Origin of the sequence: Bacillus cereus group sp. N8, from assembly GCF_016483685.1 — a bacterium.
Lineage (GTDB): Bacteria > Bacillota > Bacilli > Bacillales > Bacillaceae_G > Bacillus_A > Bacillus_A proteolyticus.
In genome coordinates, this window is record NZ_JAEHBK010000012.1 from 1 (window position 1) to 166,607 (window position 166,607).

A 166,607-nucleotide genomic window follows, 5' to 3' on the forward strand; every position below is an offset into this window, starting at 1 on the left:
GTCTCGTGGGCTCGGAGATGTGTATAAGAGACAGGTATTATGTAAGATTTTAATTAGGGGAGAGAAATTTTATGTTGAAAAAAATCATTCCAGTTGCTTTAGCATTAAGTACAGTTACTTTTACTAGTGTATTTGCTGCGCCTTCAGCCCAAGCAATTACAGAACCAAACCGCTACATAGATGTGCAAATGCTCGGTATTAACGATTTTCATGGGCAACTAGACACTGTGAAAAAAATTAACAATAAAGATGCAGGGGGAATTGAGTACTTAGGAGCTTATTTACGTGATCGTGAAAAACAAAATCCGAATACATTAAAGGTACATGCTGGCGATGTTGTTGGAGCAAGTACTCCTGTTTCAGCATTATTACAAGACGAACCTACAATTGAATTTCTAAATGATTTGAAATTCGATGTTGGAACTATAGGAAATCATGAATTTGATGAAGGTGTTGAGGAAATGAACCGCCTTATTTATGGTGGATACCATGAGAAAACAGGGGATTTTAAAGGAGCAAAATTCCCATATGTTGCCGCAAATTTCTATAATAAATCCACTGGTCGTTTATTTTTACCACCATTCACTATAAAAAAGGTACAAGGAGTTCCTGTTGGATTTATCGGAGTCGTAACAACGGATGTTCCTAACCTTGTTATGCCTACTATGCTAAAGAATGTAGAAATTACAGATGAAGTTGAAGCTATTAACAAATCCGTAAAGCAATTAAAAAAACTAGGCGTTAAATCTATCGTTGTTCTTGCGCATAACGGGGGTACAACAGATGGGAACGGTGTAACAAATGGTGATATCGTCCGATTAGCAAATGAGACTGATCCGGAAGTCGATGTTATTTTTGGTGGGCATAGCCACACTTATGTAAATGGAACTGTTAATAATAAACTTGTCGTACAAGCAAATTCTTATGGTATGGCTTTTGCTGATGTTGATGTAAAGATTGATCGTAAGACACAAGATATTGTTGAGAAAAAAGCAGAAATTGTTACAACTTACCATGAAGGCATGGAGCCTGATAAAAAAATAAAGAAGAAGATGGAGAAATATCAAGCAAAAATCGCACCTCTTGTTAATGAAGTTGTAGGTAAGTCTATTGCTCCACTAGATCGCAAACTCAATACAGCTGGTGAATCTACTCTTGGGAATTTAGTTGCTGATGCCCAGCGTACAACAATGCAATCCCAAATTGCACTTATGAATCCTGGTGGTATTCGTAATGACTTAGATGCTGGTGATATTACATGGGGAGAGATATATGGTATTCAACCATTCGGAAATCAATTAATAAAGGTAAATTTAACGGGTCAAGACATTCGTGATATTTTAAATCAACAATGGCAAAAAGACATAACAAGAATGCTTCAAATTTCAGGGATCCAATACACTTGGGATGCGAACAAACCTAATGGAGAAAAAGTAACAAGTATTCGCTTAACAAATGGAGAAGAAATTATTCCTTCTAAAACTTACAGCGTCGTTGCGAACGCATTTCTAGCTTCAGGTGGAGATGGATTTGTATCCTTTAAAAACGGGAAAGATGCTGAAACAGGAACAACTGATTTTGAAGCATTAGTAGATTATATAAAAAAATCAAAAGAACCAATTCAGTCTGTTATTGATGGAAGAATTCAAAAAATAAATTAGTTTTTTATTAATCTCAAAAACAAATAGATTACCTGTGCGCTATACTTTTTAGTGTGCAGGTAATCTATTTTTTATGGGTTTGAAATAAAGTCTTACTGTGTCCAATTAATAGTGACGGTGAATTTTTCCCCTATGGAACATTAAAATCAGATGATCCAAACAGTTAAAACTACATCTTTGGACAAGTTAAAAAGGTAAATTTATATAAATTATGTTTTGATAATAAGGGTTTAATTGGTTTGTTTTAGTAGTTATATACTTATGAGTTATTTGAAATTCTAGCGGTTTTGTATACATAGTTTCTCCTGCCTTAATTGATAGCGCATAGATATGACGGTTATTTTAACCAAAATTTTCATAAAAACACCTTTAAAAAGAACAACAGTTCGTATATAATAAGAACAAATGTTCTTTTGTTAGGGGGGATTACCTTGTATGATTATTCTCTTTTACCGAATCGTACTATTCTTTGTGTAGATCTTCGTAGCTTTTATGCAAGTGTTTCCTGCATTAAAAAAGGACTGGATCCACGTTATACAAAATTGGCCGTCGTAGGGGTTGTGAATCAGAGCGGATCAATCGTATTAGCGGCAACACCGCCATTAAAAGCATTAGGGATAAAGAAGATGGCACGGTTGTATGAAATACCGAAGCGACCAGATATTATTATTGTGAATCCAATTATGCATACGTATATGAAGTGTTCAACTTACATAACTGGTTTAGCTTTACAATATGTTGCACCGGAAGATTTTCATCAATATAGTATCGATGAATTTTTTATGGATATGACCGCAAGTATTCATTTGTTTGCGAATAATCCGCGCGAGTTCGCATTAAAATTCAAGCAAGAAATATATGAGCGTACGCGGATTGAAAGTACGGTTGGCATTGGTCCGAACTTATTATTGAGTAAAGTAGCGATGGATGTGGAAGCGAAAAAAAATAAAGACGGAATAGCGCAGTGGACATATGACGATATACCCGAGAAGTTATGGAGCATTAGACCGCTCGGTAAATTTTGGGGTATATCGTATAAAACGGAAATGAAATTGAACCGGAAAGGTATACATACAATTGGAGAATTAGCGCAGTATCCTTTGAAATATTTAAAACAATCGTTTGGTGTAATAGGAGAAGAATTACATTTACATAGTAACGGGATTGATTTTAGCAGAATAGCAGAAAAATATGTTCCCGCAACAAAATCTATAGCGAAAAGCCAAATATTATTACGCGATTATTCTGTAGACGAGTTCGTCATTATTTTATTAGAGCATATAGAAGAGGTTTGTTACAGGTTGAGAAGAGAAAAGAAATATGCACAAACGATCCATTTTTCAGTTGGATATAGCAAGGAATATGGCGGAGGAATACGAAAGGCACATACGTTAAACCGGGCAACAAATTTAACGATGGATATTTACAATGTTTGTACATATTTTTTATACGAAGGTTATACAGGAGAGCCGATTCGTTCGTTAAGCGTCTCATTAACAAACTTTATTAATGAAGGAGAGGAGCAAATTTCACTTTTCGATAACATTATACAAAGAGAAAAAGAAATGAGATTAACGAAAGTTATGGACGAAATTCGAACACGATTTGGTAAAAACAGTATTTTACGTGGAATTTCCTACACAAGCGTCGCAACAGCAAGATATAGAAACACATTATTAGGAGGACACAAATCGTGAAAAATGCTAATATGCCAAAAGGAAGAGGGATGGTAAAGTGGCAACCGTTTGCCAGTATGCCAGAGCAGTTTGCAGTGATTAAAGAAATGATGTACGAGCAAACGAAAGTCTCGCGTCCAATCTTAACGCAAGATGCAAAAGAAATAATTGAAAATAAGCTATTAACTTCATATTTAGGTGAAGAAGAGGTTGTACTTACATATTATAAAAATGGCTATCTATATAAAAATTACATAACAGTAGCTGATATAAATCCATTAAATAAGACGATTACTTGTACCGATGCTTTTCATAATCAAAGAATGTTTAAGTTTGGAGATGTAATTGAAGTGGATTAGAGGGGGAGAAATAAAAATAATTATCTCTTCCTAACTTAATTATATCATGTAAATCAAGTTCGAAATAGACTGTTTATTCTTATTTACTACTGCTACAATCAAGAACACACGCATAGTAAGGAGAGATGGTAAATGAGTTCTTTCGTTCTCGATTTTCAGGAAATAGAAAAAACGCAGCTTTCACTTGTTGGTGGAAAAGGATTGAATTTAGGAGAGTTATCTAACGTTCAAGGGATACAAGTGCCAGAAGGTTTTTGTGTTACAACGGTAGGGTATGAAAAGGCCATCGAACAAAATGAAGCGTTTCAAACTTTGTTGAATCAACTAGCGGTACTAAAAACTGAGGACCGAGATCAAATTGGTGAAATTAGTAAGAAGATTAGAGAAACCATTATGTCAGTGGAAATTCCAGTTGATGTAGTGGAATCAGTAGCTCATTATCTCTCACGTTTTGGGAATGAACATGCGTATGCCGTGCGTTCTAGCGCTACTGCTGAAGATTTACCATATGCCTCGTTTGCTGGTCAACAAGATACGTATTTAAATATCATTGGAAAAGAAGAAATTTTGCAGCATGTAAGAAAGTGCTGGGCTTCTTTATTTACAGAGCGAGCGGTTATTTACCGAATGCAAAACGGTTTTGAGCATAATCAAGTTTCTATATGTGTTGTCGTTCAAAAAATGGTTTTCCCGCAGGCTTCGGGAATTTTATTTACTGCTGATCCGATTACTTCTAACCGAAAGGTGTTATCGATCGATGCCAGTTTTGGGCTTGGTGAGGCATTAGTATCAGGACTGGTCTCAGCCGATAATTATAAAGTAAAAGAAGGCGAAATTACCGGAAAGATGATAGCGACTAAAAAATTAGCTATCTATGCTTTAAAAGAGGGCGGAACAGAGACGAAACAGATTGAGACGGTTCAGCAAAAGCTTCAAACATTGCCTGAACAACAAATATTACAGCTAGCACGTATCGGAAGAAAGATTGAAGCTTATTTTGATTGTCCGCAAGATATTGAATGGTGTTTAGTTGGTGATACATTTTATATTGTTCAAAGCAGGCCGATAACGACTATATATCCAATTCCAGAAGCAAATGATCAGGAAAATCATGTGTATGTATCGGTCGGTCACCAACAAATGATGACTGATCCTTTGAAGCCATTAGGAATGTCTTTATTCCAGTTAACATCCTTTGGACCGAGGTTTAAAGCTGGAGGAAGGTTGTTTGTAGATGTTGCGCAAAGATTGGCTTCGCCCGCTAGTAGAGAACTTTTATTAAATACAATAGGGAACTCGGAGCCGCTTATTAAAGATGCATTAATGACTGTAATAGAGCGAGATGATTTTATCAAATTGTTGCCGGATGATGAAAAAGAAAAGAATCCAGGTAAAAGTATGCCACTTACAAGTGCGCAACCACAAATCGAAAACGATCCAGCAATCGTTACGGATTTAGTAAAGAATAGTCAAGCTTCGATAGAAGAGTTAAAACAAAACATGCAAACGAAATCAGGATCAGATGTACTTGATTTTATTTTAGAAGATATCCAGCAATTAAAGAAAATATTATTTCACCCGCAAAGCATGGCTGTAATTATGGCAGGTATGAATGCCTCATCATGGATCAATGAAAAGATGGAGCAATGGCTAAGTGAAAAAAATGTAGCCGACACACTTTCACAATCTGTACAAAACAATATTACGTCAGAAATGGGGCTAGCATTATTGGATGTTGCAGATGTGATTCGGCCGTACCCAGAAGTCATTGAGTATTTACAGCATATAGAGGATGATAGCTTTTTAGATGAATTAGTTAAGTTTAAAGGCGGGGAAAAAGCTCGAGATGTAATCTGTGCATTTCTGAATAAATATGGAATGAGATGCAGCGGAGAAATCGACATTACGAAAACACGCTGGAGTGAAAAACCAACTACAATTATCCCAATGATTTTAAATAATATAAGAGACTTTGAAATTGGTGCTAGTAAGCGGAAATTTGAAGAAGGGCTGCAGGAGGCTTTGAAAAAAGAAGAAGAGCTATTAGAGCGTTTACAGCACTTGCCGGATGGCAAACAAAAAGTAGAAGAGACGAAACGAATGATTCGTAACATCCGTAATTTTATCGGTTATCGTGAATATCCAAAATACGGCATGATTAATCGCTATTTCATATATAAGCAGGCAATATTGAAAGAAGCCGAGCAACTCGTGCAAAATAGTGTTATTAATGAAAGAGAAGATATATACTATCTAACTTTTGAAGAACTTCACGAAGTCGTCCGCACGAATAAACTGGATTACGAGGTTATTAATAAACGGAAAAATGAGTACAAATTATATGAAAAACTAACGCCTCCCCGTGTTATCACGTCTGATGGAGAAATCATTACTGGGAAGTACAAACGAGAAAATCTCCCGGTTGAAGCAATCGTAGGTCTGCCTGTTTCTTCAGGAGTGATTGAGGGGAGAGCACGTGTTATTTTAAATATGGAAGATGCGAATTTAGAAGATGGAGATATATTAGTTACTGCCTTTACTGACCCTGGATGGACACCATTGTTTGTCTCTATAAAAGGGTTAGTTACCGAAGTTGGCGGACTGATGACACATGGAGCAGTTATTGCACGTGAATATGGATTGCCAGCAGTCGTCGGGGTAGAGAATGCTACAAAACTAATAAAAGAGGGGCAACGAATTCGGGTACATGGAACAGAAGGGTATATTGAGATACTGTAATTGTACTTTAGATAAATAAAAAGATCATCCACTATATATAGTGGATGATCTTTTTATTTTTTTAGCCAGCTACTATCACCTGAAACATCGATAAATCAGAATGTACACCAATCTAAAATAAAGAATATTTTCAAAAATATTACAAATTAAGACAATATCTTGTAAGATATCAGAATTTTCATTATTATATGAATGTTAGGTAAAATAAAATATTGGGGAGGAATAGGGATGAAGAAAAAACCTTTTAAGGTGCTGTCTACGCTTGCGGCGACAGCTGTGCTTAGTTGCACATTTGGATTTGGTAGTCAATCTGTTTATGCGGCAACGCCGTCTCATACAGGAACTGTAAGTCCAATTGATGAAAATTTAATTCAAGAGGATCGTTTAGCAGATGCGCTCAAGAAACGCGGTGTAATTAGTGAATCTGCGTCGAAAGAAGACACATTAAAAGCTGTTGAAAACTACGTAGAGAAGAAAAAAGGCGAAAATGCTGGAAAAGAACCAGCAGCGGGGGACAGTGTTACGAGAGAAGCTTCTGACTTTTTGAAAAAAGTTAAAGATGCAAAAGCAGATGAGAAAGAAAAAGCTGATCAACCGGCTATTGGCCCAGTAGCTGGACAAGAGCCGGTTAAAGGGGGATTAAACGGCAAAGTACCAACTACTTCAGCAAAGCAAAAACAATATAATGGTGATGTTCGTAAAGATAAAGTTCTTGTATTGTTAGTAGAGTTTGCTGACTTTAAGCATAACAATATTGATCAAGTACCAGGTTATATGTATTCAAATGATTTTAATCCAGAACATTATCAAAAAATGTTATTTGGTGATGAGCCGTTCACACTCTTTGATGGTTCAAAAGTCCCAACATTTAAACAATATTATGAAGAGCAATCGGGTGGTAGTTATACAGTCGATGGGACAGTAACAAAGTGGTTGACAGTTCCTGGTAATGCAGCGGATTATGGTGCAGATGCAGGGGATGGTGGTCATGATAATAAAGGACCAAAAGGACCTCGTGATTTTGTAAAAGAGGCATTAAATGCAGCAGTAGAAAGTGGTATTGATTTATCTGAATTTGACCAATACGATCAATATGACAATAATGGTGATGGCAATAAAAACGAATCAGATGGTCTTATTGATCACTTAATGGTCATTCACGCTGGAGTTGGGCAAGATGGAGGCGGTGGTAGACTAGGTGATGACGCAATTTGGTCACATCGTTGGAACCTTGGAACACCATATCCGATTGAAGGAACAAAAGCAAATGTTGATAACTGGGGCGGTAAAATGGCAGCATACGACTACACAATTGAGCCGGAAGACGGAGCAGTTGGTGTATTCGCACATGAATTTGGTCATGATTTAGGTCTTCCAGATGAGTATGATACGAAGTATTCAGGAGCAGGTGAGCCAATTAACTCTTGGTCTGTTATGAGCGGCGGCAGCTGGGCTGGTAAAATTGCGGGTACAACGCCACCGAGTTTCTCTCCGCAAAACAAAGAGTTCTTTCAAAAGAACATGGGTGGAAACTGGGCAAATATTGTAGAGGTTGATTATAATAAATTAAATCGCGGTATCGGTTTGGCGACGTACTTAGATCAAAGTGTAACGAAATCAAATCGTCCTGGCCTGATTCGCGTTAACTTACCAGATAAAGATGTAAAAGGTATTCAGTCTGCATTCGGTAAGAAATATTACTATAGTACAAAAGGTGATAATCTTCATACAACAATAGAAACACCAGTGTTTGATTTAACAAATGCAACACTGGCGAAATTTGATTACAAGTCATTGTATGAAATTGAAACAGATTATGACTTCCTTGAAGTACATGCAGTGACAGAAGATGGTAAGAAAACGTTAGTGGATCGAATTGGCGAAAAGAATGTGAAAAATGGTCTAGACACAACGGATGGTAAATGGGTAGATAAGTCATATGACTTAAGCCAATTTAAAGGTCAAAAAATAAAACTAGTATTTGAATACATTACAGATGGTGGTTTAGCACCGAACGGTTTTACTCTTGATAACGCTACATTAACTGTAGATGGAAATGTTGTGTTCTCTGATGATGCAGAGGGCGAAGCGAAATTAAAATTAAATGGTTTCGTTGTATCAAACGGTTTTGATAAGAAGAAACATAACTACTATTTAGAGTGGAGAAACTACGCTGGTGCTGATCAAGCGTTAAAATATAGCAGCGGTGTACCGTATAATACAGGTCTTGTTGTATGGTATGCAGACTCTAGCTTTACAGATAATTGGGTTGGTCTGCATCCAGGAGAAGGTTTCTTAGGGGTTGTTGACTCTCACCCAGAGGCAATTGTTGGAACGCTAAATGGCAAACCAACTGTTAAAAATAGTACACGATACCAAATCGCAGATGCTGCGTTCTCCTTTAACCAAGCGCCAGCGTGGAAAGTTGTATCTCCAACACGCGGAACATATGATTACAAAGGGTTACCAGGTGTAACGAAGTTTGATGATTCTAAATCGTATATGAACGATTTAATTCCAGATGCAGGACGTAAATTACCGAAGCTTGGACTGAAATTTGAAGTAGTTGGACAAGCAGATGATAATTCTGCAGGTGCAGTTCGTTTATATCGTTAATAATGGAGAAGCTGTTGAAGAGGATTCCTTTCAACAGCTTTTTTCATAGGAACATACATTTTAAGTTATTAATAAAGTGAAACTTTAATCAGTGGGGGGTTATTCATCCCCGCTGATTATCAGCCCGTACCAATCGGGCGTTTACGGGCAGTTGATCTCTCATCTAACTTCCTAGCTCCAGCCGAATTTTAAGGTGGGAGTCTTACTGTCGGCAAATAGCGGGATAAAAGTAATAGTAACTATTCAGCTATACATTTCATTTAGAAGTTTGTTGATGTTCAGATTGATTAAAGCATACTCCTATGCAGGCAAGCTTATTTCTTCCAGCCAGCTGCATAAAAAGGTCCATGAACTGCGATTGTTGATAAAATGTGAGCAATTTCCTCCGGCGTTTCTTTTTGCCCACTATTTAACCATTGCTGAATGACACCTATATGAGCAGATGCCATATAAGAAGCTAAGTATTGGCTTGGGACAAGTAAATTCTCTTTCTTAACAAGAGCATCATTTGTATCTTCAAACAGTGTTTTCCACATAAAGTCTTTCAGCTTTGTTTGGAATGATAAATCTCCTTTTGGGCTAAGTACAGCTTTTATAAAATCACTATTTTCATTTAGAAATTCAAGTATAGAAGCGATAAGTACAAATGGAGTCGTTGGGGAAGGATTTGATCCAAGATCCGCAATAACTTCCGGAAATTTCTTCTTTGCAATGCTAGACATCTCGTACATAATTTCTTCTTGGCATCTCGTCATTAAATCAAATTTATCTAGATAATGTGTATAAAACGTACCACGGTTTATGTTCGCTTTCGTTGTAATATCTTTTACTGTAATGGCGTCAAAGCCTTTTTCTTCAATTAATTCCACAAATGCATTTCGTATTGCCGTTTTCGTACGAATCACGCGTAAATCTAAATTACTATCTCGCAAAGTGTGTCCCTCCTAAATTTTCTTCAACATATTTATCAAATGTGTCTTATAACCGACACATTCGCGGTTTTTGATTATTGTATAAGATTCAACTCAAACATATAATTTTAAAAAGATATAACCAACACGTTGTTCGTTTGTTGTAACTGAAATTAAAGGAGGGGAAAAGAACATGTTTAAAAATAAACTATTATTATTATCACCAGTCATTGCACTACTTATTGTCTTTATTTTTTCATTAACATTATTCCCGACAGTTCAACCACAGCCAAAAAATTTACCAATTGCAATTGTAAATGAGGATCAAGGAGTAGAAATTCCGAATCAGCCTAAAATGAATATGGGGCAAACAATCGTTGATACGATGAAAAAATCACCGAAATCAGATGAAGAACCTGCGGTGAAGTGGGTAGAAGTAAAAAATAAGGAATCGGTTCAAAAGGGGTTAAACAATCAAGAGTATTACGCGGCATTAGTCATTCCGAAAGAATTTAGTGCAAAACAGGCGTCATTACGAACACCACAGCCATCTTTGCCAGAGGTAGAAATATTCATAAATCAAGGAATGAATACAGCGGCATCAACTATGGCGGGGCAAATATTAAATGGTGTAGTTGATAATATGAACAATACTGTTCGTACGCAGCTACTAGATGGGTTTAAAGCAAAAGGAGCTACTTTAACAGCTGATCAAGCTTCAAATTTAGTAACACCTATTGCGAAGAAAGTAACAAATGTGAATGAAATCGGCAAAAATAGTGCGAACGGTAACTCGCCAATTTCTTTATTCCAACCGCTATGGATTGCAAGTTTAGCTAGTGCAGCAATCAGCTTTATTGCGATTCGTAAAATACCAGTGGGTTCACGAAAAGAAAACTTTGTATTAAAAGTAAAACAAATAGTAACAGGAGCTGTTGCGGCGCTTGTAATTGGATTTGGTCTTACATGGATCGCAGATGGCATGGTAGGATTAAATATTTTGAATGTAACGGATACGGCGTTGTTCTTATCTATTACAGCGTTTAGTTTCTTCTTAATGATTTCTGCACTGCTTTCATTAGTTGGACTAAATGGAATCGGATTATTCGCGTTATTGCTGTTCTTCGGAGCACCATTATTATCGCTCGCGCCTGAGATGTTGCCCTCATTTTATCAAGACTGGGTTTACTCATGGTTACCAATGAGATTTATGATCGAAGGACTAAGAGAAATCTTCTTCTTCGGAAAAGGTTTAAGCTGGAATACACCAGTTACTGTCCTCGTTTGGATTGGTGTAGTAAGTATGGTTATTATTCTAGCAACTGCTTTCAAACGTAGTGTAGTAAAGGGACATAAAACGGAAGTGAATGCTTAAAAGATAAAAAACGTTTCACTCGTAGTGAAGCGTTTTTTGATGAGATCATTAGGAATCGTTAAGGGAATTAAGAAGCGATAGATAGGCTTTTTCAATATGTTAAAAGTGATTGAAGTATTCGTGTTTGCGGTTCTTTTTTTGTATACATGCTCCTACTATTTCGAAATGCATAAAATGTTATGCGAAATTATGGAGGGGATACGATGTATAATTCGAATTATCATGATTGGTATAGGCAGAATGATAAGTTGATAAGTGATATTGAAAAAGCTATAAACGGAGAGTATAGCGCTATAAGCTGTTACGCAAAATTAGCTAACATGGCTCCAAATCCAGTAGAACGAAATCAGATTCTTGAAATTCGTAATGATGAAATAAAGCATTTTCAAAACTTTGTCCAAATTTATACGAACTTAACTGGCAGGCAGCCTAAACCACAGATTACCGAAGACTGCCCGAATACGTACTTACAAGGATTAGAATTCGCTATACAGGATGAGCAAAGGACAGTAGATTTTTATTTGGAGATTTCAGATGAAACATCAGATGCAGCTATGAAAGATTTGTTGCGCAGAATAGCTGCAGATGAACAAAATCATGCGGTGTGGTTTTTATATTATTTTGTGAAGTCGAAATGAATAGCTGATGTGACGAACATATTAGAAATTATTTAAAAACGTAGTGCAGTAATTGAATGCAATACTTAAATATAAGTAGAAGGAAACCGTTTCACAGTAGTGGAGCGGTTTTTTTTTGCGATGAAATGCAAGTTACATAGGATTGACAAAATATAGTGTTTGAATTTGGTATATAATGTATGAAATGAAAACGGAAATAAATAAGTTAGGAGCTAACAAATGAAAAGAGGAATTTTTGTAGATATTCCAAATGGATATGATAATTTACTTTGGAAAGTATTAAAGCCAATTCAAATTTCTTCATTTGATTGGTGGGTGGGGAGTGAGGAGTCATACTTAGTAGCACGTGGTGGATTGGATGATGCGTTATTTCCAGAAGAACCGAGTATAGTGGAAGGATCAGATTTGAAAAGATTATTTAAAGACAATATATATTATGTTATTTTTGCAGATTTAAAAGCGTATCCAAAAGGAGAGGAAGTAGTAGATATTGAAACATATGAAGAATTTAAAGAGAGTAAGTGTGAATTAGTTTTACTAGTTGCGGATGGTACATACGTCACAGTTTACGCTAAAGACCAAAAAGAAATCAAATCGTTGTATGAAAATGCACAGAATCAAGGTTATTATGTTGAATACGTTACAGACGAAAATGACGGTAGAACTCGTCTGTCAGTATAGTAGTAATAGGAAAGGGGAACGAACAATGGAGAGAAATACAGTTAAAGAATATACAATTCGCATTGCTACAGAAGAAGAAAGTAATAGCATTATAATTCTATTAAAAGAAGTAGCACAGTGGTTACAAGATAAAGAAGTAGATCAATGGCAGTATCTTTTAGGTGGAGAAGCTACGGCTGAAATACTAGAAGGTATAAGAGAGAAATATACGTATGTTGTTACAAAGGAAGATGAAATAGTTGGTACGGTTACAGTATCTCCTAAACAAAATGAATGGGATGAACGTATTTTTGGTAAAGAGGAAGTTTCTGATTCATTATATATTCATAGATTTGCGGTGAAACGGAAGTATAAGGGGAATGGAATAGGAGAATGGATGTTACAGTGGGTAGAAGAGAATGTACAAAGGGATAAAAAGTATTTGAAGTTAGATTGTATTGGGCATAATCGTACGCTAAATGATTTTTATAAGAAAAATGGTTTTGAGTATGTTGGGAGTACGGATGGGCTTAGCAAGTTTCAAAAGAGAAGGGGAATGTGAATGCATCCAATTAACGTAAGTTTAGTTGAAAAGTTAATACAGGAACAGTTTCCTGAATGGGCACATTTAGAAGTGAAACCTGTAAAGCTTAGCGGGCATGATAATAGAACGTTTCATCTAGGCGATCAGATGAGTGTAAGATTACCAAGTGATGCAGCATATGCACCGCAAGTAGAGAAGGAAAACAAGTGGCTTCCTATATTAAGTAAGGAACTTTCTTTACCAATTTCTGCCCCAATTGCGAAGGGGAATCCGTCTGAAGAATATCCGTGGTCTTGGTCTATTAATAAGTGGGTAGAAGGAGAGACAGTTACGAAAGAAAATGTACATGACTTAAATGAATTCGCAACGGATTTAGGATCATTTCTAGTAGCATTGCAATCAATCGATGCGAGTAACGGACCAATAGCGGGTGCACATAATTTTTATCGAGGCGGATTGATATCTGTATACGATCAAGAAGCGAGAGTGGCTATCGAAAATAGTAAAGATGTTTTTGATGAGGCATTATTAAAGCATTTTTGGAATTTAGCACTTCGGTCAACGTGGGAGTGCAAACCAGTTTGGGTGCATGGAGATATAGCGCCAGGGAACTTACTCGTTAAAGACGGAAAGCTTAGTGCCGTAATTGATTTTGGGATATTAGGAGTAGGAGATCCTGCTTGTGATGCAGCGATGGCTTGGACATTCTTTGATAAGAATAGTAGAAACATATTTAAAGAAATATTACGTATGGACGAAGAAACGTGGAATAGAGCGAGAGGTTGGGCGCTTTGGAAGGCGTTAATTACATATGATGCGAATAGGGATATTAATGGGAAAGTAGCCGAAGAATCGTATCGTGTAATTCAACTAATTGTTGATGATTTTGAGATGTAATAGAAAAAGCCTATTTTGAATCATATGATCGAAATAGGCTTTTTACATTATTAATCGATACTTAAAGCTTTTTTACCCATTTGATTATAACTGTGCTCAAATCGGGATTTTACCATTGGTTGGTCTTTTTTACCGTCTAATGGGTCATTATAGTAAATGTTACGATCATCTACACCAGTTATGATAATAGTATGTGCATTTCTGTATCCATTTACGGTCTTTCCTTGAGGTGTTTGCCAAGTATGTTCTAGTTGCGGAGCAGTTATTTTGTTCCCTACCCACGCTACAACTGGTTTACCATTACGTACATAGCTTTCTAATACAGAGAAATCCTGTCCTTGACGGTCTATCAAAGGTAACGAAATTTATATCAATATAAACTTGTTTTTCTTGTAATGGTGTCCACTTTAAACCATGATCTGTAGCAATTTTAATCCATCCGGTTTCTGATTCGTCGAATACAGTAACGGTTTGGGCGGGATATTCAGCAATTATACCTGAATGTAGAGAGGATTCAGGATATATAAAATAATTTTGTTTCATAGAAACTTGCTTTAATTGAATTTCTTTATCTTTTGATTGATCTGTGCGAGCAACTAAACTTGCAGCTTCTGCACGGGTAATAGTGTTATCTGGATACCAATGACTACCACCATAACCCGCTGAAATACGAAGAGCAACAAGAAGATTGGCCGACTTTTCACTCCAGTGTCCTTTTAAATCTTGAAATACAGTAGGTAATAGTTCAGTAGATTTTTTATCTAAGTTATATGAATGAGCAAGCATAGAAGCCATAGCAGCTCTCGTTAGCTTTCCAGAAGGATTGAAATCCCCATTACCTACTCCTTTAATAATTCCAGCTTTTTCAACTGCAGCAATATAAGGAGTAGCCCAATGGTCTTGGGAATCCTTAAATGATGGCTTAGCTGAAGCATCTATTTGTAAGTTTAATATTTTTGCCATGATAATTGCGGCAGAAGCTCTATCGATTTCAAGATTAGGTCCAAATGTACCGTCTGGTAAGCCAGATAAGACCTTTTTCTTTACTAAATAATCAACAGACGGCTTTGCCCACCCAATAACATCGGGAAACTGATAGTAGTAATCGTCTTCGTCAAACTCCAACTGCGCATTATTTTTTTGTGTTACAGTTTCACTCACAGCTAAAGAACTAGATGGAGCGATGATAGCACCAAGTAGCAGTGCGCTTGCCATAGTTATTTTTAATGTTTTCAATTGTACATTCTCCTTTTATTTTATGCATGTTAAGTGAATGAAAAAATTAACAAAAGGGAAAAATACGTTACTAATTATCTGTTTTTAATATGTATATGTAACATTCCTAAAGAACATTATATGATAATTTTTGGAGACTGACAATGAAAAAGTAAGATTATTACTTGCATAATTTTCGAGTAATAAGGAGGAATTCAATATAATTATACAGAATATTTAGATAATAGGAGGTGTCGAATTTTGAGTGAAATTGAATTAAAAAGGAATGTAATTAAGACAGGGCGAGAGAAGGGGATTATTCTTCGGTTTATACTCGCTAGTTTAGTTGGGGTGTTTATGTTTTTCGTACCAGTTACGATAAACGGTACTTCGTCAATTATGATTGATCATATCGTATCGTGGATTCGGACTTCAGTTCCTTCTGTAGTACCATATTACGCATTACTTGTAATGATAATTGGTGCGATTTACCCATTTTATACGAAGAAATGGAATGCATCTATTGTAGATATTTGTTTTTCTATTTTAAAAGTAATAGGTGTTGTTTTTGGCGTATTATATTGTTTGAGAGTAGGGCCAGCTTGGTTCTTCGCGCCAGACGTTGGACCGTTTTTGTATGAGAAATTAGTTATATCAGTAAGTTTACTCGTTCCAATCGGCTCGGCTTTTTTAGCGTTATTAGTCGGGTACGGATTGCTTGAGTTTATCGGCACGTTTTGTCGTCCGATTATGAGACCGTTATGGAAAACACCTGGGCGCTCAGCAATCGATGCGGTTGCTTCCTTCGTTGGGAGTTATTCGTTGGCGCTTCTTATTACTAACCGCGTGTACAAAGAAGGGAAGTATACAACGAAAGAAGCCGCGATTATCGCTACAGGTTTTTCTACAGTATCCGCAACATTTATGATCATTATCGCAAAAACATTAGACATTATGAATTTATGGAATGTTTATTTTTGGACTACTCTTGTTGTAACATTCATCGTGACCGCTATCACCGTAAGAATCCCACCTCTTAGTAGAAAACCAGATACATATATTACGAAAGAAGGGTTCCCAGAGCCTGTTTATAAAGAGAAAATGTTAGAGCGAGCTTGGGAAGATGCATTAGAAGTATCGGAATCTGCGCCAAGTATTATGAAAAATATCGCAGTGAATTTAAAAGACGGATTTATTATGACAATGGGAATTTTACCATCCATTATGTCAGTAGGATTAATTGGTATCGTCTTAGCGAAATTCACGCCAATATTTGATTGGATCAGTTATATTTTCTATCCGTTTACATGGCTATTACAATTACCAGAAGCAGAATTAGCTGCTAAAGCGGCATCCGTTGGTATTGCGGAAATGTTTTTACCATCATTATTAGTAGTAAGTGCACCGCTCGTGACAAAGTTTGTTATTGCGGTTGTTTCGGTCTCATCTATATTGTTTTTCTCAGCTTCCATTCCTTGTATATTATCGACAGATATTCCGTTAAAAGTATCGGAACTTATTATTTTATATGTGCAAAGAACGATATTAACGTTGCTAATTATTACGCCGATTGCATACATACTTCTATAACGAATGAACTCGCTTTAAAGAAAAGCGAGTTTTTTACGCTGTTTAATATACTATATATTAATAATACATTATTATTTTGTATGATATAGTTACAAGAGAGGAGGGGTAATAAATGGAAATTAATCATGAAAGAGCAAAATTACGGTTGATGGATAGCAATGATGTCGAAAAAATGTTTTCAATCGTGGAAGGAAATCGAGATATTTGGGCGTATTTAATCTCTAAAATGGATACTGTTCAAGATATGCAGCAATATGTTCAAAAGGCGATAAAAGCTTATGGGGCAGGGAAGGATTTGCCATTTGTTGTTGTGGATCAAAAGACAAATGTAATAGTAGGGAGTACACGCTTATATAACATTTCAGTTGAAGATAAGACGGTGGAATTAGGGAAAACGTGGTATGACCCAAGTGTGCAACGTACGAGTATGAATACAGAATGTAAGTACATGTTATTACAATATGCTTTTGAAAAGTTGCATATGCGGAGAGTACAAATTAAGACGGATGCACGAAATGAAAAAGCACAAAGAGCAATTGAAAGACTCGGCGCAGTAAAAGAGGGTGTACTTAGAAACGAGAGAAAATTACCGAGTGGGCATGTTAGAGATGCAGTTGTATACAGTGTTATTGCAAGTGAATGGCCAGCTGTAAAGGAACGGTTATTAGAAAAATTAGAATCGTATAAAGAAAAACGATAATTCATATTAAGAAAGGTGTATTAATCGTCTAGTTGAAAAATATACCTTTTTTCTTACAAAACAGTTACGTCTTTTATTTACTTTTGTTTCATCATTCCATTATGATAAAAAATTCGTTACAATGTAGTTGTATGGTAATAAACTTATAAATTACATAAAGGTAAAGAAAACCGCAAACGAAAAATGAATTGATAATCCTCAATTTTAAATGAAAACCCTTTAATGAACATATATGACAAGAAAAATTCCTTCTTTTAAACAAATTCAAACAAAATGATTTGATATATACGTTTTTATATAGAAGTATGGATGATGTGCGGAGGCAGTTATAAATGAAAGAAAATAAGAAGAGTAAGAAAAGAAGAATCTTGCAAGTATTCTTGCTTATGATTTGTTCTATTATTTTATATGTAAGTTATGCAGCTTACGATATTTGGAGTTATCGTTTTAAAACAGATGATGGAGTGAAGACAGATGCTGGTATCGTGCTAGGAGCAGCTTCATGGAACGGAAAACCATCTCCTGTATTTAAAGAGAGAATTAATCATGCAATTTCTTTATATAAGAATGGTAATATTAAAAAGATTATTTTCACAGGTGGTACAAAGTTTGAGGCAGAGCTTGAAGAAGCTCGTACTGCTAGAGTGTATGCATTGAAACAAGGAGTAAAAGAAGAGGATATTTTAATTGAAACAAAATCCCTTTTCACAGAGGATAATTTAAAGAATGCAAAGCAAGTTGGAATAGAGAACGGAATACACACATATACGATTGTAAGTGATCCACTTCATATGAAACGTGCGATGAGAATTGCAAAACATATTAAAATTGAAGCGTATGCATCACCAACTCCAACGTCAGCGTATAAAACGTTAGATACAGAGATTCCATTCTTTTTTAAAGAATTGTGCTCGTATATTGGATATGTAACCTCATTGCCATTAAAGGCATTGAAAGGAGATTAATATAAGGAAAGAACCTATCTTTAATAGGGAATTTTCTTATTGTTCAAAAACATTGTATTTTCATCGGAATAGTGAAACAATAAAGAGGTAGCTTCATATAATCATAATGACAAAATGAACGGTTTATGAATCGAACATAAAAGGAGATTATAGTATGGCACTCTCATTTGTTGAAACAGAAGAACAATCTTTAATTATTGAACAAATAAATAAATTGATTCCGAAGTTCATGGAAAGGGAGCATCAACTAAGTGAATTAGGAGTATTTCCGTATGAAAATATTAATAATTTGAAAGATATCGGATATACGAAATTAACGTTACCGAAGGAATTTGGTGGTAGTGCAATTTCTTTATATGACTTCGTTTTATTTCAAGAGAAAATCGCGGAAGGCTGCGGAGCTACTGCATTATCGATTGGCTGGCATCTTGGTATTGTGAAAGAGCTAGCGGAAAATCGCTCTTGGAATGATGAGATGTTCAAATGGTTTTGCGAAGAAGTGCGTAATGGTGCGCTCTTCAACCGGGCAGCAACAGAGCCGAAAACAGGGAGTCCGACGCGTGGTGGTAAACCAGAAACAATAGCGATTCAACAAGGCGAGAAGTGGGTTGTAAATGGAAGGAAAACTTTTACAACGATGGCGCCAATACTTGATTATTTTATTATTTCAGCGAGTATTGAAGGCCGGGAAGAAGTTGGTGAGTTTGTCATTCCGAGAAATACGCTCGGTGTATCCATTGAAGAAACATGGGATAGCGTCGCGATGAGAGGGACTGCTAGTCACGACCTTGTCTTACAAAATGTAGAGATAGAGAACCGCTTTTTTACGGATGTATGGGGCGGGAAAATGAAACAAAAGGGTATTGGCTGGTTGCTACATATACCAGCATGTTATTTAGGAATTGCACAATCAGCAAGAAATTATGCAGTTCAGTTTGCGGTATCATACAAGCCGAACAGTTTAAATCATTCTATAAGTTTATTACCGAATGTTAGAAGATTAGTTGGAGAATTAGAACTTGAGCTTATGCAAGCTCGCGTCTTTTTATATCAAATTGCGAAAAAATACGATGAGGCAGAAGATAAATTATCATTGCAAGCAGAATTAGCAGCAGTGAAATATGCTGTAACGAATGCGGCAATATCTATTGTAGATAAAGCGATGCGCATCGTAGGAGCGAAAAGTTTATCAGAAAAAAATCCGCTTCATCGCTATTATTTAAACGTCAGAGCAGGACTACACAATCCCCCGATGGATGATGCAACACTATCTATGCTGGCGGATGCGGCGTTTCGGTCGTGATGAAGAAATAAAAAGTCTGTTCCGTTCTGGAGCAGACTTTTTATTGTCGGTGAATTGATACTCTATGTTGAGTCATTGATATATTTAGAGTTGTGATAGATATATTCGAAAAATCGTTGATATAATTCCGTGTACTATGTCATTGTTCTATTGTGGCTGTACTTCAAGATTCGTACTACTTTCAGAACCGTCTTGATTATGTGCAAATAATGAATAATCACCTGGTAAAGGATTGGCGATTAGTGAACGTAAAGTGAAGGGTTTACTTTCATTTGGCTGTAACGTGTGTTTTACTAAACGATCTTCTTTGAATTTAATTGAATAGGTAAACTGTTTGTACCAGTATTTTTAATTGTAATATGTAAGTCACCTTGGCCGCTAAAGTCAAAGCCTGTACCTGTGTCACCTTTGAATGTATGTGAATTATTAAATGAAGACGAACGAAATGTTTGGATTTCTTCTTTATTACTTGATGAAAGGGTAATCGTTTCTTTTTCTATACTTGAAGATGAGGAATCTAGTTTTGTATTTTGCTTTGTTAATAAAGTAATCGTGCAAAGTGATGTAATTACAATAAATGAACTAGAGATAAAGAACCGTTTTTTGTAAGAAATATACATTTACATCCTTTTATAATAATGTAAGAATGTATAATTCTAAGAAAAACATAACATATATTGCATTTATTGTTAATTTAAAAAATCTTTCTTTTCATTCTTCTTTTTGTAGTTTTATAGTGGAATGCTATGCTTCTTATTTCGCCTACTGTATAATGAAAAAAAAGCACGAAAAGAGGTTATCTCATGCTAGAGGTTATTGCAACTTGTTTAGAAGATGTAAAGCGAATTGAAAAGGCTGGTGGAAATCGAATTGAACTCATTTCATCATATACAGAAGGTGGTTTAACACCGAGCTATGCTTTTATAAAAAAAGCAGTAGAAGCAGTGAAAATACCAGTTCATGTTATGATTCGTCCGCATGCAAAGTCTTTTACATATACGGAAGAAGAAATTGAAATGATGAAAGAAGATATTATCGTTGCACAGAAGTTGGGTGCAGCAGGCGTTGTATTAGGCGTATTAAATGAACAAAATGAAGTAGATGAAGAGAAATTGACAGAATTATTATCTGTTGTAAATGGCATAAATGTAACGTATCACCGTGCGATAGATGATACAGAAAATCCAGTGGAAGTGATGAAAACTTTAAAGGGATTTCATAAAGTGACTCACGTTTTAACTTCGGGTGGACAGGGAAGTATAGTCGATAATATTCCAGTGCTTACAGAGATGCAAAAGGTAAGTAATGGTCAAATTCAACTTGTTGTCGGAAGCGGAGTAACGAAAGAGAATGTAAAACAATTGCTAGATGAAACTGGGATTTCTCAAGCTCATGTCGGTACAGCGGTAAGAGAAGGGAAATCATGTTTTTCTGAAATTGATTCTAATTTAGTACAAGAATTAGTTCAAATGATAAAGTGAAACTTTAATCAGTGGGGGGGCATCCCCCACTGATTATTAGTTGAACCAATCGGGCTTTTACGAGCAGTTGATCCCCACCTAGCTTCTTTGTTTTCGCTGAATTTTGAGGTGGGGTCTTACTGCCCGTTAATGCGGGATAAAATAAACACTTAAGAAAGAGGAGAAACGATGAAGGAAAATACGAAGAAAGAATTATTCTCATGGGCTAAAACGATAGGATTTACCCTTGTATTAATCGCTATTATTCGCGGTGTTTTATTTACACCGTCATTAGTACAAGGTGAGTCGATGATGCCAACTTTAGAAAATAATGAGCGAGTTCTCGTTAATAAGATTGGTTATAATATAAACGGATTAGACCGTTTTGACGTTATCGTCTTCCACGGAAAAGAAGGATACGATTTAGTAAAACGAGTAATTGGTTTGCCAGGCGATACAGTTGAGTATAAAAACGATGTTTTATATGTAAACGGAAAAGCGATGGAAGAACCATATTTAAAAGAATTTAAAGAAAAGGCGTCTGGTCGTGTATTAACTCCTGATTTCACGTTAGAACAAATCACAGGAAAAACGAAAGTGCCCGAAGGCCAAGTGTTTGTTTTAGGAGATAATCGTGAAGTGTCTAAAGACGGTCGTATGTTTGGATTTATTTCAGAAGATGAAATCGTTGGAAAAGGACAAGCTGTTTTCTGGCCGCTGAAACAAGTGAGAGCGTTATAAAGTAAAGCAAAAGTATGGGAGAAATATTCTTCCATACTTTTTTGTTTGCGAAAAATATATTGATAGAATTGAAAGAATATTTTATAATTTTAAATTATAGGTTTGTTTCGAAAAATGGAATTGTAGTTCCGAAATTCGGAACGAAAAGGAGATAGGATGAGTATAAATAAAACGGCAGTTAAGACAATGGATATTTTAGAGTTGTTTTATGAGCATGAGGAGCTAAGTTTGACAGAGATGGTTCAGCTTACGAACATGCCGAAAACATCTGTTTATCGTTTAATTGGTTCGTTAGAAGAAATGGACTTTTTACAAAAAACAGAAAAGGGCAAGTATCGTCTCGGAGTCGTTTTTTTACGATTTGGCCAACTTGTTTCACAAAGGTTATCCGTAAGAAATATTGCGATTCCTTATATGAAAGAGCTTAGGGATAGTTTGGGGCAAGCAGTAAATTTAATTATTCAAGATGGTAATGACGCAATTTACGTTGAGAAGATGGAAGGAGTTCAGCCAGTACGTGTTTATACAGCGGTTGGAAGAAGAGCACCGCTTTATGCGGGTGCATGTCCGAGAATTTTACTATCGTATTTTTCTGAGGAAGAGAAAAGAAAGTACGTAGAAGAAACGGATTTAAAGCAGTTTGCAGATGGAACGATTGTGAATAAGGAGCATTTACTAGAAGTGTTACATATGGCAAAACAAGCTGGATATACAATTAGTTATTCTGAACTTGAAAATCATACAGCGGCTATAGCAGCTCCAATTTTTGCAAGTGATGGAACGGTTGTAGCAGGCATTAGTATTTCGGGATTGGCAATTGAGTATAGCGAAAGTAACATTGCGTATTTTACTGCCAAAGTGAAAGAAACAGCGAACCGCATTTCGAAAGAACTCGGCTTTTTGACATAGAAAGAGGGAGTGGGATGAAATTTTCTGCGTTAGGGGATCAAGCAATTATTGTTACATTTGGTGAAGAAATTGGGATGGATATATACGAAAAAGTACAACGATTATTTCAAGCATTGAGTCGGCATCCGTTTGCAGGAATGGTTGAATGCGTTCCGTCGTTTACTTCATTAGCGGTTTATTACAATTTGTACGAAGTATGGAAGGAAAATGATAGAAATATAAGACCATATGATTACGTTTGTCAGTATATACGGGAGCTGTCTGATTCTTATAAAGAAGAAGTGAACCGAGATGTGAAACATATTTCTATGCCAGTGTGTTACGGGGGAGAATATGGACCTGATTTAGAAGAAGTTGCGCATTATCAAGGATTACAAGTAGAGGATGTTATTCGAATACATAGTGAAACAACATATTTCGTGTATATGTTAGGCTTTACGCCTGGCTTCCCTTATTTAGGGGGATTATCAAAAGAACTAGAAACACCTAGAAAAGAAACACCACGGTTACAAATCGCTCCTGGTTCAGTAGGGATTGGCGGAAATCAAACGGGTATTTATCCGCTCGAAACACCAGGAGGCTGGAATATTATCGGCCGAACGCCTATTTCTCTATTTAATCCAAAAGAAGAAACACCAACATATATTCAAAGTGGTATGTATTTACGATTTATACCAATAACAAAGGAAGAGTACGTATCGCTTGAGGGGGCTAAAGAATGGATGTAGAGATTTTGCATGCAGGAATGTTTACAACAGTCCAAGATTTAGGACGATCTCATTATCAACAATACGGTGTACCTGTTGGCGGGGCTATGGATAAAAATGCACTTAGGCTAATCAATATGTTAGTCGGTAATGAAGAGAATGAAGCGGGACTCGAAATGACGATCATGGGACCGAAATTGTTAATAAAGAAAACGACATTGCTCGCGATTGGCGGTGCAGATATGGAACCGTTATTAAATGGAGAGCGAATTCCGTTATGGCGCCCTATATTAGCTGAAGAAGGAAGCATGCTTTGCCTCGGAAAAGCGAAAAGCGGTTGCAGAGCATATGTGACTTTTGCGGGCGGTATAAATATTGATCGTACGATGGGAAGTAAAAGTACTTACATACGTGCTGCTCTTGGCGGTATTGAAGGGAGAATGCTGAAAAAAGGAGATTATTTTCAAATTGGTACAGGGGCAGAAGTTGCTAGTCGTTTCATTCAAAACTTACAAGAAGAAGAGCGTATAAAAACGAAGTGGGCAATTTGCAACGATGCTTTACCAAAATATAAGAAGCATCCTATTCTTCGCGTCATAACAGACTTTGAATATGATCAATTTACAGAAGAAAGTATAAAGTCGTTTTTTTCGAAAGAGTATAAAGTATCCAATTATGCTGATCGCATGGGATATAGGCTTGACGGAGATGTTTTAAATAGAGTGGAAGAGATAGAAATTTTATCGAGTCCCGTTACATTCGGAACAATTCAAGTACCGAATGGTGGACAGCCTATTATATTAATGGCGGATAGACAAACGACAGGTGGTTATCCGAGAATTGGAAATGTAGTTTCAGTAGATTTACCTCTTCTAGCGCAGCTGAAACCAGGAGACTATGTAACTTTTGAAAAAATAACTATGGAAGAAGCTGCGCAATTATATATAAAGCAGGAAACAAGTATGAGCCTATTAAAGAAATTCATCGCTTTACGAAGCTGAGATTAGGAGGAAAACATCGTGACTACAATCGATTTAAACTGTGATTTAGGAGAAAGTTTTGGAGCCTATAAAATGGGGAATGATGATGAAATTCTGCCGTTCGTTTCCTCTATAAACGTTGCTTGTGGTTTTCATGCTGGTGATCCGTCCGTTATGAGGCAAACGGTTGAAAAAGCTCTGCAGCAAAACGTAGCAATAGGCGCACACCCTGGATTTCCCGATTTAATTGGATTTGGAAGAAGGAACATGCATGTTTCAGCAAGTGAAGTATACGATTATGTTTTATATCAAATTGGTGCATTAGACGGATTTGTTAAAGCTGCTGGGGGGAAAATGCAACATGTAAAACCGCACGGTGCCTTATATAATATGGCGGCAACTGATTCGGAAATTGCAGATGCAATCGCAAAGGCAATTTGTCATATTAACCCTGGATTATTACTTTACGGATTAGCAAATAGTGAGGCTTTTATAAGGGCAGCAGAAAAATATAATATAACTCTCGTACAAGAAGCTTTTGCTGATCGCACGTATAAGCGGGATGGAACTTTAACGAGTCGTACTGAAGAAAATGCGCTTATAAAAAATGAGGATGAAGCGATAAAACAAGTGCTTCAAATGGTAAAGGAAGGGTATGTAGAAGCTGTTAATGGAGGAAAAGTAGCAGTTCAGGCGCAAACGATATGTTTACACGGTGATGGGGAGAAAGCAGTCCAATTTGCGGAGAGAATATACAGAACATTCGAACTTAATGGTGTTTCTATTTGTGCACCGAAATAAAAAATGGGGGAAGTGCTGGAATGATTAAATTAATCGGGATACTACTTGTTGCAGTTGGGTTTTTATTTAGATTAAATACACTGTTAGTAGTAATGGTTGCAGGTATTGTTACTGGTATGGTTTCAGGCTTAAGTTTTTATGATGTAATCAGCATGTTCGGTAAATTTTTCATAGAAAACAGATATATGTCTATGCCAATCATATTAACTTTACCGGTAATCGGAATTTTAGAGCGTTATGGTTTAAAAGAAAGAGCAGAGGCACTTATAACGAAATCAAAGGGCGCAACAACTGGAAGAGTATTAATGTCATATTTTACGATAAGAGAATCATCAGCAGCACTAGGTCTTAATATTGGTGGTCATGCACAAACGGTAAGACCACTCGTTGCCCCGATGGCAGAAGGAGCTGCACAAGGAAGATACGGTAAACTCCCTGAAAAATTGAGAGAAAAGATTAAAGCAAACGCGGCAGCTGCGGAAAACACAGCTTGGTTTTTCGGAGAAGATATTTTTATCGCAACTGGTGCCATTTTATTAATGAAAGGGTTCTTCGATTCAGTAGGTATGCATGTCGGTGTATGGGATATGGCACTTTGGGGTATTCCAACTGCAATATCTGCCCTTATTGTAAGCTGGATTAGATTTAGAAGGTTTGATAAGTATATAGAGAAAACGATGAAGGCAGAAGAAAAAGAAGAGAAGGAGGCTATATAAGATGAACATCATAACAATGGATACAATTTATTATGTATTAGGTATAATCGTTGCCTTTATCGCTGTTCGTATTGCATTTGATCGTGAACATCCAAATCGATTTGGTTCTAGCTTATTTTGGGCGTTATTTGCAGTTACATTTTTATTCGGAAATGTAATCCCTTCGTTTTACGTTGGTTGTATTGTGCTCGCTATGGTCGTTTTAGCTTCATTGAATAAAGTAACAAAATCCGAGGAGAAAGAAGTACCAGTACAAGAACGTGTGAAACATGCTGAGAAATTAAAAAATAAAATTTTTATGCCTGCAATATTAATACCTATTTTTACAATTATCGGAACGTTAACGTTAGGGAAAATCAAATGGGGAAATGTTGCACTGGTTGATCCAGATAAAGTAACATTAGTTGCATTAGCGTTAGGAGCATTACTCGCATTCGTTGCGGCGATGCGTATTACAAAAGCGAAAATAACAACGCCTGTCCAAGAAGGAAGCAGATTACTACAGGCTGTCGGCTGGGCTGTTATTTTACCACAAATGTTAGCAGCGCTTGGCGGTATTTTCGCGAAGTCTGGCGTAGGACAAGTCGTTTCTGATTTAGTAGGACAAGTGTTACCGACAGAGTACCCGTTCGTTGCTGTTATGGCGTATTGTTTAGGAATGATGCTGTTTACAGTCGTAATGGGGAATGCATTCGCCGCGTTTGCAGTAATCACTGGCGGAATCGGCTTACCTCTAATTGTACAAATGCACGGCGGGAACCCAGCAATTATGGCAGCGCTCGGTATGTTTGCTGGATATTGCGGAACGCTCATTACGCCAATGGCGGCAAACTTTAATATTGTTCCGGCAATGCTTTTAGAATTGAAAGATAAGAACGCTGTTATTAAGGCACAAATACCAATTGCTCTTTCCATTTTCATTATTAATATGTTTATCATGTACGGTCTTGTATATCGTTTCTAATTAGGAGAGTGAAACTATGAAAACAGTATTATTAACAGGATTTGATCCGTTCGGCGGAGAAAGTATCAACCCAGCTTGGGAAGTCGTAAAAAGTTTACATGAAAAAACAATTGGAGAATACAAGATTATAAGTAAACAAGTTCCAACTGTATTTCATAAATCAATAAGCGTATTAAAAGAGTATATAGAAGAGCTAAAGCCTGAAATGATTATATGCATTGGACAAGCTGGGGGCAGACCAGATATTACGATAGAGCGTGTAGCAATTAACGTTGATGATGCAAGAATTGCTGATAATGAAGGAAATCAGCCGGTGGATATGCCGGTTATAGAAGAAGGACCTATTGCGTATTGGTCTACACTTCCGATGAAAGCAATTGTGAAGAAACTTCGTGAAGAAGGTATACCAGCTTCCGTTTCACAAACTGCAGGTACATTCGTTTGTAATCATTTATTTTATGGACTCATGCATGAACTAGAGAAACATGATAAGAAAATAAAAGGTGGATTTGTTCATATTCCGTTCTTACCAGAACAAGCGAGTAACTATCCAGGGCAACCGAGTATGTCACTTTCTACTATTAGTAAAGGGGTAGAATTGGCGATTGAGGTAACGACGGAAGTTGAAGTAGATATTGTAGAGTGCGGGGGTACGACGCATTAAGTAAAATGAATTGTACAACACCTCCTGTATGAATTAAGCTGGAGTGAAATATCCTAGGAAGATTAGCAGGACAAATGAAGAACTGTTACAGCTTATACAGAGTTTAGATCCTATCTTAAAAAGAAGAATCATATATCTATTAGATGTTATTAATGTTGATCAAGTATTTCAAACCTATGAAGATGCAGTATTACGTAGATTAGAAGAAAAGCAAGTAGTGGTTCAACTAACTGAGGTTTAAACATAGGCGTAATATGTTTTTCACATATATCCCTTTAGTAATCTTTATTTTATTTGTATATATAGCAATGAGAAAACTCCAGCTCATCAGTATTTTAAACCATGAATGAGTTGGAGTTTTGGTCTTTTATTCGCAAATTTCCCGTTCATCGAGTAAATCGATGACGCAGTCTTTATGTTTAAGAAGCTCCTCTTTAGATAAATAGTCAGCTCTCTTACCGAGTTGCATTAGTCTATTAGGTATGTTTTGTTTTCCTAGAAATATCATTGCTCCAGCACACATTATATTGCGTTTGTTTGGAGATTACTATGGTTATAGAAAAAAAGAGTAACCCGTTTGGCTACTCTTCACATAGAAACTTGTATTTGTTCATTTCAATAAGAGACCGTTATTGGAGTCCCTTCATGAAATTTTGGATTTTTGATGATAATGCAAACAGCAGGATGCTAACTAAAATGGAGATAGCACCAATAACACCAAAGTAAATTGCTTCTGTTGCAGGATTATACAGTTTAACAACTTGGGCATTTATTGCTTGCGCAGACGCAGTTGATAAGAACCATAAGCTCATGGTTTGCGAAGAGAAAGCAGCTGGAGCCAGCTTCGTCGTTATTGATAACCCTGAAGGAGATAAACAAACTTCTCCAATTACAATTAAAAAGAAGCTAAGAACTAACCACATAGGATTCACTAAAGAGTGAGTACCGTTGATTAAAGCCGGAATAATCATAACTAAGAATGATAAACCTGCAAATAGCAATCCAATAGCGAATTTTTTTGCCGTTGAAGGCTGCTTCTTGCCTAACTTTATCCAAACCCATGCAAAAATCGGGGCAAGCGTTACGATAAAGATTGGACTTAATGATTGGAACCAAGCGGAATGCAATGTAATTCCATTGAACTGTAATTGAGTTCGTTGATCCGCGTATGTCGCTAAGATAATAGCACCTTGTTCTTGTATAGACCAAAATATTGTAGCTGCAATAAAGAGTGGTATATACGCAAGAAGGCGAGATTGCTCTATTTTTGTTGTTTTAGGACTACGATACATATAAATGAAATAATAGGCTGGAATAACAATCCCTAAGATACTAATCAGGAATGTAAAACGATTTATAGTTAACAACCCAGTTGGAATTGTAACCACACCTAGCAATGTTAATACAACCAGACCAACACTGAAATACTTAATAGTCTTTTTTCTTTCCGAATCTGATAATGGATTAGGTACTTGCGTACCGACTAGACCAAGGTTTTTCTGTTTTGTTCCAACAAATACCCCTAACCCAATTGCCATACCAATTGCCGCAACTCCAAAACCAAGGTGGAAATTATATTGCTGACCTAATGTTCCGACAACTAAAGGTGCAAGTAAGGCACCTAAGTTAATACCCATGTAGAATATACTGAACCCGGAGTCACGACGCGCATCTGTTTTACTGTATAAACTTCCTACGATGTTCGATATGTTAGGCTTTAACAACCCTGTTCCTAGAATTAAGAAGACCATAGAGATAAATAACGCACTTTTACTACCCGGTAAAGCTAAAATAAGATGGCCAATCATAATTAAAAAGCCACCAAAGAATACGGTTTTACTTGGACCAAATAAACGATCCGATATCCATCCACCGATAATACTAGACATGAACAGTAAGGAACCGTAAATTGCCATTATAGAGGTTGCGGTAGATTGATCAATTCCTAATCCGCCTTTTGCGACCGAATAGTACATATAATACAGCAAAATAGCTCTCATTCCGTAATGAGAAAACCTTTCCCAAAACTCAGTGAAGAATAAAGTGAATAATCCTTTTGGATGCCCAAAAAATCCTGTTTGAGGAATACTTTGAACAAGTTCGTTTTTTTCTTTCATAATGTTAATATTTCCCCTTATTAATTTTTGATATTATACAAGTATAACTTAAGGGGCTCCCAGTAGTCCATAACTATCTAAGCTCATCGATGAAGAAAAGCAGCCTTCTGGCTACTTTCTAAATGAATTGAAAAAATCGTCATTTGCACATTAGACACACCTTTTACTGAATCTACCTCTAAACATTCCAAAATTGATGGTGAGAGTGCTTTAGCTACTAAGAATGCTACGCCGTTACAAACAAGTGTATATTGTTGACTTAATGGTATATGAGGCGGAATAACGTATGTATCTGGAACACTCAGTAATCTTAAGCATTCTCCATAACATAATCAGTTGTGAATTTATAAGATAAACAATTATTCTTAAAGCTGGTTTGAATTTTCGAAAGGTTTTATGCCAGTTTGGGGAATTAAAATTAAATAACTTTATTTTAATTGAACAGTAGTTATCTTGGAAACTTTAATTACGCCCAAAAAGTTTGATTTTAGTTAATGCAACGTAGTAAGTAAAATGAATTGTACAACACCGTCTGTAAACAACTGGTATAATATAGTATAGGAAAATACATAGAGGTGATTTTTGTGCAATTTGAAGAAGTACGTTCAATTTTAGAACAAGCAAAGAAAATTACAGTATTAACAGGTGCTGGTGCAAGCACAGAAAGTGGAATCCCTGATTTTCGTTCAGCAAATGGATTGTATGCTGATGCAAATGTAGAGATGTACTTGTCGAGAGGTTATTATAATAGAAATCCGAAAGAATTTTGGAAGCATTATAAAGAAATCTTTCAAATAAATACGTTTCATCAATATAAACCAAATCGTGGGCATCGCTTTTTAGCGGAACTAGAGGAACAAGGAAAAGATATAACGATTTTAACGCAAAATATTGATGGTTTGCATCAAGTAGGTGGTAGTAAACATGTAATTGATTTACATGGAACACTTCAAACTGCACATTGCCCGAAGTGTAAAACGGGGTATGATTTACAATATATGATTGATCATGAAGTGCCGCGCTGCGGGAAGTGTAATTTCATACTAAATCCAGATGTTGTTTTATACGGAGATACGTTACCTCAATATCAAAATGCGATCAAACGTTTATATGAAACAGATGTACTTCTCGTAATGGGAACATCACTCAAAGTACAGCCTGTCGCTTCATTCCCAGAGATCGCAAAGAGGGAAGTAGGCGCAACAACGATTTTAGTAAATGAAGAGTTAACAGGGCAAGAATATAATTTTGATTTTGTTTTTCAAAATAAGATCGGCGAATTTGCCCAAGGGTTATCTTCGATTAAATAAGTTTTTGTTTTCGTAAAGAAACTGAGGTGAATGATGTCCACCTCAGTTTTTTGTATGCATTATATTCATGTTATTACGTACTAAGGGGAATGGTAATAAATAGGGTGTAAAATACAAAAACTGAAAATTAAATCTTTTATTTCTTTTGTAACTAATATAAAATTCTATATATACCATATAAATAAATTTAATACATAATGATTTTTGCGCAGAAATGTTAATAGAATGAAGCGAGGGAGCAAAATGAGACAGAAAAAGGAGAAGCAGAAACAGTCGAAAAAGAAAAAGACTCATATTCCGTTTCGGTTAAATGTACTATTTTTTATCGTTTTTCTTTTATTTTCAACTATTATTATTCAATTAGGTAAAGTACAAATTATTGATGGAGAAACGTATCGAAATGAAGTGAATAAAAAGGAAGATGTAACGGTGAGTACTCCAGTTCCGAGAGGGAAGATGTTTGACCGGGAAGGAAAAGTTATTGTAAATAATAAACCGTTACGAACAGTTACATATACGAAGATGAAAGGAGTGGACTCAAAAGAGGTTTTAATAGTGGCAAGAAATTTAGCAAAGCTAATTGAAATGCCACAAGAAGATATGGACAAGTTAACAGAGACAGATAAAAAAGATTTTTGGATGCAGTTAAACGAAAAACGTGCAGCAACAAAAGTAACGAAAGAAGATGAGAGTAAATTTAGGAAGCAGGAAATAGAAGGAAAAGAATTAGATAAAAAAGTAGAAGAGTTGAGACGAGAAAGAATTACACAAGAAGAACTAAACGAGCTATCGAAAGAGGATATAGAAGTACTAGCAATTAAAAGCAAAATGAATGCGGGATATAAAATGACGCCACAAATCGTCAAAAAAGATGTAAGTCAAAATGAATATGCGGTAGTGAGTGAAAGATTATCGATCTTGCCAGGCGTAGATACGACTGTGGATTGGGAGCGCGAATACCCAAATGACAAAATACTACGTTCTGTACTTGGTAGTGTTTCGAGTGAAAATGAAGGGTTACCAAGGGAACAATTAGACTACTATTTAGTACGAGATTATAACCGAAATGACCGTATTGGTAAGAGTTACATCGAAAAACAATACGAAGATGTATTACATGGAACGAAAGAACAGTCTAAAAATATTACTGATAGAGCTGGAAATATTATTCGGACTGAAAAAGTGACACAAGGAAAAAGTGGAAATAATTTAATGTTAACAGTTGATATGGATTTACAGAAAAAGGTGGAGGAAAGTCTTGAAAGGAATTTAAGAGCATTCCATTCTTCTGAACCGATGATGGATCGTGCATTCGTCGTTATGATGAATCCGAAAAATGGTCAAATTCTATCATTAGCAGGAAAGAAAATTGTAAATAAAGACGGCGGGATGCAAATAGAAGACTACGCTTTAGGAACGATGATAAGTTCTTACGAGTTAGGATCAACTGTGAAAGGAGCTACGGTATTAGCTGGATATCAAACAGAAGCGATTAAGCCATATACGCATTTTTTCGATGCACCAATGTACTTTAAAGGAAGTTCGAAGCCGAAGAAATCGTGGAAAGACTTTGGAGATATTGATGATTTAAGAGCATTGCAAGTTTCATCCAATGTCTACATGTTTAATACGGCGTTAAAGATTGCGGGGATTGATTATGTACCAAACAATCCGTTAGATATTAAACGAGAAGCGTTTAATAAAATGCGTTATTATTTTAGACAATTTGGTTTAGGTGTGCCAACTGGTATTGACTTGCCAAATGAATCGATTGGTCAAATGGGTAGAACCGATAATATACCTGGTTTTTTACTTGATTATGCCATTGGACAATATGATACATATACGCCGCTGCAGCTTGCTCAATATATTTCAACGATTGCAAATGGCGGTTACCGAATGAAACCACAAATTGTACAAGAAATTAGAGAGCAACCAAATAGACCAGAGGAAGTCGGGAAAGTTATGCAATCGATGGAACCAGTCGTGTTAAATCGAGTGGATATGGACCTTTCATATATAAATCATGTGAAAGAAGGATTTAGAAGGGTTTTCCAAGAGGTAGATGGGACCGGTGCTGGAACTTTTAAAGGATTACCTTATAAACCGGCTGGAAAAACAGGAACAGCAGAGACAGTGTACGGTGGAGAAAGTGATATTGGAAGAGATGAAAACAACTATCGAAAAAAATGTTATAATTTAACTCTCGCCGGGTATGCGCCATATGACGCTGATCCGGAAGTCGCTTTTTCTGTTGTTGTGCCATGGGTGAATAATGATAAATCAGGTATTAATTCTACAATTGGTAAAGAGATTTTGGATGCATATTTTGATTTAAAAGCGCAGAGATCGGGTGTAAGTCTAGTCCCAGTAGCACAACAGCCGAGTACGGCACAGTAAAATAAAATTCAAATTGTAGTATATCACTGCGCAAATGAACAGGTGCAGTGATATATTTTTGAGTTGAAAAGTGTTTTGATAAGGTGGGAATAGATATGAAAGAGGAGATTAAGAGAGGTTGGGGGAAATACATACTATTTATATTTGTCATGGTAGTAACGTACCAGTCTTTTACTTTATGTAAGGTGGAAGGAAAATCGATGCAGCCGACTTTACATGAAGAAGACTACGTATTTGTAAATAAAGCTGCTGTACATTTTTCTAGCTTACAGCACGGAGAAATTGTCATTATTAAGGAAGAGGATGAGTCGAAATATTATGTGAAACGCGTAATAGGACTTCCTGGTGACATAATTAACATAACGAATGGAACTGTATACGTAAATGACAAAAAGCAAGATGAACCTTATATAAATAAAGATTTATATAATAATACACAAGTGTTTTACAACTTTCAAAAGACAAGAATTCCGCCAAATAAGTTATTTGTAATGGGAGACAATCGTGAACAAAGTAAGGATAGTCGAAATGGTTTAGGGTATATTGAAGAAGATAACGTTATTGGCAAGGTGGAATTTGTGTATTATCCTTTTTCAGAAATGAAAATGATAGACTAGTTTAGTATTTTTATTTTATTTTCCTCAAAAACAATCAATGAATTAATATGTAAAACATCTCGTTTCACAATAGGAAAAGATGAGTTAAAATACTAAGGAAAAGCCAAATCCTTTAATGGGATTTGGCTTTTTGTAGGGAATGCTAATTCAAGGTTTACTCTTCATAATATGCTTTAATAACAAAGCGGTGTTGCTTCACAGCGAAATATCCTTTTTGCAAGATAATTTCATGTATACGATACAATTCCTCGGTATAGCTGTCTACTGTGAAATCAGGAATTTGCCACGGAATTGCTTTTAAGTAATAGACAACAGCACCGATATCATAAAAACGTTGAAGAGGGAACTCTTCCTTCGCTTCTAAAATAGTAAATCCATTCCCCTTTAGTTCATTACATGCCATTTTGAGTGACCAACTTGAAAATTCGCTATTCAGCGGTGTGCCAAACTGTTCATTAAGTTCCGCACAATCAAGACCACCGACTTGTTGGGTAAGAAATGTTCCATTAGTGGAAAGAATTCTTTTCACTTCAGAAGCAGAATAGGATTCATGTTGATTCACAATTAAATCGAACTGACCATCTTGAAATGGTAAAGCAGTATCATCGGTCACTTCTACAACTGTAATTCCTAAAGGCTCTAATTTCTTTCGTGCAATTGGTACGTTCGGAGCATAGCCTTCAGTAGCGTAAATAGTTGGCGGGAACGGTTGTAACATAGATAAAAACTCTCCGCCGCCAGTACCCATATCTAGCATTGATTTTGCACGTTGCATAAGCTGGAAGGCTGCACTACCGTACGACCATGATAAAGGCTCGCTATTCATACGGCCAGTTTCTGAAATGAAAGAAAAATCCCAGCCACTAAAGTTTGCATTTGCACTTTCTAATAGTGCCAAAAATAATGGATCACGTTTCATATTATGTCCTCCTATTTCGTTAATGAATGATATAGTAAGAAAAGAGAAATGGAGGACCTCTTATTAAAATAAAGCGGTTTTACGTTTCGTGTTCAAATAAATTCATACAAATTCGCTCCTTGCGAGAATGGTTATTTATATATTCGGGATAATCAAGAGGAAATCCTTTGAAATTATAAGGGAAGGCAGTTGTTTAATGAAAAATTGGATGGAGTTTACAGACAAAGAGTATGACCAAATATGGGATAGGATATATAGTGAACTTGAGTTTTCACCAAGTGTTTCTATATTCCCATCATTTAAGGTGCCAAGTCCTTTTGTGACATATGATATTTCTCATTACTTCGGAGAATCGGTAGATTTAAATGTATATGACGATCTGGAAGAAAAAGCATTACTAGTTTTTAAAGAGAATACAGTATCGGATGAATATATAATGGCACTTGATTGGCAACATGAATGTTACTGGGTAAATCCACATTTAAAGTTCGATAGAAATGAATTTGATGAGTGGACAATCCCGATTTTTCCAAATGGAGATTACTATTTTTTTATTCAGAAGGACTATAAGTGGGGCTATTTAGGTCACCCTTGGGAGAAGAGTATAACGATATTTGGAAAAGAATTAATAGAGAGCTTTGAACAAAGTAAACCAGAAATGTTTCAAAATATTTTAAGGCAGGGATAATGTTTTAAAGAGAAAAAACGCTTATACCTCATCTTTGAAGCATAAGCGTTTTTGTTTAAAATACTTAAAAACAAAAATCTGTTGGTAAAGTACCATTTTTTATCATCGTTCTTAATCCATGTTTCATAATCCAAGGATTAACAGGAAGTTTGTTATCGCGTAATTGTTGTAACCATTGAAAAACGAGTTCTTTATCTTCTTTTGTAATATCGTTAATATGATTGGCTACTGATTTTTGGACATATTTAGAAGGGTCATTCATTAATGGCTCAAGAAGCTTTAAATTATTTCTAAAGTCACCTTTCAGAGCTCCTATTTTTTTTGCCCAAGGAAGTCTTGGTCTTGTACCTTCGGAAACTAATCTCCTAATGTGGCTGTTTTCGTCATGAATCCACTGTTGTAGTATGTCCAGTGTATCTTCATGATATTTTTCAAGAAAAGGCCGAATTGCATATTCAGCAGTATTCCTTTTCGTTATTTCATACATGGCGTTGAAAGAGGATTCAAAATCGTTAAGCCCATATTTTTCGACGTATTTTGCAATAGGCATGTACATATAACCATTTGTAAATGTGCCTACTTCTGTTGTGTTTTCTGGCCCCAATGTTTTCAGTAATATATGTATTGTTTCATTAAAATCTTTTTGTAATGCATAGTGTAATTCATCTGCTATTACCTCTATACGTTGTTTCAACTCTAAATTTTCAACTTTACTCGTTACAGAATCTACAAAGTTTTTCTTAGAGAAATTAGGATCATGTTTAGAAATAGAATCAGCCATTTTTTCTGCTAATTCTTTGTTGAATAAAAATTTTAACGGAACATATTTACCCATTTTTTCACCCCATTGGTCAGATAAAAACAATGTTTATTTTTTAATCGACAATCCATACACCAAAGTCTCACTAGGAGTCGTAATACTAAAACCTATCGTTTTATAATCAAGTTTCACAGTATCACCAGTGTAATCTGTCGTGAATGAATCCATTTGTACGATAAGATGTGCATCTTCATATACAACATCATCCGCATTATATGTATCCCAAATTAAATCGACATCAACGAAAATGCTACAAGAGTTCGTCATCGTCCCTCTAATGCGAATAATCTTTTTGTCTTCACGTTCTAATCTATGTATAGCAGCTTTTGCTTCATTAGTAATACGAATGTTCATGTAATCCCAACCTTTATGTATATTTCCTCTATTATCGCAAAAACAGTGGCAATAGGGAAGGGAGATGAATTGCAATAAAAAACGAGCAAACAAATTTGTTTGCTCGTTTTATTTTATTTTATTTTAGTTCACATTTATCAAGTGGAATTACTTTCGTTTTCTTAGTAAATTTATATCCTAACCACAGTACTAAGAAGAGTGGTAAACCGATGTAAGAAACGAGTACACCGTTCCAATCGATAGATGCTCCCATAAATGCTCCGTAGTTTTGTCCTAAAATAACGATAACACAAAGTGTAAATGCAAAGATTGGACCGAACGGGAACCATTTTGCTCTATACGGTAAATCTTTTAAATCTTTCCCTTGTGCAACATAAGCTTTTCGGAAACGGTAATGACTAATAGCAATTCCTACCCAAGCAATAAATCCTGACATCCCAGAAGCATTTAATAACCAAATGTATACAACACCGTCACCGTATAAAGAAGCGATGAAAGCAACGCTACCAACAACTGATGTTGCGATTAATGCGTTAACAGGTACACCACGGCTATCTAATTTGCCTAAGAACTTTGGTGCTTTTCCTTGACGAGCTAAATCCCAAAGCATACGAGTTGATGCATACATTCCAGAGTTACCAGCAGAAAGTACTGCAGTTAAAATAACAGCGTTCATAACAGAAGCAGCGAAGGCAACGCCCGCTTTTTCAAATACTAGTGTAAATGGACTTACTGTTACATCACTTGCTGCAAGGCTATCAGTCGTATAAGGAATTAATAAACCGATAACGAGAATTGCTAAAATATAGAATAATATAATGCGCCAAAAGATAGAACGAATTGCTTTTGGAATATTGCGTTCTGGATCAGCAGTTTCACCAGCAGCCACTCCTAATAATTCAGTTCCTTGGAATGAGAAACCAGCAGCCATAAATACACCGATAATTGCCATGATACCGCCATTAAATGGTGCATCTGCAACAGTGAAGTTTTTAAAACCGACAGCTTCGCCGCCCATAATTCCAAAGATCATCATAAAGCCGACAATTAAAAAGATAATAATAGTAACTACTTTAATAAGTGCGAACCAATATTCAGATTCACCAAAACCTTTAACAGATAAATAGTTTAAGAGAAAAATAATAGCTAAGCAAAGTCCACTCCAAATAAGAGAAGGGGTATCTGGGAACCAAAATTTCATAATTAATGTTACCGCTGCGAGTTCCGCCGCTATCGTAATCGCCCAGTTATACCAATAGTTCCATCCAAGTGCAAAGCCAAGTGATGGATCAACAAATTTTGTTGCATACGTACTAAAAGATCCAGTAACAGGCATGTAAGCTGCGAGTTCTGCTAAGCTTGTCATTAAAAAATAAACCATAATTCCAATTGCGGCATATGCGACTAATGCACCGCCAGGACCAGCTGAATGGATAACACCACCACTGGCAAGAAATAATCCGGTACCGATTGTACCACCGAGAGAAATCATCGTAAGGTGACGAGATTTTAATCCGCGTTTTAATTCACCTTGTCCTTGTGTAGTTTGCTTTTTAGAGGTAGCTTGATTCGTTGCGCTATTCATGTTCAACACTCCTTTTCTAGTAAGATAGGAAGGAGCGGGGGAGAAAAATACAAAAAACCGCCAAAAGAATTAGGCGGAACGTTTCACAAATAACCACCCCCATCATACCCTTCCGTTAAGATAGCACCCCACGTCTACACGGTAATTTTGTAAACGTGACAGTTCTGTTCCTTTCGGAGACAGCCCCAGCTCATATTTCCAGAGATGAAATATAAACTTCGGCAACTTTTCCTTTCAAACAGAGTCGGTGACATTCTCTGTGTCTCGGCCGTTCTACTCTTAAAAGTTGCAACCTCTACCTCATCGGATTGATGAGGATTTATTCATTGCTATGATTTTTAATATATGGCAATTGTAATGATTTTCTGAATATATTGCAAGGAATTTTGTTAGGAAAAGTCAAAAAATATCGGTTATTGTATAGGAAACGCTTGCAAAACTCCACCCGAACCTACTGTTATGTAGCAATAAGCAAAGAAAAAATTGTTATACAAATGTTTCGCAAAAAATAATGAAAAACCCTTTAAAATTAAAAGAAAATTCAGAAAATATAATTCGACATAACTATCAAAAGAGGATTATTCCTTACATTTGTTTCAAAAAATAAGTATAAATCTGATAAATAGAATGAATATTCTTTTTATTTTTGGTAAAATTGAAATATTGTTTAATTGAAAAGGGGACATTATTATGAAATTAGAAACGGAAAGATTACATATAGTACCGTGTACGGAAGAATGGATTCAAATTGCGAAAAATCAAGGCTACAATAGCGGCCCGCATATTGTAGGACATATAGGAAATGTAAAACAAGATGAGTCTTTATTACCGTGGGGCCCGTGGTATGTTATTCGGAAAGAGGATGATGTTGTTCTAGGTGATATAGGATTTAAAGGGAAACCAAACGAGGAACATAGGGTAGAAATCGGTTATGGATTTATTGAGAAATATTGGAATAAAGGGTATGCAACAGAAGCAGTTAGTGAATTAATGAAATGGGCTTTTCAAACAGGGGAAGTGGAAACGATTATAGCGGAGACACTCCTTGATAACTATAGCTCCATTCGTGTATTAGAGAAATTACATATGAAAAGAGTAAATAGTACTGAAACGATGGTCAATTGGAAAATAGAAAAATAAAAAATACCGCTCGAAGTAAATCGGGCGGTATTATTATTAATTATGGCAGCATTTGTTTTTGATCTGTTGGATAGCTATTCGTCGCTTGTTTCGAATACTTTGAATGGTTACGAACAGAAATGAAAATGGAGATAATAACGACAAGACCAACTGCAACATAAGAAAGTGTAATAATAGTTGGATCAACTTTAAATGATGTAAGTAATGTACGTATATTCGTAAAGATAATAAGTCCGCCAACGAGTACGCCAAGTAAATGCGACGGAACGATGCGTACTAACCATGCGGCAATTGGTGCGGCAACAATACCACCGAGCATGAGAGAAAATACCCAAATCCAGCTTATTTGTTCCCAACCAAGTGAGATGAAAAAGCCGATTGTTGCAGCGAGTGAAACAGGAAATTCGCTCGTATCTACAGAGCCAATAACTTTTCTAGCGTCATTTCCTCTTGCAAGAAGAACTGGTGTCGTAATAGGTCCCCAGCCACCACCGCCAGTAGAATCAACAAATCCTGCAAAAAGGCCAAGCGGCACAAGTTGCTTAGCAGGCATACGCTTATTTGAAGCAACAATTTGTTTTTGAATGATGAATCGTAATAAAATATAAACCCCTAAAGTAAATAAAAATAAGGAAATGTACGGTTTAATTAAATTACCAGGTAAATTACTTAAAAAACATGCCCCGACAAAAGCACCGATAGCTCCTGGTAATGTAAGTCTAGAAACTGTATATTTATCAACGTTTCCGAATCGTATATGAGATGCACCGGAAGCGGCAGTAGTGACCACTTCAGCTAAATGAACTGATGCAGAAGCAACAGCTGGTGCGATACCAAACATTAATAATAAAGAAGAAGACGTTACCCCATACGCCATTCCAAGCGCTCCATCGATCAATTGAGCGAAAAATCCGATAATAGCAAAGATAATTAATTTCTGCATAAATAATCCCCCTGTAATAATAAATGAAAAAAGCACTTTTCCCGTGTGAGAAAAGTGCCTTTGGTTTTTCCAATCAGCAATAATTAAATTTGTTTCATTATAATACATATTAATCGTATAAATCAACTAGGTTTTAAAGTTTTTTGAATTGAACGAAAGAAAAATAAAATATACAATAAAAGGATGGAGAGAAAGGGGAGAAAGAATATGTTAGCATTTGATCATCTCGTTCACGCAGTTCATGGCACACCGGAGGAAGCGGCAAAACAAATGCAGGCACTAGGTTTTCATACTGCGTTAGGCGGTGAGCATACGACTTGGGGTACTTGGAATAGTTTATGCTATTTTGATTTATCATATATAGAATTTTTAGCAGTTCAGCATGAAGAAAAAGCGAAAGAAGCAGAAAATCCATTAGTACAAGAAACAGTAGTGAAATTACAAAGTGGAGAAGGAATGCTACAAATCGCAATTCGAACAGATGCAATTGAAGAACTAGCAGTTAACTTAAGCAAACATGGCTTACAAACGATAGGACCATTTGAAGGGAAACGGATGAGAAAAGATGGCCGACTTTTAGAATGGAAAATGCTATTTGTAAAGCAAGAAGAGAGCGGACCGAAATTACCTTTCTTTATACAGTGGAATGAAACGGATGAAGAAAGAAGAAACGATTTACGTAAAACAGGAACGATCACTGAACATAAAAACAAAGTACAACAAATTGAAACGATTCATTACGCAGTGAAAAATGTTCGAGAAACAGTTCGGAAATGGAAAGAAATAATGGGACTAACAGTAAGCTCAGTCATAAGAAATGAAGAGTGGAATGCTGAGTGTCAAAGCGTATCGTTTGGAGATATTCATGTGCAGTTTTGCGAACCAATGGGAGAAGGTCCAGTTCAAGATCGTTTGAAGGACCAGGGCGAATATCCATTTGCAGTAGAGTTTAAAGGGGAAAATAAACGAGAGCATGAAGTGTTAGGTAGTTTGTACATATATTGATAGAGGTGAACGTTTTGGAAGAAATGCTTAGAGATATAGAGAGAAAACTAGGGTGGCCTCGAATTGTAAATTGTACAGCTATTTCAAAAGGGTTTTCACATGAAGAGAAATATAAAGTTGAATTAGCGAATCGAGAAACGTATTTTGTCAAAGTGTGTGATTCTGCTAATTTTGAACGAAAACAAGAAGAATATACGTATATGAAACAGTTGGAGTCATTACATATCCCGACGCCAAAATTAATTCATTTTATAAGACTTGAAGAATTAAATAAATGCGTTCAAATATTTGAATGGACCCGAGGTGAAAATGGAGAAGAGAGTTTAGGTAAGTTATCGGTGAAAGAGCAGTATGCTGCGGGGAAAAGAGCTGGAGAAGTTTTAAAGAGAATTCATGCAATAGAAAAAGAGAATATCATTGATTCGTGGGAAACGTTTCGGTGGAACAAGTACGAGAGATACTTGAAAGCATTAGCAGACTTTGAGGTAGACTTTCTTGATATGAAGCCAGTATTAACCTTTGTAGAGGATCATAAAGACTTATTGAAAAATCGTCCTATCACATTTTTACACGATGATTACCACCCAGCAAATAGTATGATTCATAATAAGGAGTTTATCGTTATCGATTTTGGTGGATATGATTTTGGCGATCCAATACATGATTTTTATAATGTAGCGATTTTTACTACAAGAATAAGCAAACCATTTGCGGTTGGTCAAGTTCACGGTTATTGCGGAGGTGAACCGTCACTCCATTTTTGGAAACTGTATTCATTATATGCAGCGATGACATTCCCAGCGGATATCGTATGGACAAACCGAAGCACGCCACATTTAGTAGAGGATATGAAAGAAAGATTGAACCGAATTATAGAAGAACATAATCATTTTTCATCCTATATTCCGAAATGGTATCAATCATATCATATGGATATAATAAACAATAAATAATGGAGGGATTCATTTGGATAAAATAGCGGTAATTTCAGATATTCATGGTAATATTCCGGCATTAGAATCTGTACTGAAAGATATTAAATTACGAGGTATTGAGCGTATTATTTGTCTTGGAGATTTAGTAGGAAAAGGCCCTCATTCTAGCGAAGTAATTGAAATCATTCGTAAAGAATGTGAAGGGGTTGTAATGGGAAACTGGGATGATTTTATTACAAAACCGACTGAATTTGAAGCGTTAAAATGGCATCAAAAACAATTGTCAGAAGAACAAAATGAGTATTTAAGAAGCTTACCATTTTCAATTGAATTTTTTATGAGCGGTAAACTCATTCGTATGTTCCATGCTTCACCGAGAAGTTTGTATGAAAGAATTCAACCACACGCTTCAAGAGAAGAGCGTGTTAGTATGTTCGAAAATAGCGAGTTGACAGAGAAAATAGAAGTGGAAAGAAAACCAGATGTTGTTTGCTACGGTGACGTTCATCAAGCATACATTCAAAATTTTAGGGGGAAAACGTTATGTAATGCTGGTAGCGTAGGAAATCCACTTGAAATTACACAAGCTTCCTATTTAATTTTTGAAGGAACATACAATGAAAAAGAAGCAGCGAGCTTTTCCATTCAACTCGTACGAGTACCGTATGATATTGAATTAGCTATCAGATTAGCAGAAGAACTCGAAATGCCAGAAATTGAAGAATACAAACAAGAATTACGGACTGCTTTATATCGAGGGTTTAAGGGGAAGTAAGCTAATAATATATCAACGATTTTTCAAATATATCTATCATAACTTAAAATATATCAATGATTTTTTTCAATATATCGATTTGCCAACAAATAGCGACAAACTTAATTTACTGCAATTATATTATGTAAACAAGGTGCAGGAGGGAATGTTATGCTCCGAAAACAATACATGAAAGAAATTGCTAATCATATTTTAACGTTAAAATTAACCTATCCAATAAGAGTTGGAGTAAGTGGTATAACAGCTTCAGGAAAGACAACATTTGCAAACGAACTGGCAGAGGAAATGAAAAATCGAGGAGTAAAAGCAACACGCGCAAGCATTGATGATTTTCATAACCCGAGAGTGATTCGTTATGCACAAGGAAAAGAGTCTGCAAGAGGGTATTACGAAGACGCACACGATTATACCTCTTTTAAAGAAAGGCTATTAGAGCCTTTAGGACCTAACGGGAATTTACAGTATGAAACGATTTCTCATAACTTAATAACGGACATGCCTGTACATAATACGCCGCTAGTGGCGCCACCAAATATGGTGCTAATAGTAGATGGAACATTTTTATTGAAAAAAGAAATTGAGTATCTATTTGACTATAAAATTTTCGTAGATACAAATTTTGAGATTGCGAGAAAACGTGGAGCAGAGCGCGAGACTGAGGCTTTTGGAAGTTATGAAGAAGCAGAGGAAATGTTTATAAACAGATATCATGCGGCTTGTAAGATGTATATAGATGAGCATAATCCGAAAGAATGTGCGAATGTTATATTTCAGAATAGTAATTTTGATGATCCGGTAGTTGTATTTAAAGGGATTTAAAATCGTTTATATAACAAAAAGTTCGTGAAAGGGGATGTGTTGGCTGGATAAAAAAGATAATCCGAACGATTGGCCTGTATGGGCGAATGAGTCAGTAGAGATAGTTAATGCAAATCCTGATTGGCAAGATAAAGGCCGATGTGAAGAACAGCAACTTTATGAACAGCTTACTCCTCTCGGTATTAGCAAAGTAATACATATAGGAAGTACATCCATACCTGGTTTACCTGCAAAACCTATAATTGATCTAATGGCTGAAACAGAATCATTTGATAGAGTGCTCGATATTTCAGCAAAATTGGCTATATATGGTTGGCATTATGTAGGCCCGGAATTAGATGAAAGACCTTGGAGAAGGTTCTTTGTGAAAGTTAAGAATAATAGACGTATAGCTCATCTGCATTTGATGGTTAAAGGAACTGAACGGTGGGAGCAACAACTTTTATTTCGTAACCGCTTACGAGAAAATCCACAATTAGTTTATGATTATTCAAATCTAAAGCAAGAGTTAGCTAAAAGGTTTAACCATGATAGAGAAGCATACACAAAAGCTAAAACAGAATTTATTAAACAAGTTCTAAAATGATTTAATTTTTAATTGTAACTACGTTTGAATATAAAAGAAAAAACATACTTTATTTTATAACTTAAACTGACATGAAATGCATGTAAACAAAGTGAGAGACTGCGATGTTCTACTGTATTTCCTTTTATTTATCATGATAAATTTTATATAATTGAATCAAGTTCATAGAAAGATAGGTACTAAAACGATTCTAAAAATCGACTTGATTTGATGAAAAAAATTAAAGGGAATAAGGCGAAAATAAGTTAATAAAGTAAAAAGGGGACAGGAAATATAATGAATGAAGTACTAGAATTAAAAGAAGAACTACTACAAATTAAAAATAATAATTATGCTGTACCAGAAGACGTAGATGCATATCCATATGCGCAGTGGATGCTAGATTATATCGGATCACCTGATGCTGAATTACGTGATGATTTAATTTATAGTACGCTTCACAAATGGATTACAAATGATGTGTTTAGACAAAAAGAATTACGAGGACTAATGTTACAAGCAATTAGCCCGGATTATTTATTTTATAAAATTGGTGAAAAGGGAACAGACTCTGTTTTCAAACGTGCATTCTCTGTTTTAATCCCGCCACTTATTTTATCTGTTCATGAAAGAGAACCATTGTTATCTGAAGAACAACTGTACAGTGTGGCAGAACAAGTGCTGGAATATGTGTATTTAGAAGAAGATGTAAGAGGTTACGTAGAAGGAAAAGGCTGGGCACATTCTACGGCACATGCTGCAGATGCACTCGATGCTTTAGCACGTACAATCCAAAATCGTGAGTTCTCATATGCAATACTAGCTGCCGTTCGTCAGAAGGTCCGCTTACATGACTACGTATACATTCACTTTGAGGATGAAAGATTAGTAGCACCAATTATGTCGTTACGTAACCAAAATCTTTTAACTGAAGAAGAGTGGAGCAACTGGTTACATAGTATAGCAACTGTTGAAGACATCCGACATCCGCAGCATGCTATTTTAGTACAAAATATTAGAGCTTTCTTAAGAAGTTTATATTTTAGAGTTTTAGAGACAGAGGGTAGTACAGCCTTTACAGATGATATATTGGAGACTTTGAAGGGTTTGCGTAGGTATTAAAAAAGGCATTTGAATTGGAAATTTTAAAAGAAATCCATACTTAGAAACAAAGAGAAAATAGTAATTTCAAAAATTTATTAGAAATTTATTTTTACATTGTACCCTTTCAGTATAGGCTGAAAGGGGTGTCAAATGAAAAAATTATTGAAGATAGTAAAGATTATATTTTTTATTTGTAGCAGCATTATTTTTCTTGGATTAGGCGCTGTATTTATATATCATAACTATCAATTAAGAATGGAATCGAAATTAATGAACAATGAAGGGGAACTTGTTAATTTCAATAATAAAAAAGTGAATGTTTATAACGAGGGGGGCGGGAAGGATACGTTTGTATTTATGGCCGGATCTGGAATTGCCGCTCCTGTTTATGAATTGAAAGGATTATATAGTGAATTTTCGAAAGAGAACAAGATTTCTGTAATTGAGAGAGCTGGTTATGGATACAGTGATGTTTTTCATGATGATAGAGATATTGATACGATATTAGAACAAACGAGAGAAGCGCTTATTAGAAGTGGAAATAAACCACCCTATATTTTAGTGCCACACTCTCTATCCGGTATAGAGGCTATTTATTGGGCACAAAAATACCCAAGTGAAGTAAAAGGGATTATTGCGTTAGATATTGGTTTACCTAATCAGTACGTAACTCATAAAATAGACGAGCTTGATTCATTAAGAATAAAAGGAATGAATATTTTAACGAAAATTGGTTTTCAGCGATTAGTTCCTTCTATTACTTATAATCCCGAAGTAATTCAGCAATCCTTTTTAACTGAACAGGAAAAAAACATTTATAAAGCGCTCTCATATAAACAAGCTTTTAATGATGATATGAAGCAAGAACTTTTACAAAGTTACAATAACAGTAACAAATCTAATTCCTTATCATTCCCAAAAGAAACACCAATTTTATTTATAGATGCGATTGCTAGGGAAAATAAAAACTCGAAATATACAAAGCAAAAAAACAAAGATTATGAGGAGTTTGCTAGCAAGTTATTGATAGCTGATGTGAAAAAAATTGAAGGTACACATAGTATTTATTTACACGCTCCTGATGAAATATACAAACTTGCTACGGATTTTATTAATAATAAAGTAGTGAAGAACTAAGCTATTGTTATTTTAGTGATGGAAGGTCTACATAATGAAAGAATATAACATATTAATTGTTGAAGATGATTTGATGATAGGAGATTTATTACAAAAAATTTTGCAGCGTGAGAAGTATAAAGTGTATTGGGAGAAAGAAGGAAAGAATGTTCTTGATGTAATTCATGAAATAGATTTAGTCATAATGGATGTTATGTTACCAGGTGAAGATGGTTATCAAATTACAAAGAAAATAAAAAATCTAGGATTAAATATTCCAATCATATTTCTATCAGCTCGGAATGATATTGATAGTAAACTAAAAGGTCTTACCATTGGAGAAGAATACATGATAAAACCTTTTGATCCTCGAGAATTATTGTTAAGAATTCAGAAAATGCTAGATAATCAATATGGTACTTTCACGCAAATTAAACATTTATTTATAGATGCAGAATATAAAAGGGTTTTCATTAATGGTTTGCGTGATGAAGTTGTGTTTACAGCGATTGAGCGTAAAATATTTTTCTATTTGTATGAAAATAGGGATAGAATTTTAACAAAAGAACACTTCTTTGGTTACTTATGGCAACTCGAAGATAGAAATCAAAATATCATGAACGTACATATAAAAAAAATCAGGGCCAAAATCGATGATAAAACAGGTGATATTATTCAAAATATTTATGGAGAAGGGTATAGACTAAATACCTATATGAAAAAATGAACTTAAAGAAAAAATATCAGTTACTACTATTCTCCGCTATTATTAGCGTACCATTGTTATTGTTGTCGATTAGTATCTTTGTATCAGTTATTTATAATGCTGCCTTTAAAACTAAAAATAAGAACATTCCTTTTCACGAATCCTTTGCATACCCTACTATGTTAATCATTTTTTTATTATCACTATTAGTATTAGCTTTTGTATTTTCAAAATCGATTAACACAGTATTAAATAAAATTAATGTATTAAATCAAACGATTCGAGATTTAGCTAGTGATAAAAAAATCCCTAATATAATAGATGTCAAAAGTGATGATGAGATGGGAGAATTGATTAGGTCAGTAAACTTGCTTATAGAAAGAACGACTTATCGAGAATTAGAATTACGACAACAAGAACAAATAAAAAAAGAGCTATTAAATAAATTACAGCATGATATTAATACACCCTTAACAGCGGTTAGATTACAATTATATTATTTAGAAGGCGAATACGAAGAACAAGCACCAGTACTTGAATCACTGTATGAGCAGATACAATATATAAGTGATTTAACTAACGAATTTAATATTCAATCTACAGAGACATTAGAGAATACTTATATTGTGAATGATGAAGTGAATATACATAATTTAATAGAAAATATGATTAAAAAATGGAGCTATTTGTATAGCATTCATAAAATTGAATTAGTATATAATCCACAAGATAAAGAGTTGATATGGGATAGTAATGAGTTATGGATTCAAAGGCTATTTGACAATATTTTTCAAAATGTTCTTAAACATTCACAAGCTGAAAAACTCAAAATCATTATAGATGAAGATATTGTTTTCTTTAGAGATAACGGGATTGGGTTTGATATAAATAAAAAAGGAACGGGACTTGGTTTGAAAAATATTGAAGATATATCAAAGATGTTCGATATAAAATACACTTTACAATCCAATAGTGAGGGGACTATGTTTTCATTTGAAAATACTAAAGTTTAGAGAAAAATACATAAAACCAATACCGCCCAACCATACTAATAAAATGTGTTGGAGGTGAATTTTATGGACAAAAAAGACTTTGAAAAAGTTTATAATGATTACTTACATCAAGGAGAAGAGCAAGCTCAATTTGAAATAGGCCATGAAGTCAATTCAGGAGTAGAACAAATTGTTGCCGTTCGTAAAAATGATGATGGTGATTTAATAGCGTTTAAAACAAGTAGTGGGAGAGAGTTAGATTATATTACTGCTATTAGTGAAGTGAAATCAGGGAAGTTAGCTCATATGGACGTATTTCATAAGTATGGTAGGGATATTATACGTAGTGAACCTGATGGAATAAAGGAAAATAACTTAGATAATTTACCTTCATTTTAAATGGGTAAACCTCAAGAAGAGAATGTTCATTTGGATATTCTCTTCTTTTCTTTGCAAAGTGTTCTCTACAAATAGAAGGTTCATCTCTAACGTGAAATTACACTTTTAAAGAGCTCTCTAAATTTCTCTTTATCTTCTGCTGTAAATGGTTTTGGACCTTTTGTACGCTTGCCGCTTTTTCGAACCATTGCACTTAAATAACGTGTTTGTAACAATTGTTCAATGTTTTCATTCGTATACTTATAGCCTTTATGGTGTAGAACGATACAGCCTTTTGCTAAAGCGAGCGAAGCAAGACCATAATCTTGTGTTACGATTAAATCTTCTTTTTTTGCTAACTGCATAATTCGGTAATCCGCAGCATCTGCTCCAGAATCAACATAAATTGTTTCCACACCTTTTGGCTGCTCTGCATTAGAATAATGAGAAAAGCTAGTAACGAGGGTAACAGGAATTTCCGCATTCGTAGCTTCAAAAATAATCACATCTTTTACAGGACAGGCATCTGCATCAACGTAAATTTTCATTTTTATCACTCCTATAACTAGGTTCGTGTTGATAATAATGGTAGATTTTTCTTTTGTCAAACGATACAGCTTTATTTAAAGTTATTTTTCACATACCAAAATAGCCTCACGCAAACGAGAAATACCTTCCTCAATTTGATCAATATTCACTTTTCCATAAGATAAACGTATATAACCATCTTTCGCGCCGAAAATACTACCTGGCATAAAAGCAATTTCTTGTTTTAAGCTTTGCATAATGAGTTGTTTTTCATTTATCGGTTCGTTTAATTTTCCCCATATGTAAATACCACCAGTAGGGTTTGAAAAAGAGATTTTATCGTGAAGTTGCTCGTTTAGGGCCCGGACGATAATGTCTCTTTTTTCTGCTAGTTGTTTCCGCAGAGGTACTAAATGAGATCGAAACGGTACGGTCTCGAAAAATTGTTGCATAAGCCACTGCGGGAATATACTCATTCCTAATTCCATTTGGTGCCGTGCGTCGGATAACCTCTCGACTACTGACTGCGGGGCGACAAGCCAGCCAACTCGTAAACCTGGCGCAATCATTTTTGATAAGGAATGTACATAAATGACTGTTCCATTTTCATCAATCGATTTCAAAGTAGGGCAAGGTTGTTTATTTTCTAACGTAAGTAAACTGGACGGATCATCTTCAACAATCGCAATTCGTAAGTCTGCGCAAAGTGATAAAAGTTTTTTTCTTCGATTTGGATGAAGCATCGTTCCCGTAGGATTTTGGAAATTTGGATTTAAAAAGATCATTTTAATACGATGCTTTCTATACAACTCTTGCACATCATCCGGATTAATACCGTGTTCATCAACAGGTAATGGGAAAATCCGAATACCTGCTGATTGGAATAACGGTAATGAATAACAGTGTGAAGGACTTTCAAAAGCAACTGCATCACCTGGATTTAATAAGCATTGTACGATTAGGTGGAGTGCTTGCTGGGCACCAGATGTAATCATAATGGATTGTTCAGTCGCTTCAACTTTTAAATATTCCTTCATATACTTTACGACCGCTTGTCTTAGCGGGAGATAGCCTTGCGGGTGATCGTAACTTAATGATTGCGTTAACGGTTGTTCTCGTAAAATTGATTGTAATTGATCGTGAGGATAGAGGTTACAACCGAGCTCTCCATTTGCAAAATCTATAATATTTTCATTTTGTTGTACTTCCGCCCGAATATGGCGAAGTAGCGGTAAGTTTGGTAAAAAAGTACCACCTTCTACGAAACCTCTCCAGTTCGGCGTTAATGTTGGAGAAACGCCCCACATATGTGTACTTACACGTGTACCTTTACCAGTCGTACTTTCTACAATTCCCATAGCGCGAAGTTCATTATAAGCAGTCGTTACCGTACTTCGGTTTACATTTAACTGTGTAGCTAATTTCCGTTCTGAAGGGAGGAAGCTACCTGGGGGAAGCTCTCCGTATGTAATACGTTTTTCAATAAAGTCAACAACTTGCTGATAAATTGGGATTTTACTGTCGTTATCTAGCTTCCATTCCATACAAACGCCTCCGCAAATCTTATATACATCAAGTATAACAAATTGGCTGGGTAAAAAAACAGCCAATTGGACGGTGTTTTATCCAGCCAATTTTACTATGCTAAATAGGGAAGGGGAGATTAGGATGAAACGATGGCAAATGGAGTGGCTCCTAGTATCAGTTGCATTAGTATGGGGAGCAAATTATACAATTGGAAAGTATGGCGTGGCATTTATGTCATCCATTCAATTTAATAGTTTACGATTTTTAGTAGCATCACCGGTATTATTACTTATTACATTTATGATGGAACGCTCATTACGTATTGAAAGAAAAGATTGGTTACGATTATTAGCAGTCGGTATCGTTGGAACGACAATGTATCAAACGATGTTTATGCTATCTGTGAAATATACTTCAGCAACGAACGCCTCATTATTAATTGCGATGTCACCGATTTTTACAGGGATATTAGCAGTATTACACAAACAAGAACGCTTTTCGATGAAAGTACAAATTGGTTCAATAATAGCCTTTATTGGTGCAGCATTTGTTTTATTAACAGGGCATACGGGAGGAGCTACTTACGAATATGCATGGCTCGGAAATGTAATTGGATTAGTCGCAGCAATTGCGTGGGGATGGTATCCAATTTTAGCGCAACCTCTCATTACAAAATACTCCGCAATGAGAGTAACATCATGGTCTACTTTAATTGGAATTGTACCTCTCGTTGTATATTGTCTATTCAATGTAAATACGTTAACGTGGCCAGTAGATATGCCAAGCTGGGGTTCTCTAGCATATTCGATCGTCTTTGCGACAATCTTTGGACTTGCCATGTGGTATGTCGGTATTAGTAAAATAGGTTCAACGAAAGTAATGGTTTATATGTATCTTGTACCATTATTCGCAGTTATCTTTGCAGCTGTAACAATCGGAGAGGAAATCAATATGATGCAATTAGTTGGTGGTCTTATTATCTTCATCGGTTTATATGTAGTCAAAAAAGGCGGAATCAAAAAGCCTGCTCTCAATTTGAAAAAAGTAAGTTAACAGTAAAAATGATCTCTTTCATATAGAAGGAGATCATTTTTTGTTTCGTAATAAAAGCGCTTGTTCAACAGCCCATTTTTGATGATTATGAATTAGAAGCTCTACAGCATGTAATGGGGACACCCACTTTAAAATATGATCTTCTTCACAGTTATCGGTTTGTTTCTGTACCATGTTTGCAATGTAAAAGAACCCATCGTTTAAATAATATGTATCTTCCTTTTCCGCATAAAAATATCGCATTGCATTACCGATATATTGATCAATTTCAATTGCCCATCCTAATTCCTCGAGCAATTCACGATGTAAACATTCTTCTTTGGTTTCTTGACCTTCCATACCGCCACCAGGTAAAAAGTAACGATTTCTTTTTTGGATAACAGCCATTTTTGAGCAAGTATCGTTAAAAATAACCGCATAGCAACTAGGTCGTAATACATACTGTTCAGTGGGTTTTTTATAACCAAAAGTAAGTTTAGACATCATAAAACACCTCGTTTCTCTATAAAATACATAAAAGGAATATTAAGGTAAATACAGAATTATATAAGTATAATCTTACGAGATTGGAGTGATAACAAAATGATAAATCGAAAGTGTTCACGATGTAAAGAAATAACAGGTACGTTGCATGGTGGTAAAAAAATTAAGGAAGAATTTTTATGTGAAGACTGTTTGCAAAAAGGAATTGCGAGCGGAGAGATCGAATTATCACAAGTGGAAGAAGAACAAACTTCGTATCTTTCTATAAAAATATTAAAAATAATGAGTGTGATTTATTTAATAGTATCTATTATAACCGCTTTTTCTACTGGAGCACTTATACAGGATCCAGGGTTTGGTGGAATATCATTTTCAATAACAGGTGCAGTTGGTGTTATGATAATTGGATCGATATTCCAGTCTGTTCTTGTATTTTGCGGGATATGGGTATTCATTCTGTTAGTCGAAACGGTTATTAAAATTTATGAGAAAATGAAGTGAGTGAGAGGGAGAAATACATGCGCGTAAGAAACATTCAAGGGGAAGATTATGAAAAGATTCATTCTGTTTTAAATGATTGGTGGGGCGGGAGAGACATGGCTCATATGTTGCCAAAATTGTTCTTCGTTCACTTTCAAGAAACGAGTTTTATCATTGAAGAAGAGGGAGAAACGTTAGGTTTCTTATGTGGATTTTTTTCACAGACGCATAAAGATGAAGCATACGTTCATTTTATCGGCGTAAATCCGGAGTATAGAAGGAAAGGAATTGCAACGACGTTATATACTTATTTCTTCGATATCGCTCGTGCAAATAACCGTAAAGTTGTAAAAGCAATCACGTCACCAGTAAATAAAAAATCGATACAATTTCACAGGGAAATCGGCTTTCAAATTGAAGCTGGGGATGATGAAATAGAAGGTGTATCCGTACATACAAATTATGATGGGAATGGCGGTAGTAGAGTTTTATTTTTAAAGCATGTGTAAAAGTAGGCTAGCGCGAAGTTAGCCTTTTTGTTGTGAGGAGGAAAGGATATGGAGAGTTCTCAAAGTAGAAATGAGTATTTAAGACGCATACATACAGTTCAAGATTATATAGAATCAAACATAGACAGTTCACTATCCATTGAAGAGCTAGCGGATATAGCAGGATTTTCAAAGTTTCATTTTCATCGGATTTTTAAAGGAATAGTAGACGAGCCATTATCACGGTATGTAAATCGATTGAAACTAGAGAGAGCAACACATATACTTACATACCGGCCGGATATGACGATTACAGATATTGCTTATCACTTCGGATTCACTGATTCAGCAGTTTTCTCTCGGACATTTAAAAATTATTACGGTGTAAGTCCGTCCAACTATAGAAATCACAATAGCAAGAATTGCAAAGACGTAAGCGGAACTTCTCAATACAATGAATGTAAGAAGGTTCGAGGAGAGGTCGAAATTGTAACAGCGGACGATATAAACGTCGCATACATAAGACATATAGGTACATATAAAGAGTTAGCTATAGCTTTTCCAAAAATGATAGAGAAGCTATTTCATTACGCAGCGGAGGAAAACTATCATGTATTTGAAGATACGAAAGTATTAACCATTTACCACGACCATCATGAATTTACTGAGGATTATCATTTAAGAACAAGTCTATGTGTAACAATTTCAGATGAATCCAAAGTAGAAACGAGCGACATTGGAATAATGGTAATACCTTCAGGGAAATATGCGGTAGGTCACTTTGAAATAGTTCAAGATGAATATAAGGGAGCATGGGATTTCTTATACGGTGAATGGTTGCCAAATAGCGGATATAAACCGAGAGACTCGTATCCATTTGAAGTGTATAGAAATGATCCAAAGCAGCATCCGGAAAATAAACATATAGTCGATATATATGTACCTATCGAACCTTTTTAATCATAGGTTAAGGGGGAAGAACGATGAAAACGGCTGAAAAGTTAGAATGTATTATAAAAGAAGACTATAAAAATATAAATGGTATGTTAGTAGTACAGAAAGGTAATGTTGTTTTTGAAAATTATTATAATGGTTATGGTCCAGATGATGCATTTCATATAGCGTCTGTCACAAAAACGATAATCTCTGCGCTAATTGGGATATGCATAGAGAAAGGGTATATAAAAAACATTGATCAAAAAGTAATAGAATTTTTCCCAGAATATAATTCTAATTCATCTGAAATAACAGTACGTCACCTTCTTACAATGACAGCTCCATATCCTTATGTGGACTGGCAGGAACCGCTAGAAGAACTATGTACACAACAGGACTGGGTGCAGTATACACTTAATAGAATGGGGAACGGCGGTGAAATCGGAACTTTTAAATATTCATCCGCAGGAGCACATGTACTATCGGCAATCATTACGAGTGTAACAGGAAAAAGTGCGCGTGAATTTGCAAATGAACACTTATATCAGCCACTTGGTATGAGAGAAATTCCAAACTACAATATGCAAGCATTTGAATTTGATGACTTATTCGGAAAAGATGTGAAAGGATGGATTCACGATCCAAATGGTATTACAACTGGCGGCTGGGGACTGACGTTAACGGTTAGAGATATGGCTAAGTTTGGACGTTTGTATTTAAACGAAGGTATTCATAATGGAAAACAAATTCTATCAGTATCATGGATAAAAGAATCGACAGCGATGAATTCGAATCAATACGGTTACTTATGGTGGTTACGAGAAGAGGCTGGAATCTTTTCATACTGTGCCATGGGCGATGGTGGGAATGTGATTTGCTGTATACCAGAGATGGAATTATTGGTGGTCATAGCATCCGGAATTATACCAGAAGCGGGGGATAGATGGAAGTTAATTAAAGAATGCATCCTTCCTTATTTAAAAGATTAAGATGTATATTTTTATGAAAATGAGAATAAAAGGTTTAGTTATACTTGTTTTGTTCTCCATGATAGAAGTAAGTGTTGTGAGAAAGAAGTCGTTAAATTAAGATTAGAAAACTTCAACACCTATACGATTATTGAATAATTGCAAGGTGTTGAAGTACTTATGAGTTAATTAAGGTACATTCAACTGCAAGCTGAAACACCTTTTTCTGTTATTGTAAATTATTCTTTAACTTTTCGATGTATAAGGTATATCATGCCAAACACAATTGCCAGCAAGATAAATTTAGTTAATTCCATTAGGCTAATATTGCACTTGGTTGCCACTCCATCTGTTAAATAAAATACATTAAACATACCATGTAAAATTGCAGGTGTTATTACAGAACGGCTATACTCTCTCGTATAGGTCAAAATTATAGATAATATAAATAATAACGAGAGATAGCTAAATATTCCTACAAACCATAACTCATAGTTCTTATAAAAGAGTGCTACTGGTAAATGCCATAAAGACCAAAGCGATGCAGTAATGATTGCTGTTTGCGTTAATGAGTATTTTTTTCGTAAATGGTAATGAAAATTTCCACGCCATATGATTTCCTCTAATAATGCAGATAAAGATCCAATTGTAAGACCAATAAGCAAGAGAAATCCTAATTCATTCCAATGATTATATAGGAACTTAATATCATAAATATAAAAATAAAAATGGAGACATAGTCCTAGAAGTAGTGGAAATAAAATGGAGAAGAGTAGTGTTTTTATTTTTGGACGTGAAAATCCAAATGTATGAACTGTTTTTTGTTTCTTATATAATTTCTGATATAAAATAACAGCAAAAAGCGGAACAACCATCGTAAATCCTAAATAGTTACGACCATTTTCTATGTTCAGTAAGATAATATATACAAGCGATGTGAAACAATAAATACATAATGTAGAATGATAAACTATGTTTCTATTAATATTTTTCACCTACCTAAGTATATATAAGTTGTTAATCGAATATCCGATATTTTAATTATATATGAAATGAAAATAGACGGAATGAAAAATTCCATAAAACAACTTTGTTTTAAATTAACCATCTACTCCCATATTTAAAAATTGAACAAGTTGATCATTTAAATAACTTGTACTATAAGAAAAATCATTGTGATACCATTCAATAATGATGCCAATAATCGCATTCGCTTGGTAGGAACAGTAAAGTGAATGGTTCACACCTTCTTTAAGTAAAGCCTCTTTATCTTGAAGTAACAAATGCTTTATTTCCTCAAAAAATAAATAATAGTACATTAAAGGAACCTTTTTGGAAAAAACAATTCTGTAGAATGATTTATATTTTTCGATATGATGAAAAATCCGAATTGTAGAAGAATCTAATTTACTAGTTTTCAAAACTGATACGTAGCGATAAGGTTCTTGATAAGAACGTGTCAAATCTGCTGTAATTTCTTTAAAATACTCCTCAAATAAATCTTCTACTTGTTTATAATGCAAGTAAAATGTTCCGCGATTTATTTTTGCTTTTCTGCAAATTTCCGAGATGGAGATGACTTCTAAAGTTTTTTCGTTTAATAATTCTAACAATGCGTTATGTAACGCCTCTTTTGTTTTCACAATACGCATATCTGTACGCATCATTTTTTTCACCTCTTATTGAACACATTTCTTGCGATGTGTTAATTATTGAACATTTATCACTTTTTTGCTCATTGTAAGCGCTCTTTTATATTATTATAATTTTTATTGAACAACTGTGCAATAAAAGACAAAGGGGGCCGTTTCAGATGAGATTAGAAGGTAAAGTAGCAATTGTCACTGGTGCTGCGTCAGGCATGGGGAAAGCAATTGCAGAAGGTTATGCAAAAGAAGGAGCAAAAGTCGTTGTATCAGACTTAAACTTAGAAGGGGCTCAACATGTAGTGCAAGGAATTAAAGCTACAGGTGCAGAGGCCATTGCTGTTCAAACAAACGTTACCTCTGATGAAGATATTCAACGCCTTTTCGATGAAACAAAACAAGCTTACGGGAAATTAGATATTCTTGTTAATAATGCAGGTATCATGGATGGAATGGAGCCTGTTGGTGAAGTTTCAGACGAACGCTGGGAAAAGGTTTTCTCTGTGAATACAGTATCTGTAATGAAAACAATGCGTATTGCAGTGAATCTATTCTTGGAACAAGGACACGGTACGATCGTCAATAATATTTCTGCAGGTGGATTATACGGTGCACGTGCTGGTGCTGTGTACACAGCATCTAAACATGCAGTCGTTGGCCTAACAAAAAACACGGCCTTTATGTATGCGAACAACAACATCCGTTGTAACGGTATCGCTCCTGGAGCAGTCATAACAAACATTGCTTCTACAATGACGAATGTGAGCGAATTTGGTGCGAGCCGTCAAGCATTAGGTATGGCAATTAATCCACGTGCTGGACAACCAGAAGAAGTTGCGCAACTGGCTATCTTCTTAGGCTCTGACGAAGCTAGTTTCGTAAACGGACAAGTGATTTCTGTAGACGGCGGCTGGACTTCATATTAATTTTAATTCAAGTATATAAAAGTAAATAAGTTTTGAAAAAGCAATGCTCCTGTCAATTTGGCAGGGGCATTGTCCGTATAATACATATAAAAATAAGTACTTTTTATTTAAGAAACCGTATTGATTAATTTTTCAAAATGGTTTCTTTTTTGCTTATAGAATTAAAATTGTAGTAAAAAAGCAAATCCCGCGTAACTTTTCACAATAAAAAATCGTTAAACAAAAGAAAAGATTTTTTATCACGACTGGGGGAGAACTATGAAAATTCTAATACTAGGTGGTACACGTTTTTTAGGAAGAGCATTTGTGGAAGAGGCTTTAAAGAGAGGGCATGAAGTTACATTATTCAACCGTGGAACAAACAAAGAAATTTTTCCTAAAGTAGAGCAGTTAATTGGTGACAGGAATGACGATGTATCAAGTTTAGAAAATCGAAAATGGGACGTTGTCATAGATACATGTGGATTTTCTCCGCATCACATTAGAATTGTAGGAGAAGTATTAAAAGATAATATAAAACACTATATATTCATCTCAAGCCTTTCCGTGTATAAAGACTGGATTCCCCACCACATAAAAGAAGACTATACATTACAACCTGAACCACCGGCTGATCAAATAAAGGCTGTAGAGAATGGTGAAATATCTCCTTATGAGCATTATGGTGCGCTTAAAGTATTATGTGAAAAAGAAGCAGAGAAGTATTGGCCGGGTCGTGTTTTACATGTAAGAGCAGGACTTCTTTCGGGAATGTTTGATTATACAGATCGGCTTCCATACTGGATTCAGCGCGTAGCAAAGGGTGGAAAAGTGTTAGTTCCAGGAAGGAAAGACCGTCCAGTGCAGTTCGTGGATATAAGGGATGTTGCGAGCTTTGGACTAAACATGGCAGAACATAATAAAGTAGGTACATTCAATGTAACAGGCCCGAATGATGCATTGACGATGGAAGAACTATTAAATACGTGTAAAGAAGTTACGAATAGTGATGCTGAATTCGTTTGGGTTGATGAATCATTTATGCATGAGAATAAAGTGCAGCCATGGACGGAGATGCCATTATGGCTTCCTGAAACTTTTTCGTTAGAAGGTGAAACGAAGCCATGGAAAGGTGGATTTTCTATTAGTGTCGAGAATGCTGTTAAAGTAGGGCTTACTTTTAGAAGATTAGAAGATACTGTTACAGATGTGTATGAGTGGATGAAAGAAATGGAAGAAAGGGGATTAAAAGCAGGTATTTTAGGTGAGAGGGAGAGAGTATTATTAGAGAAGTGGTGTAACTAAGGGTAAATAAGGGGGTTTTCAGAATGATTTGATTTTAAGGGGTGGTGTAATTTATTGTATATAGCTTTATTCTAGGAGATATTCTATTAATTTCTAAACTATAGTAATTATTATGAATAGAAAAGAGCACACTTATTCATAGCGAAAGTGTGCTCTTTTCCTTACTTATATTGTGATGGCGAAATACGTTCTAGCCATAGTATGCCATCGTATTGTTCGATTGGCTTCAAAATTTCTTCAAAGTCTTTATCACCCCAGTGTCTTGCGGTAGTAGGAGTAAACATCCAAGATGTTTCTGGACGATTGCGTTCTCCTTTCAAATTGACAAATACATTAGAGTTTTGAGATGTTCGTAATATATTCTCGATACTTTGTTCAGCATGGTCTGTATCTATAGGGACTATTTTATCAAGTTCAGTACTATCCCAACTATTTCCGCTATATGCATATACGCCAATTGTGTACATTTGATCTTTTATCCGTTGAGGTAAATAATCAATCATATTGGGCGCTTTAAAATTGTATTGTTGGTATTTGGTCCAATCGAGTATCATTTTTGAATTTTGTTTTCGGATATGATAGTTATGTCCCCATACAATGATTTTTTTATTTTTGTATTGAATATCACTTAACCAAGCTAAAGATTGTCCCATCTTTTGATCTCGGATATAAAGTGATAGATCTGTAAGTTTAAAGTTTGTTGGGTAAATAAAGTTTTTTTCTTTTACAGTAGCATCTTGGAGTGTTTTAATTGTATCAATGCGTATACTGATAGTCTTTTCTAATAGATTTACATCGTATGTATTTGATGGAGCTATCTTATTTAATTCGGTTTTATGTTGTTGAACAAACGTTTTAATTTTTTCATATTTCGCTATTACTTGCTGAACGTCCGCTTTATATTGTTCGTAGGAGTACTTATTATCTACAGGTGCAATTTTCTCCTCTATATTGAGTAATTCTTTATGAGCTATTTCTATATCATTAGCAATTTCAGGATTAATTTTTTCTAACCATTCTTTTGCAAACTCAGGGAAATAAGAATACCACCTGAATTGAGCATCAAACCCTGTTAATATAAGAGGTGTTCCTTTTTCTTTTTGATCTTTTATATATTGAAATAGCTCTAAAATTTCTTCAGTATGCCAAACACCGTATAAAGATTTTTTCATGGCCTGCAAAGCAGTTAATTGATCGAGGTTTTGATTTACAGCATTTGCCTCCGCAAATCCTGTTTCAAATGCAATAACATCATATCCCATCTCTTCATGTAAATACTTAATCATACGTACTTTTGATTGGTTTATTTCTTTAGCCCCATGTGTACTTTCACCAAGTAGAACAATTCGTTTATCCTTTACTTTTTCTTTTAAAAAGGATAAATCTTCATTTGTTTGTGCATTTGGTTCGTTTAATTTTTGTGCATTTTCTTTTATCCATTCTTCCCATTTTGGTTGATCTTTCGGTTTCTCTTCAGCAGAAATCACAGATGTAAATGTTGTAAAAGCAAGAAGAGAAGTAATCATTCCTATTTTCCATTTAGTAAACACATATTTCCCCCCATGAAACAATTTTGTTATTTAATACGGTAGATATATCCAAATATCTACTTTTATTCCACATATTTATATTAATTGATAAAAACAAAAGAAACAATATAAAAATTAAGAATATTCAACCTGTTATTATGGGATGAAGATTATTATTTTTATTCATTATAACGAGTTAGTTAGCAAAAACTAATGAATAAAAAGTTAGAATAGTGTTTTTTATCTAAAAATATTGAAAGACATGAGTGGATTTAGTAATCTTAATTTATAAATAATAGTGTGTAATTAGGTAAAATGCTTGTGAAAATAGTTTTTTATTGTACATACTTGCAATTACAATTGTTTTATCTCTTAATCCAAAACTATATAAAGGTGGTAAAAAATAGTGGATCTTACGTTTAAAGTTGAGGAAACATGTTTTAATTACCGGGTCGGAGCAATTTGTAAACAGGATAATAAAATCCTTATTTTGCAAGGTGACGGTGAAGATTTTTGGTACGTACCAGGTGGCCGTGTGAAAATGCTAGAAAATAGTGAAGATGCGTTAAAACGAGAGCTGGCAGAAGAAGTGGGTGTTCCTATTAAAGGGAGGAGATTAATATGGTCAGTAGAAAATTTCTTTACACTTTCTGAGCGAAAGTTTCATGAAATTAGTTTTTATTATGAAGTAGAGCTACATGAATTACCTGCGAATGGAGCGGATCAATATATTTTGGAAGAAAAGGGTAGAACGTATTTGTTTAAGTGGGTGCGAGTAGAAGAGCTACATGCATATAACTTACAGCCAGCATTTATAAAAGAGAAAGTAAAGGATATAGCAGTTCATACAGAACATATCGTTTTACAAAAGTAAATGTATTCGGAGGGAGAAAAGGGTGAAGGGGACTAAAAAAGAGGTACATATAAATGACAAAGTAATTCGTTACATACATATCAAAAAAGGTTTTAATACGGTTTGTTTTATGTTTTCAGGTTCAGGTTACAATTAGGATAAACCGTTATTCTATTATGCAACGATGTTAATGCTTGAACATAAAATAGATGTTGTACATATTCATTATTCTTATGATGGACAATTAATGAATAAACCAATGGAAGAAGTAACGAAAGTAATGATGGATGATATTCATCCTATAATGCACGAAGTATTAAAAGATGAGCAATACAACGAGACTTTGTTTTTAGGGAAATCACTCGGAACAATTCCAATTGCGAATGATTTAATGAAGAGAGAAGAGTTTTTACAGTCGAAAATGATATTAATGACGCCGTTACTGACGTTTGATACGATTTTTGATTCTATCTTACATAGTAATCATGAAGGGCTTTTAGTAATTGGAGAGAAAGATCACCAATACGATGCAGGTCAAATTGATCAGTTACATCATACAAATTTAAAAATCGATGTTGTCAAAAACGCAAATCATTCTGTAAATGTTGGGGAATTTGAAACAGAAAATTCAATTGAGGCTATAGCGAAAATAATAGAAAAACTTAAAGAAGTTGTTAGGACAAACTAATTTAAGTTTCAATACATGCAAAAAGAGGTGCAATTTGCACCTCTTTTTTATTTAATAAGCCTTCAACACATGAAGCAAATAATCCTTTCGATTCAGCGGATTAAAGTCAACGCGTTTTCGAGTAGGGAAGGGAGCCTTCAGCTTTGTGAAACCAGTTGGCTTCGTTGTGAAGATTCCTTCTCCTTCTGTAAATGAATGGAGCATTCGTTTAAAATTCTCTGTTTTTGCAACAGGTAATGATCCTTTTAATTGGTAAGAGTCATTATATAATTTAGGCTCCGCGAAAGTTGCTGGAATGGCAGCTAGTTTATACATTGCAGTACTAATTGTGTGCTCTGGGACAGTTAATTCAAATTCGTTTAATGGTTCAAACACATATGTTTCAGCTTGCTTTAAAGCATCCATTAAAACGAGCGGTGTTAAGTTTCTAAAGTCACTCGCTGTTGTAACAGGACTAGCATAACCTGTATGTGTTAACGTGACAGAAATGTCCGTAACTTCCCATCCATATAAACCTTGTTTTAACGTTTGAAATACAGTATCTTCAATCGCTTTATGAAATGCTAAAGGTAATGATCCAAGTTCAACACCTAACTTATATGTCATGCCAGAATTAAGCTCACCACGTTCAACTTTGAAGCCGATTGTTGCGTAGAACGGGTTCGTTTTTTCTCCCATTACTTCAACGGAATCTCCTGTGCCAATTGGTTTCTCAATACATACAACTCGTGTATTTGAGAAGGTAACCTGCAAATTATATTTCTCAAAAAGAGTCGTTTCAATTACTTCTTTTTGTACTTCACCGAAAAGGCGAATGTATAGTTCATTATGAACATCATCTTTCCACACTTTAATGAGTGGATCTTCTTCACATAGTTCCATAAGTGCAGCGTATAAATCATGAATTCGATCCGTAGGCACCGCATCAATAGCAGCTTCCATTTGTGGTTCGGCAAAGTGAATGTCTTTTATATAATCCGTCCGTTCACCAATAATATCACCAATTTTTATATCACTCAGTCCCCACACTTTGCAAAATTCTCCACTAGGAACGGTAGAAGTTTGAACGGCATCTCCATTATGAAATATGCACATTTTTTTAATCTTTTCCTTATGTGGTAGAGACTCATTTCGCTGTATATCAACATATTTTCTAACGTGTAAACTGCCTGAAAAAACTCTTACGTAAGCAATCTTTTCGCCAGAAGGTTCACGTTCAATTTTAAAAACAACACCGGATAATGTTTTATCTTGCGCCGGTTTATTAACTGGAATTAGGGCCGGAAGTTTTTCAAGTAGCTCAGTTACGCCCATACCTGTCTTTGCAGAACCGAAAAAGATTGGATAAACATTTGCTTGTTGTATTTGTTTTTCTAGTTCTTTTCTTAATAGTGCGTCCGGGATGATTTCGTTATTTACATATGATGCAAGCAAGGATTCGTTATATGGTGCTAACAGTTCCATACAATCGTCATATGATTTATATTCCATAATACGAGCTTCCTTTGTTCCTTCGTTCTCTACAGAGTAGAAGGGGCATGCATCATTTGAAAGGATTACTTTTATTTGTTTCACAACTTTTTCAGTATTTGCGCCACTACGATCAATTTTATTAACAAATAAAACAGTTGGTATGTTTAGTTTCTGTAGTGTTCGCATTAAAATCTTCGTTTGTGCTTGCACGCCTTCAACGGCAGAAATAACTAAAATCGCACTGTCTAAAACGCGGAATGATCGCTCCACTTCAGCGATAAAATCAGCGTGTCCAGGTGTATCAATGACATTTACTTTTACATCATCAATAAAGAAAGAAACGACAGATGCTTTAATCGTAATTCCGCGCTGTCTTTCTAATTCCATTGAGTCAGTTTGCGTACTTCCGTTATCAACTCGGCCAATTTCTTTAATCACATTCGTTTCAAAAAGAATACGCTCAGTCAAACTCGTCTTGCCAGCGTCTACGTGCGCGACAATCCCTATATTTATTGTTGTCATATATAAATATCCTCATTTCATTTTCCATTTTCATTTCCTCATTTCTATTTGTGTATTGCCGCATAACAATCACTCTCCAGTCATTTAAATTATTACTATTATAATGTAATTCCCATTTTTTGTAACGTGATAAAGCGCCTTAATTTGGAAAAATATAAATGAAAACAAAATGCTTGCATTCTAAATCGATATAGATTATATTAATTGACATATCAACTATTGATACATCAAACGTTTTTATATTGGATGTAAAGGAGGGGTAATTTGACAAGTTCATGCTCAAAAGAAGCGATTATTTTATATAAATTACACTTTCTAAATAAAGAAGTAAGTTCGAAGTTTGAAGGGTGTACGGGTATGAGTCAATCTCGATTAGAGCTTATACTTCAGTTATATGAAGTAGGTGAAATTAGTCAAAAAGCACTTCAGCAAGAAGTGAATATTGATAATGCTGCGATTACTAGGCATTTAAAGCAGCTTGAGGCAAATGAAATGATTGTAAGACGTAAAAATCCAGATGATAACAGAATTACGTTAGTTTCTCTTACAGAAGAGGGACGAAATAAAATTCAGGCGTTTCAAGAGGAAAAAGAACGTTTTGCAGCATCAGCATTTAAAGGATTAAGTGAAGAAGAGCGCGATAATCTTTTAAATATGTTAAATCACATTCAAGAAAATATAAAAGAATTATAAAAAAGGGAGAATACAACTATGACTAACTCAGTAAAAACAAATGATTTTAACGAAATTTTAACAGGACGCCGTTCAATTCGTAAATATGATCCTTCAGTAAAAATTAGTAAAGAAGAAATGACGGAAATTCTTACAGAAGCAACACTTGCACCATCTTCAGTAAACATGCAACCATGGAGATTTTTAGTAATTGAAAGTGACGAAGCGAAAGCAACACTTGCGCCACTTGCGAAATTCAATCAATCTCAAGTAGAAACATCTTCAGCAATGATCGCTGTATTTGGTGACTTAAACAACTTTGATAACGCAGAAGAAATTTACGGTACAGCAGTAGAGCGTGGTTTAATGCCAGCTGAAGTAAAAGAAGATCAAATGAAAAAACTTTCAGGTTACTTCTCTATGGTTACACCAGAAGTAATGAAAGATACGGTATTAATTGACGGTGGTCTTGTAGCAATGCAATTTATGCTAGCAGCTCGTGCTCACGGCTATGATACTTGCCCAATTGGTGGATTTGAAAAAGACCAAATCGCAGAAGCATTCGGATTAGATAAAGAGCGTCACGTACCAGTAATGTTAATTTCAATCGGAAAAGCTGCTGACAGTGGTTATCAATCAGTACGTCTTCCAGTTGAAAAAGTTGCTGAGTGGAAGTAATTTCAAAGAAATAAGTGGAATATGAGAGGGGAAACACCATGATTATTATTCACGCAATATTTCAAGTAGATCCAGCGAAACAACAATCATTTTTAGAAGAAATTCAGCCACTTCTTCATGGTTCAAGAGAAGAAAGTGGAAATGTATCTTATAATCTTAATAAAGATACAGAAAAAGAAAGTGTTTATACGATGGTAGAAGTATGGAAAGATGAAGCAGCAGTTGCGAGTCATAATTCGAGTGAACACTTCACATCTTTCGTTAGCAAAGCACCACAATTTTTAACTGCTCCGCTTGATGTAAAAGTTTATAGTGGAGAGTTAGTAAAATAATAAGGTAGAAAAAGATGATTTTAGCGTGTTGCTGGGGTCATCTTTTTTGTTTTGATAGGAATATACTTACTTCTAACTTGATGTGTTATAATTTGGAAAAAGAATAATTCTTAATTTTCTGAATAAATAAAGGCGGGAGATAAATATATGAGTATATTAAAGAAAATTACTAACAATATTTCGAAGGTTATTATAGGGAAAGATGAATCAATTGAGCTGGCTGCAATAGCTCTTATAGCAAGAGGCCATATTTTATTAGAAGATGTACCTGGTACGGGAAAAACAACATTAGCAAAAAGTTTGGCTAAAAGTGTAAACGCTAAATTTCAAAGAATACAATTCACAGCGGATACTTTGCCTGGAGATGTTATTGGTCTTGAATATTTTGATGTGAAGGAATCGGATTTTAAAACGAGGTTAGGACCGATTTTTGCAAATATAGTATTAGTTGATGAAATTAATCGGGCTGTACCGAGAACGCAATCTTCGTTACTCGAAGTTATGGAAGAACGTACAGTTACGATTGCGAAACAAACGCATTCATTACCAGAACCTTTTTTAGTAATTGCAACGCAAAATCCTCTTGAATCAGCTGGTACATTTCCTTTACCTGATGCTCAATTAGACCGATTTTTACTTACGATTCGCCAAGGTTATCCTACGAGAGAAGCAGAAAAGGAGATGATGAATCGTTTTCAAACGAATGATCCGTTAGAAACGTTACATTCAATTATTTCAACTGAAGAAATTATTACAGTGCAAAAACGAGCAAGAGAAGTGTTAGTAGGGAATGATGTGCAAGATTATCTACTTGAAATTATTGAGGCAACGCGTAAACATGAGTTAATTGAAATTGGTGTAAGCCCGCGGGGGACGTTGGCATTTATGAGAGCGATTCAAGCACGGGCAATATTAAATGAAAGAGATTATTGTACGCCAGATGATATAAAGACGATGGCTGCATCCGTTTGCGCTCATCGTTTAACGTTAACGATTGAGGGAGAGATGAAAACGACGAAAGAACAAATCATGAAAGAAATTCTTGGTGCGATTAGTGTGCCAGTGGAGAATGTACGATGAATCAACAGCTTGTGTATACACCTTTAGCGGAGCCTTTCGTAATGGGAGTTATGTCAGTTGTAGCCGTTATTTTATGTGTATTTTCAAGTAATCTATTGTTTTTATCTCTCGTATTTTTGTATGTAATTTTAATAGGTGCTATGTATGTATACATACGTAAAGTATCTCGTGTTGAATGGGAATACAGTCAGGGGAATGCAAATGTTTTTATAGGTGAAACGAATATGTGCAAAATTAAAGTTTCAAACAAGTCGATATTTCCTATTCTTAATATCGTATTTCGATTTAAATGTGAAAATAAGCTAACTTGGAATCATGATGAAATAAACAAAAATCATAATACAGGTTCAAATTATTATATGAATTTTAATTTAAAAGGAAGAGAGTCAATTTCATTTGATTTGCAAGCTGTAGCGTTAAAAAGAGGAATTGCGAAATGGGAAGAAGTTGAAATTGTCATTACTGATCTCTTTGGATTCATAACGAACCATATAACATATAAACAAGTTGATACGCCCTCCTATTTAGTCTTACCAGCTGTGCCGAAAATACAAGTGCCTGAATTACAAGAATGGTCACGGGGATTTCGAAAAGCGATGTCTTCACCGCTATATGATGAAACGAAAGTAATGGGAGTGAAGTCTTATGAAAATGAAGATTTTCGTTCTATCCACTGGAGTGCAACAGCGAAAACAGGGACGATAACTGCGAAAAAGTATGAGCGAACGCAATCAGATAAATACGCGATTTATCTCAACTTGCAAAACAAAAGTGGTGTTTCTTTGCGAAATGATACAGAGGAACTAATCGAATTAACGGCAGGCATATGTAAACAGCTGCTCATGCAAAACTGTTCATTTGAAGTATGGATCAATAGTGTAAAAGATAACGGTTTGCTTCATATGAAAAATGGGGATAACCGGAAACATTTGCAAAATGTATTAAAGGTACTTGCCTCAATATCGGATCAGGATACGCCTGTATCTTCTTCTTATTTTTACACAGCAGGCTTTCGTCGTAAGGAACTGGATGCAGTTCCTTTAATTCTTGGTACTTCACCAAGGAAAAACAGCAGAACGAATAAATGGGTCGTAATTAAAGAATAAGAAGGGGTTTACGTCATGGCTAATAAAGAGCGACATATGAAAGTGAAAACTTGGAGTATTAGAGTTTTCATCATACTTTTCTTTACGGTTAGTGCGATAACGTTATCACAAGGTGTTGTGCATGTGCAAGAAATAGTAAAAGAACGTTTTTCCAGTAAGACTAAGATAATATCGGAAAGAAATTATGATTTTACTAGTATAAACGAACAGTTTGATGAGCCTGAAAGAATTATAGATGAAGAAACAGGAGTTGTAGACACCAGAACGAAAATAGATAGGAAAATCCCGCTTTTCAAACAGGGGAATTCATGGAATGACGTGTTTTCTGTTCTTTCAAATGCATGGATTAGTGTCATTTTTTATGTAATTATTGCAGTGGTCATTCTATATGCTTTTTATAAATTAATGAGGAAAAAGGTAACGAAATCAGAAATAGAACAGGATAAACAATCGATAACAAAAGAAAATACGGATAGAACCGAAAAGAACAAGAAAGTGATGCATCAGTTTGAACAGCCGTTACCTAAAGATACGATAAGGAAAACGTTAGTTGAATGGGAAAGAACTTTACCATTTCACGAACAGAGAAGGTCCTATGAAACGATGCAACAATGGTTAAGCAGAATTTGTAGAACGAGGGATATTATTCCGATATATGAGTCTGTCCGATATGGAGAAAAGACGTATACGGAGTTAGATGTAGAGAAGACTGTACGATGGATAGAGCGAGACGGGAAAGCGTGACATTAATATAAGTAAATGAAATTAACTGTAAATTAATTTCATTTACTTATATTTAATTACATGGTAATGTATACTTACTTTTTTATATCTCTATCAATGGAAAAAGTTTCCTTAGTAGAGTATTTCACGTTAATTTTATATGAGTTTATCTTCGTTTCATCAATATAGAATGAAAAAGAGATGAATCAATTACGGGTATCATGTAAATAAAAAATATAATTTATATTTAAATTTTTGTAAGGGTGTGAAAATAGAATGAAACCGGTATTGAAAAACATACTCCTTTCCTTTATTTTTTCTACAGCAGGGATGTGTTGGTTTCTGTTTATGTTAGTTAGAGGAGGCGGAGACTGGTTATTGTCTTGGATAGGTGTAATAATGGCCTTTTTATCTTTATACACGTTAATAGATTTATATTGTAAGTATACATACGATAAAAAATTAAGTAAATTGTTTATCAAAGCAACAATTACTACCTTTAGTTTTGCAGTATTGGGAATTACATTTGGTATTGTACACGAACTATTACAGCCATGGAGTCTCAGTTTAATGGTTTGGTATTGGTTGTTAGTGTTACTTTTATTTGTAACGACCATAATATTATTAGTTTTTGTAGTATTTGTTAATCGTAAAAATTATAATATCCCTGGGAGATATAGAATACTTATACTGTTTAATCTATTTCTTACGTTAGCACCAGTGCTGTGGCCATTACTTCTTACTATTATCGGAAATGGCATGAACGCTAGTGCAGGATGGTAAAAGTGAATGAACTAAAAAGTTGATATAGGGTTTTAAGTATGTAAGAGAACGTGTTTTGATAAATTGAAAACACGTTCTTTTTTTATTTTCATACATTATTTTTTCCCATCTGGTCGTCTAATTTTGAAAGTAAGTATTTCGTAAGGAATGGATAAGAAAAAAGAGAGTTTTATCATTTAGGATGAAAGTATAACTTGAATCAATACGATATGAATAGAGGAGAGAAAGCCTTATGAAAAAATGTTCTTCAATTAAGTTAGCGAGTTTGGCAGTCTTATTAGCGGGTACTACTTTATTCACACCAGGTTTTACTGTGAAAGCAGAGTCTACTCAAAATATTTCTAGTTCGTCAGAAGCACATGATCAAAAGAATCGGAATGGCTGGAAACGAGTCATGCAAGAAACAATCCAAGTTGGAGCGCCAGGGGTATTAGTTAAGACGTATAATAACGGAAAAATTAGTAGTTATAATGCTGGCGTCGCGGATTTAAGTACAAAGAAATCGATGAAATCAGATTATCGCTTTCGGATTGCTAGTGTGACGAAGACTTTTACTGCTACGACTGTTCTTCAATTAGTAGGAGAAAATCGCGTGCAACTTGACGATTCAATTGAAAAATGGTTACCGGGTCTCGTACAAGGAAATGGGTATGATGGCAATCAAATTACGATACGTCAACTTTTGAATCATACGAGTGGTATAGCTGAATATTTAAAGTCAAAAGACGCGGACTTTACGAATACAAGAAAATCGTATACAGCTGAAGAATTAGTGAAAATTGGACTTTCTTATCCGCAAGATTTTTCACCAGGCAAGGGATGGTCATATTCAAATACAGGATACGTAATACTAGGAATGCTTATTGAAAAAATAACTGGAAATAGTTATGCGGAAGAAATTGAAAAGAGAATTATTGAACCTTTGGACTTGGCAAACACATTTTTACCAGGGAATTCAACCGTTATTCCAGGCAATAATCATGCTCGAGGGTATTTGAAAATTGACGGAACGAGTGAGTTGAAAGATGTAACGTATTATAATCCGAGTATAGGTAGTTCAGCTGGAGATATGATTTCTAATGCGGACGATTTAAATAAGTTCTTTTCATCATTACTCGGTGGTAAGTTACTGAAGGAACGTGAGCTAAAAGAAATGCTTACTACAGTTCCTACAGAGGGAGAAGGTGTTGGTGATGCATATGGCCTTGGAATCTATGAGACTAAACTTCCAAACGGTGTTTCAGTTTGGGGTCACGGAGGAGCAATCCCTGGGTTTATGACTTTTGCAGGCGGAGTAATTGGAGGTAAGCATACATTTGCTGTCAGTGTTAACTCTTTAGGTCCGGTTGATATTCTTACACAGTTTAATAAAATGATGCAAATTGAATTTCAGAAATAATTGAATAGAATGTGAATAGGCTCCTGTTTTAAAGGACAGTATTAGCATTCATAGTATGACATCAAGTGTAATTCAATCGTATAGTTAAGTATAAAAAAGGATATCAGTTACACGATATCCTTTTTTATTGAGGAGCAAAGAGGGTTTTCGATTCTGAAAATTGTTATTTTTTCAATCATTCCATATAATGAAAGGTATAGGGGTTATACAGGGGAATTATGAATGGAGAATACTTTAGTTTGTTAATTGTTTTTATTTTAATAAATAAAAGTAAATTGATTTGGAGTGAAATTCATTGGGAGAAAATCAGTTTAGATGGAGTAACAAGCGATTACGAGAGCATGTTGAAATAATAGACGGCACAAGAAGCCCACACAAATTATTAAAGAATGCAACATACTTAAATTCCTATATACGTGAATGGATGCAAGCAAATATTTGGATCTATGATGACCGCATTGTATATGTAGGTGAAAAATTACCAGAGCAACTACATGAATGTGAAGTGATTGATTGCGATGGAAAGTATGTAGTTCCTAGTTACATAGAACCACATGCACATCCATATCAATTGTATAATCCAGAGACGTTAGCGAATCATGCGATGCAATTTGGGACGACAACTTTTATTAATGATAATTTAACTTTATTTTTCACATTACAACGTGAAGAAGCATTTCGTTTATTAGATGAATTTAAAAAGGTTCCGGCAAGTATGTATTGGTGGTGTCGTTTTGATGGGCAGACTGAGTTGCAAAACGGGGAATCTTTATTTAATAGTGAAGAAGTAATAGAATGGTTAAAGCATGAAGCGGTTCTTCAAGGCGGCGAGTTAACAGCATGGCCAAAACTATTACATGGCGATGATGAAATGTTAAATTGGGTGCAGGAAACAAAACGATTACAGAAAAAAGTAGAAGGACATTTTCCGGGGGCATCTGAAACGACTTTAGCGAAGTTAAAACTATTAGGTACGGATTGTGATCATGAAGCGATGACAGGACAAGAGGCGTTAACTCGGCTCATGCAAGGTTATACTGTTTCTCTAAGAAACTCTTCTATTCGGCCGGATTTAGAAGTTTTACTGAAAGAACTATTGGAATTAGGTGTGAAACAATTTGATAGATTCATTTTCACAACAGACGGTTCACATCCGTCATTTTATGAAAATGGAATGACGAATAGACTGATAGAAATAGCGATTGAGCAAGGGATTCCGGTAATAGATGCTTACCACATGGCAAGCTATAACATTGCTCGTTATTATAATATGGAGCATTTACATGGTTCCATTGCGACAGGGAGAATCGCTAATATTAATATTTTGGAAAGTAAAGAAAATCCGGCACCAATGAGTGTAATGGCAAAGGGAAAATGGGTGAAGCGTGACGGAGTAAAAAAAAATAATTCATTACATATAGACTGGAGTGAATTTAAAGTAACTCCATTATCATTAGACTGGTCTATAGAAAAAGAGGATATGATTTTTTCTACTAAAACGGGTATACACTTATTGAATAACGTAATAACAAAACCATACAATAGCGAAATAAATTTAGATTGTGATGAAATTTCTATTGATCATGATGAATGTTTTCTTATGATGATTGCTCGTGACGGTACTTGGCAGGTAAATACAGTTGTGAAAGGTTTTGTAAATGAGTTAGGAGGTCTTGCTAGTTCTTATTCTGGTACAGGTGACATCATTCTCATTGGAAAGAGAAAAGAAGATATGCTTACAGCTTTTCATAGAGTAAAAGAGCTAGGCGGGGGGATCGTAATAGCTGAAAAGAATGAAGTGTTACACGAAATTGCTTTACCGTTGCTAGGGATTATGTCTAATGTAAATATGAGTGATTTAATAAAGGAAGAGAAAAAGATGGTGAAATTACTGCAAGAGCGAGGCTATGCTTATAACGATCCGGCATTTACTATTTTATTCTTTTCTGCGACGCACTTGCCTTTTATACGAGTAACCCCTATAGGGTTATATGATGTGAAAAGTAGTAAAGTACTTGCTTTGCCAGTGAATTTGATCAAGCAATATTAAAAGGAAAGATCCTATAAAAAATTTTTTATAGGATCTTTCTCATTCCTAGCATAAGAATATTCTAAGCCTCAAATAATATAGTATCTAAATGATTTGAGGTGATAGTTAAATATGAAAAAACTATTGTATGTATTAAGTGTATTTATTTTATGTGTATCTATCCAGCATGTGGTACATTCTCAAACAGATGCGCCAAGGTTATCTTCGGATTGTATGGAAGAAAGTAAAATGCGTGATGAAAAGTATGCGAAAAATATAATACAGGACATTAAATCCACATTTAATTTAAATATTGATGAAAACAGTTTTTGGGAAGTTAGTAAAAGAGACCTAGAGGCTGCGCATTTGATATATGGCGGAAAGGAAATTGATTCATATAATAATTCACTAACTAAAATTTATGATAGTGGTGGATTTAGAGGGCAGCCTAGCTTATTTGTGAGGGCGCAAGAGGCATTTTTACTTTATAAAGAAATAGACGATACTAATGTAATGAAACGCCTAAATCTAAACCTTGAAAAAGGGGAATGGATTGTTGCCGAAACAAAAAAGAAGCAAGGCAAATTAGTGGAATACAAACCGTTACAATGTGAAAAGGATTATCTGAAAAAGAGAAATGAGTATCATAATATGAAATGAAATACTAATTAATGTTGTTTTTATCAGCTGAAAGGTTGCTATAGAAGAAGGTAAGTATACATATTAACCTTATGTATACTTACCTTCTTTTTTTTGAGGTTATTAACATTTTGGATGGTGTATATTGCAAATTACTTGCTAGTAAATGTGCTTATAATTTTCAAAAGATCTTTTTATCGTAAAAAGATAGAGGAGTATGTGTCAAAAGATTTATACATTGCTGAACCACTTATGTATATTTTATTCTACAGTACTATAAAGAAATGTTTACTATTCACAAAAAACATCATTGGCACAGTTTTTGCTTGTATTAAATTTAAGGAAGGGGAATTGTATGTAAGGAATCTGTATTCGTAATAGTATAAAATAAGCTACTATTGCATCATTGATCATACTTGTATTTATAGCGGAACTGTAAATACATACAAATAAGTATGTTCTAATATAAAAATTCAGAATTTTCTTTAAAATCATTAGGGGGCAATGGTATGGTTAAATATTCGAAAATTTCTAAGTTGATTCTTGGTGTTGGACTAGTGACAATATCATGTAATGGTTTGCAAATTCAAGCAGAGACAAAAGAGAAAAATGTGAAGAACGTGAAGAGCGTATTACAAATGGAGCCGGTAGGAATACAGAAATCTGTTGATGAGTTGGCGCACTCTTCAGCAGTACAAGAAAATGCATCTTTTACAAAACGGTTAAAGTTAGCGGATTTATCGCAGCGTCCACTAGCACCAACCGATAATGTTAAAACGTTGGCTGAAGAAAAAAAGTATTCGATGGCCGAACTAAATCAATTAAGTAACAAACAATTAACTGATCTTCTAGTGACGATTAAATGGTATCAAATCCCAGAATTATTCCAGTTTAATAGTGATAGTCTCAAATTCTATCAAGATGATAGCCGAATGCAAGCGATTATTAATAAACTAGCAGAACAAGGACAAGCTTATACGAAAGATGATTCAAAAGGGATTGAAACATTAGTAGAAGCTCTACGTGCAGCATTTTATTTAGGTTTTTACCATGATGAATTAAGCAAACTAAATGAGCGTAGCTACCATGATAAATGCTTACCGGCTTTAAAAACAATTGCAAAAAATCCGAATTTCAAACTTGGTACATCAGAACAAAATAAAGTTATTTCATCATATGGAAAATTAATTGGAAATGCATCGGCTGATGTTGAAACGGTTTTATATGCAGGTGAAATTTTCAAACAATATAACGATAATCTTGCAACTTTCATTGAAGACCGAACGAAAGGAGACGCTATTTATGAGTTGATGAAGGGAATTGACTTTGATATTCAGACGGATATGTACACGACTGAAAAAGAGCCAAAAGATACGATGTGGTATCGAAATATTGATAACTTTATTAATGAAGTAAATCGTTTTGCACTAATTGGTACTGTAACAAATAAAAACGGATGGTTAATTAATAATGGAATTTACTATGCTGGTCGATTAGGCAAGCTTTATAGTACACCAACAAAAGGCCAGCAAGTTGTTACAGAAGCGATGAGGATTTATCCACATTTAGGGGAGCAATATTTTGTTGCAGCAGAACAAATTACTACAAATTACGGAGGAGTAGATGCGAACGGAAAAACAATAAGTTTAGATCAAATCCGAGAAGATGGAAAAAAGAAATATTTACCGAAAACGTATACATTTGATGATGGAGCGATTGTCTTTAAGGCTGGGGATAAAGTTAGCGAAGAGAAAATTAAACGTCTATACTGGGCGGCAAAAGAAGTACGCTCTCAATTTTATCGTACAGTTGGTAGCGATAAACCACTTGAAAGTGGACATGCTGATGATGTGCTAACGATGGTTATTTATAATAGTCCAGATGAGTATCAATTTAATCGTCAACTGTACGGATATGAAACGAATAATGGTGGAATTTACATTGAAGGGACAGGAACGTTCTTTACATATGAACGTACACCAGAGCAAAGTATTTATAGTTTGGAAGAATTGTTCCGCCATGAATTTACGCACTACTTACAGGGAAGGTACGAAGTTCAGGGATTATGGGGCCAAGGGGAAATGTATCAAGATGAACGTTTAACATGGTTTGAAGAAGGGAATGCAGAGTTCTTTGCAGGTGCAACGCGATTAGATAGTGTAGTACCGCGAAAAAGTATAATTGGTGGGTTATCTAATGATCCTGCAAAACGTTATACAGCATCACAAACATTAAATGCGAAATATGGAAAGTGGGATTTTTATAACTATTCGTTTGCATTGCAATCATATATGTATAATAACCGTCCTGAAATGTTCGATAAAGTGCATGATTTAATTCGTGCAAACGATGTTTCAAGTTACGACGCATATCGTTCTACATTAAGCAAAGATAATAAATTAAATGAAGACTATCAATCTTATATGCAAACGCTTATTGATAATCGCGATAAGTATACAATTCCACAAGTATCAGATGAGTACTTAGCGCAGCATGATCCAAAATCGCTTTTGGACGTTACTTCAGATATCACTAATGAAGCAAAGTTAAAAGATGTGAAAGTAACAAAGAATAAATCACAATTCTTTAATACATTTACACTACAGGGGACATATACAGGAAGTGCGGCAAAAGGAGAGATTGAGGATTGGAAAGTAATGAATCAAGCAACAAATGATATGTTGAAACGTCTTTCAGGAAAAGGGTGGACTGGATATAAAACATTGACTGCTTACTTTGTAAATTACCGTGTTAATAATGCTGGACAATTTGAATATGATGTTGTGTTTAGCGGAGTGAATACGGAAGAAGGTACGACTGTAGAAAAAGAACCGAATAATTCATTTGATACAGCGAATCCACTATCTTTGAACATTTTATTAAGAGGGAACTTAAGTGATCAAGATCAGGTTGACCGATTTGTTATTGATGTAAAGGACCCAAAAGATTTACAAATTACTATTACGAACGAACAAAACATTGGATTGAACTGGGTACTATATTCTGAATCAGACTTAAATAATTATGTAACTTATGCAACAAAACGTGATGGAAACAAATTGCTTGACAATTATAATGCGAAGCCAGGGAAATATTACTTAAGTGTATATAAATATGGTGGTGGAACAGGGAATTATACAGTGCAAGTAAAATAATTTACTATAGTTTGTTTTGAAAGGCTACTTATTGCATTTTTTAGCTAAGTAAAGTATGTAATGTTAAACATTAAACTACTTCAATACCCCCCTGTTCTAATTATAGAACAGGGGGGTATTGGCTTTATATTTTTAAATTAAGTAACCTAATTGGATTTTGACAAGAAAATAATTAATATAGATTTGATTTCTCATTCGTAAAGCATGTTTTAATCTTCTTAATGCTCTTTCATTTTTGTCTCAATTCTTGTTTTCAAATCAGTTGATACTTGATCGAAATACCCCAAAACTATCTTCCCAATATCATTGGAAATGACTTTCAAATCATTAGCTAAATTTTCAGCAAGATGTTCTTTTTCAATGAGTGATAACTTTTCATAAAATTCACCAGCCTGCCCAAAGTCATCTTGCTTAGCTATAGAAGCTCTTTCAAGTTTCCCTTCGACGTATCTTCCGTCACCGCTTGTTGCTTGATTAGCAGGTGTCCAATCTTGCTGCTGGTTAATCGCTAATTTACGAAATTCTGGTCCAATTCTTCGTCTTTGAGAATCGCTATAAATATTAGCACGGCCCTGTAGCATTTTATCATCAGATAATTCTGCTCCATCCAGTAAATTAGAAGGAGAGAAGGACACTTTTTCTACTTGTTCCATATAATTTTCAGGATTTTTATTTAATACCATTTTACCGACTGGTATAAGCGGATACGCCTTTTCGTCCCATACTTTTGTATCATCTAAAGGATCATAAGAAAGATGTGCTTCATCTTTTGGATCCATGAGCTGGACATATAAACCATATTCCACTGCTTTACCATTTGCAATTGCATCGTATAAATCTTTCCCGCTATAATCAGGATTTTCGGCAGCTAGTTTATTTGCTTCTTTACTAGTAATGTATTGTACACCTTCAAATGGATACCAATGATACTTTACATACTTTCGATTACCTTCCGCATTTTTCCAAACGTATGTATTTACACTATGTCCTGGGATGTGACGAAGACTTTTTACCGTACCAGTATCGGAGAATAAACGGACAACAAAATGAATTGATTCGGGTGCTCTAGCGACAAAGTTCCAAAAACTATTGGGGTCTATTAAATTATTTTTAGGTGAAGGTAAGAGTGCTTTAATAGTTTCAGGGAAACGCATCGGATCGCGAACAGAAAAGACAGGAATGTGATTACATAAAAGATCGAAAATACCATCATTTGTATAAAATTTTGTCGCAAAACCGCGTACATTTCTAGAAGTATCAGGTGTTCCTTTCGTACTAACAGCTAATGAAAATCGCACCATAACGGGAACTTTCTCATTAGGATTTTGTAGAAAATTTAGTTTAGTATGTTCGGACATTGGATAGATCGTTTGAAAATAACCGAACGCACCAAATCCTTTTACATGAACAGGTCTTTCTAAAATTTTTTCATGAATAAATTCTTGTAACGCCTCGTGCAGTACACTATCTTGCTTTAAAATAGGTCCACGTGAACCAACTGTTTGAGAGTGAAGTTTAGCTGGTTCATTGCGTTCTCGATTTTGATTAAAGTCTTCTCCTAATAAAGATTGCCTCTGTTTATCATATTTTTCATTCATCGATTTAGCCTCCAAATTTTTTTCGTCGATTGTTACTAAATATGATTCTATAGCCTTGATTATGTATTACATACAAAGTTCAAATTAGTAACATACCGCTAGATGTAAAAAATGCACTTATAGTGGACCTGTTGAAATAGAGGAAATTATGAAAAAATGAATATCGGAAAGAGAAATAACACGTTTTATTAAAAAGGTGGAAGAAAACCACTATTAAAATTTCAATCTTAAAAATTAATTTAAAAATGACTTTATAGATAATGAACATTAAAAACGAGAAAAATAACTAGGAGGAATTTAAAATGTCGGATTGGTTTCAATTAGATAAAGAATACATTATGCCTACGTATTGTCGTACGGGGGTTGCGATAGAAAGAGGAGAAGGAAGTAAACTTTATGATGTAGATGGTAAAGATTATTTAGATTTATTTTCAGGTGTAGGAGTAAACGTATTAGGGTACAATCACCCTAAAATTGTGCAAACGGCAATGGAACAAGTTACGAAATCGTTGCATCTTCCTTTTCATTATTTAAATCCAGTAGCGATTGAGTACGCAAAAAAGTTAGTTGATTACTCTTTAAAAAACGGAAAAGTCTTTTTTACAAACTCTGGTACGGAAGCGACAGAAACAACGTTAAAATTAATAGATAAATATAGATCTATAACGAACGAAGAGCGTGACGGAGTCGTTGTACTGAAAGATAGTTTCCACGGACGAACATTAGGTGCACTTCATTTTACGAGACAAGAAAATGTATATCAAAATTTCCCTAAAACATCTATTCCTGTATATGAAGTAGAGCGCGAGAATATAGAGCAATTAGAAGAAACAATCATAAATGAAAAGCCGATTGCAATTATGCTAGAACCTGTTTTAGGAAGCGGGGGGATTTATCCTTTATCAAGTGAATATTTGCATAGTGTTCAACATCTTTGTGATACATACAATGTACTTCTAATAGTAGATGAAGTACAAAGTGGTATGGGGAGAACTGGAAAACTATTTGCTTATCAAAATTTCAATATTATACCGGACATTATTCAAATTGGTAAAGGAGCAGGAGGCGGGATACCGCTTGGCGGAATCATTGTAGGTGAAAAGTTATGTGATGTATTTTCACCAGGAGATCATGGTACAACATTTGCACATTCATCAATGGGAACAGCTCTTGGTTTAACGGTATTAAATACATTAATAGATGATGGATTAATGCAAGCAGCTTATGAAACGTCACTATATTTAAATGACAAACTGCAAGAAATTCAAAAAGAAAACTCTTATTATATTAAAGAAGTACGCCATGCTGGTATGATGTTTGGTATTAGTGTGAACGATACGAATAATAATGTGAAAGAATTACAATCAGCATTAATGGATAAAGGGATGCTAGTCGATATTACACAAGGGAATATTATTCGATTACTTCCGCCGTATATTATTACGAAAGAGGAAATTGACGCGTTCACTTATGAGTTTATTTCCTGTGTTCATAGCATAGCAGCTACAGCAAGTATTTAAAAAAATATAAAAAAATATAAAAAGCTGAAGAAGGCGCTATTTTAGCGGCTTCTTCAGCTTTTTAAAATAGTAAATTACTTAACCTAGGGAGCATCTCATTGGACAAATAATTAATTATGTGAAACAATAATAACAGATAAGGAGACGTTGCTTTTCCTTAAGTGCTTCGTATTGAATTTATTCTAGTAAGAGAAGGTGTGCTTAAAGAAGTTAAATTAAATAAGGAGCTGTTTTACTATATGCAACAAAATAATGATTTAAATTTTGAACCTCAAGACGTTAATATTGTCAATCCTAAACAAGCGCGGAAAGCAGTTGTTGCTACTGGCATTGGGAATGCAATGGAGTGGTTTGACTTCGGATTATATGCGTATTTAGCGGTAATTTTAAGTCAATTATTCTTCTCAGGTGTTGATAATAGTGGATTGCAACTTGTACTTACATTCGGTACATTTGCAGCGGCCTTTCTAGTTCGACCAATCGGAGGTATTTTCTTTGGTAGAATAGGAGATAAGTATGGCCGAAAGATTGTTTTAAGTACAACTATTATTTTAATGGCACTTTCTACATTATTCATCGCATTACTACCAACCTATGAACAAATTGGTGTATGGGCACCAATACTACTTTTAATTGCTCGAATGATTCAAGGCTTTTCTACAGGCGGCGAATATTCAGGAGCAATGGTTTATATCGCAGAATCTTCCCCAGATAAAAAGCGTGGTATACTCGGTAGTGGTCTTGAAATTGGAACACTCTCAGGTTACATTGCTGCCTCGGTAATTGTTACCATTTTAACGTTATTATTAACAGATGAGCAAATGCTCAGCTGGGGATGGCGTATTCCTTTCTTAATTGCTGCACCAATTGGTTTGGTCGGTTTATATTTACGACGTCATTTAGATGAATCCCCAATCTTTGAAGAGATGGAAAAAGCACAAGAGGAATCTGAAGAAAACGAACAATTTTCATTTATGGATATATTAAAATATCACAAAAAAGACTTCTTATTAAGCACAGTAATTGTTGCCTTCTTTAACATTACAAACTATATGATCCTTTCGTATATTCCTTCTTATTTAACACAAGTATTAAAAGTCAAAGAAACAACTGGCTTATTAATCATTTCAATTACGATGGCACTTATGATTCCACTGGCACTTTATTTCGGTAAATTAAGTGATAAAGTAGGTAATAAACGCGTAGTACAAATTGGTTTACTTGGTTTAGCATTATGTTCAATTCCAGCATTTTTATTAATTGGTAACGGACATATTGTAGCCATGTTTGCGGGTATTTTCGTCTTAGGTTTCTTCCTTAGTGTATATGAAGGAACATTGCCTTCGTTATTACCAGCACTCTTTTTCACCGATGTACGTTATCGTGCACTTTCTATCTCCTTTAATATTTCTGTATCTATATTTGGCGGGACGACACCGCTCGTATGTTCATACTTAGTTCATGCTACTGGTAATCCACTGGCACCAGCATTTTATTTAACAGGTGTAAGTGTAATTGGATTAATTGTATTTAGTGTACTATTTGTCACAACATCAGGACGTGCACTAAAAGGTTCTTACCCTACTGTAGAATCGAAAAAAGAAGCACATCAAATTGCTAAAGAGGATCCTGAAGAAACACTTTGGTGGCATGAAGAATCTTTAGAAATTGAAGCAGGAAAAAAAGCATAATTTGTGAAAAGCAACGTGGACTTTTACACAAAAAGACTCCTAGTTTAATAGGAATCTTTTTGTATACATCATTTTTTCTTCTTCTTCAAACTCTTCTGATACGCATAAAGCTTATAAACCTCTTCCTTAAATTCATGTATAAGCACAGTGTTGTCACCATTTGAATACCGTACTGTATTATAGGCATCTATAATAATATGACTCTGAATATTTGCACCTTCTTCAAGATTTATTCTTTCTAACCAAGCCTCAACCGTTTCTCCTCGTTCTCGGTTTAAAGGGGGGGATAGTTTACTCTCGAGTTTGAAAATTTCTTTCCGAATTTCGTTATTTGGTGGTTTATTTCGTTTGAAGCGTTTTTGACCTATTCCTTCTTTATCAGTAATGATAGTAGATTCGAAGATGGGTATATTTGGTAAACTTAAATGTTTTCGATTTTTTATTATTTTCCTTACGACATAAATAGCGATGACTGTACAGACTATTATTGTAGCGGTATTTATGAGTATTGGGTCAAAATCAGGAAGTTTTTTCCCGTCTTCAATTCGTGGTTTTAAGAGATGTCCTTTATTTGCCCAAACACCTTCAGTATCCTTTAATTCCGCTGCTTTAATTAATGGCATTAAAGCATAGCCGACTCCTAATGCGATAAATTCCGTCAAAAAACCAAACATAAGTCGAATAAAAGGAAAAACTTGAACAATTAATAGACTCATTACACCAATCGTAATGATAGAAGCAAAACGTAATAGTTGTTGTTTTCGATTTGCCCCGGTTAGCCAAAATGTAATCATAAGATGCAAGGCTAACATTAATAGTTTCCATAGAGGTGGAAAGGGTGCATAAAATATAGCTGAAACGACAAACCATACAATGCCACCTAGAGATTTTTGAACTGGATATCCAGGTCCGACCGCGTGCACGATAAAGAAAAATAGTGGTAACATGATTGTGCCAAAAAGAGAAAAAGGTAAAAATATAGAGAAAGCAACTATTTGAAGAACTAATAGTATTACAAATCCTGTCGTTTTTTTCTTCATTAATTTATGAATAAGAAATACCCCTACATAGCCTGTTGTTAAAAACATTGCAATACCAATGAGTTCAGCTCTTTCTGTTAATAATGAAAGAAGGAGGAGTAGAATAAAGTCATTAACGTGATAGAGCCAAGTTTTCAAACTTTTCCACCATCCCTTCATTATTAATGAGAAACGTAGGCTGAGATAGAAGAGGGAGATCATTCTTCTGCATACCAATGTATATCATTGTAGAGGATCGCTCTCTTTTTCTCGTTATATAGTGAAGAAATCCTTGTTTTGGAAGTAACGTACTATCATCTGAAATACGTGCTAATTCTTCCAAAGCCTTCCCGTAATGTGTCTGGCCTTCGTTTAATGGTAAATGCAATGCACCAGTTTCTGCTAATACACTAATAAATAATTCAAACGGTATTTGATGCTTCGTTGCGAATTGACAAATGTATGTTGTAAATGAAATAAGGTCTTCTACATTTTCTTTCCAACCGAATCCGCGATCAGCAGCTAAAGAAAGACAAATCGTCCAACTATAATTCTTTACAGGTTCATATTGCTTCGCTTGTAACGCCTGCATTTTGGCGGATGCTTTCCAATGAATAGAGCGGAATGATTCACGCTCGTAGCGCTTTACACCGATAATAGATGTTTCATCATTGTAAAAAGAGAAATTCGTTCGATAGGAACCTGTTAATAATTGCTGAAGTTCTTGTAAACCGGCTACTTCTTTAGGAGTAGGGTATACAATAATTTCAGTCTTTAATTTATCGAAAACAGGTAAATGTACAGTTAATAAATGAAAAGGGTCTTTTAAAACACATTCAAATTGTTCAATTTGAAAGACACCACGCTTCGTTGCGGTTAATGTTAAATCCCATTTTTGCGCTGAATGAGCAGGTTGTGAAAATGGGAAAGAAAATAACGTTTTTGATATTTGTTCAATCCCTTGATCTTTATGCGGTATAAGGGACAAATTTAAATGAAAATAACAAACACCATTAACGAGTGGTATATTTGCCCCATTTTTTAAATGAATAAAAAACTGTCCAGATTCATCAGGAAAAAGCCGGGTTGTTTGTTTTTCATTTATAACTTGAAATTTTTTCTCTATGTAAGCGACATATTTATAAATGAAAATCGCAAATAAATAGTAGAAGAAAAAGAGAAACATAATAATTCGTTGCGGCAGAAAAAACGTAAAAAGTAAAGCGATGGGCACAGTTAATTGAATAATGTGGATTTGAAAAAATAAAGGTACAGTTACAACGCGCTGTCCATTCATGCTTGCTCAATCTCCACGGGTACATCTACTTCTTTTAATATCCTTTGCATAATTTCATTTTTTGTCGTACGTAACGCACCTTCCATTGACAAGACGATACGGTGATTCCAAACAGAAGGAACTAAAAATTGTATATCTTCAGGGGTACAATATTCTCTCCCGCGTAAAAAAGCTAACGCTTGAACGGCACGAACTAAAGCTAAAGTGGCACGCGGGCTTACACCGTTAGCGATGTAATCGTGATTTCTTGTAGCGTGAGCAAGTTTAATAATGTAGTGTTCTAGCGCCTCTGATACGAATATTTCTTTCACTTGTTTCTGTGCCCCTAAAATGTCTTCTAAAGAAATAACAGATTTGACGCTTTCTAACGGTGTATTGTTGCGAAAACGTCGCATCATTTTTAATTCATCTTCAGGAGACGGATAACCAATTGAAATCGTCATTAAAAAGCGATCAAGCTGTGCATCTGGAAGAGGGAAAGTTCCTTGTGATTCAATTGGGTTTTGCGTCGCAATAACAAAAAACGGTTTCGGAAGAGGAGTAGACTGCTTTTCAAGCGTTACTTGTCGTTCTTCCATAGCTTCTAACAAACTAGCTTGTGTTCTCGGCATCGCGCGATTAATTTCATCTGCAAGTAGTATATTTGTCATAACTGGTCCAAGTCTTAATTCGAATTCACTAGTTTTTGGATTGAAATATTCAATACCTGTTACATCACTCGGAAGTACATCAGGGGTAAATTGAACGCGAGAAAAATTACCACCAATGCTTTTAGAAATTGTTTTTGCAAGTAATGTTTTTCCGGTGCCAGGCACATCTTCCAGAAGCACATGCCCGTCAGCAAGCAATGAAACGAGTAATAGATCTATAACATTTTCTTTACCGACAAAAACAGATCCTATATTTTCTTTTAATTTATTAATCATATGTAACATTCCTTTCATAATAAAAGAGCTAGTATTTCTATATTTTAACAAATTATTCAGAAAATTGATATGATTTTTAAATTTGAAGAAACAGATATTTAATTATTAAATTACTCTTGCATATTTTGGAATATGATTATACAATATCGATATACGATGTATCGTAAGTCGATATATCACAAGGCGATGTATCGGAGGTAGTTATAATGAATGGGAAAGCGCAAAAATATATTCCATTAACAGAGGCCACATATTACATACTGTTGTCATTAGTGAAGCCTATGCACGGATATGGGATTATGCAAATGGTAGAAGAGATGACAAATGGGGAAGTAAAGCTCGGTCCTGGTACTTTATATGGGAATACGACGAAGTTATTAAAAGAGAAGTTAATTGTTGAAGTTGCCTCTACGGACAGAAAGAAGTGCTATGAGTTAACACCATTTGGAAGAGAAGTGTTGGAATTGGAGTATAAAAGATTGCAACGATCTGTAGGGAATGGAAATAGTATATTAGGGGAGTGAATGGAAGATGGAGACAAAGAAGGTATTGAAATTTTTCGCGGCATGGAGTTTAGAAAAAGAGGAAGTTTTTTTAAGGAAAATGCATCAACAAGGCTGGGCGTTACAAGGATATAATTTGATGTATACGTTTAAGAAAACTGAGCCGAAAGATGTAATATATAAAGCAGACTTTAGATTGGTTTATAGAGATTCAAAAGAAAAACAACAAGAGTACTTTGAAATATATGAAATGTCTGGTTGGAAACGCGTAACGAGTTTTACAAGATGGAATTATTTTTGTAAAGAAGTAGAAGAGGAAAATGAGTTACCTGACATATATTCAGAGAAGGACACGAAAGTGCAAAAAATGAAGGAGTTATTACAATTTTTTGCATTTATTTCAATAACTATTTTACCATCAATGTATAACTTTTTTTTAAGTCCGATGGAATCAAGAGTGCCCATTTGGGCGAAAGTTCTGACAGGTCTTGCATCTTGTATGTATGTTTATTTCTTTATAAGGATCTTTTGGAAAATTAAGAAATTAAAAAACGAAATATTATAATAAAGATTGGATTTTAAAAGAAGATGATTACCGGAATCATCTTCTTTAATTTTCATGTAATTCTATTTTGTTCACTCTTTTTTACATAATAAAAAACTATATATTTAAGGCATAGAATTAACAGTTACAAAGATAATACCAGTGATAATACTTAAAAAAATCATAAATGATGAAGAAACGATTAATAATAATGAACCACTGATTAATACTATTTTATTAGATTTTTGATGTTTAAAGTGGTAATAAAGTAAAAAGCCGCAAACAGTAGAAACAATCCATATAGCTAGACCGTAAGGAGTTGTTATCTTCTTCCAATCGAAAATCCAAAAGTAAAAGATGACTATGTGACAAGTGAATAGTAGAAATGTAGATGGAATCATTAACTTTTTATTTAAAATCATTTATTTCACCTCTCTTATGTAAATATTACCAAAAGAGTGTGGAGTTGAAAATATAATATGGAAGTGAATAAGGTTTTCACTTAAAGAAACTACGAGATGAGTAAGAGATATTTCTAAATCAATTTCCATTTGCATGGGAATTTAAATGAAAAAGAACCATATAAAATTATGAAGGGAGGAGAGTCATAAAATGCAGAGAATGAACAATTATTTTCGCGCTCGAGCGAGTATGGTATACATGATGACTAATAATGAAGTAATGAATCACATTGTTGCTTTTCATATGGATACGGATGGAATGCTCACTTTTGTGGGTTCTTACCGAACTTACGGAAGAGGTACTGGTATAAAGGAAGTTTCTACAGAAACGGCAAACGATGGTATAGATACTCTAGCATCACAAGGTTCTCTCACTTTGTCCCGTGATGGTCGTTACCTATTTGCAGTTAACGCAGGCAGTCATAGTATCAGTAGTTTTATCATAGCAGATAACGGGGTGCCAGTTTTCGTGGATGTAAAGCCATCAGGAGGTGCTCAGCCCAATAGCATTGGTGTGTATAATAATCTTCTCTACGTCTCCAATGTAGGTAATGCTGCAAACAATTTCGCATCAAATATTACTGGATTTCACATAGATGATAAGGGAAACCTTACACTTATTCCAGGATCTACTCATGCTCTCAGTACCTTTAATGCTCAGCCCGCACAAGTTCTCTTCACCCCGGATGGTAGTAAAATCGTTGTCTCCGAGCTTACATCAAACCATCTCAGTGTCTTCCATGTAAATAAAAATGGTACGGTTACAGGACCAATTGTTAATGATTCTTACGGTAAAGGCCCATTGGGTGCTTATTTTCTATCGTCCGGAATTCTCTTAGTTACAGAAGCAGTTTCAAATGCGATGTCATCTTATTCATTGAGCAATGACGGTACTCTTCATGTAATCAGCGGCTCTGTACAAAATGGATATAAAACTGCTTGTTGGGTTATAACAACGAAGGATGAACGTTTTGCCTACACTACAAACACTTTAAGTGGCACCATATCCACCTACCAAATCGCCCCCAATGGAGCACTGTCAGTAGTAAGGCATATTACTAGTACACCACCGGGGACAGCACCAGGTCTTCCGATGGATGTTGGAGTGAGTAAAGATGGACGACATTTTTACACTCTAAACGGAAATCAGGGGACAGTGTCAGCATTTAATATTCAGAGTGATGGTAGTCTAGTAAGATTGCAGGTTGTTGCTTCATCCAATTTTCCTTACTTTGGGTCGCAAGGTTTAGCTGTTCTTTGATTCTATTGGGTCGCTATATTTGTGTGGAACAGAAATATATATGACGGTGTATGAATAGTAGACATGTAGATGAATTAGGAACCTTTGATTAAACGGCAATTGTCCACCTTACTTACGTAAAACGAAAAAATCCCCCTATAGAAAATTGATAGGGGGAAGGGAAAATGTTTAAGAAAAAGACTGATTTTGAGCCGGTTTAATAAATTGTTCTGGATTTTCAACAAGCCCGCATACAGCACATTGGACGCGGTAAGTAGGTCCTTGATAAGCCATATGAAAAGCGTTCATCGTTTCATTTGTGTATTCTTCTTCTACTTGACCAGTTTGCGGATTTAACTTGACTGGTTTTACTTGTTGCTCAAGAATATTAAAGCGAGTGCGATTCGTTTTACAGCTTGGACATAGCATTGGTTCCATATGTATACACCTCCATTTGTAGCATTTCTTAAGCGGTATGATTTTATGCAAGTAAAAAAACTTTCTCAATATAAATAGGTGTTTAATGCATTTAAAATTCAGAAAAAATAAAATATAATAAAAGTACGAACTGGTTATGTCCAAACCAAATCTCCTGTTTTATGCCAATAAGCTGGGGGCCGAGAAATCGGCCTCATTTTTTTGTGCTCGGCTCTATGAGGTACAAGGTTTTTAAAAACATTTGTCGAATTTTTAGAGGTGAAGGGGGAATAATTATGAACTTAAAAATGAAATATATTATTTTATATGTAGAAAAGTTTGAACAATGTCTTCAGTTTTATAAAGAAATTTTAAAATTGCCAATAAGAGCTGAACACGGTACATATATTGAATTTGAAACAGGAGCAACAATTTTAGCGATGAATACACGAGAGGATGTTAAGGAGTTAACGGGACTACCTCTTACAGAAGGTGTACTACAATCTTCTCATTTTGAGTTAGGGTTTGTTGTAGAGGATGTAAAGGAAACGATTGAGAAATTAAAAGAACAAGGGGTTAAAGTTCTAGTTGAGCCAATCGTAAAACCGTGGGGACAAACAATTGCTTACATTGCTGATCCAGACGGTAATTATATTGAAATTTGTAGTTCATTAGAATAGAAGGAGAAAAAGAGGATGGGGTTTCCAAAATTAGAAACAGAACGTTTACTATTAAGAGAACTTACACTGTTAGATGCAGAAACGATGTTCCATTATTTTTCAAAAGAATCCGTTATTCGTTATTTTGGGATGGATTCTTTCGAAAATATTGAGCAAGCGAAAACGACTATTCAAACGTTTAGAAAGCGTAATGAAGAGGGAAGCGTATTTCGCTGGGGGATAGAGAAGAAAGGTACGGATCAATTAATCGGAACGTGTGGGTTTCATTTAATTAACAATCATCATAAACGAGCTGAAATTGGTTATGAGCTAGATGATACATATTGGGGACAAGGATACGCAACTGAAGCACTGCAAGCAATGCTAGCTTACGGATTTGAAACGTTGCAATTTATAAGAATTGCAGCTGTCGTATATATAGAAAATGAAGCTTCACGTAATTTATTAAAAAAATCTGGGTTTCAAGAAGAAGGATTACTTCGAAAATATATGATTCAAAATGACGTTGCTCATGACACGGTCGTTTATTCATTATTAAAAGAAGATTGGCAAAAATAATGAGCACAAATGAAATAATGAAAGTTATTAAGGAACATAAAGATGAGAGATTTATATTAGGTGTAGATGGTCTAAGTCGTTCAGGTAAAACAACTTTGGTTAAAGAGTTGGAAGAAGATATGAAGAAAAGTGGAATCCCGTTTCATATATTCCATATTGATGATCATATTACCGAGCGTAACAAGCGATATAATACTGGATTTGCAGAATGGTATGAGTACTACAACCTTCAATGGGATATAGAGTGGTTGCAGCAAAACTTATTTCAGAAGTTACAAAGCAACATGCAATTAGAGTTGCCATACTATCATGATGAAACAGACACATGTGAAATGAAAGAAATACACCTTCCTTTAGTAGGTGTAATAATTGTTGAAGGTGTTTTTCTGCAGCGAAAAGAATGGAGAAATTTCTTTTATTATATGGTGTACTTAGATTGTTCAAGAGAAACAAGGTTTCTTCGCGAGAGTGAGGAAACGCAGAAAAACCTTCCAAAGTTTCAAAGTAGGTATTGGAAAGCTGAGGAATATTATTTGGAAGAGGAATTGCCGAGGGAGAGGGCGGATTTCGTAATACGCAATATGTAACAATGTAAGTAAGTACAAAATAGAAGGTGGATAAAATGAATATATTATGGGATTTTGATGGGACGTTATTTAATACGTATCCTGCATATACAATGATGCTTTCTGAAATATTAGGTGATGCAGTAGATAAACGAGAAATATACAAAAACTTAAAAATATCATATTCCCACGCAATTCAATATTACAACATTTCAAATGAACAGGAAGAACAGATTAAAGTTTTGAAGAAGCAGTTTACTCCAAAAGATATGAAACCATTTGAAGGTGTCGAAGAGATTTTGAAATTTGCGCATAAAAACGTGATTATGACACATAAACATAGGGCAGGAGTTATGGAAATCTTAAAGTATTACGGATGGGACAAATACTTCATCGATATGGTTACAATTGACGATGGTTTCCCTCGAAAACCGAACTCTTTATCTTATGATCATTTACATAAAAAGCACAATATTGATCTAGCAATTGGAGATAGAGAGTTAGATCTATTGCCTGCGAAGGAATTAGGTATTACAACATGTATGTTTCAAGATAAATGTGATGTAGCGGACTATTCTTTATCACATTACTCTGAGTTTTTTAAGGTAGTTATTGATAGAAATAGGGAGTTTTCTTTATAAATGGCTTGATTAAAGCTTCTACTTTTACAAGCGCAGCAAATGAAGCAAAGTATAAAGAAGTGCACATGATAAATTTGATAGTAAAATAAAAACGGGATTATCAGAAGAAAAAGCTGGTTTATATACTGTTGTTCTTGTAGCGAAATATAGTAAAGAACAACGGACCTTTATCATTACTTATAATGATAAAGAAGAAATAGCACGTTTATATATTAAATAAAAAACAGATACAGCGGAAGTTTCCGCTGTATCTGTTTTTTTTGCATTAACCAAATTATGGTTATTCGTGCTGATATGAACTCATAGCTATATAGAAGGGGTGGGTAATTATGAAAACAGAAATAGTTCTCAAAAAGAAGTACAGCATAATAAGCTATGTATCTTTGCTCATCGGAATTATGTGTTTTTTATTCGTTTTTATAACTCCGACGAGGATAGCGAATGCAGGAAATATAGTTGGAGATTATATAACGATTGCTCTGACAGGTGTAGGTATTATACTTTCAATAATCACAATGACGAAAAAAACAGAGAAGAAGGGGATTGCTATTATTTCATTAATACTGTCCTCATCATTCTTTATATTTTGGATGATCGCGATTATTTTAGTTTTGACTGGTCAAGTTAGTTTTGCGCCGTAATACTGAATAAAAAGAGTCTTTCATTATAAGAAGGACTCTTTTATTCGGTATCTTCAGATTGATATTCTAAAATATCTCCAGGTTGGCATTCTAATGCCTTACAAATAGCATCTAAAGTTGAAATTCTAATTGCTTTTGCTTTTCCATTTTTTAAAATAGAAAGGTTAGCCATTGTAATTCCAACTTTCTCTGAAAGTTCAGTTACACTCATTTTTCTTTTAGCTAACATTACATCAATATTAATTATTATTGCCATGTTATTCACCTCAGACCGTTAAATCATTTTCTGATTTTATATCTATCGCATCTTTTAACAGTCTTTGGAGAACGGCAGCAAAGACTGCGATAACCATTGAAGCAAAGATTAGAAGCATCCCAAGTATAATAATACCAGGTGCGTCATCTCTCTCCGCCACAAGATAGAAGAGTGGCATGCCTACTACATATAATATACTAATTGTTACTGCGCAGTGTTTTATCTTCTTTAAAGCTCTAACAGATAATTTCGAGAAGGCGTTCCCCTTGTCAATGAAGCTTACAAGTTTAAAAGCTTGATACAGAGCAAAATAAAAAGGTACAACCGTTGCATATAGATTAAGTAAAACAAGATATTTTATATATGCAATATCGGGGTACAATTCCGCTGCATAATTCCCTATGTTAGGAACTAAAAATATACATAAAGCAAGAACAGGAATACCGATAAGGATAATAGCTGTCTTTAAAAAGAGTGTTGATCCTTGTTTCATATAAAGCACCTCATTTATTAATTATCTATTAAATTTAACATGAAATTTATCGTTTAACAATAAATTTTTATTTATTTTAATATTGTTTTTATTGTTAAACTAATTTTGAAATTTCATGAAGATAATCGTTCCTTATTTCTGTAAATGATGTTATGTTAAAAGTAAAGATTAAGCCTTTTGTATATTAAGAGTTTTTAGAAAATCAATATTTTGCGTAATTTGACGAGGTGTTAATGAAATGAAATCGTACACACAATTTGAACGAAGAAAACACATACTAGATGAATTAGAAAAGTATAACCGAGTGATGGTAAATGATTTAGCAAAGGTATTAAATGTTACAACAGAAACGATACGAAGAGATTTAGATATGTTGCACAAGGAAGGGCAGCTTACGAAAATACATGGTGGTGCAATTAAGAAGAAAGATCAAACACTAGAATTTCATTTTGATAAACGTCGATCTGAAAATATTGAAGAAAAACGAAAAATTGCAATGGAAGCAAGTAAAATCGTAGAAGATAATGATATTATCGCAATTGAAATTGGGACAACCACAATGCAAATTTTAGATTACATATACGATAAAAAGAATTTGACAATTTTAACAAACTCGATACCAGCTGTAAATAAAATTATTGAGCTGAAAGACCAGTATGATTCCTTTGATTGTAGGTTAATAGTCATAGGGGGAATATTGAATACGAATTCCTTAGCATTGTCTGGAGAAATGACATTAAACTATCTGGATCATTTCACTGTTAATAAATTATTTGCTTCTTGTGATGGTATTTCATTAGAAAAAGAACTGACATGTTCTTATATTGAAGATGCACAAATATTTAAGCAGCTAAAGAATAATGCAAAACAAGTTGTAATGATGGCTGATGAATCAAAGTTTAATTTGACAAAGTTTTATAAAAGCGGAAGTTTTAGTGATATAGATGCGTTATATACGAATGCGAAGCTCGATGAATCGTGGCAAAATATGCTAACAAGTAATGGGGTTGAAGTAATAACAGTATAGAAAAACTAAAAGAAGGCTATTTCTTAGTAAGTTGAGAAATAGTCTTCTTTTGTTTATATGTTGTTTTATTTTGTTAATTTGTTGTTTTTACAGTTAGTTAACAAAATAACAACATTGTGTTAATAATATACTCGTACAATATGAATTAGGGGGTGGCAAGAATGCAAATAAAACTATCAAAAGCTGTGTTCTTTTTAATACCAGTTGGAATACCTCTAATATTGTTTTGGATTATTCCGAATTTCATTAGTTTAGGTATTAGTTTTACTGATTGGGATTTTATGACGAATGATTTTAACTTTGTTGGATTAGAAAACTATTTCAATTTGTTTACACAAGATTCTTTTATGCAAGCATTGTTAAATACGTTTTATTTCGGAATTGGAACAGTCATTCCGACGATAGCATTAGGTTTAGGATTCGCATTATTCTTTCGAAAAAAATTTAAAGGTTCCGCATTGTACCAATTAATGATCTTTTCACCTTGGGTAACGCCAACAATAGCTGTATCCATTGTGTGGTCACTTTTATATGAACCTCAATTTGGAGTTATTAATAAAGTGCTAAACTTTTTCGGGATACCAGGTTTGGACTGGCTTCAAAGTAGTCAAACAGCGATGTTAGCAGTCATTATAATGACGGTTTGGAAATTAGTTGGTTGGACGATGATTTTCTATATCGGTGCATTAGAAAAAGTTCCAGATAGTTTATATGAAGCAGCTAGTATTGATGGGGCAAATGCATGGCAGAAATTTCGATATGTAACACTGCCAATGGTTTCATCAACAACTTTCTTCTTAGTTGTCGTCAATACAATTTCTTCGGTGCAGGCTTACGATCAAATAAAGATTTTAACACAAGGTGGGCCTAGTGGTTCGACGCGTACGTTACTGTATTTATTCTTCCAACAAGGGTTTGAACAGTTTGATATGGGATCTGCAACAGCAATCGCATTTATCATACTAATCATTACAATTTTACTATCTATTATTAACAAAATAATAGGTGATAAGTGGGTGAACTATTAAGGTGAATAATATGAAAAAAGGTCCATTAATTGTAAAGCATCTCTTTTTAGCATTATCAAGTATACTATTTGTTTTTCCATTCATATGGATGGTACTTGGTTCGTTTAAAACATCTAGTGAAGTATTACAAGGAGGTTTTTGGCCTAAAGAATTTCACTGGGAAAATTATCGACAAGTATTAGACATACTACCATTTAACACATATTTATTTAATAGTTTTTATACATCTTTCATCATTACTATATATGTGCTTGTTTCATCTGCACTGTTTGCTTATATGTTAGCATTTTACAAGTTTAAAGGTAAAAATATTACATTTAGTGTCGTGATGGCAACCTATATGATTCCTGGAGCTGTTTCGTATGTTCCTGTATATGTAATGTTAGGGAAATTCGGGCTACTTGATTCACATTTTGGATACATGATTTCTATGGCTGTTAGCGTATTCGGTATTTTCTATTTAAAACAAACGTTCCACAAAGTTGGTTTTGAAATAGTAGAAGCAGCCAAAATTGATGGAGCAAGTGATTGGCGTATTCTTTGGAAGATTATTTTTCCAATGACACGATCATCATTTGTAACACTAGGATTGGTCACATTTATTGGTAATTATAATAATTACGTCTGGCCGGCTCTTATATTGAAAGATAATACGCAAAAGTTAATTACGAATGGAATTGCTGATTATTTCATTAATAGTTCCTTAGGGCGAGATTGGTCACACATTATGGTTGCAAGTACAATCGCAACAGTGCCGCTCTTAATCGTATTTTTGATTCTACAAAAATGGTTCTTATCAGGTGTTACTGATTCAGGAATAAAGGGGTAATTAAATAGTAAGGGAGATTTGTGGGATGAAAAAACTATTCATGCTTCTAACAGTTATAACATTGTTTGTTAGTGCACTTGCGGGTTGTTCAGGCGGAAAAGGAAGTACGGTTAAAGCGAGTAAAGAAGGAGAGAAGGTTGTTGTTCCATTCATTAATGGAGTAGGGGGCTCTCTTGCAGATCGTGTAGATAAGATTGTGGAAGAATACAATAAAAGTCAGGACAAATATGTAGTGAAAACGACAAAAGCTGGTAGCTACGATGAGTCTTATCAAAAGCTACAAAGTGGATTTGCAGCGAATAATCAAGAAGCAATTGCATTACTAGGTTCTGATGTCATTCAAGAATATGCTAAAAAACAGTTAATCGTACCTATAGATGAATATGTTAAAAATGATACTAATTTCAAAAAAGAAGATTATGGAAAAGGGTTTATGGAGCAAGCAACAATTGACGAGAAGTTGTATGGAATTCCATTCTACGGTACAACGCAAATTCTTTATTACAATAAAAAAGCATTAGCGGAGAACGGCTTTACAAAAGATGATTTAAAGACGTGGGAAGGTGTAGAAAAGGTAGCAAAAACAGTCGCAAAACGTGGTGAAAATGGAAATGTGACATATGCGGGCTGGATGCCGATGTGGGGAACTTCCAATTTAATTGATGCGGTTCGCAGTGCCGGTGGAAACGTATTAAGCGAAGATGGTAAAAAAGTATTAATTAACGATGACACTTGGGTTTCGGTATGGGAGAAATTCCGTACATGGCTACATGAAGATAAAATTATGAAAATACATTCAGGTGGTACTGGATGGGAATATTGGGATAAAACTGTAATTGATTTAGTTGAAGGTAGAACATTAGGATTTACAGGATCATCTGGTGATCAAGGATTTGTTTTTAAATCATTAGGAAAAGGAATGACGGAAGAAGAACGCCTTAACACATTTGAAGCATTACCTCAGCCTGCTTGGGGTAATCATAAACCAGCGCCAAAACTAGAAACATATTTATTCACATTAACGAGAAACATTGATCCAGAAGTAGTAAAAGGCGCGTATGACTTTATGAAGTTTGCGACAAGTACGGAGAAAACGGCTGAATGGTCCATGGCTACAGGATATATCCCTGTTCGCAACAATGTAACAGAGTATGGTCCATATGCTGAATTCGTAAAAAAACAACCACAAGCATTAGTTCCATTAGAACAAGCTAACAATTATGGAGTGGGGCCATTTGTAGATCCAACGGGCGGTAAAATTAATGACGCCTTAAATGTAGCGAAAGATAAAGTAGAGATTGAAGGAGTTCCAGCGAAAAAAGCATTAGATGAAGCAGCTAAGGTTGCACAAGAAGAGTTAGATAAAGTTCTGAAAAAGAAGAAGTAATATTACCAACATGAGGTGCTTTTGAACGAAGGAAGTGCCTCTAAAATTCCATCATTAAAACGTAAAAAGGTGTGAGAACGATGATTGAAATAACAAGTACGATAACACTCTCTCCATTCGTAAAAAATAAACATTGTTTCCAAATGGATGAAACTGATATTACAAACTTTACATTAACTATTGATCAAGGGGGCAACCGGAAAATTCCGCTATTATTAATTTTGCGAGACCCTAACGGTTATGTACGTATACAATACCAAACGCCAGTTGCAAATGAAAAACTAGTCGTTTCAAAAGATTCAATATTTTGTTCTGCTGGTTGTATTGGAGGAGAAATACAGTCAGGTAATTGGGAATTAGAAGTCATATATATCCCTCATTGTGCAAAGAAAGTAGTGAAATTTATTGGAGTAAAAGTTGACTATACAGTAAATATAGTAGTGAATGAGCAATTGGAACGAAAGTATAATAGAGAGCACTTTTGCAAGGAAAATGTTTTTATTGATGAATACAATTATGAAAAGATAATAAATGAAGAATATCGCTGGTACAAAGGAGAATTTCATGAGCACACAGATTTAACCGATGGCGAGATAGATGATGAACTTGGAATGACAGTATGTGAAAAACAGGAATTAGATTTTTTATATGCGACGGAACACAATATTGTTATGCCATCGTATCAAAAAGGAAACACATTAATTATACCATCTATGGAACTTACAACTCCTTACGGTCATTACAACATATTCGGGATAAAGGAATACGTTGATTTTACAAAGTATGTAGATGAATTGTTTAGCGCGGAAACAATGAATGAACTATTTTCATTCTTGAAAGAAAAAGGTTATTTATTGAGTGTGAATCATCCGTTTATGAAGCCTTGGGCGAACCAAGTGAATATTAACTTAGAAAATGTTCATACGATGGAAATTATGTGTGATCCAACTTATAAAAAAAGTAAATCATCTACTTTAGAAGCTTTACGTTGTTTCGATCAAATGTGGTCAAATGGTCTTAAAATCTGGGGAATAGGAGGAAGTGATTCTCATTTACATCCGTCTAAAACATTCCCGGGGTCAAAAGACCCATCCATTTATGGTGATCCAGGAACATATGTATTATGTAATGGTTTATCTATTAAAAACTTAAAATTTGCAATCAAAAAGGGACGGATTTATTTCTCTCGATTTAGAAAATTAGCGATAGATATTCAAAACGAAGGTGAAACGATTTATGTCGGTGATGAGGCTAAAGGAAACATTATTTACAATATTTCTACTGACAAACCGTGTGAGTGGAGACTAATAATAAATGGGAAAATAATTGAACAAAAATCTGGCAGCAACGTAACTTTTGAATTTTCATTAAATGAAGGGGTGTATGCTAGGGTTGAGGGATGGGAAGAGGACGAATTAGTAGCGTTTATTAATCCTATTCATAATAAAGTTGAGAATAAAAATATGAAAACATGGAATGAAGTTATAGGGGGAATAAAAGGTGAATAAAGCAATTATTTTTGATAAAGATGGAACATTAATACAGTTAGATTCAGTTTGGTATAAAATTGTGCATCGTGTGTTAGATGATATATTTCAAACGTATCCAAATGTAAAAAGTAAAAGAGATGATTACTTATCGATTATTGGTATGAATGACAACGATTTTGAGAGTACGAGTTTACTAGCATGTCGCACAAATTACTTTATTGCGGCTGCGTGGTACTCGTTGTTAGAAAATCAACATGTGGATAAAGAGAATTTCATTCATGATGTATGTCTTTTATTCAAAAAGTACTCTACAGCAGACGATCTTGTATTTACAGAAGTGGAAGGTGCAAAGGAAACGTTACGATATTTAAAAGACAATGAATATATTATTGGGGTTGTTACGGCAGACGATGTGGATGCAGCGATTCATTCTTTGAAAATGACTGAGTTATATGATTACGTAGATTTTTTAGGTGCAGATGATGGTGTGAATAGAACAAAACCTGAAAGTGATTTTTATCATATGTTTAAAGAAAAATTTTCTCTAGCTGAAGAAGATGTGCTTATGGTAGGTGATACATTAACAGACGTTACATTTGCGAGAAATAGTAACATTAAAGTAGTGGGCGTCTTATCGGGTGCGAGTAGGAAAGAAGATTTAGAAGGACAAGCAGATTATATTTTAGACAGTATGAAGGATATTTCGAAAATTTTATAATTCATGTCATCATAATTTTTAACAATATGTATAAATATAGCTCAAATTCTAGGAGGATATTATGGCTCAACTATCATTCAAAAACATTTACAAAAAATATGATCATGATGTGACAATCGTAAAAGATTTTAACCTAGAAGTAAATGATGGAGAATTTATCGTTTTGGTTGGCCCTTCAGGGTGTGGGAAATCTACAACATTACGTATGATTGCAGGACTTGAAGAGATTTCAGATGGCGACTTTTATATTGACGGAAAACGTGTAAATGATATTTCGCCGAAAGATAGAGATATCGCAATGGTGTTTCAAAACTATGCACTGTATCCGCATATGAGTGTTTATGAAAACATGGCATTTGGATTAAAACTACGAAAATACAGTAAAGAAGAAATTGACCAGCGTGTGCAACATGCAGCAAAAATTCTTGGGCTTGAGCAGTATTTAAGCCGAAAGCCAAAGGCACTTTCAGGTGGGCAGCGCCAGCGTGTTGCCTTGGGCCGAGCGATTGTTCGAAATGCAAAAGTATTTTTAATGGACGAGCCTTTATCAAACTTAGATGCGAAGCTACGCGTTCAAATGCGTGCTGAGATTACAAAATTACACAAGCAGCTGCAAACAACAAACGTGTACGTTACACACGATCAAATAGAAGCGATGACGATGGCAACTCGTCTTGTTGTGCTAAAAGATGGGATTGTACAACAAGTCGGTACACCGAAAGAAGTGTATGATAATCCAGAGAATGTATTTGTTGGCGGATTCATTGGTTCTCCTGGAATGAATTTTTTCAAAGGAGTATTAACAGATAATGCAGTTATGATTGATAAGTGGAAAATTGAAGTGCCAGAAGAGAAGATGAAAGGCTTGCGAAATAACGGATATACGAATAAAGAAATCATAATAGGAGTACGTCCAGAAGATTTTTATTATGGAAAAGCAATCAAGGCGTTACCATATAACGCAAAAGTAACGGTGTGTATTGATGTAGCAGAATTAATGGGGGCAGAAACATATCTATATTCTAACATTAATGGTCAATCCTTTGTAGCTCGTGTGGATACTTCTTTAGATGTGCAAAGTCAATCAAATATAGATCTAGTTTTGAATATGGATAAAGTTCATTATTTCGACTCTAAAACTGAGAAGCGAATTATTTTATAGATAATAATTAATATGATTATACCTTTAGAATTTCTTCAACTACTACAAATAAATGAATATAAAAAAGCCGATTATCCTTTAGATTACAGGAAATCGGCTTTTTTATATAGAAGATTGCTTAGCGTACGAAAATCACTTTTTGTTGGCAGTACCCTGTCACAATCAAGCTGAGAAAAACAAATAATCCGAAACGAGAAAAATCTTAAGTTGATTGATGTGTGATGCTACTCCTATGTTAAGATTCGAGTCATTTAAAACAGCAACCTCTATATTGAGTGGTGTTAAAGCGACGTATATGATAAAAAAGATGTATCGCTTGTGAAAAAATTGCATCACCTTGAATGAGCTAATACGACAAGAATTCGTGTCGGGCCTAATTAGGGAATACAGTACAAATCAGTATATAGTATACAAGCATTCTCTTTCTATAAATACGGTATGTTTTTAATATAATTAAAAGAAAATTTTTGTGTTCTTTAATATGATGTGACATAATACCAGCTTTTTTCTATTTTTGTGATCTCTTTATATTCATTATTAAAGTCGGATTTGTTTGGTCTAGTATCATTTGGTGTGTAAATAAATCCTGAAAAATTATCTAATATACCACGATAAGTAAAAAAGAAAACAGAAATACCATTTTTATTTTGTTGAATAATTACATCCCCACCGTTTTTGGAAGTGGATGCAAACTGTTTAGGTAAATGAATTTGTCTACTATCATAATGAACATTAGGAGTTAACTCTTTATGTTCTATAAGTGCTATAACTTTTTCACGGTCTTCTTTATAGATAATAAAATCTAAATTTATATAAATCTCATTAAATGGTATACATATCCAAGTAATTACTATGATTAGTTGAATAATTAACGGTTTCCAATTTTTGTATTTAATGAGATGTATGATTGTGAAAATTAATATTAAGAAAAACAATCCATGAACTATTATTGAAAGAAATGGCATAACAAATGGGGTAAGGAATTCAACTAAATACCATTTGAAAAAATGATAAAGTATAAGAGCGATACCGCTTATTAATGTAATTTTGGTTAAATTCTTATTCAAATTTTGAATTTCCTTTCTATACTAAAAACTATGTAATTTTAGTATGAATATAAAATGTATTTTTTCATAAATTTACCTTGTTTTCATTTTATTAACTTTGCGTGATTAATATTTTGAATATATCATAGATTTGAAATTAAATAAACGGACATTAAATTTTTACATTTTATATAGAATAAAAGTTAAATAAAAGTGAGGGAAGTTTTCAAAATAGACTAGTTTTTTATTTGAAATGCAATTTGATTTGTTTCATGAAATAGATCCAGTTCCGGTAAAATCAGTTGCAACATGTGAACATTACGTTCATTGTGTATGTTATTCGTTTTTTATCGTTTTAGAAAACTGGTTATTGTTAGTTTCGTGACAATGGAGAATTAATAATAAAAAAGAATAAATATATAAGCTTACGTAAATGTTATGTAAAATAAAATCCTTGTTTACATACGAATGTTACATTGAGGATGTCGAAAACAGCTTATGGAGGAACACCAATGACGAATCTTCGTAAAAAGATAATGAGACTAGCATTAATAGAAGCCATTCTGGACGTAAGCAATTTGTAAGGAATGAGTAAGAAAAAAGAGATTTTTATATTATAAAATATTTATTATACCTACATATAACACCTACTACTAATAATGTGTTATAATACGAATTAGCAACAAAAAGGAAAGGAATTAGAAAAATGACCTTACAAAATACTAAAAATTTAAAAAAACAAGTTGCTCCTTTTGAAAAATCAACGGCAAAAAAAAGTATTTGGCAAATCATCAATACGGTAGTGCCATTTATTATCTTATGGTACCTTGCTTATAAAAGTTTGTCCGTTTCTTATTGGTTAGCATTGGTTCCATCTCTGTTAGCAGCTGGATTTATGACACGGATTTTCATTATTTTTCATGATTGTACCCATTATTCTTTTTTTAAAAGTCGCCGTGTAAATAGAATAGTAGGAACATGTATGGGTGTTTTAACTTTATTCCCGTTTGATCAATGGGGGCATGAGCATTCCGTTCATCACGCTACAAGTGGTAATTTGGATAAGCGAGGTACAGGAGATATTTGGACGCTTACAGTGAATGAATATTTAGCAGCACCATTTAGACGCCGTTTAGCATATCGTTTATATCGCAATCCGTTGGTTATGTTTGGATTAGGTCCGATTTATGTTTTCCTTCTTAAAAATAGATTTAACAGAAAAGGTGCTAGAAAGAAAGAACGCATGAACACTTATTTGACGAATGTTTTAATTGTTGCTTTAGTAGGGGTACTTTGCTGGGCAATCGGATGGCAATCGTTTCTTTTAGTACATGGTACGATATTCTTAATAGCAGGTTCAGTAGGTATTTGGCTGTTTTACGTACAGCACACATTCGAAGATTCTTATTTTGAAGAAGATAAAGAGTGGGAATATGTGAAAGCGGCAGTGGAGGGAAGTTCATTTTATAAACTTCCGAAAATTCTGCAATTTCTAACTGGTAATATTGGATATCATCATGTTCACCATTTGAGTCCAAGAGTACCTAACTATAAACTAGAAGAGGCACACAATAATACGCTTCCTTTAAAAAATGTACCAACGATTACTCTTGCCACAAGCTTGCGTTCAATTCGTTTCCGTCTTTGGGATGAGCAAAGTAACAATTTTGTTACCTTTAAAGACGTCAAAAATTTAATTAAAAACAATGTTTCTGTTCAAGTGAAATCCGAACTGTAACTTCATCATATTTAACTGACTCCCCGTAATCATTTTTGATTTAAGGGGAGTTTTTGTTTAAATCGATATTGGGGAGCGCTTCAAACAAGTAACAAAGATAATGGGTTTACAATATTAAACATGAATTTATTTTTTGTGAAGGTAATTATACAGGATTTTCTACAGAAAATAGGGAGGCTGTAAAACTAAAATCCAAAAAACGGAAAGTTATTATGTAAAAATGAGATTTGAAAATAAGTAAGTATAAAAACGCTCTTACAGAATTAGATGTAAGAGCGTTTTTTTTATCAAAATAAATTTGATAATTATTATATCTAAAAAACAAACAACATAACGTAATGTGTTTTTTAACTCATAAGTTGGCCCCAATTGGAATCATAAATTGCTCGTGAATTATAAATGAAAATGCTTATTATCAGTGTAGGATATTAGGAATGATTAGCCTATTCACTAGGCTTAAAGAAGATAAAATTTTAATGGATTATTGCTATGAATATATTGATAAAGTTCATCAATATATTCATGGAAAGGAGGAATTCAAATGAAGAGAGATGATAATAAGATTGGTCACTTTACATCTGAAAAAGGAAAGGAAGACTTTCAAATTGCCTACGATGAATCAATGGCACTTCTTCCAAAACCTAACGATACGAAAGATATAAAAACTAAATACGGCACAATTCGTGCTTATTACTTTACTAAAGAGGAAAACAAACATAAGGAGCCAATACTCTTACTCCCTGGACGTGGTGCATCTACTCCAATGTGGGTACCCAATTTAGAAGGGCTAAGGGAGAAAAGGCCTGTTTACACGATAGATTTACTCGGTGAACCTGGAATGAGTGTGCAAACGAAGGTGATTGAAAACCAAAAACAACAAGCAGAATGGTTAAATGAAGTAATTGAAGGATTAAGTTTAGAAAAAGTGCATATCGTGGGTGTCTCCATTGGAGGTTGGACAACAATGAATTTGGCCAGATATAATCCTGAGCATATTGCTACGGCTAGTTTATTGGATCCAGTCTTTGTATTTGCGTAAATACGCATAAAGATGATTCTTGCATCTATTCCAGCTCCCGTCCCTATTGTACATAAGTTTATAAGAGAAAAGATGTTGAGTTATGTATCTGGAGGAGCAGAAACAAATGACGATGAGCCTATTGCTAAATTAATCGAGTCGGGTATGCGTAACCTATTCTTTTTGCAAAATCATCAATTCGATTAGGTTCTGTAAGAATAAACAGGTTTGAACGCATCCAGTAAGGCTTTGATAGATTATTGTCAGTTACAACCTCAATACCTACAATTCCTCTTTTATCATATAAAAAGAATCTTATAGATAAGAAATGAGTTACATTGTCTATATCTTCACCTGAAACCCATTGGAATTCCTGTAGTTTAAAAGTGGAAAACCTGATTATCCCCTCCTTTAAATCTTCGAGTTCTTCATTTGTTTAAAAAATTAGAATTGAAAGTTTTTTTATTTTTTTACAAATATCACACAAAAACGACATACTTCTAGACTATTTTTATATACAGGACTTATTTTTTGAAATGGTTACTACATATAAAGGAGACTCCAAAATGGATATGGATTCATATTATTGGGAAATGGTTAAGAAAAATATTGGTGTGTATTCTGAACAGGAACAAGAATGTCTTCGAAATAAGAAGGTCATTATTTTTGGACTAGGGGGAGTAGGTGGATATGAAGCAATTCTGTTTTCGCGAATGGGAATAGGGCATATTACCGGTGTTGATCCCGATGAATTTGAAGTTTCTAATATTAACAGACAAATGTTAGCGCTTTCTAGTGTGATAGGTGAACCAAAAGCAAAAGTTGCAGAACAGGTTGTAAAAGATATACATCCCTATATATCAACAAACTTTATCCAAACAAGAGTCGATGAAGAGAATGTAATCGAGCTTATAAAAGGGCATGATATCGTACTAGAAGCCGTAGATGATATGCCTTCAAGAGTCATTATACATAGAACAGCTAGAGAATTAGGTATACCAAGTGTAGGGGTGTCAGGTAGCCCCCCAACACGAGGATTTGTTTCTACATTTTTCCCATCCGGAATTCCTTATGAAGAAGCATTAAATATCTCAAGTGTCGGATGCAAATTAACAAATCAAGAATTAAGACAACAGATTGCTGATATAAAGAAAAGTCGAGCTTGGTATTCTGTGGAGAAAGGCGCACCAAAAGAGTGGGCGCAAGATTTTTGTGATGGAAAAGCAGGATGGATTATCACGCCGATGCGTGCTCATCTATTGTCACTATTTAGTTTTCATGAAGCAATACAAGTTTTAACTGGTCGTGAACCTCTAGCTAGAGCGCCTAAAGGCATTGTAATAGATTTAGATAGTCATATCCCGGTTCAAGTAAAAGAAGTCCCAAAAGGTGGATGGGATTATAAAACACTGTAAGGAGGAATACAATTTGTTGACAAAAAATAATGATATGCAAAATATATATGAAGAAAGTTTTACGCGAAATATTGGTGTTATCTCTGTAGAGGAGCAGGAGAAATTAAAAAATTCTCGAGTTACTGTAGTTGGAGCAGGGGGCGTAGGAGGAATTACACTTATCCAATTGGCGCGAATGGGTGTGGGTTCTTTACATGTTATTGATCAAGATGTATTTGAAGCAAGTAATATCAATCGACAAATGCTAAGTTCCATCAGTAAATTAGGACAGCGAAAAGCAGAGGTCGCTTTAGAAATTTTGCAAGACATTAATCCATTATTACAAGTAGAGATAACAAAAGAATTTGTTACCGAGGACAATGCATTAGAGCTTCTAACGAATACAGATATCATTATAGATGCAACTGATAATTTAGTAGCGAGAGTGATTATCCATCGTACAGCTCAGAAACTAGGAATTCCTTCAATTTGGATTGCGGTGACGCCTCCATTTAGAGGTGGCGTCATGTCTTTTACTCCTGACTCTACACCCTATGAAATTGCGTTAGGATATCCGTCTTATCAAAAAGAGTTAACAACAGAAATCCAAGATGAAATTCATAAATTAAAAGATGGGCGTGCTCTTCATTCTGTCACGTACGGCGCGGATGAGAACTGGGCAAATAGTTATGTACAAAAAAATCGACCATGGGCGGTAATCTCTCCTGTTGCGAATATAGTAGGCATTCTAGCAAGCTTTGAAGCATTTAAATTTATAATAAATCGAGAAGACTTAAAACCTGTAATAAGTCCAAATTTAATCCAAATTAACTTTGCAAATCAAAATATGGTACATGTGTCTGTACCTGAAAATGATAGTTGGGATTATACAACATTATAGATGAGGTAAGAGAATATGCTTCCTTTTTTGTTACTGGGGATTATTGTTACACTCGCTCTGATTGTTAAGGATTATGCGCTAGCTGGTGCGGCTTGTTTATTAGGAGTTTTACTTGCTGTTGGACAAAAAACTTTATTACATCTTATTCAACAATATTCTTTTCCAATTGGTATTTTCTTTCTGATGCTATTCCTTTTAGTACCAATCACAACTGGAAAGATTACAAGTGAAAACGTAATAAAATTAATTACCTCTCCTATCGGATTAGGATTCATTCTAGCAGGTTTTACTGTGTCATACATAGGAGGAAAAGGTGTAGGAGTTCTACCTATGAATCCTACGATATTGTTAGGTGTCTTAATAGGTACTCTTATTGCCGTAATATTTACAAAAGGATTACCAGCCGGATTAATTATCGCGGCGGGAATCATAGCTATTATTTCTATGAAATGAAAGGAATATTCTAAATGAGGATAAAATGGACACACATTAGTTTAGTAGGGATTTTTTTGATAATACTTATGTCTAGTTGTTCTAATATCAAAGAAACTTCTCAAAATGATCAAACTTCTAAAGTAGTAAAACAAGAATTAGAAATTCAGCAAGGAGAAGAAAAATTATTTTTACTTCATAAAAACTTAAATAATAAAAAACAATATACATCTGATGAAATTATCTTATTTTTAGAACCATTCAGTGTACCTACAGCTCAGGCATTTGATGTGCCAAAATTTTCATGGATGGATGAGTATGCCAAAAAAGGGTATGATACTTGGGCTATGGATTTCAGAGGGTTTGGTCGTTCTTCTCGCCCTAAAGAAATGTCAGATCCTTCTTCCCAAAACCGTCCGGTTATTCATTTGAATGATGCAACCAAAGATCTGGAAACAATTGTAAATTGGATTAAAAAGAAAAGAAACGTAAAAAAAATTCATATTGTTGGATGGTCATATGGAGGCGTTGTGGCTGGAAATTATGCAATATCCCATCCTCAAGATATTAATAAGCTTATTTTATATGGGTATATGCATGGGTTCACACTTCCTATGATGACACAACCTTTCGAAAACCCACTACAACCTAATCAGTTTAATCCTGAAGCACCAGCTTACCAAATCGTAGACTTTGATAAAGGAATGCATCATTGGCATATGATGATGGGAAATAAAAAAATTGTTACAAACGAAGCAATGGATGCCGTAAAACAAGTTTTTATTGATTCAGATCCTATGAGTAAGAAAAATAATCAAACGATTCGTCGACCAGTTGGTCCACTTGAAGACTTATTTTATATTTGGAAAAATCAGCCTCTATATGATGCATCTAAGATTACCACTCCATTACTTGTCATTTACGGGGAAGATGACATATTTGCAGACCGAAATATGATGTCAAAATTAACAAGTGCAAAACAAAAAAAAGAAGTAGTAATCCCCGATGCAACACACTGGGCTGTGTATGAAAAGAATCGTAATATCCTATTCGAACAAACATTAAACTTTATAGAGGCGAAAGAAGGCAAACAGGAATGAAAAAGGGTTTAACAATATTAGATGCTACCTTACGTGAAGGAGAACAACAATGTGGTATTCGTTTCTCCAAGGAAGATAAAATTACATTACTTCACATGTTAGAGGATTTTGGAGTAAGTCTTATTGAAGTTGGACACCCTGGCATCTCTGAAGAAGAAGAAGAGATTTGCCGAGAAGTTGCAGCATCTGCAAAGCACGCCGAAATACTTATGCATGCTCGGGCGAAAGAAGAAGAAGTTCATGCGGCTTATCGTGCCGGTGCCGATTGGATAGGAATCTGGGCGTCTATTAATCCTATTTCTTTACAAACAAAATACACCAATCGATCAAAAGATTATGTTATTAATCAGGTGAAACAAGCTATTGAAGAAGCAAAATCTTTAGGAATGAAAATCCGTTTTACTATTGAAGATGCTTCACGAACGGAATGGGAAGACATCGCCTACATTGGACAGGTTGCACATATAGCTGGAGCAGATCGAATCAGTTTAGCAGACACTGTAGGAATTTGGGAGCCAGGTCAGTGTGCTACAATCGTGAAGAAATCTGTTGAGACATTCCCTTGTGAGATTGAAGTTCATCTTCATAATGATTTAGGATTAGCCATGGCAAATGCTCTTGCTGCAATCGATTCGGGGGCATCTGTCATTGATGCTACATTGTGTGGAATAGGTGAACGTGCTGGGATTGTTGATCTGCTAAATTTATCAGTATTTTTATCTCAAAAGCGTAATCTACAGTGCTTTAAACTACAGATGATTCCTGAATTAACGCAATCTCTCCAATTAGCTACTGGTTGTCAAGTAGATCATTGGAGACCGATTATTGGAAAGAATATATTTACTCATACTGCATCTTATCATATAAAAGCTGTTCAGCAGAATTACTCAGCATACGAGGGGATTCAACCTGAAATGTTAGGAAGAGTAAGGAACATACAACAAAAACGTATAGAAAGAAAAGGGCCTCGGCTTTCAAAGTCTCTTCGAGTTAGTAAACCATTTGTAAAAGGAGCATCTGAGCTTTTATATCATCGTGATGGTCCAGGAGAGCGTTGGGTACAGATGGATTATAGAACTGATGAACGTGCTTCATTTTATGTAATACAGCGTGTATTTTACGACGCTCATATGGATGAGAACTTAGAAGGGCATGTAGATACTCATGCACATCATTGTGATAGTGCCTTTATTTTTTGGGGGAATAGAATAGATGGTACTGGTCTCATGTGTGAAGTAGAAATTGAAGGAGAATTGCAAATAATTGAAAGTCCAGCATCTGTTTTTATTCCATCAGGGTTAAAACATAGGTACAAATATCTTTCGGGTACAGGAACATATACAAACATCGTACTAGCACCTAATTATAATTCTAGTTTGTTAGAGGAAAGCTCATCAAAAGTATTTGTATATTAATTAAATTTGAACAAAATAGTTATTTTAATAAATGGCATATAAACAAAGAAGAGCCCGATTGGTGTGGGCTAATAATCAGTGGGTGATGAACAAAACCCCCACCGATTAAAGTTTCACTTTATAATAAAGATTGATAACTTGTAAAAAAGTTTGATAAAAAGACGTTATCTTTTCCTATGATTTTTCAGAAAGAATAACGTCTTTTTTCATTTCAGGGGGTATTTTGTTTTGTTAACTCGATAGACATGGGGACGAGCCCCTAAAATACAATTCCGCTAGAAATTTTTGCGCTATATTCTCTTTTATTTATGGTAGTTGATTAACAACACTTTCTAAAAATTTGTCTACCTTTTCTTTTGATGTATCCGGTGTATGATAACCAATCGTAAATGTAAGTCTTCCATTATAGAAGCTTGCACCCATTGAAAAGAATGGCGCATACATAATGGGCGATGTCATATACCCGTCCTCAGCTTGAATTTCACCAAACTGAATAGGTTCATCAGCGATCACCCCGAAATTTGTCAGTAACGGCAACGCCATCCCCATCTGTAAAGCCTGTTCGTATTGCTGACTATACATTTCCTTCACCACAGATAGCTTTATACCTGCCAGTAGCTCCATTCCTGCTGCTGAAGAAAGACCTGGATTTTGAGACTTTATTTTATCCATTGATTGTTTAATTCGAACGAGAGTCTGATTAAATGATTCATCCTCCTCCATTTTAATCACTGGCATTTCCATGCCGGATAAGTTGCAAATAGCACCAGTTGTATAATTAGGCAGATATCGACGTAAATCAATTGTTAAACCGATCATTTTTTCTGAGGTGCGAGGTTCTGCATACACAGTGAAATGTGATAAAGCTCGGAAGTATGCAGTCATGATTACATCATTCAAGGTAGCCTGTTGTGCTTTTGTCCATTGGATTAGACGTAGAGATTGCTCATGGCTCAACCGCCGTACGGACATTTGAGGGGAGTTATTTTTGTTGGGATGAGATGGAAAAGACCATAACGATGCCTGTTGTTCTTGGTTAGGACGATACGCGCTTTTTATGTCCGATATTCCAGCATATTTGAATACATGTGATTGATCTCGAAAACTCTCATTTCCCTCACCAAATTCCTTTATAATTTGATTCTTAGATAGTCCCAAGGAAAGTTGAGTATAAATTGCTCCAAGCAAATTAATATATTCCTTGACCCCTGCACCATCTGAACATAGATGAGATAATTTCACAACTAACATATCTGTCGTAGTGCCTCGTAATAATTTTGTTTGAACCATAGGCCCCTGAATACGATCACCAGGTTCCTTAATAAAATCTATTGCCATTATTTCAAGTTCTTGATCATTTCCTTCTGCAAAAAGGCAAATGGCTGAGTTAGTGGCAGATGAATGTTCCTCCCAGTAAGGAATATCATTTTCTACAAACCGGCTGTTCAAAATCGGCTGCAATTGTAACGTTATCCTTACTGATTGTTCAAGTATTTTCTTTGATATACCTACAGGAAAATAAAGAACTGCATTAATTTGTTGATCTGCAGAATAAAGACCTAATATATAATTCATTCGATCTTGAGGTGTTACTGAAAACTTTCTTTGTTCCATAATTTTGTCCCCATTTTAAGACTTTTTTGGTATAACCTTATTCTCGATATGGTTGTAACTTTTCTAGTCACTTTTCTTCAAGAGCAAATAATTCTTATTTTTAAATTTTTTTACGAAAGTATCTTTTCCGTACTGGTTCTATTCTTTTTACGGCTCTTAGTAGGTGATATACCCATTTTTTTATTGTTATTAATACTTTCTATCTCTTTCGATAAAACTAAACGTAATTTTGTTTAGTTTATATATATACAAACATTTTACAATTGTGTTTGGAAATTATCAATAAAACAAATGAAATATTTTTATGTCTATTAATAAAAAACAATAATATAATACGTTCAGGTGTTACTTCATAATAAAAGGTTGATGGGCATGGAGGACCAACAACCTTTTATCATATTGCTTTAGATGCTTGTATTCATTATTACGTTTTTTACAAATAATTCCTGCTTGCACTTGTATCACCTCATCATTTTCAACAATTAATCCTTTACAAAAAAATGATGTATCAGGTCTTTGTACAAATGGAGGAAAAGTAGGTGTATATGGCGCTAATGTACGAAAATCAGCATCTGCTAGCGCTAAGGTTGTAGGTTTCATTAATAAAGATACTAATGTAACTGGTACTTGGGGTAATGGAGAATATGTCCAAGGACATTATGATAATTCATCTTAATGGTTATATATATCTTCAATAGGTGGTTATATATCTAAAGCAACTTTAATTAATACTTGTGGTGCATAAAAATAAATTGGTAATTAATTGAGTTCTTTTATCTTTTATTATTATTTATAGGGGGCACATTACATCGCTATCAAGCTAAAAAAATGTATCTATTAAACGAAAAAAAACGCTATTCTTTTTGTAGAAATATACAGAAAGGGTGGCGTTTTTCGTATGGATTTATCGACTTCTGATGAACTGGAATTATTTTTTTAAGAGTTACAACGATACATGTCGCCTGATGCTTTAGAGCAATTAGCTAGAAAAGTAGGATTTGTTAAACGAAAAAGTAAATATCGCGCACCAGATTTAGTGGTCCTATGTATTTGGTTTAGCAAAACATAGCCCATCTATATATATTTGGAAGGATAATCTTCCATTCATACTCTGTTCATAATCCTTAGATAAAATAAATCTTGTAAAAGGAAGAGAAATTTTGTAAAGGGGTGATTGATGTGCTAGCGTCTGCTATTACATTTATTACAGCAGCACTTATTTTTTATTCAATTGGGGTTTGGAGTGAAAAGATTCAAAAAACATTAAAACCTTGGCATGTGATTATATTTTGGGTTGGATTAGCATGCGATACGATTGGTACTACATTAATGGAGAAAATGGCTTCAGAAGGTTCTCTATTCAGCTTTCATGGGATTACGGGTTTATCAGCAATTTTACTTATGTTATTTCATGCTGTGTGGGCCACTGTAGTTTTAAAGAAGAAGGATATAAAAATGATTGCAAAGTTTCACACATTTAGTGTAATTGTGTGGTTCATTTGGTTAATTCCATATATTTCAGGGCTTATATATGGAATGACAAACAATTCATAAAAGGAGTTTGAACTTTCCAAACAAAAATAAAACTATTTTTATATTAGGATATATATGGAGAAGCTAGAGAAATATTTACACCATTTGTTTTCCTTTAGCTCACAAGCCATGTATTGAGAATGGAAAGGAAACAGAAAAACGTATATTACATTATTAGTAAAAACCCCTCAACACGAGTCGAGGGGTTTTTTATTAATAATGTAAAGCAACTAAATAAATCTATTGGTAGAATAATAAACATTAAAAACATCCATTTTTAAATTGTTTAGGTGAAACACCAGTATGTTTTTTAAAGACCTTTGTAAAATGGCTCTGGTCATGAAAATTTAATAGTGTAGAAATTTCGGATATAGAATGTCTCGTAAAGGTCATTAAATTTTTTGATTCATCGATCTTAGCACGTTGAATATATTCGCCTAGTGAAATTCCAATTTCTTTTTTGAAAAGGGAAGATAGATAACTAGGATTTAATGCGACTATTCCTGCTAGTTGGGATAGTGTGATTTCTTCGTAAAGATGAGTAAATATATAATTTTGACATACGTTTATAGGCTTTGAATGTTTTTGTATTGTCACATTTCTTACTCGTTCTGAGAACTCAAGTAAAGCATTCTCCAAAAATGGAGAAATGGCTTCACTTTTATTTATTTCTTCGAGTTTTTGAATAAATAAATCACTGAGGGTATATGCGATTTCAGGGAATAGTCCACCATCTATAGCTGATCTAGTCGCAAGTGTAATTGCTGCGATGGCAGAATTCTTCTGGCTTCGCAAATGACTTGTTTTTGATAACACCCCAAGATCCCCTGATTCAGGTAATCTCCTTAGATTTTTAATTAAATCATCCTTTTTTCCAAGCTTAATACACTCGAAAATTTCTCTTTCAATTAGTGGGTCGATATGAGTTAATGTACTTTGACGTTGCTCCGATATATGTATATCAGGCTGTTCAATCTCAAAATCATCCTTTTTTAATAGTATATTTTTTTGCAAAATATCAGCAATATCTAATTTTTGTTGATATAGCATGTAAAAAAGAATCATACTTACATTTAAAAATTTCAAATTGCTGAAGATGGGGAGAGAATGATAATATCGTATCATTTTCTCTTTGTCTATTTTTAGTTGAAGATCATTAATGAGTCCTTTAATTGAGGTTTCTGATAATCTGGAATAGAGGACAGGTCCAACGATGATATTCCCACTAAGTTGATCGTTCAAACGTAAGCTAATTGAGAAGAAATTTTCAAGAAAAGAAGTCTCTTCTAGTACTGGAAAAGTATAGGGTGGATTTTCCTTAAATAGTTGATTAAATAACTCCTCTTTTGAAGAATACAAAGGGTTATGCTGAAAATTGGGCGAGATTTCAAATGCTAAATCCCCTTTGTTATCAATGAAAAAGATAGGTGTTTTATGTATGTCAAAGACTAGCTTACAAATATAATATAAATCTTCTAGTTTGGAGCAATTCACTATTTTAACCTCTATTCATTAAACATTAGCCAATATATGTACAAGTTAAAGGCAACATAAAATCCTCTCTTAAGCAAAGGTTTCACAATAAGAGGGTACATCTTATGTTACTCTGCAAAGTAATCATAAATATAATCAGCCAAAATTTTTACAAGTATTCTAAAAAATATACCATAATATCTAAAAAATAATAACTATAATGACATTAAGAAAGCGTTTACTTAATTGTTTTTTAGGAGGGCTATCATGAAAAGGGATATTAAGAAAATTATTTCACAAATGAAGTTAGAAGAAAAGGCGAGTCTATGTTCTGGATTAGACTTTTGGAATACAAAAGGGATTGAGCGATTAGGAATTCCTTCTATTATGGTAACTGATGGGCCACATGGCCTTAGAAAACAAGCAGAGGGAGCAGATCACTTAGGGATTTATAACAGTATTCCATCGACTTGTTTCCCATCAGCAGTAGGGTTAGCGAGTACATGGAATAAAGAATTAATAAATCAAGTAGGGGTTGCATTAGGAGAGGAATGTCAGGCTGAAAATGTAGGTGTTCTCCTTGGACCAGGTGCAAACATAAAACGTTCGCCGCTATGCGGAAGAAACTTTGAGTACTTTTCAGAGGACCCATATTTATCATCACAAATGGCTGCAAACCATGTTATAGGTGTACAAAGTCAAGGGATTGGAACGTCATTAAAACATTTCGCTGCTAATAATCAGGAGCACCGCAGAATGTCTGTAGATGCAATTGTTGATGAAAGAACTTTGCGTGAAATCTATCTTGCTAGCTTTGAAGATGTCATTAAGGAAGCACAGCCTTGGACAGTAATGAGTGCTTACAACAAAGTAAATGGTGAATACGCTTCGGAAAATAACTATTTATTAAATGATATTTTAAAAGATGAATGGGGATTTGAAGGTTTTGTCGTTTCTGATTGGGGTGCAGTAAATGAGCGTGTTGAAGGTTTAGCTAACGGTTTGGAGTTGGAAATGCCTTCAAGCTTTGGAATTGGTGAGAAGAAGATTGTTGATGCAGTTAATGGTGGTGAGCTATCTGTAGAAAAGCTTGATCAAGCAGTAGAGCGATTACTTTACATTATTTTTAAAGCTTATGATAACCAATTAGAAAACGCTGTGTATAGTAAGGACGCGCATCATCAGCTTGCTAGAGAAGTTGCAAGTGAAAGTATGGTTATGTTAAAAAATGAAGATTCCATCCTTCCGCTGAAAAAAGAGGGGACGGTAGCGATAATTGGAGAATTTGCAAAGCAACCACGTTATCAAGGCGGCGGAAGTTCTCATATTAATCCGACAAAGCTTGAAAGTATTCTCGAAGAAATCGAAATGGTATCAGGTGAAAAAACAAACATATTATTTGCACAAGGCTATAATCTTGCAAGCGATGATGTAGATGAAAACATGACTAATGAAGCAAAAAAGATTGCAGAAAGCGCAGATACAGTGGTCCTTTTTGTTGGACTTCCAGATCGTTATGAGTCAGAAGGTTTTGATCGAAAGCATTTACAAATGCCAGAGAATCACGTTCAATTAATTGAGGCTATTGCGGAAGTTCAAAGTAATATCGTTGTAGTTTTAAGTAACGGAGCACCGATTGAAATGCCATGGATAGGTAAAGTAAAAGGAATACTTGAAGGCTATTTAGGTGGGCAAGCATTAGGCGGAGCAATTGCTGATTTATTATTTGGTGATGCGAATCCAAGCGGGAAATTAGCAGAAACATTCCCGAAAGTTATAAGCGATAATCCTTCTTACTTAAACTTTCCTGGAGAAGGTGACAAAGTGGAATACAAAGAAGGTGTCTTCGTCGGATACCGTTATTACGATAAGAAAAATATTGAACCATTGTTCCCATTTGGTTTTGGGTTAAGCTATACAAACTTTGAGTATAGTAATCTTTCAGTAGATAAGAAAGAAATAAAGGATACGGAGACAGTTTCTGTCACTGTAAACGTGAAAAATATTGGTAGTACGGCAGGGAAAGAAATTGTTCAACTCTATATAAAAGATATTGAAAGTACTATGATTCGTCCTGAGAAAGAATTAAAAGGATTTGAAAAAGTAGAATTGCAGCCGGGAGAAGAAAAAACGGTTAACTTTATTTTAAATAAAAGATCATTTGCTTATTATAATGTTGAATTGAAGGACTGGCATGTTGAAACTGGTGAATTTGAGATTTTAGTAGGTAAGTCTTCAAGAGAGATAGTTTTACAAGATAACGTGTATATTCAATCAAAGACTATAATTCGAAAACCAGTACATCGTAATACTTTACTAGGGGATATATTTGCGGACCCAATTTTAGCACCAATCGCAAAGGGGCTTATGGAAAAGGCATTAAAAGACAGCCCGTTTGCTAGTATGACTGAAGGGGATAGTGATGCCTCTGAAATGATGGATGCTATGCTGAACTATATGCCATTACGAGCATTAGTAAACTTTAGTGCAGGTGCTTTCACAGAAGAAATGTTGAGTGAAATCATTGGGCTATTGAACGATGCCCAGATGAATCGATAGGTGTGAATGAACTTTTTATCCCGTATTAATGGCCCGGAAATGCCCGAGTGGTTTGGGTTAATAATCAGTGGGGGATGGACAAAATCTCATTGATTAAAGTTTTATGTAGGACGTTTCTCCAACAAAAAAAGAAAATGAGAGTTAGAATCTCATTTTCTTTTTTTTGTACTTATTCTGCTAAATATAGAATCATATGCTTGTCTATCATCTTTAATCAGCGTTTATAAATAGGAGCGATGAGATGGCCATGAACCTTGGAGTTTACGAATTTGTATAATTTGACCTGTATGATAAGCATCGTGCAATAGGATATTCATATATTGTTGCCAAACCGGTAGAGAAGGACTTGGTTGATCCAGTTCTGCTTCTTGAAGGGATGTTAATGAAGATTGTAAGGCATCATGTACTTGAAGCGTTCGCTTCACTGTTTGCTGCCAAGCATCCTCATCATTAGGTCCACCTTGGACAAACGTGTCATCATTATTTTGTGGAGCAACAAATGTGTCATCTTGATGTAAGCGGGAAAGTAAGCGCTCTTTAAAGGTTAGTAAATGGTTTGCATTTTCCCAAATCGTATTACTGGCCTTTCCTTCTGGTTGCCAACATGCTTGTGCAGCAGTAAGATTCTTTAACGCTTCTGATATCGGTGGGTACCATTCTTCTTCGTAAAAAACTTGTTTGACTCCATTTTGTAATATTTCTTTTTTACCCATTCGTATAGCCTCCTTAACTATGAGATAGACCAACAATAAGTGTTAGAGAAATTAGGTAGAAACGTACCTATTTATTATCTGATTGATATTTTGAAGTTTCTAAAAGAACAATATGACGCCGTTGTAGCAATTGTATAAATAAACTTATGCTTTCTAAATCATTTTTCTTACTGCAATAAATTCTCCTTTCTCATCAAGAAACCTGCCTCATAGTTGAACAAGAAAATCAATTGCAGCTTAAATTTTAAAAATTGTAGCGAAATAAATTTCTTGATGTTTCGAAATTCTAAAAATACAGAAGGTTTAATTCGATAAATATAGAATTTAATACATAGCAAGTAAGGAGGAGATTAAATGGAAGTCTTTCACGTAACGAGTAGAAAAAGGGAAACGTATAACGTTCAAATGAAGTATTCGATACTGTTCGAATGTGCACTTGGCATTGCGGCAATTACTCATAAGAGGTTAATCGATACTCTTGAAAAGACTCAAAGTGAATGGGAGGAAACAAGACAATCTTTACCTCATGAAATGATAGAGCATTTGCAATTTGTCGAGAAGCACAATACGTGGAAAGCGTTGCTACAGTTACTGTATGATGGAGATTTTCAGGACTTAGCGCAGTTTAATGCTAAAATCGATTCACTTTCAGTAGAAGATTTGAAGTATATATGTTTACCGTTTTTAGGAGAAAAGTATGAGGAGAAAAGACGTTTAGCAGCAAATGGAGATGTAACTGCAATACATGAACTAAAGGAACTGACACAGGAACATCAATTTTTTTCTACGTATATTGAGTTTATATGTAATACAAATATGAAATTATTAAAAGGGCATTTAATCGCTGTTATGACAGGATGGTATGAGAGTGTCATTAAGAAGGAGGAAGAGCAACTACTTTCTATACTAGAGCGAGATTATGAAGCGAAAAATGAAATGAATAAAAAGATGAAACCGGAAGAGTTTGTCGAGTGGGCTACAGGAGGAGTTTTATATATGCCAGAGCCAAGTGTGCATCATGTACTTCTTATCCCGCAAATGACATACAGACCGTGGAACATAGAAGCAGATATTGAAGACACGAAAGTATTTCATTATCCGGTCGCAAATGAAAGTATTCATCCGGAAGATCCATATGAGCCGAGCTATTTTTTAGTACATAAACATAAGGCGCTTGGGGATGAAGCGAGATTAAGAATTGTAAAAATGTTGTTTGAAAAAGAACGTACATTGCAGGAAATAACGGAAAGATTACAACTTGGGAAATCAACAGTACATCACCATTTAAAATTATTACGTTCCGCAAAGTTAGTTGATATTCATGACGGCAAATATGTGTTGAGAAAGAAAGCAGTACAGTCTTTAGCGAAAGAATTAGAAGTATTTTTAAATAGATAATATACAACGAGAATGTACATAAAGGGAGGAATTTAATAGAAAAGTTGGTGCGTTATAATGGAAAATGTATTAAAAAATCGTTCATTCTTTTTTATGTGGATTGGCAGTGCAATTTCAGAATTGGGCGGGGCTTTCGGGACGTTTTGTAATTCAATTCTTGTATATGAGTTAACAGGATCAAAAACAGCATTAAGTAGCATGTGGTTACTATATTTTATCCCGTCTCTCATACTGCAACTAATAAGCGGACCATTTATAGATAAATGGAGCAGAAAGTGGATTATGATTTTTTCGCAATGGATGCGAGCATCTGTTTTCTTACTACCTTTAATGATGTTAGTTACTGGTAATATAGAAGTTTGGCACGTGTATGTCGTTCAAATAATAATCGGGCTCATTACACCGCTTTATACACCTGCAAGTCAAGCAATTACACCAAGCATTGTAAGTCAAAAGCAGCTTCAAGATGCAAATGCGTATATAGATGGAATGACCCGTCTTATGATGTTTCTTGCGCCAATATTAGGTGGTATCGTTATTAAATTTATTGGAATCAAATTAACAATATTGCTCGTATGTATTTGTCTATTTATAAGTGGGGGATTGTTGCTTTTCATAAAAGAAGAAAGGTTAAAACAAGAACTGAGAAAAACGTGGCTAGAACAGTTTCTTCACGGTTTTACATATTTTTTTACAAAACCAATAATCATTTGGCTCGGTGTATTTCTTACTTTCGTACAATTTGGGGTAGGGGTAACGATGGTTACAAACTTGCCGTATATAAAAGACGAGCTGTCAGCAGGATACGCGGAGTACGGCTATTTTATGGCAGGGTTCCCACTTGGCTATGTAGTTGGTTCCATATTAGTTGGGAAAATGAAGTATAGAAGCCGTCGACTACTTATGCTTGGAGGATTGTTCGTAGGGGGACTTACTTACATTTCACTAGGTTTAAATAATAGTATTATTATTGCGATTGTAATCGAAGTAATTGCCGGTATATGTATTGCATTTTTCAATGTTCATAACACGACAATATGCCAACAAACTGTCCCAAATAATATGATAGGAAAAGTATTTTCAGTGCGACTATTTTTCATACGATCCGCTATGCCATTAGGTGTGTTATTAGGGGGAATACTGAGTGAAATGTGGGGAGTGAGAGTATTATACTTTATCATCGGTGTGATTATATGTGTCACTTCTTTAATAGGGATAGTGCTACCGTATTTTAAATTTTTAGATGAGTCGATTGAAGAGAAGTCTGCATAATTCTAAAAATTTAAAACTTTATAATTGAAAATAATTATCATAGTCAATTATAATAGAAGAATACTAGTATTCGTATTACAAAGAGGGAGTGGGATATATGTTTATCGAAACGAAGACATTTACAGTAAAAGAAGGTACATCGGATATAGTAGTACAGCATTTCACTGGAGAAGGTATTATTGAAAAATTTGAAGGATTCATCGACTTAAGTGTACTCGTGAAAAAAGTAAGACGAGGAGACGAAGAAGTAGTCGTTATGATTCGCTGGGAATCTGAAGAAGCATGGAAAAACTGGGAAACGAGTGAAGAACATTTAGCAGGGCATAGAGCGAGCCGTGGTAAACCAAAACCAGATCATATCATTAATGTTGAACATGGGGTTTATTATGTGAAATCATCGAAATCGGCTTATCAGAAGTCGTAAAATATAATTAAAGGTAGAGGATATTTGTTTATTAATAAACAAATATCCTCTCTTTTTGATTTATAGTAAAATATGGATGTGATACATGTTTATTCGTTTAGTTATAAATGGAGGTAAATGAAGTGAAAAAAATGTTACTAATGGCAGCTTTAGCAACGGCATTATTATCAGCGTGTAGTAATAATAATGTGAAAGAAGAAGTATCTAAGAATGAGGAAGAAAAACATGAAAGCAGTGCAAAAATAGTAGAGCAGAAAGAGTATATCATTATTGATAAGAATTATAATGAAATATTTCTAAAAGATGCTAACTCAAAAAAAGAAGATAGTGTGAAAGTAAGTTTAAGTAATTTAAATCCAACAAAATGGAAGGCGCCTATAAGAAACGGTATCCTAGATATAGGTGATTATATCTCTTTAGAAAAAGAAGAGGGTAAATATACACCTATATTAGTAAAAGATCTTGTTGGTGAAATAAAGTATGATGGTACAATTAAATATAAAATTTTAGAAGCAACTAATAAATCAGTAAAGTGGTTTCCACTAAATAAAGAGAATAATGGGGGATATGTTCCGCCAGAGATGGTAAAAGTGGTGAATGCACCGAAAATAAAAGCTGGAGATATTGTAACGATTCAAGATAAAACAAAAAGCAGTAAAGACGCAATTGTATATGAACTGACAATTGTTGAATAAGTATGTAGAAGATTATAAGAGAAGTACAATATATTTAGGTAACGAATAACTCCATAATAATATGTTTGGAGGTTACAAATGTTAGAAGCACAAACATCTATTAAACATGAACAACATAAAAAATTAGTGCAAGTAATAGTAGCCGAAACCTTATTTATAGATAAGGTAAATGGATGTATGCTGATCGGATCTGTCGCAAGAGGTGATGCATATCCTGAATCGGATTTAGACTTATATATTCTTTTAGATGACGGACAAAAGAAGAAATTTGATTCTGAAATGAGAGAAGGTATTTTAATTGAATATAAGTATGCAGATTTTAATCAAATTCAATTAAACTTTAAAAACAATCCGATGGAACTATACTCATTTTTAGAAGGGAAATTTTTATTTGATAAAAGCGGTGAGCTGAAAAAGTTAAAGGAAATAGCTAAACATGAATTTGAAAACTACCGTGTTTCTAGTGATAAAGTAAAAGGCATTTCTCATTGGTTACATAGTTCGCTAATAAAAATTCAGTCTGCATTGAAAGCAAACGATGAGTTAAAAGCTTCATACATAGTCCATACGTCAACTTGGACATTATTAGAAGGGATATGGGCTATTAATAACAAACCTACACCGCCAGTGGGATCTGTTTTAAGGTATATTCAAGTGTTGCCTAATAAACCAATCCATTTGGATGCATTACTTAATAAATTATTTTTAGGAGAGACAATAGAGCGCATCTCTTCAGCAATTTTCTTGATTGAGTGGATTTTACTTAATTTGGAGAAAAAATAATATGGCTATAACACTTGTCAACTTATATAGGTAAATCGATACTCCATGTCGAATTGTTCATATGATTGCATTCATTTCGAAAAATGTTCTAGGCTACAGGAAAAAGCATAAGAGTATTAAAAAAGTCTTAGACGGTATATCTTTCCTTACATATGTAAGTGTTATCAATATGAGTATATATACCCTCTGTTTAAAAGGAGATGAGTGAATGAGATTGAATCATTTAAATCTATGTGTTGATGATTTATCAGAAGCGAGGCATTTCTTTGAAACATTTTTTGATTTTCAATTTTTGGAGCAAAAGGGAAAGGCACTTGTAGTGATGAGTGATGAGAGTGGATTTATACTTGTGCTAAGCGATCCAAAAGCATTTAAGGGGAATAAGGAAGTTATGTATCCTGAAGCTTTTCACATTGGTTTTTTAGTGGATACTTCAAATGAAGTTGATCAAGCATATAATCGTTTAGTAGCTGGCGGCATTGAAATAGAAAAGGCACCGTATTCTATGAGAGGTAGTAGTTATGGTTTTTATTTTACAATGTTTAATGGATTGTTAATTGAAGTATCTTGCCTTGACTATAGAGATGGTAAGAAAGTCTAAAAACTCAATAGCAATCATCAAGAGTAATGGTTTGAAGATATATATAGCCCCTTATCCAGTTTGGAAAGGGGCTTGATCATTTTATTCGCTTTTTTAATGGAACACCAAAGCAAAAAATAAACGAATTTTAGTCAAAAATCTGACTTGTGAGACAGCTTCTTGATTAATCTATAATGTAAATGGTCTCCATTTTCGAATGAAACAATGGATAGACCGATTTAAAGGCGTGGTTACAAAAATATTTCGATAACTATCTTGCTTGATTTTTATTTATTGATAGTTGCAGTAACGAAAGCGCTAAACGCAATATAAAAAAGTTTCTCTTATCATCATTTGTGTATGAAATGATTGATACGTATGAGAGCTTACGTTTATCTAAGTTTATCGCGTAATTGTTCATTCTAATGCAACAAAAAATAATTATCGTTTACTCCTTAAAATGGTAAAATCATATTTGGAGGTATAATTATGAAAAAATTCAGTTTATTATCAATGATCTTGATGTTTGCAGGGATATTATTATTCGGATTAAATTGGATAATAGATGGATATTCTGAGCCGATTGTCCTTTTTAGTTTTATTTCTTTTTTAGTTGGAATTGTACTAAGTTTTATAGCAGTTGCTAAACGGGAAAAAGGAAAATTAAAATTCATATCACTTATTTCTTACTTCGTTGTGATGTTTTTAATTACTTGGTTTGAACCATTTCAGGTAATTCGAATTATTACTTGGCTAAAAAATGTTTCTTAACAGCGAAAAAGTCGAAAGTATAAAAATGGGAAACCCTTATAGTTGGGTTCCCCTCTAATATACTCAATTTTCAACATTAAAATTGAGCAGAGCCAAAAATATAAATATTAAGCGTGAATATAGTAAGGATACACCGGTTATGGCAGCAAATTATTGGGAGTATATCATTATTTTAAGAAGTAGAGAAAGATGTTTTGTATGATAATTGAAAATCTAAAACAAATAAAACCATTAATGAACTAGAGTGTAGTCAACTTAAACCAAATGCTGTAGATTTGAAATAAAGTTTGATAAAAAGGTCTATTTCTTAGGATAATTGCTTATGCATTAAACATCACTAATTTTTTGTATACTGTTGCTGTAAACTTTCGCGAGAGTTGGAAAATAGATTTGCAAATCAATCGGGTTTACAATCTGATGAGGTGTGAAACTATTATGAGTAGTACAGTGATATGAATAGGAGGTTGACGCTATGACAGCTATATATAAAGATATGGCGTTTCAGTTGAAAACGGAACGACTCGACCTGAATATGTGGGAGGAATCCGATGCAGTATGGCTGAGAAAATTAATTGGCGAACGTGGTGTGGACATGCCAACCATTGACTCTGTTCGTAGCTATCTTATTGAGATGCGCAAGAAAGCAGCTGAAAATGGTATTTCTCTTCTCACTATCCGTAGGCGAGACGAAGGCGATTTCATCGGATACTGTGGCTTAATTATCGGTCGTTCCACGCTTGAAGAGCCGGAGATTGCATACGAGTTGTTCCGCAGTGCTCATTGCAAGGGTTATGCGACAGAGGCAGCATCAGCTGTGCTAGAGGCCGCGATTGCTACGGGGCGCCAAAGACTTTGGTCGACTGTAGGCGCTTGGAATGTTGCGTCCTTCCGGGTATTAGAAAAGATAGGATTTAAGCGGCATCACAGTACGTGGGGTGAGCGTGGTGAGATTGTTTGGAACGTACGCGATCTCTAGAAATCTGACCCAATTCAGAACAATAAAAAATGTAAAAGAAAGCCCCTATGTTAGGTTACTCAGTAATTTAACATAGGGGCTTTTCCTTATATTAAATATTGATTTTGTATATATTTAAGTGTAATAGTCTGTCTTTTACTTTAATTTTTCACATCATCATAAAGTTCCAGCGCTTCTTTCACATTCAATCTATTTTTCACAATGCCATGAATTGCTTGAATCATCGCAGCTGGATGTTCGGATTGCCATATGTTTCGGCCCATGTCTACTCCGATTGCGCCTTCTTGGAGGGCGTTGTACGTAATGTTTAATGCGTCTTCGATTGAATCTAGTTTCGGACCGCCCGCGATTACGACTGGAGCAGGGCATGTGCTCGTTATTTTTTCAAATCCTTCGCAGTAGTACGTTTTAATAATATCAGCACCCATTTCAACACATACGCGGGAGGCAAGTGCTAGAAAACGAGCTTCACGTTTTTGTAATTCTTTCGCAACGGCGGTAATGCCGAGTACTGGCAGTCCGTAATCGTGAGCTTCTGAAACTACGTTTGCGAGATTTGAAACAGTTTGTGTTTCATAGTCTGATCCTACAAAGACAGAAACGCCGACGCCAATTGCGTTTTGTTTTACTGCTTCTTTCACAGGTGTAACAATTGTTTCATTCGCTAAATCTTTACCGACGACGGTCGCCCCGCCTGATACACGCATAACCATCGGTGTGCTGCAGTTTTCAGGAATGCAGGAGCTAAGTACACCGCGCGTTAAAAAGAGGGAATCTGTATAAGGAAGTAAGTTTTTAACTGTTTCTAACGGTTGTTCTAGTCCGTGAATTGGTCCTAAAAAGTAGCCGTGATCTATCGCTAACATAACTGCTCTGCCATCAGGTAAAATTGTGTTTAATCGATTTTTAAATCCCCAAGTCATGTGAAATCACTCCTTCGTTAATGTTGGATTTTCCGTTTGTACAGTATCTTTATTTGGTAAATGTGGTGATTTTATAAAAACAGCTTTAAAAGGTTTGTCAGAATGGTTAATTAGATAGTGAGATTCATGAGGGCGAACTTGTAAGACATCACCTTGTTTGATTGGAACTCTTTCGTTATTCACATAGAAATCTATTTCTCCTTCTAATGCATAGAAGACTTCTTCGCACGTTGTATGATAATGATTTTGAAACTCTTGCCCAGGCTGAATGACGACAAGGCCAAGATCAATATTTGGACCTTGTATTAAATATTTCGGCCCGTTATCACTGAAGCGATATGTGAAATCATTTTCATTCACTTTTAGCATAAAAATCACTCCTTTATGTAATGTGTTACAGTGCACCAGGGGCAATCCACATATGTGATGTGAAACCTTTATCGGCTAAAGAAAGTTGGCTAGCATACACCGTTTTCCATGTTTCATAGAATCCTTTATAAATCTCATGATTTTCAGCGTTTGGCTTAAATGTTTTTTCCCACTGTACAAATTGCTCTGCAGTTTCTTCGAGTGATTCATATATGCCTGCGCCAACTCCAGCGGCAATTGCGGTACCTAAAGCAGCGGCTTCTTTTACAACGGGTACTTTAACAGGGATCCCAAGGACATCTGCTAGTATTTGTGGCCAAAGTTTTCCTTTAGCAGCTCCGCCAGCAAAGATTACTTCAGAAGGGAATTTACCAGTGAGAGCTTCAATTAATTTCAAGTTGCCAAGTGTAACGAAGGCCGCATTCTCTTCAATTGCACGAAACATCTCTTTCTTCCCACATTTGTCAGCATCTAAACTCAAATTTAAAAAGGATGGTGCAGCATGTCGCCATGAAATATAATTCATTACATTTGAAAAAGTAGGAATTATGCCATGTGAACCTACAGGAACTTCTTTCGCTTGTTCTTCTAATAATTCATAAGCATCTACACCGAGTTTATCAGCGAGTCTTTTTTCTTCTTGGCAAAAAGCATCTCGAAACCATCTCATAACAAGGCCAGGGAAGAAAGCGATTGTTTCGTATTGCCATAGGTTAGGAATGACGTGGCAATTTACACGAATCGCCGCATTTGGATCAGTTTCTGATTTTGTTATATTTACTTCTTGTTGCCAAAAACTTCCCCCGCATATAAATGTTTGTTCAGGCTTTACAACGCCAGTCCCGAGTGATGCCATTTGAGCATCACCGCCGCCAGCAACGACAGGTGTTCCTTCAAATAACCCTGTTAATATAGCACTTTGTTTTGTGACACTCCCGATTACCGAGCCAGCCTCATTAACTTTTGGTGAAAAGGCTAGCGTAAGTCCACATTGCTCAGCAACCGAGTTATCCCAAACTCTATTTTGTAAATCGAATATACCGGACGTGCATCCATTGGAAGAATCAATTTGCAAACTTCCGCACAATTTATATAAAATCCAATCGTTTAACATCGTAAAGGAATGAATGTTTCTGTATACATCTGGCTCATGCTTCTTTATCCAAAGTAAGCGAGGTAAAGCACCTAATGAAAAAGTTTGACCGGATTTTTTATATAAATCTTCTTCAATTTCGGAACGAATTTGTTTTAGCTCACTAACTTCCGCTGATGCGCGGCCGTCAACATTTGCACAAGCCCATATTTCTTGCCCGTTTTTATCGTATAAAACAAAGCCCTCACGCATGCTCGTTGCACTTATACCTTTAATAGAAGAGGGGGACGTATTACTTTTTTGAAGGACATCCTTCGTACATTCTTGAACGAGCTTCCAATTTTCTTTTACATCAAAATTCATAGAACCGGGATAACGAATATCTGATTTATGAATCCATTCTTTTTGACTAACAGCAAGTTGATTACCGTTTAAATCAAAAAGAACTGCTCGAATACTTCCTGTACCAGCATCGTAAGCTAATAGAGTAGACATTAAGATTCACCTTCCTTTCTTAATAAAGAGAGGGCAGTTTCTTCATCAGTAATTAATGTATGAATGAATTTTCCTTTTAAGGCGCCGTATATTGCATCTATCTTTTCTATACCGCCAGCTACACCAACGACATGCTTCATATTTTTAAGAACAGAGAGTGTTGTGCCGATAAGACGATTATGATGAGGAAGTTCTAATTGTTTTCCGGCAGTATTGTAAAATTGTCCTAAAATATCTCCGGCCCCGTTCTGACTACGTATATATGTCATTTCACGTAATGTTAGTTTTTCTTCTTTCACAATTGTGGCGTCTTGAGATAAGCTGCCAATGCCAACTACTGCTGTATGCGCGAGTGAAGCGACGTGAAGCATATCTTTCACGCTCGGTTCTGATAGAATAATTTGCGTCATTTCGTTTGTAGATGTAAGAAAAGGGGTAGGAATAATATGAAGGTCGCCTTGCATGTAGTTTAAATAGCTTTGATTTCTTGGAATATAGTGGTTTACGCCTCCTGTAAGAGTAACGATTGAGAGATTCATAGAAGTTTCAAAATGAATGTTTTCTAGCATTTTACTAATCGTTTCGCCCCAGCCAATGCCGAGTAAATCTCCTTGTTGCAGATGAGTTTCTAAATATTGTGCGGCAGCTTTTCCAAGTGATGATGCATAATCTTCAGTTGGTGTTGGAATAACGAAAGCATCTTTTAGATGGAATTTTTTCATAAGGTCACGTTCGATGCTTAAACAGTGTAAACCAGTACCTTTTACTTGAAATGTGACGATACCTTCCGTACGTGCCTTAACTAACAACCGAACAACTTTATTTCTTGAAATGTGGAGAAGTGAAGCAATTTCTTGTTGCGTTAGTTCATCTTTATAGTAATACCATGCTACTTTTGTTAACAAATTGTCTTCAAAGTTCAGCTGTGACATGCTCTTCATCCCTTTCAACAATTGACCACTGCTTAAACATATGTGTTCGTTATTTTGATTATTCCAGTTGAAACGATAAATAGTCCGGTGAAAAAAGTGTTCTAGATATGAAAAAAGAAATATACAATGCTACAAAACAAGTAGAACAAAAAATCATCTTCTCAAAAAATGTTTTGGATAAAGAGAAACTTTAATCAGTGGGGGTTTTGTTCATCCCCCACTGATTATTAGCCCTCACCAATCAGGAATTTACTGGCAGTTTATCTCATACCTAACTTCTTTGCCCAAGCCGAATTTTTAGGTGGGAGTTTTACTGCCAGTTAATGCGGGATAAAGGTAGGTGACATCATGTGGAGAACGTGCCCTTATTACAAGTTACAAAGATGAGTAAATCATTTGCAGATCAACTCGTATTAAAAGAAGTCAATTTACAATTAGAGCGTGGAGACGTATACGCTTTAGTCGGTGGAAATGGTGCCGGGAAATCAACGTTAATGAAAATATTAACGGGTTTACATTCATACGATTCAGGAAAAATGTTTGTGAAAGGAGAAATACAAAAGTTTTCAAACACAGCAGAAGCACATCAACATGGCATGTATTTAATTCCTCAAGAGCCGCTCATTTTTCCTCATATGACAATTGAAGAGAACATTTGTATCGGAATGAAAGCGAAAAAGAAAGAGCTTCGAAATAAAATTAATAAGTTGCTAGAAGAATTAGGGTGGAACATTCAACTTCATGATCTAGGGTTATCGTTATCCATTGCCCAGCAACAATTAGTAGAAATATTGAGGGGATTAATAAGGGAAGCTGAGATTCTTATTTTAGATGAGCCAACATCGACATTAACAACTCACGAAATTAAGAGTCTTTTTGTGTTGATAAAAAGCTTAAGAGAAAAAGGAATTGGCATGATATACATTACACATCGTTTTCCAGAAATCTTTGAAATTGCAAATAAAGTAGCGATTTTGCGCGATGGTACAATTGTTAGTCAGGGAAATGTATCGAGCTATACATATGACTTGCTAATGGATGGGTTATTGCCAAAAGGTTCTAGACTTGAGGAGAGGAAAGAAATCGTACATGAAGAAATAGAGCCTTCGGAAATAATTTTAGATGTCACGAATGCGTCTAGTTACGCGTTTCAAAATGTATCATTAACTGTACATGCTGGGGAAGTTGTTGGGATTGCAGGTATCGTCGGATTAGGTAGGACAGAATTAGCCGAATCAATATTTGGATTAATGCCTTTGAAATCAGGTGCCGTCTTATTAGAGGGAACAGCCATTACGAAGTATTCGGTACATAAGCGAATAAAAGAAGGTATGGTGTATGTACCGGAGGATCGGGCAGGGAATGGTATATTTGCAAATGCGTCTGTTAAGGATAATATAACATCTGCATCTTTAAACAGTATGAGTAGCTTCTTTTTAAATAATAAAAAAGAAAGCGCTTTATCCGAATTGTATATAAAACAGTTTCAAATTGTTGTCTCTCATATGAATGAAGAGCTGACCTCTTTATCGGGTGGGAACCAACAAAAGGTCGTGCTAGCGAAATATCTTGCATGTAATCCGAAAGTGATTATTTTGGATGAACCGACCCGTGGTATTGATGCGAAAGCAAGACTAGAAGTATACGAAACTATATTAAGTTTGAAAAGAAGAGGACTGGCGATCATATTAATTTCTTCAGATGTAGAAGAAATTGTTCAATTAGCAAATCGTGTATATGTCATGAGAAACGGAGAATTTGTCTCTCATTTAGAAAAGAAGGAAATTAGTATAGATGAAGTTACACGCCTGGCATATGGAAGAAAGGGAGGTGTAACGGAGTGAAACGTGTATTTAAAATGCATGAGATGTCTATTATTATTTTATTACTTCTTTATATAGCCTTCGTTGGAGTAATGAATCCTAGTTTTATTCATTTTAGCTCATTATCTTTAATGCTGAAATCAAGCGTTATTTTAGTTGTTTTGGCAATTGGTCAATCTTTCGTATTGTTTACGAAAAATATAGATGTATCAGTAGGATCTATTATGGGCTTAAGCGCTGCAGTTTGCGGGATGCTGTTAACAGATGGATACAGTGCCTTTATTTCAATGTTTGCGGCAATTATACTTGGTGCTCTTATTGGTATGGTAAACGGAATTGGCGTTACGAAATTTCGAGTGCCAGCTATCATTATGACATTAGGAATGCTCGGGATTATTAGAGGTGCAATGTTAATATTTACGGGCGGAAAGTGGATTGAAGATATTCCGAATGAGTATAAACAAATTTCTTCTATTATGATACTCGGTATTCCGGTAACCATATGGACCGTTCTTATCATATTGCTGCTACTATATTTCTTTTTAATGAAAGTACAAATTGGAAGGTTTTTTTATGCGGTAGGTGATAATGAAGATGGTGCAAGGCTTATTGGAATACATGTAGATAAAGTGAAAATATACGCGTTTATCATATCAGGCATAAGCGCTGGGCTCGCTGGATGCATATTCGTAATGAATATTGGGTTCGTTCCAAATCAAACAGGTACAGAGATAGAATTGCAAGTGATCGCCGCTGCTGTATTAGGTGGTATTCATTTAAAAGGAGGAACAGGTTCTATATTTGGAGCGGCATTAGGTGCATTCTTTTTAGAAGTGATAAGCAGTTCACTCGTCTTTTTAAAAATTCCTGCATTTTGGAATAGTGCTATTTCAGGATTTTTACTTTTACTCATCATTATATTAGATAGTGTCTTAAAAAAATGGAAGAAACTCCGGCAATTAGAAGAAAGGAGGGTGAATCTATGAGGGGAATACGTAGTTTGTATAGATGGGAAGGGGTACTTCTCTTATTGCTTCTCGTAGAATTCATTTTCTTTAGTTTCATAAATAGTGATTTCTTAAACATTAGTAACCTCCTTTTTAGCATGAACGATTTCCTCATTATTTCAATTGCGGCTATTCCGATGACATTTGTCATTGTAACTGGCGGAATTGATGTATCAGTAGGATCTATTATGGGGCTTACTTCGATTCTTATCGGCGTACTTTGGATGAATGGTGTGCCTATACTGCTGGCAGTTATCATTGCGCTCGTAGTAAGTTGTATAGCCGGCGGATTAAATGGACTTATTATAAAAATGACAGATGTAGAACCCCTTGTCGTTACACTTGGAACGATGTTTTTATATGCAGGAATCGCTCTTGTTATTTCAGGTGGTTCGGGGGCAACGGGTTATGAAGGAATTAGTGGTTTACCAGATTCGTATGTGCAACTGGCAAATGGTAGTTTTATCGGTATACCTAATTTATTATGGCTCCTTGTCATTTTAACGATAGTATTTACGATATTGTTTCACCATACAACATACGGCCGTCACGCAAAACTAACTGGTGCAAATGAAAGTACGGCGAAATATTCCGGGATTCGAACGAAGAAAGTAGTGATTATTGCATACGTACTTTCTGGGTTAGGAGGAGCTTTCTTAACAGCGTATTTCGGTTCTGCTCGTGCTGATATTGGAAGTGAAACGATTTTGCCAGTTATTACGGCAGTTGTATTAGGCGGCACACTTATTACGGGCGGAAAAGGGAGTATTATTGGGACAGTACTAGCGAGTATTTTTATAGGACTCATGCAGTACGGTTTGCAAATGACTGGCTTAACGAATGAACAATCAAATGTAGTAATAGGTATTATCCTTATCGTTTCTGTTATTATGAGACATTTCAAATTACAACGATTCACTACGGGGAAAAGACGGAATTTGCATAAGGGGGAAATGTCATGAAAAGAAAACTGGGGATTGTTATTATAATGTGTATTTGTTTAATCGGTTTAATCGCTTGCTCTAGCCAAACGGCAGATAAGAAAAAAGCAGACGATGTGAAATTTGCGTTCATTCCGAAATTAACAGGAGTGGGCTTCTTCACATCAGGCGGTGAAGGTGCAAAAGAGATGGGGGATAAGTTAGGTGTACAGGTGAAGTATGATGGACCGTCTGAGGCGAGTGTATCAGGGCAAGTAAAATATATAAACAATTTCATTAATCAAAACTACGATGCAATTATGGTTTCATCTACGTCAGTTGATGGTCTCTCGCAATCACTGCAACGTGCAAAGAAAAAGGGGATGACTGTATTAACGTGGGATTCTGATGTGAATCCGAAAGACCGTTCGTTTTATATTAGCCAAGGTACACCAGATCAACTTGCAAATTTATTAATAGAAATGACATCTAAGCAAATTGGAGATAAAGGGAAGGTCGCATTCTTTTATTCAAGCCCGACTGTAACAGATCAAAACCAATGGGTAACGAAGGCGAAAGAGATTATAAAAGAGAAATACCCGAACTGGGAAATTGTAACGACGCAATATGGTGAAAATAATGCACAAAAATCTTTATCAGTAGGGGAGAGTATTTTAAAAACGTATCCGGATATTAACGCAGTAATATGTCCAGATGCAACGGCACTTCCAGCGATGGCGCAAGCTACTGAAAATTTGAAAATGGATAAAAAAGTAGTCGTAACTGGGTTTTCAACGCCGAACGTTATGCGTGATTATGTAAAACGAGGAACAGTAGAGCAATTTGGTTTATGGGATGTTAAACAGCAAGGTGCACTCGCAACGTATGTCGCAAATGAAATTGTTGTAAAAGGGAAGAAGTTAAAAGTAGGGGATAGCTTTGAAGTAAAAGGAATCGGAAAAGTGAAAGTAGAACCAAACTCTATTCAAGGGTATGACTATGAGGCAGAAGGAAATGGTATTATCGTATTACCTGAACGAGTTGTATTTACAAAGGATAATATTGATAAGTATAATTTCTAGTAGAAAATAAAAACGTCCGAATATATCGGACGTTTTTATTATGTCGTTTTTTAATCTATCCGTTAATTGTGAACAGCTTCTTTTTCATTTAACCCAAGTGTGCGTCCTGTTGAAGCGTGAAGATCTTGGAACAATCTTGGATTTTCAGTTAGCGAAATGCCATAAGAAGGGATCATTTCTTTTATTTTTTCTTCCCATTCTACCATGCGGCCTGGGAAGCATTTTTCTAATACTTCAAGCATAACGTGAACAGCAGTAGAAGCACCTGGAGAAGCACCAAGTAACGCAGCGATTGATCCGTCAGATGCACTAACAACTTCTGTACCAAACTGCAGTGTTCCTTTACCACCTGCATCAGTATCTTTTATTACTTGCACACGTTGACCAGCAACTACAATATCCCAATCTTCACTTTTTGCGTTCGGAATAAACTCACGTAATTCTTCCATACGTTTTTCATGTGATAGCATAACTTGTTGGATTAAGTATTTTGTTAATCCCATTTCTTTTACACCAGCTGCTAACATCGTTAAGACGTTATTCGGTTTTACAGAACCGATTAAGTCAAGATTTGAACCAGTTTTTAAGAATTTAGGTGAGAATCCAGCGAACGGTCCAAACAGTAAAGCTTTTTTATTGTCTATATATCTCGTATCAAGGTGAGGTACAGACATTGGCGGAGCACCAACTTTAGCTTTTCCGTATACTTTTGCATGATGCTGCTCTACAACTTTTTGGTTTTTGCATACCATAAATAGTCCACTTACTGGGAATCCTCCAATATGTTTTGATTCAGGAATACCAGTTTTCTGAAGTAGAGGTAGACTACCGCCACCGCCGCCGATAAAGACGAATTTTGCAGTATGGTGTTCGATTTTACCACTATTCATATCATGTACTTTCACTTCCCACAAACCGTTCTTCGTACGTTTAATATTTTCAACACTATGTTTGTAGTTTAGCTCGACATTTTTAGTTTTTAAGTAATCAAACAACATGCGCGTTAACGCACCAAAGTTAACATCTGTTCCAGAATCGATTTTCGTTGCAGCCATTGATTCATTAGAGTCACGGCCTTCCATAATAAGTGGAAGCCATTTTTTTAATGTATCAGGAGCGTCAGAAAATTCCATTCCTTGGAATAGAGGATTTTTTGAAAGCGCTTCAAAACGATTTTTTAGAAACTCGACATTTTTTTCTCCCTGCACCAAACTCATATGAGGTAGTGGCATAATAAAATCTTGTGGATTACGAATTAAGTTTTTCTTAACAAGATACGCCCAAAATTGTCTTGAAAGTTGAAATTGCTCATTTACTTTTACAGCTTTACCAATATCTATAGACCCGTCAGATTTTTCGGATGTATAGTTAAGCTCACATAGCGCAGAATGTCCTGTACCAGCATTATTCCATTCGTTAGAACTTTCTTCTCCGGCATTTGCGAGTTTTTCAAATACTTTAATTTCCCATTCAGGTGCCAATTCTTTAAGTAATGATCCTAACGTTGCGCTCATAATTCCAGCGCCAATTAAGATAACGTCTGTTTTTTGCTGCATGTTGCTCATGATAATCTCTCCATCCCCTATATTGGCAAAAAAGAGTAGGTGTTTTTATATCTAAGCCGTAAAAAGAAAACACCACCTAGGCCCCACCTAGGTATTTACCTTTTTTGTCTCAATTATATAACCATCTCATACTCTATTATAATAATTAATAGACTAAAATATCTAGTGTTATCTGATAATTTTAAACTATTTAACGCTTTATTTCGCAGAATTCTTCTGTCATAAGGGTAAAAAGCATTGTAGTAAAGCGGAATTTGGAGAAGAATTCCAGTTTGATGTTATCTCAAAAAAACTTACTAATACATTTATTTTTAAGTTTTTATCTTTGAGAATTTGTAAGAATCTGTTTTTATTACATCTAATTTGAAAAAATAGAGTAAAAAACAAATTAATGGTAAGATTATTCTGAAAATAAAACAGGAGGGATACCAATGCTTACAAAAGAACAAATCGCAAACTTTTTTCGGAATTTTTCTGAGAATGAATGTAAAGGATCAAGTGATTTATACGAGTATTTATCAATAAAAATTTCTGAAGATGAGGAAGTTCTTACGTTAGCTTCCTACGCACAACCTGGTCAACCAATCCCAAACTTATTATTAGGTGCAGTCCATTATTTATTGTTAAAAGGAAAAGAACACAGTTTAAAAAGGTATTATTATAGTTTAGTTGAAGATGCTGATACAAATTTTGAAAATGCCTTTCACCAATTTAAAGATTTTTGCCATGTATATCGTGAAGAAATAATTACTTTATTACAAACGAAACTCGTTCAAACGAATGAAGTAAGACGATGTGCCTATTTGTATCCAAGTTTCTGTTACATATTTAATAAAGTGAACAAACCGTTAGCGTTAATAGAGATTGGTACAAGTTCTGGATTACAACTATTTTGGGACCAATATCGTTATTCATATGGAATGGAAAAAGTGTATGGAAATACACAATCGAATGTTCATTTAACCTCTGAAATAAGAGGGGAGAATATGCCGTATTTGCTAAAGCGAAGTCCACCTGTCGTAGAAAGAATCGGACTAGATTTACATGTGAACGATTTAAGTGATGACGAAGACTATTTATGGTTACGAGCGCTTATTTGGCCAGAACATAAAGAAAGACTGGAACTATTCGATCAAGCAGCAACGCTTGTAAAAGCAAAATCAGTACAATTAATAGAAGGTGACGGGGTAGCACTTCTCCCGGTCATTGCAAATCAAATAAGTGAAGATGCGGTGATTTGTATTTTCCATACACATGTAGCCAATCAAATACCTGACAATATAAAACATGAATTAGAAAGACAAATTAAAAAAATTGGTGCAAAACGTGATGTATTTCACCTATACAACAACATGTGGGATCGGGATCTTCATGTTGATTATTATATTCACGGAAACGAATATTGTGAAACGATTGGGGAAACGGAAGGGCATGGGAAATGGTTTAGTTGGGGGCTTGGGGATAAGCCGCTTTGTTAATGTAATCCTATAGGATGGGGACCTTTTATTTTAAAATTAAAATTTTTTGATTAATATGATAATAATTTATGGTAAGTTGTATATAAGGATAAAATAAAAAGGATGATAAGCATGCAAAAGAGACCAGAAGCAAATGAATATAACCCGTATTATTCAACGTACATAAACTTAATACCAGATGGAGATATCATACATATCCTAGAGCAACAAATGAAGGAAACGAATCTTTTATTGAAGGATATTTCTGATAGTGATGGACATTTTAGATATGCTCCTAATAAATGGAGTATAAAAGAAGTAATCGGTCATATTGCGGATACTGAACGTATTCTGGCGTATCGATTGCTTTCCATAGCAAGAGGCGAGACAGCAGAACTTCCTGGATATAACGATGATATGTATGTTCTTAGAGCAGCTTTTGATAAGCAATCTATGCAAGATCTTCTTGAGAATTTAACAGTTGTTCGCCAATCTACTATGTATTTGCTTAAAAGTTTAGATAAAGAAGCTTGGTTACAAAGGGGAATTGCAAACAATTCTGAAGTCACGGTTCTTGCATTAGCAAACATAATTGCTGGTCATGAGCTTCATCATCGTCAACTTATAAAAGAACGTTATTTGGGTTCTAAGGCATATCCAGCATGTTAAAATATGAAAATAAAAAGAGAATGATTCATAGGGTATTTTTGAATTATTCTCTTTTATTTTTCTGCGTATCAGTGGAGTTATAAATGTTTTTTTACAAGGTTTATTCCTTCTCGTTGATGCTAATAGGGGGCACTATATTTGTAATGTAGTTGGTATGTATGTTAGTAGGAAAACAAGTACAATCTCGTTAAAAGGATAATTTTGTTTACATAATATTATTATGTAAACAAAATTAATGAATATACAACTTGTTAAATAGTTAATTATTTTTGATTTTTCAATGGCTGCATAAGTATGATGTTTGTAGGGGGGCGATCATATGAGTAAACACAAAAAAATCATAGCGATTTCAGGCAGCATTAGGAAAGGATCATCCAATACAAACATATTAAAAACTTTGGCCGCATTTATTCCAGATGGAGTAGATTACACTATATATAAAGGAATAGAGGAACTTCCTCATTTTAATCCGGATGTAGATCGAGTGGGAGCACCGGTTGTTGTTCAAGAGTTTCGAAAGGCATTAAGCGAATCACATGCACTGATTATTTGTACACCGGAGTATGCAAAAGGTATACCAGGAGTTTTGAAAAATGCATTAGAATGGCTTGTGTCTTCAGCGGAACTATATAAAAAACCAGTGGCGATCATAACAGCTTCACCGTCAATTGCGGGAGGGGATAAAGCCCATGAATCTTTGTTACTTACACTAGGCATGTTAGATACAGTTGTCGTTCAAAATGGCTCGTTATTAATCCCGTCTGTACGCACTAAATTTAGTGATGATGCAAAAGTTACAGATGAGGGAACAAAACAAGCTCTAATTTCTTTAATTCATAGTATAGTAGACGAAACAAGGGAATAATGATTTATTTTATATAAAGGCAATACTACTGTTAGTTTAAAGTAGTATTGCCTTTTAATTTTCTTTTGGTTGAAATTTTGTAATAACGATTAGGAAATCATGTCACCTATTTTAAGGTTTAGACAAAATATATATTAATTAAGGCTCGGGCTCGCGTCTTTTTTCGTCTTGGTCAAATAAATAACTAAGCTCAAGATTATTACGAGGAAGATTACGCTTGTTCCCACTGTACCGAGACCAAGACCGCCAGAATCGTGAGGCTGTGATAGATAATCGCCAAAAGAGGCACCGAAAGGACGAGTTAAAATATAAGCGATCCAAAAGGCCAACACTGCATTTAATTTGAAGCGGTAGTAAGCGACGGTTACAGCCCCAATTAATGCGGCAAATATGAACGCTGAAATCCAGTAACCTAAGTTGAGACTCTCTGCTACGAGATCCCCAGCTGCAGTACCTAAGGCGAAGGTGAACAGGATAGCCAACCAGTAGAATGCTTCTCGTTTTGTTGTGTAAATAGAGTGAATGGACAGTGTCTTTTCACTCACATACCAAGCAGTAAAAGTTGCCAGTAGGAAAAGTGTGAAAACGATGGTGGTCGTCTCTAGAGCGACCCCGAAGTTGTCCGTAAGATTGTCGGTAACTAGCGTGCCAACAACACTAATTAGCAAGACAGTGAGCCAGTAAATCCCTGGAACATACTTCTTCAATCTGAACTGGAAGAACAGTGTGATGAACAAGAGAGCACTCATAACAAATGTCGTTTTAGTCAAGCCAAAGTTCAAGTTGGTATTTAAGAAGTCCGCACCTGTTTCGCCCACTGTAGTTGCCATGATTTTGATAATCCAGAAGAAAATCGTGACTTCTGGAACTTTGCTCAGCATCTGCCAACCTCCTGATGAAACAGAAGTGACTTCATCAGGAAGAGGGATATTATTTCTATTCTTATTTTGGTCCGTCTCATAATTTTTCATATATGATTCCTCCTTACTAGTTATTTATGTATAAACAGAGTGTAACTAATAAGAATGAGATTCAGATGAAATTAGGATAAAAAGAACATTAAAAAAAGATGAAAAAAGAAATGAAATACATCCAGCATTGAAAAAGAACGATTCTTTCCATAATATTTATGGAAAGAATCGTTCCTTTTTTGCTAGAAATATAAACTATAAATTTCAGTATCGACTATTAAAAGGGCGGAATACTTTGCGGGAAGTTGAAAATGTGTTGAATTCCTCTCTAGCGGAATTATATTCTGGATTTCCGGGAGTTACGATACGTCCTGTAAGTTCAATATTTTGATTACTCATTTAAGTCTTCTCTCCTTGTCACAAAATAAAATATCTAAAATGTTATTCGTCAGGTGTAAAATCAAATAGAAAAATAGAACTGACTATACGTTATAAGTAAATGAATGAGTGAGGTTGATTATTCCTAGAATGGGATTTTCGGGTCTATCAGGGAATCGAGATAATAAATAAAAGGCAACACTACATGTATCTCAAATGCAGCATTGCCTTAATAAAGTTAAATATATATGCTTAAAATTTCCCCAGGTAATCCATCAATCTCACAAACTACATCTGATGTAAAACCAACGTTTATTAATATTTTTCGAGAGGGGATATTATTTGGATCGATAATTGCCTTTAGTACGTTTACATCTGTCTGCTTCGCTATTTCAATTAATTCTCTTGCAATATAACTACCATATCTTTTTCCCCAGTGTTCTGGCAAAATCATATACCCAATTTCAGCTTCTTTTACATTATCTTCATTCACTGTTACATGTCCAAGGCCGATAAATTCATTTGTTGCACTGTCATAAACTTTATAAGACCCAAACAGTTTATGCTTTTCATTGCGCCTTAACAATTTTTCATAGTCGTTTTGTGCCTTTTCTAGCAGAATAGTACGCTCTGTAATTTGTGCCATCACTCTTTCATTTGATACGAGCTGGAAGTATGGATTAAAATCTATTGCTTCAAATTTTTTGAAATGTAGTTTATGCATCGGATTCCTCCAAACGAATTTTTAATAGTTCTTCAGAAAAGATAATCGACAGTTAAATAGTAATCTCTATTTGATTACCTTCAGGATCACCTACTACACTTTCGTAATAACCATCTCCAGTGAAACGTGGTCCATTTAATAGAGGATAACCTGCTTCTTTTAACGTTTTTGTCAGTGCATTCACACGTTCTTCGCTTCCAACTGAGAATGCCATATGTGCATAGCCAGTTATATTTAGGTTAGGCTCGTTTTCTATGCCTTTCTTACGCATAATTTCAAGGCGCGCTCCAGATTTGAACGTAATAAAATATGATTCAAATTGTTTTGTTTCGTTATGATATAAAGAGTTTGCTTTGCCGTTGAAATACTTTGTATAAAAAGTACGCATTAATTCTAAATCATTTACCCAAATTGCTATATGTTCGATTTTCATTCGTTTCACCAATCCTATCGTTATGTAAATTTAAAGAAATATATTCTGTAGTAATTAGCGAAGGTGAACAACACTAATTTGATGTTTACTTTATTAAGTTTGCAACCATATTGCAAGAAATAAGAATGGACGTTAGGAAAAAGCGGATTGTAATGAAAAAAATTTATTAATGGTATTAGATAATTTTTAAGTCATAACATGCATACAATGTCTAATTAAGTGAATTACGTACGTCAAAATTTCAAATAAGGAGGGACATTTGTGGGGCAATTTGGACAAATGGTGATTGTCGGTATTTCCATGTCTTTTATACTGTCTATTATGATATTAGGGTCTACATATTATAATCCTCGTCTTTGGTTAAATGATTATCCGAAAGATATTCAAAAAGTAGTTTTGCCAAAATCGATAAATGAAAAAAAGCAAACGTTTTATTTCGGAATTATTTACAATATTATTCTCTTCGGAACACCTTTCATTTCTACATGTATACTACATCACCATGTGAAATTATTGTATATTGAGGCTTATTTACATTCTTTGGGGATTGTAATGATTTTTAATTTAGTAGATTTATTAATAATCGATTGGCTTATATTTTGCTGGATTACTCCGAGGTTTGTTGTTATTCCTAGTACAGAGGGGATGAAGGGGTATAAAGACTATATGTTTCACTTAAGAGGAGCAATAGTCGGAACGCCATTTTTAGCAATAATAAGTTTATTTTTGGCAGGAATAGCGACAACTGTTTAGTCTAAAAGGAATGAAAGTAGGTGTAAAGATTAACTATTTGAAAAAGGATATGAGGCCAAATGGAATCCGTAAAGGTTTCTTTTGATTGCTAATAACTTTTTGTGTTAAATATTGTGGGAATCTGATTGTAATTGGTGTAACATGGAATACATTGTATATTGATGAGTTTGCAAATTTGCCTACAAAAAAGAGCACTGTATACAAGTGCTCTTTGTAAGGAGTTTCCTATGAGTGATACATTTTATACGTTAATATATCCCAGTATTATTAGGATCCCTTTATTTAAGAGAGATGAATGAAGAAAAAATTATTTAAACTAAAAACTAGGCACCATAACAGCGCCTAGTTTTTAGCTTAATTTGAAAATGGTTAATTCTATGGCGTTTATACCATCATCACAGGTTGTAATAATATTATCTCCAATATTCGTTAGACTGATTGTCGAATTGGCTGGAACTGACAAAAGTAATTGACCAGCAAGTTGATTACATTGTATGCTCAATGGATTTTCAATTATTATACCAAAACTCCCTTGAGCATTTGGTATTGGATTATTATTTAAGAGTACAGAAATACCAGCCGCGAAAGGAAATGAAGTAATCGAACTCGAATTAATTGAAGCAATGAAAGACACTTGATAAGTACCAGCTTGTGTGATGCCAATTGTAGTAGGGTTTAATAAAGAAACGCCCCCTGCAATTGGACCAGTCTGGTTGAAAGAAAAAAGTCCTCCAATAGGAACTGTAATAAACGTTGATTGCCAAAAATTACCGAAAGCTAATGAAATTGTCCCAGTTGCTCCAGTAGGACCAGTAGGGAATTGAAAGGGTTGTATAGGTGGTAGTGTTGGTCCAATTAAATCTGGATTAAATGCAAGAGAGAGAAAAATGAAATGGACAAGTGATTGTATTTTATAAATTTAACAAAATTTTTATTTTATAGAGTTTAGAATATCTAGGAACTTTGAACATGTGAAAAGGAATTTTGGCTTTTAGATACAATTAGTGCGTACAGTGATTCTTTGTTTGGTAGATTTAAATACAATTCGGTGTAATTGCTATATCAAAAGGTCCTATTCCAACCGTTATAGGTGGATTAATAAATTAGTAAAACTACCATTTGTAACATATGCTAAAAGAATGGAAGTAATCGATAAAATACCACATACAGAAATAAGACTTACTTCATGCTTAAAAACAAAGACTATACTACCATAATATGAAGATCTTCCAGAGGATTTGGCATGCTCAACTTGTTGAAGTATATTGCTACAATTACATAAGATATTGAGGAACGGAAACTTCTTTCAGTAGTTGATTTCCAGTTCGGGGAAATGCACATCTATTATTAAATATGCAAAGATTGCTCTGTCATGAAAACTGAAATACAAAGTACATAAAAAAAATAAGACTGACTCATTCTGTCAGTCTTATTTTTGTATCGTAACATCATTCAGAATCGCATGAAATATATCTTTTTGCGTGAAATCATCTGTAAATACAGTTTCTCTAGCAACTTCAATTGTATCGTGCGAATTATACCATTTCCGTAATGCATCCTCACCAAATTCATGCCGTTTGTCCCTTGTGTTATGGCGTCTAAATGTTTCCTCCAATGATAGATCGAAGTAATATGTAAACGTATTTTCATCAAAATAATGTATTAATTTTTTCAGCATATCACCGTATCTATAACTGTTTAAAATACCTTCTAAAATAACAAATTTACATTTTCCTTTTCCGTACTTCGTAATTTCAAATAGTAAATCATGAGATAAGTTACCCATTGTGTCGTGTACTTTTAGCATATCTCTACGTACGACGTCTTGAGAGACTAGAAGTGTACCTTGGCCAAAATGTTCTTGCAGTTCTTTTGCGATTGTTGTTTTGCCACTTGCGGAGTTTCCTCGAAGAATAATTAATGTTGATTTCAAAGTCTCATCTCCAAATTGTTTTTGTTTTTTGCTTTGCTACATTAAAAATTGTTTTAGTAAGCGTTTCTCGCCAGTTTGTAGAAGTTATTGCTTTCAAAGTGATATGAGACATCGTAAATAACCTCCAGTTTATTGGTGGTTTGATTATAGGAACTCTTTATTTTAAAGATACATTATTTTCTTGAAAAATAAACAGAATTATTGTAAAGTAATGATAATTAAAATTTATATTGTTCAAAAGCTATGAAAGGAATTAGTAACAAGTATCTTTTCTTTTAGAGAGTCGGTGGGTGGTGTAAACCGATAGAAAGCGCTTGTGAATCCGTCCTTGAGCGAAATGTGGAACCCTTCAATGTGAAGTTAGTAATCGTTTCCGGTTAAAAACCGTTAATTTTTTAAGTGGAAAGCTTATATTTTCTATGCTTTCAACTAGGGTGGCAACGCGGGTTAACTCTCGTCCCTTTTATAGGGACGGGAGTTTTTTGTGTTTTTTTAGTGAAGTTCCCTATCTTAAAAGCTTAATGTGAACGAAGAAAATGACATTAGGCACTTATTAAAGGAGAGATAAGACATGTTAGATGTAAAAGTATTACGTGCTAATTTTGAAGAAGTAAAGAAAAAATTGATTAATCGCGGTGGAGAGTTTCTTGAATTGAATACATTTGAAGAATTAGATCAAAATCGTCGTGAACTGTTAGTAGAAGTAGAAGAATTAAAAAGTAAACGTAATGGAGTATCTGAGCGTATTGCGAAGTTAAAGCGTGAAAAACAAGATGCTAATGAACTTATTAGTGAAATGCGTGAAGTAGGAGAAAGTATTAAAACGTTAGATGATGAGTTACGTAATGTAGAAGAGGAATTGAATGCTATATTAATGGCATTACCAAATATACCTAATGAAACAGTTCCTATTGGAGCATCAGAAGATGATAATGTTGAATTACGTAAGTGGGGAGAAATAAACGAATTTTCATTTGAAGCAAAACCACATTGGGAAGTTGCTGAAAAATTAGGGTTATTAGATTTTGAGCGAGCAGCAAAAGTAACAGGAAGCCGCTTCGTATATTACAATGGCTTGGGAGCACGTTTAGAGCGAGCAGTAGCTAACTTTATGCTAGATTTACATGTTGAAGAACATGGATATACGGAAGTGATTCCACCGTTTATCGTAAATAGCGATAGTTTAATAGGAACCGGACAATTCCCGAAATTTAAGGAAGATGTATTTACATTAAAAGACACAGATTACTCTTTAATTCCAACGGCGGAAGTACCATTAGCGAACTATTATCGTGACGAAATATTAAATGGTGCAGAATTACCTATTAATTTTACCGCTCATACGCCATGTTTCCGTTCTAAAGCTGGTAGTGCAGGACGTGACACGAGAGGGCTTATTCGCCAGCACCAATTTAGCAAAGTTGAAATGGTTAAATATACTAAGCCAGAAGAATCATACGATGAGTTAGAAAAATTAACTACGAATGCCGAAAGAGTACTACAATTGTTACGATTACCTTATCGAGTTATCGTATTATGTACAGCTGATATAGCATTTCCAGCTGCGAAAACATATGACATTGAAGTTTGGTTACCAAGTTATGGGGGATATCGTGAAATATCTTCTTGCTCAAACTGTGAAGATTTCCAAGCGCGTCGTGCAAGCATACGTTTCCGTCGTACACCAGGTGCAAAACCAGAATTTGTGCACACATTAAATGGTTCTGGGTTAGCTATAGGGCGTACAGTAGCAGCTATTTTAGAGAACTACCAACAAGAAGACGGCTCAGTTATAATCCCAGAAGTATTGCGTCCATACATGGGGGGAGTAGAGGTAATTAAATAAGAAAGATGTTGATGTAAAATAAAGTTTAACAGTTTATAAAATACTAGTAACGAGGTGCTACATGTTATTTCAAAACAATAATTTATCGGTTAGATATGTAATAGAAGAAGATGCACCTATCATCTCTAAATGGTTAACAGACCCAGAAGTCCTACAGTTTTACGAAGGAAGAGATAATCCGCAATCTGTAGAAGAGGTACTTGCTCATTTTATACATAATCCAAACAGTAATGAAAAAAGATGCTTAGTAGGATTTGATGAAATGCCGATCGGTTACATTCAAATGTATCCAGTTGATTTTGAATGGAAAGCGTTATATGGATATGAAGAATCACAAAATGTATGGGGAATGGACCAATTTATCGGTGAACCACTCTTTTGGGGAAAGGGAATTGGAACAAAACTCGTTCAAGCAGCAATTACATACATTATGAAAGAAGTGGGTGCAGAAGCAATTGCAATGGACCCTAAAGTAAATAACGAACGTGCGATAAAGTGTTATGAAAAATGCGGATTTAAAAAAGTGAAGATTTTAAAGGAACATGAACTGCATGAGGGGAAATTAGAAGATTGTTGGATGATGGAATATAAACAATTATAATGATTTATGAAAGGGCTTATACAAACAAAGGGAGCTGTGTGAGATGAAAAAAGCATTAATAGTTATTGATGTGCAAGCGGGTATGTATACAGCGGGAATGCCAGTATATAATGGGGAAAGGTTTTTACAAACATTACAAGAACTTATTGGGGCATGTCGTTCAAATGATATTCCAGTTATTTATGTACAACATAACGGGCCGAAAGATCATCCTTTGGAAAAAGGGACAGATGGTTGGAAAGTGCATGCGGCAATCGCACCACAAGAGGGTGATAGTATCGTTGAAAAGACGACACCAGATTCATTCTATAAGACAAACTTAAACGAAGTGTTACAAGAAAAAGGAATTGAGCACGTAATAATTTCAGGAATGCAAACAGAGTACTGTGTGGACACGACAACGCGCAGAGCATGTAGTGAAGGGTACAAAGTAACGTTAGTGAGTGATGCGCATAGTACGTTTGATACTGATGTATTACGTGCTGAAGATATTGTGAAGCATCATAACGCAGTGTTTGGAGCATTTGCGGATGTTGTTGCATTTAAAGATTTGAAAGTGGAATCGTAAGTGGGAAAGTGGCTGTCTCTAAAAGAGTGGCCGCTTTTTTTATTTGAAAACAAGTTGTCGAAGTGAGTCGATAAATCGATTTCAAATAAAAAAATGCCGGAAAAGTTCGATTTACGGTCGATATAGAGTGAGGGAATCACTTGCTACGTGTTGATTAATCCAAATACATAAAGCGACCAAATCTCGAGCAACGTACTTACTTTTACGTTTTACGAAACCCGTCTCCTGCGCGAGCTGTTGAAGGATGTTTGGAGATAGAAATCACTGTAGTTTTTCAGCGAATAAATGAAACTCATCTTGAATCGATAAAGTCATACAAAACACCATCCTTTCTGTATATTTCAAAAAAAATAGCATCTTTTTTGATTATATGGATACAAATTAATCTTAGCTTGATAGCGATGTGGTGCTATCCCTCGAAGAAAAAATTCACTATCACAATCCGTATAATTAGTGTTTTGCACTTCTCTACTAAATACACATCTACAAATTAGACATTCCCCTGTTCCTATACTTTATTATGACTCCTTAGGAAGTTTTCTCTGTTTTAAATACCCAGTGTAGAAGAGCTGGTTGATAATTTGGTATCATCCACTCAAAAATTTTGCCGATAAAATGGGCGGCAATTAGTGTACCGATTCTAATTGAGCCTAATGATTGAATGAAAATTACACATATTGTACCAGCCACACAAATATTTATTAAATCGCTTGAAATTTTTGCTTTACCGAATTTTAAATTAAATTTTTCACTAATTGCATAAGTTAACGCATCGTACGGCATTAATGGGAGTTTCGCTGGTGTATAGCCCATATAAAAAGCTCACTTCTCATATAAAAATAGATGAGGAGTGATTTTTAGTATATTTTTATCTGTTGGTGTATATCTGTTGTTTTTATTCTTTTTGGATTTCAAATGAAATTTCTTTAGCTGCTTCTAAAGCTATTTTTTTCGCTTCTGTTTTAAAATTGGCTGCTGCTAAAACGTATCCACATCGATGTCCCATTGATGAAGGTGGTTTTAAGATAGTTCCTTTTTTAGGTTTTATATAAACTTTCTCTACACCAGGATATTTAGAACTACGGTTTTTCCCAGTAACACGAATTAGTTTTCCTTTAGATTTAACTGTTAGGTAATGAGCGTACACATATTTATAATGTTTTTTATTTAGTGAAGTTTTATTTCCTAACATTAACTGAATAGTCTCTCGCACTAAGTTGATTCCATGTCCAATTTCAATTATGTCATTCATTGCTCCACCTGATATTCTGGGATTTATCTCAATTAATTTCCAAACATCTTTTATTCTCCGGAGTTCTAGATGACACGCTCCATTTTTCATATTAAAAGCCTGAATTACAGAGTTAACTGCATTGCAAAGACTATTGTATAGTCTTTTGTCTACCTGTCCTAGTAAAGAATAACCAGTAACAATAAAGCGTTCAAAAAGTGTAATTTCTTGTTCAATTACTGCTATAATATGGACTTTTCCATCTTGAACTAAAACTTCAACTAAGTACTGAGGTCCATCTATATATTCTTCAAGTAGAATTTCTTCATTAGGTAGTTTTTTTAAAAGACTTTGTATAGATAAGATTAATTGATCTTTATTTTTTACTAATAATACATCTTTGGATCCTGTTGATTTAGGGGATTTTACAATAAGAGGGAAATTCATCTCTTTAGTTTTTTCAAGAAAAGATGATAATGATTCTGTTGGTTTGTAAATTAAATATTTGAGTGAGATTGGTAATTCTTTAAGTACATTACGAGTTAATATTTTGTTTTCCATACGATAGATAGCTTTAGTAGATACAGTATGTGAGTTTGAGCAAAATTTTTCTGATAAACGTGCAGCCACATAAACATAAGGGTCAATAAAACTAAATATCCCTTTTATGTTTTTTCCTGATTTATTTAATTTTTCAATTGTTGTAATTATATTATCATAATCATTTATATCAGTGAAAATCATCTGATGTACATCAGGGAATATAGTGCGTTCATTAATAAATTTTGTTTTTTTAGTTAATAAAACAGTAAAGAAATTAAGTTTTTCAGCTGCTTTGATTGCTTCCCTACTTGATCCAGATTTATTTGTTTCAATGAAAACGATAGTATCCATTTTATGCCACCCTAACCTTAATTATTTTATAAACCCTTAGATTTATTATTTCTATAGGTAGAATATTAAAATGAGGTTAAGCTTGTTCTGGATTTTTCGAAAAATGGTTGAATGAGGAAGAACATGAATATATATATAATGAATTTGATATTTGTTTTGAAAAACATCTTTAGAAAGAAGGGAAGAAGAACTAACATGACTATAATTGGAATGCTTCATCATCGGAAAGATCCGAATGACGTAAAGAAAGCATATACTTATGCTGCTGTAGCTAAAGCTGAAGGTGTGGAATTTTTTTATTTTACTTTAGGGAAAGTAAATATAGAAACGAAGAAGATTTTAGGTAAAACTTATGAAAATGGTAATTGGATTGAACAAGAATTTTCTTTTCCAGATGTTATTTACAATGCAAGTGTTCATGTTAGTGATAAAAATCAGCAAATCTATGATTATCTACATGAAAAAGTTCCTTTTACAAGTCATTCAATTGGAAATAAATTAAGTGTATATAACAGAATAAATAGAGCAAAAAAATTTAAGCAATATCTTATTCCTTTTTATGAATTAAATGATGTTAATAAGTTTTTTGATATGATTAATCGTTATGAAAAACTTATTATTAAACCTATTTCTGGACATCAAGGTAGTGGTATTGTTTTCATTGAAAAAAATGGGATGAATTACAGTATGAATGAGTCAGAACAAATTTCATCTATTAGGAAGTATTGTATCAAATATGGCTAAGGGTGGTTATAGTACTTATTTAGATGTTTTTTTAAAAGCCGAGTTTGATAACGATTGGTATAATATTAAAAGGTATTTAGAACGATTTGCAGTAACTTTTTCTAACCATTTTAATTCTTTATTTAGGGATGTATTATTTGATGAGTTAGGAATTGATGTAGGGATTGATAAAGATCAAAAATTGTGGTTATTTGAGGTGAATTGGAGACCAGGGGTACCTAATATATTTAATCTTGAACTAGATGTAGCTAGAAATATAATTCACTATGCTAGATATTTGGCTGATAAATCTAAATAAGAAAAGAAAATAGAAAAATATAATCAAACCTAGAAACCTTTATATACCAATGTTTCTACTAATCTCTCTTTCTATATCCCCTATAAGGCTTTTCTCCATGCATTCCAAAATTCGGCGGATGCTGGACTGTCGCCAAGCCGACTTACCTAATACGAGAAAAATACCGGAACCCGGTAATACACCCTTCATTGTGGGTGGGGGCACATATTTATAAAAAAATACGCTTGTCCAATCCATTATCATTCTCCAGTCATTTAATATTACAAAGGGGGGAGAATATGGAAAACAATGAAAAAATCACGTTTCGATTTGTAAAAAAAGATGGAGAAGAAATTAATTTGGGAAATCTGGCTGATAAACGAAAAATTGTCATTGTCATTAATAATCAGATTACATTTGCACCGAATACAACACAAATTGCCAGTGGAGCCGGACAAAATAGTGCAGCAGGAAGTAATGCAGCAATCGATTCATCGAATACCCGACAGCAAGGAACGGTGGGCGCTGGAGGCGAAGCTATAAATAAAGGAATTAGTGGGGACCAGATTGAGCCGCATAAAAAGAAAAAAGAAACTTCGGATGAAGAGGAAGAATTTGTAATTATCATCAATAATCAAATTAATAAAACCCGTAAGGAACAGGCTGGTGCTACTCAAGTGGCAAGTGGTGGTGGAGAAGACAGTGCAGCGGGAACCAACGCTGCCATCGAAAGTTCTAATACCAAACAGCAACATGCAGTGGGAGGCGGAACGGATAGTTCGGCAGAAAATGCAGGTGAAGAAGGTGACCAAATAGAAAAATGCGATTAAAGAAAAGGGCAGAATCTGGATCTTCGGATACAGATTCTGCCCTTTTCTTTAATTAGTTATTACAGTTAAGATGGTTTACTCTCGATAAACACTGTTTTTTACTTTTTTAGAAGGGGTAGCACACATGCCATGCTCATCAACATTAGCGTTTTATTACACCAAAAAACAAAAAATGTACAATTCCTCTTGGAGATGTCAATTTATTCGTTTTGGGGTATTTGCTTTTTTTAGCTTGATGGCGATGGAGCTCCTTCATCAAAACATTACTTCTTTTTATCTTTATCCAACACATTCTGTTCTTCAGCAAACTCCGTACCATATGCAAATCGGCGATTAATACGAATATTATCGTTGTTATGACGAGTACGTGAATGAGAAAAGCGATGGACGATTACTTCTGATAATGTAAAGACCATGGCAGAAAGGATACTGCCCCATGCGATTTGCATGTAGTTGTCTAATAAAATATTTCCGAAAATCCAAACGCTTAAATACGTAAGTAAGAAATCCGTCATAATGGCAGCAGAATCGCCAATTCGATTTAAAATGATTTTATCAACAAACATATAAGAAACGATTGTAACAAAAAGACTAAAAGAAATAATTTGGACGAACGTAGCGGGGAAAAATAAAGCGAGTCCAATACTAAAAGCGATAATACATGATATAAATTTGATTACTATTACAGTAAAATCATTCAATATTTACACCTCCGATTTATACATAGTTTTGCAATAAATTCAGGAGTTCATACATTGTTACGGATTTATTTAGATAAAACTTTTTCATGTTTGAAATTTTATCTAAATATTATAAAAATAACAAAAAAATGTTATAGTAAAATGAGAGTAGATGACATTTTTAGGTAAGGGGGAATCCGGAATGTGGATTACTTCAGAAGTAGAAATTCCTGATGAGTTAATTGATCATCTTGAACAAGGGAAGTTAGTGCTATTCGTTGGAGCGGGAGTGTCTATGAAAGGGAAATCAAACTTACCGAATTTCGATGATTTAGTTGATGAAATTTCGAAAGCTTTATATGTCGAAAAACGTGAGATGACAGAACCACACGATTATTATCTTGGTAAAATTGCGAAAACGAAAGATGTACACCAAGTTGCAAGAGATCTTGTTAATATAGAAAAATCAAAACCGAATCCATTACATTATGCCATTCCAAGGTTGTTCCCGTTAGATACGGATGTTCGCATTGTAACGACAAACTTTGATCAACATTTTACGTATGCAATTAAGGAAATGAATAGAGAGCTAAATATTTATTATGCACCTGCATTACCGACAGGGAGAGCGTTTAAAGGCTTAGCTTACATACATGGGAATATAGAGCAGGAGAAAGAAGCTTTAATTTTAACAGATGGTGATTTTGGAAGGGCTTACTTAACGGAAGGATGGGCGAGACGATTTTTAGTTGATTTATTCTCGAATTACACCGTTTTATTCGTTGGGTATAGTCATAATGACCCAGTAATGAAATATTTAGCAACAGGTTTACCACCGAGTACAAGGCGTTATGCTTTCGTCGCACAAGGTGATAATACATACCATTGGGAACATTTAGGGATAAGACCTATTGTGTATCCGAATAAAACAAATAATCACCAGTCACTTGTGAAAGCGGTGAAACGATGGGCGGAATTAATGGGTGATAATTATATTACGAAAAGAATGCGTATTCGTGATATTGTAACTGTTCCTCCCTCAGTAGAGCAGGAGCAATTATCCTATATAAAACAGTCAATAAAAAAAATAGAAACAGTTCGGTACTTTGTTGAATTTGCTCGTGATTACGAATGGGTGGAATGGCTTGAAGCAGAAGGTAAACTAAGAAATTTATTTCTACTTACAGCAAATTATGATGAAGTTGATGAATTACTTGCGGAATGGTTAGTGGAGCAATTTCTATTTAGTCATCAAAAAGAACTGTTTCAATTGATTTTTAAAAATTATTCTAAAATATCCCCGTTATTATGGCGAACAATTTGCACTTACTTAAACGAAACGAAAGAAATGATGGATCCTTTGTTGTTTGCAAGATGGACATTGCTTTTATTAGAAACGGCAGAGAAAGATAGTAGCTCAATTGAAATGATCTCATATTTATTGCAAAAATGTTCTTTCCCTGAACATAAAGAAATTGGATTGTTGTTGTTAACATTTATTTTGGATGGGAAACTTAAACTGAAGCGTGTAAGAAGATGGGGAAATGATACGCAAGAGTCGATAGAACTCGAAGAATCGAGTCGTTTGCCAGTGCCTATTTTTTCTCATGTGGAGCGAGTTTGGAAAGAGAAAATGAGACCACATATTGCGTACTATGCAAATCCGATTATGGTTATGGGATTAGAAAAGATACAACTATTATCATTAAGACAACATGCGCTAAAAAAAAGAGATAGAGAAATTTTGGTGCAGGAGTTACAACAAAATGACTTCACATTTTTAATTCAAATTGTAAAAGAGTGTCTTACATATTTATGTGAAAACAATGAGAATAAAGCAAATTATTATATTACAGAAATGATAGAAACGGAAAGTGTACTTCAAAAGCAAATTGCGATTGAAGCAATGATTAAAAATGTATTCGTTACAGCGGATGACAAACTGAAATGGTTGTTACATGCAGATGTTCTTTTAGATTTCACATGTAAACATGAGGTTTTTCAACTTTTAAAGAGTTATTATGTAGATGCTTTAAAAGAAACGAAAGAAGAAGTAGTTCAATATGTATTAGAGTACCTTGCGGAAGAGAGGGCGTTTGATGCGTGTCTCATCTTAGACTTATTATTTACATGCGATTCAAATAGTCAATGCACGATAGATGGATATAAATTAATGAAACAGAAACACCCTCATTTTTCTTCTAATCGATACAGTATTCCAAAGAAAGAGTCAAATGAACAACGTATTACATGCAATGTAACAGCGGATGGATTACTGCAGCTGAAAGACGATGAAATAATGGAGCAAGTGTGGCAATTTTCACAAGATGGTGTTTTTGAACAACGTCATTTTTTAGAGATGCTATCAAAAGCGTGTAAATTGAATGTAGAGTGGAGTATTTCGTTTGCGTACCAACTAGTAGGCGTACACGAAATAAGTAATGAAGTATGGTTTGTTTGTATTAGAGAGTGGCGAAATAATAGGGATTTGACGAATGAGCAAATTCAAAAGATGATACCGTTATTACAGAAATTTGTTAGAAACACCGCGTTTCATTGGTTAATTAGTAGTTTTCTATATGAAATTAGTAATCGATTAGAAGAGTTAGATGTAAATAGTATACGAGTTGTAAAGCGCTTTGCTTTTTCAGTATTTCCACAAGTTATGAGAGGGGAAACAGATTTTAAGATTGGAAAACAAGAGTTTTACAATGAATCTATACAGCATCCTGTTGGAAAGATGACAGCTGTATTACTAAAACTTTTAGCATATGATCATTTATACGATCGTAATGTGTATGAATATTTATTTTTATTTGAGGAACAGGTAAGGGTTACTTCGGATAGAACGAAATATATGTTTGCTCGTTTAACAGCAGATATTACGTTTTTATATCATATTGAGAAACAATGGTGTCGAAAATATCTTTTACCGTACTTAGATTTAAAGAAAGAAAGTGAGCTTACGAAATATGCGTGGGCAGGATTATGTTATACGCAAATTAATGTACCTTTATTTACAGAGATAAAGAAATATATTAAGTATGCGGTAGAGCATATAGATGTACTTCATCCCCATACGAGAGAAGCGTTTTTAAAATGGCTTAGCTTTGTATTTATTAAATGCGTATTATATTGGGAGCAAAAAACAGATTGGTTATATCCATTTTTTATGCAAGAAAATGAAGAGAATAAAATTAAATTTATGCAGTATTTATGCTATTACGTAAAAACGTTAAGTGGCAAGGAACAACAAAAATTTTGGACAGCTTGGCTTAGTGGTTTTTTAAGGGAGCGTCCGAAAATAGGTGTAATAACAACGAGAGAACATGTCATGTTCTTACGCATTATTTTATGTATGGATGAGGTTTTAGAAAAGGGACTAAATATTATTTCGAGTAAATTTCAGGGTGTGGAAGGGCAATGTAATCAAAAAGAAATGAAACAGTTATTTATAGAGATACTTGAAAAGAACGAGAGTATGAAAGCGTATAAAGGATTGTTTGCAGATGTGTTTTTTACTTTACTTCAGACGTGCCAAGAAGCAGATTTACTTGAAAATGAAATCATACAAATAAAAGAATTATTAATCCAGTATGGAGTAGAAAAACATGTGTTAAATTTAATAGAAAATGAGATAATTCGCATCGGAATTGTAATGGGGAATTTACAAGAGGAATTATAGGGCGAAAACGGAAATTTAAAAAATAAATAAAAAGTTGTTGACAGTGTTTTGAAAAGCGTTCTATAATACGAATCATACTTATTCAATTTCAAACACATTTGAATAAACAAAGTGCAATGAAGAGATCACAGTAGTGGTTAGTCTTACTGTAACAGAGAGCTGGTGGGTGGTGTGAACCAGTACAGGGATAATCATGAATTACAGTCTTGGAGCATCTTTTTCGTAGTAAAGATACGATTGTCTTTATGAAGAAAGAGCGGTCAATTGATCGTTAACAGTGAAGAGAGGTAGACGGAAAGTTAGTCTACAACTAGGGTGGTACCGCGATAAATATCGTCCCTACTGATTTATTCAGTAGGGACTTTTTGTATTTTGACGGTCCAACTTGAAAATATAATAAACATGCGTTGAAAGGAAAAGAAGTAGTTGTTGTTTCCCTGTAACAGAGAGCTGGTGGGTGGTGCGAACCAGTACAAAAACAAGAGCGAATTACAGTCCTGGAGCATCTTTTTCGTAGTAAAGATATGTATCTTTATGAAGGGAAAGACGGTCACATTGATCGTTAACAATGAAGAGAGGTAGACGAAATAAGTCTACAACTAGGGTGGTACCGCGATAAATATCGTCCCTACTGATTCAATCAGTAGGGCTTTTTTGTACAAAAAAGTGCCTTATTAACTAGTAGTTAGTGTCTTTATGGTAATTATTAGTTTAAAATAAGAAGAGGTATCGATTCCACTTTAAATTTGTATAATTAACCAGTTCAGAAAATAGAGAATTTTTTATTCTCTTACTATACTTTTAAAACATTAGAGGAGGATTTCCAAATGGCAAATCACGAATTAGATCAATTACGTAAACAGGTAGATGAAATTAACTTACAACTATTACACTTATTAAACAAACGCGGTGAAATCGTTCAAAAAATCGGGGAGCAAAAACAAGTACAAGGTACGAAACGTTTTGATCCAGTACGTGAGCGTGAAGTACTAGATATGATCGCAGAGCATAACGAAGGACCATTCGAAACGTCAACAGTTCAACATATTTTCAAAACGATTTTCAAAGCAAGCTTAGAATTACAAGAAGATGATAACCGTAAAGCGTTACTAGTATCACGTAAAAAGAAAAAAGAAAATACAATCGTTAATGTGAAAGGCGAATTGATTGGAAACGGAACACAAACGTTCATTATGGGACCTTGTGCGGTAGAAAGCTTAGAGCAAGTTCGCCAAGTAGGGCAAGCAATGAAAGACCAAGGTTTAAAATTAATGCGCGGTGGTGCTTTCAAACCAAGAACATCTCCATACGATTTCCAAGGTTTAGGAGTAGAAGGTTTACAAATTTTACGCCAAGTAGCAGATGAGTTCGACTTAGCGATTATTAGTGAAATTTTAAATCCGAACGATGTGGAAATGGCAATAGAATACGTTGATGTAATTCAAGTTGGCGCACGTAACATGCAAAACTTCGATTTACTACGAGCTGTAGGTAAAGTTAACAAGCCAGTATTACTAAAACGTGGGTTAGCAGCAACAATTGATGAGTTCATTAATGCAGCGGAATACATTATTGCGCAAGGTAACGACCAAATTATTTTATGTGAGCGTGGTATTCGCACATACGAAAGAGCGACACGTAACACATTAGATATTTCAGCAGTTCCGATTTTAAAGAAAGAAACACATTTACCAGTTATTGTAGACGTAACACATTCAACTGGACGTAGAGATCTATTATTACCAACAGCGAAAGCGGCACTTGCAATTGGAGCGGATGCAGTAATGGCTGAAGTACATCCAGACCCAGCAGTTGCATTATCAGATTCTGCACAACAAATGGATATTCCAGAATTCCATAGATTCATGGATGAGTTAAAAGGTTTCAAAAATAAATTATCTTAATTCCATATCATATATGCGCTGAAGAGGAAACAGTAGTGCTTATCTCACTGTTAAAGAGAGCTGATGGCCGGTGTGAATCAGTACAAAGGTAAGCATGAATTACAGCCTTGGAGCATCTTTCTCGCCAACTTTTGGAGGGAAAGACGGTCAAACGATCGTTAAAGAAGAAGAGAGGTAGACGAAAGTTGTCTACAACTAGGGTGGTACCGCGATAAACATCGTCCCTACTGAGCGCTCAGTAGGGACTTTTTTGTACAAAAAAATAGTAAAGGGGCAAGAGAAATGAGATACATTACAGCTGGAGAATCACATGGGCCGCAGTTAACAGTTATTTTAGAAGGTGTACCAGCAGGTTTAACACTTACGGCGGAACATATTAATAAAGAGTTATTAAGAAGACAAAAAGGGCATGGCCGCGGGAGACGCATGCAAATTGAAACAGATACAGTTGAAATTGTAAGTGGTGTACGTCATGGAATGACACTTGGCTCGCCGATTACGTTAATCGTAAAAAATGATGATTTCAAACATTGGACGAAAGTAATGGGTGCAGACCCGATCTCGGAGCAAGAAAGTAAAGAAATGAAACGTACAATTACAAAACCACGTCCAGGACATGCGGATTTAAACGGAGCGATAAAATATGGTCATCGTGATATAAGAAACGTATTAGAGCGCTCATCTGCAAGAGAAACGACAGTTCGTGTAGCTGCTGGTGCAGTTGCGAAACAAATTTTGAAAGAATTAGGCGTGGAAATTGCAGGGCATGTTCTTGAAATTGGTGGGGTGCAAGCGAAGCGTATTTCAAACTTACCAATTGAAGAAATTCAAACGATAACTGAAAATTCACCAGTTCGATGTTTAGATAAAGAAGTAGAACAAGAGATGATGGATGCGATCGATAATGCGAAAAGTAGTGGAGATTCAATCGGTGGTATTGTCGAAGTCATTGCAGAAGGTATGCCAATTGGTGTTGGTAGCTACGTTCATTACGACCGCAAATTAGATGCAAAACTTACCGGTGCTATTATGAGCGTGAATGCGTTTAAAGGTGCTGAGATTGGAATTGGTTTTGAAGCGGCAAGACAGCCGGGAAGTAAAGTGCACGATGAAATTATGTGGGATGAAGAAAATGGATACACAAGAAAAACAAATAACGCCGGCGGTTTAGAAGGCGGTATGACAACAGGAATGCCAATTGTCGTAAGAGGCGTAATGAAGCCAATTCCTACATTATATAAACCGTTAGCAAGCGTTGATATTGATACGAAAGAAGCATTCCAAGCGAGTATTGAAAGATCTGATAGTTGCGCAGTGCCGGCAGCAGGTGTTGTCGCTGAATCTGTTGTAGCATGGGAACTTGCAGATGCACTAGTCGAACAATTCGGAAAAGATCGCATGGAACTATTAAAGCAAAATATTACGCAACATAACAAATACGCAAAAGAATTTTAATAAAAGGGTGGGTTTAACGTGCAAGTAAAAGATCAACTATCATCATTACAACCATATAAACCAGGTAAATCACCAGAACAAATGAAAGAAGTGTACGGAGATCATTCATTTGTGAAATTAGCATCGAATGAAAATCCATTCGGTTGTTCACCACGTGTTTTAGAAGAATTGCAAAAGTCGTGGTTGGAACATGCTTTATACCCTGACGGAGGTGCTACAACGCTCCGTCAAACAATCGCAGAGAAATTACATGTTCAAATGGAACAAATACTTTGCGGTAGTGGTTTGGATGAAGTCATTCAAATAATAAGTCGCGCCGTGTTGCGAGCTGGAGATAACATTGTAACGGCTGGCGCAACATTCCCACAGTACCGTCATCATGCAGTTATTGAAGGCTGTGAAGTGAAAGAAGTTGCTTTAAATAACGGTGTATACGACTTAGATGAAATTTCGTCAGCAGTTGATAACAATACGAAAATCGTTTGGCTTTGTAATCCGAACAACCCCACAGGCACATATGTGAATGAGCAAAAATTGACTCAGTTCATTGAAAGCATTAGTGAAAATACGTTAATTGTCATTGATGAAGCGTACTATGAATACGTAACAGCAAAAGATTTCCCTGAGACATTACCGCTTTTAGAAAAACATAACAACATTCTTGTACTTAGAACGTTTTCTAAAGCGTACGGATTAGCCTCTTTCCGCATTGGTTATGCGATTGGACAGGAAGAGTTAATCGAGAAATTAAATGTCGTACGTTTGCCATTTAACGTATCTTCATTAGCGCAAAAAGCAGCAACGGTTGCATTTAACGATGAAGCGTTTATTAAAGAAATTGTACGTGTTAATACAGAGGGAATACAACAATATGAAAGTTTTTGTAAGGAAAACGAAATTCCATTTTATCCGTCGCAAACAAATTTCATTTTCTTGACGGTAGATAATGGTGGAGAGATTTATGAAGCTTGTGCACACGCAGGGTTTATTATTCGTCCGTTCCCGAATGGTGTCCGTATTACAGTCGGCACAAGGGAGCAAAATGAAGGAGTGATTTCAGTGTTAAAACAACACTTTGAAAATAAAAAAAGTAAGTCTCGAGATGAGGCAGATGTGTAAAAAGGTAGTATTAATTGGAACAGGTTTAATAGGAGGTTCTCTCGCATTAGCAATTAAGAAAGAACACGAAGTAACGATAACAGGTTACGATATATTTAAAGAGCAAGTAGAGCGTGCCAAAGAATTACACGTAGTAGATGAAGTAGCAGTTGATTTACAGCGTGCATGTGAAGAGGCACATTTAATTGTTTTTGCTTCTCCAGTTGAAGAAACGAAGAAGCTATTACACAAACTTGCGTCATTTCGTTTACGAGAAGATGTTATAGTGACTGATGTTGGTAGTACAAAAGGGTCTATTATGAACGAAGCGGAAGCTTTATTTTCAAAGGAAGTTTCTTTCATTGGTGGACATCCGATGGCGGGTTCTCATAAAACGGGAGTTGAAAGTGCAAAGGCACATTTATTTGAAAATGCATTTTATATTTTAACACCGATGAACCATGTGCCAAATGAACAAGTGGAAGAACTAAAAGGTTGGTTAAAAGGAACAGGATCACATTTTCTTGTTTTAAATACGGAAGAACACGATTATGTAACAGGAATTGTTAGTCATTTTCCGCATCTTATCGCAGCAGGTTTAGTAAAGCAAGTTGAGAAACATGCAGGAGATAATCCGCTCATTCATCAACTAGCTGCTGGCGGATTTAAAGACATTACACGCATTGCATCTAGTAGCCCGAAAATGTGGAGTGATATTGTAAAGCAAAATCGCGGGCATTTATTGGAACTATTAGAAGAATGGATCTCAGAAATGGAAGAGTTATATAAGACTGTTTCTAAAGGAGATGCAGGTGAAATACAAAACTATTTCGCTGACGCAAAAGAATACCGTGATTCTTTACCAGTGCGAAAAAGAGGTGCAATTCCTGCCTATTATGACTTATACGTCGATGTTTTAGATAAAGTAGGGGCCTTAGCTCATATTACGAGTATTTTAGCAGAAGAGGAAATTAGCATTACAAACTTGCAAATTTTAGAAGCACGCGAAGGATTGCTCGGGGTACTTAGAATTAGCTTCCAAAGAGAAGAAGATCGTATGAAGGCAAAGCTGGCGCTAGGAAAAGAAGAATACCAAACGTATGAAACAATTTAAAAAGAGGGTGATAACGTGAAAGAAACTACAATACAAACAGTAACTAACGGATTGAATGGAGCAATTACAATACCTGGTGATAAATCCATTTCGCACCGTGCTGTCATGTTCGGTGCGATTGCAGAAGGAAAAACAACAATTAAAGGGTTCCTACCTGGTGCAGATTGTTTAAGTACAATTTCTTGTTTTAAAGAAATGGGAGTAGACATTACGCAAAACGGTGATGAAGTCACTGTAGTTGGGAAAGGATTAGAAGGTTTACAAGAGCCGAAAACTGTATTAGATGTTGGTAATTCTGGTACAACAATCCGATTAATGTCAGGTATATTAGCAAACACACCATTTTTCTCTTGCGTACAAGGTGATGCGTCTATCGCAAAAAGACCGATGAAACGTGTAACAAATCCATTAAAGCAAATGGGTGCAACCATTGATGGACGAGAAGAAGGAACGTTTACACCGCTCACAATACGTGGTGGAGATTTAAAAGCAATTGAATATATTTCTCCTGTTGCAAGTGCACAAGTAAAGTCAGCTATTTTACTTGCAGGTCTTCGTGCAGAAGGTGTAACAGCTGTTACAGAACCACATATTTCACGCGACCATACGGAAAGAATGCTTGAAGCATTTGGTGTTAACGTAACTCGCGAAGGGAAAACAGTGAAGCTGTCAGGTGGACAAATATTAACAGCAACAGACATTCAAGTGCCAGGTGACGTATCATCAGCAGCATTTTTCTTAGTAGCAGGCGCAATTATCCCAAATAGTAAACTACTATTACAAAATGTAGGAATGAATCCAACTCGTACAGGTATTATTGATGTTTTAGAGAAAATGGGTGCTACATTTACTGTAGAGCCAATTAACGAAGGTGCATCAGAACCAGCTGCAAACATTACAATAGAAACATCTTCACTAAAAGGTATCGAGATCGGTGGAGATATAATCCCAAGATTAATCGATGAAATTCCAGTTATCGCACTAGCAGCAACACAAGCAGACGGAATTACAGTCATTAAAGATGCACACGAGTTAAAAGTGAAAGAAACGAATCGTATCGATACAGTCGTTGCTGAATTAACAAAACTAGGGGCTCGCATAGAAGCAACTGATGATGGAATGATTATTTACGGAAAATCAAATTTAAAAGGCGATACAGTACATAGTCACGGAGATCATCGCATTGGCATGATGCTTGCAATTGCTGGCTGTATAGCTGAAGGAAAAACAACGCTTGAAGATGCAGAAGCAGTAGGTGTATCATATCCTACATTCTTTGAAGAACTTCAAAAGTTAGCGAAATAATAGGATGAAAAGCAGATATACAGTATAAATATACATTAAGCTCGTAAGGACATTATAAGCAAGCTACTTATAATGTTAAAAATGAACTATTTAACAACAATAGGACTTTTGAGACAAGGTTTTTCCCTTAACGTTGAAAAGAAGCCGAACAAGAAGAACGGTACCTATTGATTTTAATCGTTTTCATTTAATTAATAAACTGGACAATTGATAAAACATTTCAACTTAGAAAGAAAAAATATTTATGATAGTAGAAATCGTAAATAATCAACAACAATTAGAAGATGCTTACGCTATTCGACAAAAGGTTTTTATAGAAGAACAACAAGTCGATGTAGAAGAAGAAATCGATGAACATGACAAAACCGCTACTCATTTTGTGTTATACGATAATAGCAAGCCAATTGGAGCTGGACGTTTTCGTATTGTAGATGGCGTTGGTAAAATTGAACGAATTTGTGTAGTGGCAACTGATCGCAAAGCAGGTTCTGGAAAATTAATTATGAATGAAATTGAGAAGTTTGCACAAAATCAGGGCATTTCTAAAGTGAAATTGAATGCCCAAAAACATGCAATTGGTTTCTATGAAAACTTAGGGTATGAAAGTATTTCTGAAGAATTTATAGATGCGGGTATTCCTCATCGCACAATGATTAAGAATCTGTAAATAGAACGATAATGCGGGGGATTAATTTTCTATAACTTTACAACGAGAAAAATCACCCTAATATTATTTAAAGTGGTAAATGTGCCTTTGTAAGTCATATTAACTAACTAAAGCTTAATTTCTCCCTTACTATACCGAGAAATTAAGCTTTTTTATTATGGGATTTACTTGACGTTGTAAATCCGTATTTTCCTACCAATCTTATCTGGGATTCAAAACGTTGATATATTTCTAATCATTAACCCGAAACATTCAAAATGATAGTACAATACATAAAGGGAATGGGGGAGAAAAAGATGAACGTCATACAATTAAAAGAAGATAAATTCAGAGAAGCATTATGTTTATCAGAATACGCTTTTCAATATAAAGCAGATGAGGAACGAGTGCAGCAACAAATGACTCGAATGAAAGAAAGTCATGAAATATACGGCATTATGGAAGGGGAAGACTTAGCAGCAAAATTGCATCTTATTCCGTTTCATATTTACATAGGCACAGAAAAATTTAAAATGGGAGGCGTTGCAGGGTTAGCGACGTATCCGGAATATAGAAGAAGTGGATATGTAAAAGAACTGCTTCAACATTCGCTTCAAACGATGAAAAAAGCTGGTTATACAGTATCGATGTTACATCCATTTGCTGTTTCATTTTACCGCAAATACGGCTGGGAGCTTTGTGCAAATCGCCTTGTATGTCATATGGAGAAGAGCGATTTGATTATGAAAAAACAAGTAAATGGTACTGTGAAACGTTTTAATAAAGAAAACCATCCAGAAGAAGTAGAGAAAATTTATGAAACATTTGCAGAACGCTTTTCAGGTATGCTAGTTCGCAGTGAAAAATGGTGGTTACAAGCGGTCTATCATGATTTAACATTAGCGATTTACTATGATGAAAATAAAACGGCAGCTGGTTACGTGTTATATAAAATAGAAAATTATAAAATGACAGTAGAAGAATTTGTTCCACTGCATAATGAAGCGAGAAATGGCCTATGGAACTTTATTTGCCAGCATGATTCTATGGTTAAAGAAGTTGAAATGATATTAAGTGAGAAAGAACCGTTGTTATTTACATTGCAAGAGCCACGCGTGAAGGCAGAAATAAAACCATATTTTATGGGAAGAATTGTAGATGTGGAGCAGTTCTTAAAACAATATGAGTTGAACTGGAACGATGCGCAGCAAGAATTGATTTTACACGTTACAGATTCATTTGCTCCGTGGAATAACGTAACGGTGAGACTTGCAAATCAGGAAATAACAATTATGAAAGAAGAAACAATAGATAAAGGAATTAAGCTGGACATTAATGCGCTATCTACAATAATGTTTGGCTATAAACGTCCGTTAGAGCTAAGTAAGCTTGAATTAATTAGTGGAAGCGAAGAGGAGATACGGACATTTGAGAATGTAGTCCCGGTGCGTGAAGCGTTTATTTATGATTTCTTTTAATTGTATATTTGAAAGTGAACTGTACCAAATAAAGTTTTGGTACAGTTCGCTCTTATTTTGTTGTTTTTTGTCGTTAAGTCGATATATCTTAAAAATCGCTGATAAAATTTGAGTTGCGCTGATATATTCTGAAAATCGCCGATAAAATTCGAGTTGCGCTGATATATCTTGAAAATCGCCGATATAATTTCACTCACAGATATGGGATTAAAAAACGTAACTGTGTAGCACACTTGACTTTTAATCCATGTAATTTATAATTAAAAACGGAATGAATTTTCATTCCTGAAAATTGAGGTGGGAAAAGTGGCTAAAAACAAACAAGAGGATATTTTTGATGCTGCGATACAACTTTTCGCAGAGCGTGGTTACGATGGTACGACAATTCCGATGATCGCTGAAAAAGCAAAAGTCGGCGCTGGTACTATTTATCGCTATTTTGAAAATAAAGAGGCACTCGTTAACTCATTATTTTCAAAAAGCATGTTGCAATTATCTGAAATACTAAAAACTGATTTTCCTGTTGAAGCAAATATTCGTGAACAGTTTAGTCATATTTATAACCGTTTATTTGAATTTGCGAGAAACAATGTGGATGCTTTTCTTTTTACAAATTCTCATTGTGATAGTTATTTTCTTGATGAACAGAGTAACAAAATATTTGACGATTTTATAGGCTTCTTTATGAATATTATAGAAGATGGAATCGCAAAAGGTTTTCTTCGTCCATTGCCTCCAGTTGCTTTAATTATTATTGTATATCAACCGTTAGAAAAATTAACTAAAGTAATGGCAACAGGGCAATTAGAATACTCAAAAGAATTAGTAAAAGAATTGGAAGAGAGCTCTTGGAATGCTATTAGAATCATTTGATTCTATAGCTCTATATGGACAGGAATGAACATTCATTCCTAAACAAATATAAAAAACGATTACAGGAGATGATATATCTGTACAGTTAAAGGAATGAATATTCATTCCGTAGGTAGTGGTTTAATAGAATTGAAAAAAATTAATAGGATAATAGGAATGAACGTTCATTCCGAACTGATAGTTTTAAAAGAGTAGGAATGAATATTCATTCCGTAATTAACGTGAAACGCTAAAAACGGGAGATGATTCAAATGAGCAAGCTAAAAAGTTGGAGAAGTTTATCTTTTCTATTATGGATAGTTATTACTATTACAATGATCGTAACGATGCCTAATATGGATAAATTAGTGAAAGAAAAAGGGCACATTACGATTCCTAAAACAGAACAAAGTAGTATTGCTGACAAAATGATAAAAGAAATGGATAAAGACGGGACTGAAAAATACGAAATTATAGCCGTTTTTAATAGTGGAAATAAAGCTGCTTTAACTACTGAGCAAAAAGAGGAAATAACAAAAACAATCAACGCCCTGCAAAATGAAAAAGAGCAATTAGGAATAAAGGAAGTTGTTTCACATTTAGATAATAAAGACTTGGAGAAACAATTAGTTTCTAAAGATAATACGACTATTTTAACGCAAATATCAATAGATAAAAAGCATGGTGAAATATCAAAAGTTGCAAATAATCTTCATAAAAAAGTACTAACGAAAGGGGTGAAAACGTACTTAACAGGAAGTGACTTAATAGCGGGTGATTTTCTTAAATCTTCTCAAGAGGGAGTGAAAAAGACTGAAGTTATTTCAATCATTTTCATTCTTGTAGTATTAATCCTCGTATTCCGTTCACCAGTTGTTCCGATTGTTTCTCTTCTTACAGTCGGTGTGTCGTATTTAGTTTCAATGGGGATTATTGCTCAGCTTGTAGATCAATTTAATTTTCCATTTTCAAACTTTACACAAGTGTTCGTAGTCGTCGTCCTCTTTGGAGTAGGAACAGACTATAACATTTTATTATTTACGAGATTTAAAGAAGAATTAAGTAAACAAGAAAATGCATTATTGGCCACGAAAGAAACATTTAAATCGGCAGGTAAAACCGTATTATATAGCGGTATAGCGGTGCTAATTGGTTTTGCATCACTTGCGTTTGCGAGTTTTAAATTATATCAATCTACTTCAGCGGTAGCAATTGGTGTTTTAGTATTACTACTCGTATTAACGACTTTAAATCCATTTTTTATGGTGCTTTTAGGAAAAGGAATGTTTTATCCAGTTAAAACATTTAAAGGTCATGAGGATAGTCGCTTATGGGGATTCTTTGCGAAAAACTCAGTAGCAAGGCCATTTGTTGCTTTAATCATCGTATTCGTGATATCGATTCCTTTCGTATTAAAATACTCTAACATACTTAATTACAATGATTTATTTGAAGTAGATAATAAGTATGAATCAAAGATGGGGATTAACGTCATAGAAGATCATTTTCCTCCTGGTTTTTCTTCACCAAGTACGTTAGTCATTCAATCGAATAACAAGTTAGATGAGGCGACCTCCCTACAAACTTTAGATGAACTAACTGATAAAATTTCGAAAGTTAAAGGAGTTTCAGAGGTATATTCACCGACGCGTCCAACCGGTGATAAGATAAAAGAATTATATATAAATAAACAAGCCGGAGAACTGAATACAGGATTAGGAGATGCCAATGGTGGCATAAAAGAAATCAATGATGGATTAATGGATGCGAAAGATAAAATGAGTAGTAATGATTCAAATAGTCTCGCAAATGTTCAAAAGTTAATTGATGGAACGAACGAGGCGAAAAACGGTGTATCAGCATTAGGAACTGCTTTAAATCAATTATCGAATGGCATAAACGACGGTGCCAAAGGAGCGCAGCAAATCGAGAGTGGTTTAGCTTCAGTAAACGAAAATATAAGTGTATTATCAAATGCAACTTCACAGCTTCATGCTGGTTATGCACAGTTAGAAAAAGGTTTAAGTTCTTACGATCAATATTTCGGAAGTATTTCTCAAGCGATTGATGGCGCGAAAAAAGGTTATGAACAAATTGAAATGTTAATGACCAATTTCATTCAAACGAAACCAGAATTAGCAAATGATCCGAACATACAGCAAACGTTAGGAATTGCTAAGGAGGCTCAAAAACAATTAAATATACTTTCAAAAGATTTAAATCAATTAGCAACGCAGCATAAGGTGGCAATGGATTCATTTAAAGAAGCGAATCAATCGTTATTGAAAGTCGATAATGGTTTAAAAGAAATGAATAATGGTGTTAACGAGTTACAAAAAGGAACTACTGGACTGAAAAACGGATTAAACGAAGGGGCTACAGGTTCAAAACAAATTGCGAACAAATCAGCTGAGTTACAATCCGGATTAACGAAAATAAACGATGGGCAAGGACAGTTATTAACTGGACTGAAAGACCTGCAAGAACAGATGGGGCAATTACAATCAGGCTTATCTAAAAGTACAGAAGGGCTTGGGAAAGTAAGTAACGGCCTAGGGGATGCTCAGAAATATTTAGGCGAACTTAATGAATCAAAAAGCTCTGAGAAATTTTATATCCCAAAAGAAGTGCTAGAGGGAGAAGATTTCCAAAAAGCATTGAACACGTACATGTCACAGGATAGAAAGATTGCTAAAATGACCATCATTTTAGATGTAAATCCGTATTCAAAAGAAGCGATGCCAATCATTCAAGAAATTAATAAAACGATAGACGGTACGTTAAATGGTACAGAATTAAAATCAGCAAAAAAAGCGATCGGTGGGACAACAGCTAGAAACGTTGATTTAAAAGAAGTAACCGGGCAGGATTTCTTACGTACTGCTACAATAATGTTAATTGGAATTGCGATTGTATTAATCGTTATTACTCGTTCATTCTTAAACTCAATCTTTATTATTGGATCATTAATATTAGTGTACTTTGCATCACTTGGTATTAGTGAACAAATTAGTGCACACTTATTAAACGTAGGGTCATTAAGCTGGAATGTTCCATTCTTTAGCTTTATTATGATTGTCGCTTTAGGAGTGGATTATAGTATTTTTGTAATGATGCGATACAATGAGCTAGAAGGGGATTCGGTAACGAAAATCGTAAATGCATCTCGTCACATAGGAGGAGTCGTATTATCAGCGGCACTTATTTTAGGCGGAACATTTGCAGCATTAATCCCTTCAGGAGTATTGACACTTATACAAGTAGCATCAGTTGTTGGTATTGCACTTTTACTATTAGCTTTAATCGTGATGCCAATATTGTTACCTGCTTTAATAGGGTTAACGAGTAAAATGAAGAATTACACAAAGAAATTAAGTAATAGAAAATAAAGAATCCCCCCTTTATGAACAGCTCCCTGTCAAGTAGACAGTGGAAATAATAAAAAACCTTAAGCGGCTTGAATCCTGTATTCCAATGGGCT

Annotated in this window: 152 protein-coding genes, 11 pseudogenes, 1 riboswitch and 4 other annotated features; of the genes and pseudogenes, 119 read left to right on the top strand and 44 right to left on the bottom strand. The window is 34.8% G+C overall.

The features are described from left to right. Window positions 1-71 precede the first annotated feature (71 nt). From JDS80_RS17730 to JDS80_RS17750, 5 genes are all read left to right on the top strand, one after another. Entirely contained in the window at window positions 72-1,661 is a 1,590-nt protein-coding gene (locus JDS80_RS17730) for a bifunctional metallophosphatase/5'-nucleotidase (protein WP_098889324.1), read from the top strand. A gap of 431 nt (window positions 1,662-2,092) precedes the next feature. Beyond that, window positions 2,093-3,358, top strand: coding sequence for a Y-family DNA polymerase (locus tag JDS80_RS17735; RefSeq protein WP_199639405.1), 1,266 nt, complete (start codon window positions 2,093-2,095; stop codon window positions 3,356-3,358). Beyond that, entirely contained in the window at window positions 3,355-3,696 is a 342-nt protein-coding gene (locus JDS80_RS17740; RefSeq protein WP_199639407.1) for a YolD-like family protein, read from the top strand. The genes JDS80_RS17735 and JDS80_RS17740 overlap by 4 nt, the downstream gene beginning before the upstream one ends. A 132-nt stretch (window positions 3,697-3,828) precedes the next feature. After that, window positions 3,829-6,435, top strand: a complete 2,607-nt coding sequence (gene ppsA, locus JDS80_RS17745; RefSeq protein ID WP_199639409.1) for a phosphoenolpyruvate synthase — start codon at window positions 3,829-3,831, stop codon at window positions 6,433-6,435. 228 nt (window positions 6,436-6,663) lie between these two features. Beyond that, a complete protein-coding gene (locus tag JDS80_RS17750) occupies window positions 6,664-9,051 on the top strand; it encodes an immune inhibitor A domain-containing protein (protein WP_199639411.1) in 2,388 nt (795 codons plus the stop codon). Window positions 9,052-9,365: 314 nt separating this feature from the next. On the opposite strand, the gene JDS80_RS17755 is transcribed toward JDS80_RS17750, so the two are convergent. Beyond that, window positions 9,366-9,983 carry a TetR/AcrR family transcriptional regulator gene (locus JDS80_RS17755; RefSeq protein ID WP_199639413.1) on the bottom strand — a complete coding sequence of 206 codons (618 nt, stop codon included), beginning with the start codon at window positions 9,981-9,983 and terminating at the stop codon, window positions 9,366-9,368. 172 nt (window positions 9,984-10,155) lie between these two features. On the opposite strand from JDS80_RS17755, the gene JDS80_RS17760 reads away from it, so the two are divergent. From JDS80_RS17760 to JDS80_RS17780, 5 genes are all read left to right on the top strand, one after another. After that, on the top strand, window positions 10,156-11,337 hold the full coding sequence (locus JDS80_RS17760; RefSeq protein WP_199639415.1) for a YhgE/Pip domain-containing protein: 1,182 nt from the start codon (window positions 10,156-10,158) through the stop codon (window positions 11,335-11,337). A 203-nt stretch (window positions 11,338-11,540) separates the two neighbouring features. After that, complete coding sequence (locus JDS80_RS17765; protein WP_098889318.1) at window positions 11,541-11,975, top strand: ferritin-like domain-containing protein; 435 nt, start codon at window positions 11,541-11,543, stop codon at window positions 11,973-11,975. Between the two features lie 219 nt (window positions 11,976-12,194). Next, window positions 12,195-12,656 carry a DUF2691 family protein gene (locus JDS80_RS17770; RefSeq protein WP_199639417.1) on the top strand — a complete coding sequence of 154 codons (462 nt, stop codon included), beginning with the start codon at window positions 12,195-12,197 and terminating at the stop codon, window positions 12,654-12,656. 25 nt (window positions 12,657-12,681) lie between these two features. Further along, window positions 12,682-13,197, top strand: a complete 516-nt coding sequence (locus JDS80_RS17775; RefSeq protein ID WP_199639419.1) for a GNAT family N-acetyltransferase — start codon at window positions 12,682-12,684, stop codon at window positions 13,195-13,197. Further along, complete coding sequence (locus JDS80_RS17780) at window positions 13,198-14,076, top strand: aminoglycoside phosphotransferase family protein (protein ID WP_199639421.1); 879 nt, start codon at window positions 13,198-13,200, stop codon at window positions 14,074-14,076. A 50-nt stretch (window positions 14,077-14,126) separates the two neighbouring features. On the opposite strand, the pseudogene JDS80_RS17790 reads toward JDS80_RS17780, so the two are convergent. Then, a pseudogene (locus JDS80_RS17790) lies at window positions 14,127-15,312 on the bottom strand (S-layer homology domain-containing protein). 240 nt (window positions 15,313-15,552) lie between these two features. On the opposite strand from JDS80_RS17790, the gene JDS80_RS17795 reads away from it, so the two are divergent. From JDS80_RS17795 to JDS80_RS17810, 4 genes are all read left to right on the top strand, one after another. Next, entirely contained in the window at window positions 15,553-16,881 is a 1,329-nt protein-coding gene (locus JDS80_RS17795; RefSeq protein ID WP_199639425.1) for a YjiH family protein, read from the top strand. 112 nt (window positions 16,882-16,993) lie between these two features. Then, window positions 16,994-17,581 carry a GNAT family N-acetyltransferase gene (locus tag JDS80_RS17800; RefSeq protein WP_199639428.1) on the top strand — a complete coding sequence of 196 codons (588 nt, stop codon included), beginning with the start codon at window positions 16,994-16,996 and terminating at the stop codon, window positions 17,579-17,581. Between the two features lie 332 nt (window positions 17,582-17,913). Beyond that, a complete protein-coding gene (locus JDS80_RS17805; RefSeq protein ID WP_071746460.1) occupies window positions 17,914-18,546 on the top strand; it encodes a YdcF family protein in 633 nt (210 codons plus the stop codon). A gap of 154 nt (window positions 18,547-18,700) precedes the next feature. Beyond that, window positions 18,701-19,849, top strand: coding sequence for an acyl-CoA dehydrogenase family protein (locus tag JDS80_RS17810; protein WP_199639430.1), 1,149 nt, complete (start codon window positions 18,701-18,703; stop codon window positions 19,847-19,849). Between the two features lie 147 nt (window positions 19,850-19,996). Here JDS80_RS17810 and JDS80_RS32125 read toward each other — a convergent pair. Further along, window positions 19,997-20,504, bottom strand: a pseudogene (locus JDS80_RS32125) (hypothetical protein). A gap of 148 nt (window positions 20,505-20,652) precedes the next feature. Here JDS80_RS32125 and JDS80_RS17820 point away from each other — a divergent pair. The 9 genes from JDS80_RS17820 to pcp all read left to right on the top strand — a co-directional run bounded on the left by JDS80_RS17820 (window position 20,653) and on the right by pcp (window position 27,791). Next, on the top strand, window positions 20,653-21,330 hold the full coding sequence (locus tag JDS80_RS17820) for a copper homeostasis protein CutC (RefSeq protein WP_199639438.1): 678 nt from the start codon (window positions 20,653-20,655) through the stop codon (window positions 21,328-21,330). Between the two features lie 168 nt (window positions 21,331-21,498). Next, entirely contained in the window at window positions 21,499-22,050 is a 552-nt protein-coding gene (gene lepB, locus JDS80_RS17825) for a signal peptidase I (protein WP_098889309.1), read from the top strand. Window positions 22,051-22,206: 156 nt separating this feature from the next. Continuing rightward, window positions 22,207-22,959, top strand: a complete 753-nt coding sequence (locus JDS80_RS17830; RefSeq protein ID WP_071746456.1) for an IclR family transcriptional regulator — start codon at window positions 22,207-22,209, stop codon at window positions 22,957-22,959. A 14-nt stretch (window positions 22,960-22,973) separates the two neighbouring features. Then, window positions 22,974-23,687, top strand: a complete 714-nt coding sequence (pxpB, locus tag JDS80_RS17835; protein ID WP_199639444.1) for a 5-oxoprolinase subunit PxpB — start codon at window positions 22,974-22,976, stop codon at window positions 23,685-23,687. Next, window positions 23,678-24,667: a 5-oxoprolinase subunit C family protein gene (locus tag JDS80_RS17840; RefSeq protein WP_199639445.1), complete on the top strand. Its 990-nt coding sequence runs from the start codon at window positions 23,678-23,680 to the stop codon at window positions 24,665-24,667. The genes pxpB and JDS80_RS17840 overlap by 10 nt, the downstream gene beginning before the upstream one ends. Window positions 24,668-24,685: 18 nt before the next feature. Next, window positions 24,686-25,447 carry a 5-oxoprolinase subunit PxpA gene (pxpA, locus tag JDS80_RS17845; protein WP_199639446.1) on the top strand — a complete coding sequence of 254 codons (762 nt, stop codon included), beginning with the start codon at window positions 24,686-24,688 and terminating at the stop codon, window positions 25,445-25,447. Between the two features lie 20 nt (window positions 25,448-25,467). Then, the gene (locus JDS80_RS17850; protein ID WP_071711743.1) at window positions 25,468-26,163 is read left to right on the top strand and encodes a DUF969 domain-containing protein; all 696 of its coding nucleotides are present in this window, start codon (window positions 25,468-25,470) and stop codon (window positions 26,161-26,163) included. A 1-nt stretch (window position 26,164) separates the two neighbouring features. Further along, window positions 26,165-27,127: a DUF979 domain-containing protein gene (locus tag JDS80_RS17855; RefSeq protein ID WP_199639447.1), complete on the top strand. Its 963-nt coding sequence runs from the start codon at window positions 26,165-26,167 to the stop codon at window positions 27,125-27,127. 16 nt (window positions 27,128-27,143) lie between these two features. Then, window positions 27,144-27,791 carry a pyroglutamyl-peptidase I gene (gene pcp / locus JDS80_RS17860; RefSeq protein ID WP_071746450.1) on the top strand — a complete coding sequence of 216 codons (648 nt, stop codon included), beginning with the start codon at window positions 27,144-27,146 and terminating at the stop codon, window positions 27,789-27,791. Between the two features lie 629 nt (window positions 27,792-28,420). Here pcp and JDS80_RS17865 read toward each other — a convergent pair. After that, a complete protein-coding gene (locus JDS80_RS17865) occupies window positions 28,421-29,908 on the bottom strand; it encodes a peptide MFS transporter (protein ID WP_071746449.1) in 1,488 nt (495 codons plus the stop codon). A 584-nt stretch (window positions 29,909-30,492) separates the two neighbouring features. On the opposite strand from JDS80_RS17865, the gene JDS80_RS17870 reads away from it, so the two are divergent. The 3 genes from JDS80_RS17870 (at window position 30,493) to lepB (JDS80_RS17880) (ending at window position 34,235) form a co-directional block, all read left to right on the top strand. Beyond that, window positions 30,493-31,218, top strand: coding sequence for an NAD-dependent protein deacylase (locus tag JDS80_RS17870; protein ID WP_071772965.1), 726 nt, complete (start codon window positions 30,493-30,495; stop codon window positions 31,216-31,218). Between the two features lie 225 nt (window positions 31,219-31,443). After that, window positions 31,444-33,618: a peptidoglycan D,D-transpeptidase FtsI family protein gene (locus JDS80_RS17875; protein WP_180237359.1), complete on the top strand. Its 2,175-nt coding sequence runs from the start codon at window positions 31,444-31,446 to the stop codon at window positions 33,616-33,618. A 95-nt stretch (window positions 33,619-33,713) separates the two neighbouring features. Further along, window positions 33,714-34,235: a signal peptidase I gene (gene lepB, locus JDS80_RS17880; RefSeq protein ID WP_199639448.1), complete on the top strand. Its 522-nt coding sequence runs from the start codon at window positions 33,714-33,716 to the stop codon at window positions 34,233-34,235. Window positions 34,236-34,389: 154 nt separating this feature from the next. Here the strand turns inward: lepB (JDS80_RS17880) and JDS80_RS17885 are convergent, their stop codons facing one another. Beyond that, window positions 34,390-35,154, bottom strand: a complete 765-nt coding sequence (locus JDS80_RS17885; protein WP_199639449.1) for a class I SAM-dependent methyltransferase — start codon at window positions 35,152-35,154, stop codon at window positions 34,390-34,392. 196 nt (window positions 35,155-35,350) lie between these two features. Here JDS80_RS17885 and JDS80_RS17890 point away from each other — a divergent pair, with 196 nt between their 5' ends. Beyond that, on the top strand, window positions 35,351-35,842 hold the full coding sequence (locus JDS80_RS17890) for a DUF2716 domain-containing protein (RefSeq protein ID WP_199639451.1): 492 nt from the start codon (window positions 35,351-35,353) through the stop codon (window positions 35,840-35,842). 64 nt (window positions 35,843-35,906) lie between these two features. Here JDS80_RS17890 and JDS80_RS17895 read toward each other — a convergent pair whose 3' ends face one another. The 3 genes from JDS80_RS17895 to JDS80_RS17905 form a co-directional block, all read right to left on the bottom strand. Then, window positions 35,907-36,677 carry a DNA alkylation repair protein gene (locus JDS80_RS17895; RefSeq protein ID WP_199639453.1) on the bottom strand — a complete coding sequence of 257 codons (771 nt, stop codon included), beginning with the start codon at window positions 36,675-36,677 and terminating at the stop codon, window positions 35,907-35,909. Window positions 36,678-36,710: 33 nt separating this feature from the next. Further along, on the bottom strand, window positions 36,711-37,016 hold the full coding sequence (locus JDS80_RS17900; RefSeq protein ID WP_199639455.1) for an iron-sulfur cluster biosynthesis family protein: 306 nt from the start codon (window positions 37,014-37,016) through the stop codon (window positions 36,711-36,713). Between the two features lie 118 nt (window positions 37,017-37,134). After that, window positions 37,135-38,601 (bottom strand): amino acid permease, encoded by a 1,467-nt coding sequence (locus JDS80_RS17905; protein ID WP_098889298.1) that lies wholly within the window; start codon window positions 38,599-38,601, stop codon window positions 37,135-37,137. A 113-nt stretch (window positions 38,602-38,714) separates the two neighbouring features. Next, a riboswitch (Lysine riboswitch) is annotated at window positions 38,715-38,907 on the bottom strand. Between the two features lie 384 nt (window positions 38,908-39,291). Here JDS80_RS17905 and JDS80_RS17910 point away from each other — a divergent pair. After that, window positions 39,292-39,741: a GNAT family N-acetyltransferase gene (locus tag JDS80_RS17910; RefSeq protein ID WP_098889297.1), complete on the top strand. Its 450-nt coding sequence runs from the start codon at window positions 39,292-39,294 to the stop codon at window positions 39,739-39,741. A gap of 40 nt (window positions 39,742-39,781) precedes the next feature. On the opposite strand, the gene JDS80_RS17915 is transcribed toward JDS80_RS17910, so the two are convergent. Next, window positions 39,782-40,684: a sulfite exporter TauE/SafE family protein gene (locus tag JDS80_RS17915; protein ID WP_071746439.1), complete on the bottom strand. Its 903-nt coding sequence runs from the start codon at window positions 40,682-40,684 to the stop codon at window positions 39,782-39,784. A 207-nt stretch (window positions 40,685-40,891) separates the two neighbouring features. Here JDS80_RS17915 and JDS80_RS17920 point away from each other — a divergent pair, with 207 nt between their 5' ends. The 10 genes from JDS80_RS17920 (at window position 40,892) to JDS80_RS17965 (ending at window position 49,100) form a co-directional block, all read left to right on the top strand. Further along, window positions 40,892-41,689, top strand: a complete 798-nt coding sequence (locus tag JDS80_RS17920) for a VOC family protein (protein ID WP_199639456.1) — start codon at window positions 40,892-40,894, stop codon at window positions 41,687-41,689. Between the two features lie 14 nt (window positions 41,690-41,703). Further along, window positions 41,704-42,642: an aminoglycoside phosphotransferase family protein gene (locus JDS80_RS17925; RefSeq protein ID WP_199639457.1), complete on the top strand. Its 939-nt coding sequence runs from the start codon at window positions 41,704-41,706 to the stop codon at window positions 42,640-42,642. A gap of 13 nt (window positions 42,643-42,655) precedes the next feature. Beyond that, complete coding sequence (locus JDS80_RS17930) at window positions 42,656-43,399, top strand: metallophosphoesterase family protein (protein ID WP_199639458.1); 744 nt, start codon at window positions 42,656-42,658, stop codon at window positions 43,397-43,399. 150 nt (window positions 43,400-43,549) lie between these two features. Further along, the gene (locus tag JDS80_RS17935; RefSeq protein WP_199639459.1) at window positions 43,550-44,218 is read left to right on the top strand and encodes a nucleoside/nucleotide kinase family protein; all 669 of its coding nucleotides are present in this window, start codon (window positions 43,550-43,552) and stop codon (window positions 44,216-44,218) included. Between the two features lie 43 nt (window positions 44,219-44,261). Continuing rightward, window positions 44,262-44,804 (top strand): GrpB family protein, encoded by a 543-nt coding sequence (locus JDS80_RS17940; protein ID WP_199639617.1) that lies wholly within the window; start codon window positions 44,262-44,264, stop codon window positions 44,802-44,804. A 276-nt stretch (window positions 44,805-45,080) separates the two neighbouring features. Beyond that, a complete protein-coding gene (locus JDS80_RS17945; RefSeq protein ID WP_001006662.1) occupies window positions 45,081-45,905 on the top strand; it encodes a DUF2785 domain-containing protein in 825 nt (274 codons plus the stop codon). Window positions 45,906-46,037: 132 nt separating this feature from the next. Then, a complete protein-coding gene (locus JDS80_RS17950) occupies window positions 46,038-47,024 on the top strand; it encodes an alpha/beta fold hydrolase (protein WP_199639460.1) in 987 nt (328 codons plus the stop codon). 34 nt (window positions 47,025-47,058) lie between these two features. After that, window positions 47,059-47,730, top strand: coding sequence for a response regulator transcription factor (locus tag JDS80_RS17955; RefSeq protein WP_199639461.1), 672 nt, complete (start codon window positions 47,059-47,061; stop codon window positions 47,728-47,730). Then, window positions 47,727-48,722, top strand: a complete 996-nt coding sequence (locus JDS80_RS17960; protein WP_199639462.1) for a sensor histidine kinase — start codon at window positions 47,727-47,729, stop codon at window positions 48,720-48,722. The genes JDS80_RS17955 and JDS80_RS17960 overlap by 4 nt, the downstream gene beginning before the upstream one ends. A 63-nt stretch (window positions 48,723-48,785) precedes the next feature. Next, complete coding sequence (locus tag JDS80_RS17965) at window positions 48,786-49,100, top strand: DUF3892 domain-containing protein (protein WP_071772947.1); 315 nt, start codon at window positions 48,786-48,788, stop codon at window positions 49,098-49,100. Window positions 49,101-49,186: 86 nt separating this feature from the next. On the opposite strand, the gene JDS80_RS17970 is transcribed toward JDS80_RS17965, so the two are convergent. After that, the gene (locus JDS80_RS17970) at window positions 49,187-49,627 is read right to left on the bottom strand and encodes a YaiI/YqxD family protein (protein ID WP_199639464.1); all 441 of its coding nucleotides are present in this window, start codon (window positions 49,625-49,627) and stop codon (window positions 49,187-49,189) included. Between the two features lie 81 nt (window positions 49,628-49,708). After that, on the bottom strand, window positions 49,709-51,151 hold the full coding sequence (pdxR, locus tag JDS80_RS17975; RefSeq protein ID WP_199639466.1) for a MocR-like pyridoxine biosynthesis transcription factor PdxR: 1,443 nt from the start codon (window positions 51,149-51,151) through the stop codon (window positions 49,709-49,711). Between the two features lie 124 nt (window positions 51,152-51,275). On the opposite strand from pdxR, the gene JDS80_RS17980 reads away from it, so the two are divergent. After that, entirely contained in the window at window positions 51,276-52,187 is a 912-nt protein-coding gene (locus tag JDS80_RS17980; protein ID WP_199639468.1) for a DMT family transporter, read from the top strand. 33 nt (window positions 52,188-52,220) lie between these two features. Here the strand turns inward: JDS80_RS17980 and JDS80_RS17985 are convergent, their stop codons facing one another. Continuing rightward, window positions 52,221-52,673: an NUDIX hydrolase gene (locus tag JDS80_RS17985; RefSeq protein ID WP_199639470.1), complete on the bottom strand. Its 453-nt coding sequence runs from the start codon at window positions 52,671-52,673 to the stop codon at window positions 52,221-52,223. Window positions 52,674-52,769: 96 nt separating this feature from the next. Here JDS80_RS17985 and JDS80_RS17990 point away from each other — a divergent pair, with 96 nt between their 5' ends. From JDS80_RS17990 to JDS80_RS18005, 4 genes are read left to right on the top strand one after another with little or no spacing between them, the layout of a single operon-like run. After that, window positions 52,770-53,171, top strand: a complete 402-nt coding sequence (locus JDS80_RS17990) for a DUF3980 domain-containing protein (protein ID WP_199639472.1) — start codon at window positions 52,770-52,772, stop codon at window positions 53,169-53,171. Window positions 53,172-53,188: 17 nt separating this feature from the next. After that, window positions 53,189-53,659: a GNAT family N-acetyltransferase gene (locus tag JDS80_RS17995; protein WP_199639474.1), complete on the top strand. Its 471-nt coding sequence runs from the start codon at window positions 53,189-53,191 to the stop codon at window positions 53,657-53,659. A 48-nt stretch (window positions 53,660-53,707) separates the two neighbouring features. Further along, window positions 53,708-54,598 carry an AraC family transcriptional regulator gene (locus JDS80_RS18000; RefSeq protein WP_199639476.1) on the top strand — a complete coding sequence of 297 codons (891 nt, stop codon included), beginning with the start codon at window positions 53,708-53,710 and terminating at the stop codon, window positions 54,596-54,598. Between the two features lie 23 nt (window positions 54,599-54,621). After that, window positions 54,622-55,563, top strand: a complete 942-nt coding sequence (locus JDS80_RS18005; RefSeq protein WP_199639478.1) for a serine hydrolase domain-containing protein — start codon at window positions 54,622-54,624, stop codon at window positions 55,561-55,563. Window positions 55,564-55,781: 218 nt separating this feature from the next. On the opposite strand, the gene JDS80_RS18010 is transcribed toward JDS80_RS18005, so the two are convergent. Together JDS80_RS18010 and JDS80_RS18015 are read right to left on the bottom strand one after the other, a co-directional pair. Beyond that, window positions 55,782-56,537: a CPBP family glutamic-type intramembrane protease gene (locus tag JDS80_RS18010; protein ID WP_199639480.1), complete on the bottom strand. Its 756-nt coding sequence runs from the start codon at window positions 56,535-56,537 to the stop codon at window positions 55,782-55,784. Between the two features lie 105 nt (window positions 56,538-56,642). After that, window positions 56,643-57,209 (bottom strand): TetR/AcrR family transcriptional regulator, encoded by a 567-nt coding sequence (locus JDS80_RS18015; protein ID WP_199639482.1) that lies wholly within the window; start codon window positions 57,207-57,209, stop codon window positions 56,643-56,645. A 146-nt stretch (window positions 57,210-57,355) separates the two neighbouring features. Between JDS80_RS18015 and JDS80_RS18020 the strand changes: the two genes are divergently transcribed. Both JDS80_RS18020 and JDS80_RS18025 read left to right on the top strand, forming a co-directional pair. Then, window positions 57,356-58,114: an SDR family oxidoreductase gene (locus JDS80_RS18020; protein ID WP_199639483.1), complete on the top strand. Its 759-nt coding sequence runs from the start codon at window positions 57,356-57,358 to the stop codon at window positions 58,112-58,114. 258 nt (window positions 58,115-58,372) lie between these two features. Next, a complete protein-coding gene (locus JDS80_RS18025; RefSeq protein WP_199639485.1) occupies window positions 58,373-59,398 on the top strand; it encodes an SDR family oxidoreductase in 1,026 nt (341 codons plus the stop codon). 161 nt (window positions 59,399-59,559) lie between these two features. Here JDS80_RS18025 and JDS80_RS18030 read toward each other — a convergent pair whose 3' ends face one another. After that, a complete protein-coding gene (locus JDS80_RS18030) occupies window positions 59,560-60,948 on the bottom strand; it encodes an erythromycin esterase family protein (RefSeq protein ID WP_199639487.1) in 1,389 nt (462 codons plus the stop codon). A 385-nt stretch (window positions 60,949-61,333) separates the two neighbouring features. On the opposite strand from JDS80_RS18030, the gene JDS80_RS18035 reads away from it, so the two are divergent. After that, a complete protein-coding gene (locus JDS80_RS18035; protein ID WP_199639489.1) occupies window positions 61,334-61,801 on the top strand; it encodes an NUDIX domain-containing protein in 468 nt (155 codons plus the stop codon). A gap of 163 nt (window positions 61,802-61,964) precedes the next feature. After that, window positions 61,965-62,468 carry a hypothetical protein gene (locus tag JDS80_RS18040; protein ID WP_242477377.1) on the top strand — a complete coding sequence of 168 codons (504 nt, stop codon included), beginning with the start codon at window positions 61,965-61,967 and terminating at the stop codon, window positions 62,466-62,468. Window positions 62,469-62,519: 51 nt separating this feature from the next. Here JDS80_RS18040 and JDS80_RS18045 read toward each other — a convergent pair whose 3' ends face one another. Beyond that, window positions 62,520-64,463, bottom strand: coding sequence for an elongation factor G (locus JDS80_RS18045; RefSeq protein WP_199639491.1), 1,944 nt, complete (start codon window positions 64,461-64,463; stop codon window positions 62,520-62,522). A 264-nt stretch (window positions 64,464-64,727) separates the two neighbouring features. Between JDS80_RS18045 and JDS80_RS18050 the strand changes: the two genes are divergently transcribed. The 11 genes from JDS80_RS18050 (at window position 64,728) to JDS80_RS18100 (ending at window position 77,059) form a co-directional block, all read left to right on the top strand. Then, the gene (locus JDS80_RS18050; RefSeq protein ID WP_000204172.1) at window positions 64,728-65,156 is read left to right on the top strand and encodes a MarR family winged helix-turn-helix transcriptional regulator; all 429 of its coding nucleotides are present in this window, start codon (window positions 64,728-64,730) and stop codon (window positions 65,154-65,156) included. Window positions 65,157-65,174: 18 nt separating this feature from the next. Then, window positions 65,175-65,813 (top strand): nitroreductase family protein, encoded by a 639-nt coding sequence (locus JDS80_RS18055; protein WP_000185378.1) that lies wholly within the window; start codon window positions 65,175-65,177, stop codon window positions 65,811-65,813. Between the two features lie 38 nt (window positions 65,814-65,851). After that, window positions 65,852-66,145, top strand: a complete 294-nt coding sequence (locus JDS80_RS18060; RefSeq protein ID WP_199639493.1) for a putative quinol monooxygenase — start codon at window positions 65,852-65,854, stop codon at window positions 66,143-66,145. Window positions 66,146-66,292: 147 nt separating this feature from the next. Next, the gene (locus JDS80_RS18065) at window positions 66,293-67,225 is read left to right on the top strand and encodes an AAA family ATPase (RefSeq protein WP_199639495.1); all 933 of its coding nucleotides are present in this window, start codon (window positions 66,293-66,295) and stop codon (window positions 67,223-67,225) included. Then, the gene (locus JDS80_RS18070; protein ID WP_199639497.1) at window positions 67,222-68,331 is read left to right on the top strand and encodes a DUF58 domain-containing protein; all 1,110 of its coding nucleotides are present in this window, start codon (window positions 67,222-67,224) and stop codon (window positions 68,329-68,331) included. The genes JDS80_RS18065 and JDS80_RS18070 overlap by 4 nt, the downstream gene beginning before the upstream one ends. 15 nt (window positions 68,332-68,346) lie before the next feature. Continuing rightward, window positions 68,347-69,075, top strand: coding sequence for a signal peptidase II (locus JDS80_RS18075; protein WP_199639498.1), 729 nt, complete (start codon window positions 68,347-68,349; stop codon window positions 69,073-69,075). Window positions 69,076-69,330: 255 nt separating this feature from the next. Further along, a complete protein-coding gene (locus tag JDS80_RS18080; protein WP_199639499.1) occupies window positions 69,331-69,837 on the top strand; it encodes a DUF3902 family protein in 507 nt (168 codons plus the stop codon). A 232-nt stretch (window positions 69,838-70,069) separates the two neighbouring features. Further along, the gene (locus JDS80_RS18085; protein WP_199639500.1) at window positions 70,070-71,236 is read left to right on the top strand and encodes a serine hydrolase domain-containing protein; all 1,167 of its coding nucleotides are present in this window, start codon (window positions 70,070-70,072) and stop codon (window positions 71,234-71,236) included. 295 nt (window positions 71,237-71,531) lie between these two features. Further along, on the top strand, window positions 71,532-73,286 hold the full coding sequence (locus JDS80_RS18090) for an adenine deaminase C-terminal domain-containing protein (RefSeq protein ID WP_199639501.1): 1,755 nt from the start codon (window positions 71,532-71,534) through the stop codon (window positions 73,284-73,286). Window positions 73,287-73,397: 111 nt separating this feature from the next. Further along, window positions 73,398-73,925 carry a hypothetical protein gene (locus tag JDS80_RS18095; protein WP_199639502.1) on the top strand — a complete coding sequence of 176 codons (528 nt, stop codon included), beginning with the start codon at window positions 73,398-73,400 and terminating at the stop codon, window positions 73,923-73,925. Window positions 73,926-74,413: 488 nt separating this feature from the next. Next, window positions 74,414-77,059, top strand: coding sequence for a collagenase (locus tag JDS80_RS18100; RefSeq protein WP_199639503.1), 2,646 nt, complete (start codon window positions 74,414-74,416; stop codon window positions 77,057-77,059). A 218-nt stretch (window positions 77,060-77,277) separates the two neighbouring features. On the opposite strand, the gene JDS80_RS18105 is transcribed toward JDS80_RS18100, so the two are convergent. Next, entirely contained in the window at window positions 77,278-78,657 is a 1,380-nt protein-coding gene (locus JDS80_RS18105) for a catalase (protein WP_199639505.1), read from the bottom strand. Window positions 78,658-78,959: 302 nt separating this feature from the next. Between JDS80_RS18105 and JDS80_RS18110 the strand changes: the two genes are divergently transcribed. After that, window positions 78,960-80,177, top strand: a complete 1,218-nt coding sequence (locus tag JDS80_RS18110) for an aspartate aminotransferase family protein (RefSeq protein ID WP_199639506.1) — start codon at window positions 78,960-78,962, stop codon at window positions 80,175-80,177. Between the two features lie 239 nt (window positions 80,178-80,416). Then, the gene (locus JDS80_RS18115; RefSeq protein ID WP_199639508.1) at window positions 80,417-81,868 is read left to right on the top strand and encodes an MFS transporter; all 1,452 of its coding nucleotides are present in this window, start codon (window positions 80,417-80,419) and stop codon (window positions 81,866-81,868) included. Between the two features lie 68 nt (window positions 81,869-81,936). On the opposite strand, the gene JDS80_RS18120 is transcribed toward JDS80_RS18115, so the two are convergent. From JDS80_RS18120 to JDS80_RS18130, 3 genes are read right to left on the bottom strand one after another with little or no spacing between them, the layout of a single operon-like run. Then, complete coding sequence (locus JDS80_RS18120) at window positions 81,937-83,046, bottom strand: DUF4018 domain-containing protein (RefSeq protein ID WP_199639509.1); 1,110 nt, start codon at window positions 83,044-83,046, stop codon at window positions 81,937-81,939. Beyond that, window positions 83,021-84,184 carry a DUF58 domain-containing protein gene (locus JDS80_RS18125; protein WP_199639511.1) on the bottom strand — a complete coding sequence of 388 codons (1,164 nt, stop codon included), beginning with the start codon at window positions 84,182-84,184 and terminating at the stop codon, window positions 83,021-83,023. Before JDS80_RS18125 ends, JDS80_RS18120 begins: the two co-directional genes overlap by 26 nt. Then, complete coding sequence (locus JDS80_RS18130) at window positions 84,181-85,110, bottom strand: AAA family ATPase (protein WP_199639513.1); 930 nt, start codon at window positions 85,108-85,110, stop codon at window positions 84,181-84,183. The genes JDS80_RS18125 and JDS80_RS18130 overlap by 4 nt, the downstream gene beginning before the upstream one ends. Window positions 85,111-85,316: 206 nt before the next feature. Between JDS80_RS18130 and JDS80_RS18135 the strand changes: the two genes are divergently transcribed. Both JDS80_RS18135 and JDS80_RS18140 read left to right on the top strand, forming a co-directional pair. After that, the gene (locus JDS80_RS18135; protein WP_088035481.1) at window positions 85,317-85,634 is read left to right on the top strand and encodes a PadR family transcriptional regulator; all 318 of its coding nucleotides are present in this window, start codon (window positions 85,317-85,319) and stop codon (window positions 85,632-85,634) included. A gap of 7 nt (window positions 85,635-85,641) precedes the next feature. After that, window positions 85,642-86,178, top strand: a complete 537-nt coding sequence (locus JDS80_RS18140; RefSeq protein WP_199639514.1) for a DUF2812 domain-containing protein — start codon at window positions 85,642-85,644, stop codon at window positions 86,176-86,178. 104 nt (window positions 86,179-86,282) lie between these two features. Here the strand turns inward: JDS80_RS18140 and JDS80_RS31510 are convergent, their stop codons facing one another. Next, on the bottom strand, window positions 86,283-86,579 hold the full coding sequence (locus JDS80_RS31510; RefSeq protein WP_242477378.1) for a hypothetical protein: 297 nt from the start codon (window positions 86,577-86,579) through the stop codon (window positions 86,283-86,285). Window positions 86,580-86,769: 190 nt separating this feature from the next. Here JDS80_RS31510 and JDS80_RS18145 point away from each other — a divergent pair, with 190 nt between their 5' ends. Next, a complete protein-coding gene (locus JDS80_RS18145; RefSeq protein WP_199639516.1) occupies window positions 86,770-87,879 on the top strand; it encodes a lactonase family protein in 1,110 nt (369 codons plus the stop codon). A gap of 168 nt (window positions 87,880-88,047) precedes the next feature. Here JDS80_RS18145 and JDS80_RS18150 read toward each other — a convergent pair whose 3' ends face one another. Next, the gene (locus JDS80_RS18150) at window positions 88,048-88,296 is read right to left on the bottom strand and encodes a hypothetical protein (protein ID WP_000433610.1); all 249 of its coding nucleotides are present in this window, start codon (window positions 88,294-88,296) and stop codon (window positions 88,048-88,050) included. A 275-nt stretch (window positions 88,297-88,571) separates the two neighbouring features. On the opposite strand from JDS80_RS18150, the gene JDS80_RS18155 reads away from it, so the two are divergent. The 6 genes and pseudogenes from JDS80_RS18155 to JDS80_RS18180 all read left to right on the top strand — a co-directional run bounded on the left by JDS80_RS18155 (window position 88,572) and on the right by JDS80_RS18180 (window position 91,361). After that, complete coding sequence (locus JDS80_RS18155; RefSeq protein ID WP_088009443.1) at window positions 88,572-88,955, top strand: VOC family protein; 384 nt, start codon at window positions 88,572-88,574, stop codon at window positions 88,953-88,955. Window positions 88,956-88,970: 15 nt separating this feature from the next. Then, on the top strand, window positions 88,971-89,513 hold the full coding sequence (locus tag JDS80_RS18160; protein WP_199639518.1) for a GNAT family N-acetyltransferase: 543 nt from the start codon (window positions 88,971-88,973) through the stop codon (window positions 89,511-89,513). Beyond that, on the top strand, window positions 89,513-90,100 hold the full coding sequence (locus JDS80_RS18165; protein WP_199639521.1) for a kinase: 588 nt from the start codon (window positions 89,513-89,515) through the stop codon (window positions 90,098-90,100). The genes JDS80_RS18160 and JDS80_RS18165 overlap by 1 nt, the downstream gene beginning before the upstream one ends. A 35-nt stretch (window positions 90,101-90,135) precedes the next feature. After that, window positions 90,136-90,720, top strand: a complete 585-nt coding sequence (locus JDS80_RS18170; RefSeq protein ID WP_199639523.1) for an HAD-IA family hydrolase — start codon at window positions 90,136-90,138, stop codon at window positions 90,718-90,720. Window positions 90,721-90,731: 11 nt separating this feature from the next. Then, a pseudogene (locus tag JDS80_RS18175) lies at window positions 90,732-90,940 on the top strand (DUF3887 domain-containing protein); the annotation flags it as partial. Window positions 90,941-91,049: 109 nt separating this feature from the next. After that, window positions 91,050-91,361: a hypothetical protein gene (locus JDS80_RS18180; protein ID WP_071746371.1), complete on the top strand. Its 312-nt coding sequence runs from the start codon at window positions 91,050-91,052 to the stop codon at window positions 91,359-91,361. A gap of 40 nt (window positions 91,362-91,401) precedes the next feature. Here JDS80_RS18180 and JDS80_RS18185 read toward each other — a convergent pair whose 3' ends face one another. Both JDS80_RS18185 and JDS80_RS18190 read right to left on the bottom strand, forming a co-directional pair. Then, window positions 91,402-91,617 carry a helix-turn-helix domain-containing protein gene (locus JDS80_RS18185; protein ID WP_199639525.1) on the bottom strand — a complete coding sequence of 72 codons (216 nt, stop codon included), beginning with the start codon at window positions 91,615-91,617 and terminating at the stop codon, window positions 91,402-91,404. 10 nt (window positions 91,618-91,627) lie between these two features. Beyond that, window positions 91,628-92,110, bottom strand: coding sequence for a DUF2975 domain-containing protein (locus tag JDS80_RS18190; protein WP_071772907.1), 483 nt, complete (start codon window positions 92,108-92,110; stop codon window positions 91,628-91,630). Window positions 92,111-92,348: 238 nt separating this feature from the next. Between JDS80_RS18190 and JDS80_RS18195 the strand changes: the two genes are divergently transcribed. From JDS80_RS18195 to JDS80_RS32350, 8 genes and pseudogenes are all read left to right on the top strand, one after another. Beyond that, a complete protein-coding gene (locus tag JDS80_RS18195) occupies window positions 92,349-93,137 on the top strand; it encodes a DeoR/GlpR family DNA-binding transcription regulator (protein WP_071746369.1) in 789 nt (262 codons plus the stop codon). Window positions 93,138-93,298: 161 nt separating this feature from the next. Then, a complete protein-coding gene (locus JDS80_RS18200; RefSeq protein WP_199639527.1) occupies window positions 93,299-94,165 on the top strand; it encodes a carbohydrate ABC transporter permease in 867 nt (288 codons plus the stop codon). Window positions 94,166-94,175: 10 nt separating this feature from the next. Then, window positions 94,176-94,994 (top strand): carbohydrate ABC transporter permease, encoded by an 819-nt coding sequence (locus tag JDS80_RS18205; RefSeq protein ID WP_002200098.1) that lies wholly within the window; start codon window positions 94,176-94,178, stop codon window positions 94,992-94,994. Window positions 94,995-95,019: 25 nt separating this feature from the next. After that, window positions 95,020-96,381, top strand: a complete 1,362-nt coding sequence (locus JDS80_RS18210) for an extracellular solute-binding protein (RefSeq protein ID WP_199639529.1) — start codon at window positions 95,020-95,022, stop codon at window positions 96,379-96,381. Window positions 96,382-96,461: 80 nt separating this feature from the next. Beyond that, window positions 96,462-97,889, top strand: coding sequence for a CehA/McbA family metallohydrolase (locus JDS80_RS18215; RefSeq protein WP_199639531.1), 1,428 nt, complete (start codon window positions 96,462-96,464; stop codon window positions 97,887-97,889). Continuing rightward, window positions 97,882-98,589: an HAD-IA family hydrolase gene (locus tag JDS80_RS18220; RefSeq protein ID WP_199639533.1), complete on the top strand. Its 708-nt coding sequence runs from the start codon at window positions 97,882-97,884 to the stop codon at window positions 98,587-98,589. The genes JDS80_RS18215 and JDS80_RS18220 overlap by 8 nt, the downstream gene beginning before the upstream one ends. A 61-nt stretch (window positions 98,590-98,650) precedes the next feature. Next, entirely contained in the window at window positions 98,651-99,751 is a 1,101-nt protein-coding gene (locus tag JDS80_RS18225) for an ABC transporter ATP-binding protein (RefSeq protein ID WP_199639536.1), read from the top strand. A gap of 232 nt (window positions 99,752-99,983) precedes the next feature. Further along, window positions 99,984-100,058 (top strand): annotated as a pseudogene (locus tag JDS80_RS32350) (IS6 family transposase); the annotation flags it as partial. 169 nt (window positions 100,059-100,227) lie between these two features. On the opposite strand, the gene JDS80_RS18230 reads toward JDS80_RS32350, so the two are convergent. Continuing rightward, window positions 100,228-100,818 (bottom strand): hypothetical protein, encoded by a 591-nt coding sequence (locus tag JDS80_RS18230; RefSeq protein ID WP_199639538.1) that lies wholly within the window; start codon window positions 100,816-100,818, stop codon window positions 100,228-100,230. Window positions 100,819-101,503: 685 nt separating this feature from the next. On the opposite strand from JDS80_RS18230, the gene desA reads away from it, so the two are divergent. The 7 genes and pseudogenes from desA to JDS80_RS18265 all read left to right on the top strand — a co-directional run bounded on the left by desA (window position 101,504) and on the right by JDS80_RS18265 (window position 108,795). Then, on the top strand, window positions 101,504-102,535 hold the full coding sequence (desA, locus tag JDS80_RS18235) for a Delta(5) desaturase DesA (protein ID WP_071746362.1): 1,032 nt from the start codon (window positions 101,504-101,506) through the stop codon (window positions 102,533-102,535). A gap of 541 nt (window positions 102,536-103,076) precedes the next feature. Beyond that, window positions 103,077-103,727 (top strand): annotated as a pseudogene (locus tag JDS80_RS18240) (alpha/beta fold hydrolase); the annotation flags it as partial. A gap of 392 nt (window positions 103,728-104,119) precedes the next feature. Further along, window positions 104,120-104,968, top strand: a complete 849-nt coding sequence (locus tag JDS80_RS18245) for a HesA/MoeB/ThiF family protein (protein ID WP_199639540.1) — start codon at window positions 104,120-104,122, stop codon at window positions 104,966-104,968. A 13-nt stretch (window positions 104,969-104,981) separates the two neighbouring features. Then, a complete protein-coding gene (locus tag JDS80_RS18250; protein WP_083596232.1) occupies window positions 104,982-105,848 on the top strand; it encodes a HesA/MoeB/ThiF family protein in 867 nt (288 codons plus the stop codon). 15 nt (window positions 105,849-105,863) lie between these two features. Next, entirely contained in the window at window positions 105,864-106,301 is a 438-nt protein-coding gene (locus tag JDS80_RS18255; RefSeq protein WP_199639542.1) for a DUF441 family protein, read from the top strand. 14 nt (window positions 106,302-106,315) lie between these two features. After that, entirely contained in the window at window positions 106,316-107,380 is a 1,065-nt protein-coding gene (locus JDS80_RS18260; RefSeq protein WP_199639544.1) for an alpha/beta hydrolase, read from the top strand. Beyond that, window positions 107,377-108,795, top strand: coding sequence for a homocitrate synthase/isopropylmalate synthase family protein (locus tag JDS80_RS18265; RefSeq protein ID WP_071746358.1), 1,419 nt, complete (start codon window positions 107,377-107,379; stop codon window positions 108,793-108,795). Before JDS80_RS18260 ends, JDS80_RS18265 begins: the two co-directional genes overlap by 4 nt. A gap of 306 nt (window positions 108,796-109,101) precedes the next feature. Here the strand turns inward: JDS80_RS18265 and JDS80_RS18270 are convergent, their stop codons facing one another. Then, the gene (locus JDS80_RS18270; RefSeq protein ID WP_199639547.1) at window positions 109,102-110,409 is read right to left on the bottom strand and encodes a condensation domain-containing protein; all 1,308 of its coding nucleotides are present in this window, start codon (window positions 110,407-110,409) and stop codon (window positions 109,102-109,104) included. A 345-nt stretch (window positions 110,410-110,754) separates the two neighbouring features. Further along, window positions 110,755-111,009, bottom strand: coding sequence for a hypothetical protein (locus tag JDS80_RS18275; RefSeq protein WP_199639549.1), 255 nt, complete (start codon window positions 111,007-111,009; stop codon window positions 110,755-110,757). A gap of 298 nt (window positions 111,010-111,307) precedes the next feature. Between JDS80_RS18275 and JDS80_RS18280 the strand changes: the two are divergent. Continuing rightward, window positions 111,308-111,472 (top strand): annotated as a pseudogene (locus JDS80_RS18280) (IS4 family transposase); the annotation flags it as partial. A 116-nt stretch (window positions 111,473-111,588) separates the two neighbouring features. Continuing rightward, window positions 111,589-111,963 (top strand): HsmA family protein, encoded by a 375-nt coding sequence (locus JDS80_RS18285; protein WP_071746356.1) that lies wholly within the window; start codon window positions 111,589-111,591, stop codon window positions 111,961-111,963. 240 nt (window positions 111,964-112,203) lie between these two features. Here the strand turns inward: JDS80_RS18285 and JDS80_RS18290 are convergent, their stop codons facing one another. Beyond that, window positions 112,204-113,436, bottom strand: a complete 1,233-nt coding sequence (locus JDS80_RS18290; protein WP_199639551.1) for a helix-turn-helix domain-containing protein — start codon at window positions 113,434-113,436, stop codon at window positions 112,204-112,206. 246 nt (window positions 113,437-113,682) lie between these two features. Here JDS80_RS18290 and JDS80_RS18295 point away from each other — a divergent pair, with 246 nt between their 5' ends. Further along, window positions 113,683-115,974: a glycoside hydrolase family 3 C-terminal domain-containing protein gene (locus JDS80_RS18295; RefSeq protein WP_199639553.1), complete on the top strand. Its 2,292-nt coding sequence runs from the start codon at window positions 113,683-113,685 to the stop codon at window positions 115,972-115,974. Between the two features lie 221 nt (window positions 115,975-116,195). Here the strand turns inward: JDS80_RS18295 and JDS80_RS18300 are convergent, their stop codons facing one another. Further along, on the bottom strand, window positions 116,196-116,687 hold the full coding sequence (locus tag JDS80_RS18300; RefSeq protein ID WP_199639555.1) for a DinB family protein: 492 nt from the start codon (window positions 116,685-116,687) through the stop codon (window positions 116,196-116,198). A gap of 354 nt (window positions 116,688-117,041) precedes the next feature. On the opposite strand from JDS80_RS18300, the gene JDS80_RS18305 reads away from it, so the two are divergent. From JDS80_RS18305 to JDS80_RS18345, 9 genes and pseudogenes are all read left to right on the top strand, one after another. Next, a complete protein-coding gene (locus JDS80_RS18305; protein WP_199639557.1) occupies window positions 117,042-118,085 on the top strand; it encodes an ArsR/SmtB family transcription factor in 1,044 nt (347 codons plus the stop codon). A 57-nt stretch (window positions 118,086-118,142) separates the two neighbouring features. Beyond that, the gene (locus JDS80_RS18310; RefSeq protein WP_199639559.1) at window positions 118,143-119,357 is read left to right on the top strand and encodes an MFS transporter; all 1,215 of its coding nucleotides are present in this window, start codon (window positions 118,143-118,145) and stop codon (window positions 119,355-119,357) included. Window positions 119,358-119,454: 97 nt separating this feature from the next. Continuing rightward, window positions 119,455-119,781 carry an antibiotic biosynthesis monooxygenase family protein gene (locus JDS80_RS18315; RefSeq protein ID WP_071746350.1) on the top strand — a complete coding sequence of 109 codons (327 nt, stop codon included), beginning with the start codon at window positions 119,455-119,457 and terminating at the stop codon, window positions 119,779-119,781. A 107-nt stretch (window positions 119,782-119,888) separates the two neighbouring features. Continuing rightward, the gene (locus JDS80_RS18320; protein WP_199639561.1) at window positions 119,889-120,476 is read left to right on the top strand and encodes a hypothetical protein; all 588 of its coding nucleotides are present in this window, start codon (window positions 119,889-119,891) and stop codon (window positions 120,474-120,476) included. 78 nt (window positions 120,477-120,554) lie between these two features. Beyond that, window positions 120,555-121,259, top strand: a complete 705-nt coding sequence (locus JDS80_RS18325) for a nucleotidyltransferase domain-containing protein (protein WP_199639563.1) — start codon at window positions 120,555-120,557, stop codon at window positions 121,257-121,259. Between the two features lie 208 nt (window positions 121,260-121,467). Continuing rightward, the gene (locus tag JDS80_RS18330) at window positions 121,468-121,860 is read left to right on the top strand and encodes a VOC family protein (RefSeq protein ID WP_199639564.1); all 393 of its coding nucleotides are present in this window, start codon (window positions 121,468-121,470) and stop codon (window positions 121,858-121,860) included. A gap of 166 nt (window positions 121,861-122,026) precedes the next feature. Next, window positions 122,027-122,252: pseudogene (locus tag JDS80_RS18335) on the top strand (IS1595 family transposase); the annotation flags it as partial. Window positions 122,253-122,328: 76 nt separating this feature from the next. After that, window positions 122,329-122,610 carry a hypothetical protein gene (locus JDS80_RS18340; RefSeq protein ID WP_199639566.1) on the top strand — a complete coding sequence of 94 codons (282 nt, stop codon included), beginning with the start codon at window positions 122,329-122,331 and terminating at the stop codon, window positions 122,608-122,610. Window positions 122,611-123,082: 472 nt separating this feature from the next. Next, complete coding sequence (locus tag JDS80_RS18345; protein WP_199639568.1) at window positions 123,083-123,586, top strand: GNAT family N-acetyltransferase; 504 nt, start codon at window positions 123,083-123,085, stop codon at window positions 123,584-123,586. 140 nt (window positions 123,587-123,726) lie between these two features. Here the strand turns inward: JDS80_RS18345 and lsrF are convergent, their stop codons facing one another. From lsrF to JDS80_RS18365, 4 genes are read right to left on the bottom strand one after another with little or no spacing between them, the layout of a single operon-like run. Continuing rightward, window positions 123,727-124,509: a 3-hydroxy-5-phosphonooxypentane-2,4-dione thiolase gene (lsrF, locus tag JDS80_RS18350; RefSeq protein ID WP_000219780.1), complete on the bottom strand. Its 783-nt coding sequence runs from the start codon at window positions 124,507-124,509 to the stop codon at window positions 123,727-123,729. Between the two features lie 6 nt (window positions 124,510-124,515). Further along, window positions 124,516-124,878, bottom strand: a complete 363-nt coding sequence (locus JDS80_RS18355; RefSeq protein ID WP_199639569.1) for a cupin domain-containing protein — start codon at window positions 124,876-124,878, stop codon at window positions 124,516-124,518. 25 nt (window positions 124,879-124,903) lie between these two features. Beyond that, entirely contained in the window at window positions 124,904-126,466 is a 1,563-nt protein-coding gene (gene lsrK / locus JDS80_RS18360) for an autoinducer-2 kinase (protein WP_199639571.1), read from the bottom strand. Continuing rightward, entirely contained in the window at window positions 126,466-127,398 is a 933-nt protein-coding gene (locus JDS80_RS18365) for a sugar-binding transcriptional regulator (protein ID WP_199639572.1), read from the bottom strand. Before JDS80_RS18365 ends, lsrK begins: the two co-directional genes overlap by 1 nt. Window positions 127,399-127,748: 350 nt before the next feature. Here JDS80_RS18365 and JDS80_RS18370 point away from each other — a divergent pair, with 350 nt between their 5' ends. The 4 genes from JDS80_RS18370 to lsrB are packed head-to-tail and all read left to right on the top strand — an operon-like array spanning window position 127,749 to window position 132,230. Then, window positions 127,749-129,242, top strand: coding sequence for an ATP-binding cassette domain-containing protein (locus JDS80_RS18370; RefSeq protein WP_199639574.1), 1,494 nt, complete (start codon window positions 127,749-127,751; stop codon window positions 129,240-129,242). Next, a complete protein-coding gene (locus JDS80_RS18375; RefSeq protein WP_199639576.1) occupies window positions 129,239-130,207 on the top strand; it encodes an ABC transporter permease subunit in 969 nt (322 codons plus the stop codon). Before JDS80_RS18370 ends, JDS80_RS18375 begins: the two co-directional genes overlap by 4 nt. Further along, window positions 130,204-131,190 (top strand): ABC transporter permease, encoded by a 987-nt coding sequence (locus JDS80_RS18380; protein WP_199639578.1) that lies wholly within the window; start codon window positions 130,204-130,206, stop codon window positions 131,188-131,190. The genes JDS80_RS18375 and JDS80_RS18380 overlap by 4 nt, the downstream gene beginning before the upstream one ends. Continuing rightward, a complete protein-coding gene (gene lsrB, locus JDS80_RS18385; RefSeq protein WP_071772872.1) occupies window positions 131,187-132,230 on the top strand; it encodes an autoinducer 2 ABC transporter substrate-binding protein LsrB in 1,044 nt (347 codons plus the stop codon). Before JDS80_RS18380 ends, lsrB begins: the two co-directional genes overlap by 4 nt. Before the next feature lie 62 nt (window positions 132,231-132,292). Here lsrB and JDS80_RS18390 read toward each other — a convergent pair whose 3' ends face one another. Further along, window positions 132,293-133,795 (bottom strand): malate:quinone oxidoreductase, encoded by a 1,503-nt coding sequence (locus tag JDS80_RS18390; protein ID WP_199639580.1) that lies wholly within the window; start codon window positions 133,793-133,795, stop codon window positions 132,293-132,295. A gap of 431 nt (window positions 133,796-134,226) precedes the next feature. Between JDS80_RS18390 and JDS80_RS18395 the strand changes: the two genes are divergently transcribed. From JDS80_RS18395 to JDS80_RS18405, 3 genes are all read left to right on the top strand, one after another. After that, window positions 134,227-135,273: a DUF2332 domain-containing protein gene (locus JDS80_RS18395; RefSeq protein WP_199639582.1), complete on the top strand. Its 1,047-nt coding sequence runs from the start codon at window positions 134,227-134,229 to the stop codon at window positions 135,271-135,273. Window positions 135,274-135,384: 111 nt separating this feature from the next. After that, window positions 135,385-135,921, top strand: coding sequence for a DinB family protein (locus JDS80_RS18400; RefSeq protein ID WP_199639584.1), 537 nt, complete (start codon window positions 135,385-135,387; stop codon window positions 135,919-135,921). 319 nt (window positions 135,922-136,240) lie between these two features. Then, the gene (locus tag JDS80_RS18405; RefSeq protein ID WP_071746334.1) at window positions 136,241-136,786 is read left to right on the top strand and encodes an NADPH-dependent FMN reductase; all 546 of its coding nucleotides are present in this window, start codon (window positions 136,241-136,243) and stop codon (window positions 136,784-136,786) included. Between the two features lie 134 nt (window positions 136,787-136,920). Here the strand turns inward: JDS80_RS18405 and JDS80_RS18410 are convergent, their stop codons facing one another. The 4 genes and pseudogenes from JDS80_RS18410 to JDS80_RS18420 form a co-directional block, all read right to left on the bottom strand. Further along, the gene (locus JDS80_RS18410; RefSeq protein ID WP_199639586.1) at window positions 136,921-137,757 is read right to left on the bottom strand and encodes a COG4705 family protein; all 837 of its coding nucleotides are present in this window, start codon (window positions 137,755-137,757) and stop codon (window positions 136,921-136,923) included. 249 nt (window positions 137,758-138,006) lie between these two features. Continuing rightward, a pseudogene (locus JDS80_RS31515) lies at window positions 138,007-138,096 on the bottom strand (BBE domain-containing protein); the annotation flags it as partial. A 217-nt stretch (window positions 138,097-138,313) separates the two neighbouring features. Further along, window positions 138,314-138,799 (bottom strand): GNAT family N-acetyltransferase, encoded by a 486-nt coding sequence (locus tag JDS80_RS18415; protein WP_199639588.1) that lies wholly within the window; start codon window positions 138,797-138,799, stop codon window positions 138,314-138,316. A gap of 52 nt (window positions 138,800-138,851) precedes the next feature. Continuing rightward, window positions 138,852-139,232, bottom strand: a complete 381-nt coding sequence (locus tag JDS80_RS18420; protein ID WP_199639590.1) for a VOC family protein — start codon at window positions 139,230-139,232, stop codon at window positions 138,852-138,854. A 261-nt stretch (window positions 139,233-139,493) separates the two neighbouring features. Here JDS80_RS18420 and JDS80_RS18425 point away from each other — a divergent pair, with 261 nt between their 5' ends. Beyond that, window positions 139,494-139,985 carry a nitroreductase gene (locus JDS80_RS18425; RefSeq protein ID WP_199639592.1) on the top strand — a complete coding sequence of 164 codons (492 nt, stop codon included), beginning with the start codon at window positions 139,494-139,496 and terminating at the stop codon, window positions 139,983-139,985. 349 nt (window positions 139,986-140,334) lie between these two features. Here JDS80_RS18425 and JDS80_RS31950 read toward each other — a convergent pair whose 3' ends face one another. Both JDS80_RS31950 and JDS80_RS18435 read right to left on the bottom strand, forming a co-directional pair. Continuing rightward, window positions 140,335-140,874: an exosporium leader peptide-containing protein gene (locus JDS80_RS31950; protein ID WP_346011386.1), complete on the bottom strand. Its 540-nt coding sequence runs from the start codon at window positions 140,872-140,874 to the stop codon at window positions 140,335-140,337. A gap of 540 nt (window positions 140,875-141,414) precedes the next feature. Next, window positions 141,415-141,918, bottom strand: a complete 504-nt coding sequence (locus JDS80_RS18435; protein WP_199639594.1) for a kinase — start codon at window positions 141,916-141,918, stop codon at window positions 141,415-141,417. A 234-nt stretch (window positions 141,919-142,152) separates the two neighbouring features. Beyond that, window positions 142,153-142,383: a binding site (T-box leader), on the top strand. Window positions 142,384-142,489: 106 nt separating this feature from the next. Here JDS80_RS18435 and serS point away from each other — a divergent pair. The 3 genes from serS to JDS80_RS18450 all read left to right on the top strand — a co-directional run bounded on the left by serS (window position 142,490) and on the right by JDS80_RS18450 (window position 144,933). Beyond that, window positions 142,490-143,764, top strand: a complete 1,275-nt coding sequence (gene serS, locus JDS80_RS18440; RefSeq protein WP_199639596.1) for a serine--tRNA ligase — start codon at window positions 142,490-142,492, stop codon at window positions 143,762-143,764. 61 nt (window positions 143,765-143,825) lie between these two features. After that, window positions 143,826-144,365, top strand: coding sequence for a GNAT family N-acetyltransferase (locus tag JDS80_RS18445; RefSeq protein WP_199639598.1), 540 nt, complete (start codon window positions 143,826-143,828; stop codon window positions 144,363-144,365). Window positions 144,366-144,408: 43 nt separating this feature from the next. Continuing rightward, window positions 144,409-144,933 (top strand): cysteine hydrolase family protein, encoded by a 525-nt coding sequence (locus JDS80_RS18450; RefSeq protein ID WP_071772864.1) that lies wholly within the window; start codon window positions 144,409-144,411, stop codon window positions 144,931-144,933. Window positions 144,934-145,059: 126 nt separating this feature from the next. On the opposite strand, the pseudogene JDS80_RS18455 reads toward JDS80_RS18450, so the two are convergent. From JDS80_RS18455 to JDS80_RS18465, 3 genes and pseudogenes are all read right to left on the bottom strand, one after another. After that, window positions 145,060-145,248, bottom strand: a pseudogene (locus tag JDS80_RS18455) (IS4 family transposase); the annotation flags it as partial. 213 nt (window positions 145,249-145,461) lie between these two features. Further along, window positions 145,462-145,746 (bottom strand): annotated as a pseudogene (locus JDS80_RS18460) (DUF6198 family protein); the annotation flags it as partial. An 82-nt stretch (window positions 145,747-145,828) separates the two neighbouring features. Continuing rightward, a complete protein-coding gene (locus JDS80_RS18465) occupies window positions 145,829-147,058 on the bottom strand; it encodes an ATP-grasp domain-containing protein (protein WP_199639600.1) in 1,230 nt (409 codons plus the stop codon). A 123-nt stretch (window positions 147,059-147,181) separates the two neighbouring features. Here JDS80_RS18465 and JDS80_RS18470 point away from each other — a divergent pair. After that, a pseudogene (locus tag JDS80_RS18470) lies at window positions 147,182-148,100 on the top strand (YheC/YheD family protein). Between the two features lie 278 nt (window positions 148,101-148,378). Continuing rightward, window positions 148,379-148,909, top strand: coding sequence for a hypothetical protein (locus tag JDS80_RS18475; protein ID WP_071746321.1), 531 nt, complete (start codon window positions 148,379-148,381; stop codon window positions 148,907-148,909). Window positions 148,910-149,172: 263 nt separating this feature from the next. On the opposite strand, the gene JDS80_RS18480 is transcribed toward JDS80_RS18475, so the two are convergent. Continuing rightward, the gene (locus JDS80_RS18480; protein ID WP_199639602.1) at window positions 149,173-149,610 is read right to left on the bottom strand and encodes a YndM family protein; all 438 of its coding nucleotides are present in this window, start codon (window positions 149,608-149,610) and stop codon (window positions 149,173-149,175) included. Between the two features lie 151 nt (window positions 149,611-149,761). Between JDS80_RS18480 and JDS80_RS18485 the strand changes: the two genes are divergently transcribed. From JDS80_RS18485 to JDS80_RS18530, 10 genes are all read left to right on the top strand, one after another. Further along, window positions 149,762-153,274 carry a DUF4020 domain-containing protein gene (locus JDS80_RS18485; protein ID WP_199639604.1) on the top strand — a complete coding sequence of 1,171 codons (3,513 nt, stop codon included), beginning with the start codon at window positions 149,762-149,764 and terminating at the stop codon, window positions 153,272-153,274. A 107-nt stretch (window positions 153,275-153,381) separates the two neighbouring features. Next, window positions 153,382-153,618 (top strand) — a binding site (T-box leader). Between the two features lie 54 nt (window positions 153,619-153,672). Continuing rightward, window positions 153,673-153,907 (top strand) — a binding site (T-box leader). A 194-nt stretch (window positions 153,908-154,101) separates the two neighbouring features. Beyond that, complete coding sequence (locus JDS80_RS18490) at window positions 154,102-155,178, top strand: bifunctional 3-deoxy-7-phosphoheptulonate synthase/chorismate mutase (RefSeq protein ID WP_199639606.1); 1,077 nt, start codon at window positions 154,102-154,104, stop codon at window positions 155,176-155,178. 9 nt (window positions 155,179-155,187) lie between these two features. After that, window positions 155,188-155,407 (top strand) — a binding site (T-box leader). A gap of 53 nt (window positions 155,408-155,460) precedes the next feature. Beyond that, the gene (gene aroC / locus JDS80_RS18495) at window positions 155,461-156,633 is read left to right on the top strand and encodes a chorismate synthase (RefSeq protein ID WP_199639608.1); all 1,173 of its coding nucleotides are present in this window, start codon (window positions 155,461-155,463) and stop codon (window positions 156,631-156,633) included. An 18-nt stretch (window positions 156,634-156,651) separates the two neighbouring features. Continuing rightward, on the top strand, window positions 156,652-157,752 hold the full coding sequence (gene hisC, locus JDS80_RS18500) for a histidinol-phosphate transaminase (protein WP_071746317.1): 1,101 nt from the start codon (window positions 156,652-156,654) through the stop codon (window positions 157,750-157,752). After that, a complete protein-coding gene (gene tyrA, locus JDS80_RS18505) occupies window positions 157,745-158,845 on the top strand; it encodes a prephenate dehydrogenase (protein WP_071746316.1) in 1,101 nt (366 codons plus the stop codon). The genes hisC and tyrA overlap by 8 nt, the downstream gene beginning before the upstream one ends. 15 nt (window positions 158,846-158,860) lie before the next feature. Beyond that, entirely contained in the window at window positions 158,861-160,150 is a 1,290-nt protein-coding gene (aroA, locus tag JDS80_RS18510; protein ID WP_199639610.1) for a 3-phosphoshikimate 1-carboxyvinyltransferase, read from the top strand. Between the two features lie 244 nt (window positions 160,151-160,394). Further along, window positions 160,395-160,817: a GNAT family N-acetyltransferase gene (locus JDS80_RS18515; protein WP_071746314.1), complete on the top strand. Its 423-nt coding sequence runs from the start codon at window positions 160,395-160,397 to the stop codon at window positions 160,815-160,817. A gap of 296 nt (window positions 160,818-161,113) precedes the next feature. Then, entirely contained in the window at window positions 161,114-162,274 is a 1,161-nt protein-coding gene (locus tag JDS80_RS18520) for a GNAT family N-acetyltransferase (RefSeq protein ID WP_199639611.1), read from the top strand. 306 nt (window positions 162,275-162,580) lie between these two features. Further along, window positions 162,581-163,147, top strand: coding sequence for a TetR/AcrR family transcriptional regulator (locus tag JDS80_RS18525; RefSeq protein ID WP_071746311.1), 567 nt, complete (start codon window positions 162,581-162,583; stop codon window positions 163,145-163,147). A 251-nt stretch (window positions 163,148-163,398) separates the two neighbouring features. Beyond that, complete coding sequence (locus JDS80_RS18530) at window positions 163,399-166,515, top strand: MMPL family transporter (protein ID WP_242477380.1); 3,117 nt, start codon at window positions 163,399-163,401, stop codon at window positions 166,513-166,515. The last annotated feature ends 92 nt before the right edge of the window (window positions 166,516-166,607 follow it).

Coding starts and splice junctions, on each gene's coding strand:
- JDS80_RS18070 (WP_199639497.1), top strand. CDS start 67,222: ATGAATCAACAGCTTGTGTATACACCTTTAGCGGAGCCTTTCGTAATG.
- JDS80_RS18040 (WP_242477377.1), top strand. CDS start 61,965: ATGTTAATGCTTGAACATAAAATAGATGTTGTACATATTCATTATTCT.
- pcp (WP_071746450.1), top strand. CDS start 27,144: ATGAAAACAGTATTATTAACAGGATTTGATCCGTTCGGCGGAGAAAGT.
- JDS80_RS17890 (WP_199639451.1), top strand. CDS start 35,351: ATGAAAAATTGGATGGAGTTTACAGACAAAGAGTATGACCAAATATGG.
- JDS80_RS17945 (WP_001006662.1), top strand. CDS start 45,081: ATGAATGAAGTACTAGAATTAAAAGAAGAACTACTACAAATTAAAAAT.
- JDS80_RS18130 (WP_199639513.1), bottom strand. CDS start 85,110: ATGATTAATAAATTAAAAGAAAATATAGGATCTGTTTTTGTCGGTAAA.
- JDS80_RS17985 (WP_199639470.1), bottom strand. CDS start 52,673: ATGATGTCTAAACTTACTTTTGGTTATAAAAAACCCACTGAACAGTAT.
- JDS80_RS18410 (WP_199639586.1), bottom strand. CDS start 137,757: ATGAAAAATTATGAGACGGACCAAAATAAGAATAGAAATAATATCCCT.
- JDS80_RS18420 (WP_199639590.1), bottom strand. CDS start 139,232: ATGAAAATCGAACATATAGCAATTTGGGTAAATGATTTAGAATTAATG.
- JDS80_RS17965 (WP_071772947.1), top strand. CDS start 48,786: ATGGACAAAAAAGACTTTGAAAAAGTTTATAATGATTACTTACATCAA.
- JDS80_RS17905 (WP_098889298.1), bottom strand. CDS start 38,601: ATGAATAGCGCAACGAATCAAGCTACCTCTAAAAAGCAAACTACACAA.
- JDS80_RS18355 (WP_199639569.1), bottom strand. CDS start 124,878: ATGCTAAAAGTGAATGAAAATGATTTCACATATCGCTTCAGTGATAAC.
- JDS80_RS18100 (WP_199639503.1), top strand. CDS start 74,414: ATGGTTAAATATTCGAAAATTTCTAAGTTGATTCTTGGTGTTGGACTA.
- JDS80_RS17830 (WP_071746456.1), top strand. CDS start 22,207: ATGAGTATAAATAAAACGGCAGTTAAGACAATGGATATTTTAGAGTTG.
- JDS80_RS17760 (WP_199639415.1), top strand. CDS start 10,156: ATGTTTAAAAATAAACTATTATTATTATCACCAGTCATTGCACTACTT.
- JDS80_RS18340 (WP_199639566.1), top strand. CDS start 122,329: ATGAAAAAATTCAGTTTATTATCAATGATCTTGATGTTTGCAGGGATA.
- JDS80_RS18205 (WP_002200098.1), top strand. CDS start 94,176: ATGAAAAAAGGTCCATTAATTGTAAAGCATCTCTTTTTAGCATTATCA.
- lepB (WP_199639448.1), top strand. CDS start 33,714: ATGAAAGAGGAGATTAAGAGAGGTTGGGGGAAATACATACTATTTATA.
- JDS80_RS18215 (WP_199639531.1), top strand. CDS start 96,462: ATGATTGAAATAACAAGTACGATAACACTCTCTCCATTCGTAAAAAAT.
- JDS80_RS18080 (WP_199639499.1), top strand. CDS start 69,331: ATGAAACCGGTATTGAAAAACATACTCCTTTCCTTTATTTTTTCTACA.
- JDS80_RS17995 (WP_199639474.1), top strand. CDS start 53,189: ATGCGCGTAAGAAACATTCAAGGGGAAGATTATGAAAAGATTCATTCT.
- JDS80_RS17805 (WP_071746460.1), top strand. CDS start 17,914: ATGAAAGAAAATAAGAAGAGTAAGAAAAGAAGAATCTTGCAAGTATTC.
- JDS80_RS18520 (WP_199639611.1), top strand. CDS start 161,114: ATGAACGTCATACAATTAAAAGAAGATAAATTCAGAGAAGCATTATGT.
- JDS80_RS18025 (WP_199639485.1), top strand. CDS start 58,373: ATGAAAATTCTAATACTAGGTGGTACACGTTTTTTAGGAAGAGCATTT.
- JDS80_RS18055 (WP_000185378.1), top strand. CDS start 65,175: ATGACTAACTCAGTAAAAACAAATGATTTTAACGAAATTTTAACAGGA.
- JDS80_RS18465 (WP_199639600.1), bottom strand. CDS start 147,058: ATGGATACTATCGTTTTCATTGAAACAAATAAATCTGGATCAAGTAGG.
- JDS80_RS18015 (WP_199639482.1), bottom strand. CDS start 57,209: ATGATGCGTACAGATATGCGTATTGTGAAAACAAAAGAGGCGTTACAT.
- JDS80_RS18400 (WP_199639584.1), top strand. CDS start 135,385: ATGCAAAAGAGACCAGAAGCAAATGAATATAACCCGTATTATTCAACG.
- JDS80_RS18485 (WP_199639604.1), top strand. CDS start 149,762: ATGACATTTTTAGGTAAGGGGGAATCCGGAATGTGGATTACTTCAGAA.
- JDS80_RS31510 (WP_242477378.1), bottom strand. CDS start 86,579: ATGATTTTAAATAAAAAGTTAATGATTCCATCTACATTTCTACTATTC.
- JDS80_RS18180 (WP_071746371.1), top strand. CDS start 91,050: ATGAAAACAGAAATAGTTCTCAAAAAGAAGTACAGCATAATAAGCTAT.
- JDS80_RS18110 (WP_199639506.1), top strand. CDS start 78,960: ATGTCGGATTGGTTTCAATTAGATAAAGAATACATTATGCCTACGTAT.
- JDS80_RS17885 (WP_199639449.1), bottom strand. CDS start 35,154: ATGAAACGTGATCCATTATTTTTGGCACTATTAGAAAGTGCAAATGCA.
- JDS80_RS18325 (WP_199639563.1), top strand. CDS start 120,555: ATGTTAGAAGCACAAACATCTATTAAACATGAACAACATAAAAAATTA.
- JDS80_RS18160 (WP_199639518.1), top strand. CDS start 88,971: ATGGGGTTTCCAAAATTAGAAACAGAACGTTTACTATTAAGAGAACTT.
- JDS80_RS18115 (WP_199639508.1), top strand. CDS start 80,417: ATGCAACAAAATAATGATTTAAATTTTGAACCTCAAGACGTTAATATT.
- JDS80_RS18515 (WP_071746314.1), top strand. CDS start 160,395: ATGATAGTAGAAATCGTAAATAATCAACAACAATTAGAAGATGCTTAC.
- JDS80_RS18270 (WP_199639547.1), bottom strand. CDS start 110,409: ATGGAACAAAGAAAGTTTTCAGTAACACCTCAAGATCGAATGAATTAT.
- JDS80_RS18275 (WP_199639549.1), bottom strand. CDS start 111,009: ATGAAACCTACAACCTTAGCGCTAGCAGATGCTGATTTTCGTACATTA.
- JDS80_RS17950 (WP_199639460.1), top strand. CDS start 46,038: ATGAAAAAATTATTGAAGATAGTAAAGATTATATTTTTTATTTGTAGC.
- JDS80_RS18085 (WP_199639500.1), top strand. CDS start 70,070: ATGAAAAAATGTTCTTCAATTAAGTTAGCGAGTTTGGCAGTCTTATTA.
- JDS80_RS18445 (WP_199639598.1), top strand. CDS start 143,826: ATGTTATTTCAAAACAATAATTTATCGGTTAGATATGTAATAGAAGAA.
- serS (WP_199639596.1), top strand. CDS start 142,490: ATGTTAGATGTAAAAGTATTACGTGCTAATTTTGAAGAAGTAAAGAAA.
- JDS80_RS18245 (WP_199639540.1), top strand. CDS start 104,120: ATGGATATGGATTCATATTATTGGGAAATGGTTAAGAAAAATATTGGT.
- JDS80_RS17955 (WP_199639461.1), top strand. CDS start 47,059: ATGAAAGAATATAACATATTAATTGTTGAAGATGATTTGATGATAGGA.
- tyrA (WP_071746316.1), top strand. CDS start 157,745: ATGTGTAAAAAGGTAGTATTAATTGGAACAGGTTTAATAGGAGGTTCT.
- pxpB (WP_199639444.1), top strand. CDS start 22,974: ATGAAATTTTCTGCGTTAGGGGATCAAGCAATTATTGTTACATTTGGT.
- aroC (WP_199639608.1), top strand. CDS start 155,461: ATGAGATACATTACAGCTGGAGAATCACATGGGCCGCAGTTAACAGTT.
- JDS80_RS17935 (WP_199639459.1), top strand. CDS start 43,550: ATGCTCCGAAAACAATACATGAAAGAAATTGCTAATCATATTTTAACG.
- JDS80_RS18210 (WP_199639529.1), top strand. CDS start 95,020: ATGAAAAAACTATTCATGCTTCTAACAGTTATAACATTGTTTGTTAGT.
- JDS80_RS18075 (WP_199639498.1), top strand. CDS start 68,347: ATGGCTAATAAAGAGCGACATATGAAAGTGAAAACTTGGAGTATTAGA.
- pdxR (WP_199639466.1), bottom strand. CDS start 51,151: ATGGAATGGAAGCTAGATAACGACAGTAAAATCCCAATTTATCAGCAA.
- JDS80_RS18150 (WP_000433610.1), bottom strand. CDS start 88,296: ATGGAACCAATGCTATGTCCAAGCTGTAAAACGAATCGCACTCGCTTT.
- JDS80_RS17910 (WP_098889297.1), top strand. CDS start 39,292: ATGAAATTAGAAACGGAAAGATTACATATAGTACCGTGTACGGAAGAA.
- JDS80_RS18020 (WP_199639483.1), top strand. CDS start 57,356: ATGAGATTAGAAGGTAAAGTAGCAATTGTCACTGGTGCTGCGTCAGGC.
- JDS80_RS18330 (WP_199639564.1), top strand. CDS start 121,468: ATGAGATTGAATCATTTAAATCTATGTGTTGATGATTTATCAGAAGCG.
- JDS80_RS18060 (WP_199639493.1), top strand. CDS start 65,852: ATGATTATTATTCACGCAATATTTCAAGTAGATCCAGCGAAACAACAA.
- JDS80_RS18260 (WP_199639544.1), top strand. CDS start 106,316: ATGAGGATAAAATGGACACACATTAGTTTAGTAGGGATTTTTTTGATA.
- JDS80_RS18345 (WP_199639568.1), top strand. CDS start 123,083: ATGACAGCTATATATAAAGATATGGCGTTTCAGTTGAAAACGGAACGA.
- JDS80_RS18155 (WP_088009443.1), top strand. CDS start 88,572: ATGAACTTAAAAATGAAATATATTATTTTATATGTAGAAAAGTTTGAA.
- JDS80_RS18195 (WP_071746369.1), top strand. CDS start 92,349: ATGAAATCGTACACACAATTTGAACGAAGAAAACACATACTAGATGAA.
- JDS80_RS17915 (WP_071746439.1), bottom strand. CDS start 40,684: ATGCAGAAATTAATTATCTTTGCTATTATCGGATTTTTCGCTCAATTG.
- JDS80_RS18200 (WP_199639527.1), top strand. CDS start 93,299: ATGCAAATAAAACTATCAAAAGCTGTGTTCTTTTTAATACCAGTTGGA.
- JDS80_RS18255 (WP_199639542.1), top strand. CDS start 105,864: ATGCTTCCTTTTTTGTTACTGGGGATTATTGTTACACTCGCTCTGATT.
- JDS80_RS17865 (WP_071746449.1), bottom strand. CDS start 29,908: ATGAAAGAAAAAAACGAACTTGTTCAAAGTATTCCTCAAACAGGATTT.
- JDS80_RS18450 (WP_071772864.1), top strand. CDS start 144,409: ATGAAAAAAGCATTAATAGTTATTGATGTGCAAGCGGGTATGTATACA.
- JDS80_RS17770 (WP_199639417.1), top strand. CDS start 12,195: ATGAAAAGAGGAATTTTTGTAGATATTCCAAATGGATATGATAATTTA.
- JDS80_RS17960 (WP_199639462.1), top strand. CDS start 47,727: ATGAACTTAAAGAAAAAATATCAGTTACTACTATTCTCCGCTATTATT.
- JDS80_RS17855 (WP_199639447.1), top strand. CDS start 26,165: ATGAACATCATAACAATGGATACAATTTATTATGTATTAGGTATAATC.
- lsrF (WP_000219780.1), bottom strand. CDS start 124,509: ATGACTTGGGGATTTAAAAATCGATTAAACACAATTTTACCTGATGGC.
- JDS80_RS18190 (WP_071772907.1), bottom strand. CDS start 92,110: ATGAAACAAGGATCAACACTCTTTTTAAAGACAGCTATTATCCTTATC.
- JDS80_RS18045 (WP_199639491.1), bottom strand. CDS start 64,463: ATGACAACAATAAATATAGGGATTGTCGCGCACGTAGACGCTGGCAAG.
- JDS80_RS18365 (WP_199639572.1), bottom strand. CDS start 127,398: ATGTCACAGCTGAACTTTGAAGACAATTTGTTAACAAAAGTAGCATGG.
- JDS80_RS18005 (WP_199639478.1), top strand. CDS start 54,622: ATGAAAACGGCTGAAAAGTTAGAATGTATTATAAAAGAAGACTATAAA.
- JDS80_RS18165 (WP_199639521.1), top strand. CDS start 89,513: ATGAGCACAAATGAAATAATGAAAGTTATTAAGGAACATAAAGATGAG.
- JDS80_RS18530 (WP_242477380.1), top strand. CDS start 163,399: ATGAGCAAGCTAAAAAGTTGGAGAAGTTTATCTTTTCTATTATGGATA.
- JDS80_RS18135 (WP_088035481.1), top strand. CDS start 85,317: ATGAATGGGAAAGCGCAAAAATATATTCCATTAACAGAGGCCACATAT.
- JDS80_RS17990 (WP_199639472.1), top strand. CDS start 52,770: ATGATAAATCGAAAGTGTTCACGATGTAAAGAAATAACAGGTACGTTG.
- JDS80_RS17810 (WP_199639430.1), top strand. CDS start 18,701: ATGGCACTCTCATTTGTTGAAACAGAAGAACAATCTTTAATTATTGAA.
- JDS80_RS17765 (WP_098889318.1), top strand. CDS start 11,541: ATGTATAATTCGAATTATCATGATTGGTATAGGCAGAATGATAAGTTG.
- JDS80_RS17775 (WP_199639419.1), top strand. CDS start 12,682: ATGGAGAGAAATACAGTTAAAGAATATACAATTCGCATTGCTACAGAA.
- JDS80_RS18315 (WP_071746350.1), top strand. CDS start 119,455: ATGTTTATCGAAACGAAGACATTTACAGTAAAAGAAGGTACATCGGAT.
- JDS80_RS18225 (WP_199639536.1), top strand. CDS start 98,651: ATGGCTCAACTATCATTCAAAAACATTTACAAAAAATATGATCATGAT.
- JDS80_RS17980 (WP_199639468.1), top strand. CDS start 51,276: ATGAAACGATGGCAAATGGAGTGGCTCCTAGTATCAGTTGCATTAGTA.
- lepB (WP_098889309.1), top strand. CDS start 21,499: ATGAAGGAAAATACGAAGAAAGAATTATTCTCATGGGCTAAAACGATA.
- JDS80_RS18475 (WP_071746321.1), top strand. CDS start 148,379: ATGGAAAACAATGAAAAAATCACGTTTCGATTTGTAAAAAAAGATGGA.
- JDS80_RS18095 (WP_199639502.1), top strand. CDS start 73,398: ATGAAAAAACTATTGTATGTATTAAGTGTATTTATTTTATGTGTATCT.
- lsrK (WP_199639571.1), bottom strand. CDS start 126,466: ATGTCTACTCTATTAGCTTACGATGCTGGTACAGGAAGTATTCGAGCA.
- JDS80_RS18170 (WP_199639523.1), top strand. CDS start 90,136: ATGAATATATTATGGGATTTTGATGGGACGTTATTTAATACGTATCCT.
- lsrB (WP_071772872.1), top strand. CDS start 131,187: ATGAAAAGAAAACTGGGGATTGTTATTATAATGTGTATTTGTTTAATC.
- JDS80_RS18390 (WP_199639580.1), bottom strand. CDS start 133,795: ATGAGCAACATGCAGCAAAAAACAGACGTTATCTTAATTGGCGCTGGA.
- JDS80_RS17850 (WP_071711743.1), top strand. CDS start 25,468: ATGATTAAATTAATCGGGATACTACTTGTTGCAGTTGGGTTTTTATTT.
- JDS80_RS18320 (WP_199639561.1), top strand. CDS start 119,889: ATGGAGGTAAATGAAGTGAAAAAAATGTTACTAATGGCAGCTTTAGCA.
- JDS80_RS17920 (WP_199639456.1), top strand. CDS start 40,892: ATGTTAGCATTTGATCATCTCGTTCACGCAGTTCATGGCACACCGGAG.
- JDS80_RS17970 (WP_199639464.1), bottom strand. CDS start 49,627: ATGAAAATTTACGTTGATGCAGATGCCTGTCCTGTAAAAGATGTGATT.
- JDS80_RS17840 (WP_199639445.1), top strand. CDS start 23,678: ATGGATGTAGAGATTTTGCATGCAGGAATGTTTACAACAGTCCAAGAT.
- JDS80_RS18125 (WP_199639511.1), bottom strand. CDS start 84,184: ATGAATGGACAGCGCGTTGTAACTGTACCTTTATTTTTTCAAATCCAC.
- desA (WP_071746362.1), top strand. CDS start 101,504: ATGACCTTACAAAATACTAAAAATTTAAAAAAACAAGTTGCTCCTTTT.
- JDS80_RS18380 (WP_199639578.1), top strand. CDS start 130,204: ATGAGGGGAATACGTAGTTTGTATAGATGGGAAGGGGTACTTCTCTTA.
- JDS80_RS18490 (WP_199639606.1), top strand. CDS start 154,102: ATGGCAAATCACGAATTAGATCAATTACGTAAACAGGTAGATGAAATT.
- JDS80_RS18300 (WP_199639555.1), bottom strand. CDS start 116,687: ATGGGTAAAAAAGAAATATTACAAAATGGAGTCAAACAAGTTTTTTAC.
- JDS80_RS18295 (WP_199639553.1), top strand. CDS start 113,683: ATGAAAAGGGATATTAAGAAAATTATTTCACAAATGAAGTTAGAAGAA.
- JDS80_RS18395 (WP_199639582.1), top strand. CDS start 134,227: ATGCTTACAAAAGAACAAATCGCAAACTTTTTTCGGAATTTTTCTGAG.
- JDS80_RS17750 (WP_199639411.1), top strand. CDS start 6,664: ATGAAGAAAAAACCTTTTAAGGTGCTGTCTACGCTTGCGGCGACAGCT.
- JDS80_RS18405 (WP_071746334.1), top strand. CDS start 136,241: ATGAGTAAACACAAAAAAATCATAGCGATTTCAGGCAGCATTAGGAAA.
- JDS80_RS17730 (WP_098889324.1), top strand. CDS start 72: ATGTTGAAAAAAATCATTCCAGTTGCTTTAGCATTAAGTACAGTTACT.
- JDS80_RS18105 (WP_199639505.1), bottom strand. CDS start 78,657: ATGAATGAAAAATATGATAAACAGAGGCAATCTTTATTAGGAGAAGAC.
- JDS80_RS18415 (WP_199639588.1), bottom strand. CDS start 138,799: ATGCATAAACTACATTTCAAAAAATTTGAAGCAATAGATTTTAATCCA.
- JDS80_RS18305 (WP_199639557.1), top strand. CDS start 117,042: ATGGAAGTCTTTCACGTAACGAGTAGAAAAAGGGAAACGTATAACGTT.
- JDS80_RS18000 (WP_199639476.1), top strand. CDS start 53,708: ATGGAGAGTTCTCAAAGTAGAAATGAGTATTTAAGACGCATACATACA.
- JDS80_RS18265 (WP_071746358.1), top strand. CDS start 107,377: ATGAAAAAGGGTTTAACAATATTAGATGCTACCTTACGTGAAGGAGAA.
- JDS80_RS17895 (WP_199639453.1), bottom strand. CDS start 36,677: ATGGGTAAATATGTTCCGTTAAAATTTTTATTCAACAAAGAATTAGCA.
- JDS80_RS17800 (WP_199639428.1), top strand. CDS start 16,994: ATGGAAATTAATCATGAAAGAGCAAAATTACGGTTGATGGATAGCAAT.
- JDS80_RS17780 (WP_199639421.1), top strand. CDS start 13,198: ATGCATCCAATTAACGTAAGTTTAGTTGAAAAGTTAATACAGGAACAG.
- JDS80_RS17820 (WP_199639438.1), top strand. CDS start 20,653: ATGCTAGAGGTTATTGCAACTTGTTTAGAAGATGTAAAGCGAATTGAA.
- JDS80_RS18185 (WP_199639525.1), bottom strand. CDS start 91,617: ATGGCAATAATAATTAATATTGATGTAATGTTAGCTAAAAGAAAAATG.
- JDS80_RS18140 (WP_199639514.1), top strand. CDS start 85,642: ATGGAGACAAAGAAGGTATTGAAATTTTTCGCGGCATGGAGTTTAGAA.
- JDS80_RS18065 (WP_199639495.1), top strand. CDS start 66,293: ATGAGTATATTAAAGAAAATTACTAACAATATTTCGAAGGTTATTATA.
- ppsA (WP_199639409.1), top strand. CDS start 3,829: ATGAGTTCTTTCGTTCTCGATTTTCAGGAAATAGAAAAAACGCAGCTT.
- JDS80_RS18145 (WP_199639516.1), top strand. CDS start 86,770: ATGCAGAGAATGAACAATTATTTTCGCGCTCGAGCGAGTATGGTATAC.
- JDS80_RS17875 (WP_180237359.1), top strand. CDS start 31,444: ATGAAGCGAGGGAGCAAAATGAGACAGAAAAAGGAGAAGCAGAAACAG.
- JDS80_RS17900 (WP_199639455.1), bottom strand. CDS start 37,016: ATGAACATTCGTATTACTAATGAAGCAAAAGCTGCTATACATAGATTA.
- JDS80_RS18310 (WP_199639559.1), top strand. CDS start 118,143: ATGGAAAATGTATTAAAAAATCGTTCATTCTTTTTTATGTGGATTGGC.